The organism is Emergencia sp. JLR.KK010, from assembly GCF_037018265.1.
GTDB lineage: Bacteria > Bacillota > Clostridia > Peptostreptococcales > Anaerovoracaceae > Senimuribacter > Senimuribacter intestinalis.
Genome location: NZ_CP143550.1, coordinates 173,015 through 403,037, shown reverse-complemented (window position 1 = coordinate 403,037; position 230,023 = coordinate 173,015). Strand labels below are relative to the sequence as shown.

236 protein-coding genes, 3 tRNA genes, 3 rRNA genes, 2 pseudogenes, 1 riboswitch and 1 other annotated feature (2 of these 246 cut by a window edge) are annotated in these 230,023 nt (G+C 43.8%); of the genes and pseudogenes, 210 read left to right on the top strand and 34 right to left on the bottom strand.

Features of this window, described 5'->3' with window-relative positions; genetic code table 11:
• From V1225_RS01965 to V1225_RS01930, 8 genes are all read left to right on the top strand, one after another.
• Positions 1-1,189: the 3' portion of a serine hydrolase domain-containing protein gene (locus V1225_RS01965; RefSeq protein WP_338547456.1), read on the top strand. The gene continues 224 nt to the left of window position 1, outside the view; the window shows 1,189 of its 1,413 coding nt (coding positions 225-1,413); its start codon lies beyond the left edge, outside the window; its stop codon occupies positions 1,187-1,189.
• 43 nt (positions 1,190-1,232) lie between these two features.
• On the top strand, positions 1,233-2,192 hold the full coding sequence (locus V1225_RS01960; protein ID WP_330588366.1) for an ABC transporter permease: 960 nt from the start codon (positions 1,233-1,235) through the stop codon (positions 2,190-2,192).
• Position 2,193: 1 nt separating this feature from the next.
• A complete protein-coding gene (locus V1225_RS01955; RefSeq protein WP_160201915.1) occupies positions 2,194-3,039 on the top strand; it encodes an ABC transporter permease in 846 nt (281 codons plus the stop codon).
• A gap of 20 nt (positions 3,040-3,059) precedes the next feature.
• Positions 3,060-4,034, top strand: coding sequence for an ABC transporter ATP-binding protein (locus tag V1225_RS01950; RefSeq protein WP_160201914.1), 975 nt, complete (start codon positions 3,060-3,062; stop codon positions 4,032-4,034).
• Position 4,035: 1 nt separating this feature from the next.
• On the top strand, positions 4,036-5,010 hold the full coding sequence (locus V1225_RS01945) for an ABC transporter ATP-binding protein (RefSeq protein WP_161909473.1): 975 nt from the start codon (positions 4,036-4,038) through the stop codon (positions 5,008-5,010).
• A gap of 101 nt (positions 5,011-5,111) precedes the next feature.
• The gene (locus V1225_RS01940) at positions 5,112-6,671 is read left to right on the top strand and encodes an ABC transporter substrate-binding protein (protein ID WP_160201912.1); all 1,560 of its coding nucleotides are present in this window, start codon (positions 5,112-5,114) and stop codon (positions 6,669-6,671) included.
• Positions 6,672-6,936: 265 nt separating this feature from the next.
• The gene (locus V1225_RS01935; RefSeq protein ID WP_160201911.1) at positions 6,937-7,962 is read left to right on the top strand and encodes a P1 family peptidase; all 1,026 of its coding nucleotides are present in this window, start codon (positions 6,937-6,939) and stop codon (positions 7,960-7,962) included.
• Between the two features lie 14 nt (positions 7,963-7,976).
• Positions 7,977-8,777 carry a M55 family metallopeptidase gene (locus V1225_RS01930; RefSeq protein WP_251632068.1) on the top strand — a complete coding sequence of 267 codons (801 nt, stop codon included), beginning with the start codon at positions 7,977-7,979 and terminating at the stop codon, positions 8,775-8,777.
• Between the two features lie 497 nt (positions 8,778-9,274).
• Here V1225_RS01930 and V1225_RS01925 read toward each other — a convergent pair whose 3' ends face one another.
• A complete protein-coding gene (locus V1225_RS01925) occupies positions 9,275-10,060 on the bottom strand; it encodes a serine hydrolase (RefSeq protein ID WP_160201909.1) in 786 nt (261 codons plus the stop codon).
• On the bottom strand, positions 10,060-11,646 hold the full coding sequence (locus V1225_RS01920) for a D-aminoacylase (protein WP_338547455.1): 1,587 nt from the start codon (positions 11,644-11,646) through the stop codon (positions 10,060-10,062). The genes V1225_RS01925 and V1225_RS01920 overlap by 1 nt, the downstream gene beginning before the upstream one ends.
• Before the next feature lie 344 nt (positions 11,647-11,990).
• Between V1225_RS01920 and V1225_RS01915 the strand changes: the two genes are divergently transcribed.
• Genes V1225_RS01915 through V1225_RS01905 form a run of 3 tightly spaced genes read left to right on the top strand, consistent with a single transcriptional unit; the run spans position 11,991 to position 15,797 of the window.
• The gene (locus tag V1225_RS01915; RefSeq protein ID WP_338547453.1) at positions 11,991-14,471 is read left to right on the top strand and encodes a YfhO family protein; all 2,481 of its coding nucleotides are present in this window, start codon (positions 11,991-11,993) and stop codon (positions 14,469-14,471) included.
• A complete protein-coding gene (locus V1225_RS01910; RefSeq protein ID WP_338547451.1) occupies positions 14,468-14,866 on the top strand; it encodes a GtrA family protein in 399 nt (132 codons plus the stop codon). The genes V1225_RS01915 and V1225_RS01910 overlap by 4 nt, the downstream gene beginning before the upstream one ends.
• Positions 14,859-15,797: a glycosyltransferase family 2 protein gene (locus tag V1225_RS01905; protein WP_160201905.1), complete on the top strand. Its 939-nt coding sequence runs from the start codon at positions 14,859-14,861 to the stop codon at positions 15,795-15,797. The genes V1225_RS01910 and V1225_RS01905 overlap by 8 nt, the downstream gene beginning before the upstream one ends.
• An 8-nt stretch (positions 15,798-15,805) precedes the next feature.
• Here V1225_RS01905 and V1225_RS01900 read toward each other — a convergent pair whose 3' ends face one another.
• Together V1225_RS01900 and V1225_RS01895 are read right to left on the bottom strand one after the other, a co-directional pair.
• Entirely contained in the window at positions 15,806-17,800 is a 1,995-nt protein-coding gene (locus V1225_RS01900) for a thioredoxin domain-containing protein (RefSeq protein WP_338547448.1), read from the bottom strand.
• Positions 17,801-17,943: 143 nt separating this feature from the next.
• Positions 17,944-19,302, bottom strand: coding sequence for an NCS2 family permease (locus tag V1225_RS01895; RefSeq protein WP_251632073.1), 1,359 nt, complete (start codon positions 19,300-19,302; stop codon positions 17,944-17,946).
• A gap of 163 nt (positions 19,303-19,465) precedes the next feature.
• On the opposite strand from V1225_RS01895, the gene V1225_RS01890 reads away from it, so the two are divergent.
• Positions 19,466-20,182 carry a TIGR01906 family membrane protein gene (locus V1225_RS01890; protein ID WP_160201902.1) on the top strand — a complete coding sequence of 239 codons (717 nt, stop codon included), beginning with the start codon at positions 19,466-19,468 and terminating at the stop codon, positions 20,180-20,182.
• Positions 20,183-20,615: 433 nt separating this feature from the next.
• Here V1225_RS01890 and alr read toward each other — a convergent pair whose 3' ends face one another.
• The 3 genes from alr to purB form a co-directional block, all read right to left on the bottom strand.
• Entirely contained in the window at positions 20,616-21,755 is a 1,140-nt protein-coding gene (gene alr, locus V1225_RS01885) for an alanine racemase (protein WP_251616941.1), read from the bottom strand.
• Between the two features lie 125 nt (positions 21,756-21,880).
• Complete coding sequence (locus tag V1225_RS01880; RefSeq protein WP_160201900.1) at positions 21,881-23,170, bottom strand: adenylosuccinate synthase; 1,290 nt, start codon at positions 23,168-23,170, stop codon at positions 21,881-21,883.
• Positions 23,171-23,230: 60 nt separating this feature from the next.
• Entirely contained in the window at positions 23,231-24,664 is a 1,434-nt protein-coding gene (purB, locus tag V1225_RS01875; protein WP_338547446.1) for an adenylosuccinate lyase, read from the bottom strand.
• A gap of 670 nt (positions 24,665-25,334) precedes the next feature.
• Between purB and V1225_RS01870 the strand changes: the two genes are divergently transcribed.
• The 3 genes from V1225_RS01870 (at position 25,335) to V1225_RS01860 (ending at position 31,370) form a co-directional block, all read left to right on the top strand.
• Positions 25,335-26,465 carry a DUF362 domain-containing protein gene (locus V1225_RS01870; protein WP_338547444.1) on the top strand — a complete coding sequence of 377 codons (1,131 nt, stop codon included), beginning with the start codon at positions 25,335-25,337 and terminating at the stop codon, positions 26,463-26,465.
• A 192-nt stretch (positions 26,466-26,657) separates the two neighbouring features.
• Complete coding sequence (locus tag V1225_RS01865; RefSeq protein WP_338547443.1) at positions 26,658-28,928, top strand: ABC transporter ATP-binding protein; 2,271 nt, start codon at positions 26,658-26,660, stop codon at positions 28,926-28,928.
• Positions 28,929-28,931: 3 nt separating this feature from the next.
• A complete protein-coding gene (locus V1225_RS01860) occupies positions 28,932-31,370 on the top strand; it encodes an ABC transporter ATP-binding protein/permease (protein WP_251616956.1) in 2,439 nt (812 codons plus the stop codon).
• Between the two features lie 79 nt (positions 31,371-31,449).
• Here the strand turns inward: V1225_RS01860 and V1225_RS01855 are convergent, their stop codons facing one another.
• The gene (locus V1225_RS01855; RefSeq protein WP_160201894.1) at positions 31,450-32,808 is read right to left on the bottom strand and encodes an acetyl-CoA hydrolase/transferase C-terminal domain-containing protein; all 1,359 of its coding nucleotides are present in this window, start codon (positions 32,806-32,808) and stop codon (positions 31,450-31,452) included.
• 508 nt (positions 32,809-33,316) lie between these two features.
• On the opposite strand from V1225_RS01855, the gene V1225_RS01850 reads away from it, so the two are divergent.
• Positions 33,317-33,391: transfer RNA gene (locus V1225_RS01850), tRNA-Arg, on the top strand.
• A gap of 717 nt (positions 33,392-34,108) precedes the next feature.
• Here the strand turns inward: V1225_RS01850 and V1225_RS01845 are convergent.
• Together V1225_RS01845 and V1225_RS01840 are read right to left on the bottom strand one after the other, a co-directional pair.
• Positions 34,109-34,342, bottom strand: coding sequence for a helix-turn-helix transcriptional regulator (locus V1225_RS01845; RefSeq protein ID WP_251616959.1), 234 nt, complete (start codon positions 34,340-34,342; stop codon positions 34,109-34,111).
• Between the two features lie 149 nt (positions 34,343-34,491).
• Entirely contained in the window at positions 34,492-34,812 is a 321-nt protein-coding gene (locus V1225_RS01840; protein WP_160201892.1) for a helix-turn-helix transcriptional regulator, read from the bottom strand.
• 227 nt (positions 34,813-35,039) lie between these two features.
• Here V1225_RS01840 and V1225_RS01835 point away from each other — a divergent pair, with 227 nt between their 5' ends.
• From V1225_RS01835 to V1225_RS01810, 6 genes are all read left to right on the top strand, one after another.
• Positions 35,040-35,567, top strand: coding sequence for a hypothetical protein (locus V1225_RS01835; protein ID WP_251616962.1), 528 nt, complete (start codon positions 35,040-35,042; stop codon positions 35,565-35,567).
• 177 nt (positions 35,568-35,744) lie between these two features.
• On the top strand, positions 35,745-36,293 hold the full coding sequence (locus V1225_RS01830) for a DUF3793 family protein (RefSeq protein WP_161909161.1): 549 nt from the start codon (positions 35,745-35,747) through the stop codon (positions 36,291-36,293).
• A gap of 32 nt (positions 36,294-36,325) precedes the next feature.
• Positions 36,326-36,748: a flavodoxin gene (locus V1225_RS01825; protein ID WP_251616965.1), complete on the top strand. Its 423-nt coding sequence runs from the start codon at positions 36,326-36,328 to the stop codon at positions 36,746-36,748.
• A gap of 260 nt (positions 36,749-37,008) precedes the next feature.
• Positions 37,009-37,212: a hypothetical protein gene (locus tag V1225_RS01820; RefSeq protein WP_338547438.1), complete on the top strand. Its 204-nt coding sequence runs from the start codon at positions 37,009-37,011 to the stop codon at positions 37,210-37,212.
• A 272-nt stretch (positions 37,213-37,484) separates the two neighbouring features.
• A complete protein-coding gene (locus V1225_RS01815; RefSeq protein WP_243151218.1) occupies positions 37,485-37,985 on the top strand; it encodes an NUDIX domain-containing protein in 501 nt (166 codons plus the stop codon).
• 48 nt (positions 37,986-38,033) lie between these two features.
• Positions 38,034-38,597, top strand: a complete 564-nt coding sequence (locus V1225_RS01810) for a glycosyl hydrolase family 18 protein (protein ID WP_338547436.1) — start codon at positions 38,034-38,036, stop codon at positions 38,595-38,597.
• Between the two features lie 6 nt (positions 38,598-38,603).
• Here V1225_RS01810 and V1225_RS01805 read toward each other — a convergent pair whose 3' ends face one another.
• The 4 genes from V1225_RS01805 to V1225_RS01790 form a co-directional block, all read right to left on the bottom strand.
• Positions 38,604-40,166 (bottom strand): recombinase family protein, encoded by a 1,563-nt coding sequence (locus tag V1225_RS01805; protein ID WP_338547434.1) that lies wholly within the window; start codon positions 40,164-40,166, stop codon positions 38,604-38,606.
• 112 nt (positions 40,167-40,278) lie between these two features.
• Positions 40,279-41,253 carry an Abi family protein gene (locus V1225_RS01800; protein ID WP_338547433.1) on the bottom strand — a complete coding sequence of 325 codons (975 nt, stop codon included), beginning with the start codon at positions 41,251-41,253 and terminating at the stop codon, positions 40,279-40,281.
• Positions 41,254-41,457: 204 nt separating this feature from the next.
• Positions 41,458-41,931 carry a hypothetical protein gene (locus V1225_RS01795; RefSeq protein ID WP_338547431.1) on the bottom strand — a complete coding sequence of 158 codons (474 nt, stop codon included), beginning with the start codon at positions 41,929-41,931 and terminating at the stop codon, positions 41,458-41,460.
• A 385-nt stretch (positions 41,932-42,316) separates the two neighbouring features.
• The gene (locus V1225_RS01790; RefSeq protein ID WP_338547429.1) at positions 42,317-43,069 is read right to left on the bottom strand and encodes a helix-turn-helix transcriptional regulator; all 753 of its coding nucleotides are present in this window, start codon (positions 43,067-43,069) and stop codon (positions 42,317-42,319) included.
• A 137-nt stretch (positions 43,070-43,206) separates the two neighbouring features.
• Between V1225_RS01790 and V1225_RS01785 the strand changes: the two genes are divergently transcribed.
• The gene (locus tag V1225_RS01785) at positions 43,207-43,398 is read left to right on the top strand and encodes a helix-turn-helix domain-containing protein (protein ID WP_338547427.1); all 192 of its coding nucleotides are present in this window, start codon (positions 43,207-43,209) and stop codon (positions 43,396-43,398) included.
• Positions 43,399-43,571: 173 nt separating this feature from the next.
• On the opposite strand, the gene V1225_RS01780 is transcribed toward V1225_RS01785, so the two are convergent.
• A complete protein-coding gene (locus V1225_RS01780; protein ID WP_338547425.1) occupies positions 43,572-43,745 on the bottom strand; it encodes an Arc family DNA-binding protein in 174 nt (57 codons plus the stop codon).
• A gap of 553 nt (positions 43,746-44,298) precedes the next feature.
• On the opposite strand from V1225_RS01780, the gene V1225_RS01775 reads away from it, so the two are divergent.
• The 43 genes from V1225_RS01775 to V1225_RS01565 all read left to right on the top strand — a co-directional run bounded on the left by V1225_RS01775 (position 44,299) and on the right by V1225_RS01565 (position 73,815).
• Complete coding sequence (locus tag V1225_RS01775; protein WP_338547424.1) at positions 44,299-44,451, top strand: hypothetical protein; 153 nt, start codon at positions 44,299-44,301, stop codon at positions 44,449-44,451.
• A 218-nt stretch (positions 44,452-44,669) separates the two neighbouring features.
• The gene (locus V1225_RS01770; protein ID WP_338547422.1) at positions 44,670-45,398 is read left to right on the top strand and encodes a hypothetical protein; all 729 of its coding nucleotides are present in this window, start codon (positions 44,670-44,672) and stop codon (positions 45,396-45,398) included.
• A 271-nt stretch (positions 45,399-45,669) separates the two neighbouring features.
• Complete coding sequence (locus tag V1225_RS01765; RefSeq protein WP_338547420.1) at positions 45,670-45,825, top strand: hypothetical protein; 156 nt, start codon at positions 45,670-45,672, stop codon at positions 45,823-45,825.
• 4 nt (positions 45,826-45,829) lie between these two features.
• Positions 45,830-46,057 carry a hypothetical protein gene (locus V1225_RS01760; protein WP_338547418.1) on the top strand — a complete coding sequence of 76 codons (228 nt, stop codon included), beginning with the start codon at positions 45,830-45,832 and terminating at the stop codon, positions 46,055-46,057.
• Complete coding sequence (locus V1225_RS01755; RefSeq protein ID WP_338547417.1) at positions 46,029-46,280, top strand: hypothetical protein; 252 nt, start codon at positions 46,029-46,031, stop codon at positions 46,278-46,280. Before V1225_RS01760 ends, V1225_RS01755 begins: the two co-directional genes overlap by 29 nt.
• On the top strand, positions 46,280-46,645 hold the full coding sequence (locus V1225_RS01750) for a hypothetical protein (protein WP_338547415.1): 366 nt from the start codon (positions 46,280-46,282) through the stop codon (positions 46,643-46,645). The genes V1225_RS01755 and V1225_RS01750 overlap by 1 nt, the downstream gene beginning before the upstream one ends.
• Positions 46,642-47,037, top strand: coding sequence for a hypothetical protein (locus V1225_RS01745; RefSeq protein ID WP_338547414.1), 396 nt, complete (start codon positions 46,642-46,644; stop codon positions 47,035-47,037). The genes V1225_RS01750 and V1225_RS01745 overlap by 4 nt, the downstream gene beginning before the upstream one ends.
• A complete protein-coding gene (locus V1225_RS01740; protein ID WP_338547413.1) occupies positions 47,034-47,393 on the top strand; it encodes a hypothetical protein in 360 nt (119 codons plus the stop codon). Before V1225_RS01745 ends, V1225_RS01740 begins: the two co-directional genes overlap by 4 nt.
• On the top strand, positions 47,359-47,490 hold the full coding sequence (locus tag V1225_RS01735) for a hypothetical protein (RefSeq protein ID WP_338547412.1): 132 nt from the start codon (positions 47,359-47,361) through the stop codon (positions 47,488-47,490). The genes V1225_RS01740 and V1225_RS01735 overlap by 35 nt, the downstream gene beginning before the upstream one ends.
• A 207-nt stretch (positions 47,491-47,697) precedes the next feature.
• A complete protein-coding gene (locus tag V1225_RS01730) occupies positions 47,698-48,039 on the top strand; it encodes a hypothetical protein (protein WP_338547410.1) in 342 nt (113 codons plus the stop codon).
• Positions 48,020-48,358 carry a hypothetical protein gene (locus tag V1225_RS01725; protein ID WP_338547408.1) on the top strand — a complete coding sequence of 113 codons (339 nt, stop codon included), beginning with the start codon at positions 48,020-48,022 and terminating at the stop codon, positions 48,356-48,358. The genes V1225_RS01730 and V1225_RS01725 overlap by 20 nt, the downstream gene beginning before the upstream one ends.
• A gap of 9 nt (positions 48,359-48,367) precedes the next feature.
• Complete coding sequence (locus V1225_RS01720; protein ID WP_338547406.1) at positions 48,368-49,960, top strand: PcfJ domain-containing protein; 1,593 nt, start codon at positions 48,368-48,370, stop codon at positions 49,958-49,960.
• Between the two features lie 24 nt (positions 49,961-49,984).
• Positions 49,985-50,947 (top strand): DUF3102 domain-containing protein, encoded by a 963-nt coding sequence (locus tag V1225_RS01715; protein ID WP_338547405.1) that lies wholly within the window; start codon positions 49,985-49,987, stop codon positions 50,945-50,947.
• An 11-nt stretch (positions 50,948-50,958) separates the two neighbouring features.
• On the top strand, positions 50,959-51,258 hold the full coding sequence (locus V1225_RS01710; RefSeq protein WP_338547404.1) for a DUF551 domain-containing protein: 300 nt from the start codon (positions 50,959-50,961) through the stop codon (positions 51,256-51,258).
• Between the two features lie 126 nt (positions 51,259-51,384).
• The gene (locus V1225_RS01705) at positions 51,385-51,594 is read left to right on the top strand and encodes a hypothetical protein (RefSeq protein ID WP_338547402.1); all 210 of its coding nucleotides are present in this window, start codon (positions 51,385-51,387) and stop codon (positions 51,592-51,594) included.
• Positions 51,591-51,902 carry a stage V sporulation protein S gene (locus V1225_RS01700; protein ID WP_338547400.1) on the top strand — a complete coding sequence of 104 codons (312 nt, stop codon included), beginning with the start codon at positions 51,591-51,593 and terminating at the stop codon, positions 51,900-51,902. The genes V1225_RS01705 and V1225_RS01700 overlap by 4 nt, the downstream gene beginning before the upstream one ends.
• Positions 51,889-52,104, top strand: coding sequence for a PC4/YdbC family ssDNA-binding protein (locus tag V1225_RS01695; RefSeq protein WP_338547398.1), 216 nt, complete (start codon positions 51,889-51,891; stop codon positions 52,102-52,104). The genes V1225_RS01700 and V1225_RS01695 overlap by 14 nt, the downstream gene beginning before the upstream one ends.
• Positions 52,105-52,265: 161 nt before the next feature.
• Positions 52,266-53,036, top strand: a complete 771-nt coding sequence (locus tag V1225_RS01690) for a hypothetical protein (RefSeq protein WP_338547396.1) — start codon at positions 52,266-52,268, stop codon at positions 53,034-53,036.
• An 89-nt stretch (positions 53,037-53,125) separates the two neighbouring features.
• On the top strand, positions 53,126-53,560 hold the full coding sequence (locus V1225_RS01685) for a hypothetical protein (RefSeq protein WP_338547394.1): 435 nt from the start codon (positions 53,126-53,128) through the stop codon (positions 53,558-53,560).
• Between the two features lie 147 nt (positions 53,561-53,707).
• Entirely contained in the window at positions 53,708-54,097 is a 390-nt protein-coding gene (locus V1225_RS01680) for an HNH endonuclease (RefSeq protein ID WP_338547392.1), read from the top strand.
• A gap of 230 nt (positions 54,098-54,327) precedes the next feature.
• Complete coding sequence (locus V1225_RS01675; RefSeq protein ID WP_338547391.1) at positions 54,328-55,377, top strand: hypothetical protein; 1,050 nt, start codon at positions 54,328-54,330, stop codon at positions 55,375-55,377.
• 18 nt (positions 55,378-55,395) lie between these two features.
• Positions 55,396-55,989, top strand: a complete 594-nt coding sequence (locus V1225_RS01670; protein WP_338547389.1) for a hypothetical protein — start codon at positions 55,396-55,398, stop codon at positions 55,987-55,989.
• 20 nt (positions 55,990-56,009) lie between these two features.
• Complete coding sequence (locus V1225_RS01665; RefSeq protein WP_338547387.1) at positions 56,010-56,405, top strand: hypothetical protein; 396 nt, start codon at positions 56,010-56,012, stop codon at positions 56,403-56,405.
• Complete coding sequence (locus V1225_RS01660) at positions 56,402-57,739, top strand: hypothetical protein (RefSeq protein ID WP_338547386.1); 1,338 nt, start codon at positions 56,402-56,404, stop codon at positions 57,737-57,739. Before V1225_RS01665 ends, V1225_RS01660 begins: the two co-directional genes overlap by 4 nt.
• Before the next feature lie 14 nt (positions 57,740-57,753).
• Positions 57,754-58,071, top strand: coding sequence for a hypothetical protein (locus tag V1225_RS01655; protein WP_338547384.1), 318 nt, complete (start codon positions 57,754-57,756; stop codon positions 58,069-58,071).
• Positions 58,061-58,492 (top strand): hypothetical protein, encoded by a 432-nt coding sequence (locus V1225_RS01650; RefSeq protein WP_338547383.1) that lies wholly within the window; start codon positions 58,061-58,063, stop codon positions 58,490-58,492. The genes V1225_RS01655 and V1225_RS01650 overlap by 11 nt, the downstream gene beginning before the upstream one ends.
• 12 nt (positions 58,493-58,504) lie before the next feature.
• Entirely contained in the window at positions 58,505-58,915 is a 411-nt protein-coding gene (locus V1225_RS01645; protein WP_338547381.1) for a hypothetical protein, read from the top strand.
• 14 nt (positions 58,916-58,929) lie between these two features.
• Complete coding sequence (locus tag V1225_RS01640; RefSeq protein WP_338547380.1) at positions 58,930-59,412, top strand: phage terminase small subunit P27 family; 483 nt, start codon at positions 58,930-58,932, stop codon at positions 59,410-59,412.
• The gene (locus V1225_RS01635; protein ID WP_338547377.1) at positions 59,405-61,180 is read left to right on the top strand and encodes a terminase TerL endonuclease subunit; all 1,776 of its coding nucleotides are present in this window, start codon (positions 59,405-59,407) and stop codon (positions 61,178-61,180) included. The genes V1225_RS01640 and V1225_RS01635 overlap by 8 nt, the downstream gene beginning before the upstream one ends.
• Complete coding sequence (locus V1225_RS01630; RefSeq protein WP_338547375.1) at positions 61,177-62,442, top strand: phage portal protein; 1,266 nt, start codon at positions 61,177-61,179, stop codon at positions 62,440-62,442. The genes V1225_RS01635 and V1225_RS01630 overlap by 4 nt, the downstream gene beginning before the upstream one ends.
• Complete coding sequence (locus V1225_RS01625) at positions 62,435-63,262, top strand: hypothetical protein (RefSeq protein WP_338547374.1); 828 nt, start codon at positions 62,435-62,437, stop codon at positions 63,260-63,262. Before V1225_RS01630 ends, V1225_RS01625 begins: the two co-directional genes overlap by 8 nt.
• On the top strand, positions 63,262-64,464 hold the full coding sequence (locus V1225_RS01620; protein ID WP_338547372.1) for a phage major capsid protein: 1,203 nt from the start codon (positions 63,262-63,264) through the stop codon (positions 64,462-64,464). The genes V1225_RS01625 and V1225_RS01620 overlap by 1 nt, the downstream gene beginning before the upstream one ends.
• 50 nt (positions 64,465-64,514) lie before the next feature.
• Positions 64,515-64,805, top strand: coding sequence for a head-tail connector protein (locus V1225_RS01615; RefSeq protein WP_338547371.1), 291 nt, complete (start codon positions 64,515-64,517; stop codon positions 64,803-64,805).
• Between the two features lies 1 nt (position 64,806).
• Positions 64,807-65,118 carry a head-tail adaptor protein gene (locus V1225_RS01610; RefSeq protein ID WP_338547369.1) on the top strand — a complete coding sequence of 104 codons (312 nt, stop codon included), beginning with the start codon at positions 64,807-64,809 and terminating at the stop codon, positions 65,116-65,118.
• Entirely contained in the window at positions 65,115-65,501 is a 387-nt protein-coding gene (locus V1225_RS01605) for an HK97 gp10 family phage protein (protein WP_338547368.1), read from the top strand. The genes V1225_RS01610 and V1225_RS01605 overlap by 4 nt, the downstream gene beginning before the upstream one ends.
• Positions 65,494-65,814, top strand: coding sequence for a hypothetical protein (locus tag V1225_RS01600; protein ID WP_338547367.1), 321 nt, complete (start codon positions 65,494-65,496; stop codon positions 65,812-65,814). Before V1225_RS01605 ends, V1225_RS01600 begins: the two co-directional genes overlap by 8 nt.
• Positions 65,815-65,828: 14 nt before the next feature.
• The gene (locus V1225_RS01595; protein ID WP_338547365.1) at positions 65,829-66,380 is read left to right on the top strand and encodes a hypothetical protein; all 552 of its coding nucleotides are present in this window, start codon (positions 65,829-65,831) and stop codon (positions 66,378-66,380) included.
• A gap of 67 nt (positions 66,381-66,447) precedes the next feature.
• Complete coding sequence (locus tag V1225_RS01590; protein WP_338547363.1) at positions 66,448-66,774, top strand: hypothetical protein; 327 nt, start codon at positions 66,448-66,450, stop codon at positions 66,772-66,774.
• A gap of 274 nt (positions 66,775-67,048) precedes the next feature.
• On the top strand, positions 67,049-70,660 hold the full coding sequence (locus V1225_RS01585; protein WP_338547362.1) for a phage tail tape measure protein: 3,612 nt from the start codon (positions 67,049-67,051) through the stop codon (positions 70,658-70,660).
• 1 nt (position 70,661) lies between these two features.
• Positions 70,662-71,318, top strand: a complete 657-nt coding sequence (locus V1225_RS01580) for a hypothetical protein (protein WP_338547361.1) — start codon at positions 70,662-70,664, stop codon at positions 71,316-71,318.
• Positions 71,318-72,679: a phage tail spike protein gene (locus tag V1225_RS01575; RefSeq protein WP_338548147.1), complete on the top strand. Its 1,362-nt coding sequence runs from the start codon at positions 71,318-71,320 to the stop codon at positions 72,677-72,679. The genes V1225_RS01580 and V1225_RS01575 overlap by 1 nt, the downstream gene beginning before the upstream one ends.
• A 16-nt stretch (positions 72,680-72,695) precedes the next feature.
• A complete protein-coding gene (locus tag V1225_RS01570; RefSeq protein WP_338547359.1) occupies positions 72,696-73,100 on the top strand; it encodes a phage holin family protein in 405 nt (134 codons plus the stop codon).
• A complete protein-coding gene (locus V1225_RS01565) occupies positions 73,093-73,815 on the top strand; it encodes an N-acetylmuramoyl-L-alanine amidase (RefSeq protein ID WP_338547358.1) in 723 nt (240 codons plus the stop codon). The genes V1225_RS01570 and V1225_RS01565 overlap by 8 nt, the downstream gene beginning before the upstream one ends.
• 83 nt (positions 73,816-73,898) lie before the next feature.
• Here V1225_RS01565 and V1225_RS01560 read toward each other — a convergent pair whose 3' ends face one another.
• Both V1225_RS01560 and V1225_RS01555 read right to left on the bottom strand, forming a co-directional pair.
• A complete protein-coding gene (locus V1225_RS01560; RefSeq protein ID WP_338547357.1) occupies positions 73,899-74,087 on the bottom strand; it encodes a hypothetical protein in 189 nt (62 codons plus the stop codon).
• Between the two features lie 128 nt (positions 74,088-74,215).
• Positions 74,216-74,398, bottom strand: a complete 183-nt coding sequence (locus V1225_RS01555) for a hypothetical protein (RefSeq protein WP_338547356.1) — start codon at positions 74,396-74,398, stop codon at positions 74,216-74,218.
• A gap of 142 nt (positions 74,399-74,540) precedes the next feature.
• Between V1225_RS01555 and V1225_RS01550 the strand changes: the two genes are divergently transcribed.
• From V1225_RS01550 to V1225_RS01535, 4 genes are all read left to right on the top strand, one after another.
• Positions 74,541-74,789 (top strand): helix-turn-helix domain-containing protein, encoded by a 249-nt coding sequence (locus V1225_RS01550; protein ID WP_338547355.1) that lies wholly within the window; start codon positions 74,541-74,543, stop codon positions 74,787-74,789.
• 86 nt (positions 74,790-74,875) lie between these two features.
• The gene (locus V1225_RS01545) at positions 74,876-75,025 is read left to right on the top strand and encodes a hypothetical protein (protein WP_338547354.1); all 150 of its coding nucleotides are present in this window, start codon (positions 74,876-74,878) and stop codon (positions 75,023-75,025) included.
• A gap of 375 nt (positions 75,026-75,400) precedes the next feature.
• Positions 75,401-76,192, top strand: coding sequence for a type II toxin-antitoxin system PemK/MazF family toxin (locus V1225_RS01540; RefSeq protein ID WP_338547352.1), 792 nt, complete (start codon positions 75,401-75,403; stop codon positions 76,190-76,192).
• A gap of 240 nt (positions 76,193-76,432) precedes the next feature.
• Positions 76,433-76,846 carry a glycosyl hydrolase family 18 protein gene (locus tag V1225_RS01535; protein ID WP_338547350.1) on the top strand — a complete coding sequence of 138 codons (414 nt, stop codon included), beginning with the start codon at positions 76,433-76,435 and terminating at the stop codon, positions 76,844-76,846.
• A 112-nt stretch (positions 76,847-76,958) separates the two neighbouring features.
• Here V1225_RS01535 and V1225_RS01530 read toward each other — a convergent pair whose 3' ends face one another.
• The 3 genes from V1225_RS01530 to V1225_RS01520 all read right to left on the bottom strand — a co-directional run bounded on the left by V1225_RS01530 (position 76,959) and on the right by V1225_RS01520 (position 78,176).
• Positions 76,959-77,189: a hypothetical protein gene (locus V1225_RS01530; protein WP_251614984.1), complete on the bottom strand. Its 231-nt coding sequence runs from the start codon at positions 77,187-77,189 to the stop codon at positions 76,959-76,961.
• A gap of 50 nt (positions 77,190-77,239) precedes the next feature.
• Entirely contained in the window at positions 77,240-77,725 is a 486-nt protein-coding gene (locus V1225_RS01525) for an ImmA/IrrE family metallo-endopeptidase (protein WP_243151219.1), read from the bottom strand.
• A 106-nt stretch (positions 77,726-77,831) separates the two neighbouring features.
• Positions 77,832-78,176: a helix-turn-helix transcriptional regulator gene (locus V1225_RS01520; RefSeq protein WP_338547347.1), complete on the bottom strand. Its 345-nt coding sequence runs from the start codon at positions 78,174-78,176 to the stop codon at positions 77,832-77,834.
• A gap of 286 nt (positions 78,177-78,462) precedes the next feature.
• Here V1225_RS01520 and V1225_RS01515 point away from each other — a divergent pair, with 286 nt between their 5' ends.
• The 43 genes from V1225_RS01515 (at position 78,463) to V1225_RS01305 (ending at position 108,887) form a co-directional block, all read left to right on the top strand.
• Positions 78,463-78,867, top strand: coding sequence for a hypothetical protein (locus tag V1225_RS01515; protein ID WP_338547346.1), 405 nt, complete (start codon positions 78,463-78,465; stop codon positions 78,865-78,867).
• A gap of 84 nt (positions 78,868-78,951) precedes the next feature.
• Positions 78,952-79,863, top strand: a complete 912-nt coding sequence (locus V1225_RS01510; RefSeq protein ID WP_338547345.1) for a hypothetical protein — start codon at positions 78,952-78,954, stop codon at positions 79,861-79,863.
• Positions 79,864-79,866: 3 nt separating this feature from the next.
• On the top strand, positions 79,867-80,046 hold the full coding sequence (locus tag V1225_RS01505) for a hypothetical protein (RefSeq protein ID WP_251614995.1): 180 nt from the start codon (positions 79,867-79,869) through the stop codon (positions 80,044-80,046).
• Positions 80,047-81,426: a phage tail sheath subtilisin-like domain-containing protein gene (locus V1225_RS01500; RefSeq protein ID WP_338547344.1), complete on the top strand. Its 1,380-nt coding sequence runs from the start codon at positions 80,047-80,049 to the stop codon at positions 81,424-81,426. It begins immediately after the preceding gene.
• A 32-nt stretch (positions 81,427-81,458) separates the two neighbouring features.
• Complete coding sequence (locus V1225_RS01495; protein ID WP_251615028.1) at positions 81,459-81,908, top strand: hypothetical protein; 450 nt, start codon at positions 81,459-81,461, stop codon at positions 81,906-81,908.
• A 93-nt stretch (positions 81,909-82,001) separates the two neighbouring features.
• Positions 82,002-82,571 carry a hypothetical protein gene (locus V1225_RS01490; RefSeq protein WP_251615030.1) on the top strand — a complete coding sequence of 190 codons (570 nt, stop codon included), beginning with the start codon at positions 82,002-82,004 and terminating at the stop codon, positions 82,569-82,571.
• A 62-nt stretch (positions 82,572-82,633) separates the two neighbouring features.
• Entirely contained in the window at positions 82,634-82,768 is a 135-nt protein-coding gene (locus tag V1225_RS01485) for a hypothetical protein (protein ID WP_285813833.1), read from the top strand.
• 426 nt (positions 82,769-83,194) lie between these two features.
• The gene (locus V1225_RS01480; RefSeq protein WP_338547342.1) at positions 83,195-83,533 is read left to right on the top strand and encodes an SHOCT domain-containing protein; all 339 of its coding nucleotides are present in this window, start codon (positions 83,195-83,197) and stop codon (positions 83,531-83,533) included.
• A 153-nt stretch (positions 83,534-83,686) separates the two neighbouring features.
• Entirely contained in the window at positions 83,687-84,271 is a 585-nt protein-coding gene (locus V1225_RS01475; protein WP_338547341.1) for an SHOCT domain-containing protein, read from the top strand.
• Positions 84,272-84,320: 49 nt separating this feature from the next.
• Positions 84,321-87,002 carry a hypothetical protein gene (locus V1225_RS01470; protein WP_338547340.1) on the top strand — a complete coding sequence of 894 codons (2,682 nt, stop codon included), beginning with the start codon at positions 84,321-84,323 and terminating at the stop codon, positions 87,000-87,002.
• Positions 87,003-87,122: 120 nt separating this feature from the next.
• Positions 87,123-87,257: a hypothetical protein gene (locus V1225_RS01465; protein WP_285813833.1), complete on the top strand. Its 135-nt coding sequence runs from the start codon at positions 87,123-87,125 to the stop codon at positions 87,255-87,257.
• A gap of 161 nt (positions 87,258-87,418) precedes the next feature.
• Complete coding sequence (locus tag V1225_RS01460) at positions 87,419-88,165, top strand: SHOCT domain-containing protein (protein ID WP_338547339.1); 747 nt, start codon at positions 87,419-87,421, stop codon at positions 88,163-88,165.
• A 57-nt stretch (positions 88,166-88,222) separates the two neighbouring features.
• Complete coding sequence (locus tag V1225_RS01455) at positions 88,223-88,372, top strand: hypothetical protein (RefSeq protein ID WP_251615048.1); 150 nt, start codon at positions 88,223-88,225, stop codon at positions 88,370-88,372.
• A 69-nt stretch (positions 88,373-88,441) separates the two neighbouring features.
• The gene (locus V1225_RS01450; RefSeq protein ID WP_251632100.1) at positions 88,442-88,588 is read left to right on the top strand and encodes a hypothetical protein; all 147 of its coding nucleotides are present in this window, start codon (positions 88,442-88,444) and stop codon (positions 88,586-88,588) included.
• A gap of 390 nt (positions 88,589-88,978) precedes the next feature.
• Complete coding sequence (locus tag V1225_RS01445) at positions 88,979-89,596, top strand: SHOCT domain-containing protein (protein ID WP_251632103.1); 618 nt, start codon at positions 88,979-88,981, stop codon at positions 89,594-89,596.
• Positions 89,597-89,655: 59 nt separating this feature from the next.
• On the top strand, positions 89,656-90,009 hold the full coding sequence (locus V1225_RS01440; RefSeq protein ID WP_251632104.1) for a hypothetical protein: 354 nt from the start codon (positions 89,656-89,658) through the stop codon (positions 90,007-90,009).
• Between the two features lie 56 nt (positions 90,010-90,065).
• The gene (locus V1225_RS01435) at positions 90,066-90,668 is read left to right on the top strand and encodes an SHOCT domain-containing protein (protein WP_338547336.1); all 603 of its coding nucleotides are present in this window, start codon (positions 90,066-90,068) and stop codon (positions 90,666-90,668) included.
• A gap of 46 nt (positions 90,669-90,714) precedes the next feature.
• On the top strand, positions 90,715-91,125 hold the full coding sequence (locus tag V1225_RS01430) for a hypothetical protein (protein WP_338547334.1): 411 nt from the start codon (positions 90,715-90,717) through the stop codon (positions 91,123-91,125).
• On the top strand, positions 91,118-91,324 hold the full coding sequence (locus V1225_RS01425) for a hypothetical protein (protein WP_338547332.1): 207 nt from the start codon (positions 91,118-91,120) through the stop codon (positions 91,322-91,324). Before V1225_RS01430 ends, V1225_RS01425 begins: the two co-directional genes overlap by 8 nt.
• Positions 91,325-91,349: 25 nt before the next feature.
• Positions 91,350-91,739 (top strand): SHOCT domain-containing protein, encoded by a 390-nt coding sequence (locus tag V1225_RS01420; RefSeq protein WP_338547330.1) that lies wholly within the window; start codon positions 91,350-91,352, stop codon positions 91,737-91,739.
• Positions 91,740-91,798: 59 nt separating this feature from the next.
• Complete coding sequence (locus V1225_RS01415; protein ID WP_338547329.1) at positions 91,799-92,233, top strand: hypothetical protein; 435 nt, start codon at positions 91,799-91,801, stop codon at positions 92,231-92,233.
• 29 nt (positions 92,234-92,262) lie between these two features.
• Positions 92,263-92,856 carry an SHOCT domain-containing protein gene (locus V1225_RS01410; protein WP_338547328.1) on the top strand — a complete coding sequence of 198 codons (594 nt, stop codon included), beginning with the start codon at positions 92,263-92,265 and terminating at the stop codon, positions 92,854-92,856.
• A 44-nt stretch (positions 92,857-92,900) separates the two neighbouring features.
• On the top strand, positions 92,901-93,245 hold the full coding sequence (locus tag V1225_RS01405) for a hypothetical protein (RefSeq protein WP_338547327.1): 345 nt from the start codon (positions 92,901-92,903) through the stop codon (positions 93,243-93,245).
• A 44-nt stretch (positions 93,246-93,289) separates the two neighbouring features.
• Positions 93,290-93,538 carry a hypothetical protein gene (locus tag V1225_RS01400; RefSeq protein WP_338547326.1) on the top strand — a complete coding sequence of 83 codons (249 nt, stop codon included), beginning with the start codon at positions 93,290-93,292 and terminating at the stop codon, positions 93,536-93,538.
• A gap of 41 nt (positions 93,539-93,579) precedes the next feature.
• Entirely contained in the window at positions 93,580-93,906 is a 327-nt protein-coding gene (locus V1225_RS01395) for an SHOCT domain-containing protein (RefSeq protein WP_338547325.1), read from the top strand.
• Between the two features lie 58 nt (positions 93,907-93,964).
• Positions 93,965-96,523, top strand: a complete 2,559-nt coding sequence (locus V1225_RS01390) for a hypothetical protein (protein WP_338547324.1) — start codon at positions 93,965-93,967, stop codon at positions 96,521-96,523.
• Positions 96,520-97,197 (top strand): LysM peptidoglycan-binding domain-containing protein, encoded by a 678-nt coding sequence (locus V1225_RS01385; protein ID WP_338547323.1) that lies wholly within the window; start codon positions 96,520-96,522, stop codon positions 97,195-97,197. Before V1225_RS01390 ends, V1225_RS01385 begins: the two co-directional genes overlap by 4 nt.
• 13 nt (positions 97,198-97,210) lie before the next feature.
• Positions 97,211-98,263: a hypothetical protein gene (locus tag V1225_RS01380; RefSeq protein ID WP_338547321.1), complete on the top strand. Its 1,053-nt coding sequence runs from the start codon at positions 97,211-97,213 to the stop codon at positions 98,261-98,263.
• A gap of 125 nt (positions 98,264-98,388) precedes the next feature.
• Positions 98,389-98,739 carry a hypothetical protein gene (locus V1225_RS01375; RefSeq protein ID WP_251615093.1) on the top strand — a complete coding sequence of 117 codons (351 nt, stop codon included), beginning with the start codon at positions 98,389-98,391 and terminating at the stop codon, positions 98,737-98,739.
• A complete protein-coding gene (locus V1225_RS01370) occupies positions 98,720-99,187 on the top strand; it encodes a DUF2634 domain-containing protein (protein WP_338547318.1) in 468 nt (155 codons plus the stop codon). Before V1225_RS01375 ends, V1225_RS01370 begins: the two co-directional genes overlap by 20 nt.
• A 5-nt stretch (positions 99,188-99,192) precedes the next feature.
• Positions 99,193-100,344 carry a baseplate J/gp47 family protein gene (locus V1225_RS01365; protein ID WP_338547316.1) on the top strand — a complete coding sequence of 384 codons (1,152 nt, stop codon included), beginning with the start codon at positions 99,193-99,195 and terminating at the stop codon, positions 100,342-100,344.
• 8 nt (positions 100,345-100,352) lie between these two features.
• Complete coding sequence (locus V1225_RS01360; protein WP_338547314.1) at positions 100,353-100,943, top strand: putative phage tail protein; 591 nt, start codon at positions 100,353-100,355, stop codon at positions 100,941-100,943.
• A gap of 1 nt (position 100,944) precedes the next feature.
• On the top strand, positions 100,945-101,742 hold the full coding sequence (locus V1225_RS01355) for a hypothetical protein (protein WP_338547312.1): 798 nt from the start codon (positions 100,945-100,947) through the stop codon (positions 101,740-101,742).
• On the top strand, positions 101,739-102,782 hold the full coding sequence (locus tag V1225_RS01350; protein ID WP_338547311.1) for a hypothetical protein: 1,044 nt from the start codon (positions 101,739-101,741) through the stop codon (positions 102,780-102,782). The genes V1225_RS01355 and V1225_RS01350 overlap by 4 nt, the downstream gene beginning before the upstream one ends.
• A gap of 251 nt (positions 102,783-103,033) precedes the next feature.
• Positions 103,034-103,573 (top strand): type II toxin-antitoxin system antitoxin SocA domain-containing protein, encoded by a 540-nt coding sequence (locus tag V1225_RS01345; protein WP_338547310.1) that lies wholly within the window; start codon positions 103,034-103,036, stop codon positions 103,571-103,573.
• A gap of 457 nt (positions 103,574-104,030) precedes the next feature.
• On the top strand, positions 104,031-104,264 hold the full coding sequence (locus V1225_RS01340; RefSeq protein ID WP_338547309.1) for a holin: 234 nt from the start codon (positions 104,031-104,033) through the stop codon (positions 104,262-104,264).
• A complete protein-coding gene (locus V1225_RS01335) occupies positions 104,261-104,578 on the top strand; it encodes a hypothetical protein (RefSeq protein WP_251615123.1) in 318 nt (105 codons plus the stop codon). The genes V1225_RS01340 and V1225_RS01335 overlap by 4 nt, the downstream gene beginning before the upstream one ends.
• 353 nt (positions 104,579-104,931) lie before the next feature.
• Positions 104,932-105,651, top strand: coding sequence for an N-acetylmuramoyl-L-alanine amidase (locus V1225_RS01330; RefSeq protein WP_251632125.1), 720 nt, complete (start codon positions 104,932-104,934; stop codon positions 105,649-105,651).
• Positions 105,652-105,868: 217 nt separating this feature from the next.
• Positions 105,869-106,318 (top strand): hypothetical protein, encoded by a 450-nt coding sequence (locus V1225_RS01325; protein WP_251615126.1) that lies wholly within the window; start codon positions 105,869-105,871, stop codon positions 106,316-106,318.
• A gap of 2 nt (positions 106,319-106,320) precedes the next feature.
• Complete coding sequence (locus tag V1225_RS01320; RefSeq protein WP_251615127.1) at positions 106,321-107,076, top strand: hypothetical protein; 756 nt, start codon at positions 106,321-106,323, stop codon at positions 107,074-107,076.
• 41 nt (positions 107,077-107,117) lie between these two features.
• Entirely contained in the window at positions 107,118-107,897 is a 780-nt protein-coding gene (locus tag V1225_RS01315) for a hypothetical protein (RefSeq protein ID WP_251615128.1), read from the top strand.
• 26 nt (positions 107,898-107,923) lie between these two features.
• The gene (locus tag V1225_RS01310) at positions 107,924-108,220 is read left to right on the top strand and encodes a hypothetical protein (RefSeq protein WP_251615130.1); all 297 of its coding nucleotides are present in this window, start codon (positions 107,924-107,926) and stop codon (positions 108,218-108,220) included.
• 67 nt (positions 108,221-108,287) lie between these two features.
• Positions 108,288-108,887, top strand: a complete 600-nt coding sequence (locus V1225_RS01305; protein WP_251615134.1) for a hypothetical protein — start codon at positions 108,288-108,290, stop codon at positions 108,885-108,887.
• A gap of 702 nt (positions 108,888-109,589) precedes the next feature.
• Here V1225_RS01305 and V1225_RS01300 read toward each other — a convergent pair.
• Positions 109,590-110,801 (bottom strand): IS110 family transposase, encoded by a 1,212-nt coding sequence (locus tag V1225_RS01300; protein ID WP_338547305.1) that lies wholly within the window; start codon positions 110,799-110,801, stop codon positions 109,590-109,592.
• Positions 110,802-111,094: 293 nt separating this feature from the next.
• Here V1225_RS01300 and V1225_RS01295 point away from each other — a divergent pair, with 293 nt between their 5' ends.
• A complete protein-coding gene (locus V1225_RS01295) occupies positions 111,095-111,484 on the top strand; it encodes a hypothetical protein (protein WP_251632131.1) in 390 nt (129 codons plus the stop codon).
• A 401-nt stretch (positions 111,485-111,885) separates the two neighbouring features.
• On the opposite strand, the gene V1225_RS01290 is transcribed toward V1225_RS01295, so the two are convergent.
• Complete coding sequence (locus V1225_RS01290) at positions 111,886-112,122, bottom strand: hypothetical protein (protein WP_251632133.1); 237 nt, start codon at positions 112,120-112,122, stop codon at positions 111,886-111,888.
• A gap of 375 nt (positions 112,123-112,497) precedes the next feature.
• Here V1225_RS01290 and V1225_RS01285 point away from each other — a divergent pair, with 375 nt between their 5' ends.
• From V1225_RS01285 to V1225_RS01180, 22 genes and pseudogenes are all read left to right on the top strand, one after another.
• Positions 112,498-116,637, top strand: coding sequence for a hypothetical protein (locus V1225_RS01285; protein WP_338547304.1), 4,140 nt, complete (start codon positions 112,498-112,500; stop codon positions 116,635-116,637).
• A 22-nt stretch (positions 116,638-116,659) separates the two neighbouring features.
• Positions 116,660-117,511 (top strand): phage tail domain-containing protein, encoded by an 852-nt coding sequence (locus V1225_RS01280; protein ID WP_338547303.1) that lies wholly within the window; start codon positions 116,660-116,662, stop codon positions 117,509-117,511.
• 1 nt (position 117,512) lies between these two features.
• Positions 117,513-121,421, top strand: coding sequence for a tail fiber domain-containing protein (locus V1225_RS01275; protein WP_338547301.1), 3,909 nt, complete (start codon positions 117,513-117,515; stop codon positions 121,419-121,421).
• On the top strand, positions 121,390-121,557 hold the full coding sequence (locus V1225_RS01270; RefSeq protein WP_251615175.1) for a hypothetical protein: 168 nt from the start codon (positions 121,390-121,392) through the stop codon (positions 121,555-121,557). Before V1225_RS01275 ends, V1225_RS01270 begins: the two co-directional genes overlap by 32 nt.
• A 3-nt stretch (positions 121,558-121,560) precedes the next feature.
• Positions 121,561-121,851, top strand: a complete 291-nt coding sequence (locus V1225_RS01265) for a hypothetical protein (protein ID WP_251615178.1) — start codon at positions 121,561-121,563, stop codon at positions 121,849-121,851.
• A gap of 1 nt (position 121,852) precedes the next feature.
• The gene (locus V1225_RS01260) at positions 121,853-123,298 is read left to right on the top strand and encodes a hypothetical protein (protein ID WP_338547299.1); all 1,446 of its coding nucleotides are present in this window, start codon (positions 121,853-121,855) and stop codon (positions 123,296-123,298) included.
• A gap of 11 nt (positions 123,299-123,309) precedes the next feature.
• On the top strand, positions 123,310-125,337 hold the full coding sequence (locus V1225_RS01255; protein WP_251615183.1) for a glycine-rich protein: 2,028 nt from the start codon (positions 123,310-123,312) through the stop codon (positions 125,335-125,337).
• A 286-nt stretch (positions 125,338-125,623) separates the two neighbouring features.
• Positions 125,624-126,115 carry a DUF3990 domain-containing protein gene (locus tag V1225_RS01250; RefSeq protein WP_160201814.1) on the top strand — a complete coding sequence of 164 codons (492 nt, stop codon included), beginning with the start codon at positions 125,624-125,626 and terminating at the stop codon, positions 126,113-126,115.
• Positions 126,116-126,126: 11 nt separating this feature from the next.
• Entirely contained in the window at positions 126,127-126,366 is a 240-nt protein-coding gene (locus tag V1225_RS01245; protein ID WP_160201813.1) for a hypothetical protein, read from the top strand.
• 2 nt (positions 126,367-126,368) lie between these two features.
• On the top strand, positions 126,369-126,584 hold the full coding sequence (locus V1225_RS01240; protein WP_160201812.1) for a DUF3791 domain-containing protein: 216 nt from the start codon (positions 126,369-126,371) through the stop codon (positions 126,582-126,584).
• Positions 126,585-126,903: 319 nt separating this feature from the next.
• Positions 126,904-130,464, top strand: a complete 3,561-nt coding sequence (locus V1225_RS01235) for an AMP-binding protein (RefSeq protein WP_338547296.1) — start codon at positions 126,904-126,906, stop codon at positions 130,462-130,464.
• 78 nt (positions 130,465-130,542) lie between these two features.
• On the top strand, positions 130,543-131,022 hold the full coding sequence (gene greA, locus V1225_RS01230) for a transcription elongation factor GreA (protein WP_338547294.1): 480 nt from the start codon (positions 130,543-130,545) through the stop codon (positions 131,020-131,022).
• A gap of 17 nt (positions 131,023-131,039) precedes the next feature.
• Positions 131,040-132,578, top strand: a complete 1,539-nt coding sequence (gene lysS, locus V1225_RS01225; RefSeq protein WP_338547292.1) for a lysine--tRNA ligase — start codon at positions 131,040-131,042, stop codon at positions 132,576-132,578.
• A gap of 151 nt (positions 132,579-132,729) precedes the next feature.
• Positions 132,730-133,092: a hypothetical protein gene (locus tag V1225_RS01220; protein ID WP_160201808.1), complete on the top strand. Its 363-nt coding sequence runs from the start codon at positions 132,730-132,732 to the stop codon at positions 133,090-133,092.
• Positions 133,093-133,255: 163 nt separating this feature from the next.
• Positions 133,256-133,675, top strand: a pseudogene (locus V1225_RS01215) (CHAP domain-containing protein); the annotation flags it as partial.
• A 152-nt stretch (positions 133,676-133,827) separates the two neighbouring features.
• Positions 133,828-134,640 carry a phosphate ABC transporter substrate-binding protein gene (locus V1225_RS01210; protein WP_160201807.1) on the top strand — a complete coding sequence of 271 codons (813 nt, stop codon included), beginning with the start codon at positions 133,828-133,830 and terminating at the stop codon, positions 134,638-134,640.
• A 63-nt stretch (positions 134,641-134,703) separates the two neighbouring features.
• Positions 134,704-135,576 (top strand): phosphate ABC transporter permease subunit PstC, encoded by an 873-nt coding sequence (pstC, locus tag V1225_RS01205; RefSeq protein WP_160201806.1) that lies wholly within the window; start codon positions 134,704-134,706, stop codon positions 135,574-135,576.
• A complete protein-coding gene (gene pstA, locus V1225_RS01200) occupies positions 135,573-136,421 on the top strand; it encodes a phosphate ABC transporter permease PstA (RefSeq protein ID WP_338547289.1) in 849 nt (282 codons plus the stop codon). The genes pstC and pstA overlap by 4 nt, the downstream gene beginning before the upstream one ends.
• A complete protein-coding gene (gene pstB / locus V1225_RS01195; protein ID WP_338547287.1) occupies positions 136,418-137,173 on the top strand; it encodes a phosphate ABC transporter ATP-binding protein PstB in 756 nt (251 codons plus the stop codon). The genes pstA and pstB overlap by 4 nt, the downstream gene beginning before the upstream one ends.
• Complete coding sequence (gene phoU, locus V1225_RS01190; protein ID WP_160201804.1) at positions 137,174-137,815, top strand: phosphate signaling complex protein PhoU; 642 nt, start codon at positions 137,174-137,176, stop codon at positions 137,813-137,815.
• A 93-nt stretch (positions 137,816-137,908) separates the two neighbouring features.
• Positions 137,909-138,583 carry a response regulator transcription factor gene (locus tag V1225_RS01185; RefSeq protein ID WP_160201803.1) on the top strand — a complete coding sequence of 225 codons (675 nt, stop codon included), beginning with the start codon at positions 137,909-137,911 and terminating at the stop codon, positions 138,581-138,583.
• Entirely contained in the window at positions 138,580-140,238 is a 1,659-nt protein-coding gene (locus V1225_RS01180; protein WP_338547284.1) for an ATP-binding protein, read from the top strand. Before V1225_RS01185 ends, V1225_RS01180 begins: the two co-directional genes overlap by 4 nt.
• A gap of 131 nt (positions 140,239-140,369) precedes the next feature.
• Here the strand turns inward: V1225_RS01180 and V1225_RS01175 are convergent, their stop codons facing one another.
• On the bottom strand, positions 140,370-140,702 hold the full coding sequence (locus tag V1225_RS01175; RefSeq protein ID WP_160201801.1) for a helix-turn-helix transcriptional regulator: 333 nt from the start codon (positions 140,700-140,702) through the stop codon (positions 140,370-140,372).
• A 519-nt stretch (positions 140,703-141,221) separates the two neighbouring features.
• On the opposite strand from V1225_RS01175, the gene V1225_RS01170 reads away from it, so the two are divergent.
• The 20 genes from V1225_RS01170 to radA all read left to right on the top strand — a co-directional run bounded on the left by V1225_RS01170 (position 141,222) and on the right by radA (position 160,523).
• The gene (locus V1225_RS01170) at positions 141,222-141,800 is read left to right on the top strand and encodes a sigma factor-like helix-turn-helix DNA-binding protein (protein WP_251615193.1); all 579 of its coding nucleotides are present in this window, start codon (positions 141,222-141,224) and stop codon (positions 141,798-141,800) included.
• A gap of 101 nt (positions 141,801-141,901) precedes the next feature.
• The gene (locus V1225_RS01165; protein ID WP_251615195.1) at positions 141,902-142,477 is read left to right on the top strand and encodes a type II toxin-antitoxin system PemK/MazF family toxin; all 576 of its coding nucleotides are present in this window, start codon (positions 141,902-141,904) and stop codon (positions 142,475-142,477) included.
• Entirely contained in the window at positions 142,470-142,694 is a 225-nt protein-coding gene (locus V1225_RS01160; RefSeq protein ID WP_160201798.1) for an excisionase, read from the top strand. Before V1225_RS01165 ends, V1225_RS01160 begins: the two co-directional genes overlap by 8 nt.
• Before the next feature lie 96 nt (positions 142,695-142,790).
• Positions 142,791-143,012: an excisionase gene (locus tag V1225_RS01155; RefSeq protein WP_161909185.1), complete on the top strand. Its 222-nt coding sequence runs from the start codon at positions 142,791-142,793 to the stop codon at positions 143,010-143,012.
• 12 nt (positions 143,013-143,024) lie between these two features.
• Entirely contained in the window at positions 143,025-143,264 is a 240-nt protein-coding gene (locus V1225_RS01150) for an excisionase (RefSeq protein ID WP_338547278.1), read from the top strand.
• 12 nt (positions 143,265-143,276) lie between these two features.
• A complete protein-coding gene (locus V1225_RS01145) occupies positions 143,277-144,512 on the top strand; it encodes a tyrosine-type recombinase/integrase (RefSeq protein ID WP_338547276.1) in 1,236 nt (411 codons plus the stop codon).
• A gap of 537 nt (positions 144,513-145,049) precedes the next feature.
• The gene (locus V1225_RS01140; RefSeq protein ID WP_338547274.1) at positions 145,050-146,135 is read left to right on the top strand and encodes a hypothetical protein; all 1,086 of its coding nucleotides are present in this window, start codon (positions 145,050-145,052) and stop codon (positions 146,133-146,135) included.
• 121 nt (positions 146,136-146,256) lie between these two features.
• A complete protein-coding gene (locus V1225_RS01135; RefSeq protein ID WP_350339731.1) occupies positions 146,257-147,111 on the top strand; it encodes a 3-hydroxybutyryl-CoA dehydrogenase in 855 nt (284 codons plus the stop codon).
• A gap of 771 nt (positions 147,112-147,882) precedes the next feature.
• Positions 147,883-149,454, top strand: a complete 1,572-nt coding sequence (gene rho, locus V1225_RS01130) for a transcription termination factor Rho (protein WP_338547271.1) — start codon at positions 147,883-147,885, stop codon at positions 149,452-149,454.
• A 13-nt stretch (positions 149,455-149,467) separates the two neighbouring features.
• On the top strand, positions 149,468-150,532 hold the full coding sequence (locus V1225_RS01125; RefSeq protein ID WP_160202957.1) for a DUF1385 domain-containing protein: 1,065 nt from the start codon (positions 149,468-149,470) through the stop codon (positions 150,530-150,532).
• A 13-nt stretch (positions 150,533-150,545) separates the two neighbouring features.
• Positions 150,546-151,451 (top strand): peptide chain release factor N(5)-glutamine methyltransferase, encoded by a 906-nt coding sequence (gene prmC, locus V1225_RS01120; RefSeq protein ID WP_161909412.1) that lies wholly within the window; start codon positions 150,546-150,548, stop codon positions 151,449-151,451.
• 36 nt (positions 151,452-151,487) lie between these two features.
• Positions 151,488-152,000, top strand: coding sequence for a GNAT family N-acetyltransferase (locus tag V1225_RS01115; RefSeq protein ID WP_251631967.1), 513 nt, complete (start codon positions 151,488-151,490; stop codon positions 151,998-152,000).
• Positions 152,001-152,091: 91 nt separating this feature from the next.
• The gene (locus V1225_RS01110; protein ID WP_160202960.1) at positions 152,092-152,292 is read left to right on the top strand and encodes a helix-turn-helix transcriptional regulator; all 201 of its coding nucleotides are present in this window, start codon (positions 152,092-152,094) and stop codon (positions 152,290-152,292) included.
• Position 152,293: 1 nt separating this feature from the next.
• Positions 152,294-152,626: a HipA N-terminal domain-containing protein gene (locus V1225_RS01105; protein ID WP_161909410.1), complete on the top strand. Its 333-nt coding sequence runs from the start codon at positions 152,294-152,296 to the stop codon at positions 152,624-152,626.
• A gap of 2 nt (positions 152,627-152,628) precedes the next feature.
• Positions 152,629-153,591: a HipA domain-containing protein gene (locus V1225_RS01100; RefSeq protein ID WP_338547265.1), complete on the top strand. Its 963-nt coding sequence runs from the start codon at positions 152,629-152,631 to the stop codon at positions 153,589-153,591.
• A gap of 62 nt (positions 153,592-153,653) precedes the next feature.
• Positions 153,654-155,054, top strand: coding sequence for an asparagine--tRNA ligase (gene asnS / locus V1225_RS01095; RefSeq protein WP_338547263.1), 1,401 nt, complete (start codon positions 153,654-153,656; stop codon positions 155,052-155,054).
• A 92-nt stretch (positions 155,055-155,146) separates the two neighbouring features.
• Entirely contained in the window at positions 155,147-156,262 is a 1,116-nt protein-coding gene (locus V1225_RS01090; RefSeq protein ID WP_338547261.1) for a M20 family metallopeptidase, read from the top strand.
• A 144-nt stretch (positions 156,263-156,406) separates the two neighbouring features.
• A complete protein-coding gene (locus V1225_RS01085) occupies positions 156,407-156,850 on the top strand; it encodes a hypothetical protein (RefSeq protein ID WP_160202965.1) in 444 nt (147 codons plus the stop codon).
• A 150-nt stretch (positions 156,851-157,000) separates the two neighbouring features.
• Positions 157,001-158,959 carry an elongation factor G gene (locus V1225_RS01080; RefSeq protein ID WP_160202966.1) on the top strand — a complete coding sequence of 653 codons (1,959 nt, stop codon included), beginning with the start codon at positions 157,001-157,003 and terminating at the stop codon, positions 158,957-158,959.
• 184 nt (positions 158,960-159,143) lie between these two features.
• Positions 159,144-160,523 carry a DNA repair protein RadA gene (gene radA, locus V1225_RS01075; RefSeq protein ID WP_161909405.1) on the top strand — a complete coding sequence of 460 codons (1,380 nt, stop codon included), beginning with the start codon at positions 159,144-159,146 and terminating at the stop codon, positions 160,521-160,523.
• Between the two features lie 83 nt (positions 160,524-160,606).
• Here radA and V1225_RS01070 read toward each other — a convergent pair whose 3' ends face one another.
• The 3 genes from V1225_RS01070 to V1225_RS01060 all read right to left on the bottom strand — a co-directional run bounded on the left by V1225_RS01070 (position 160,607) and on the right by V1225_RS01060 (position 164,134).
• Entirely contained in the window at positions 160,607-161,719 is a 1,113-nt protein-coding gene (locus V1225_RS01070) for an Rpn family recombination-promoting nuclease/putative transposase (RefSeq protein WP_338547256.1), read from the bottom strand.
• Between the two features lie 248 nt (positions 161,720-161,967).
• Positions 161,968-163,473 carry a HAMP domain-containing sensor histidine kinase gene (locus V1225_RS01065; RefSeq protein WP_160202969.1) on the bottom strand — a complete coding sequence of 502 codons (1,506 nt, stop codon included), beginning with the start codon at positions 163,471-163,473 and terminating at the stop codon, positions 161,968-161,970.
• Positions 163,457-164,134, bottom strand: coding sequence for a response regulator transcription factor (locus V1225_RS01060; RefSeq protein ID WP_160202970.1), 678 nt, complete (start codon positions 164,132-164,134; stop codon positions 163,457-163,459). Before V1225_RS01060 ends, V1225_RS01065 begins: the two co-directional genes overlap by 17 nt.
• 313 nt (positions 164,135-164,447) lie before the next feature.
• On the opposite strand from V1225_RS01060, the gene V1225_RS01055 reads away from it, so the two are divergent.
• The 16 genes and pseudogenes from V1225_RS01055 to V1225_RS00980 all read left to right on the top strand — a co-directional run bounded on the left by V1225_RS01055 (position 164,448) and on the right by V1225_RS00980 (position 176,482).
• The gene (locus tag V1225_RS01055) at positions 164,448-165,587 is read left to right on the top strand and encodes a PIN domain-containing protein (RefSeq protein ID WP_160202971.1); all 1,140 of its coding nucleotides are present in this window, start codon (positions 164,448-164,450) and stop codon (positions 165,585-165,587) included.
• Between the two features lie 23 nt (positions 165,588-165,610).
• Positions 165,611-166,264, top strand: a pseudogene (gene ispD, locus V1225_RS01050) (2-C-methyl-D-erythritol 4-phosphate cytidylyltransferase); the annotation flags it as partial.
• A 6-nt stretch (positions 166,265-166,270) separates the two neighbouring features.
• Positions 166,271-166,747, top strand: coding sequence for a 2-C-methyl-D-erythritol 2,4-cyclodiphosphate synthase (gene ispF, locus V1225_RS01045; RefSeq protein ID WP_338548145.1), 477 nt, complete (start codon positions 166,271-166,273; stop codon positions 166,745-166,747).
• 30 nt (positions 166,748-166,777) lie between these two features.
• A complete protein-coding gene (locus V1225_RS01040; RefSeq protein ID WP_161909402.1) occupies positions 166,778-168,508 on the top strand; it encodes a proline--tRNA ligase in 1,731 nt (576 codons plus the stop codon).
• A gap of 12 nt (positions 168,509-168,520) precedes the next feature.
• A complete protein-coding gene (locus V1225_RS01035) occupies positions 168,521-169,111 on the top strand; it encodes a chromate transporter (RefSeq protein WP_338547253.1) in 591 nt (196 codons plus the stop codon).
• Positions 169,108-169,632 carry a chromate transporter gene (locus V1225_RS01030; protein WP_160202975.1) on the top strand — a complete coding sequence of 175 codons (525 nt, stop codon included), beginning with the start codon at positions 169,108-169,110 and terminating at the stop codon, positions 169,630-169,632. Before V1225_RS01035 ends, V1225_RS01030 begins: the two co-directional genes overlap by 4 nt.
• Complete coding sequence (locus V1225_RS01025; RefSeq protein ID WP_160202976.1) at positions 169,623-170,087, top strand: NUDIX hydrolase; 465 nt, start codon at positions 169,623-169,625, stop codon at positions 170,085-170,087. The genes V1225_RS01030 and V1225_RS01025 overlap by 10 nt, the downstream gene beginning before the upstream one ends.
• Before the next feature lie 14 nt (positions 170,088-170,101).
• The gene (locus tag V1225_RS01020) at positions 170,102-170,578 is read left to right on the top strand and encodes a peptidylprolyl isomerase (protein ID WP_160202977.1); all 477 of its coding nucleotides are present in this window, start codon (positions 170,102-170,104) and stop codon (positions 170,576-170,578) included.
• Between the two features lie 32 nt (positions 170,579-170,610).
• Positions 170,611-171,282, top strand: coding sequence for a serine O-acetyltransferase (gene cysE, locus V1225_RS01015; protein WP_160202978.1), 672 nt, complete (start codon positions 170,611-170,613; stop codon positions 171,280-171,282).
• Positions 171,269-172,669, top strand: coding sequence for a cysteine--tRNA ligase (cysS, locus tag V1225_RS01010; RefSeq protein WP_338548143.1), 1,401 nt, complete (start codon positions 171,269-171,271; stop codon positions 172,667-172,669). The genes cysE and cysS overlap by 14 nt, the downstream gene beginning before the upstream one ends.
• Position 172,670: 1 nt before the next feature.
• A complete protein-coding gene (locus tag V1225_RS01005; protein WP_160202979.1) occupies positions 172,671-173,072 on the top strand; it encodes a ribonuclease III domain-containing protein in 402 nt (133 codons plus the stop codon).
• Positions 173,065-173,895 carry a thymidylate synthase gene (gene thyA, locus V1225_RS01000; protein WP_161909398.1) on the top strand — a complete coding sequence of 277 codons (831 nt, stop codon included), beginning with the start codon at positions 173,065-173,067 and terminating at the stop codon, positions 173,893-173,895. Before V1225_RS01005 ends, thyA begins: the two co-directional genes overlap by 8 nt.
• Before the next feature lie 355 nt (positions 173,896-174,250).
• On the top strand, positions 174,251-174,754 hold the full coding sequence (locus V1225_RS00995; protein ID WP_338547246.1) for a dihydrofolate reductase: 504 nt from the start codon (positions 174,251-174,253) through the stop codon (positions 174,752-174,754).
• Positions 174,741-175,634, top strand: coding sequence for a 23S rRNA (guanosine(2251)-2'-O)-methyltransferase RlmB (rlmB, locus tag V1225_RS00990; protein WP_160202982.1), 894 nt, complete (start codon positions 174,741-174,743; stop codon positions 175,632-175,634). Before V1225_RS00995 ends, rlmB begins: the two co-directional genes overlap by 14 nt.
• Entirely contained in the window at positions 175,624-176,250 is a 627-nt protein-coding gene (gene sigH / locus V1225_RS00985) for an RNA polymerase sporulation sigma factor SigH (protein WP_161909397.1), read from the top strand. Before rlmB ends, sigH begins: the two co-directional genes overlap by 11 nt.
• A 155-nt stretch (positions 176,251-176,405) precedes the next feature.
• A tRNA-Thr gene (locus V1225_RS00980) sits at positions 176,406-176,482 on the top strand.
• Between the two features lie 125 nt (positions 176,483-176,607).
• Here V1225_RS00980 and V1225_RS00975 read toward each other — a convergent pair.
• Positions 176,608-176,778: a ribbon-helix-helix domain-containing protein gene (locus tag V1225_RS00975; RefSeq protein WP_160202996.1), complete on the bottom strand. Its 171-nt coding sequence runs from the start codon at positions 176,776-176,778 to the stop codon at positions 176,608-176,610.
• 359 nt (positions 176,779-177,137) lie between these two features.
• Between V1225_RS00975 and V1225_RS00970 the strand changes: the two genes are divergently transcribed.
• From V1225_RS00970 to V1225_RS00955, 4 genes are all read left to right on the top strand, one after another.
• Positions 177,138-178,916, top strand: coding sequence for an InlB B-repeat-containing protein (locus V1225_RS00970; protein ID WP_251615262.1), 1,779 nt, complete (start codon positions 177,138-177,140; stop codon positions 178,914-178,916).
• A 243-nt stretch (positions 178,917-179,159) separates the two neighbouring features.
• Complete coding sequence (gene tuf, locus V1225_RS00965; protein WP_160200804.1) at positions 179,160-180,353, top strand: elongation factor Tu; 1,194 nt, start codon at positions 179,160-179,162, stop codon at positions 180,351-180,353.
• Between the two features lie 209 nt (positions 180,354-180,562).
• Positions 180,563-181,033, top strand: coding sequence for a hypothetical protein (locus V1225_RS00960; RefSeq protein ID WP_160203250.1), 471 nt, complete (start codon positions 180,563-180,565; stop codon positions 181,031-181,033).
• A gap of 230 nt (positions 181,034-181,263) precedes the next feature.
• Positions 181,264-182,736 carry an LCP family protein gene (locus V1225_RS00955; RefSeq protein ID WP_161909446.1) on the top strand — a complete coding sequence of 491 codons (1,473 nt, stop codon included), beginning with the start codon at positions 181,264-181,266 and terminating at the stop codon, positions 182,734-182,736.
• Between the two features lie 56 nt (positions 182,737-182,792).
• On the opposite strand, the gene V1225_RS00950 is transcribed toward V1225_RS00955, so the two are convergent.
• Both V1225_RS00950 and V1225_RS00945 read right to left on the bottom strand, forming a co-directional pair.
• Positions 182,793-183,320 (bottom strand): DUF2284 domain-containing protein, encoded by a 528-nt coding sequence (locus tag V1225_RS00950; RefSeq protein ID WP_161909445.1) that lies wholly within the window; start codon positions 183,318-183,320, stop codon positions 182,793-182,795.
• On the bottom strand, positions 183,313-183,849 hold the full coding sequence (locus tag V1225_RS00945; protein WP_338547239.1) for a C-GCAxxG-C-C family protein: 537 nt from the start codon (positions 183,847-183,849) through the stop codon (positions 183,313-183,315). Before V1225_RS00945 ends, V1225_RS00950 begins: the two co-directional genes overlap by 8 nt.
• 178 nt (positions 183,850-184,027) lie before the next feature.
• On the opposite strand from V1225_RS00945, the gene V1225_RS00940 reads away from it, so the two are divergent.
• The 3 genes from V1225_RS00940 (at position 184,028) to V1225_RS00930 (ending at position 188,166) form a co-directional block, all read left to right on the top strand.
• Entirely contained in the window at positions 184,028-185,728 is a 1,701-nt protein-coding gene (locus V1225_RS00940) for an FAD-dependent oxidoreductase (protein WP_338547238.1), read from the top strand.
• Positions 185,729-186,014: 286 nt separating this feature from the next.
• The gene (locus tag V1225_RS00935) at positions 186,015-187,547 is read left to right on the top strand and encodes a Na+/H+ antiporter NhaC family protein (protein WP_338547237.1); all 1,533 of its coding nucleotides are present in this window, start codon (positions 186,015-186,017) and stop codon (positions 187,545-187,547) included.
• A gap of 91 nt (positions 187,548-187,638) precedes the next feature.
• On the top strand, positions 187,639-188,166 hold the full coding sequence (locus V1225_RS00930) for a hypothetical protein (protein ID WP_161909441.1): 528 nt from the start codon (positions 187,639-187,641) through the stop codon (positions 188,164-188,166).
• A 29-nt stretch (positions 188,167-188,195) separates the two neighbouring features.
• Here the strand turns inward: V1225_RS00930 and V1225_RS00925 are convergent, their stop codons facing one another.
• Together V1225_RS00925 and V1225_RS00920 are read right to left on the bottom strand one after the other, a co-directional pair.
• Positions 188,196-189,134 (bottom strand): DMT family transporter, encoded by a 939-nt coding sequence (locus tag V1225_RS00925; protein ID WP_161909440.1) that lies wholly within the window; start codon positions 189,132-189,134, stop codon positions 188,196-188,198.
• Positions 189,127-191,001, bottom strand: coding sequence for an AraC family transcriptional regulator (locus V1225_RS00920; protein WP_338547232.1), 1,875 nt, complete (start codon positions 190,999-191,001; stop codon positions 189,127-189,129). The genes V1225_RS00925 and V1225_RS00920 overlap by 8 nt, the downstream gene beginning before the upstream one ends.
• Before the next feature lie 200 nt (positions 191,002-191,201).
• Here V1225_RS00920 and V1225_RS00915 point away from each other — a divergent pair, with 200 nt between their 5' ends.
• Genes V1225_RS00915 through V1225_RS00905 form a run of 3 tightly spaced genes read left to right on the top strand, consistent with a single transcriptional unit; the run spans position 191,202 to position 195,330 of the window.
• The gene (locus tag V1225_RS00915) at positions 191,202-191,960 is read left to right on the top strand and encodes an SDR family oxidoreductase (RefSeq protein ID WP_251631943.1); all 759 of its coding nucleotides are present in this window, start codon (positions 191,202-191,204) and stop codon (positions 191,958-191,960) included.
• A gap of 30 nt (positions 191,961-191,990) precedes the next feature.
• Positions 191,991-194,363, top strand: a complete 2,373-nt coding sequence (locus V1225_RS00910; RefSeq protein ID WP_161909437.1) for a formate C-acetyltransferase/glycerol dehydratase family glycyl radical enzyme — start codon at positions 191,991-191,993, stop codon at positions 194,361-194,363.
• A 31-nt stretch (positions 194,364-194,394) separates the two neighbouring features.
• Positions 194,395-195,330, top strand: a complete 936-nt coding sequence (locus tag V1225_RS00905) for a glycyl-radical enzyme activating protein (protein ID WP_338547229.1) — start codon at positions 194,395-194,397, stop codon at positions 195,328-195,330.
• A 99-nt stretch (positions 195,331-195,429) separates the two neighbouring features.
• Here V1225_RS00905 and V1225_RS00900 read toward each other — a convergent pair whose 3' ends face one another.
• A complete protein-coding gene (locus V1225_RS00900) occupies positions 195,430-196,239 on the bottom strand; it encodes an ion transporter (RefSeq protein ID WP_161909436.1) in 810 nt (269 codons plus the stop codon).
• Positions 196,240-196,692: 453 nt separating this feature from the next.
• On the opposite strand from V1225_RS00900, the gene rpmG reads away from it, so the two are divergent.
• The 18 genes from rpmG to murA all read left to right on the top strand — a co-directional run bounded on the left by rpmG (position 196,693) and on the right by murA (position 211,728).
• Entirely contained in the window at positions 196,693-196,842 is a 150-nt protein-coding gene (rpmG, locus tag V1225_RS00895; protein ID WP_034813889.1) for a 50S ribosomal protein L33, read from the top strand.
• A 12-nt stretch (positions 196,843-196,854) separates the two neighbouring features.
• Complete coding sequence (gene secE / locus V1225_RS00890) at positions 196,855-197,094, top strand: preprotein translocase subunit SecE (protein WP_161909435.1); 240 nt, start codon at positions 196,855-196,857, stop codon at positions 197,092-197,094.
• Between the two features lie 62 nt (positions 197,095-197,156).
• Positions 197,157-197,693 carry a transcription termination/antitermination protein NusG gene (gene nusG, locus V1225_RS00885; RefSeq protein WP_243151119.1) on the top strand — a complete coding sequence of 179 codons (537 nt, stop codon included), beginning with the start codon at positions 197,157-197,159 and terminating at the stop codon, positions 197,691-197,693.
• 28 nt (positions 197,694-197,721) lie between these two features.
• Positions 197,722-198,147, top strand: coding sequence for a 50S ribosomal protein L11 (gene rplK, locus V1225_RS00880; protein WP_160203239.1), 426 nt, complete (start codon positions 197,722-197,724; stop codon positions 198,145-198,147).
• A gap of 72 nt (positions 198,148-198,219) precedes the next feature.
• Positions 198,220-198,915: a 50S ribosomal protein L1 gene (rplA, locus tag V1225_RS00875; RefSeq protein WP_160203238.1), complete on the top strand. Its 696-nt coding sequence runs from the start codon at positions 198,220-198,222 to the stop codon at positions 198,913-198,915.
• Positions 198,916-198,920: 5 nt separating this feature from the next.
• Positions 198,921-199,037 (top strand) — a sequence feature (ribosomal protein L10 leader region).
• A 54-nt stretch (positions 199,038-199,091) separates the two neighbouring features.
• Positions 199,092-199,586 carry a 50S ribosomal protein L10 gene (rplJ, locus tag V1225_RS00870; RefSeq protein ID WP_160203237.1) on the top strand — a complete coding sequence of 165 codons (495 nt, stop codon included), beginning with the start codon at positions 199,092-199,094 and terminating at the stop codon, positions 199,584-199,586.
• Between the two features lie 67 nt (positions 199,587-199,653).
• Positions 199,654-200,019 carry a 50S ribosomal protein L7/L12 gene (rplL, locus tag V1225_RS00865; RefSeq protein ID WP_160203236.1) on the top strand — a complete coding sequence of 122 codons (366 nt, stop codon included), beginning with the start codon at positions 199,654-199,656 and terminating at the stop codon, positions 200,017-200,019.
• A gap of 663 nt (positions 200,020-200,682) precedes the next feature.
• A 16S ribosomal RNA gene (locus tag V1225_RS00860) occupies positions 200,683-202,198 on the top strand.
• A gap of 34 nt (positions 202,199-202,232) precedes the next feature.
• Positions 202,233-202,308, top strand: a tRNA-Ala gene (locus V1225_RS00855).
• A 311-nt stretch (positions 202,309-202,619) separates the two neighbouring features.
• Positions 202,620-205,510 (top strand): 23S ribosomal RNA (locus tag V1225_RS00850).
• A 190-nt stretch (positions 205,511-205,700) separates the two neighbouring features.
• A 5S ribosomal RNA gene (gene rrf / locus V1225_RS00845) occupies positions 205,701-205,817 on the top strand.
• The 16S, 23S and 5S rRNA genes sit together here with 1 tRNA gene alongside, the layout of an rRNA operon.
• A 674-nt stretch (positions 205,818-206,491) precedes the next feature.
• Complete coding sequence (gene tmk, locus V1225_RS00840) at positions 206,492-207,112, top strand: dTMP kinase (RefSeq protein ID WP_160202912.1); 621 nt, start codon at positions 206,492-206,494, stop codon at positions 207,110-207,112.
• A 5-nt stretch (positions 207,113-207,117) separates the two neighbouring features.
• Positions 207,118-207,927, top strand: coding sequence for a hypothetical protein (locus V1225_RS00835; RefSeq protein WP_251614257.1), 810 nt, complete (start codon positions 207,118-207,120; stop codon positions 207,925-207,927).
• 4 nt (positions 207,928-207,931) lie between these two features.
• Entirely contained in the window at positions 207,932-208,858 is a 927-nt protein-coding gene (locus V1225_RS00830) for a stage 0 sporulation family protein (RefSeq protein WP_160202910.1), read from the top strand.
• Between the two features lie 3 nt (positions 208,859-208,861).
• Entirely contained in the window at positions 208,862-209,596 is a 735-nt protein-coding gene (locus V1225_RS00825) for a tRNA1(Val) (adenine(37)-N6)-methyltransferase (protein WP_160202909.1), read from the top strand.
• Between the two features lie 66 nt (positions 209,597-209,662).
• Complete coding sequence (locus tag V1225_RS00820) at positions 209,663-210,016, top strand: hypothetical protein (protein WP_160202908.1); 354 nt, start codon at positions 209,663-209,665, stop codon at positions 210,014-210,016.
• A gap of 23 nt (positions 210,017-210,039) precedes the next feature.
• The gene (locus V1225_RS00815; protein WP_160202907.1) at positions 210,040-210,282 is read left to right on the top strand and encodes an AbrB/MazE/SpoVT family DNA-binding domain-containing protein; all 243 of its coding nucleotides are present in this window, start codon (positions 210,040-210,042) and stop codon (positions 210,280-210,282) included.
• A gap of 180 nt (positions 210,283-210,462) precedes the next feature.
• Positions 210,463-211,728, top strand: coding sequence for a UDP-N-acetylglucosamine 1-carboxyvinyltransferase (gene murA, locus V1225_RS00810; RefSeq protein WP_251614262.1), 1,266 nt, complete (start codon positions 210,463-210,465; stop codon positions 211,726-211,728).
• Between the two features lie 95 nt (positions 211,729-211,823).
• On the opposite strand, the gene spoIID is transcribed toward murA, so the two are convergent.
• A complete protein-coding gene (gene spoIID / locus V1225_RS00805; protein WP_160202906.1) occupies positions 211,824-212,774 on the bottom strand; it encodes a stage II sporulation protein D in 951 nt (316 codons plus the stop codon).
• Between the two features lie 107 nt (positions 212,775-212,881).
• Between spoIID and V1225_RS00800 the strand changes: the two genes are divergently transcribed.
• From V1225_RS00800 to V1225_RS00760, 9 genes are all read left to right on the top strand, one after another.
• Positions 212,882-214,831, top strand: coding sequence for a fructose-1,6-bisphosphatase (locus V1225_RS00800; RefSeq protein ID WP_160202905.1), 1,950 nt, complete (start codon positions 212,882-212,884; stop codon positions 214,829-214,831).
• Positions 214,832-215,019: 188 nt separating this feature from the next.
• Positions 215,020-215,541 carry an ECF transporter S component gene (locus V1225_RS00795; RefSeq protein WP_251632053.1) on the top strand — a complete coding sequence of 174 codons (522 nt, stop codon included), beginning with the start codon at positions 215,020-215,022 and terminating at the stop codon, positions 215,539-215,541.
• Positions 215,538-216,248 carry an amidohydrolase family protein gene (locus tag V1225_RS00790; protein WP_338547219.1) on the top strand — a complete coding sequence of 237 codons (711 nt, stop codon included), beginning with the start codon at positions 215,538-215,540 and terminating at the stop codon, positions 216,246-216,248. The genes V1225_RS00795 and V1225_RS00790 overlap by 4 nt, the downstream gene beginning before the upstream one ends.
• Before the next feature lie 45 nt (positions 216,249-216,293).
• A complete protein-coding gene (locus tag V1225_RS00785; protein ID WP_338547217.1) occupies positions 216,294-217,163 on the top strand; it encodes a radical SAM protein in 870 nt (289 codons plus the stop codon).
• A 572-nt stretch (positions 217,164-217,735) separates the two neighbouring features.
• Positions 217,736-221,401: a DNA-directed RNA polymerase subunit beta gene (gene rpoB, locus V1225_RS00780; RefSeq protein ID WP_160202901.1), complete on the top strand. Its 3,666-nt coding sequence runs from the start codon at positions 217,736-217,738 to the stop codon at positions 221,399-221,401.
• Positions 221,402-221,418: 17 nt separating this feature from the next.
• A complete protein-coding gene (gene rpoC / locus V1225_RS00775; protein WP_338547215.1) occupies positions 221,419-225,243 on the top strand; it encodes a DNA-directed RNA polymerase subunit beta' in 3,825 nt (1,274 codons plus the stop codon).
• 461 nt (positions 225,244-225,704) lie between these two features.
• A complete protein-coding gene (locus V1225_RS00770) occupies positions 225,705-226,244 on the top strand; it encodes a GNAT family protein (RefSeq protein ID WP_251614278.1) in 540 nt (179 codons plus the stop codon).
• A complete protein-coding gene (locus tag V1225_RS00765; RefSeq protein ID WP_338547212.1) occupies positions 226,241-226,429 on the top strand; it encodes a hypothetical protein in 189 nt (62 codons plus the stop codon). Before V1225_RS00770 ends, V1225_RS00765 begins: the two co-directional genes overlap by 4 nt.
• Positions 226,430-226,675: 246 nt before the next feature.
• A riboswitch (cobalamin riboswitch) is annotated at positions 226,676-226,851 on the top strand.
• A gap of 65 nt (positions 226,852-226,916) precedes the next feature.
• Entirely contained in the window at positions 226,917-228,224 is a 1,308-nt protein-coding gene (locus V1225_RS00760) for an NCS2 family permease (RefSeq protein ID WP_161909347.1), read from the top strand.
• Between the two features lie 3 nt (positions 228,225-228,227).
• On the opposite strand, the gene V1225_RS00755 is transcribed toward V1225_RS00760, so the two are convergent.
• Positions 228,228-228,929, bottom strand: a complete 702-nt coding sequence (locus tag V1225_RS00755) for a helix-turn-helix domain-containing protein (protein ID WP_160202889.1) — start codon at positions 228,927-228,929, stop codon at positions 228,228-228,230.
• A gap of 206 nt (positions 228,930-229,135) precedes the next feature.
• Here V1225_RS00755 and V1225_RS00750 point away from each other — a divergent pair, with 206 nt between their 5' ends.
• Positions 229,136-230,023 carry the 5' portion of an MFS transporter gene (locus V1225_RS00750; protein ID WP_338547211.1) on the top strand. The gene runs 357 nt beyond the window's last position, so the window shows 888 of its 1,245 coding nt (coding positions 1-888); the start codon lies at positions 229,136-229,138; its stop codon lies beyond the right edge, outside the window.

The following is a 230,023-nucleotide window of genomic DNA, read 5'->3' as shown; positions in this document are numbered from 1 at the left end:
TGCAGAAGGCAAGCTGAGCCTGGATGATCCGATTACCAAGTATTTTCCAAGTTTACATATTCCAGGCGCACCGGATGAATGCGTGACACTGAGAGTCATCGCTATGCACAGAGCAGGTATTCCGCCTCTTCCTCCGCTGGAATGGTCCATCGCGATGAACAGTGCCGAAGAGGACAATGACTGGTATCGCCATATGGTAAAAACAGCGCCGAACAAGATGGAAACCATCGATCAGGTTGTAGATTATCTGGCACAGGGCGATTATACGCCGCTTGGTGCGCCGGGCGAATTCATGAGTTATTCCAATGACGGCTATGCACTTCTCTCCTATGTAGTGGATATGGCAGCAGGAATCACCTTGGAAGAGTTTTTGACTGAACGGATATTTAAACCTTTAGGCATGACTCGCTCTGTTCTGGATCTTGACGCAAGTGAGGCAAAGATTTTGGCACAGGGTAATATTACCAGTCTTTTTGAAAAAGACTATGAAGAAAACAAAATGTACGAGGATGACAATTGGTCGGTGCTTCCACCTTTCCGCGGCTGCGCCTGTGTAAAGTCCACAGCAAGCGACATGACCAGATATTACAAGATGCTGGCAGATTACGGTATGTGGGAAGGCAGCCAGGTTATCCCGAAAGAAGCAGTAGAACTGATGGTGGGAAGAGAATTCCCACTCAGGAAAGAACCCTTCTATTGTTTAGGTCTTACGAAAAATCTGATTGGAGGTATGCAGATTTGCCAGCACACCGGCGGACTTCATGGCGTATCTTCTATGGGTGGATTTACAGAAACCGGCTACAGCGGCACTGTCCTTTGCAATCAGGGCGATGTCGATGTAGAGGAATTTTTGTGGGTGTTATATAATTTTGCACTAGGACTTCCGCTGGAAACAAAACATCATTGGACCGTGCCAAATGGCAAAGAGTTCAGCCAGCCGGAAATGCTCTGCGGGGATTATTTCAGCAATGAAGGCCTGCCGGCACATACCATCGTTACTTATGAGGACGGCATATTAAAGGTGGATTATAACGGGATGAAAGGAATCCTGAAATACTGCGGCGGCTTGGCATTTGCGGTATTTGCTGAAAAGGATCCGACCCGAAGAGTCAGTTCCTTCCGCTTTTTCCTTAGAGATGGAAAAGCATGGGGCGTGAGATGCTACAACAGAATTTATCAGAGAGTGTAAGGGGAATTTTATTTAGCTCTTTGTATGTTATATTTAGCAACAAATAAAGAAGGGAGATGTAATTATCAGAAATTATACTATCAAACGAATTCTGCAGGGACTGCTTTTAGTTATCTGCGTATCTTTCCTGGTTTTCAGCTTAATGTACATGATGCCAGGTGATCCGGTAGATATGGTCGTAGACCGTAAAGTGTCGGAAGAAAGAAAAGCAGAAATTGCCCATGAAATGGGCTATGACCTGCCATTTTTTACCCAGTACAAGAACTGGGCGTCAGACATTCTCCACGGAGATTTCGGAACATCCACAAGATACAAGAGTGATGTTTGGGATTTAATGAAACAGAGGATTCCTTACAGTTTAACGCTTTGTGTATGGTCGCTGATTTTGGAGCTTGTGATTGCCTTGCCACTGGGACTGTTGTGTGCGGTAAAGAAAGACGGTTTTTTTGACCGATTTACAGTTAACTTTTCGCTGCTGCTCACCGCAGTGCCGTCGTTCTGGCTGGCAGCGCTATTCATCCTGTTCTTCAGTGTAAAGCTTGGTGTACTGCCAATTAGTGGTTATGCACAGCCTGAAAACTGGGTACTTCCAATTGCAGTAACCGTACTTACCGGTATGGGGGGGACGCTCCGTATCACTAAAACAGAAGTATTGGAAGTTTTTAACGAAAAATATGTAACCACAGCCTATGCAAAGGGACTTCCAAAGAAAACTGTTTTGATTAAGCATGTACTTAGAAATTCATTAATTCTGGTTACTACACTGGTGTTCATGTCAATTCCTTGGCTGATTTCTGGTGCCGTTATCATCGAAAAAATATTTGGTTTGCCAGGTATGGGAAACCTCCTTCTCAACTCTATTATCGTTCAGGACATGCCGGTTGTACAGGCGGTATTGCTTTTGATTGCGATTTTGACCGTAATCTGCAACTTGCTCAGTGATATCATCATGGGTATCCTGGATCCGAGAATTAGATTATCATTGAGCGGAGGTGACAACTAAGATGAACAAAAAATGGAAAGAAAGACTCTATGAGTGCTGGAAGAACAAAAACTTCATGATTGGTTTGTTCGTTCTGGTTTCCCTCATTATTATAGCAGCTTTTGCAGACGTGATTGCGCCATACGGTGTCAATGAACACGGCGTTGGCGGTCGCTATGAGGCGCCAAGTGCAAAATGCTGGTTTGGTACAGACGCACTGGGGAGAGACTTGTTTTCTCGCGTTATCTACGGAAGCAGACTGGCTCTGTGGGTAGCCTTCCTGGGCGGCAGTATTCAGCTTGTTATCGGCGTTGTTGTAGGTCTTGCCTGCGGTTTCTTTGGAAAATGGGTTGACAGAATCCTGTCCTTCCTGACAGATTTGACCTGGTGTATTCCGGGAACCATTCTGGCGCTGGCGGTAGTTACCTTAATCGGTAAAGGCTTGACCAACACTATTATCGCAATTTCCCTCGTTGCATGGGCAAGTTATGCGCGTGCAGTAAGAGCAAAGACCTTATCCCTTAGAAATATGGCGTTTGTTGAAACCGGAAAAGCTTTTGGTGAAAGCAACGCTGCTCTAATGGTCAGATACATATTGCCAAATGTAGTTCCGTCTTTGATTGTTCTGGTATCCTTAAACCTGCCGGGAACTATCATGTCGACAACTACGCTGTCTTTCCTGGGACTTGGCTCACAGCCGCCGTCACCGGACTGGGGACTTGCAATCTCTGAAGGTATCAAATCCATTACCAGAGCGCCTTGGCTCAGTTTGTACCCTGGTATTGCACTGGTATACACTACGTTTGGTTTTAATCTGCTGGGTGAAGGTCTTAGAGACCTCCTCGATCCGCATATGAAGTCACAGTAAAGCAAGAAAGGAGTATGGAAATGAGTGAAGAATTATTAAAGCTTGAACATCTGTCCATCGACTACAAAGTAAAGGATGGATACCTTTCTGCTGTCAACGATGTAAACTTTACAGTAAATAAAGGCGAGGTATTTGCAGTAGTCGGTGAATCTGGCTGCGGTAAATCCACCGTTGCCCACAGCATCATGAATCTGCTGCCGGGTGGCAACGAGGAGATGCATGGAAAAATTCTGTTCAAAGGCAAAGATCTGCGTACCTGTACACAGCAGGAAATGGAGTCTATTCGCGGAAAAGAAATCGGTATGATTTTCCAGAATCCGCTGGATTCCCTAAATCCAGTGTACACCGTAGGCGGACAGATTGCAGAAGCAATCCAGCTTGACAAAGTAGATAAAGTAGAAGCATGGAACAGAGTAACTCAATTATTTAAGGATGTTAAGATGCCGGATGCGGAGGAACGCGTAAAGAGCTTTCCCCATGAACTGTCCGGCGGTATGCGTCAGCGTGTCATGATCGCTATGATGTTATCCAGAAATCCGGAGCTGCTCATTGCAGACGAACCGACCACTGCTCTTGATGTAACGATCGAGGCGCAGATTCTGGAAATCATGAAAGAATTGAAAGATAAATATAATACGGCAATTATGCTGATTACCCATAACTTTGGTCTGGTAGCAGAAATTGCAGACAAGATTGGTATCATGTATGCCGGTGAAATGGTAGAAAGCGGAGACGTATTTGAAATCTTTGCAAACCCAACTCACCCGTACACTCGTCTTCTCATGCAGGCATTGCCTAGCAAGACCAAAGCGGAGGGGCGTTTGCAGACTATCACGGGTTCTGTTCCTCGTATTACCGAGAAGAAACCGGAATGTCGTTTTGCAAACCGCTGTCCGTTTGCAGAGGAAGTGTGCTTCAAAGAAGCACCTCCGATGAATTATGTAAGTGAAAGCCATTTCTGCCGTTGTCATTTGGCTGGAAAGGAAGAAAAGTAAGATGGAGAAAGTGATGATTAAACTGGATGGCCTAAAAAAATACTTTTCTATTTCTAAAGGCCTTGTAAAAAAGACAACTACCTACGTAAAGGCAGTAGATGATATTTCCCTGGAAATTGGAGAAGGTGAGATTGTCGGTCTGGTTGGAGAATCCGGCAGCGGAAAAACGACACTGGCGCGTGTAATTTTGAACCTGACTAAGATGACCGGCGGTAACATTACCATCAACGGAATTGACCTTGCAAATGCCAGCAGGGCTGAGATGAAGCAGCTTCGCAGCGAAATTGCTGTCGTGTTCCAGGACCCGGCTTCCAACCTGAATCCGAGACAGACTGTAGAAAGCTCCATCATGCGTCCGATGATTATTCACGGCGTGCCAAAAGCCGAAGCAAAGCAGAAGGCTAAGGAAGTACTGGAAATGGTAAAGATGGACCAGAGATATCTGGACAGCTTCCCACACCAGTTATCCGGCGGTCAGCTGCAGAGAATTGCTATCGCAAGAGCGCTGGCACTGAATCCAAAAGTGATGATTCTCGATGAGCCGACCAGTGCTCTTGACGTATCCGTGCAGGCACAGATTCTCAACCTGTTGCTTGACCTGCAGGAACAGTTGAATCTGACCTATTTGGTAATCACTCACGATTTGAACGTCATCAAGTACATTAGCGATAAAATCGCTGTCATGTATCTGGGACGTCTGGTGGAATTCGGACCAACCCTTGAAATCGCGGAACATGCAAAGCATCCGTACACAAGAGGATTGCTTAACGCAGCGCCGATTCTTGACCCGAATCTTCGTGACAGAAAGAAAGAGGTCATGGGCGGCGATCCGGGCAGCCTGATCAATATCGGAGTCGGCTGCAGATTCTGCGACAGATGTAAATATGCGACTGAGGAATGTAAGACAACGATGCCAAAGGATACGATAATCGCACCGGGACATCAGGTTTCCTGCTTCCATCCGCTTGCTGATTAAGTGGAAATTAAAGATGGTTGTAATATAAATTGCAATATATATTGCCCTCGGTAGAGAAAAAACTAGAGGGTATCCTAACCCAATGAAAAGAGGAGGACAACATGAAAAAGAAATTATTGGTATTGAGCCTGATTGCTGTATTTGTATTCAGCATGACCGCTTGCGGCGGTGGCGATGGCGGAGATGAGGCTTCTGCAAAGACTGAGCTGACCATTATTGACGGTGAATGGTACGGACTGGATACTTACCAGCTGGACAGCACTGCAGGCGGACAGGGACTGAACTCAGCTTCTTTATTCCAGTGGAACGCTGAAACAGGCGATGTAGCTGACAACGTATGCACTAACTGGAAAGTAAGCGAAGATGGAAAGACTGCTACCTTTGATGTACCGGAAGGAATGCTGTATTCCACTGGCGAACAGGTTGAACCGGAAGACGTAATCGCTTCCATCGAACACGGACAGAAAGTCAGCCCTTATAACGATGGTTATGACAACATCGAATCCATGGAATGGGAAGGCAGAACAGTTACACTGCACCTGTCCGAATTCCGTTCCGACATGCTGTATTACTTCTGTGCTGGTTTCGTAATTGTAATCGACAAAGATGAACTGGACAATATGAGTGACGAAGAGCTCATGTGGGGATGCCACCCTTACGGACTGTATGCGCTGGCTGAAGACGGATATGTATCTGGTTCTGAAGTAAATCTTGTAAGAAACGAAGGCTTCAAATGCGCAAATCCGCTGGTAAAAAACCAGGGCGCTGGTAAATTTGAAACGGTAAAGGTAAGATTTAATGTAGAAGAATTTACCCAGACAGAAGATCTGAAGGCTGGAAACGTAGACATTCTGATGTCCGTAGGCAGCGACCAGTATCTGGAACTGCAGGACAATGAAGATATCGAAATGGTTGATACTACATATCCGAACATTGCTTACTTCGAAATGAACACTGACCACGATGTATTCTCCGACATTAACGTTCGTAAAGCATTAGCGTTGGCTATCGACAGAGACGGTTTGGCAGAATCTGTTGACGGACTGATTGCGCCTGCTTATTCCATGATTTACGATACAGTACAGAACTTCAATCAGGATGCAAAAGACTGGTTCCAGAAGAATCTGGCAAACGATCCTGAACAGGCTAAGCAGCTCCTTGAAGAAGCTGGCTGGAAAGAAGGCAAAGACGGCATCCGTGAAAAGGACGGTAAGAAATTAGAGTTCACATGGTATGCTTGGACTGATGCTACCACCATTCCTGAAGCTATGGCTGAACAGCTGAGACAGGTTGGTTTCCAGATGAACATCGAAGCAATTGACTGGAACTACGTATACGAAAACATCAGTGCTGACAAGTATGACGCTGGTATCGAATGGCTGTCCTGGGCAGAACCAATGCTGGTACTGAATGCTTGCCACTATGACAAGAACGCACCAAGCAACACAGACGAATACTTTGATATGGTTAAAAAAGCAGCTCACGAAACTGACGGTGAAGAAAGAACTAAGATGGTTGGTGATATCCAGATGTATCTGTTTGAAAATGTAAACATGATTCCTATGTACGCTGAACTTTCCTTCTCCGCTATGAACAAAGACCTGAAGGGCTTCAACGTATTAGCTGACGGTTCCACTCCGCTCAATGATCTGGCATACTAATCTGTAAAATATAGAGCATTATGCTAATATGAAGTAGTGAATGAGGAGCCGCTATCTGGGCGGCTCCTTTTTTCAGAAAGGATGCTTTCTGAAATGCAGGAACAAGTTGAAACGAGATGAAATAAGATAGAAACACATCATGCAAATGGGTGAATCGCTACTCTGTGTGCTTTTACAAGCTTTTGGGCGATATGTCAATTGGCACAAAAATTGCATTAACTATGGTTTGTAAAAGGACACATAAAATAATAGAGGAGGGCAAAGAATGGGCTTGCCAAAGGATTGCAAAGTAGATTTGCAGAACAAGTTTCCGAAAGGAAAAAGAAACTTGATTAGTGATGTTCCCGGCGTAAAGGTTGGGCATGTCACGCTGAAAGACGACGAAAAATTTATACATACCGGGGTTACAGCAATCCTGCCTCACGAAGGAAACCTGTTTCAGGAGAAGGTTGCTGCCGGTGCATGTGTCATCAACGGATTCGGAAAGAGTGCGGGTCTTGTTCAAATCGAAGAACTGGGCACCATCGAGACACCAATTTTGATGACGAATACCCTCAGCGTGGGCGCTGGATTAAATGGATTAATTCAGTATATGCTGAAAGATAATGAGGATATTGGTGTATCTACGGGAACCGTAAACTGTGTTGTAACGGAGTGTAACGACGGCGAACTGAACGACATTCGCGGCATGCACGTGAAAGAAGAGCATGTGCTGAAAGCTTTGGAAAAGGCTGACGAGGAATTCACCGAAGGCGGTGTCGGCGGCGGTACAGGTATGTGCTGTATGGGGCTGAAAGGCGGAATCGGTTCCGCTTCCAGAATTATCACATGCAACGAAAAAGAATACACTCTTGGCGCAATTGTCATGTCAAACTTTGGTGTACTAGGCAATCTCAGAATTGACGGAAAGCGTATTAAGACGGAGCTTCCAAAGGAAGACAAACCTGAAAAGGGATCTATCATTATTGTACTTGGTACAGATATCCCGCTCAGCGACAGACAGCTGAAACGTATTGCAAAGAGAGCAACTGTCGGTCTTGCCAGAGTCGGTTCTTTCCTTGGAAATGGAAGCGGCGATATCGCCATCGCATTCTCCAATGGAAATAGAATTCCGCATTACAGCAAAGAAGATGTTCTGGAAACTAAGATGTTTCATGACAACGCTATGGATAAACTCTTCGACGCTACTGCAGAGGTAGTAGAAGAAGCTGTTATCAGCTCCATGTACCATGCAGAAACCACAAAGGGAATCAGAAACAAAGTTCTCTACGGACTGCGTGAATTCATCTAGGATGAGGTTATAAGATGAGAAAGATATTTATTAGTGCAGATATTGAAGGAATCACCGGAGTAACTGGCTGGTGTGAAACCCGCTATGGCGGTCAGGGCTATGACGCAGCATGCAGACAGATGAGCCTGGAAACTGCAGCAGCATGCAGGGCAGCTCTTGATGCCGGCTACGAGGTTGTAGTTAAAGACGGTCATGAAGACGGGCTGAACATTGACGCTAACCTGCTGCCAAAGGGAACCCAGCTGATTCGCAGCTGGATGTCGGATCCTTACGCTATGATGGCAGGTCTTGATCAAAGTTACGATGGCGCAATTTATATCGGTTACCATGCAAAAGCGTGGTCCAATGACAGTCCTTTGACCCATACCATTGAAGATTATCTCTTCAACTGGATTAAAGTCAATGGAGAACTTGCCTCGGAGTTTTCCCTCAATGCACTTCTTGCCGATGAAATGAGTGTACCTTCCATTTTCCTTTCTGGAGACAAAGGCATTTGCGATGATGCAAAATCTCTGTATCCATCTATGGAGACTGTGGCTGTAAAGCACGGCACAGGGAATGCGACCTGGAATATTCATCCGGAAGAAGCTATCGCACTGATTGAAGACGGTGTAAAAAAAGCCCTGGCTGCAAAGCATCAGTCGAAGCCACTGGCAAATGAGTATCGTATGGAGATTAACTTCAAGAAACATCAGAAAGCCAGACACGCTTCCTGGTATCCGGGCGCAAAGCAGATTGACTCCAATACTGTGCAAATCACTGCGAAGACACCGACCGACCTTGCCATTGCAAGAATGTTTATGACAGGAGTATAAAGGCAAAGGGTCTAAAAAATAGAAATTACCATTCCAGTAATATACATTTTTCTTAACCTAAAGAACGCTGCAAGACGTGCTATCGCGCCGGTTTGCAGCGTTCCGCTTTTTTGATATTTGGTGGAGCGGCGGTTTGATGGAGTTTACTTTGGAGGTGCTGGGTATTGTGCATATTTTCGAGAAAAGGTTTCAAAATATGCACGAGGCTGTGCATAGATTTCGAAGAAACTCCAAAAATATGTACATTTCACTTGAAAATCGGGAGCCATATTCAGATAATCTGCATATATTTGCTGATTATCACGAAAATATGCATAGTTTGAAAAGGTGATGTGCATATTTTCGAGAAAAGATTTCAAAATATGCACGCAGTTGTACGTATTTTGAAAAGAAATGCTTAAAATATGCACACTCATGTGAATTGCTGCAATGGCAAAGAGCTGCAGTAAATGCAGCTCTTTGTGAATGAAAATGAAAAGATTTTAGTCTTGGTATCGCTATTTTGTTTCGGCGTTGTCAGCCAGCTCAGCTTGCTCGACAAGAGCCTTGGTGGTTCTGCGGATAAAGTCTTCGTACATAGGGACATCGACTTCGTTTGAGGCGAAGCAGACAACAAAAGGCTGTTTTGCATAGACAATGCCTACATCGTGGGCTTTATCTTCTTCGTCGCCGGTTTTGTGCGCCATAGGATAGTCCATAATCAGATGACCGCCCATCTTGTGGTTTATTTGCTGCTGCCTCATGATATCGTCCAGCCAGATGGAAGATTCCTCATTGACTAGAGTCTTATGGTATATCTTTTCCAGGAGAATGCCGATTTCTTCAGGAACAAAGTAGTTGTTGATTCCGCGGGCTTCTCTCTCTAAATCCCACAATTCTCTGTTAAACTGGGTTCCGATTAAGCCAAGTTCCAGAAAAGCTTCTCTAATCTTTGGGACGGTATAGTGACGCAGCAGTGCGTTAGTTGCTGTATTGTCACTAATGGTAATCATCAGTTTTCCCAGCGTTTCCATATCCAAAGTCACCTCACCGGTTATGTGCTGTACTGCACCGCAGCCGGGCACCTTCTGATCCTGATGAATTAGAATTTCTTCTCGAAAGTCTGCTTCCCCACGGGAGCGGAGCAGGAGAATAGCTGCCATTAAAGGGAACTTTATGACACTTGCCGGAAGAAATGGTTCTTTTTCGCGGTAGCCGTAAGTCTCGCCAGTAACTAAATTATGGTAGTAAAATCCAACTTTTCCCTCCATCTGAGAGAGTTCATTTAAGATTTGTTCTTTCATTATAGGGTTTCTCCTCTTTTCAAGATAGCGCCAGCTTTTGCGCCGGTGTGTATGCCGTCTTTCGCTGTCAGCACGCCGTTTACGTAGACACGGCGAATGCCTTTGCATGGCTGTTTAGGATTATTAAAGGACGGAGTGTCTTCAATTTCATCAAAGTCAAAGAGGACTAAGTCCGCCTGCATGCCTTCCTTGATTAGACCTCTGTTGTTAATGCCCAGACGGTTTGCAGGAAGTCCGGTCATTTTGAAAATGGCTGTTTCCAGCGGGAAGAGCTTGCGCTCTCTGCAGTATTTGGAGATTACGCGAGGGAATGTACCAAACCAGCGAGGATGCGGTTGTCCCGGATAATCCATGGAAGCAGCTTCACCGTCGGAGCCAATCATCACATATGGCTGTGGCATGATGTATTCGATATCTTCTTCGCACATGCCGTAGTTGACTTCGTTGACACGACCACGCTCTTCTAAAATCAAATCAAAGCATGCGTCTTCCGGATCAACGCCACGAATTTCTGCAATTTCTTCTATATTTTTACCTACCACCCAAGCGTTTTTTTCGCTGGCAACGTAGGAGACGCAGATGTCTCCCCATCTGCCCAGGTGGCTTTGTCTGGCTTCTTCTTTTAGTTTTGCTCTAGTCTCTGGGTTCCGAAGTCGTTCAAAGAGGGCTTCCATGCCGCCGTCAAATGCCCATAAGGACACATTACTGTCCAAAGTAGTGGCAGAAGCATTGTATGGATATTGATCCACTTTTACGTCAAGACCTTCGCGTCTAGCTCTGTCAATCATGGCAATAGTAGTTTTGCAGCTGACCTGCCAGCCGGATTTGCGGGTGCATTTGTGGTGAGATACCTGCAGCGGTGCGCCGGAGCGTTTTGCGATTTCCAGCGCTTCGGAAAGCGCTTCCACCAGATAGTCACCTTCGTCTCTCATATGGGTTGCGTAGAAAGAACCGAAAGGAACTAGTTCTTCTGACAAAGCTGCCAGCTCGTCTGCGTCTGCATAGCAACCCGGCGGATAAATCAGTCCGCTGGACATAAAGTATGCACCGTCTTCTAAAGCTTTGCGAAGGAGTCCGCGCATTTGTGCAAGCTCTTCGCTGGTCGGTTTGCGTGCATCGAATCCCATAGCCGCCAGTCTGATGGTGCCGTGTCCGACAGCGGTTCCAAAGTTAACGCTCAGCTTATGCTCCTTCAAAGTATCTAAATATTCTCCAACGGTTTCCCAGTTGTATGTTAAATCACCAACATAATCTTTTAACTGTTTTTTTCTTTCAGGGTCAGCGCTGACCGGTGCTACGGACATGCCGCAGTTGCCGCCGATTTCTGTGGTAACACCCTGCAGAATTCTGCTTTCGGCAAGCGGATATTCCAGCAGTGAGACATCGCTGTGAGAATGGAGGTCGATAAAGCCCGGAGAAAGGTATAAACCCTCTCCGTCCACGACTTCCTTTGCGGTGTTTTCTTCTTCTGCACTGAACGTGCCGATTTTATCAATACGTCCGTCTTTGAGGGCAACGCTGCTAAGATACCACGGAGCCGAAGTACCATCAATAATGCGGACGTTTTTTATAATGCAGTCAACCATAGTCAGGGTTCCTTTCTTTCTATATCGAAAATATAATGCAAGAATAGTGCCAGAATTTGCAGCGCAGAGAAGTGGGAAAATAGCGGAGGAGAGCGGCTGAGGGGAAAAAATAATGGGAAGAAATGCGTAATAATGGGTTTTAATATGATTGTTGGGATTTTCTGATTTGTTGTTTAAACTAACTTCAACTTGACAAAAATATATTGGGGGGGGGGTATCATATTTAGGGGAAATCTCCCTAAAGATGTTAAGATTTTTTTAAGAAAAGTATAAGATTTCTTTTCGGGTTTATTTAAGAACTGTACCTTATGATAGAGATGTAAACAAACAAAGGAAGGGTAAAGATGGAGACATTAGAGAACTGTAGGGAATGGGAAAAGAGAATAGGACAGGCAGGGGCGGAAATACTTCCGTATCTTTTACTGACGGGACTTACATTTCTGCTTCTCTATTTGCCTGTCGAACAGGGAGCAATCTTTGGATCAGAAGGGGATTGGTACAGTCAACATGTAGGAGCTGCGGAGGCGCTGAGGCAGACCATGCTTTCAGCAGGGGGGATTTTCCCGCAGTTTGTCGGACTCGGCGGAGGGATTAACGCATACGATTTAGCTTACTACGGACTGCTCAGACCGGACGTGCTTTTGTCCTGTCTGCTGCCAAACGTTGAGATGAAAGAGATTATTTCCGTCTACGCGGCGGTAGGAGCAGTGGCAAGTGTTAATATCACTTATCTCTGGCTAAAGGGGAAAAATTTTACCGTTCGCCTAGCAGCTACAGGAGCAATCTTAATGGCAGCAGCCACATGCTTCTTCCATGCACATCACCAGATTATGTTCATCAATTATATGCCATTTTTGGTGCTGGCGCTGCTGGGAATCGACCGGATTTTAGCGGGAAAAAATGGTTTGCTTTTGACAATCGCCTTGTTTTTCATCTGCATACATAGTTTTTACTATGCGCCGACCTGTATGGTGGTATGTTTTCTATATTATTTACATCAGCTTGTAAATTCGGGAAATACTACGAAAGAGGCATTGAAAATGACAGGGAAAACTGCATTTGCAGTCACTCTCGCTATCTGCCTTGCTGCGGTGCTTCTGATTCCAACCGGACTTGCCATTTTATCGACGGAAAAAGATGCTGGAAGTTTTGCGCAGGAGTCCATCGAAACTATCAACTTATCTTTCAGCGGACTTTTGTACCAGCCTTACAGCTGCGGCATGACCTTGATTTCTTTGTATCTGCTGCTATTGTCTCTATGGGATAAGAAAAAACGCTGGCTGACGGCAGTGGTGCTTCTGATTCTTATGGTGCCAGCTGTTTGGTACGTACTGAGCGGATTTCTCTATGCTAGAGAAAAGATTCTGATTCCGCTGGTTCCGTTGATTGTCTGGATCTGCACAGATACGCTGGCAAGGATATTAGAGGGCAAGCAGAAAGCGCTGATGTTGCCGGCGCTGCTTTGTGCCGTACCAATTGTGCTAAGAAAAGAAGACGCGTGGGCGCTGCTAATCTTGATAGATGGACTTGTGGTATTGGCATGGGTGCTCGTTCAGAGAATGGGGAAAATTCCCCAAAGAACAAAGCATGTGCTGACGGCATGTCTGCTGTTGCTTCCTCTCTGTGCCAACTTTGGGGTAAACAAAGAGTTAGAGCACTGGCTGCAGAAAGATGATATGCGACAAAGCTGGTTTTCTTTCGGAGATATTACCATGTTTGCTTCAGAGCCGCTATACCGTTTTGACTATCTCAGCAATAACTACGTCAACAGTAACGTGCTGCCGGACGGTGGTCTGAACAAGACAGCCATGTATTCTTCGGTGACAAACAGCACCTATGGGAAATTTTATTATGATACGATGGGAAATCCAATCAGCATACGAAATCGGGTAGTTCTCATGCCAAATCAGAACAGCCTATTCAATTACTTCATGGGAGTAAGGTATGTTTTGACCGGAGAACAACAGGTGCCTTACGGCTATGAACCGATTTTCAGGCGAAACGGTTACGTTCTTGCAGAAAATCCCGATGTGCTGCCTATGTGTTACGGCACCGACAAAGTGCTTTTACAGGAGAAAGCAGAGCGTGGGGGAATTAGTGAATTTCCAAAGACTTTGGCACAGCTTTGCGGTGTGAGTGCAGAAGCGCAAAATCCAGAGGAACTTTTTGAAGAAGCATTTCCAACGGTTTACGATGAGAGTGTGCAAGGAAAACACACTTTGCATTTAAAGGAAACTTTAAAGGACAAGGTCCTTGCCATATCTTTTCACATAGATAGAAAGGATGACAGGCAGGTGCTGATTAATATCAATGGGATGGTAAACAATTTATCCTCCTGGTATGCGCCGTATCCTAATGAAAACTACGACTTCACTTATGTACTGTCGGATTCTGCAGGACTTTCGGAGCTGGAAATTGCGATGAGCAGGGGCCGCTACAATATCGAGGATATCAAAGTCTACACTTTGGATATTCCGACAGCAGAAGCGCAGGACATTGCGGTGCCGACTCTCGCAGAGGATTTTCAGGCAAACGGCAGCGATATATTTCAGGGAATCGTAACGATGAAGCAAGATGGCTATTTTGTTACATCTTATCCATATAAGAAGGGCTTTCAGATTTTGGTGGACGGGAAAGCGCAAAAGGCTGAAAAGGTCAATACCGCTTTCGTGGGATTTCCACTGGAGAAAGGAAAGCACAGCATTCAAATCAGTTATAAAGCGCCGGGGTTTGCAGCAGGAGCAGCACTCAGCGCAGCGGCGATGGCAATGCTGCTGTTATCACAAATTATAGTATTTCTAAGGAAAAGGAAAAGAGAGAAATGAAGAGATTGCAGGAATCACAAATTGTTCGTTACATTATGACGGGCGGCATGACAACAGGGGTTAACTATATCATTTACATCGGACTAATGGCACTTTCTGTCAACTATTTAACAGCAAACACGCTTGCATGGCTAGGCGCAGTAACTTTCGCCTACTTCGCCAACAGGAAAGTGGTCTTCCACTCCAAAGGAGATAAAAAACAGGAGTTTCTTCAGTTCTTTTCGCTTCGGGCGGCAACTTTGGTCATTGAGAATTTACTGCTGCTGCTTCTGGTAGACTGCATTGGCGCAGGAAGCTTTGTGTCAAAGGTTCTCGTCAGCGTTATCACAGTGGTACTTAATTACTTTGCTTGCAAGTACAGTATTTTTAAACAAAGGGGTGTTTCACATGAATAAGAGAGATTTAATCAGTGTTATTGTGCCTTGCTATAATGAAGAGGAGTCTTTACCTTTATTTTACATTGAAACTGGGAAAGTACTGCGTCAGATGACGGAGGTGGACTATGAGATTATCTTTGTAGATGACGGCAGCAGTGATAAAACCAGAACTATTATGAAAAATTTGGCAGAAAAAGATGAAAAGGTCCGCTATGTAGTTTTTTCCAGAAATTTTGGGAAGGAAGCTGCGATGTACGCCGGGCTCAAAGAAGCCAGAGGGGATTATAGCGTGATTATGGATGCAGATCTGCAGCATCCACCAGCGTTGCTGCCTGAGATGTACAAGGTTGTCAGCTGCGAGGACTATGACTGCTGCGGCGGGCTCCGCCTGAGCCGCGAAGGGGATGGTTTTCTGCGCAGTCTGTTTTCTAAAGCCTTTTACAAAATCAGCAAAGGGCTCACCCACATGGATATGACCGACGGGCACGGCGATTTTCGTATGATGAACCGCACGGTGGTTAATGCCATTTTGGAAATGAAAGAATATAACAGGTATATGAAGGGACTTTTTTCCTTTGTGGGATTTGATACCAAGTGGATTGAGTACGAGGGTGTGGAGCGTGCAATGGGATGTACCAAGTGGAGCTTTAAGAGTTTGTTTGCTTATGCATTTGAGGGAATACTTTCCTTTTCAACGGCACCGCTGAAAGCGGCAGGTCTAATGGGAATTTTCCTCTTTCTCGCCGGTATGGTGTTCATGGGATGCAACCTGATACAGAGTATCTGGGTTCCGGGGGCGGTGAGCAGTCTGGACGTGATACTCTTTGTGGTACTGCTTCTGGGCAGCCTGCAAATGTTGTTCATCTATATTTTGGGCGCCTACCTGTCTAAGGATTACCTAGAAAACAAGAGACGCCCCATCTACATCGTAAAGGAAAAAAGCTGCTGATGCAGTAATTACAAGGATTCCAGCGCATCCAGACTGTGGACAGGGCTATAGCATACATGGTTTCGGCAGAGGTAAAAGTCGCTGCCTTCTTCCGGAATCTCATAATTTTTCAGATAAGGAGATACTTTATGCAGTGTCTCCTCTGTTTTTCTTGTTTTCAGCACTACGTCCATCTGAAGATCCCAAAGTCGGCACAGCGTGTCTGTGGATAGGTTTTCTGCGTCAGGCATAGTGCAGATGAGTTTGCCCTCTTCAAAAAGATCCTGGCTGACACTCCAAAGGTAAAAACTATTACCAAAGGGATAATCACTGCAGGCTCTGTCCATGAAAGCAGACTGCTTGTCAGCAATGTCCTCCCAAAAGCTTTCACCGGTAAGAAATGCCAGTTTTTTTGTAATATGAGCAGCGACGGCATTGCCGGAAGGCATAGCCCCATCATAAGTTTCCTTAGGGCGCAGAAAAAGTGCCTCACTGTCGGCAGCATAAAGGTAAAAGCCGCCCTCTTTAGAGTCGAAAAACAGTTTTATCATGGTGCTGCCAATCCGGTCTGCGCGTTCCAAAAAGATAGGATTGAAGGTCGTGCTGTAACATTCCAAAAGTCCCCAGATGTAGCAAGCATAATCGTCCAGCGTTCCTGCAAAGGCATAGTGACCCTGCCGCCATCTGGCAAAAAGTTTTCCCTCATCTTGGAGATGTTTCCAGATAAACTCCGCCGCGGAAAGAGCAGCTTCCAGATAATCAGCATTTTTCAGCTGTCTTGCAGCTTTTGCAAAGGCGGCGATAGCAATTCCATTCCAGCTGGTGAGAACTTTGTCGTCCTTATGGAGTTTGGTGCGTTCTAACCGGTAGTCGTATAAAATTCGCAGCACGTCTTCGTCGGGCAGAAGACCGTGGTCTTTGGTACTCAGAAGATTGGGGATATTTTTCCCCATAAAATTGCCTTGTGGTGTGATGTCGTATTGAGAACAGAAGGCTGCCGCAGGTTCCAGATGAAGAACACTGCGAATTTCCTCCGGTGTAAAGAGGTAATAGGTGCCCTCTTCACCGTCGCTGTCGGCATCTTGTCCACAGTAAAAGCCGCCTTCTGGATCTTTCAGTTCTCGCAGCATGTAGGAGGCGGTTTTATTTGCTACAGTCAGATAAAGGGGAGATTTTGTCTCATAGTAACATTGGCTGTACGCCATGAGCAACAGGGCATTGTCATAGAGCATTTTTTCAAAATGGGGAATAAGCCACTTATCGTCGGTTGCGTATCGGCAGAAGCCGCCGCCAATGTGGTCAAAAATGCCGCCCAGATACATTTGGGTTAGGGTCTTTTCTGCCATAGCCAGGTATTTGTCACCTTTTTTACTTTTCTGCGCCATGAGAAACAGTAGGTTGTGCGCTGCGGGGAATTTAGGACTGCTGCCAAAGCCGCCATACTTTCTATCGAAGTTTTTTACGAAATATGACAGGGCTTCTGCAATAGAATTTTCTGGATTCTGTTTTGTCTGCGGTGCAGCTGCTTCCTGCTTTTGAAGAAAGGCAACTATTTGACTGCCCTGAGTAAGGAGGGAGTCTCTGTCCTCGGTCCATTTTTGAGAGACTGCGGAGAGCAGTTCTAAAAGACCGATTTGACCGCATTTGGTATGTTTTGGAAAATAGGTTCCGGCGAAGAAAGGTGTTCTTTCAGGCGTCATGAAGATAGTAAGCGGCCAGCCGCCGGAACCGGTCATAGCCTGAGCAGCGCGCATGTAGACGCTGTCGATATCGGGGCGCTCTTCACGATCCACCTTGATGGAGATAAAATGATCGTTTAAGAAAGCGGCAACCTCTTCATCCTCAAAGGATTCGTGTGCCATGACATGGCACCAGTGGCAGGTGGAGTAGCCGATACTTAAGAATATGGGAAGGTCCTTTTCTGCAGCGAGGTCAAAGGCCTCTTCACACCAGGGATACCAGTTTACCGGATTTTCAGCATGCTGAAGAAGGTAAGGAGATTTTTCGTGTTTCAGATGATTCATAATAAAAACGTCCTTTCAAAGCTTTTTATATTCCTTAGTATGACCGATTTAGGGAAATTTAGACAGGAGAATAAAGTGGAGGCTGGTTAAATGAAGACAAAAAAAGAGGCAATCAACAAGACTGCCTCTTAGTTCTTTATTAATTAGCGAATCAGTGTATAAATTCTGATTGCGAAAAGTAATGCGGATATCCACATAACCCAAGGAATATCTTTTACTTTTTTGGTGAGGACCTTCAGAATAACCCATGCCAGAATGCCGAACATGATTCCGTTGGCAATGGAGTAAGTGAATGGCATGAGTACCAGGGCGAGGAACCCGCCGACCACGTCTGCAATGTCACCGTCAAAGTGCATATTTTTCACAGCGCCAATCATCAAAAGCCCAACCCAGATGAGAGCAGGTGCTGTTGCAAATCCCGGAATTGCAAGGAAAATTGGGGAGAAGAATAGTGCAGCAATAAAGAGAACAGCAGTGGTTACTGCAGTCAGACCGGTTCTGCCGCCGTTAGCAACACCGGCACTGGATTCTACATAGCTTGTAACAGTGGAAGTGCCCAGACATGCGCCGACGATAGTACCGCAGGCATCCGCCATGAGAGCGCCTTTTACCTTAGGCAGATTTCCCTTTTCGTCCAGCAGATTGCCTTTGGAAGCAACGCCGATTAAAGTGCCGACAGTGTCAAACAGGTCAACGTAAAGGAAAGAGAATACGATGACAAGGAACTGCACCATGTTTTCGCCAATCCATGCAAAGTCAAAAGAGAAGAATGCAGGGGCAGCTGGGATAAAGCTTGCACCGGAAAAATCAGGGAACAAGGAATACACGCCAGCTTCAACATCAACTGCATACCAGCCGATTGCTTCTGCAATCATACCCAAAATCCAAGTAGCCAGAATGCCGATGAGGATATAGCCTTTAACGTTGAAGTGGAACAAAACTGCGGTCAGAATCAGACCAACAAGTGCAAGTACCACTTGCGGCGTTGCAAAGGAACCCAGGTTTACCAGAGTGGAAGCATCGCCGATGACGATTCCTGCACCTTTGAAACCGATTAAACCGATAAAAAGTCCAATACCGGCAGTAATGCCGTATTTCAGATTAGCAGGCACGTCGTTTACCAGCTTTTCTCTGAAATTGCACAGAGACAGCAGAATGAAGGCAAGACCTTCCACAAGAACCGCAGCCAGTGCGATTTTCCAAGGGTCGTTGATGCCTTTTGAAGCAAGGTCACCGCAAACGGTGAATGCAAAGTATGCGTTCAGTCCCATGCCGGAAGCAAGGGCGATAGGGTAGTTGGCAAAAAATGCCATGAACAGAGTTGCAATAGCAGCGGAAACAGCTGTTGCAGTGAAAACGCCTGCGCTGTCCATGCCGGCTACTGCGAGCATGCCCGGGTTTACTGCAAGAATGTAAACCATTGAGAGGAACGTAGTGGCGCCGGCGATAACTTCGGTTTTCACATCAGTGCCGTGTTCCTGTAGCTTGAATAATTTCTCCATAGTAGTACGTTTCTCCTTTGTCTTAAAAAATAAAAATAGATATGTCCATTATATATGCTAGAGGGCGCAATGTCCAAGAAAAAATTTGAATTTGGGCAGATTTTGGATAGTTTTGTCGAAATTGGTGCTTGAGTTTGTCTGTGTTCGGCAGTATGATAAAAGCATGAGAATATTAGAGTATATTGTGGGATTTGTCATGAGCCTTGCACTGGTACTGATACTATTGATTACTGCAGTGGAGGCGGTCGTTTATTGGAGTCCCGACTATTTTAAAAGTGAATACGAAAAATATGATGTGACAACGAGTGTGGAGATGGAAATGGATGATTTGCTTCATGTCACTGATGAAATGATGGCATATTTGCGTGGGGACAGGGAAGAACTGCAGGTGCCGACGATGGTTGCCGGGCAGTCCCGCGGATTTTTCAGCGCCAGGGAAATTGCGCATATGGCAGATGTGAAAGAATTGTTTTTTGGTGGTATGATGATAAGACGGTGGGCGATTGTAGTCTTTGTTGTGTGCTTTGGCTGGCTGTTTTTGCGAAAACGGCTTTTGCTGACTCCTAAGTTTTTACTTTGGGGGATTTTGGGCGTGCTTGTGGTCTGTGCTGTCTCCGGCTTGATTGTGGCGACGGATTTTCACAAATACTTTGTCATCTTCCATCATATCTTCTTCGACAACGACCTGTGGCTTTTAGATCCAAAGACGGATTTGCTCATTCGCATTGTACCGCAGCCTTTCTTTGTGGATACAACGCTGCGGATTGTGCTGACTTTTGGCGGATGGCTGGTGGCGGTGCTTATGATTTGCAGCTTTTTCGTGTGGCGGCAGCGTGTGATGCAGCGTCAGTCCCATGACACAAGACGGACTGCGGCGTGAGCAGGACATTTGCCGATTGGACCAGTGTTATAATTCTTTAGTTTTTAGATTTTTGACCGCAAAGCCTTGTTTTGGGCAGATGGCGGTCAGAGTTAAAATTTTTGTTTTTGAGGATTTGACCGTACTGATGCGTTTTATATGAAATGCGGTCAAAATTGGGAGCTCAATGATATTTGCAATTGCAGGGATATGTAAAATAATGGGAGATTCGTTGAATTTGCCTGTAAATATAATACTAAAAATTGGAAATTCGTGTGGATTTGAGGGAGTTTAAGGGGATAGGCAGCATGTTGTTAGCAGAGGAAATGGATTTTATGACCGCAAGTTGGATGATTTGAGCAAATGCGGTCATTTTTGTAAAACAAGAATTAAAAAAATGACCGCAATGTCTTAGAATTGGCATGTTGCGGTCATTTTTGCAAAAACACGAAGTTTATCGAACGTAAACTTTTGGAAGTCTCTGGCCGAAAGCGCAGCAGATTTCGTAATTGATGGTGCCAGTTGCGTCTGCAATGTCGTCGGCAAGGATTGTGTTTACGCCGTCTGTACCCATGATGATGACTTCGTCTCCAACTTTTACGTTTGGAACGTTTGATACATCAATCATGCACTGGTCCATGCAGATATTTCCGGCAATCGGGCAAACTACACCGTTTACGATGACTTTTGCCTGTGCGGAGTACGGACGAGGATAGCCGTCTGCGTAACCCAGGGCAATGGTAGCAATTTTAGATGGTTTACTGGAAATGTATTTTCTGCCGTAGCCCACAGAAAAGTTTTCCGGCACGTCTTTCAGGTGGACGATGTTAGCCTTGACGGACATAACCGGTTTCAGCGCCAGCTGGTTTTTATCTACTTCATGGGAAGGATAGCAGCCGTAAAGGATAATGCCTGGACGCACTGCATCAAAGTGAATGCTCGGCAGTTCCATGATGGAAGCGCTGTTTGCAAGGGTTCTCATCGGCACGTCAACGCCTGCTGCAACCAGTGCTTCGTAAAAACGATTGTATTTTTCTTCCTGCTGGTGGGAGTAGGTCTTGTCGTATGCGTCAGCGGTGGACATGTGGGAAAACAGACCTTTGATTTTGAAACCTGCCAGCATAGCGATTTTCTTAATATCAAAAATTGCGTTATCAATGTCATCTGCAAGATAACCGATTCTGCCCATGCCGGTATCAACAGCGATTAGACCGGAAACAGTTTTGCCTGCTTTGAGAGCGGCGTCGCTGATGGCTTTAGCATTGGAAGCGCTGCAGACCACCGGTGTGATGTCGTATTCTACGATGGTGTCTGCATACATGTCCGGCGTCAGTCCCAGCATGATGATTTCTTCTGTTGCGCCAGCTTGGCGAAGCACGATGGCTTCCTGCAGTGTGGCGATGGCAAAGGTTTTTACGCCGTTGGCACGCAGCACGTTTGCGCACATTACTGCACCGTGGCCGTAAGCGTCAGCTTTGATGACGCCAATCATCTCTTTATCTGCGCCGACTTTTGCTCTGATATTTTTAATGTTGTAATCTAAATTGGTTAAATTGATTTCAGCCCATGCGGGTCTGATTGCGTCCTTATACATAATCTCAAAATCCTTTCTTCGTAATAGGAACTGTGTTTTTAGAAAGGGAAAGGCACTGCCTGTTTCCCCTTTCTACGATTGTCGTATTTGTTAAGCCTGGTGCCAAAGATTGCAGCAAAACCAAATTACAGCTGCGGGGTTCTGTGAATGATATCGTCTCTGCCAGGCCCATTCGATACTAGTGTAATTGGGAATCCAATCTGACGTTCGATTTCGTTGACATATTCCTGGCAGGCTTTCGGCAGATCTTCCCAATTGCGAATGCCGCTTACATCGCTTTTCCAGCCAGGCATTGTTTTCAGTACCGGTTTGGCGGTTTCCAGATAAGTGGTATTCGGGAAATCCTGATGGATTTCTCCATCGATTTCGTAGCCGACACAGATTGGAATTTCATCCAAATATCCGAGCGGATCGATAACGGTTAAGGCAACTTCTGTAGTTCCCTGCATTCTGCATCCATATCTGGTAGCAACCGCATCGAACCAACCAACCCTGCGCGGGCGCCCGGTGGTGGCGCCGAATTCGCCGCCGTCGCCGCCGCGGCGGCGAAGTTCGTCAGCTTCTTCTCCGAAGATTTCGCTGACGAAGGCGCCCGCGCCAACTGCGGATGAGTAAGCTTTTACGACGGTGGTAACTTCTTTGATTTCATATGGCGGGATACCTGCGCCTACAGCGCCGAATGCCGCCAACGTAGAGGATGAAGTAACCATTGGATAAATGCCGTGGTCTGTATCTTTCAGCGCACCCAGCTGTCCTTCCAGAAGGATGTTTTTTCCTTCGGAAATAGCCTGGTGAAGGAAAGCGGAAGTGTTGGCAACATATGGTTTTATCATCTCTTTATATTGCTTCATGGTTTCCATGAGATCGTCAACTTTGAGTGCAGGTTTGCCGTACAAATTGACAATCATCACATTCTTTAATGTGCAGACGTTTTCCAGTTTCTCACGAAGTTTATCCTCCGGCATGAAGAGCTCGTTCACCTGGAAGCCGATTTTGGCGTATTTGTCGGAGTAACAAGGTGCGATACCGCTTTTTGTGGAGCCGAAGGATTTTCCGCCAAGGCGTTCTTCCTCGTATTCGTCCAGCAAGATGTGATACGGCATGACGATGTGGGCGCGATCTGAAACCAGAACTTTTGGCGCAGGGACGTCCCGGTCTGTCAAGGATTTGATTTCCTCAATCAGCTTCGGAATGTTCAGTGCTACGCCGTTGCCCAGAATGCTGGTGGTGTGTCCGTAAAAGACGCCCGATGGCAACATGTGCAGGGCGAACTTACCGTAATTGTTTTTGATGGTGTGTCCTGCGTTGCTTCCACCCTGAAATCTGACGATGATGTCGCAGTTTTCAGCCAGTGTGTCTGTGATTTTACCTTTTCCCTCGTCGCCCCAATTGGCGCCGACAATTGCTTTGATCATAGTGTAACCTCCTATTCGTTCACGTTTAGACGGGTTTTGCCTTACAGATGCGCTCCCCGATTAAACGTTAATTTCAGCAGTGAGACCAAGCAGCGCCTCATTTGCTGATAGAATAGGCTTTATGACCCCGCTGAGAAACTCTGTTGTCTGCTGTGGGGCTCTGCCCACATAGTTTTCCGGTTTCAAAGCCTTCTGTAAAGCCTCTTTTGTTATATGAAAGGCTGGGTCTGCCGCAATACGATCTAAAAGATCATTTGGCTTACCCTGCTCTTTGACAACTTTGCCCGCTTCCATGGAATGTACGCGGATTCGCTCGTGCAGTTCCTGACGGTCTCCGCCGGCTTTTACGGCATCCATCATAATGTTCTCTGTAGCCATAAAAGGAAGTTCTGCCATCAAGTGCGCTTCGATGACTTTCGGATAGACCACAAGACCGTTGGAAACGTTGATATATAATTCTAGGATTCCGTCCACTGCAAGAAATGCTTCGCTGACGGAAATTCTCTTGTTTGCTGAATCGTCCAGAGTTCTTTCAAACCACTGGGTTGCAGCTGTCAGCTGCGGGTTCATGGCATCACTCATGACGTAGTTGGCAAGGGCTGCCATACGCTCTGAACGCATAGGGTTTCTCTTGTATGCCATGGCAGAGGAGCCAATCTGGTGCTTTTCAAAAGGCTCTTCGACTTCTTTCATGTGCTGCAGCAGACGAATGTCGTTGGAAAATTTGTGTGCGGATTGGGCAATACCTGCCAGCACGTTCAGCACTCTGCTGTCAATTTTTCTGGAATAGGTTTGCCCGGAAACCGGGTAACAGCCGGGAAATCCCATTTTGTCAGCAATTTTCTGGTCTAAGGCTTTGCATTTTTCGTGGTCGCCTTCGAAGAGTTCCATAAAGGAAGCCTGACTTCCGGTAGTTCCTTTGGAACCGAGCAGTTTGAGGCTGTCCAGAACGTATTCCAGATCCTGCAGGTCCATGACCAGATCATTGAGCCAAAGGGTTGTGCGCTTGCCGACAGTGGTAGGCTGCGCTGCCTGATAATGGGTATATGCCAGCGTTGGAAGGTCTTTGTAGGTGTCTGCAAATTTAGCTAAAGAAGCGATGGTGTTGATGATTTTCTTTTTTACCAGCGTTAAAGCTTCGCGCATGATAATCAGGTCTGTGTTATCGCCAACATAGCAGCTGGTTGCGCCAAGGTGAATGATTCCCTTTGCATCCGGGCACTGCTGACCATAAGCGTACACGTGGCTCATGACATCATGTCTGACTTCTTTTTCTCTCGCCTTTGCGACATCGTAGTTGATGTCCTCGGCGTGAGCCTTTAATTGGTCGATCTGCTCCTGCGTGATGGCAAGCCCCAGTTCTTTCTCAGCTTCTGCCAGTGCAATCCAAAGTTTTCTCCAGGTGCGGAATTTCATGTCCGGCGAAAAAAGATACTGCATTTCCTTACTCGGGTATCTTTCTGAAAGCGGACTGGTGTAATTGTTTGTTGACATACGAAAACCTCCCTACGTAATCTATAAAAATAACATATTATTATAGCATTTTACACGGGGAATTTCAAGAGCGGGACTATCGTATTTTTGCAATCATGAAGGATTAACTTAAAACGGTTGTTTTTGGAAAAAGTGTATAAGAAAAAGGCTGAATCTTAACCGAGAATTAGAAAATGTTAAAATAATGTATAAAAGTAATCGGTCAGATTCTCATTATAGTTATGGAAGGCTCATCTATTACTGTTCTCCACCCTAAAAACTTGCGTTTTATGCAAGTTTTGCGTGAAATTGTTTGAATGATTACAAAAAATGCAAGATATGAGAAAGGTCAAGATGAATTATTTATACACTTTTTTTAGAAAATCGCAATATAGGTTGAATCTCTTTACTTTCATAGGTCGTTCGCATATAATTTCTGACAATAAGCGTCAGTTCTTTAAGGTAAACATAATTGGTCTGATTGGTTCCTTGACCAGTGCAATTACATCATTTTTCTTAAAAGCGCTTACATCAGATGCGTGCAAATCAGAAAAGGTTGAGATGGTGCTGACCTTGTATGAGACGCTATCAGATAGAGAAAAGGAGCTTTTTCGAAATAGAATAAGCTAGTGTTGACCAATCCTGCCAGATAACATATAATCAAGGTATATTAATTCAAGGAGGATGAAAGATGAGTTCAAAGGTTTATTTTACAGACATGCATGTAGGCATGGGCGATAGTTTGCTGGACAAGTTTGAACGTTTAATCACAAAAGCAGGCATCGATCAGATTGACTTTCAGGATAAATTCGTAGCAGTGAAACTCCACTTCGGTGAGTTTGGAAATATGGCATTTCTGCGTCAGCAGTATGCTAAGGTACTTTGTGACCATATCAAGGCGAAGGGCGGCAAGCCGTTCCTGACAGACTGCAATACCTTGTATGTGGGCTATCGCAACAATGCACTGAATCATTTGGATGCAGCATATATGAACGGCTATAACCCACTGGCAACAGGTGTACATACCATTATTGCCGACGGTCTGCGAGGAACTGATGAACGTGAAATTCCGGTAGAGGGCGGCGAATATGTAAAAACCGCAAAGATTGGTGCTGCCATTGCAGAAGCAGATGTAATCATTTCTTTAACCCATTTTAAAGGGCACGTTGGTGCTGGATTTGGCGGCGCTATCAAAAATATCGGCATGGGAGCCGGTTCAAAGAAAGGCAAGATGGAAATGCACAGCAGCGGCACTCCGATGATTAACACAGGGGATTGTATCGGGTGCAGCATGTGCGTGAAGAACTGTGCCAACGATGGTGTCCATGTGATCGATGGAAAAGCAGTGATTGATGAAGACAAATGTCTTGGATGCGGCTACTGCATCGCTTACTGTCCAAAGGGCGCTATCGCAACGAAGTGGGATGAGGCAAAGCCGGTGATGAATAGAAAAATTGCGGAATACACTAAAGCAACGTTAGCCGGAAAAGAGGCATTCCACATCAATATGCTGATGAATGTATCTCCTGACTGCGACTGCGAGGGCGGAAATGATGTTGCGGTAATTCCTGATGTAGGCATGTTCGCTTCCTTTGATCCCATTGCCATCGACCAGGCTTGTGTGGATGCAGCCAACAAGCAGCCAGTGATTGCTGGCAGTGCGGCTGATAAGTGTGCCTGTCATGATCATGGATGTGGCCACGCACATGGTCACGACGTGTTCAAAATCATGCACCCTGATACTGACTGGGAAGCGGGACTGATTCACGGTGAAAAGCTAGGCATCGGCACCAGAGAATATGAACTGATAGACGTAAAATAATTTTTAAAACAGACAGACAGCAGATGAATCCGCTGTCTGTTTTTTGTGCAGAAGTAGTGCAGGGGTGCTGCGGAAGTCGGCACCCCAACCTTTCTTACATTTTCCTTACATTTCTTAAATTTTCTCCAAAGTTATAGACGGTTGTGAGATTGTCGTGATATAGTAGTGGAAGAATTAGGAAAGGGGAGAAATATGTTAAGATTAGAACGAGTATCGAAATTCTACTCAAGCGGCGGACTGGTTTCTACAGGGTTCAACAAGATTGACCTAAATTTTGAAATGGGTGAGTTTGTCGCAATTACCGGAGAAAGCGGAAGCGGAAAATCCACACTGCTCAACGTGATTTCTGGACTGGATTCCTTTGAGGAAGGCGAAATGTATATCATGGGTCAGCCGACCAGCGGATTTTCCAAAGAGGATCTAGAAGAATACAGAAAGAAATATATCGGAAATATCTTTCAGACATTTCATTTAATCAACAGCTATACTGTGTATCAGAACGTAGAGCTGGTACTTTTGATGAGCGGATATGACAAGTCAGAAATTCCGGAGCGGGTACGAGAAATTATAGCGAAGGTCGGACTTTCCTCCTACGAGAAAACCAAGGCCTCCAAACTTTCCGGCGGACAAAAGCAGCGCGTTGCCATTGCCAGAGCGCTGGCGAAAGAAACGCCGATTATCGTAGCTGATGAGCCGACTGGAAATCTGGACAGTAAGTCAGCGGCGGAAATTATAGAGTTGCTGCACCAGCTTTCTAAAGATAAGCTGATCATCATCGTAACCCATAATTATGAGCAGGTTGAGCCTTACGTGACCAGAAAAATCACTATGCACGATGGAAAAGTGGCAGAAGATAAACGGATGGCAGTGACCATCGGCAGCTGCGGGGACGCGGAGGAGTCTGTCGAAACTGCGAAGGCAGACGGCCTTACCTTAGGAAGTATGGGACGGCTTGGCGTGCGCAATACCTTTAATATTCCTGCAAAATTTTTCCTGCTGCTGACGGTTTTTCTGTTCCTGTGCATGAGTGTAATCAGCCAGTATACATCCTTTAAGAACATGGGGGATATGGATACAGGCGGTTATAACTACTATTTCATGGATACTGACAGAAATAGAATTCTCTTTACTAAAGAGGATAGAAGCGAGTTGACCGAGGACGATTATGAAAAGATTGGAAAAATAGATAATGTAGAGCGAATTATCAAAAATGATCTTATGCTGGATTTGGTTACTGACGTATCGGACGATTTTGAGAAGGGAGATTTTTACATTACTTCTAAAGTAGAAGAAGCCAAGGTTATGGAAGGGCAGCTTGTGGAGGGCAGGATGCCGGAATCGTATAACGAGGCAGTCCTGATTATTCCGGAAGGCGGCTATGCTGAGGCGGTTATCGATATGGTGATGAAAGCCGACAAGGTCGATGTGCGCAATCAAAATACAGGAAACAGTATTTTGCGTAAAAAAATGAAAGTCGTTGGCTACGGTTATCTGACCAAAGAACAACAAGAGACTTTAGATGAATCAGATATTTTATATGAAGCTTTATATTGTGTCGGTGAAGAGACTTTGGATGATATCAGATTGACAGTGCTGGAGCACCAGTGCAGCCAGGAGATTGTCTTTGCGGATAACATTTTAAGCGGGGACTCCGGTGCAGGCGTTTTACCAATCAAAGCAAGCGACAAAGTGCCTAAGGGTGAAATTTACGTGCCTGCAGACATTGCTGCGCTCAGTACGGAAAGCGCAGTAGGTAAAACTTTGAAACTGATCAATAAGAGCTTGTATTTTGAAAGCGAAATCAACTTCAGTGTGGGTGCGGTTTACAACCAGAGTAATCTGAAAACCCTCCTTGAAATCGAGAATTTTGAAGAGGTGAGCGGCAGTCTCTTTATCAATCCGAAGGACTATGCAGCCCTGTTTGACAAAGGGAATTTCCAGTCCTCCGTCCGTGTAAAAGACGATAAGCTGACTAAAGAAACAGCGGCGGAAATTGAAAAGGAGGGTTACCACACTTTCTGTGTACATGACGGATATGTGAGCTACGCCGGTGGTTTTGGAGTCATTCTCACTACATTTTACACCATCATGCTGGCGGCAGTGCTGATTGTGCTGTTCTTCATCACTTATTTCATCATTAAGCTAATCTTGAAGTCGAGGAACATCTATTTTTCGACTATCCGTATGCTGGGTGCAAGCAAAGAAAACTGCAGCAGTCTGCTGAAAGTAGAACTTTTTGCAGTGTTCAATATTGCTTACTTTATTTGCATGGGGCTTTTGGCGCTGGTAAAGTTGGAAGTGGTGAAAGTCGCTTATCTGCAGCAGTTGGTGTCTTTCCTTTCTATCGGGGATGTAGTGATTCTGTATGTAGTGCTCTGCCTGATGTCGGTACTTCTGGCGGGCAGATATGCCAGACAGCTATTTAAAAAGACAGCGATGAATGCGTATAAAGAGGAGGTGTAAGAGATGATTCGATTAACAAATGTAAACAAGTATTTTAATAGGAAGAAAAACAACGAAATCAGAGCCATTGACCACACCTCTATAGAACTTGCCGATAAGGGTCTCGTCACTTTTTTGGGAAATTCCGGCTGCGGAAAGACGACTCTGCTCAATGCAATCGGAGGTCTCGACAAAGTTGACAGCGGTGAAATTTACATCGGCGAGGAGAGACTGACCGGTCGTTCTGACGGGAAGAAAGACGAAATCAGGAATGCAAATATTGGATATATTTTCCAAAACTATAATCTCATTGAGGATGATACAGTTTTTAACAACGTAGCGCTGGTTTTGCGCATGATGGGGATTAAAGATAAGAGAGAAATCGAAGAGCGGGTCATGTATATCCTAAAGCGTGTAGGCATTGATCGATACAAAAACCGCCCGGCGAAAATGCTTTCCGGCGGAGAGCGGCAGCGTGTGGGGATTGCCCGTGCCATCGTAAAAAATCCAAAGATTATCATTGCTGATGAGCCGACAGGTAATCTGGACAGTAAAAATACGCTGGAGATTATGAATATTATTAAGGCAATTTCCCGGGAAAAGCTGGTGATTCTCGTCACCCACGAGAGAGAAATCGCGGAATTTTACGCATCCCGTATTGTGGAAATTGTGGATGGAAAAATCGTCAGTGACAGAGAAAATGCCCACAATAGCGAACTGGATTATCGGCTGGAAAACAAAATCTATCTTCAGGATATGCAGGTGCAGCAGGAGCTGGAATTAGAAAATGTGAAGTTAAAATTTTACAGTGATAAGAAGGACCAGCAGCTGGAAATCAAGGTAGTTCTCAAAAACAACAATCTATATATCGAAACTCCCGCTGGAATAGGAGAAGGTTCAGAAGCGGTGGAACTGGTCGATGACCATTACCGGAAAATTTCCAAAGACGTTTACGAGGCGTATGAATTTGACTATGCAAATATGCTGGATCAGAATTTTACGCCAAAGTACACCTCCATTTTTAATCCGGTGACTATGATTGCAGGTGGATACAAGAAAATTTTTTCTTATTCCCTCATTAAGAAAATTTTGCTTGTAGGGTTCATCATGGCGTCTATGTTTGCCGTTTATGCGGTAAGCAGTATTGCTGGAATTACCAATATTACAGACGATAAATTTGTCCAGGTTAATCAGAACTACTTGACGGTGAACGGGGCAAAGGTGACACCGCAGAACTTTAAAAAATACGAAAATATGGATGGCATTGATTATGCGCTTCCGGGCAATTCCCAGGTGAATTTCGCCTTTCCTCTGGATGATTATTACCAGACCAAAGGTGCGCAGGTCAGCTTAGCAGGATCCCTGACAGCTTTGGATATGGTAGAGGAAGAAAAACTGTTGGAGGGCAGAAATGCAAAGGACAGTTCGGAGATTGTCATCGATAGAATCACGGCGGATAGCTTTCTTTCTAACGATATGCCGAAAATGATTGGCCTGCTTTCAAAAGAACAGATTATTGGAAGAAAGGTAACGCTACCGCGTCTGGGAGAATTCACGATTGTGGGAATTACTGATCAGGGAAGCCCTTCAATTTACGCAGACAGAGAGTTTTTTATGGATATTCTGATGGTGCAGGCAGAAATGCGTACGGAAGAAGATTCCGGATACACTGAAGAAAGCGAGGAGGCGATGCCGTTGGTGCTGTCCTACGGACTTCGTGACCGGGAAACGGTGACGCTTGTCGAAGGAGCGGCACCAAAGAAAACCGGGGAAGTGTTGATTCATGAAATGCATCGATACGAGTCAGCTATCGGAAGTAAGCTCGATGTGAAGGTGAATGGTAAGAAGCTGACTGTCTGCGGTTATTACAACGATAAACGCGGTACAGACGCACTTTATGTCAGCAAGAATACAGCCATAGATTATCTGATGGAGGACCAGACAGAGATAGTGCTTTCTCCAAAGGATAAGGAAGCCACCTATCAAAACCTATCGGCGCAAAATGTCAAGGTCACAGATAATTATACTGCCGACAGGGAGTCTTATATCGATAGCTGCAAAAAAAAGATTATCGCAACAATTTTGGTGTCCGGCATTATCTTGCTCGTTTCTCTTCTGGAAATGTATCTCATGTTGAGATCTTCTTTCCTCTCGAGAATTAAAGAGGTCGGCGTGCTTCGTGCAATCGGTCTAAAAAAGAAAGATATTTACAAAATGTTTGTCGGCGAAATCATCGCAATGACTACATTGACTACGATTCCGGGCATGGCGGTGATGGCATACATCTTAAATGGAATTTCAAAGATTCCAATGATCGGAGAACAGTATCTGATGAATCCGCTGGTATTGCTCATCAGCTTTGGCCTTGTGTTTGGATTTAATCTGGTGGCGGGACTACTGCCTGTATTTAACACCATGCGCAAAACGCCGGCAGCAATTTTGTCAAGAAACGACGTGAATTAAGATACACGAAAAAATATGAAAAAGTGGGTTGCCCCTTTTGGGTCAACCCACTTCTTCTTAAGATTGAGATATATTTGGATTAGAATGTACACTTGCTTGTATTTTTCCATATACCGTTCTTTTCAGCTGCTTTGATAAGGTCTTCTCTGAAGTCAGGGTGGGAGATGTTGATTAACATTTCGGCTCTTTCCCAAGTAGATTTTCCTTTCAAGTTAGCAGCGCCGTACTCGGTTACGATATAGTTGGTTGCAGTTCTCGGAGTGGTGACAATTGCACCTGGCGTCAAAATTGGGGAGATCAGTGATTCTTTGCTTCCGTCTTTCAGTGTTCTGGTCGACGGTGTGCAGATGAAACTCTTTCCTCCTTTTGACAGGAATGCGCCCATTACGAAGTCCACCTGTCCGCCTGTGCCGCTAATTTGCTGATGACCTGCAGACTCGGAACATACCTGTCCGTAAAGGTCAACCTGGATGCAGCTGTTGACGGAGATGAAATTGTCGATGCTGGAAATAACGTTAACATTATTTACGTAGTTTACCGGCGCACTGCAGCAAATCGGGTTATTGTCGATGAAATCATATAATTTTTTTGTGCCGCCTGCAAAGGTATAAAGGGCTTTGCCTTTATCTACCGGCTTATTTCCAGTTAATTTTCCTGCGTCAAATAAGTCCACATAAGCGTCCACAAACATTTCAGTGTGAGCGTTGATATTTCTTACATCGGAGTCTGCCAGCATCTGACCGATACAGTTTGGAAGACTGCCGATGCCCAGCTGCAGGGTGCTGTGGCTGTTGATCAGTTCCACTACGTGGGCGGCAATCTGTTTGTCGATGTCTGAAGCGGGCTTTGTTCCAAGTTCTGCCAAAGGTGCATTGGACCCTTCCACGATATGGTCGATTCCGTAAAGGTTTAGCTGTGTCTGATGACCGTGAGCGATTGGCATGTTCTGGTTGACTTCTACGATGATTTTCTTTGCACTTTTAATAACGCCCCACATGTCAGCAACCTGCGGTCCCAGATTGAAGTTACCGTGGCTGTCCATTGGCGCAACTTGGAAGAATGCGATGTCAATGTCGTTTTCATTGTTGACCCAGTAGTACGGCAGTTCATTGAACAGCATTGGGATGTACCAGCATCGCCCTTCTTTGTTCATTTGTCTGTCAAATGCGCTGAAATGGGCTGAGGCAAATCTTACCTGTTCGTTGGAAGAAGTTGCCTGATAAAGCTTAAATGGTTCTTTTCTGAGGGCTACCGTGCTGAGCACTTCAATGCCCTTTAGTTCATCTGCGCGCCTTGCAAGAGCTTCGTCGATATCATTGACAACACCGCAGCCTGTTCCATAGTGGATACGAGTGTTATTATGAACCATTGCGGCTGCTTCGTCCGCAGTAATTAGTTTCTTCTGGTATTCTTCTGCAAGTGAAGATACTTTGTACATAATGTTCCTCCCTTATATAAAAACGTCCTAATTCAATGACCAGCAAACTTTTCGGTGCACAGGCACGGTGACTCAGCATGGCATCGTTATTTCGTCTGTTAAAGTTTGTCTAGTTTTTAACAAATCCTTCCTCTATTCTACTACATTGTCAAATAATTATCAACCCCTAAATTACAAGTAAAGAGAAAACGATGGTGAAATCAGCAAAATAAAAATGACTATGCCTGTAAATTTAAGGGGGATTAAGTCAAACTGAGCGGATTTTACAATAAAATTTTTCCTGTGTATTTATTCCAGTTTTCAATCTTACATAGACTGATTACCAAATCTGTCTTTCTTACGAAAAAAGAGATCTGTTTTTGCAGAGTTTGAAATCTTTTTGTGAAAGCGTGCAATCTTCCATAAAATAACATTAACTTTGTAGAACTTTGAAAAGACATTGAATTTCTGTCAAAAAAGTGGTATGATAAAAAAGTGTTCGTTAAGGACACTTCTTTAAACTGAATACGCCTCCGTAGTTAAATGGATATAACAGTGCTCTCCTAAAGCATAGTTGTGGGTTCGATTCCCGCCGGGGGTACCACTAGAAAAGCTGAAAACCTTGAATTATCTGGGGTTTCGGCTTTCTTCTTTTTGCCTTTACTCTTTTGGAAAACGAACGACCATTATATTCAAATTTTAGTTTTGATGTCAAGATAAAGACTTTTGAGGGGGATTGCGTGCTAACATTTGTGAAATGTTTGCTTTAAGAGCTGTCTGGTGATAGGGGGCTTTAATTAACTTCGATACTTGTATGTCGCTGTCTTCTATAATTTGCATCTTCTAGCAGTTTAACAGCAGCGGGGTTGCCGGAAAGTAATGCAAAATAAAGTGCCTTGTCCGCAGGAACGGGGTGTAGTATAATACATATAGTCAAGAGGACGAAGGTTTAAAGCGGTTACCCCTCAGAGAGGGGGTGTTACAATGACGGATTATGAAATCTTAATGGTTGTATTTACAGTCTTAGGAATAGTAGTATCACTAATCATTGCTTACATAAAAAAATAGCCGCTCCCATCGATCAAAATGTAGCGGCTAAGTCGTAAAACTTTGGTAACCGTTTTTTCCGGTTTCCTCTTGACACCAATATACCACGAATGAAAAGATTATGCAATAGTCAATTCACCCTGCCATGTGCGGGCTTTTTATTTTTAAGGTCAGAACATCAGAAGTACTACAAAAAAACCTTAAATGCCTTAATTTTTCAGAGGTTTTAAGGTTTTTGCGCAAAGTGCTATCTTACTATAAAGTGTTATTATGATTATATATCCTCGGACATATCATTCCAGTAGTCAGTATCAAAAAATTCTGATGGTGTTAAACCAAAGTAATCAATAATATCAAACAAACCTGTTACTGACGGTAACGATCTGCCAGATGTAATTGCTCTAATATAGTTTTTATTATGCCCAAGGTCGTAAGACATTTGATATTCAGAGACCTTCATTTTTAGTCTCAATTCTGTGATGCGTTCACCAATATATTTTGCTTTCATTACTGCCACCTCCATTTTCATTATGATAACTTTTTTAAAAAATATGATATCGGGCTGAAATGTGGCTTTTTTGTAAATAAGCCGGTAATAATTCTCTATTTTTGTGTTTTATATATGGAATAAGGAGATTTAAACTACCAAAATGATCTTTAGTCAGATTGTTTTCTTTTTTGGCAAATTAGCTGCATGATATTCAGCAGTATTACCATGTCTTCTTCATCAAGTTGTTCCATATATTCCATCGCTTTTCTAATCATTTGCGGTCGTTCATTGTCAAAAAACTCTGATGGCGTTAGTCCGAAGTATTCGATGATATTAAATAATCCTGTTACTGATGGCAATGAGCGACCGGAAGTGATTGCTCTGATGTAATTTTTGTTGTGTCCTAAATCATAGGACATTTGATATTCAGAGACGTTCTTTTTTAGACGTAACTCCGTTATGCGTTCACCGATAAAACTTACATTCATATTCGTACCTCCCTGTGATATAGAATAACTTTTTTATAAGCCTTGTTATCGGGCTGAAATGTTGAATTTATTTTGAAATATCTAGTAAAAATTGTTTTTTATCGGGCTTAAATGTGGTATAATTCTTTTTAAGATTCTTATAAACTCATAACAACGTCAATACGGTATTGAATTGCAGTAATTTGTGCACAGGATAGTGAAAAGTCAAATTGTAATAGGAGAATATTATGAGAAAAGAAGCAGATTTTCTAACGCAACATCGGCAAAGAACGCTGGGATTAAAACAAATGGAAAAAATTTCAATGACGGACTATGGAAAAGAAGAATTTCAGTTGTTGGCAACATTATTAGAAGCAAAAGAATCGCAATTTCTGAAAAAAAGAAATAACGAGCGATATCGAGTGCTTACAGAAGTATTATACCCGTTACTTTATGAAATTGCGTGGATACAAGGCGGGCATATCATATTAAATGTTGACGAGCAAGAATTTATTGGGACTCTGACTTATATAGGTGACGAACTTATATTGGATAATGATATGGGTTTGTCAGATTTTGTTGCAATTATATCTTCTGCAGATGATATTTCTATTTCTATGGGAGATAAGGGATTGGAAATTAATTTGATGTTCAAATTGTATGACAAGGTACAAGTTACGGATTGTTCAGAGGAAATTTCAAACATAGAAGAAAAAATTCGGCAGCATAGACTAAAAAAAGCTGAATTGCAAATTTGCCATACAGAAGAGCAGTAATAGTGAAATGAATTTTTCTATTGACAGGGGGTGAAAATTGTAGTATAGTTAGTCAGAACTAACTATACTAACTAACTAACGCCGAGAGAAACGAGAGGCGGTTTTATTTTTAGAGATGGGTTAGTTGAAACTAACCAATGACGAAGAACAACAGGAGTTGATACAGGAGAACGGAAAATGGAGAACTATTTGATCGAGCACTGCTCACCAACGCTGGCATCACTAAAAACAGCAAATTTATTTAACTATAGATTTGAATCGGAACAGGCATTATACGGTTACATTAGAACTTTAAATAGTGAGTTATCGTTGAAAGGCGTTTCTGTTGCAATTCTTCGAAAGTTTGATCATAGCGCACTGATCTATGTCTATCGTGAGAAAAAACTGCAGGAAGACCTTAACCGCCCTGGAGCAGCAGAATTTTTGCGGGAGCAGGGATATGAGGCATTTACGCCGAGCAGCGCCATTGCAAAGCTGCGCCAAAGATTCATAGAAGAAGGAGACTTTCCTCATGAGATTGGATTGTTTTTAGGTTATCCGCTGGGTGATGTGGTCGGTTTTATAGAAAATGCAGGCAGAAACAGTAAATGCAGTGGCTGCTGGAAGGTTTACTGCAACGAGTGCGAGGCTGTGAAACTGTTTGCAAAGTTTGATAAATGTAAAATGGTCTATAAACGGCTTTTTTATGAAGGCAAGTCTTTGCTGCAGCTCACTGTGGCTGTGTAAATATATAAAATGAAAGAAAAGAGGTATAAAACATGAGTAAGATTGCAGTCGTATATTGGAGTGGAACAGGAAATACTGAAAAGATGGCAGAGCAGGTTGTTGCCGGAGCAGTAGAAGCTGGCGCAGATGCAACGCTTTATCGTGCATCAAAGTTTTCTGCAGATTTGATGGATCAGTATGAGGCTGTCGCCTTCGGCTGCCCGTCTATGGGAGCAGAGGAACTGGAAGACAGCGAATTTTTACCGATGTTTGAACGGTGCGAGAAGAAGCTTGCAGGAAAGAAGATTGCACTGTTTGGCTCATACGGATGGGGCGATGGAGAATGGATGCGCAGCTGGGAAGATCGCTGTATTGAAGATGAAGCTGTCATTGCGTGCTCTTGTGTAATTTGCAATGAAGCGCCAGATGCAGATGCGGAGGCTGATTGCAGAGCTCTTGGCAAAAGCTTGGCTTAGTTATTTCTGCTGATATATATGACGGGGCTGTCTCAAATAAAACGAGACAGCTTTTTTCGGCTTTAGGTCAGCGAACTGGCTTGAAGCAGTCAGTCAGTCAGGTTTGGGTATGGGAGTAAGCTTAGCAGACCGAAAAATAAGATATGCCGGTGATTTGCCCGCGCCAATTTTGAGCTTGATCTCTGTATACATGGCGCGGACCTATGAGAAAGTGCCAGATACAAAAGCTTTTTAAGAAAAAATGGCGGCGGCAGAACAGAATGCAGACAGATAGTCGGAAAAAATTTAGCACCCTACAACAAAATATCAAAAAAGTAAGTACCAGGCGGCAGGCGCGCGCCAGTTTTTTAGAAAATGAATCCCAATATGGCGTTTGGCGGATGGCTGACGCCATGTATACAAAAAAACGCTTAGAAGATGGCATTTTTCATGGGGTGAACGCCGGATATCCAAAAAAATCTTGAGACTATGGCGCGCCGGATTCTCTGCAGCACGAACTACCGCATACCAATCATTAAATCAGATTGAATTTCATCCCGGGATTTGACCTGGACCGTTTTCAGTTCAACATCACTTTTCTGCAAAGGGACCGTCTGATCACCTTTTTCGTTGAGGAGCAACCAATCGATAGATGCGTTAAGCGCCTCAGAAATGTCAATCAGCGCGTCCATATTTTAGGAAAGGATTGCTCAGAAGAAAAATTCGGAGTAAAATGAAGGCTAAGGAGGAATTGTCAATGAAAAGTATGAAGGAAGCTGCGCTGCGAAATATGACTGCGATTTATATAGAAAAGGATGGGAGCATGCTTATGCTCTACAGGATTGGCTCAAAGGTGGTTGCGCCTTCTTGGTGCGGTATTGGAGGACATTTTGAGCCGCAGGAACTGAATAAGCCAAGAGCCTGTATGCTGCGGGAATTACAAGAAGAAGCAGGGCTTTGTGAAAGCGATATTACTTCTGTAGAAATGCGATATGTAACTTTGCGGCTAAAAAATGGAGAAATCAGACAGAATTACTATTTCTTTGCAAAGCTAAGGGAAGGCGCGGCTGTAAATGAATGTACAGACGAGGGCATACTGCGTTGGATTCCTATAAAGGACGTTTTAGAGTTGGAAATGCCCGTAACGGCAAAACAAATGCTGACGCACTATTTTGGGGTTGGACGCTTTACTGAGGAAATTTATTGCGGCGTGACTGGTGAAGCGGGAATGGAATTTGCTGTGCTGCAGGAGTTCTAAAAAGATGCCCGGCTCCGTATTCTGTAATATGAGAATGGGGGCTTATAAATGAAAATAATTGTTGTGAGCGGCTATGCTTATCCGTCTATTGAGCCATGGGTACTTTCTTCCTGGCTGTCGGATTTGACCTTTCTGGGAAATTTCAGCTATGGAATCACTGCAGAGGGCGGTGTTGTGGATTTGAACGACGAGAACCTGATTCAGGCAGCATACACTGCAGGGGTAAAACCGATGATGGTGCTGACACCCTTGGACGAGTCGGGAACTTTTAATGATGTAACCGCAGGCATTTTACTTTCGAATCCGCAGGCATGCACAAATTTGGTAAACAACATCTTGCAGACGATTCAAAGAAAAGGACTCGCAGGGATAGATTTTGACTTTGAGTTTGTACCAGTGGAAAATAGGCAGGACTATGTAGAATTGATTCGACAGACGAAAGAATTGCTGGGACCGCAGGGCTACTATGTAACGGCGGCTTTGGCACCTAAGACTTCCGATGCGCAGCAGGGAAGCATTTATCAGGGGCATGATTACAGGCAGATTGGGGAAATTGTGGATTATGCGCTGATTATGACCTATGAGTGGGGCTACACATACTACCATCAATGATGAATGTCAATGACGTGAAAAATCCACAACCGGGTAGAAATCGAGGCTAAAGGCGGTTTCTTTTCCCGGTCCTTTTTCTTTTTTGATATAGTCAATCCTCTTAAAAATGCTCTTTAGCAGCATGTTTTTCTCTTCGTTGGTGCTGCAGCTGCCGTAAGCGTCCTGCACGTGTTTCACCTGTTTTATAAATTCTTCGGTGCTCATCTGGGCTGCCTGCTCCCGGTGACGGGCAATCAGATTTTCGATGTGCTGCTGCACTTCTTCAATACGGCCAGCCAGATTCTTGTTTCGCTCAATGAAAGTATCCTCGTCATAAATACCACGTTCTAAGAAATCAAATAGCTTGCCTTTTTGGGATTCCAGTGTAGCACGCTCGGCTTTCAGGCGCTCTAAATCTTCCTCAAAGGTATCAGTTTCTTTTGTATGCTTCTCCAATCTTAGGATATAATTGTCGGTCCATGCCTGCAGAGCGTCAATGATGGCGTCTTCTACAAGGTCAAAGCGGCTTGAGATATTCTCACAGCGGACCGTATTGCAGACAAGGCGGTAACGATCGGTTCCTTTATTATCTTTCTGCCGGCGCATAGTGTGCCCGCAGCACGCACAGGTGACGATGCCAGCCAGCGGATTCTGCAGACTGCCAGAGGCAAAGTTATTGGGTCTGACTGCTCTTGTAGAACGAACTGCCTGCGCAGCGTCGAAAAGCTCTTGTGGGATTACCGGATCATGAAGTCCGCGTTTCAAAATCATTTCTGGCCCGCCCTGGATTCTCTTTTTCACGACATGACCGTTTTCAATCTGCTTGACCTCCGGGCGCTTGCCCCAGGTTACATATCCAGCGTAGACCGGATTTTTTAGGATATCGCGGATAGAGGACGGAGAAAACTTCTCACCCCGGCGGTTTCGGTACCCACGCTCATCGAGACGGATAGAGATAGTATAAGAGCCAACATGCTCATTTGCATACCACTGATACATCAAAAGAACGGCTGCCGCTTCTTCCTCGAGAGGTTTCAGCGTGTAGCCTTTATCATTAGGGATTTTAATGCGTTCGTAGCCGTAAGGGGCGTCTCCGTAAATCCATTTGCCCTCCATGGTGGAAATCCTTCTGCCGTCCTGAATTCTGCGGTTGATGGTAGCGTATTCTCTGCGGCTCATGAAGAGGCCGAACTCAAAGTATTCCATGTCGGATGGGTTTGCCGGGTCATAGATTTTCAGCGGTGTGATAATCTTGGTACCAGAGATTGTAAAAGCCCTGGCAATGATGCCCTGATCCAGCGTATCGCCGCGGGCAAGCCTTTCTACTTCCACCACAAGAACGCCCTTCCATTTGCCTTGTTCCACATCGTGAATCAGCTTCTTGACTTCCGGGCGGGCGTCAATAGATTCGCCGGAAACGATTTCCCGGTAAACCTGACCAATATTCAAATTCATTTTCTTGGCAAGATCCATCAGCCGGCGCTCATGCCGCAGCAGGGTGTCGCCTTCGCCGTGTAGCTCCGCTTCCATGTCCTCGCGGGACTTGCGGAGGTAGATGGAATATAGGCCGGAATCTAAGTTATGTAGCATAATTCACCTCGTTGATTTTATGTTTTTATTACAATAAAACAGGGAAGGTTGCTTGGGATATGTGGTACGATTTAATGTTTATATGCCTTCTTCGTATAGAGAATATTTAAAATCATAATATGATATTTTTTGTTTTTACATCTTTCCAATTTTGCGGAAACCCCATAATTTTTAGTATTTCATCAATGGAAATCGTAGAGAGTTTGGATGATAGTTTATTGATAGCTCCATTCAGTTCGGAAATGAATCTGCGATATTCTTTTGCTGATAATAAATACCTCAAAATAATCACTGCACCGAAAAGATCATTTCTACCATTAACATAATGACCTTTGTCCTGCGTAATAGCAAGGTTTTTGTGAACCTTTGTATCAGCTAAAGGGATCGAAGAGGTAAAGCAATATAGTCTATTTCCGTGGGCGCAAAAGTTTCGTATTGAAGTAAGATATCCCAAAAAATTTCCTAGCGTATTGTCTTGTAGGTTGAAAATTTTTGAAACATACTGTCGATCTTGCTGTTTCATAAGACTATAAAATTTGCTCATCGTACCAAATGAAAGAATACTATTCAAGACCCACATAGGTATGTAGCCATGATTCTTTAAATAGTGTGCTATATTTGGATCATATGAATGCGACGCAATCTGATTTTGTATAGTGGCAAACAATTTGGTGATTTTGTTATTCGCATCTCTTGAGGTTGTATCAAAATTTTTATAAAGCAGGTAATTATCATGTCCGTATTTTGAAGAAATTCGGTAAGAAATTAAATTCTTTACGTTTGTTTCAACATGCAGAATATTCCTTAGAAAAATTTCCCGAATAGAACGATCGAAAGCATATACCGCAAAAATTTCATTGACTGTTGTTCCAGCTTTATACTCCTCTGGATTCGGGGGAGTTGAGGCAAGGAATGGAATTTTGTAACCGTTTATTACGTTATAGTATCCATTTCTTTGAAGAATTATTTTTGCGCTACGTCGTTGCTCGCTCGTATCAATGCAAACATTTCTAGATTTGAGTAAATCAATCATTTCGTCATAATCTTTAAACCTCTTTTCTTTTATTTGGTTGCTATTTGTCGCCATAGATTATATCCTCCAAAAAATTTAAAGACCCCGGGCCCGAAGGACACCGGAGTACGTTCCAAAATAGTATATGCAAAAGAATACAAACTATTCTTTTGATACTCCGATTCTAACATCTTGAAATTGTGTTGTCAATACTTTTTTGTGAAACATGTTTGTTTTAATAAATGTTTCACGGAAGTGTTGAAGCATTCTTTCATAAGCTTAGATATTTTCTTGTCTGGCAGTAATGGAAAGGGAATCCATAAAGCTAAATAGAAACTGAAGGTTTGCAGTATCTGCGTTTCCCTCGTGAAAATATCGCCAGTCCACAAAAACTTTGCCATGGGAATTTAAATCTGCTTGAAATTGAATATCATTGTAAGCAGGAATAACCTCTTGCATTTTTGCAATAGATGTTTGCCTAACTTTATCCTGAATATCCTGATTAAGAATCCCAAATAGTCTTGCCAGATTATGTTCTGTTGAGGTGTTACACAACATGGACTTCATAAAAAGTTCACAGGCGAAAGCACAATTTACTACCGCAGGAACAAAAAGACATAAATCCAAGATATTAATACCAGAATCATTCGGAGACGCTAGTCCTTTTGAAGCATTATCCATCTTTGACTGAAGAATCATAGCAGAGTACTTGAAAAGAGTGCCATTGTTAAACATAATTTTATTCAAAGCCATAAAAATATCTCCTTAGTTAGTATTTATAGTTTAGTAGGTTGGTGCTCATAATAATGTCGGTATCTGTGAAATTCTGTATTCCCGGTTTAAATTACAATCCTAAAATCTCTTTCTTTTAGAATAACCTCCGAAAATAGACCCTATCAAAATAAATCTTAGTCCCATATACTTATAATCGTGTGCCCGTAATCTAAAAAGAGAGGACAAGTTATGAAAAGGCAATATAAAGATTTAAAGCACACCTATTTATTGGCAGTTTATGATAAAGTAGAAGATCTCATTATTTACAACACAGCAAGAGAAGAGGGGGCTAAATTAATTTTTATTATTTTTTAATTCATTTGCAGAAATTACATATCTGCAGAGGAATTAATTCGAAAATAAGCTAAACTGATTCTTTGACGGGCGCACAATCTTCTAATTGTTCACGGTCTTTGCGTTTTCGTTCTTCCCGTGCTTTTATTACTTCCTGCCGTATTTCTGCGTAATCATTATCAATTGAACTATGATTTAGTCCCTGTGCATATGCAAGTAGCCTACCTTTGCTATATGTGTCGCAGCTTACAAAATATTTCACAAGTTCGAGAGCATCCTGTTGAGTTTCAGCGGATTCACTTTGTAGCAAAGCGACAATATCAGAAGTAATTGAGCAGGATTCCGGCGATGAAGACGCATCGGTCTCATTTTCCCAACCCATTATCCATTCGGGAGTAGTGTGCAGGGCATCGGCTAATAATTCTATCTTATCAGATGGAATATTTGTAATTATCCCTCTTTCATATTTGTAAATAGTTTGTTTAGTTGTTCCTAAGAAATTCGCCAGAGCGTCTTGGGATAGGGAGCGCTGTTCCCTTAATGTTTTGATTCTATCACCTATCTCGGAAGCGGTATCACTGTATAGAGAAACCATTTCATTTCCATCAAGTACAGAAATCAATTCATCGAGCGAAAGATTAGCAGCAATGGCAATCTTTTGATATGTTTCTAATGATGGAGTAAGTTGTCTGCGGCTTTGCGGGTGCTGATTCTTTTCGAGCATAGAGATATACCCTTTACTCAACCCCGACCTATTAGCAAAATCTTGCATGGTAAGCTTATTCTCTACCCTATAGTTATGTATAAATTCACCAAGTTTCATAAATATCACCTTTCATTTGTTTACTACATTATACAAATTGAATTTTATAAAGTCAAGAAAAAGTTTACGATATTAAACAAAAAGTAGTTGACAAAATTAGTTTACTGTCGTAAACTAAGGCAAAAGGAGGAAACGAAATGGAAAATATTTTGAAAAAGTGCAGAGAAGAACAAGGTATGACACAAGATGAATTGGCTAAAAAGTCAGGAGTGGCAAGAACGACAATTTCATTTCTTGAAACCCAAAAGAAAATCGATGTGAAGTTAAGCACGTTGTCGGCGCTTGCTAAATCTGTGGGAAAAGAGGTTAGTGAAGTTTTTTTAATATAAAAGTTTACTGTTGTAAACAAAGTGAATTGAAGAGGGAGGTGAAAGCGTGAAACGAACTACAGTTAGACTTACATTACGAATGCCAGATGAATTAGATAACCTGTTAAGAACAGAGGCAAAAAGAAAAGGGCTGAGCATCAATCAGTTAATGCTCAGCATCATTTACAAAGAACTTAATCATCAAAAACAATCTGACCATTTTGTGCCTCGTACTCTTTAATGCGATATTTGATCATTAATTCGATTTCCTTATTTGCGGAACGTCCGTTTTCCTCTGCTATATACCTGATTTTATCAAGATATTCTTGGGGAATGCGAAGTGTGTAACGTGGTAGCGTAGATGCCATAAAATGTACCTCCATGATTTAGTGATGTGGTTTTGACGCAATTATAACATAAAAAATGCGTCAAAAAATATATTGACGCAAAAGTGACGCAATCAAAAAAGAGGCTGGGATTATGTATCCCTGAAAAATTGTATAAAGAAATAAAAGCAGAAGCTGAGTATAGAGGAAGAACAATTAACTCAATATGCCTGGAGATTCTCTGGAAGTTCTTTGATGATCCAGAAGTTAAGGACAAATTTTGAAGAGGGAGGTGAAGAAGGTGGACTATTTGAAAATCACTAAATATGTGGCTGCCGCAGTATGCTTTATTCTATTGTGGACTGATGATTTGAATAAATTTGATATCCAAAAGGAATAGCAAAAGCCAAAAATGGAATGAGTATCTTAGAGAAAAATTCAATCTTTATTCGAGACTTTTTTCTGGAGTAGTAGTTGTTTACCGACTTAGGGAATGAAGTATTGATAATCTCTGACATTGCAGGAGAAATTTCAATTAAAAGTAAAGAGCATAGGACAAACCGTAAAGCTGTATGAATTAAATGAGGTACATATTATGGCAATCGTAAAAGAGTACAAGACCGCCAAAGGCGTGACTATAAGATTTAATGATGCAGCTTATGCGGATAAAACCGAAGAAGAAAAGCAGAAGCTGCGGGAGAATGTGAATAAGGTGATTTCGCAGATCCTAACAAGCCCAAGGAGATAGAGTTGGAAGTAGAGAGTGGATAAAGTATTTTGAGTCAGGAAGTGCAATGGATAGCGAGTAATAATCGTATTCATGAAAATATGTAAAAGGTTGGATTTCATAAGAAAACGCCCTCTGCGAGAAAGTGGCATTAACGAGGGGAGGCATAAAATAAGACCTCACAAAATGTTGTTAAAATGTGTTGAATGGGATATACTCTAAGCAGGAGGAAAAGTTTAATGGAAATAGTTTTTTTAATACTGATGTTTTTGGCACCCGGATTACTGATAAAAAAATATGATGAATATAAAAGTATTCGGGAGAAGAAAGAACCTGAAAGTTCGACAATTTATGAAACACTGATCACAACGTGTACGTTGAGCGTAATAGTAACTACCGTAACATGCCTAGTACAAAACAGCATTCTTTATTGCATGGACAAAGAAGTAACAATCTCGATAGATGGGTTAATGGAAAGAATGTTACGTTTTGACTTCTTAGGTGCGTACATCGGAATTTGCGCAATAGTAACGGTCATTGCGTATCGTTTGTACAAAAAAATTCTGAACTGGGTACGTGGATGTCAAATTGAAAGAGCAGAAAAAGACTATGGACTTATACCCATGAATTCAGATCAGCGGACCGTATGGGAAAATTTCTTTTTAAATAAGGAAAGAAACCTTAAATCGGTGGTTGTATCAATTTACAAAGATGGAAATTATGTGATATCGGGTTACTTAGAAGGCAGAAACCTCAGTTTGAATGAGAGAAAAGAATTTGAACTCATGAGAGTGACTGAAGTTGAAAAGATTTTGGAACATGACAAAGACAAACCCCCAGAACTGAAAGTATTGAACTATATTGAAGATAGCTACTTTGATATGGAAACCGGTACTTTATTCAACTTTTACAATTCAGACTATATAAACGAGCACTGGGAAGAAATCATGCAAGAGATAAATAGCTAAGGCCGTTTTGGCGGATGAGGAGGGGGAGGTGATGATGCTGGTCTTGCACCGCCCTTATCTTGATAAGTCGTTGAAGGATTCTTTGGTGTAGGTGCCGGGGTTGGTATCGGTTTTTTATCACTCATAGAGTCACTCCTTTACAAATCCCAGTGCTTAGCATAATTATAACAAAATATGACACATTTTAACACTATGAATTTTCATAGTGTTTTTTAATGCAGAAATCCAGCTTGAAGTATGACGTATAGATTTTAGAAAGGAGATGTAAAGTGTGGCAGCATTAAAAATCGAAATTTACATAAACGGAAAACCGATTGAAGACTTTGAGCCAAAAGAGCTGGAAGAGGTGAAAGCGAAACTTACTCGAAAAGCGATGGCAGCTGCAGGCTTTGTGCCGCTAAAGGAAGCACAAAGGAAAAGGGGCTGAGCGTATGACAAGAAAATCACACTGGCGGCGCAGGAAGAAAGTAGGACAAGCCCCGGCGCCGCGAAGACAAGAAACAGCAGCAGAAAGAGAAGTGCACCAGCTGCTGCAAGAAGCGCAGCAACAGCATCTTGATAAAATCTTGCAAAGTCGAAAGACCCCGCCGCGCGAGTCCGTTATAACCCAGCTGAACAAGAGGAAGAAGAATGAGAGCAGAGACAGTACAGATGATTGAAGAAAAGTCCCGCTTTGTTAGAGGCATAGAAACGCTTTTGAGTCTGGATAAAAATAGCATGGTAGACAGCCTCATATACAAGTTTGATATGCAGGATGAAGCCGGCGAAGTTTATGACGAATATGTTGGAATCGCCTGGGAGACAGGCGGCGCTAAGAGACTACTGGTAACAGGATATAGCAATGGAGCCATATTAAAGGCAATTATAAAGGAGGTCTACTGATGGATACATACCAAGGCACGTGCAAATACTGCGGAGAAACAAAGCCGATTATGGAAGAAAGTCAAGACGCGGCAGATGAGCAGGTGAGCAAGGATTGCTCCTGCGGCGGTGCGAAACTGGAAGAAATCAAAGCAAGACTGATGGCAAACATCAATTTCATCTCGAGAAAAAACGAAAAGAAGGCACTATCTCAGCTGACAGACGAGCAGGTTAAATTGCTTAAACGTGCAGGCGCTGAAATCGTAAACGGTAACTGCTACAAAGCCGTCTTTGATTTTGGGAGTTCCAAAGTAACGATTTGGAACGCAGGGGAAAAGTACAGGATTAAGCGAACCGCAACCAGAGAGGAGATAGCAGAAGCATGATAGACGAAAAATACTACCTATATGCCGTTGAACAAATGGACCGTGCAGCAAGAGAAAAGAAAAAGTGCAACGGATACAAGGACAAGCCTGAGAGGATCTGTTTTTACACCGGGCGCCCTTACGCTGAGCGCCATGAAGTATTCCCGGGAAGACCTAACCGGCAAATCAGCATTGAGCATGGTTTTCAGGTGGATCTTTGCCCGGAGAAACACCGCGAACTGCAGGAGAACATTACGCCTTGGGCGAAAGCAGAGAACCAGAAGTGGCACGAAACGTACGAACAACTTTACATCGATGAGCAGATTGATGAGTGCGTTAGTGCAGATGATGCGCTAGAAAGCTGGATGCGGCTCATAGGCAGAAATTACATACAGGAGTTGACACCAAAATGATACCATGTCCAAAATGCGGAAATCTTGATTATCATGCAGCCCGGCAGTGTCCGCAATTTGGAGGAAAGCCGGTTTGCACCAGCTGCTGCATGGAGTGTGCGTATTATGACCCATCACCGATGGGGCTTCATTGCAGATACCATATCTACAATCCGAAACCGGATTACCGCGGCGAAATCGAAAAACTCAGCAGACAGATTGCGGTTAAGGAACGCCAGATTAAGCATTTTTACCAAAACGACAAACCTTGGATCGCTGAGAAAATCGAAAGAGAAACAAGCTGGCTCCGAGCAAAGAGAAGAGAATGGGAGAGAAAACGAGATGAAGAAACTAAAAAAGCTGGCACTGAAATATGACGCAGCAGCTTATATATATGCGGTATGCACATTGCTGATTACCGCATCACCAATCATTACCTTGTGGCTGCTCCTTTATGGTGCCGGCTGCGAATAGGGGGAGACAATGAAAAGACTATGGAAAAGAATCAGAGAATGTCCAGCGTGCCCACTGCACGTAAAATGCTATAAACGCGGACACTGGCCATGCGGGAACAAAACCTGCTTCATGAGAAAAAGAAAAAGACTCGCAAAAGCGAGTCAAGCCGTTGAGTAGGTACTGCAATACCTACTCCTAATTTACCACAAAATGAGGAGAAAAGCAATGAATTTGAATCAAAAAATCAACCTGAAAGAATTTTGCCGGCGTGCGAAAGAAGCCGGCTGTGAAATCATACAAAGCGGCAGGAGCCGCTGCTATGCAGTTTCGACGAGAGAAATTGTTATTGCAACGACAACCGGCGCCATCCGGATTCCCGTAGAAAATGCACAGCGCTTTTTATGGGACTACCAAGTAGCAGTAGAAACCGCCTGCAAGATGTGGAACGAACTCACCCTGATAGAAAAGAACCAGCTGGCAAAAGAAAAGCACATGACCTACGGCGAACTGCAGCAGATCATGTATATGCTGAAATTAGGAGGAAGAAATGAGCAAGAAAACAGATGACGCCATCGCCAAGATTACAGCGGAAGCGATGGAAATCAATAACAACTTCGCAATTTTTATTGAGGAGCATTTGACATCAATCTGCACGACAGACAAAGTTGCGGACAAGCTGCTGTCGAGAGATAAGACACTGGAAGACTTTTGTAAGAAATGCGAGTCGAAGGCCAGAGAACGAGCAAGAAAACAGGGAAGCGGATTCCAGATAAACGGTCTGCCGGATCAGGAGTACAAAGACATGGTCGAAGCGTATTACAGCATTACACCGGACGACAAGTCGAGAACTACCGGAAATGTCATAGACATTACAGATTTACTTTAGGAGACAGCTATGAAATACGAAGTTTTAAGAATTGAGAAAGACCCTTGGAACATCGTGCTGCCAAAGGGAATCAAGAAGTATGTGCATACATCCATCAGCCACCCGATTATTTATGACCGGCTCAAAAAGCGGGCCTTTTGCCTTTCCTGCGGAGAATACTTTGACTATACGAATCCGGAAAAGCCGTTTCCGAAGGCAAGGACAATCCATGTAATGGACAAGTTCAAAGCGGGCGACTTCATAATCTGTCCGCTGTGCGGCCATGAAGGAAAGGCGAATCCTCACACAAGAAATGTATACGTAGATGGAACTGTGGCGGTAGGAAATGTAAAGGCTGAGTCCTTGTACATCAATATTCTTTATGCCTGTTACAAATACGAGCAGGGCGCCTTTGGTGATTTGAAGGATTTAAACGGAAAAATTTACATAGGGGAGACGGTCAAAATTGCAAGGAATGAACAAAATGCTTATGCAAAATGGGGAAATAGCTGGTACAAATGTGCTACTGCGCACATATGCGCAGACATCACGAGAATGAATCCCTACATACACGAGAGTATGGCAAGCGCAGTCGAGGAAAGCTTCCTACAGTACGCAGGAATAGAAATAGAGCCGAACAGCAGACCGGACATCAATGCTTTGGTAAAGCGCCTGGCGGTAAACGCCAAGCATCCGCAACTGGAGTATCTGAAAAAAGCAGGGCTAGGCGAGATAGAAAGCAGCTTAATCTACGGCACAGGTACGTTTCTGCGGCCGAACTGGCGAAGAAATGATTTGCCCGGCGTGTTAGGCACTACCAGTCAGGATATAGACAAGCTGAGACAGTGGAACATGTTTGACGTCGATCATATCGCAGCCTACAAGCACATCAAGAAGTATCATAAGAAAATCCGGAAAAAAGACATGGAAGACTTCTTTGCGTTCTTCGACGATATCGGGATATTTGTGACAAAACCGAAATGGGGCGTAAACCTAAAAGGCATGGATCCGCTAAAAACCGCAAGGTACTTAGAAAAGCTATACCAAGATAACAGGTCGTATTGCGGTCACGGCAGTTATGGGTACACCAGAGGATTTGTATTAAGTGAATATAAAGACTACATTGGACAGATAAGAGAGCTCAAGTACCCTGAAACAGACTATTACCTTTATGCAAAAGACTTCGCCGTAGCCCATGAGCGAGCCTCTGCGCAGCTGAGAGAAAAGAAGAAAAAAGAATACGAGGAAAAAGTACGGGCAGAAAATGAAAAACTCACGAAACAGGTTGAAAAACTCGAAAAACTGAGCTGGTCCGACGGTACTTATCTAATCAGACCCCTCAGAAGCGTAGCGGAATTTTTTGAAGAAGGAGCAAACAACAATAACTGCGTTGCCAGCTATGTCGAGAGGGCGGCCAATGGGAAAACCAGCATTTTCGTAATCAGAAAGTGCGAAGCCCCGGACGAGTCTTTTGTAACGCTGGAACTTAGAGACGGCGAAATAGCGCAATGCAGAGGAAAAGGCAACCGTGACGCAGGAACCGAAGTGAATGCCTTTGCCGAGCGTTGGCTAGAGGAAATTGTGAAAAGAAAGAAGAAAGGAGCAGCTGCCCCGGCAGCGTAAAAAAACATGGGAGACATTATAGATGTGGAATACAAAGAAGTTGTAGACTTGGAGAGTTTGACAACAGAAGAATTAAAAAACGGAGCCAATCTCTATTGGAGCCAGATGGAACTGCTGGGCAAGATGGGTATTGAGTTGGCGGCGAGAGCAGGAAAAAACCTAAATGTTATCAAAAGTAGAATTGGACATGGTGGGTGGGAAGATTGGTGTAATGAAAATTTACGCTTCAGTAAACGAAAAGCTGAGCGGATGATGAAACTGGCGAAAAAAATAGAGACGGAAAACGGAGTGTTTGCAAATCCGAAAACGTTGTCGGATATTGAAATTTCAAAAGTTTGGGCGATTCTGGAAGCGCCGGAAGAGGTGGCCGAAAAGGTCATGGAGAATCCCGGAATGCCGGATATGAGCGTTCGAGAATTAAAAGATGAAATCAAGCGCCTGAAAGAGGAAAAACAGGGCCTTGAAACGGAAATGGAAGCAATTGCAGAAAACAGAGAGGAGGTGCAAGCAGAACTTAAGGCGGAAATCGACCGTCTGAAAGCTGAACTTGCCGATCAGCCAGCAGCGGATCCTGCAGCCCTTGCCGAAAAAGAAGCAGAACTGCAGAAAATGCAGGACAAGCTGGCCAAGGAAAAGGAGAAATCCAAGAAGCTGAAAGAATCCGTAGATGCGGAAAAAGAAAAGGCGGCAGCTGAGGCGCAGGCAAAAGCAGAAGAGGACGCAAAGGCAAAGGTCAGTGAAGACCTGCGCCTGCTGCAGGAAAGCAACCAGCAGGCCGCTGAGGAAATCGACCGTTTAACTCGAAAACTGGCCAACAACTCCAATACCGAAGTGGCGACCTTTAAAGCCTACGCAGACCAGCTGCAGAAAGCATTCGGCAGCTGCGCAGAGTCCATTGTGACCATGGAAACCGAAGACACAGAGCAGGCAGAAAAAATGCGCTGTGCCCTAAAGCAGATTATGACACAAATGATAGAGAGGATTTAAGGTAAAAATTGATGAGACTAATAGATGCGGACGAACTGAGAAATCGGCTATTTAGCAATCCATACGCAGATGTGCATGATTTTATTGACATGATTCACGATATACCGACAGAAAATGCATGGATACCATGCAGTGAGAGACTGCCAGAAATAGCTGGCAGATATCTTATAAGTAGAACGGATTATGATGGCGTTAATGATAAGTGCGTAAGCCTGGTGGAAATTATGACATTTGATCCAAACGATGAATGTTCCAAAGAATTTTTTGTAATGGAAACGGACGCATGGCAGCCACTGCCTGAACCGCAATAGGAGAAGCAGAATTTCAGCATGAAAGAAGAGGTTTTCACCAGGGATATCAGTACGCATTGGAAATGCTTGGAATTTCAAAAGAATTATAAAAGACATTGATACACAGGAATTGAAAGGAGAAGGAAAATGAAGAACTATGAACTGATGGAAAAGTTATCAAGTATGCCAGCTGGAGCCGAAATTAAAGTAAGTGCAATAATGACAATGGAAGAATTTGAAAACGGCGACATCATACAAGAAGATGAAGAAGGCGCACTTTATAGTCTGATAAGAGAAGTCGAAGGCGTTGAAAATGCCGGAGATAGAATTTACATGAACACGAGAGAGAAAAAATGAAAGGAAAAGAAAAAATGAAAGTCAAAGGAAACACAGATGTAAAGAAGTTAGCAGGAGCTATTGCAGGTTTTATAAGAGAGGAAGGAAAGGCGGAATTACAGGCTATTGGTGCGGCAGCAGTAAACCAAGCAGTTAAAGCAGTGATCACCGCAAGAGGTTATTTAATTTCAGAGGGAATCAATGTTGCGATAGTTCCATCGTTTCATGTTATGACGATGGAGGGACAAGAAACCACAATGATTCATATGGATGTTGTAACAAATCGTGAAGGAATTAAGAAGGAGAACGACGAAGATGGGAATTGTTAATTTTGAAATCGTTGAATTGATTGCCAAAATTGGGGAAGTCGGAAAATGGAACCTTGAATTAAACCGCGTAAGCTGGAATGGCAAATCGCCAAAGTATGACCTCAGAGCATGGTCGGAAGACCATAGCAAATGCGGCAAAGGCGTAACGCTGACAAAGGAAGAAGCAAGAGCGCTAAAATTTGCACTCGAAGGGATTGTATAAATTCCTACATATATATAAGAAGAAACAAGCCTGGGACAAGCCCTAAAAGCAGTCCCAGGCATACCTATAGGACAATAATGGAAAGAAGATGAGCTCGTGTGTAGAGCATATCGACCTTGTAATGGATAGTAACAACTGAGGCGTTAAATAAGGAGAAGAAAATGCTCAGACAGAAAGTGTATGAAACCGGAAGCTTTTGTGAGATAGAAATTTTCAGAGTTTCAGATAGATGTAAGAAGTTCAAAAGGAAAACAAAGATTCAGGAAAGCACTCCTGCACAGAAAAAGTTGAATGATAAAAAGTCTCAGAGAAATTTTGTCAGAAAGGTGCACCTAAATTTTACGCAAGAAGATTTATATATAGATTTGACCTACGACAAGGAAAATATACCAACAACCAGAGAAGAGGTCATGAAAGATATTAAAAATTATGTGAGCAGACTAAAACGGGCGAGAAAAAGATTAGGCATTACCGAGCCTTTGAAATACATTTACGTTATATCCAACATGGACAACAACGGAAACAAGGTCAGATACCATGTACATATGATTATAAACAGCATGGACCGTGATGTTGCAGAGCAGATTTGGGGAAAAGGAAGAGCAAATACTGACCGTCTCCAGTACAACGAATACGGAGTAGAAGGTAAGAGCCTTTACATGGCAAGACAGGCTGGCGGCGAAAGAGCCTGGGGCGGATCCACGAACCTGAAAAAAGTTGAAGCTGTCGTTAAAGATAACCGGCGCGAACTGACGAAGAAAAAGTTAGAGGATATGGAACGCTGCCCGGAGGATAGAATGATTTTCGAGAAACTATATCCGGGCTGGGTTTTTACAGAGTGCATCATCGAAAGAGAAAATGAAGAGGGAGCAGGTCAGCTGCGGTTTCTCATCAAGATGCGAAAATACAAGGATAGTTTTAAAACCTCGTAATACGGGGTTAATTGTGGTACATTGATGAAGAGGAGAAATCCATTGAAAAGGAAATCTTTGAGTTGAATGAAAAATTATGCGGAGGAATCATGACAGAAAAAGAAAAACAAATGATTAAGGAAAAAAAGCGATTCTTAAAACGCTATAGAAAAAATCAAGCCTGTATTGAGCGACTCGAAGAAAAACTATTGACCTTAGACGAGAGTATCAAAACTGTTAAGCCTCCATCGCTATCAGGAATGCCGCGTGGTGGAATCCCTACTAGTATAAGTGATTTGATATCAGACAAAGAAGAACTTAGTGGGAGGATCTTGCGAATGAAAGAGAAAGGTCGCGCTCTAAAAAGTGAAATATTAGTCGATATTGATGCCCTCGGAGATTCCCGATATTGTATGGTATTAGAATCTTATTTTATCGACGGGCTGTCCCTTGAAGAGATAGCGGAGCTCGAAGGATATACAACACGGCATACATACAGACTTTACTCCGAGGCTGTCCGCATATTAGCACTCCGAGGACAGTAAATAGTCATGTTACTGTCATTGTAGTGTAAGCTAAAATAATCTAAAATGATATTGTGCTTTTTTATAACATTAAAGCCTCCTGTTCGGTGAGGGGTGATATACACTTGGTATATTGCCTCTCTTTTCATATTCGGGGGATATGAGACTATGATATTGAAATCTTGTGGGCGCTGCGGCAATCTCATGCCTTATGGTGCGACATATTGCAGTCTGTGTAAACCATTGGTAGAAGCAGAAATTGAATTACGAAAACAAACTGCGCAGAAAGAAAGTAATCGTAGATATAATCGCAAGCGTAATCCGAAGTATTTAATCTTTTATAACTCCATCGAATGGCGAACGCTATCAGCGAAGTACTTACAAGATCAAGGCTATCGATGTGAAGTATGCGGAGCCATTGCAACCCAAGTACATCATATGACGCCGATTCAAACGGATGAAGGTTGGGAACATCGGTTAGAGTATGACAAGTTAAAGGCGTTGTGCGTACGGTGCCATAATGAAACACATGATAGGTTTCAAAGAAAAAAGAAATAAAATCTCCTGGTTGTCATGAGGCTAAATTTAAGCTGTAGGCGACTTTTTATTATGATTGACTCCTGACTTGAAAAGGAAAATATCGTTTGAGTATGCTGACGGTAGAAGCTACAGGGGTGGTTCAAATTCTACAAAATTATCGGGGGATAACGATACAGGGGGACTGTTTTGTAGCAAAAACTCCCCACGCAAATTTTTTTACCTTAAATTAGAAATTGAGGAGGTCTATAATGGCAAATATTAAAGTCGTTGGAGACAGATGTATCATTGATGATCCATTATACCAATGGGACAGTAATCAAATATTGACGATTTACGGATTATCGCTGCCGTCGATTCCTGAGATTCATTTTGCTAATGTAGCAATGGAATGTGCTATTGTTAGACAAGCCGAAATGAACGATGCGGGAATCATTAGCGTGCAAGTTCCAAATTCGATGTTGCAGCAACCTTATCTAATTTCGGTTTATGTTTGCAAATATGACGGAGATACTTTCGAGTCGTTGTATCAGATGGATATTCCTATTAAAAAAAGAAAAAAACCAGCTGATTATAGCTTTGTTGATGATAGTGATGAAATTTATTCTTACAATGCGCTTAACAATCGTCTGACTAATGTTCTGGCTACCTGTTTAGCTCGTTATGATGAAATAAATACCAAGTATGAGCAAGTTAATGAAAAATACGTACAGGCTGTTGATAAGGTGCTTGAATCCGAAACAGCTTTGAGACAGGCGACGAAGGATTATACGTCTGCTAAAACTGTTTATGACAATGCTGCAGGAATTTTGGAGGATTGCCAAACAGCGACCGAAGAATGTAGGCAGATTGTGAAAGAAGCATCCGACGGACTGGGGAGTAAGGAAAATAAATCAATCTTTCGGCAAACAGTATTGCTTGCTTCAAATTGGGACCTGGTGGCCAAAACTTATAGTTTCGAAGAAATTTATCCTGCGGAATTGTACGACATTGAAGTTCAGCCGGATTATATTTGTACAGTAGACCAAGTAGAAGCTTGGTACGCAGCTATTTTGCTCGGCAGAATTGATGTGAATGTACTCACTGCTAAAGGTGACATTCCAGAACTAGACATACCGATTATACTTAAACTTACTCCTAAATCAAGTCATACTCCGGAGGTTAGAGAAGTTATGCTTCTCACCGGAGAAAAAGACACGGGGTGGTATGTTGAAATTGATGAGCAAAATAAAAATATTCAAAATATCGTCGATTCCAAAGAGGCGTTGACAGACGGAAAATACGCTCTAAAAATTTTATAATAAAAAGGAGAAGGAAATATGAAAGCATCAAATGCTATTTTAACAGGTTTAATTGATGGAGTTGTCCACGAATTATTACCTAAAACAACTGGTGGAAATGTTGTACTTGAAGATGGAAGTGCTTTGACGGAGAAATTAATCGAGGTAGTCATGACGCTGAACGAAAAAGCGAAGACTGCTGATGTTGAAACTTTAATCGAACAGGCGAAGACCGCTGTTAAAGACGAAATAATTGACGGTGCACCAGCGGCATACGACACGTTGAAGGAGATTGCTGATTATCTGGCGACTCATAAAGACGAATATACTGCGCTGCTTGCTACTATCGGAGGGAAAGCCGAAAAATCTGCTGTCGAAGCAATTAAAGCGACTGTTGACGGATTGGGCGCCCTTGCAGTAAAAGATAAAGTCGCAGAGGCAGATCTTGATACTGCCCTTGCCGCAAAGGTAAATGCAGCGGCACAGGGCAATCACAGCCATACCAATAAGACTGTGCTTGACGGCGTTACGGCAGAGAAAGTGACTGAATGGGAGGGTAAGAGTAAGGTTACCATCGGGAAAACGCAGCCGGGGGATATGCAACCAGGAGATCTGTTTATTCAGATTAGCTAATTGGAGGGAAGGAGAACACGATGGCGGTAGTAGAAGAAAACGGTCTCCTTACCGTAAAAAAAGACAATGGAGATACAGCATTAGTTTACCCTATTACTAAAGTCGGCAATATCGACGGCTTATCTGAGATATTAGATGATTATCAGTTAAAAGCTGAGGCAGCAGGGAAAAGTCAGCGAGTCGTGTCAACGCTAAAAGCTACGGACTGGAGTAACAATCAGTATGATTTTGAGCAAACTTATCCGAAAGACGCTTACGATTTATCCATTGAGCCGGACAGTTCGTGTTCTGTCGAACAACTTGACGCGTGGAGTGGCGCCCGGCTGGTTGGAAGTATTGAGTCTAATACGATAAAAGTGTATGGTGATGTGCCGACAGTGGATATTCCTATAATTTTGGAGGTGATAGCAAAGTGAGTATTAGTGTGAAGAATGCTGGCGGAGGGAGCAGTAGTAAGATAGAAAACGGAGTTGAGCATTTGTGTATGGTAAAACCTGATACGAGTGTTCCAAAAAATAGCTTCGTAGCCTATGAAATGGTAAAAACGAATCCCCAAATATCTCCATTTAAAATCTATCCTTGTATGGATAAAGCTGAATTGAGTGATGGAAAATTTCTTTTAATTTACATGTCTAGCACGACCAACAACAATAATAACACTCCAATATATGCAAGGATTCTCACGGAAACTAACTCAGGAGTACTTGCTGGTGAACAGACACTTATAGGCAATGCTAAAAATACAAGAATGATATCTGTGGACAAAATAGATAACAATAGAGCTATTGTGTCTTTTGGAAGCACGCTTAAATGCGTTATAGTTAGTGTAGATGGCGAGAATGTAATTTCTGTCGGAGAAATTGCATCTATAGATGCTACAAGTGATGCGGCGTATACGGGAATAATTTCAAGTATCGTTGTACGTGATTCTGCAACTGCGGTTATTGCATATTCTTATAGCTCATCAAATAAGCTTGCAATTGCAGTTGTAAAATTCAGCGATATGTCAATCATATCATCATTCCATGCAGTTGTTGTAGATACTGCGTATTATGCGGAGGCTATTGTAGCGTTTAAAGACGATGACACACTATTTGTAATAAGTGCAAATAACGCAAGCGTTAGTACACCATTTTTGGTTTGTATGCCAGTAGTTATTTCCAATAACTCAGTAAGTGTTGGCACAAAAGTGTTTTTATCAAGATATTCAGGTGCCAACTCTATAAACAGGTGTAAAATGCAAATTCACAAAACTTCAACATACTATGCACTTTTTTACCCTTATAAATATGATTCAACAGACATCCGTGTGGCTTTAATGACTTTGTTGATACAAGATGGTACTGTCAGTGCCGTACAATCAACTTATCTATTTTCTCAAGCTAGTAATTCGGCGCAAGGCTTTGATACAGATATTGAGTCAGAAGATAGACTGATAGTAGCTTGTAAACACCAAGACACAAATATTTTATCTATAGGGTACATTGACATATTAAATTCAGGTGGTATTGATATTCAACCCGATTGGGATAACTCTTTTGGAGCAGGAAACACCGGAGGAGTCGTACAAGCAGTTGCTCTAAAATTTAAACACTATGAAAAATTCTACTATACTGATGGAAATGTGATAACTAGAGAGTACACTAGATTAAATTCCGTACGAACTACTGAACCGGGTGAAAGTATCTATGGTGTTTCAACTCAAAGCGGCAATGGCAATCAGGTAATCAAAATCGTAACAAACGAATAACAGGAGGTATTAGAATGTACGTAATCACGTTAAAAGATAGTAATGAGCTCATAATGCACGGTGAGAAGTTGGACTACATGAGCAATGGATACCCAATATTAGTAAACGAAAACACAGCATTCCCGAACCATATGGTAGACGTTCATTCTATTGAAAATATGCCAGAGGACATAGAAGATGGAAAATGCTGCTATACACCAGAAAAAGGATTCTACGAAAATCCAAATTGGCGAGAGCCGAACAAATACGGTCTTGCGGATGAACAGATTGCAGAAATTGAACAGGGTTACAGAGATAGATTAGCGCAGGAGGTAGCAGGTAATGAGGCATAATGATTTAGTTGAATTTCTGAAAGTGACGACTCTGACTGCTGATGACCATGCGGCTATCAAAGTTGCGGAGTTTTATCCTGAGTGGGTCGAAAATGTGGAGGGGCAGTCTATATCGTATGGTATTGGGCAGAGAGTAAGGTTTAAATTCTCTGATGGCAAAGTAAAATTGTGTAAGTGTAAACAGGCACATTTGTCTACGAGCCTTACAAACCCTGAGTTATATCCTGCAGGCTGGGATGTAATCGATGTGGAACATGCGGGCACGATTGTCGATCCTATTCCATATGATCCGAATATGGTGGTTTTCGCCGAAAAGTATTACTTTTATGGCGAGATTCTATATAAATGTATTCGTGATAGTGGTCAACCGCTTTACGCAACACCGAGCGAACTACTGGGCAATTATTTTGAGCTAGTATAAAGGAGACTAAGTATGATTAAAGCGAATTTCCATGCGTACGGTTCTTATGTGACAGATAGTCTTTATCAGTGGGATCTCAATAGAACATTGGAAGTCGAGGGTTTAAACTTAACAACAGCGCCGGAAGTTCATTTTTCGAACGCGGATTTAGATAGGGCGATTGTAAGACAAGCATCCATTAGCAACCATGTTGTAACAGTAGCGATTCCTAATTCTCTGCTGCAATCGCCTCTGCCGATTCGAGCATATATCGGCTTGTATGATGGTGATACATTTAGAACGATTGAAACTGTTGAGATTCCTGTTATCACTAGACCGAAACCTTTCGATTATCAAATTGAGACGACCGATGAAGAAATTTACTCGTTTAGGCGGTTGGAAAATATGATATTGGAGTTACGACATGAGATTAGCTCTAAATAGAAGGAGGGATTTTCATGGCGGGAGCGAGACAACCTATTGAGGTGATTTTAGCGAATGGCAAGAAGCATTTAACTAAAGATGAAATTACTGCTAGGAAAAATACAGAAGTTAAGCCTATCATGGACGATATCGTCGCGCCGGATTATCTCACAAAAAAACAGAAAGAAGAATTTCGGAAACTATCAGAACAACTTATTAAGCTAAAGATAATGGGGGAAACTGATGTGGACGCATTGGCTCGTTATATTGTCGCCAACGGGTTTTATATCAATGCAGTTAAGCAGATGAGGAAACCAGAGAATAAAAACGACCCCTTTAGGCTTGAGAAGTGGGCGAAGATTCAGGAGCGGTATTTTAAGCAGGCGCGTTCGTCAGCGAATGATCTAGGGTTATCTATATCAAGCCGTTGTAGGCTGGTTGTTCCTGAAGCAGTACCATCTACAACGGTCGAAAACAAGTTCAAACGGTTTGAAAAAGGTGTTGATACCAATGAGTAATAGCTCGGCTCTTGTTTATGACCGTGCGACAGAGTATGCTAGCCGTGTTGTTAATGGCAAAGTTATCGCTGGGCAATTGCACATTTTGGCATGTCAACGCCATTTGGATGATCTAAAAAAACAACAGACTGATGACTTTCCTTATTATTACGATCCTGTTCGTGCTAATGAGGTCATTGACTATGCGGAAACATTAACTATCGGTGAGGGAGTTAAACCTAAACCGGTGAAACTATTGGACTCACAAGCGTTCGACTTAGGGTGTACGTTTGGGTGGTTTAAGGTTTCGAATAATACACGACGTTTCCGAAGACGGTATAAATCCGTAGCTCGTCAAAATGGTAAAACGTTTGAAAATGGTATTATGGGGACCTATATCGGCGCTTTTGGCGGCTACCATCTCGGCAAATTATTTACAGTTGCGACAAAAAAACGACAGGCGCGGCTAGCTTGGGAAGAGATGAGTAAGTTTATCACTGTTGACCCTGACCTCGGTGAATACTTCAGTATCAAAGATTACAAATCTGTAATTGAGGCTTTGCACACTGGCTGCACCATTGAAGCATTAAGTCGCGAAGCAGGACTCGATGATGGATTTAGAGCAATTTACGCTTCCATTGATGAAATTCATCAACATAAGGACAATAAAATTTACAAAGCGTTGTATAACGGTACTAGGGCGCTTGATGAAACGCTAATATCTATGATTACGACACGAGGTGATAATCTAAATTCTTTTTGTAAAGAGATAGACGATTATGCCGTTAAAGTTCTTCAAGGCTTAATATCTGCGGAGGACTTTTTTGTTGATATTTATAGCTTAAATGTAGGTGACGATATTTGGAATCCGGAAAATTGGATAAAGGCAAATCCGCTTATTGCCTCAGATCCTGAGAAATTTGAGGTATTGAAAACCGATGCGCAAACCGCAAAAGATATGGGAGGCTCGGAGTTAAGAGATTTTTTAACGAAATCTCTTAATATGTGGGTTCAAAATACCGATGATCAGTTTATACACGTAGAAAAATGGAAAAACTGTGGTGTTGAGTTAACCCTTGAAGATATGAGAGGTTGTTCTTGTTGGGTAGGCTTAGATTTATCCAGCGGTGGAGACTTAACGACTTATGCGTTAGAGTTCCCTGTCAATGTAGTTGTTGACGGGGGAACCCGTGAAAAATTTTATATTTATTCTCATTCATTCATGCCTCGCGGAAGATTGCAAGAGCATATTGAAACAGACTTAGCGCCATATGACGTTTGGGAATCTATGGAGCTGATTACAGTGACCGGCGGCGCTAGCGATTTTAAAAACGATTATAAATTTATTATCGCAGATCTTGAGCGAGTTCAGCGAGAATACGACCTTACTTTTTTAGGTATCGGTATTGACCCACATAATGCTGATGGTGTTTTGGCTGATTTGGAAGAGTTTGGATGTCCGGTGGTGATAATTGTACAGAGCTGTAAATCTCTCAACGATGCTACGGTTGACATGCAGTTGTTAGTTAGATCCGAGGATGTAATGTATCACGAGGGAAATGAGTTGCTGACCTGGTCGTTTATCAATGCTTCGACGGTGCGAAATTCATTTGGCGAAATCAAAATCGATAAAAAGCCGGGAGCGAGATATAAGAGAATTGATCCTGCCGATGCTTGTATCGATGCACACGCATGTATGCTAAAAAATCGCAACGTGGAGACAGTAGACATTGACACCGGACTGGCGGATTATCTTGCTGCTATAGGCTGGACTAAGGAGGGACAATGAAAATTACACAAAAGATTAAAACGATGATAAAATCGTTTTTTAAAAGCTCGCATAGAGAAACTATCGAGTTGGATAATCTTTACCGGTTCCTTGGTATTGAGCCGGACCGAGACGGTCAGGTGACCTCCGAGGCAACCTACTTTGCTTGCATGAAAGTACTCAGCGAGGCGATTGGTAAATTGCCATTAAAATTATTAAAATATAACGAAAAAAATGGCGTGGAGACAGCTCGAGCACACTCGCTTTATTATGCGCTGCACGATAGACCGAATCCTTATATGACCTCTTCGACTTTTTGGTCTACGGTTGAATATAATCGCAATCATTACGGCAATGCGTACGTATGGATTCATGGAGCTGGGAAAAATTTGAAACTATGGATTTTACCCAGTACTGACGTTGAACTTTGGTATGACGACGCAAAACTGCTTGCGGACCAGCCAGATTTGATTTATATCTACTCATCGGGCGGCAAACGGTATTGTTTTGGCTCCGAGGAAATTCTGCATTTTAAATCATCTAACACGCTTGAGGGCTTAGTAGGGGTATCAGTTCAGGATCAGTTAAAAAGGACGCTCGACGGCGCTGTCAAGAGTCAAAAAATGTTAAATCGCATGTACGATTCAGGATTTACCGCGAAAGCGGTTCTGAATTATACCGGCTCACTTAACGATTCAAACGTAAAAGAATTGGTTAAAATGACACAAGCTTATGCGTCAGGTGAGCTGTCTGATGATGGAATTAAAGATATTATCCCGATTCCATTAGGTTTTAGCTTTACGCCTATTAACGTAAAATTAGCTGATAATCAATTTATCGAAGTTAGACAGTACAGCGCACTGCAAATCGCTAGTGCTTTTGGAATTAAACCATATCAGATTGGCGATTATACAAAGTCCTCATATGCGTCTGCAGAGGCGCAGCAACTGAGTTTCTACGTTGATACGCTGCTTTATATTATCAAACAATATGAAGAGGAATTAAGCTATAAACTGCTATCGCGAGAGGAAATTGACGCAGGATACCATTTTAAATTTAATGTTGCTGTAATCTTGAGAGCTGATTTAGCAACACAGATAAAAACGTTATCGACAGGCGTTGGAAATTTCATTTATACCCCTAACGAAGCCCGCGCTTTATTGGATTTGGAAGCTAAGGAGGGTGGAGATAAATTATTGGGTAATGGTGCGAGCATTCCGGTCGAGTTGACCGGATCTCAATATATTAAAGATTCTAAGGAAGGAGGTAATAACGATGACTGATAAGTTGAATTTTGATTTTGATAATCAAGAAGCAGCTCCAGGGGTGATTTGCAAACTGGCATCAGTATCACCGCTTGAAGTTGGTGACTCCGATTTGAGGAAGATTAACAAGTACACGCTTAGCCCTATTAGTACAGACGATGTATTTGTGTTTAAAGCGACCATTGCTGACAATGAAAGTGATGACCGAAACGGTATGCCATTTAATCTCAAAGCTTTGCAGGATTTAAAAAAGCTGTACCCAGGGCGCACAATGCTAAAAGATCACAGTCGAAGAGCTGATAACCAAGTTGCGCGGGTTTTTGATACGGAGTTAATTCAAGATGCTAATAAGCTTACTGACTTCGGAGAGATACATACCGAGTTAATTGCTAAAATGTACATGGTTCGTACAGAATCCAATAAGGATTTAATTGCGGAAATCATTGGGGGCATCAAGAAAGAAGTCTCAACATCGACGGTCCCTAAGAAGATGATTTGTAACATCTGTGGGACTGACAATATGAAGGAATATTGCAGGCACTACCCTCGAAGGGTGTATGATGTCGTCGATAGTGAAACAGGTAAATCCATAAAAAAACGTTGTATGATGATTCTGCATGGAGCGAAAGAAGCTTACGAATTATCTTTTGTCGCCGTTCCGGCACAGCCACGTGCAGGAGCGCACAAAAACGAGGAGTTTGTTAAACCTGTGGGAGAGACGGCTGAATCTTTAGAATCAAAAAACGAAAAAGGCACTGACAAGCTGGATTCCCGACTTTTATCTTTAATGATTAAAAATGCGGAGTCCTTTTTTAATACAGAAAGCGAGGATATTTAATGAACAAGAGAATGAGAGAACTTTTGTCTAAAATCGACGAAAAAACAGCAATGGCGAAAGCGTTTTTAAACTCAGAAGATGAGAATAAGGACGTTGACAAAGCAGCTGCTCTGATGGATGAAATCGATGAGCTTAGAAAAGAATACGAAACAGAAAAAAGACTCTTTGAGGCTGGCAAACTTGCAGAGGGCGAAAACGCCAATGCACAAGTTGTTGATCCAATCGAAACGCCAAAGAACGAAGAGGGAGAACTTGGCGCAATTAAAAAATTCGGGCGAGATGCAAAGGAAGGATTTATGTTGAGTCGTAAAGACATGAACGAAACGACCCTTTCTGATGGCGGCTATGCCGTTCCGGAGGACATTGTTACCCAGATTCAAACATACAGAAATGCCAAAGCCTCTTTGCTGGATTTGGTGACAGTTGTTCCTGTCAAGACGAATAAAGGTCAGAGAACTTTCAAGAAGCGCGCTCAGCAGACTGGTTTCACGAAGGTCGGCGAGGGTGGCAAGATCGGCAAAAAAGAAACTCCAAAGTTCGAAAGGCTTCCGTATGAGATTGATAAATACGCCGGCTATTTTGCAGTAACCGATGAAGTGCTGGAAGACTCCGATGCAAATGTGGCGCAAGTACTGATTGAGTGGATTGGCGATGAGTCTAGGGTAACAGCAAATAAGCTGATTATGAATGAAATCAAAAGTAAAAAAGCTGAGAATCTCGAAAATATGGACGGCATCAAAAAAGCTATCAACGTAACTTTAGGTCAGGCATTCGCTGGCGGCATTACAATTGTGACGAATGACGACGGCTTGCAGTATCTCGATACTCTAAAGGATTCTATGGGACGTTATTTATTAGCGCCGATGCCGGGCGATACTGTGGCTATGTCTTTGCAGGTTGGTGCCCAGAGGATTCCGCTTAAAATTATCCCTAATGCTGATTTACCGACTGATAAGGAGAAAATTCCGTTTATTATTGGTGATCTTAAGGAAGGAATTGTTTACTGGGACCGTAAAAAAATGAATATCAAAATTTCCGACATTGCGGTAATCGGAGAACTTAATGCTTTCGAGGAAGACTTGACTCTGTATAGAGCTATTGAACGTGAAGATGTTACCGTTCGTGATGCTGACGCATTTATCAACGGTTATATCGTACCGACAGCAGAACCGGAACCAGTTACTCCACCGTCGGGGGAGTAAAAGAGGATATCGTAGCAGCTATATTAAGCAGATAAAGAGGAGATGATGATATGGAACGGTTACTTACTGTTGAAGAGGTTTCGGAGTATCTCGGGATAGATTATGTCGATGAAATGGTGACGGCAAATCTCTCTCGTCTAATTAGTACTGCTGATGCTTATTTAAAAAGTTCAATCGGGGAGCATTATCCTGTGGCTGATCCCAAAGCTAAGGAGTTGGGCTTGATAATTATCTCCGATCTTTATGATAACCGTGGGATTAATGATACCGTTTCGAGTAATACTCGCAAGTTGGTTAATGATCTATCATGGCAATTACGCCTAGAATTAAGAAGGGGTTAAAGTGGGAAAAGTTTATGATAAGCCTATCATCATTCAAAAAATTGATGAAGTGAGTGAAGAATGGACGAACCTGTATTGCTTGCACGCTAGGATTAATAAATCCAAATTATCGGACGAATATCTCAACGGCGGCGCAATTCAAGAAAAACGCCACTTAACTTTTGAAGTAAGATATTTTAGAGCCCTTGAGGACATTGCGTATAATACACAATGTTATCGGATTTTGTATCGTGATAATCTCTTTAATATTACCGATTTTGATGATTATTTGCTTCAGCACAAAATAGTAAAGTTGCAGGGGGTGTCCTATTGAACATACCGGTTGAGGATTTAAGCGATATTATCGCGCGCGAGCTAACGCAGTATTCAAAGGAAATTACGGACGATATAAAAGACCAAGCTAAAAAGAGTATGAGGAAACTGGTAAACGAAACGAAATTAACCGCACCTGTCGGAAAACGAAAACATCATTATAAGTCATCTATCAAAAGTCGAAAATTGAGCGAGAGCGTTCGTTCGGTGACTTACGTTTGGTATGTTGATGGTTCAGACTATCGTTTATCCCATCTTTTGGAAGACGGACACGTTAGTCGAAACGGCGGGAGAGTTTCAGGTACGCATTTTATCAGTAAAGCCGCTGATAAGATTACCAAAGAGTTTGAAAAAGCGGTTGAAGAGGTGATTAAAAATGGTTAAAGACATTTTGGTCGCGGCGGGATTTGTTGAAGGGGTAACATTTAAAGAAACACGTTTTTTAAAGGCACCTCGTGAAACGTACGCTGTTTATATGGATTCCTACGACGTTTGGGGGTCTGACGATCGTAATTTTATTAAAGACCATGAGTACACCATTGAGTTGTATTCATACAAACCCGATCCAGGAGCCGAAAGAGCGATTGAAACAAGTCTTGATTTATTCGCTGTGCCATACCAAAAGGAGGAACGCTATTGGATTGAGGAAGAGCAGCTATATCAAATCATTTATACCTTTTCGCATGTTGAAAAATAGAAGGAGGAGAGACTATGTCTGAAAATAAAAGAGACGCTGAAACTATCATCTTAGGATCAGGTGACCTAATGATTAAGGAGTACACCGGCGCTATTCCTGATTACACAGACTTCACGGAAGCTGATTTATTGGGAAGAATTCAAGGGGGCGCAACCCTTGAATATAAGGGCACTTGGTATGAAGCTAAAGATGACACTGGGAAAGCCGTTAAAACTATCATGACCGAAGAAGAAGCGACATTGAAGAGTGGTATCATTACTTGGAATGGTAAAACTCTGAAACATCTGTGTTCCACCGCTAGAGTTACAGAAGCTGATGGAATTAGAACTGTAAAAATTGGAGGTGTGGGTAATCATGACGGAAAGTCTTATGCGTTATGTTTTCATCACACAGATAGAGCTGATGGCGATATTTGGCTGGTTATCAGAGGTGTAAATCAAGCGGGTTTTAGTTTAGCGTTTGCGAAAGATAAAGAAACCGTTATTGATGCAGAGTTTAAGTGCTTGCCGCAGGACGAAGAGGGCACTCTCATCCAGTACATCGAAGAAATCGCACAGACTGTATAATTCAAAAATTGGACGTGAGGGATTACTCTCCGTCCTATTTTTATATCAGAAAAAAGGAGGATTTTTTATGAAAGCATTAGATTTTAATACGCTAAAGAAGAAATACTTGACAGTTACTCTTCCAGATGAGAACAAAACAAAATTGATGTTACGGACGCCAACAAAGCGGATTTTAAACGAATTTATCAATCTGGAAAAAATTCTAGAAGATGGCACAGATGACGATGGGCTTGAAGAGATTTACGACACACTGGCTATCATTATGAGTCACAACAAAACCGGTCGAAAGGTTGAAACGGAAACGCTGATTGAACTTATGGATATGGAAGACATCGTCATCTTCCTACAGAGTTATATGGATTTCGTTTCTGAAATTGTAGCCTTAAAAAACTAACTCTCCCTTACTACCCTTTAGAAGATAGTAAGGGGCATAATTATATTATTTCAACTCAATGGGAGCATCTAGTAGCGCAATATGTGGGAATATCGCTGCTTGAAGTTGAAGACTTGAATTATGTTGATTTTTTGCGATATAGACGAGACGCATTTATATATAACATGAGTCAGACTGAAAAAGGTCAGGAATATTTGGATAAAGCATATCGCCTAGAACAGACCGAACCAGACAAGGAGGCTTTACGAAACAAATTCGGAAAGGAAGGTTGACTATGGCGAGTAAAAAGATTAGGGGTATCACTGTTGAAATCGGCGGGGATACCTCTAAATTGGGCGACGCGCTAAAAAGCGTAGAGCAAAAGACGAAGAACCTTCAGCAAGAATTAAAAGGTGTCAACACGCTGCTGAAGATGGATCCGGGGAACATTGATTTACTACGGCAGAAACAAACCTTGCTGACTCAGGCGGTTGCGGAAACTAAATCTAAGCTTGACACTTTAAAAGAAGCTGAAAAACAAGCGCAGGAACAATTTCAGAGAGGAGATATTAGTGAAGAGCAGTATCGAGATTTGCAACGCGAAATTGTTTTAACGGAGCAAAAGCTAAAATCGCTGACTGAGCAACAGAAGGAATTTGGTTCGGTGGGTGCACAGCAAATCGCCGCAGTTGGCGAAAAAATGCAAGTGACCGGAGAAAAAATTGCTTCTGCAGGGAAAAAACTACTTCCAGCTACCGCGGCGATTGGAGGAATAGGCGCAGCATCTGTCAAAGTTTCGGCTGAATTTGAGGCATCTATGTCCCAAGTTGCAGCTACAATGGGCATGACCGCGGAAGAAATCAATAACGGATCAGAAGACTATAAAAAGCTAGAGCAAGCCGCCCGTGATATGGGAGCGTCTACAAAGTACTCGGCCAGTGAAGCAGCTGAAGCTTTGAATTATCTTGCTTTAGCTGGATACGATGTTGACAAGTCAATTGAGACCTTGCCTGTTGTTTTAAATTTAGCCGCTGCCGGCGGAATTGAACTGGGGGCTGCGTCAGATATGGTTACGGATGCTATGTCGGCGTTAGGTTTAGAGACGGATCAAGCTGAATCATTCGTTGACCAAATGGCGAAGACTTCTCAGAAGTCCAATACTAACGTTGCACAGCTGGGGGAAGCGATTTTAACAGTCGGAGGAACAGCTAAAAACTTAGCAGGTGGCACGGTTGAACTTAATACTAACCTCGGCATTCTTGCAGATAACGGCATTAAAGGCGCAGAGGGCGGTACAAAGCTTAGAAATATTATTTTGTCGCTTACAGCTCCAACTGACAAAGCTGCTGGACAAATGAAAAAGCTAGGGCTTGAAGTTTTCGATGCCGAAGGTAACATGCGCCCGCTCAATGAAACGATGGGTGATTTGGATAAAATCCTATCCACGATGTCGCAAGGAGAACAGACTCAAGTTCTCAACACGATTTTTAATAAGCAAGACTTAAAGGGCGTAAATGCACTCCTTGCTAATTCAGGAGAAAGATTCGACGAATTGTCTAGTTATATCGGAAATGCTGACGGCGCTGCTCAAGATATGGCCGACACGATGAATAACAACTTATCAGGTCAGCTGACACTTTTGAAATCAGCATTGCAGGAAGCCGGGATATCGATAGGTGAAGCACTTGTACCGATCATCAAAGACTTAGTTGGATTCATCCAAAATTTAGTTGATAGATTTAATGCGCTTAGTCCTACCGCCCAACGAATTATTATAATAATCGGGGGAATCGTGGCGGCGTTAGCGCCGACGCTGATAGTTATCGGGAAATTGATAACCTCAGTGGGTACGATTATGACGGTTGTACCCAAACTGGTAACAGCTTTTGGAGCTGTTAAAGCGGCATTTGCGAGTCTTGGAGCAACCTTGCTTGCGAACCCTATTGTTTTGATTGTTGCCGGAATAACGGCGCTGGTTGCGGCGTTAATTTATGCGTACAAGCATTCCGAGAAATTTAGAGACGCGGTCAATAACGCTTTTGCAAGAGTACGAGAAACAGTGGGTACGATTGTAAACGCTCTAGTTACTTTTTTTACCGAGACAATTCCAAATGCGTGGAATGGCTTTATAGACTGGTGTAACAATTTCATCGGTAGTATCATAGGCTTTTTTGCTAACTTGCCCGAAAGAATATGGAATCATTTGTTAGAGACGATTGCGAATATAACAAAGTGGACGACTAACATGAACCAAAAAGCTCGGGAAGGTGTTAGTAAAGCGATATCATCTATCGTAGGTTACTTTGTAAACTTGCCGGGTCGAATTCGAGCTAACTTAACAAAGGTTATCGAAAATGTGATTTCTTGGGGCACTAATTTAGCAGCAAAAGGAAAAGCTTCTGCTAAAAAATTGACTGATGCAGTCATTGCAGGTATAAAATCTTTACCAACGAAAATCAAATCGGTAGGTAAGGAAATAGTAACTGGACTTTGGAATGGAATTACCAATAAGGTGGATTGGATAAAAGAAAAAATCACTGGTTTTGCAGGTGGTATTTTAAAATCCGTCAAGAAAGCATTAGACATTAACTCTCCTTCGCGTAAGATGGAAAAACAAGTTGGTGAGCAAATTGTAGCAGGCATCATTAAAGGAGTTAATAATAAAAAAGCCAACGCAGAAAAATCAGCAAGTGAGTTAGCACTGCTTTACGTCTCTGAAGCTAAGAAACGAGCTGAAGAAATGAAAAAGGTTAACGATATGACCTTAGCTGATGAAATTGCTTATTGGGAAATCGTAAGAAGCCATCTGACGAAAGGAACAAAGGCTTATCGTCAGGCTACAAACCAAATGCGCCAGGCGAAGCAGGAACTGAATAAGGAACTAAAAAAGCTCAACGAAGCATATAAAACCGATACGCAGAAGATTCAGCAGCAACTTGAAAAGGATATTCAGGCTGTCACTGATGCCTATAATAAAGCGGTCGAGGATAGACAGAAGCAAATCCTGCAATCTTTAAACTTGTTTGATGCTTTTTCTGCTGCTGAAAGTGCTGACAAAAATACGCTGACTGCCAATTTGCAATCGCAGGTTGATGCTTTAAAAGAGTGGGATGCTGTCTTAGATGATCTCGCAGCTCGTGATGGCATGGATAGTAATTTACTGGGTGATTTGGAAGGTATGGGAGTATCGTCGATCAATACCTTAAAAGAAATCAACAGTATGACGGACGAAGAGTTATCGGCGTACATTGCTCTTTATAACGAGAAAAAGCAGATAGCTTTGGAACGTTCCGAAGCTGAAAACGAGGCGCTTAGAATTGAATCGGAAAAGCAGATTAAAAAGCTGATTACTCAAGCCGAAAAGGATTTGAAAAAGCTTAAATCCACTTATGAATCCGAGATTAAGAAACTGGGCGTTGATACAAAAAAATCGGCGAAGGGCGTTGGAGCTGATATCGTAAAAGGCATCATTTCAGGTATTGATTCTCAAATTTCGGCGCTAAAGGCGAAGATGAAGGAGGTCGGAAAGATTGCGACGAAGACCACCCAAAAGGATTTAGAAATCAAGTCGCCTTCACGCGTTTTTGCTCGTGAGGTCGGCAGACAAATTCCTGCAGGGATTGCCCTTGGCGTTGTACAGGGCACACCGCAATTAACTGATGCATTAGCGCAGATGAACAGCGAAACGCTCAACAGTGCGACACTAGATAGGCAGTTAGTTACAACGTTTGACACTCCGGTAGGCGGAAATGACAGCGGTGGGTTACTCGCAAAGCTGGATCGGCTTCTGGAGCGAATGAGTCGACTGCAAATCGTTTTAGATACTGGCGTACTTGTCGGTGAAACAATTGATAAGATAGACGCGGGACTAGCAAACAAACAGGCCCTTAACGCAAGAGGTATTTAACATGGAAAGATTTTGTGTTTTGAATCAGTTTAATACGTGGTATGACTGGGGATTGATTCTTACTAAAAAAGAAGTCTCTACACCGGAGCCTAAAACTAATTACATAACCTTAGACGGTGCAAATGGGAGCCTCGACTTAACCGAGGCTCTCTCCGGAGAGGTGGCATATCAGGATCGCAATGTATCTTTAACGTTCTGGACTGACGCTGGCGACAGAAAGTATAGAGAACGATTACTACAAAAAATAACTTCAGAGATACATGGTAAAAAATTTAAAATAATTGAGCCTGACGACTTAGAACATTACTTGTTAGGGCGTATTAAAGTAACATCAAGGTCCAACAATTTAGCTTACGCACAGATACAATTCGATGCGACATGTGAGCCTTGGCGTTATGCTGTTGAAGATACTGTTAGATCCGTCTCAGTTGTAGGTGGTGAACCCAAATATCTTATTTGCACCAACTCTGGCGTTAAAACAGTGCAGCCAACAATTATATCGACCGGAAATATCAATCTGTCGTTTGATGGAATATCTGTCGACCTGCCAAGCGGAATACATACCGTATCGGATTTCAAATTGAAACAGGGGAGTAACGTTATAACGGTATCGGGATCGGGTTCGATTACACTGACGTACAAGGAGGCTGATTTGTGATGTATAAAATATTCGCAGATGATATTTTGATTTACGACAGTACATTTGATGATTACAAAATAGGAAAAGGTCAAATTAGCTTAGAAACGAATAAGTCAGGTAGTTTTGTCTTTTCCTTATATCCGGAACATTTCTTTTATGATAAATTTATAAAGCTAAAAACTACAGTTACGGTTTACAAGGACAATAGGATTATATTCAGAGGGCGAATTCTTAACGATTCAACTGACTACTGGAATGATAAGACTTTGACTTGCGAGGGCGAACTAGGCTTCTTACAAGACTCCATTATTCGTCCATTCACTTTTAAGGGATCACCTCGAGATTTATTTGCGAAATTTATAGTCGAACATAATTCGCAAGTTGATGAGTTTAAGCGATTTAAAATCGGTCAAATTACAGTGACAGATCCAAATGACTATATCAATCGGAGTAACGAGAGTTATGATACCACCTTAGATAATCTCAACAGCCGTTTAATCGGTGATAGTCTAGGTGGATATTTTTATATTACTCACGGCGACGACGGACAGGATCCTATACCGACACTGAATTATTTAGCTGACTTTGAACATGTTTCGACACAGCATGTAGAGTTTGGGGTAAACCTTAAAGATTATACCAAAACCGTACAAGCTGGAGATATTGCCACTGCGATTATTCCTCTTGGGGCATCACTCGGAGAGGATTCGGAAACAAACCAAAAGTTGACGATTACGGCGATAAACAGTGGGAAAGATTATGTCTATGACTCGGCAGCGGTCGCCTTGTATGGCTGGATTTTTCGTGTCGTAAATTGGGATAATGTTTCTATTGCTGAAAATCTGAAATCTAAAGCGGAAGATTATCTTTTGGAAGCGATAAACCAGAATATCACAATTGAATTAAATGCGATAGACTTGCATTTATTAGACCGTTCGATTGAAAGTTTTAACTTGGGTGATTATGTTAAGGTGACTAGTACGCCTCATAATTTTGATGCTACAATGCTTTGCAACCGGCAATCAATTGACCTGCTAAATCCTCAAAACGATTCGCTGACATTAGGATACACGAGGTCGACTTTTACAGAATTGAACAATAAAATAGCCTCTTCGATTTCTAGTATTCCTACGATTCAACAAACCGTTAATAATGTCAGTAATAAAGTGACGAACCTAACTGATCACGTTAATGGTACAGACGAAACGGCTACTGACGCATTTAACCATGTGCAACAGGTTGCAAAAGATTTATCGGCAGTATCAGGAGACTTGGAAGCAGTAGCAAAGGCTGTTGCCGATAACGCTCGTAACATCGCTGAAAATACTATGAGCATTGAAGATGTTATAAAGCGCCTAGAGGCGTTGGAAAACATTTAAACGAAAGGAGTAAAACATGGAAAGGTTATTTAACAACATTAGCATCGTCACCGGTTTTTTAGGTGGTTTTGTTTGCAGTTGGCTAGGAGGTTGGGACGTGATTCTTAGAGCTTTGGTTTTTCTAGTAGTCTTAGACTATGCTACCGGCGTTCTTAAGGCGCTGTATATGCGTACACTGTCAAGCGCCGTAGGGTTTAAAGGGTTGCTTCGTAAAATTATGATTTTTATTGTTGTTGCTACCGCTGTTATTATTCAGGGAGTGGTGGGCAATTCGATTCCGCTGCGAGAAATCGTTATTATATTTTTTATTTGCAACGAGGGAATTTCACTATTAGAGAACGCTTCCGAATTTGTCCCTATCCCTGAGCGGCTTAAAGCTACTCTTATCCAACTGAGGGAAAAGGAGGATAATCATGTCTAAAATTTATTGGGACGCCGGACATGGTGGGACTGATCCTGGTGCTTGCGCAAATGGACTCAAAGAGAAAGATCTCGCGCTTAAAGTGGTAAAACACGCGTGTACATATATGAAAAAAACTTATGTCTGTGATGTTTACCAAGATATAACAGATGATAGTACCACCGCAATTAGCAACCGAGCAAATAAATGGGAAGCGGATCTGTTCGTTTCGGTTCATTTTAATGCTGGAGGCGGTGACGGTTACGAAGCACTTGTGTATGGCAACTCCAATTTGAAACTTGGTCGATGCTTCGAAAAGCGAGTTAAAGCAATTGGGCAAAATTCCCGTGGCGTTAAATATCGTCCAGACCTTAATGTCTTAAGGCTGACAAGCATGAAAGCGATTCTTAACGAATGCGCTTTTATTGATAATAAGACTGACATTAAAGACTGGGATGAAGACGACGAACTTCAGAAAATGGGCGAGGCGCTAGCCAAAGCTTGCGCCGACTGGCTTAATTTGAAAATGAAGAAAGCAATCTCTTCGGCGCCTAAAGAATACAAGGTAAAAGTTCCGTTGGGTACGAATGTTTATAAAGAAGCTAGAGCAAACAGTGCTATTGTAAATTATATTACAAATCCCGGAGTATTTACGATTGTTGAGACGATAGGGAACTATGGGCGTTTGAAATCCGGTGCAGGATGGATTAATGTGAAGAGGACTACAAAATTATGAGCTCTTGTTGATTTTTGCTAATTTTAGAGCAATATCTAAAACCGGAGGATAATTCACCCTCCGGTTTTTCTTTTATAATTCAATTATAAGTTTAACATCTCTTTTAAAAAGCTTTCGGCTTCCGCATAGGTAGTAAAATAATCTCTCCAAATGTCGCAAGCGTTTGTTTCTTGATAGTCGACAACAGGCATTTTATCAGCTTCAACTTCGAACATTTCGGCTTTTATTTTTCCGTCATCATAGAACTTTGTTGTAACTCCATAATATTTCATTATTTTCTCTCTTTCTAGGGGTAATAACTACCCCTAATTTAATGCTTATAATAAACCGCAGGATTACCATTTTCATTGTTAAAATGATACAGCGTGCGACCTTTGTCTTTTCATTTTTTGACCTGCCATCATGTCAGCAAACAATTCATAAAAAGAAGTGAGTCCGTAAATCCTGATTTGTAAACGAGACTCATTAACAAATCGAGTGTCATGCGTTCGTCCAAATTTGTTAAAATCCCGTTTAAATCTTCATATAAAGCAAGGATTCTTTCGCCGTATAAATCTCTGTCAAGTAAATTAGGTTTATTCATTTGTTTTTTCCTCCTTCTCGGTCTGTCTGATTTCATATTATCACTAAAATTAGTGATTGTCAATATGAAATTTCACTTTTTTTAGTGATAATTATTGACTTTATTTATCTGATATAGTATTCTAAGAAAAAGGAGGGTAGCAATGATAATATACAAAATTGACGTGATCGAAGAATTAAAAAAAGCCGGCGTAAATACCGTGACCGCTAAAAATACCGGTATATTCGGACAATCAACAATGAAGAAGTTTAAAGACGGAGATACTACAATTTCTATTGATAATCTGAATCGCCTATGTGCAGTCTTAGAAATGCAGCCGAAAGACATTATTAAATTCATCGAAACCGATGAAGACAGAGAAAAAATATTATCGAAAATTAGTGAAAAATGATTGACAATCACTAAAATTAGTGATATACTATAATCAAGTTAAGAAATTGACTTGATTAGCCGGGCAAGCGGAGAGAGGAGGATAATATGGATATGGCAGTTTTTAAAGGATACTTAAGAAGCTTGATGAGGCAGCTTAAGCAGTTGAAACAGGCGCTCAGAGATGGCAACATCGAACAAGCCAATGTCTTGATAGACGAATTGATTGAAGATACACAAAAAAATATAGAGGACTAAATGAAGTCCTCTATAACACACTCTCAGAGGGCGGGCTTGCCACCGCTCTTTTTTAATTGTAACAAACTTCCCTGCAGGTTTCAACGGGATATTTTGTTGGAAGAGCACAGAGAAGCAATCACAAAGGCATTAATTAAATACTGAGAGAAATACAAATAAGGTGATGATAGGATAGGCTTCTGTAAATTTGCTTCGGTAGATTTGGGGCGTCTTTTTGATTTTTTATAAAAATTAAAAAAATAAGTTATTTGGTTGACTTTTAAAAGGTAACTACATATACTAGTATTTAGCAAGTACATCTAAAATGAAATCTTAAAAGTTTTAACAATAAATCATGGTAGGGAATATAGAAAATAATGTAGAAGAGGAAATGAAATGAGCAAAGTAAAAAATCAAGAGGAATTAGTGAGACATAAGGGACATGCTTTAAAGAAACTGGATGCTTACATTAGTGATTTAATTAATTCGTCAGATAGCAGAGATCAAAGCCGTGCAGATAAGCTTGCTTATTGGATTGAGGATTACTCTCGTTTTTTAAAAAGAGAAAGGACTTTCGATTCACGAAAAGGAATACGATATAAAAAAGGTGATATAGTAAAAGTTCATTTAGGATACCGTGTAGGCAGGGAAGAAGGTGGCTTACATTTTGGGGTAGTGTTAGATGTGAGAAATAGCAAGAATAATGACACTATTACTATAGTGCCACTGACATCATATAAGCCTGATAAGAGGGTGCATGAGGATTCTGTGTTTATCGGAGATGAAGTTTTTAAGAAGATAATCGGGAAGCATGACCAGTTAAGCGATGTAATAAAAGAAGATATTCTTCGATATAAAGAAAAAATTCAGGAAACTATTTCCGTTATTGATAACTCCGATGGAAGAAATGAAGATGAACTTAAAACACGTGTGGCTGGATTAAATGAAGAATTATCGGTTCTTAATAAGAAATTGACGGAATTGGAGGAAATCAGAAAAAGCATTATAAAAATGCAAAAGGGTAGCGTTGCTTTGACAAATCAAATTACGACAGTTAGTAAGATTAGAATATTTGATCCAGTGTATTCAACTAACGTGTTGTATGGTATCCGTTTATCACCTACTACAATTAGTACGATTGATCAAAAAATAGCTGAATTATATTTATCTAAATCGAGCAAAGTGTGAAAAGTTTTGTTTTTTTTAAAAAAAGTGTACACTTTTTTTAAAAATGTGATATACTATATCATACAATTGAGTTAAAAAAATAACATTGCGCTATACGCGCCTAACTAGAAGACATTGCCAGAAATGGCCTAACTCAGCAAAAAGGCTCCACAAAAGGTGGAGCCTTTTTGCATCTTAACGGAACAAAGTTGGATTGTCAAATACGTCCATCATTGATGTACGTACACGTACGGACCGCCTATGGCGGTTTCGCCAATCAATCAGGTGCGGAAAGTGCTGGACTACGCGGTCAGTGAAATTCCAAGGGAAAAAATTCTGATGGGCATGCCTAATTACGGTTATGATTGGAAACTCCCCTTTGTCAAAGGAGAAACTCGGGCAGAAAAAATGTCCAGTGAAGGGGCTTTCTGGCGGGCGCAATATTATGGCGCGGAAGTAATTTATGACCAACTTTCGCAGGCGCCGTATTTCACCTATTTTGATTCGGCTGGAAATAAGCACGTAGTCTGGTTTGAAGACATTCGCAGCATTCGTGCAAAGCTGGCGCTGGTTGAAGAGTATGATTTGGCGGGAGTGGGGTATTGGAACATTATGGACTACTTTCCGGCAAATTCTGAAGTACTCAATGAGATGTATCAGGTGCGGAAGCTGTAAAAATCGAAAATTTTGTAAAACGCCTGCGGACGTTTTTTTGCTTTTCTTGACAAATATACTCGCAAAAAATAAAAGTGATACAAGAGTTTCTTAGAAATTCCTGCATCACTTTCTAAACCACTTGCGCAAAGTCTGTAAGTCCTTCCAAAGCCGAGGCTGGAATCATCATATGTAGCTGGTGGTTATCAATATAACCAATCTCGCGGTCATAAATCTGACATTGACGTTCATGACTAAACCTGGCATTGATCATGATGATATAGGTGTCATCAGCGCAAATGACTGTGCGTCCGTCAATTTCCACGGGAAGGTTCAAAAGTAATACGCGTACAAATTCGTCCATATATTCTAAATTCATCTCCTAATATTATCAGGCAATACAATTCCTTGAAACTATTCCAGTGTATCGATGTCAGCATTGCGAGTGTAGTTCAAAAGAGCATCTGCAAGTGCCTGCTGTTTCTCCTCTTGCCAAATATCACCATACTTAGATTCGTAACAGATGATAGACTCTCTGAGAAAAGCCTCATCAATATCCAGATATTCTGCTATTTCGTAAATGTCGGTGCAGCCGTTTCTGCAGGCTTCTTTAATATGTTCTAGTGGAATCAACTTGTTGTATGCCCAGAGTCTGGCAGCACGCTCCTGCTTGGCGTTGTTTAAATCGTTCAAATCCAGTATGTTGCCGACAGAAGTTTCATAATGTCCTAATTCTTCCGCTAAAATACAAGCCTTTCGCTGTTCTGGAAGTTCCTTGTTAATCCAAATCGTATCGTCACCATAGAGTCCTTCGTGGCACATGGAATGTTCCTCAATATCCAGCATATCTTCGTATTCACCAATTAAATCTTCGTATTTGCTCATAAGATTTTTACTCAAAGTTATCACCTCGCGATCCCTTTTTTGCAGAAAAGCAGGCGAGTTTACCTATATGCAAAGGATTGCTCCACTGCAAACATACATGCTGCTAAAATGCAAATCAAGGTTATTTCTTCTTGCGTTTCGATAGTATATATTTCTTGAATGCTTCGATTTCGTCTAGTTCTTCTTCGGTCCATTCCGTCCCATCATGATGGACAGCAATGGTGTGCACTTCTTCTGTCTGATGCTGCGTATTCTGTGCCGGCTCTGTCTGCCAGCCCATCAGTACAGCGGGGGTTACATCCAGAAGTTCTGCCAGTTTGACAATATTATCGTACTTCATATTCCTGATATTGCCGGACTCCCAGCGCTGCACGGTACCTTCTGATACGCCCATTTTCCGTGCGATGTCCAAAAGCGTATACCCGCGGGATTTGCGAAGTTCTTTCAATGTAGTGGAATGATGCATGGGGCCTCCTAAAAGAAAGACGGCTGTGCCGTATTTGGGCGACAGCATGACTTTCTTGATATTTCCTCTGATATAAAAATTTTAGCACATATGTTCTTTTTCCGCAACCCAAAAACTTGCATTTTATGCAAAAAAACTTTCTAAAAAGCTATTGACAAACGTATGTTCGTATGATAAAGTAGGCACATACCAAAACTTGCATAAAACGCAAGATTTGGCGATACAGTATTTTTTTTCATCATAAACTTGCATAAAATGCAAGAAAATGCAAAAGGAGGTCTATCTTATGGGAAGGGCAAGAGAGCCGTATTGGCATTATGTAAAGTCCATTATCAAAGAATATCCTGTGCTGGAAAAAGAACTGGCGACGCCGCTTTCACCGAGGCTTCGTGCGACGCTGGAACCCAGTACAGGCAGAAAAACTGCCAATCCAACGCAGGATTGCGTCATTCACGATTTGCCGCCGAAGCAGCAGAGAAAATACGATGCCGTTAGCAACGCGATTTTAAAAACACGTCTGACCCATCCAAAAACTGCTGCTGACCGTCTGAAGGTTATCGACATGGTGTACTGGAAACAGTCTCATACTGTTGCAGGCGCTGCAATGAAGGTACCCTGCCATCGGAACATCGCGGGAAAGTGGCAGGGAGACTTTATCAGATTGGTAGCGGAAGAATTGGATTTGGTGTAATCGAAAGAGTGTGCATCGGGTACATAAAAATGTGCTAGGATGTGTACAGTGAAAAAATCCGATACACGGAGAAAGGAGGAAAGTATGATGATCAATTTGATACTGGAACATCTGCAGACAGACACTGCACTGCAGACGTATCTTGCACAGTATGCAGGAAAGCCGGCAGTATTTGCAGACGTCGCGCCCAAAGAAAGTGACGCAGCTTGGAGTGCGGGCAGTCACTATGGGCAATTGCTTCTGCATCTGCAACTGCAGGAAGATGCTGCCAGAGAGGGAAAGAACTTTCTGACCGCAGAACTTCTGGCAGAGTCGGACAGCAATATATATGTATTTATGGATACGGTGCGGGAGCGTCTGGATGGCTGGTTCTTTGCCGAAGAAAGACACGTCTATTCTATGCACTTCTCAAAAGCCGAACAGCCGGCTTTGGAAAAGCAGGAAGAAACAGCGGAAAACCTGCAGCGGGCAGTCATAACCTTTTCGGTTTATGAATATCCTGACCAGTGCCTTTTGCCGGAAAGTCCGGCGGCATTGCTTAGTGCATGGAGCAAAGAGAATTTACCGCAGGTTATCGGTAGATCCGCATATTTGCTTGGATATGACGACAGTTTGCTGCCGCAGGCATTTCGTCCGACGCAGCAAAAACCGGCAGTCTACTGGCGTCTTGCCAAAACCGGAAAGTGTGAAAGCCTTACAGGCGGCAAGGGCAGCATGTGGCGTAGCGCAAAGGTACAATGTCATGTAATCATTCCTGGCAGCATCGCCGAAGCGGGCGCCATGGCGCTTTTAATCGAACACGCATTACTTGAGGAAGGACGCATTGCGGACGAAGAAAGTTTTGTCATCGTGGGAGACACCCAGGGACTCGATCTGGCGCAGGATGCGGTGCAGGCAGGACAGCTTGCCGTAGAAGCCATCTATCCGGTGATTGCGGCGGGTCAAAGCAGCGAAATTCTGCAGCATGTAGCAGTAGCAATGAAAGAAAGGGAGTAGAGAATGAAAACCAAAAAAAGTAAATCTGTATATACGATCGCCCAACTGGCAGAGGCTGCTGGCGTATTCGGAAGCAATCCGGTGCTGGTAAAAGCAGCCCTTGTGACAGCGGGTCAGGAGACGTATACAGAGGAAGATGCCAGAAAAATAATTGAAACGTTTAAACAAAAGGAGGTAAAGTAAATGGCACAGATTTTTAGAGAAGGAGAAATGAAAGTTAGACCGGATGTGTATTATCGTTACTCAAACCGGGGTACGGAGGAAGTAGGCGCAGTCGACGGCATTGCCGCACTGGTGATGAAAGCATCATGGGGTCCCTGCGGACAGGTATCTGCGTTCAGCAGCGCGGCAGACCTTTTAGAGGCGTACGGTGATTGCGACGGCGCAGCGATGGCAGAAATTATGTTTGCGGAGGGCGTAAACACGGTGTATGTGTATAGAGCGGGCACCGGCGGCACCAAGGCGACCTTGACTCAGGGGGATAACGTCGTACTTACCGCAAAGTATGAAGGCGCGCTGCCGATTAAGGTAAAAGTGCTGGCGCTGCCTGGCGGCAAGCAGAAACAGTGTCTGATTATCGCAGGCAATAAAGTAAAAGAAGTTTACACCTTTGCGGCAGACGAAACCGGTGAAGCGGCAGCTTTGGCAGAGGCGTTAAAGGCAAGTGCTTATGTAACTGCAGAACAGGGCAAAACCGGTGCGGTGGAGGAATTTGAGGCGGTACTCAGCGGCGGTACAGATCCTGCCACGACGGCTGACAGTTATCTGGAAGGATGCCAGGCACTGGAACCGTACTACTATAATGTCATCTGCTGCGATAGCAACGCTGACGGCGTACAGAACGTGCTGGCAGCGTATGTAGAAGACGTAGTAAAGACCGGAAAATTCCCAATTGCGGTGATGAGTGCTGATGTGACAAAACCGCTTGCTGACAGAATGGCAGCCGCGGCGGCAAAGAATCACGGACAGATTGCCATGATCGGCAATACCTATACAGATTTGACCGGCATCGCAGCACCAGCGATTTTCGCAGCAGCTCATCTGGCAGGTGCAGTCGCCGCAACACCGGCAAACCAGAGCATCGTACATAAAAGTCTGCGAGGCGCGGGAGATGTGACGGAACGTTTTACCGGCACCCAGTACGAGGAAGCTATTAAAAATGGTCTTGTGCTGCTTTCCAGAAGTGCCGACGGTCTGGTTTGGTTTGACTCCGGCGTAACGACACTGGTAACGCTTGACGAGAGCCAGGATGCGGGCTGGAAGAAACTGAAACGCACGAAGGTCAGAAATGAACTGATGCGCAGACTTCACATCATGATGGAGAAAAAAGTCGGAAAGGTAAGCTGCGACAGCGATGGCATTGCCGATGTGGTACAGAGCGGTATGCGTCTTCTCAACGACATGGCAGGAGAAAAGAAAATTATGCCGGGCGGCAGCTTTACGCTGGATGCGGATAATCCGCAGACCAGTGACAGCGCTTGGTTTATCGTTGAAGTAGACGATATCGACACGCTGGAAAAAATCTATCTGCACTATAGATTCAGCAATGTGCAGACTGCATAAAATTTACGTGAAATAACGAAAGGGGAAAAGATATGTTAGATCAGAAAACACTTGTAAAAAATCTTATGACAGGAAAGGACGGAAAGCTGTTTCTTTCTGTAGATGATCAGCCTGTGGAACTTTTAGAAATTGATACCTATTCTGTCAAGGCAAACTATACCAATCTGGATTATCAACCGGTGGGCTCTTACCAGAAGTTCAGTGTACCGGGCGATGTATCCTATACGCTGACCTTTACAGAGGCAGTGGTTCGAGATGATGTGATTATGGAGCCGCTGCTGGCAGCGGCAAAGAATGGAAAAAATATTAGCTTCACATTCAGAGCCAGCGCCAACAAGCCGGACGGAACGCAGCAGCAGCTTACAATCGAGGATTGTATTCCGGATGGAGAATTTGATTTGATGACGTTGACGCCGGGTGAAATCATCAAGAGAAATCAGTCTTACAGAATCAATTCCACGCCGGAGTGGTTCAAGGGCTAATAATCGAGGCTCAATCGGCTATATGCAGGAGGGCGGCGGCTTTAGGGGCACCCGCCCTTCATCTAAAAATTGTACGGAAGGGGAAAAGAAAAGATGGAAAACAACACACAGGAAACGATGAGAAGTACCTACATTACACCGGTCACCGATCCGGAAATTCCCGCAAAAGTTGCGGAGAAAATTGAGAAAGAGGATGAGTATGATCTGGTTAGCTCGCTCCTTGCGGCGGCGGAATACCAGCAGGCACCTGAAATGGTGAAAGAGGTGGAAATCAGAAGAAAGGGCAAGCTGTATTTTACGGTGCATTTACATCCGGTATCTGAGGATGATATTGCTTTTGCCAGAAAGAAAGCATCTAAATACTATGAAAATCCACAGGGCAAGAAACTGCCAAAAGTAAGAGGCGAGATGGATAGTAGCATGTTTAACTCCTGGGTGATTTATTTAGGAACTACAGAGAATGACAGAGAAAAAATTTGGGGAAATTCTGCAGTCATGAAAAAGCTGGGGCATTTGAAACCGGTTGAATGCGTTAATTCACTTTTAGTCGCTGGAGAAAAAACACAGCTTGTTAATCTGATTTACAGTATCAGCGGAATGTTTGGACCAATCGATGAGGAAGAAGTCAGCGATGAGGAATACATAAAAAACTCATCAAGATAAGCGGACTGGCGCAGTGGCTTCACTTCGCTTATCAGAATCACAATAAAGAACCCGGTATTCTGATGGGGCTTCGTACCTGTCAGCAGCCGGTATCTCCCGGCGAACGAACTTTTATGATGGCGTCGGACCTTTTGGCAATCGAAGAGGGTTTCGTACCCATCAAAGTCAGCAGCTTTGGGAAAAAAGAAGGGGAATAGAGATAGGAAAAGGACGGCATACGCAGAAGGGGTTGCCGTCTTTTTGCTGGAAAGATTTTATTAATAGCTGTCCGATTTGTGTGCAACAGGTTCAAGAAAGTATGCTATAATGTGTATGGTAGAAAGCTGAGAACTGATAAGGAAAGGATATATCATGACAGAAATCAGAAAAATGCGAACCGCAGAAGAACTGTACGAGTACTACTGCGAAGTCAGAAAAGACATTAAACCAGGAACATCTGATTTAGACAGAAAGAGATTATTCATGGATCCTTTGGAACCATATAAAAGGGTGGAAAATCTTTTAGAGACGGATGAATATTTCTTAACCACATTCCGTGCATATATATATATATATATATATATATATATGATACCGGATATAATTCTGAAAAATGGATATATATATTAACGAATAATAGGATTATGAGTATTTGTATTGATACTTACGGGGCAGAAAGCATTAGATGGGAAAATATAGAAAGTGTTTACATTACTGGAGCAGATGTTATTATTGAAGCGGATGTATATCGTATGAGTATGTCTCGTGTATTTGTTAGAGCAATGGAAGACTCTGAATTTATCGAAAAAGAATTAGAAAAGGTTATACCTTTTATTAGGAAAGTGCGAAAGAAGCAGCTGCAAAAAAGAAACGCTTCTGTAAGCCCTGCCGACGAGATACGCAAGTTTAAGCAGCTCTGGGACGATGGGATTATTACAGAAGAAGAGTTCCAACAGAAGAAAAAGAAATTATTGGATTTATAAAACGCCTGCGGGCGTTTTTCTTTTGGAAAAAATAAAGGAGGAAAAGGGAGATGGATTAAAATTAGCGAATTAGGTATAAATTGTCCCGATAAATATGCTATAATGTAGGGCATAAAAGAAATAATGAGTGGTTGATGATAGAAAGGATATATTATGACAGAACTAAGAAAAATGCGGACAGCAGAAGAGATGTACGAGTATTACTGCGAAATGGAAAAAGGCAAAGGGTCTTTTTTGGAGAAATGGGTTTTAGATGAACCTTTACAGCCGTATAAAAGTGCAGAATCATTATTAGAGCCAAATGAATATTGCTTGACAATATTCAGCGCATATATATATATATATGCGCATATGGAGTCAGATGAAAGATATATGTATTTTTTGACAAACAAACGAATTATTACAGTTGGAATGTATTGTGATGGGATAGAAAGTATTAGATGGGAAAAAATAGGCGACATGACTGTTGAGGAAAAAAGTATTATTATTGAAGTTGATACTTATTATATGAGCTTATCTCGTATATTTGTAAAAAGTAATCAGCTTGCTGAAATCATCAAGAAAGAATTAGAAAAGGTCATGCCTTTTATTTGGGAAGAGCGTGAGAAAATGCTACAAGAAAGAAACCGTTTTCTAAGTCCTGCCGATGAAATACGCAAGTTTAAACAGCTCTGGGACGATGGAATTATCACTGAGGAAGAGTTTCAACAGAAGAAAAAGAAATTATTGAATTTGTAAAAACGCCTGGGGCGTTTTTCTTTTGGAAAAATAAAGGAGGAAAAGGGAAATGAGTAAAAAAATAATTATTGAAGTGGACGAAGCATCTGTGAAAAGCTACAGCAATGCAATCAAGCAAGCAGAGAGCGATACCCGGAAATTTGCTGATGCGCTGGATCAAACGGAGCAAGCGTTGGAGGCGCTGGATCGTTTCGCAGACCGATTCTCGCAGAAGTCCTGCCGGGTGAGCCTTTATGTGGACATGGACGAGGCGATGCAGGGACTGGACCTGTTTGAACGGAGACTGCAAAACCTGACAGCGAAAACATATCGCATACAGCCACAGCTTCGCTATGCGCAGGGCGGAGGACGGCAGTCAAAGACCTATACCGGAAGCAGAGCCGTGTGGGAAAGAACCCAGGCGGTTCCGGAAGCGAAGAATGGGAACATGCTGGAAGAACTGTTCTTTGGTGGTGCGACCGTGGGGGCGTTGTATGGGAATTATAAAGTTTTGCTAGAAGATATTCCTAAAATGTCTAAAAAAATTGGCGTTAAAAATCTTGCCACCGGCATTTCTACCATCGGCATGCTGGACGGTGGCGCTAGGATTGCCGAAGGAATGTTTGCTGCAGGTAACGATTACGACAGAACTTCAAAAATTTTTGAAGGCGCCACTATCATGGCAGGATCCTTTGGTGGTATGAAGGCTGGCGCGGCGCTGGGATCTTTGTTCGGTCCCGTTGGCGCAGCAGCGGGCGCAGGACTGGGATATCTGGCGGGAGAATATCTTAGCGATCCCATTTCGGAGTTTATGAGCGGCGGGAAGTTGGGTGCGATGAAAAACGCGGCAATTTCATCTGAAGCAGCGGCACGTCTGGAAAAATTTAAGCAAGAACAGGAAGAACTTGCAAAGATAAGGCTGGATGAGAAATTTGGTGATATCGCACTTTCAGCAGAACAGCTTTCCCAGGTAGTAGCAGGATTATTCGATCCGTCGCAGACGGCAAGAATTTACAACGCTAATGCTGCGATAAATGAGCTTGGTGATGCATACCAAAGCTTGCAGCAAGGGGACTATACGATGGATAAAAGTCTGTGGATGGCATCGACAAGGCATTTAGATGCGGGAGAACAGAGTGTGTTAAAAGAACAAACTGTTGATTATGGACAGCAGCAGCTTTCCTTTCTGAGAGAAAAACAGTATGCTGGGATTGAGGCAATTCATGCAATCACAGGAGACTCAGATACAGGGGACATATTAATTGACGCACTGGGTAAGAAGTACGAGGCGCAAATAGAGGAAACTGAGAACCTGATTAAACAACTGGACGATGAGATTAACAAGTCTCTGCAAGATGGAATAATTAGCGAATCTGAAAAAAGCAAAATTGATGAAATCATGACAAATATAGAAAACCAAAGAACCCTTGCAGAAGATAAGCCTAATGAATTTAAAGCTGGTTTAGATGGGATACCAACAGGAAGTATAAAAAGCATGAACTGGGAATCTTTTCAGAATGTAATTACTACAGGAATTGGCAGTGCGGATGAACAGGCTGCTGTACTCGACAATTTGTATGCCAGTGTTGCGCCAGACTTGAATGCGGATGAGAGAAGACAATTATTGTTGGGAAAAGCGGAAGATGGAAACGAAGGTTTATATGCGGAGAAGAAAGATCTTTATATGAATGTTGCAGAGACAATGCTTGATGAATTCACTGATCGCTTTCAGGATGAACTTGGGGAGTCAATGACTTCTATAGAACCGATGTACAAAAAAATTAAAGCAGGTCAATTTGGCATAGAGGATTTTAAGGAAATAAGAGATCAGGGAAATGCGTTGCGTGCAGATGAAGAAACCAGAGCGGCTGTCGGTGAATATGTTGACAGCATGTCGGATATGACGCAAAAAGTATTGGAAATAGTAAGCTTATATGAAGGAGCAGGCTTGAATGCTCCCAGAGAGGCACAAGAGTATTTACGTCAAATGGATTTTTATGCGTATCTTGCTGATGATAAAGCATTGAATTGGTTCAGTGATAATGCAAATGGAGTCTTTCAGTCTGAAAATTATAATTATCTGGCGGGGGCAGCGCAGCAGCCTGTAGCTAGTTCGCAGGAGACAGGAGGCACAGCAACAGTTCCAACAGAATTGCTGATTGATGGAGAAAAAGTAATAGAAGAACAGATTAATATTACAGCAGAAGATTTTGGGATTCCAGAGTTTATCACAGCGCCGGTAGATGTATATGTTACAGGACATAAAATATTTGGAGCTGCCCCACCAACGTTATCACCACTTTCGGAATACCGCGGCGGCATCATCGCTCCGGCTTTCGCAGAAGGCGGTTACGTTCACGGCGGCGCCCAGCTGATTACAGTGGCAGAAGAGGGTACGCCGGAGGCGATTATTCCGCTGGGTAAGCACAGAAGAAAGCGGGCGCTGCAGCTTTTCAACCAGGTCGGCGGCTATCTGGAAGCGCCGGGCTTTTCGCCGAAGGGTTTTGCAGCGGGCGGTATCGTAGGCGGCAGTATCGGAAGTCTCAGCGGAAGCGGCAGCAGTATGCCGGTCGCAGTAGAAGTCGGCGGTGTAGAAATCAAAGTAGAAGCCAAAGACGGACAGTCGCTGGTTGAAACCATCCGGGAAAACAAAGAGGCAATCAGCGAAGAAATCGCAGGTGTATTCAACGCGGCATTTAAAGGACAGTTTGCCAATACACCGGCAGCAGGAGGCGCAGGATTCTGTGCATGATAGTCGTCCCAATTAAGAAATCAGTGATGAGGAATACGCAAAAAACTCATCAAGATAAGCGGACTGGCGCAGTGGCTTCACTTCGCTTATCAGAATCACAATAAAGAACCCGGTATTCTGATGGGGCTTCGTACCTGTCAGCAGCCGGTATCTCCCGGCGAACGAACTTTTATGATGGCGTCGGACCTTTTGGCGATCGAAGAAGGCTTTGTACCCATCAAAGTCAGCAGCTTTGGGAAAAAAGAAGGGGAATAGAGACAGGAAAAGGACGGCATACGCAGAAGGGGTTGCCGTCTTTTTGTTGGAAAGATTTTATCAATCGTTGTCCGATTTGTGTGCAACAGGGATAGGAAAGTGTGCTATAATGTGTATAGTGAAGATTTGCACATAATGCTGAATAAGAAGGAGAAGCTAGTATGCGTAGAATGCGGACGGCAGAAGAAATGTGGCAGTTTTGCTTTGCAAACGATTTGTTTTATGAAAAAGCGCATTTTTATCTTGTGGCAAAACATTTGCAGCCGGATGAGTATGCGGTATTCTGTTTTCAGGGGCTGCAGAATAATGTCAGAATGATGACAGACGGAAATTTTGCATACGTATTTACTAATAGAAGGCTGATTATAGGGCAGAAACATTTGACAGTTGAAATCGTCAGGTCGATTGACTATAGAGATCTTCATAATGTTACGGCGGCAGGACGAAGTGTTGTAATTGATGCGACAAAGTGGGAGCCGAATGTAGAAGTGCTGAAGGGTGATGTAACTGGTGTCCAGAAGGGACTGGCAGAAATTATACCAATCATTCAGCAGAAGAATCAGGAGCAAAGGCAAAGCGCAAACTTTTCCGGAAGTGTAGCGGATGAACTCGCAAAGCTGAAAAAACTGACTGATGATGGAGTTATGACGCAGGCAGAATTTCAAGCGCAAAAAGACAGGTTGCTAAACCCTGCGGCAATCTGTACAGATTATTTTGAAGACATTCCGGAAGAACCGACCTATGCCTATGAGAAAAAGTTCGACAAAGCCGTGCAGAGCAATGACAAAAAAGCAATTGTGATTAGAGCAGTGACGTTTACGGTAGGGGCGATAATACAGCTACCAGTTGCTATAATTTTCATACATTTAATACTTTATCATTATGGAATTGTAGATGAACTTCCATAGAACACTCGAAAAAATCATGCGTGGTGGATGTTTTTCTTGAAAGCAAGGGAGAAAATTATGTGGAAGATTGAAAAAGAGCAATTAGATAAATTGGACAAGAAATATAAGATATTGAAAATTTGGGGCGATATTGCAATGTGGATTGCTTTGGCAACAACAGTGGTTACGATAGGAAGTATGGTATATTTACTTGTACTTGCACTATAAAATAATAAAAAGCTAAGAACATAAAAGACACCGGCAGGGGTGTTTTTTATTTTGCAAAAGGAGGTTAGCATGACAAAAAAATATATAATTGAATGTTATGATGAAAAGTCGATGAAGAATTTGGAGCAGGCAGAGAAGCAGATGGACAAAAGATTGACGCAGTTAAAAAACTTAAATAATCAGGGATTAGAGTATTTGAATCAAACTGAAAATTGAATGCAAAAATATACGAATGTAAACAGTTGCATTGAAGTGTATGTGAATGATAAGGTAAGCAATGTACTTGCAAAGATTGAAGAACGGGTAATCAAATGGAGACCACAGAGCGATTGCTGAATGAATTTGCACAGACGGAGTATACCGCATCTATATTTCTGGACGATTAGGTAACGCCGGTTTTGGAGTCTGTGTTAGGAAGGTTAAGAGATTTTTTGAAGAGTAGTTATAAGGTGGCTGTCTTTGGCTACATGTGGCGGATATATAGAGAGGGGAAAAGAAAGGGGAAGAATTGCGTTAAGAGAATCCATAATTTTGTGCAACAGGTTCAAGAAAGTATGCTATAATGTGTATAGTGAAAACTGATGCTAATGCAGGTGTGGGAAAGGAATGGTGGATGAGATGAGAAAAATGCGTACAGCGGAAGAGATGTTTGCATATTATCATGAAAATGTGGAACATAAGAAGAAAGCAGGAATGTTTGGAATAGAGGTTTCAGGGCCAGAAGATATATTGCTTGATTATGAATATCTCATATTACTTTTAGATGATGATGAGTATGTAATGACTTTTTTTTGGGGATATATATATAGACAAGTATATATGCAAGAACATAAGGAGATTAAATGGACGTACATGTTTACAAATAAACGATTAATTGCCAAATGTGTAGAAGCAGGTTGGCAAATATTGGGATATGAGAAAATAAATAATATACTGGTAAGCGCTGAGCATCGAGAAGTGTATTTTGACACTGATGGCTGGTATCGGGGATTAGCAGATGTAAAGATATATCATGAAGATATAGATTTTATTAAGCGTGAACTTGCAGAGGTAATGCCATATATCAGAGAAATGCATGAAAAAGAAATGAGGAAAGAGAAGTTGATTATCAGCTCTGCTGATGAGATACGTAAGTTCAAGGAACTCTGGGACGATGGGATTATCACGGAGGAAGAATTCAAGGATAGAAAGAAGGAACTGTTAAAGTTCAAATATGTAGATTAATAAGCAAAGAGGAAACGCCTGCGGGCGTTTTTTCTATGGGAAAAAGGAAAGGAGAGAATATGAGGAAGGAAACAGGAATTACAAAACAGGATGTAACGATTTTGCAAGCCTACAGCAGTGAGTTTGGTAAACTACCTGCAAAAATGAAAAAGTATCAAAAGGTGATGGAGACCACAGAGCGATTGCTGAATGAATTTGCACAAACGGAGTATACCGCATCTATATTTCTGGACGATCAGGTAACACCGGTTTTGGAGTCTGTGTCAGGAAGATTAAGGGATTTTTCGAAGAATACCTATAAGGTATCTGTTTCTGTCGATATGCGGAAGGTATGTAGAGTGGAGAAAGGAAAGGGGGATAGCGTTAAGAGAATCCATAATTTTGTGCAACAGGTTCAAGAAAGTATGATATAATGTGTACAGTGGAAAACGGACTCTAATGCAGGTGTGGGAAAGGAACGGTAGATGAGATGAGAAAAATGCGTACAGCAGAGGAGATGTTTGCATATTATTGTGAACATAAAGACCCAAAAAAGAAAAAAGGTTTTTTTGATACGAGTTTGCCGATGTTTGATGATGAAAGACGGGGTGATTTTGAACTTGCTGAGTTTTTTTTAGAACTGGATGAATATGTAATTTCATTTTTTTGGGGATATATATATGTATATATATATGATATTTCAGCTGACCAAAATAAAAGATGGATATATATATTTACAAACAAGAGAATAATGTCGATATGTTGTGAGGATTATGGAGTTTCATCAATTAGCTATGCCAGACTGAAAAATATAATCTTTATTCCAAGTAAAATTGAAATCTTTTTTGATATAGACGGTTGGTGTAGAGGATTTTCTGAAGTACAAGCAGAAAAAGAAAACTTGGAATTCACGCAACGTGAACTTGCAGAAGTATTGCCATATATCAGAGAAATGCACGAAAAGGAAATGAGGAAAGAGAAGTTGATTGTCAGCTCTGCTGATGAGATACGTAAGTTCAAGGAACTCTGGGACGATGGGATTATCACTGCGGAAGAGTTTCAGCAAAAGAAAAAGACGCTATTAGATTTATAGAAACGCCGGCGGGCGTTTTTTCTATGGGAAAAAGGAAGGAGAGAATATGAGAAAAGAAACAGGAATTACAAAACAGGATGTAACGATTTTGCAAGCCTACAGCAGTGAGTTTGGTAAACTACCTGCAAAAATGAAAAAGTATCAAAAGGTGATGGAGACCACAGAACGATTGCTGAATGAATTTGTACAGACAGAGTATACTGCGTCTATTTTTCTGGACGATCAGGTAACGCCGGTTTTGGAGTCTGTGTTAGGAAGGTTAAGAGATTTTTTGAAGAGTAGCTATAAGGTGTCTGTCTTTGGCTGCATGTGGCGGATATATAGAGAGGGGAAAAGAAAGGGGGGAATTGCGTTAAGAGAATCCATAATTTTGTGCAACAGGTTCAAGAAAGTATGCTATAATGTGTATAGTGAAAAACTGATGCTAATGCAGGTGTGGGAAAGGAACGGTGGATGAGATGAGAAAAATGCGTACAGCAGAGGAGATGTTTGCATATTATCATGAACATAAAGACCCAGAAAAGAAAAAAGGTTTTTTTGATACAAGTTTGCCAGTGTTTGATGATGAAAGACGGGGTGATTTTAAACTTGCTGAGTTTTTTTTAGAACCGGATGAATATGTAATTTCATTTTTTTGGGGATATATATATAGTTAAATATGTATATGCGACAAATGAATATATGCGATGGATATATATATTTACTAACAAACAAATGATAGCAATCTGTTGTAACGAGGATGGAGTAGAAGCAATTGATTATACCAGTTTAAAAAATATAATCTTTGTTCCAGATAAAACCGAAATCTTTTTTAATATAGAGGGTTGGTATAGGGGATTTTCTGATGTACGCGCAGAAAAAGAAAATTTGGAATTCACACAACATGAGATCGAAAAGATAATGCCATATATCAGAGAAATACAGGAAAAGGAAGCACAGAAAAAAAAGTTTTTGGGAAGCCCTGCCGAAGAAATTCGAAGATTCAAGGAACTCTGGGACGATGGGATTATTACGGAGGAAGAATTCGAGGATAGGAAGAGAGAACTGTTAAAGTTCAAATATGTAGATTAATAAGCAAAGAGGAAACGCCTGCGGGCGTTTTTTCTATGGGAAAAAGGAAAGGAGAGAACATGAGAAAGGAAACAGGAATTACAAAACAGGATGTAACGATTTTACAAGCCTACAGCAGTGAGTTTGGCAAACTGCCTGCGAAGATGACAAAGTTTCAGAAGACAATGGAGACCACAGATCGATTGCTGAATGAATTTGCACAGACAGAGTATACCGCATCTATTTTTCTTGATGATCAGATAACGCCGGTTTTGGAGTCTGTGTCAGGAAGGTTAAGAGATTTTTCGAAAAGTAGCTATAAGGTAGCTGTCACTGTTGATATGCGGAAGGTATATGCAGATATCTATGCGGCAGAGAGAAAAATCAGGCGTATGCAGCTGCAGCCAAGCTATGGTGGAGGGTATGTGATGCTGAAAAAGACAAAGCTATTTAGCTATTTTCTGTATACGTTCATTTCGAAAATATGGTATAATAGGCATAATAAAAAATCATGATGTCTGTTGAAAAGAAAGAGAGGACGACGATGGGACTTACAGATATGTTGATGAAGGTAACGGGCAGTGAGGTGCCAAAAAAAATGAAAAATCGTGTGGAGATGAGTCGGTATTTTTGTTATTATCAAAAAACAATTCCAAAGTGTGTAGACATAATGAGAGCCATTGAGGAATCGCTAGACCCTGATGAATATGTAATACATTGTTTTGAGGGGAAACGAATAGTTGAAAGGGTGCAATGGAATGTGTTCTATGCATTTACAGAAAAAAGAATACTATTTGGCGCAGAAAAGCAAGTTTTTTCACCCTTAACTGCATTCGAGAACTTTTTCGAGAATATAATGTACAACGATATTATTGAAATGAAAATAAATGATAATACAATAATAATTAAATATAATAACAAGGAAGAACGATGTATTTGCTATAGAGAAGAATCTATAAACGAGCTGAAGAAAAGAGTTTTACCTTTAATTCAGCAAAGAAGAAACACATCTGAAAAAAAGGAACCAAGTACAGATAGTTCCATCACTGAAATACGTAAGTATAAGGAACTTTTAGATGAAGGGATTATTACAGAAGAAGAATTTGAGAAAAAGAAAAAAGAATTATTAAACTTATAAACGCCTGCGGGCGTTTTTTCTATGGGAAAAAGGAAGGAGAGAATATGAGGGAGATTACAAAACAGGATGTAACGATTTTACAAGCCTATAGCAGTGAGTTTGGCAAACTACCTGCAAAAATGAAGAAGTATCAAAAGGTGATGGAGACCACAGAGCGATTGCTGAATGAATTTGCACAAACGGAGTATACCGCATCTATATTTCTGGACGATCAGATAACACCGGTTTTGGAGTCTGTGTCAGGAAGATTAAGGGATTTTTCGAAGAATACCTATAAGGTATCTGTTTCTGTCGATATGCGGAAGGTATGTAGAGTGGAGAAAGGAAAGGGGAATTGCGTTAAGAGAATCCATAATTTTGTGCAACAGGTTCAAGAAAGTATGATATAATGTGTACAGTGGAAAACGGACTCTAATGCAGGTGTGGGAAAGGAATGGTGGATGAGATGAGAAAAATGCGTACAGCAGAGGAGATGTTTGCATATTATCATGAACATAAAGACCCAGAAAAGAAAAAAGGTCTTTTTGCTAAAAACGTATCAGATGACGATAGATGGCGAGATTTAAAACTTGCAGAGTTTATTTTAGAGTCGGATGAATATATTCTTTCGTTTTTTTGGGCATATATATATATATATATGACATGTCTGGGAATAAGGACAAAAGATGGATATATATATTGACAAATAATCGAATAATTGGAATTTGTTGTGATGAGTACGGGATGGCAGAGGTCGACTATACCAAGTTAAAAAATATAATCTTTATTCCAGATAAAACCGAAATCTTTTTTAATATAGAGGGTTGGTATAGGGGATTTTCTGATGTACGCGCAGAAAAAGAAAATTTGGAATTCACACAACGTGAGATTGAAAAGATAATGCCATATATCAGAGAAATGCACGAAAAGGAAATGAGGAAAGAGAAGTTGATTGTCAGCTCTGCTGATGAGATACGTAAGTTCAAGGAACTCTGGGACGATGGGATTATCACGGAGGAAGAATTCAAGGATAGAAAGAAGGAACTGTTAAAGTTCAAATATGTAGATTAATAAGCAAAGAGGAAACGCCTGCGGGCGTTTTTTCTATGGGAAAAAGGAAGGAGAGAATATGAGAAAAGAAACAGGAATTACAAAACAGGATGTAACGATTTTGCAAGCCTACAGCAGTGAGTTTGGTAAACTACCTGCAAAAATGAAAAAGTATCAAAAGGTGATGGAGACCACAGAGCGATTGCTGAATGAATTTGCACAGACGGAATATACTGCGTCTATTTTTCTTGATGATCAGATAACGCCGGTTTTGGAGTCTGTGTCAGGAAGGTTAAGGGATTTTTCGAAAAGTAGCTATAAGGTATCTGTTTCTGTCGACATGCGGAGGGTATATACAGATATTTATGCGGCAGAGAGAAAAATCAAACGTATGCAGCTGCAACCAAGCTATGGTGGAGGGTATATGGTGCCATATACCGGGGGAAGTGTCAGAGGAACAGGCGGTGTACCGGTGCAAACTGCTGACAATGAAGGCTTTTTTGATGGTGCCATGTCGGTTGGCGGTGCGATTGTGACGGCAAGAGGATTGGTGGATGCATATGATAAATTTGGTAGAAATTTTGAAATTGTGGATATCCCTAAATCTGCTTCTACAGCCATCACTGCTTTCGGCTATTTGGACGGCGGCGCAGACATTGCAGAAGGTGTTTTTTCGTCAGATAATGCCTACGACAGAACATATAAGGTTGCCGAAGGGGCAACTGTCATGGCTGGTTCTTTTGTAGGATCGAAGGCAGGTGCTGCACTGGGACTGAAATTAGGTGGTGCTTTAGGTCCATGGGGCGCATTGGCTGGTGCGGCTGGCGGCTACCTCCTTGGAAAACTGCTCAGTGAACCGATAGCAGATTCTTTTGCAGACGGCATAAACGGTGCAGAAAAATATGCCGATGTTTCTGCCCGTGCCGCGGAGAAAGTGGCACAATTAAAAGCGGAGCAGAAAGCGCTTGCAAGTGAACAGCTGGATAAAATGTTCGGAAAAACGGCACTATCTGCAAGAGAAGTATCACAGGTTGTGGGAGAATTGTTTGATACAGGGCAGACTATGCGGATTAACAACGCAGCAGCAGCAATCAATGATTTGCAGGGATCCTTTGCGAACCTGCAGCAGGCAGATTATGGGCTGCAGAAAAGCCTCTGGCTCAGTGGAACAGAAGCAGGTGCAGGAAGTTTGATGGGACTGGCGGAATCAACGAATGACTTTGGTGAAAGCAGTCGGATGCACTTGCTGGATAATCAGTATGCGGAGGAGAAATCTGTAAAAGCATTGCTGACAGAGCCTGGATCAGCAGACGAAATACTGGAAGGAATCGATAAACAGTATCGGGAAAAACTGAAAAACCTGGATGATTTGATTGAAGACCTTAATCAAGTAACCGTTGACGCTTTGTCTGATGGTGTGGTTGATGAAAGTGAGCAGACGAAAATAGACGGAATCAGGCAAGAGGTATTACAATTGCTTTATGGAGCATCAGGTTCGGATCAGGGTAGTCAGGAGGAAAGAGATTTTCAGGCAATGCTGGAAAAGATGAAATTAGGGCTTGGTAAAGAGTATTCTAAAGACTCTTTCGATGCAATTATACAAGAAGCAACAGCGGGCGCAAATGAAAGAATCGATGCATTAGAAGACGCTTATGGTTATGCAGCCATCGGAAAGACGGACAAGCAGAAACAAACGCTACTTTGGGGAAAAGATGGAACTGGACAAACCGATGGACTGTATAAGCAGGAGATGGATACCTATGGTGCGATTGCTGAAACTGCACTGAATGAATTTACGAACAAATATTCTGACAAACTTGCATTCCTTGATAACTTAAGCGCTGACATGGAAGATGGAAAACTGAGTGAGGAAATGCTAGGCAATATACGGGGACTACAAAGTGACCCGGTCGATCGAGCAGCTATTGGTGAATATGTAGATAGTATGAAGCCACTTTACAATGACATGCTGGAAACAGCAAAACAATATGAAGAAAAAGGAGAAGCCTTACCGGAAGCAGTACAAGACTTTATGAACAAGATGGAACTCTTAGGAAGTATTGCGCAGAACCGGGCAGGAAGTTGGTATTTACAGCACTATGAACCGGAATATTTAAAAGAAGATGGTAATAAAAATGTTTTTAATAATTTGCCGGATAGAGTTAAAAAAATGCATTATAATCCAGCTGGAGTGAAGTACCGTGGCGGCATCATTGCCCCTGCTTTCGCAGAAGGAGGCTACGTCCACGGCGGCGCCCAGCTGATTACAGTGGCGGAAGAGGGCACGCCAGAGGCAATTATTCCGCTGGGTAAACACAGAAGAAAGCGGGCGCTGCAGCTTTTCAATCAGGTCGGCGGTTATCTGGAAGCGCCGGGCTTTTCTCCGAAGGGTTTTGCAGCGGGCGGCATCGTAGGCGGCAGTATCGGAAGTCTCAGTGGAAGCGGCGGCAGCGACATGCCGATTGCAGTGGAAGTCGGTGGTGTCGAAATCAAAGTAGAAGCCAAAGACGGACAGTCGCTGGTCGAAACCATCCGGGAAAACAAAGAAGCAATCAGTGAAGAAATCGCAGGTGTATTTAACGCAGCCTTTAAGGGGCAGTTTGCCAATACACCGGCAGCAGGAGGTGCAGGATTATGAGAATTATCGCAAAGGAAGTAAACAACAGCAAAAAAATGATTGATTTTGACTGGCTGCCGCTGGAAATCAAAGACAGCGGCGGCGACATGAGTTTTGCCAGCTACAGTCTTTTGGACAGAGGGGAAGTGGTCAGACCCAAAGGGAAAGGGCTGAGGCGGATTTCCTGGGAAGCGCGTTTTCCGGGAGAGAGCAGAAAGGACTTGTCCGTACTGGCAGCGCCCTGGACAGATCCGCTGGAGTGCGACAAACTGCTGAAACGATGGCAGAGTCGGGGCACGCTGATCGAGCTAATCATCGAAGGCACCGGAATCACCGGCTTCAAGTGCTACGTGAATCAGTATTCTTCCGCCTATACGGGCGGACTTGGCGATTTGGAGTATTCCATCGAGTGGATTGCATATGAGCCGGTGACCATTACGAAAAAACCGAAACCAAAAAAAAGCAAGAACAGCAAAAAGCGCCCGTCGAAGAGTTTCACAAAATATACCGTGAAAAGCGGCGATACCCTTTGGGGTATTGCAGGCAGGAAGCTTGGGAACTCCCATCGATGGAACGAGATTTACAAACTCAACAAAAAAGCAATTGAAGATGACGCAAAGAAGCATAAATACAGTTCTTCGGACAATGGTAACCGCATTTGGCCAGGGCTTGTGCTGAAGCTGCCGAAGAAATAAGGAGGTGTGACAGATGAAATATGAAAGACCAGCATATGAGGTGGTGATTAAAACACCTGACGGAAACCAGTTCACCGTGAAGAAATTGAATGTGAAGACCGGCGAGACAGAAGGATTGGTAACCAGCCTTTCCCTGACAGAATCCAGAAATCAATTGGCGCAGAAAGCCGTTATACGGCTTTACAATCGGAGCATAGACAAATACGGCTATCCCAGCAAGATGTTTACTGTCAGGAGCCGTGTTTTTATTTACGCGCAAGGCGGCGGAAAGACCAAGAAGACCGAAGTGTTTCGCGGTTATGTATGGGATGCAGATTATAGCCTGGGAAATGGCACACAGCTGACGCTGACCTGCTACGACAACATGATTTACTTTATGAACTCCCAGATTCTGACCTATTTCAGCAAGGGGAAACGGACCGAAGACATTGTAAAAACTTTGATGGAGCGCCGCGGCGTAAAGCTGACATATCGCTACAGCAGTATCACCCATCCCAAGCTGCCGCTGTCCGGTACGTTGGCAGACGTGCTGACTAGCGAACTTTTGGATGAGGTGCAAAAGAAAAAGGGCACAAAGTACAACATTAAAAGTCATAAGGGCAGAATTTACATCGATAAGCAGGGTGCCAACGAAACGGTGTATCGAATTACCCGGGGCGATGAGGGGATTATGAGCAGCTACAGCAGATCTGTGACCATGGACGGTATGGTCACCAATGTGCTCATCGCTGGAAAAAGTGACGACAACGGCAAGCGAAAGGTGGAAGCCAGGAAAGAGCGAAACAGAAAGACTTACGGCACGCTGACCAGAGTCATTTATAAAGACGGCGATACCAAGCTGTCCGAGGCAAAGGAAGAGGCGAAGCATATCCTCGATGAAAGCGCGCTGCCGCGAAAAGAGTACGATATCACCGCGCTGGATATTCCCTGGATTCGCAAAGGCGACCGGGTCAGAATCGAGCTGAATAAAGGGAAAGAACATGATTATGTCGTCAACGAAATTTCCCACGACTGCGATCAGGGCACTATGATGATGAATGTGCGGCGCATGAAGAAAAAGAAGTGAAACTGTGCAACAGGTACATAGATTTGTGCTAGAATATGTATTGTGAAGAACTGAAGCAGAAAAGCAGAAAAACGCCGGCAGCGGCGTTTTTCTATTTGCAGAAGACTTTAAGAAAGGAGGAAAAGATGTCGAGCAATATTGAAAAGCTGGGAGAAACCCTGCAGGGGCGGATGCACAGCGTCAGACAGACGGGCAAGGGTACGCGGCTGGAACTTGCCCAAATCGGAGCAGGCTGCGCGCTGGTACCGGACGAGTCGCCGGGACCGATTCCAGCAGGGGAATATTCGATTTGCAGGACTGTATCGGATCTGGTGATGAAGAAGGGGAAAGTCGTGACGGGCAGTGTGTATATGGAGGATATTCACTATGAAAAACTGAAAGAGGGCGACCGGGTGCTGCTGGCGTGGTGCGGCAGTGAGCCAGTGGTCGTCGATTTAATTGCAGGGGAAGGAGAGGATGAAGATGCTGCAGGATGAATACTTGTTTCCGGAGGATCTGGAAGAGTTTGAACCTGACGAAGATGTGACAGAGACAGAAGAAGACGCAGGCTATCTAGCGTCAGTCGCCTTTGAAAAGGACTTTGTCAGGGACGGCAGAAACCGGGTACAGAGCGCAAGTCCCGTGGATGCGTGGAAGCAGTGGTGCATCAATTGTTTATCTATGGAACGGTATGCAAGCCCACTGTATTCCACCGACTTTGGAATCGCCATCACGGAGATTTTAAGGGCGGACACCAGAGAAGAAGCGGAGGCAATGTTTCGGGCGGAAGCCAAAGAAGCGCTGGAAGCGGACCCTTACGGGAGAACCGACTACGTAGGGGAGATGACCTTTGACTGGGGTGCAGACAGCGTGGTAGTAACAATAGAAGTGGTTGGCACAGATGGCGCAACCATAGATTTAGAAGTGAGTTTAGAAGGCAGGTGAAAAATATGGCAGAAGAATGGACAATGCCAGAATTTCTGAATAGAGATTTTGAAGATATTATGGAAGAAATGACTGCGGCGCTGCCGCAGGATATAGATTTGAGTGAAGGAAGTCATCCGTACAATTTGCTGGCACCGACTGCTATGCAGGAGGCATATTTTACCCAGTATATCATGGCGGAAGCACTGAAACGAATTTTCCCACGGTTTTGTGAAGGGTATTCGGATTATGTAGACTATCATGCTGAGGTCAACGGGATTACGCGGAAAGCGGCGTCTTTTGCGGAGGCAATCCTTGCGGTGACGGGAACAGCAGGTACCGTGATCCCCGCGGAAAGTGTGTTTTCTACTGCGGCGATTGGCGACGTTCCGGCTGCATCCTTTGTGTCGCAGCAAGAGGCGGTCATCGGAGAAGACGGAACAGTAGAAATAGTCGTGAAAGCGGCAGAAGCCGGCAGCAGCGGCAATGTGGCTGCAGGGACGATTATCCTGCAGGATTCGCCGCTTGAGGGAATTTCCGCTGTACAAAATCCGCAGGCGGCGACCGGCGGTTCCGATGCGGAAAGTGATGCGGCGCTGATTGGACGCATCACCGAATACGAAAAAATGCAGGGACTTTCTTTCGTGGGCAATGACAGCGATTACAAACGCTGGGCGGAGGAAGTGCCGGGCACGGGAACAGCTGTGGTGGTACCGCCGACAGAGGATGACGACTCCGGGCTTGTCACCATCGTATTGACAGACAGTCAGGGGAATCCCGCGACGGAAACCCTGTGTCAGACCGTCTACGATTACATTGTAAGCCCAGAGGACCGAGAGAAGCGGAAAGCGCCGGTCAACGGCGCAGTACTTTCTGTCGTGCCGCCGGTGCTGATCGAGATTGCCATCGCGGCGGAGGTAAAACTGACAGAGGGCGCCGATCTTGCGGCGGTGAAGGAGGAATTTGTCCGCAATCTGACGGCGTACATGGCACAGGTACCGGAAGATAAGGAAGTGCGCTATACCAAGGTTGGCGCGGTATTATCCCAGACCAGCGGGATTGCGGATTACAATTTAGCCTCGCTGAAGCTCAATGGACAGACCGAAAATATACCGGTGCCGGTCAATGCGTTTCCGAAAATCGTCAGTGAGCAGGTTTCACTGACAGAAAGGGAATAGGCGGCAGGATGGAATATTACAGCAGTGAACAGATTGAAGCAATTTTAAAAAGCGATAAAGCGCAGGAAATTCTCGGCTGGTTTCCGCCGGTGTACAGCGACGCCTATGTGTTTCTGTGGCTTTTGGAGGAAATCGGCGAAAGCGTTGAGCGGATGGAGCAGTGGGCGGAAGCCTTTGCAGCTCAGGTCATGCCTCAGTCCGCCACCTTTACGATTCCCCTCTGGGAAGAACGGCTTGGGATTTTATCGAGTGAAAAACTGACCCTCGCGCAGCGGAGAAATCAAATTGTAAATCGGCGCAGAACCAGAGCGCCGATGCCGCCTGCCAAAATCGAAAGTATAATTACAAATCTGACAGGCGTGGAAACGGAAATCAGAGAAAATACAGGAAAAAACAAATTTACTGTCGTATGCGGCGGCTGTATTCCGCAGGAAATTATGCAGGCGGTGCGGCGTGAACTGAACAAGCTGAAACCGGCGCACTTGATTTATCAGATTGTAACAGAAGTACTTCGAGAGGCAGTGGGCAAGCGATATTTGGCGGCAAAAGCCGCAATGATGAAAACCTATGAGATATATGAGATAAAGGAGGGAATTTAACATGGCAACATGGATGCATTTTTGCAGAACACAACAGGGGAAAAACCTGGATTTAAAATTGATGGGCGGGGAAACGCCGCTCGTGATCACAAAAGCAATGTCCGGCGGGAAGCGAGTCAACGCGGCGCAGCTTTCGACATTGACAGCGCTGCCGTCGGAAATGCAGCAGCTGACCCTTTCAGACAGGCTGATGGATGAGGATGCGGCGCAGATGACGCTGCCGGTTCTTTTGACCAACGCGGGACTTTCCGAATCTTATCAGATGCATACCCTGGGCATTTATGCCCAAGATCCTGATTTGGGAGAGATTCTTTATATGGTGAGCCAGACGGACACAGAAGAGGGAGAAGAAATTCCGGCAGAGGCGCAGCAGCCTGCCTTTTCTATTCAGTGGAATCTCTGCATCAGGGTCTCGGACGCGGCAAATGTAACCGTGGAAGTGCCTCAGGCAGGTGTTTTAACAGAGAGCGTCGCAGACTTGCGATATGTAAAACCTGCGCGGCTGACCGAGGCATTGAGCGAGGCGCTGGCGGACAAGGCGAAAAAGCCGGTGACTGTGCTGACGACCCTTGCCGCTTCCGCATGGAATCAGACAGACAAAACTTATAGCTTTGAGGCGGATTATCCGGCGGCGTCTTTTGACCTTTCGGTGGAACCGGACAGTACCTGCACCGAGGCGCAGCTTGACGCATGGAGCGGCGCCAGAATTGTGGGAAGCTCCGCCGGGAATGTGTTGAAAGCATATGGCGATGTGCCGGCAGTGGATGTACCAGTAATTTTGGAGGTGAGAGAAAAATGAGTATCAGTGTGAAGAATGCTGGAGGTGGGGGCGGCGGTTTTCCTAATGGGACGAAATGGTCGCAGAGTAATATAACCGACATGAGCATTGAGTTTGTGGATTACGCTAATGGTATATGGGTTGCAGGAACTTATAAAAAGGGGTTGTATTACTCAGAAGATGGGAAAATATGGACGCAAAGCAATTTGGGAGATTCTTATGAAATTGAATGTATGGCATATGGCAATGGTGTATGGGTTGCTGGGTGTATTATCAATGGTACAATTCTCTATAAAGGTCTATGGTATTCAGAAGATGGAAAAACATGGACTCAGAGCAATATAAAAAGCGGAGATTTTCTATATATATATTATGCAAATGGAGTTTGGATTGGTTCTTATATGGATGGAGGACTGTATTATTCAAAAGATGGAAAAACATGGACACAAAGCAATATAAAAGGTGGAAGATTTCAGTGTATATGTGAAGGACAGGGTGTTTTTGCTGCTTGCAATATCACGAATGGATATTATGGGCTGTATTATTCTACTGATGGAAAATATTGGTACGGGGTTTCTAATACAAATAATCTTGATTTACGTTATGTGTATTATGCTGATGGTCAATGGATAGCAACAGGATATGATGGTCAATTCTTTTCTACAGATGGGAAAAATTGGACACAAGGAGAAAGCAATAATAATATCTCTCCTATATGTAATGCAAATGGAATTTGGATAGGCGGTTTAGGCAGTAGAGGAGGATTAGTGCTTTCTCACAATGGAAAAGATTGGAATAATGTTGCAAACGCGCCTAGCAGTGGTGGATTTAATTCAACTGTTAAATATATACACAATAGTAATGGTATATGGATTTGCGGAACAGAAAGTTATGGAATTTATTACTCTATTGATGGTCAAACATGGATGCAAACCGATATTACTTCTGGAACTTTCGGATGTATAGAAAACGCAAATGGAATATGGGTAGCTGGCAGTCCTTATTATTATGGCGAGGGGACTGGTTTATATTATTCCGTAACATGGGAGGCATCTAGCTAAATAACATGAAATAAGGGACTAGGTACATATGATAGATATTATGCAATATTTACGGCAGAATTTCTGAAAATATCTGCGGCAAATTGAAGAATTTCTGTAGCAAAATGATGAAAAATTCATCGCAAAATAAATGGTGAACTTCTATAATGAATGTAGGAAAACGAAGTGATTATAATTAGAGAAAAATGTTATGTTTTGTGGGATCTGCATGTTTTTTTAGGAAAATTTATCATTTTAAGGAGGTGCAAATCATGTTAAAGGCAATTGACGCTGCCAGATTCTTCATCTATCTGATGCAAGACGAAGAAAACGATTTATGCAACCTTAAACTAAATAAACTTTTATATTATGCGCAGGGATGTCATCTGAAACGAACCGGAAAGCCGCTGTTTTCTGATAGTATTGAAGCTTGGAAGCACGGTCCTGTGGTTGCTGATATCTATCACGCATATAAAAGCTTTGGGAATCGTCCAATTAATGAATTTGACGGGGAACTTGATTCGAGTAATTTTGATGAACTTGAAATGCAAACCTTGCTGGATACCGCAAGAGAATTCGGTAAATATTCGGCGTCCGCATTAAGGGAAATGACACATCAGCCAAATACACCGTGGAGTTTGTACTATAAAGAAGGAGAGAGGAGTATTATTATTCCAAACGAAAATATCAAATCCTACTTTAACAACTCGGTTTCAATAGGACATTTTGAACCTGATTTCTCAGAGGAGGATGAAATAGGATATAGAGATGACGAAGGATATCTCGTATTGCCAGCCGACTATGAAGATTAAACAATGGGAAATTTGAAGAATCTGACGAAATTAAGAGAAGACCAGTATTAGTCGTCAATCCGCAAAAAGCATTTGTAATGTCATTGAAAATGTCGGGAACATGCAGAGGAGATAATTCTTCTGAGTATGTAGTTAAAGAATGGAAAAAAGCAGGATTGAGTAAGCCTACGTTCATTCGGCTTAAGGGATATTTAAAATTATACAGCAAAGATTTTCATGGCAAAATTGGAACTTTGGATCTATTAGACATCTATTTATTGCAATTAAGATTATACAAATAAAGGGTATTCATCAGCGAAATGGGTACCCTTTTATGTTGTCAAATATAGCAATGCGGTTTCCCAAAGACTGTGTAAACGGTACTTAAATTTATGCTAAAATGTATATAGTCCAAAATAGACAAAGCACCCGAAGTGGTGCTTTTTTCTATGGAAAAAAGGAGAAAGGAGGAAATGCGATGAGAGATTATATGAAAAAGTGGACGAAAGCGGCAGCGGTTCGCGCGGTAAAGACCATGGCGCAGACTGCGGCAGCGACCATTGGAACCAGCGCTGTGCTGGCAGAAGTCGATTGGCAAATGACCGGATCGGCGGCAGTTTTGGCGGGCATTTTATCGCTGTTGACTAGTGCGGCGGGACTGCCGGAACTTAGTTTGGAACATCAGCCTGCGGAAGAGGAGGCGCTCAAATGAATGAAATTCAAGTAACGGTTTCGACGATTCTGGCGCTCTTCGGCGCGCTGGCAGTTGTCGCCGGTGGCGTCAAAGTGATTATGCAGATGTGTTCGCCTTTTAAACGAATTGCGCAACGAATTACAGAGTGCGAGAAAAGGCTGGACAATCACGATATTTTCCTAGGTAATGACAAACAGGCAATTGCCGATATGAAGGAAATGGCAAAGGAAAATATGCGGGTGAATCTGGCGCTTTTAAATCACTTTATCGACGGAAACGGCGTTGAGAAGATGAAAGAGCTGAGAGAAGAAATTCAGGACAGGATGTTTTGAGGGGGGTGACCGTAGAGAAGTAAGGAAACCTTGTCCGTAGGAACAAGGCGTGGTATAATACATATAGTCAAGAGTGAGCCATTAAAGGCGGCGAACTTTCGGAAAGGACTCCGATATGACAGACTACGAAATCTTAGTCATTGTACTTATGATTTTGGGGTTAGTCTTGAGGGATAACCACGAAAAGTAAAAACCGCCCAGGCTAGCCCCCTGAAGCGGTTTTAAATTAAACCTATTTAGAAAGCTTGCTGTCAGGCTTTCTCTTGACACCAATATACCACGAATGAAGAGATTATGCAATAGTCAATTTCACCCTGCGCATTCCGCAGGGCTTTTTATTTGGAGGTACAAAGATGAAACAAAAAGCAGGAATTTTTTGCGGGCACGGCAAATCTCAGGACGGCTCCTGGGACTGCGGCACCGTATATAAAGATGAAGATGAAGCGGCACTGATGCTGCCGATGACAAAGGCGTTTGCAAAGTACATGCGCAGTGCCGGTATTACGGTTGTGACTGACGCGGACAGCGACAACAACATGAACATGATTGCGCAGGTGGCGAAAGCAAACCGGGAAAAGACGGAGGTATTTATTTCTCTGCACTGTGATTACTACAAAGCGCCGTCCGGCACCATGCCGCTGTATGTCTCGAAAGAGGGCAAGAAACTGGCGAAATGTCTCAATGACGCAGTGATGGAACGCATGGGCATGAAGACCAGAGGACTGACAAAGAGAACGGACTTGTATGAACTGACGGCTACCGATATGCCGGCGTGCATTTTTGAAACCGGCTCCATCAAGGCAGACCTGAAAAGGCTGAAAGACGCGAAAGATTACGGTTTCGCGCTGGCGATGGGATTATGTCAGTATCTGGGCGTTGACATGGTTTTTGACGTAAAGACAAGAGGGAAGCTGATTGTACGCAAAACCTCTTTGCTTGCGTCGCCGAAACTGCGTTATTTAGAGAGGGACAAGACCTATAGAATTATCAAAACCAATAAGAAGGGAACCAGAGGAAAGCTGGCGCAGGGCGGCTGGATTACCATTACTGACAAGTATGTCAAAATTTTATAGAGACGGCGCAAGAGTGTGCATCGGGTACATAAAAAAGTGCTACACTGTACATGGTAAAGAGCTTGCTCATAATCGCGTAAAACTCTTTACCCTGTGGGGAGCGTTTTTTTCGCCCGCAAACAAGCTGAGCTTAGCAGAACAAAGAACAACAGGGCAAAAGAAAAAAGTGCGCTTTTCTTTTGCGAAAAGGAAATAAAAAGTCAAAGGAGGAACATGTATGGAGGTTAGAGAAAAAACAGCAGAAACAGGATTTAAACAAAGGGCTATAAAGATGATTGCCGCCAGCAGCGCGATTGCGGATGCCATCGGTGAGACAGATACGCAGGTGATTTTTTCCTACGGAATCGTGCCGGAAGACGCAGGTGGTCCGAAATGCTGCATTAGCGCAGAGGAGGCGGTTAGCGGAATATCGGAGGAGAATCCTTTTTTCAAAAAGCAGATTCTGGTCGTTACCATCTGGTGCCGCAGAGATTACATAGACGATAATGGGGTCAACCGGATGGATATGATAGAAGAGGAACTAGATCGTTTGTTTAACCGTTTTCAAAGCATAGGCAGGGGGGATATGAAGCTGATATCAACCTGGGAAGAACCGGCAGGCAGCGTATATAACAAGAGAGTGATGCGCTTTCAGTCGATGGAACCTCTGCGCAGGCAGGGTGCGTAACTATGAACGCGCCCGCAGAGCTTTCACTTCTCCGCGGTGAAGACTATGTAATCAATGCACATATAAAGATTCATCATCCGACCATAGGAGAAATAGCTGATTATGGTGAGGAGGAATATTGGAAGCTTGTCAGCCTGCTGACTGCCACACCTTTTGACTACAAAGTTGCCTTTTATGACATGGGGATTGACTATGAAGAAATCACGGACTTTGCGCTGTTTATCATGCTGACACAAAACCTGCCGAAGGAGGAGACAAAGATTTTATTTGGGGGTCTTGACTTTTCGAGGTTTCAGGTTTTTACAAGGCGTCAGGCGGGAAGCGACGGGGAAAATCCCGCGGAGGATATCGTACTTCGCGACGCGGAAAGAGAGATTGTGATAGACGACGTGATTTATCAGCTCATTGCAGACCATCTGCGCCGTATGCACAGAATCAAAAGAAATCAGAGAAAACCAGGCAATGAAATTACTAAGAAAATATATATTGAAGAGGATCGAAGAGCCCAGGAGAGAAACCAGGACAAGCCTTTTTCCTCTTTGCTGGCGCCGTTGATTTCGGGTCTTGTCAATTGTGCTGACTTCAAGTACACCTATGAAACCGTATGGGACCTGTGCCTGTACAACTTTTTCGACGCGGTACAACGCATCAGAAAACTGAACAATTATCGAAATCTGATGACAGGCATTTACACAGGAAATATCGATGCCAAATCGATTTCGGACAAACAACTGGACTGGCTGGGCGACTTAGACTAAGCCCGGCGAAAAAAATTATAAAAATATTAGGAGGAAGAAAAATGTTTAACGTAGAAAATTTAATTATCAACAGAATTCTTAGAGGTACCCTTTTTGATAAGGCGACAGGAGAAGTGATTTTCTCCATCGACCAGATCAGTGATCCGTCACTGGAATGTTCCGGCGAGCAGGTCTTTGTAAATGACGCGATGGGTCAGAAAATCGCTGCATTTGACAGAACCAAGGATGCTAAGTTTACCGGTTCCAACGCGGTAGTAAACTTTGGACTGATGGCTGCGCAGCTGGGCTCTGACAAAGAGGTAGCAAATGCGGACAACAAGATTATCCTGCCGGCATTTGAACTGATTGAGGTGAAGGATGCGGCTAAAGTGTCCCTGGTAAACGAACCGGCAGGCGATTTGAAGTACATCTATTCCACCCACTCGGATAAGAGCAAAAATAAGGCGTATCCGGCTGCGGTGGAAGCCAGCGCGGAAGCCTTTTCCATCACTGGAAAAGAGATTACGCTGCCGACAGGCGCTTTCCAGGTTGGCGATTATGTAGCGGTTTGGTATGACAGAGAATCCGCTGAGGCTGTAAAGGTGACCAACACTGCGGAAAACTTCGCCAAGGGCGGCAAATTTGTACTGGAAGTACTGGCAGCTGATATCTGCGATGTGAATACCGAGTACTACGCGTATATTATCTTTAACAACGCGAAGATGGACAACGCTGTAACGCTGACCCTGACCAACGAAGCAAAGCACGGCTTCACTGTCAACGCGATGCAGGATTACTGTTCTCCAACCAAAGAGCTGTTTACCATCGCAATGGCAAAATAAGGGAAACCTGAGAAAAGAGACAGGTTATGGCAGAGAGACAGAACAATCATACCTGTATCCTGTGCGGTGCGGGCTACTATGCTTGTGATGACTGCAGCAAGATTAAAAGCTACACTGCGTGGCGGACGGTCTGCTGCAGCCAGCGCCATTATTTAATCTATCTGGTGTTGAAAAGCTATCAGAAAGGACTTACAGACGCAGAAGGCGCGCAGGCAGAGCTTGCGGATTTTGGGATTTTGCCGGGACAGCCCTCCTATGGCTTTGTACCGGGCGCGGAAAAACTGATCAATGAAATTTTTATAAAAGCGCAGGAGAAAAATTGAACTTGCGGGGAGCTGGAAGAAAAAACCATGCTCCCTGTTTTCATACTAAAATGGAGGAGAGAAGAACATGAAACAGATGACAAAGAAAGAAATGAAAGTTTTAGATAAATTGGTATCCGGAGATTTAACCGGTGCGGTACAGATTTCTGCAGGTGAAGAGGAAACGGCTTGCGTGCAGTACCGCAGACGGATTTCCATGGGGAAAATGCTGATGATGGTGGACACTGTGGCTTACGCGGCGACCTGTGACGGAAATTACAATCCTGTCGCCAGAGATATGATGCTGTCCCGCTTTATTTTGGAATACTTTACGAATATTCCGGTGCCCGTGGACGAAAAGCAGGCGTCGCCGCAGGTTGCGGACTTGGCAAAATGCTACGCATACGTCTTTCAGACGGGGCTTTATCAGGAACTGATGGCAGATACAGAGCTTCCGTTTATCGAAGGATATATCGACAAGAAGCTTGCCTTTGATATGGAGGAGCAGCACGGCATGAATCGTTTGGCGGGTAAAACGGAGCAGCTGCTGGAAGAAGCATTAGCGGCATGGAAGCAGCTTTCCGCACAACTTGAGGCGCAGCCAGAGACGACAGGCAGAGAGGCAAAGCCGCAGTCCGGTCAGACGCCGGGAAATTCCGCTGCGGTGGATAAAAAGATACTGTCCTAGTGCCTGCTAAAGGTGCGTAACGGGAAAAATGAAACAATCTCTTTCAATTTAGGCGTAAAGTGTCATTTTTATGATTTATGTTTTTGAAGAAATGACACTTTACCCCATTTTTACGATACGAAGTGTCAGATTTGTCCCCAAAAGTCGATACACAATTGAAAGCAGGTAAACTTGGATTTTTTGACCGTATTGGTCTAATCTTAGTTATTTACGGTCAGAAATGCCGTAACAGGATTTTCAAACTTGACCGCATGACAGCATTTTTGTTGCTATACGGTCAGATTATGAATTTCAGAACAAAAAAACGACTTCATGCGTTTGCCCTGCGATCAGTAGTAAGAGCTTTCTTGTGAAAGTAACAGAGTGAAATATGAAGGGCAGCAGCCAAGAGAGGTTAGATTTGGGAAATACCTTCCCGATACTATAAACAGTAAAGAAATAGTAATCCGAGATAGTGAATTGGATGCAGTTAAAAAGTATAATCTGACCCTAAAGGGTGGAATGAAAAGCAGCTTCTACATACAAAGTCTTGCAGCCTGATTTCGCAAATATTAAAACAATATTTTAAAGGAGTTATCCAAAGCCTGCAAATAAAAAGTCAAGGCTAAATTGAAAGAACTTTGAAAATTTTATACAGGTTGCAAAAGGGTATCAAAATAAGACCACCACATTGTGCTGGTCTATCAGAAAGGTATGTATATATTATTCTGATTGAGGAAGTGATGCAAGATATTCTTTCACTCGCCCATAGTAGATTCTCAAAAATTTATTAGCTCCGGCAGTCATGTAAACGTAGTAAGGCTTACCTTGGGAACGCTTCTTGTCTAAAAACTGATATACAGGATCGTCCTGTGGCATTGTTTTGATAAGAACATCCATTACAAGAAACAGCGTTTTCCGTAAATCAGCAGAGCCGCGTTTTGATGTAGGAAAACTTTTCTGTGAGAAGGTTCCGGATTCATTTACACCAGGGTCAACACCAGCAAATGCTGTAACAGCACCTTTGTGAGTAAAGCGAGTAACATCTCCGATTTCCGCAATAAGCTGTGGACCAAGAGATGGACCGACGCCGTTCATTGCCATAACAATGGGATATTCAGGGAGCTTTGAGGCTGTATCATTCATCAAGATGCGCAGTTCCTCAACAGTAGAGGAAGCACTGTTGAGTTGCTCAACTGCTTGTTTGATGATTCGTTTGGTTATTTCATCCTTGGGAAGTACAGGAACAAGTTCCTTAGCTTTTCCATAGATTTCTTCGGCTTTTGATTTGCTGAAGTTGTACTTCTTGCGTTTGCACCATTTCTGATAGTGGTCAGTAAAGGCGTTTAAAGACATTTTACGAACACAGTCCACATGCCAGTATATAGATGCAAAATCAACCCATTTCTGGCTGCCGTCACTTCGTGCAGGACTGTCGAAGTAAGTATTTACGCCAGGATAAGTCTGATCAAGGATGCCAATAAGGTTATTTTTCATGGCAGTTTTGTGCTTCATATAGAAACCAAACTGACGGTTCATGGTTTTAAGTTGGTTGCGTAATTCGTCCATAAGACTATACTGTTTCAGATTCTGCCACTTGTCAAGAGCATAGCGAGCAATCTTCACTGCATCTGCTTTGTCGGATTTGACTTTACGAAGAGAATCATTATCAAAGTCTTTGATTAGTTTGGGATTGATTGTGCTGACGAAAATGTCTGCCTCGGAAAGCTGATGAGCAAGGACTTCGTAATAACGTCCAGTATGCTCCATCACGACACGGGATTCACCATCAACGGAATGGATGAGATCAACAAGAGAATTAATATCATGGGATGTGTGCTTGATTTCAAAAGGACTGTAAACAATCTCACCGAAAGGGCGTAAGATTGCCACCATGCTTTTACCTTTGGAAACATCGATACCTACTGCGTTCATAAATTAGTCACTCCTTAAGATGTATTGCAATGGATAAGAACCAGTTTTACTCATTGCCTATTCAATCTACTGTGGTGTGACACGAACGTACCTATTGGCAGTTCAACCTGCATAAAACGAACGCTGCGAATGAGGAGCTGGTTATCAGTCTTTGATGCGGACGCGAAGTCCAAGAAAGGTAGACGATATACCGATTGCTCCATCATTATACAGCTTAAGCAACAAGATGGGTAATTCCTTACTGGCTGTAAGGGATATTAACCATATTTATATTGTAGTAGAAAGGAGGACATATGTCAGAAAGTAAAACAAAACACACGGTGAAAACCGAAGTTGTCATTGACAACAAAGAAGCCCTTGCAAAGCAAGTGCAGAAAGAACTGGAACAGGCAGTTGCGAAATCAACGAGCAAATTGCACACTGCACCGCTGGAAGTAGGCGTGAAACTGTCACAGAAGGACATCTCGCGGATGAAAGCGGAATTAAAGGATTTACATGTTGCAATTCCGAAGATTCAGCAGACCGTGGAGGTGAAAGTAAAGCCAAAGGTGGACGATTCATATTTTTCATTGAATCAGATGATAACCCGTACGGTTGATAATTTGCCGACATCTGTACCGGGCTGGCTTGAAAAGAATAAAATCATAGGTAAACAATTTGCCCGCTTACCGCAAGTCTATTAGGCAAGCGTTAGGCTGTCAGCCATGTAGCTGATATGAAGCTTTCAAATTGCTGGAACTGGCTAAAGACTGCAAGACCAAAGCGGAATCGGAAACGATAGACGTCATGGTGGGGAAACCCGGAAAAAACATGCAGGATGGTATAGGCTGAGAAAAAGCCGCTGAAAGATAGCGGTGCTAAGTACTGTAAAATGCCAAATCAGCAGCCAAGCCCCTAAACGTGAATTGCAAGGGGAAGGTTCAACGACTGTAAGGAAGCCGGAGTTATCGAAAAGATAGCTTTGAAGAGACAGTCTGAACTGCAGGGAGAGCCTGCAGAGCAGGGATGAAGTGCCCTGCCGCCGTAATACTAAAAAAGAAAAAGGCACAAAAGCGCCTTCGTATACTGAATAGATGTGAAAGAATTAGAGTGGCCACATATATCCGCAGTTTTTGCAGATACCACGGTCGTTTATGGTAGCGACTAACCCGTTGCCGAGATCCCAACCGGGACCGGTGGAACCGATTCCATCTGAGCCGTACTCAACACCACCGCCATCGGTTTCAACATTGGTGGAAAAACAACGCGGGCAGTGGAGTTTTTTACTTTCTTCAATTTGTTCATTTATTTCATCAACAATCTTTTGATCGAAAGTACCCATTGGAGCAATAACTTGCTTATGAGCAAAGGCAAGAACACTATCAAAAGGGGTGCAACCAAGACGATTCTTAGGGGGGCATCAGGTTGCTGTTCGAGAATAGCTTCCCATTCTTCATAGGACTTGCCAGTATTGGTAAGTTGCCCTCCATGTTTTTTTCCGCAAAATGGACAAGTGCGAGTAAGGGAAGGATTTTCAAGAAAATCTGCTTCTTCTCTAAAGAAATCACATTTATTACAGAGAAATAAATTGCCATTAAACTTTTTTCCAACAAGTGGCATTATCATCACCTCGCTTTTATTCAGTATATCATTATCTAAGATGATTTTCAATGATAGATTACGGTCAGTAGCAAGAGCTTCTTGTGAAAGTAACAGCATGAAATATGAAGGACAGCATCCGGGTAAAGTTGGATTCGGTAAATACTTTTCGGATGTGACAAGTAGTCAAGGTATGGTAATCCGAGACAGTGAATTGGACGCTGTAAAGAAATATAATTTAGCATTAAAAGATGGTGGAGATAAGCAAGTTGCATTTCGTAAGTATTTAAGTGCAACTAGTGAAGAATTACAACAAATTGCTAACACAGCCAACGGTGCTGCCATCCAATATCAGCAAATCGGATCATCCGCCCTTGTCGGAGCGTCCGGCATGGATGGTTTGAAAAATGCAGCAAATCTTGTAAAGATGGAATTCGGTGCAATGATGAAGAGTTTCGCCCTCTTCTACGTTGTTTCAGAAGCAATTAACCTGTTATTCAAAGGACTGCAGAAATTATGGAGTATGGTGCCAACGCAGGATCACCTGCTGGAATGGGCGGCAGAATCTGCCCAGCAATTGGAGGAAACACAGTCTAGTCTGGAAAGCCTTAATGGAGAACTAGAAACCACCCAGGATAGAATTGCGGAACTGAGAAACAAAGGACCTCTGTCGCTGGTAGAGAAAGAGGAGCTTGCAGCCCTTGAAGAAGCCAATGCGAAGCTGGAACGGCAGAAAGCCTTATTGGAAGCACAGGAGAAGACGCAAAAGCAGAAGGCAAGTGACGATGCATATAAAGCACTGAAGGGCTATTCTCAAACCATTAGGAAAGAGGATAGAACTAAAGAAGAAATCACAATTGATGAGCAGATTCGCAGTGCTACAGACAGCTATAATAAGGCGAAACAGAATGCTGCATCAGCAAAAAATTCACAGCAGAAAGAGTCCTATGTCAGACAGATGAACTATGCGGAGGAATCTTTACTTGATTTGGCTACAAAAGCAGAAGAGCAGATCAACAACATCGACCTCTCCAATGCAAGCGCAGAGGTGAAAGCTTTTGTCCTCAGCACAAAATCCGCAATCAACGAAGGACTCCTTGCCAATGGAACATTGAAAGTGAAAGATTTGCTGGGCGAGGTGTTTAATGAAGATGAGTTTCGAATTTATGGAAGTAAGCTGAATCAGCTGCTTGAAAATAAAAACTTTGAGTTTAACACAACATCGCTAAGAGAGCAGTTGGGTGAAGAGTTTGTGACTGCTTGTGAGGACGCCGGGATTTCTGCAGAAGATTTAGCAGAGCATTTACAGAAACTTAAGAATTCCGGAGGTAAAATTGAAGTCAGAGTACCGACTTTGGAGGATTCCATCGATGAAATATCCAACATGGAAAGTGCCATAGGAGCATTAAGTAATGCCTGTAACGAATTCGCAGATAACGGCGGAAAGGTATCCATAGAGACGATCGAAGGCGTTGCAGAAGCATTCGATTCCATGTCTGGTACTAAAGAATTTAAAAACGCAATTACTGTTTTGAGTGATTCTTCATCGTCTGTTGCTGAAGTTGAAGATGCAATGAATGGTCTGGTAAACGCATACTTGAACAGTGAAGATGTGATGAGAAACTTGACTGATAAAAACAAGGAACTGTACATCAATCAGCTAAGGCAAATGGGTGTTAGCAATGCACAAGAAGTGGTAGAGTATAAGCTGGCAGTAGCAAAATTACAAAATGCATCTGCGACCGAGGAGGAAAAAAAGCAGGCAAGAGCGCAGATTCAAGCGGTATTGGAAAGCAATTTAGCATTAAATGCTAATGCTACAGCAAGCTTGAATGCAGCACAGAAAACGGCATTACTTGCAACATATGAATCCTATGTAACGGGGAGTTCTTTTGCACAGGTAGTTTCGAATAATGCCAAGATGCTATATGCCGTGGGAATGGCAGCGGGTACTGCCGGTAAAAGTTTGGCTGAGTATGCGGAAATTATGTTGGCAATTCAGGAACTGCAAAAAGATCCTGGCCTGGGAAGTAAAATTGCAATAGGCGCTTTGATTACAAAGGCAATAGGCATACGAAGTGATGCAGAGGCGGCATATAGAAAAATGTTCACATTTGATACCAATTACTCCCCAACAACTCCTAGCTCAACCCCAACCTCCGGCGACTCTACCCCTAAGAAAAAACCTTCAGAGAAGCGCCGTGACGAGTACAACGCTGCAAAGGAAAAGCTGGATGACAAGCTGCAAAAGAACCAGATTTCTTATGAACGGTATTACAAAAGACTAACTGCTCTGGGCAAAAAATATCTCAAAGATCAGAAGGGCAATGCCGCAGATTATCGCCAGCACTTAAACGATGTCATTGCAGCCAGAAGGGAAGTGTTTTCTCATGCGAAGGAGCAGCTGGATCAGAAGTACGAGCAGGGTATCATCGGTATCAGAACCTATTACAAAAAGACGAAGGAACTGATGGACAAGTGGCTCAAAGGGCGTAAGTCCACAGAAGAGGACTATGCCAATGCATCTATCGAGCTTTCAAAGAAAGTGGTGCAGAGCTGGAACGACCGCATCAGTAGTGCAAATGAATACATTGACCGCCGTGACCTGAGACAGGACTGGATACCGGGGCAGGATGCAGTATCCTATCTGGAAAAGGAGATGGCGCGGCTGCAGGAAGACTATGCGGCAGGCTTATTTGGCAGCACTGAGGATTTTCTGGAAGTATACAACAAGCTGGAAGATAAACTGATCGAAGCACGTAAAGATGCTGCTGAAGCAGAGCTGGACAAGATTGAAAAGCGTGTAGATTCCATCAACGATTTGACCGACATGGTTTCTGACATGCTGAAACAGCGCTATGAAGATACGATTGACGCGCTGGAAAAGCAGGTTGATAAGTACAAGGAAATCATCGACCAGAAGAAAAAATCCCTGGATCTCACCCGAGATGAACTTTCTTACCAGAAAGAGATGAAGGAGCAGGGCGAAGAACTGGCGAAAATGCAGGCAAAAGCCGCAGTGCTGGCGCTGGATAATTCCCGCGAAGGTAAGGCGAAGTATGCCGCCCTCATGGATGAAATTCGGCAGAAGCAGGAGGACATCAGCGAGAAACAGGCGGACAGAGCCTATGACGCCAAGGTAAAAGCCCTCGATGAGGCCAGCGATGCTTATGAAAAAGCGATGCAGACCAAAATCGACGGACTAAACGAACAGATGGAACATGCTGGAAAGTGGCAGGAATACGTCTACAGCTATATTAAAAATACCAATCCTTCCAGACTGCTGGAAGAATTAAAGGAGTATAACTATCAGTATGGCAATGGGCTACTGACAGCAGTAACGGATATCTGGACCGAGTGCGAATCTCTTTTGACGAAATATGGATCCGATATTGTGAAGCTCCTGCAGGCACAGAAAGACGCTGAACAGGAACAGAAAAAAAATATCGGAGACAGCGAAAATCCATCGGTAAAGGGAATGACGACAGCGCAGGTTCAAGAAGCGATCAAGCCAAAAAACACGCAGACGAACACCGATGAGGATAACAGTAATCTGGTGGACAGGCTGATAGATGGTGGATGGAACAAGGGAAAAGTTTGGTATGACAAGAAGAACAAAGTGATCTATATGGGCGACCAAGGCGACCGCAGAATTACCGCTCACGCATATAAACTCATTAAGAAGATGAAGGAGATTAACGATTCCAAGAAGTCTAAGAAAGACAAAGAAGGCGAGTTAAAACCGATGATGGAACAGCTCAATAAGCTCTGGAGCTACGGCGAAGCCCATTTGGAATGGAATAGTAAAGAAAAGAAATTCCATTTGCACAAATATAAAGGCACCAGCGCCAAATGGCAGATTTTCCACAACGGACTTTCCGCAGGTTTTGTCGGCAGCTACGTTCCAACACCGAAGCAGAACGAAACCTATGCGCTGCTGCAGAAGGGAGAACTGGTACTGAACCGTGCCGACCAAAAGCGCCTCGGCATACAGATGCAGGCGCTGACGTTTTTGACAGAAGGACTGCACAGGACAGGGCTTTCCGGTATAAGCAGCGGAGGACTTGGCATGGGGGATATCGTAGTAAATGTGCAGGCGCCTGTCACCATCGAAGGAAATGCCGATGCGAATACTGTGAAAGCGCTCCGCGAGTATGGCGATTATATTTCCGGGCAGACCCTTTCCAAGCTGCAGTCCGCTATGAATCGCCGGGGCTACGCGTCTCGTACCGCAGCAAATGCAATGAAAAGACAATAATAAATGAGAAAAGGAGGAATGAATGATGTTTACGGCAAAATCGTTTACTTACGATGGGAAATCCAGCGATGATTTTGGACTGCTGGTCTATTATCTGGATAACCAGGCGATAACCGAAGAGCCGATTTGGGAGTCGGAAATTACAGAAACCAGATTGGCGTCTCGTACAGACCCGCTGTTTTTCGGGCTCAATGTGAATAAGCCGCTGACCTGGTCTTTTGTGGTCGGAAGCGTGAAATCCCTGGAGCGGGAACAGATTGACGAAATCATGGACTGGCTCACATCCTGCGATACCTACAAGTGGCTGGAAATCGAGCAGGACGATATGAGCGGCTGGCGATACAAGGCGCTGATACAGAATGTGCAGCTGATTCACTTTCATGGACTTGCGGCAGCTTTTCGCTGCACTGTGGTGTGTGACAGTCAGTTCGCTTATGAATATCCGGTACAGTATTCGTACCGGGTTGAGGACGGAACCGTGAAAAACGCAGCAGGAAAGACGTTAGAAAAAGTGGTGCTGAGAAACGACAGCGCATTTTCCGGCTATCTTTACCCAAAGATGGAACTGCGCCTTTCAAAGGATTGTGAGGCTTTTACCGTAATCAATGCAAGTGATGGCAATCGTCCTTTTACGATACGAGTGCCGAAGGACTTTACCGCAGATGACGGCAGCGAAGAACTTGTCGTAAAGGTGGACAATAAGAATCAGATTATCACCTGCAACAGCAGCGCACTCAATATCTACGACTGCTTCGGCGATGAGGAAAGCCGTCACTACTTTTTCCGCCTTGTAAAAGGGGATAACGTGCTGTGCTTTACAGGCAGCGGTCTTCTGCGCGTCGAGTGTGAGTTTCTGAGGAAAGGAGGTGTGTAAGATGATTGTAAATTTTCATGATTTGCAGATGGAGCCGGGCGGAAAGCTGAGACAGCCGGTGCTGTTTCTGAAGACCATGACTGGTGCGCCGATTTGTCCGGTGAGCGGGTATTATGATCTGCAGGCGGAGTTTCGCTTTAACGATGTATCGGAAATCAGTTTCAGTGTGCCAAGGCAGTACATGGACGGCGACAGGCTTTCGGACAATCCGTGTTTTGAAAAACTTTCCGGTATGCGCACAGTCACCATGGAGCCTTACGGCACTTTTATTCTGGTTAATCCGACGGTCAAAGACGATGGAATCACACAGGTGAAAGAATGCAAAGCGTATTCCTTGGAGTACGAACTGAATTACAAGACCGTTTCTGCCATAAGCGGCACCTATATGTTTTACGATCCGGTGGGGAAAAACGAAGATACCATCATGGACATTCTTTTATCGGGGGTTCCCGGCTGGAAAATCGGACATATCGATACGGCAGTGGCGACCCGTTACAGAACCTTTGATATTTCGGCGGACTCTGTATATTCGCTGATGATGAACACGCTGCAGGAATCCTATTCCTGCATGTTTCTCTTCGAAACGGAAATGCGAGAAATTCACGTTTACGACGCGGAGTCAGCGGTTTCCAATGTGCCGCTGTTTCTCTCAAAGGTCAACCTGATTGAGAACCAAAGCTTTGAGGAACTCAGCGATGAAATCGTCACCTGCCTCAGCGTATACGGTGCGGAGGATACGGATATCACCAGCGTCAATCCTATTGGCGGAAACAAAATTTACAACCTGGACTATTTTATTGAAATCGGAGATATTCCAGAGACGCTGGGTGAGAAGTGGAAACGGTGGCAAGGAGACTGCAAGCAATATCAGAACATTTTCAGCAAGATACATTCCGCAATTTATACGGATTCGACTGTCTGCAATGGTGAAGTCGTACGGCTGGCGGATTTGCAAAAGGATTTGGACGCCCAGCTTCTGGTGATGGATAGTTATAAGACAAATCCTAGTGGAGCACAGGCTGCGGATATCGCTAAATGTCAGCAGCAGATTGACAAGCTGACCGCCGCAGTGGCGAAGCAAAGGCAGGTAGTGGAAAAGCTGGAAAAAAGTCTGGAAGAAAATCACCTCATGCTGGAAGAAATCAGTGGGCTTTGCAGTTTTGACAGGTATTTTACTGCAGATGAGCTGAAGGAACTAAATCCGTATCTGAAAGAGGATTCGCTGCAGGACAGCACTTATGTAGTATCAGAGGTTTCTGACGAGCCGCAGACATGCCGGAAGATCAACGCCTCAGATGGTTATCAGGTGTCGATTACAAAGGGCAACATCAAGGAAATCGGTGATGATAGAAACCTGTCGCCGGAGGAACTGGCGGCGCTGAATCTTTCTGAAACCGAAAAGCGGGAACTCTTGAGGATACTGGAATCGCTGGATACGATTTATTTGGGAAGACGATTTTTCTCCATTGATTTGGGCGTCTTGACCGTGCAGAATACATCCGGTGATTTTTCGCTGACGGGAACCGTGGTGAATTCGACCCTGTCGGTTGAGTCAGAGCCCGGAACCGATGGAAGTTATGGCTGTACCGTAGTGGTTCATGTGGAGCATCCGACTTACAACGGGGATGACGTGAGCTATTCCAACGGAATCTTTGTGGTAAGCGGCAGTTTAACAGGACTTACCCATGAAGAGGCTGGCGCTTTGTCCTTTCAGCTGACCGGCGGCACGTTGACTTTGACCCTGGACGCAAGCCTGTATCAACAACAGAATACAGTGCAGGATTTGTACGATTACGGCGTTTCCTGTCTTGCAAAGCTAGCAAGACCGTCCTATGAGTTTTCGGTGGATAGCGCTAATTTTATGGCGCTTGCTGAATTCAGTGAGCTGCGGGATCAAATTACCCTCGGCAAATCGGTGAATCTGGAGTGGAAGGACGGCGTGTATCTGCAGCCGATTTTGATTGAGATGAAGCTGAATTTTGAGCAGCCAGAAAGCTTTCAGATGACTTTGAGCAATAAGTTCAGAGCCAATCACCCGGAATTTTTGCTGGCAGATACCATCGGAAAAACTGCCAAACAGGCGGCGAGTCTTGACGCCAGCAAGTTCAGCTACAGCGCCTTTCATAATTCTAATATCGAAAACGATGTGGAAAAGCTGATTCACTCGGCGCTGGATGTGAGCAAACGCGCCATCATCAACGGGAAAAATCAGGATGTTTTAATCGACGGTGCGGGGATTCATCTGCGCAGGCTGGCAGATAGAGAAAATCAGGTCTTTGATCCTTGCGAAGTCCGCATGATTCACAATCAGATTGTATTTACCGATGATGGGTGGAATACGGCAGGTCTTGCCTTGGGCAAGCTTTCGGTCGATGTGGACGGCACGGAAAAGTCGGTCATGGGCGTAGTTGCGGAAAGTCTCATTGGAAATATTCTCATCGGAAACAAATTGACCATCGAAGCAACCGGTGTGGATGCTGTGACCCAGCAGCCGAATCTAACCCACTTTCGAGTGGACGGCAGCGGCGCTTATCTGGGCAACGCTGCCTTTGTGATGCAGGGCGCGCCCCATGACGGGATTCCTGGAAATCAGATGGTATTGGATCCCCGCTACGGTCTTGTGGCAGGCGACCATACCCTGTTTTCCATCGGAAGCGGCGGTGCGGAGGCGAACTTTATCGACGATGACGGAAAAGTGGTTTACGATGCTACAGGCGTGATGCCTGAGGGCGCGTCCTTGTACTTTGACGCCGAAAGCGGAAACGCCAGCTTTCGCGGCAATGTCTATGCGGAAAACGGGTGCTTTAAGGGTAGAGTCGAGGCGACGGAAGGCTACTTCAACGGAAAAATCCAGACCTCTAATCTGGTAATCGAGGACAATGCCGTTGTGCAGGGGCTAGAAGTCGGGAAGAATGTGACCATGGGAGCGGATGCAAAGATTACATGGGAACAGCTGCCTTCGGGTGTGGCATCGGCAGGTGCGGTAACTGCCATTACCCAGAATGCGATTCAGACGGGAGATTTGCACCTTGGCGGGAAGCTTTATCATATCACAGATGGTGATGCATGGTGGGGCGCGAATGCAAAAGAATATCTTCTTTTAGGTGTAAATGGCAACAATAATTTGCAAATCGGTTCACCGTCAACGAATGTGGAATATGAAGATATCACCATGTATGCCAGAGAACATATGTATTTTATGCCCGGTGGGGCAAAGGTTATGAAGGAAACTGACGGAAGTGGTGGATGGACAGTAAGATTGAGTAACGACAGTTCATTCCAAGGCATGAAGGTTAGAGGACAATTGACGATAAGTGATGTAATAAATGCTAATGGAGGGATAAACGTCAAATCAATAGATGCAGATTTCATGAATATAAGAAGTATCGTTGCATCAGGAACTATTCGAGCTGACTATTTTGGAACTAACAGCAACTATGCCACATTGGTACATGCGAACAATGTATGTATTCATACAAATACTACTATATCTAACAATGATTGTGGTTTTAGCAGTAGTGGGTATTTACAGAAATATAGCGGTTCGTCAAAACGTTTTAAACATGATATCAATGATATGAGTGGCGAACTTATTAAAAAAATCTATGGACTTTACGATATCGAGATAAAGGAATGGGTCTACAACGATGATTACATTGATAGCGAAGATCAGTTATATCAAACTACAACTTTTGGACTGATTGCAGAAGATGTATATTCTGTTTTACCAGATGCTGTTATTCTGGATAAGGACGGTCTTGTTGAAAATTATAGGGATAGGCATCTTTTGAATGCCATGCTTGTTTTAATCCAAGACCAAAAAAAGGAAATCGACAAACTGAAAGAATCTTTAGAAGAACTGAAAGGAGAAATGAAAAATGGAATACGAGAAACTGAACAACATTTATAACACGTTAAATCTGGTGGAAACCAAAGGACAGTCTACGGTGCTGATGGCGGCATGCCTTAGCACTTTGCGGGAAGTCCTTGCAGCGGCATCTGCAAGACCTTTGCAGGATTCGTCGCAGGAAAAAAAGGAGGGATAAGCGATGCGCAGAGGAACGACACCAACTTTGCAATTTGAGACAGAATGGGATTGGACAGGCTACGAACTGCTGCTGACCATGAGCGGCGGCACGGAAAAGTCGGAACTGACCTTTGACGACAGCAGGCTGACCGTGGACGGTTCCACCGTATATCTGTCTTTGACACAGGCGGAGACGCTACAGTTTGAAAAGTCAGTGCAGTGTCAGATTAAAGGAAAAAAGGACGGGGTGGTAGTGGCGACTGATATTGTTCGTGTAAAAGTACTACCGATTTTGAACGAGGAGGTTATGTAAGATGGAAAAAACCATAGGAATGTCACTTCTGAACACAGAAGTAATCAGAATGTCTTCTGAGAATGTGCTAAAAGGTGACAAAGGGGAAAAAGGCGATGCTTTTACCTACGAAGATTTTACGCAGGAACAGCTTGCGGCTTTGCGCGGTCCGAAAGGCGAGCAGGGTGAGAAAGGTGAAAAAGGCGACCGGGGTGAACAGGGTATACAGGGCATTCCGGGAGAAAAAGGTGACACCGGTGAACGTGGGCCGCAAGGTCCGCAGGGGCTTCAGGGAGAAACAGGCGCCCAGGGACCGAAAGGAGAAACCGGCAGAGGTTTTATTGTAAGCGGCTATTTTGCCTCGCTGGCAGAACTGCAGGCACAGGTTACGCCGTTTGAAGGAGCGGCTTATGGCATCGGCACAGCGCAGCCCTATGACATTTATATTTACGATGCGGCAGGCGGCAGGTGGGTCAACAACGGACCACTGCAGGGCGCGAAGGGCGACAAAGGAGATAAAGGCGATGCGGGTATGACTGCAGAAGAGTTTCAGGCGGTGCTGGATGCAAAACTGGATGCTAGCACGGATTTGATTACTGTGAAAGAAGTATCAGCGACAAACAGCATACTGATAAAAGGAACCAAGCCGTACGATGATGGTGAAACGCACTTGGACTTTTCGAGAACTTCGACTGAAAATGGTAAGCTGAATATTGACCTCAATGATTCAATGCTCAATCTGATTGGCAAAACGGATACTGGAACGCAGGAATTTCACATCTATAATTCTGGAAATTCACTATATGTGAGCGGAGATGGAATGGGCGTCGTGGCGGAAATAGACGCTGCCAGCAGAAAGCTACGCTTAAACAATGTGGAAGATCCCGCCTTGGATAATAGCGCGGCCAATAAGAAATACGTGGATGAAAAATTTTCACAAATTCCAGATGTCGATACTACGAATCTTGTGCAAAAGACTGGCGGCACTATGACTGGTAAACTCACTTTTACAGCTGATGAAAGTTATAACGAATATAAAAATGTACAATTTGTACCGATTAATAAGAATGGAAAAACTGCACTATTAATAGGACAGCAAGATGCATCTAGCGTTCCAGATATTCTATTTAATAAGAGTAAATTGCATTTCGGACCAACTAATATACCTGGAGAAACAGTGCTTTATGGGGATGCAAATAGTTTTGCTATTTTCTCTGAATTTAAAGACATTACAGGTGCAGCAATTGTTGATGGAGGATGTTTGAGTTTTGGTGGGAACGAAACGAAATTAGGAGTCTATGATGCCGCAGGAAATATGAAATATATTACATTGAATGCGAATGGCATGTATAATTCAAACGGAGTTGCAGACAATGGTGGATATTTCAGAAACATCCAAATTAGTACATCAGAACCAACATCCTCCGATGGCAAAAATGGCGATATCTGGATTGTGTATGAGGAATAAGGAGGTGCAACATGGCAGAGATAATGCGGGCGCCGGATATTGGCGGCGATAATATCGAAAGTTTTATCAATACTGGTGTAACGGTTGGTCAAATCATCAATAGACCTTATCTTGGTAAAGCATATGAAGTGGCGCTGCCTCCGGCAAAGTATAAAATTGAGGTATGGGGCGCAGAAGGCGGGTACAGATCTTCTTCCACATACGCTGGAAAAGGTGGATATTCTGTAGGAGAATTAACGCTTACAGAAGATACCAATTTATATGTATATGTAGGCGGTGCAGGGAATACAGGAAAAACTTCTGGAGGCTTTAATGGAGGTGGCGCGCGCACTACATATAATGGAGGTGGTGGTGCGACTGATGTGAGAATTGGTCAGAATTCGCTTTACGCCAGAGTAATTGTTGCAGGCGGAGGCGGCTCTGATGGCGCTCCTAGTAAAAAAGGTATGTATGGCGGTGGCCTGACGGGCGGCTCGACTACAGAAAGCTTTGGCAGCGGCGGAGGCGGCGGAACGCAGATTGCTGGCGGAACTGGCAGTACTTCGGCATCGGGAAAGGGTCTGGCAGGGACTTACGGCGATTTCGGAGTTGGAGGCAAAGGATATAATGCTTCTTCTGGTTATGCCGGCGCAGGCGGAGGCGGCTGGTATGGCGGAGCAGGTTCCTATCCGGACGGTTCTGGAGATGATGACCGCGGCGGTGGAGGCGGCAGTGGTTATGTCTATACTGCTGAGACTTCCTCTCGTTATCCTTCGGGGTGTTTGCTGGACGCTGCGTATTATTTGGAAAATGCTGAGACGATTTCCGGAAATGAAAGCTTTCTGTCACCTGCAGGAACCGCAGAAAACGGTCATTCTGGCGATGGATACTGCCGAATTACGGTGCTGGAATTGCCGAAGAAAAATGATTTTTGCGGTTATATGAAAGTAGATGGAAACCAAAAGAAAATAGATTCTGGCTTTGTGAAAACAGGTGGCAGTTGGAGAAATGTTAAAAGCATCTTCACCAAGATAGACGGCGTCTGGAAAAAGTCCGCGAAAGTATTTCCTAATGGGAAAATCTGGACTTTGCTTGAAACTGCACCAAGCCAGCTGCAAAGTATTGCCTATAATGATGATTTGAGAATTTTTAGAGCAACAGACGGAAGTAAAAATCATTACTATTCTGTAGATGGATTTGAATGGATAAAAGACAACTTACCAAGTGAAAGTCTGACAATAGGATATGGAAATGGAAAATATATTGCTTTTTCATATAGTTCTTCAAATTTATTTTATGAATCCACCGATGGAAAAAATTGGACCAGTAAAACAACTTCAAATTACAGAGAGAATATTTCCGCTATAACATATGGAAATGGAATCTGGGTCGGTAAAAAAGCTTCGAGCGGAATCGTCTATTCTACGGACGGTGGTATCACTTGGACAGTTAGCAACATTACCAGCACTGAACTCTATGGTATATACTACGCTAATGGGCTATGGCTGTTATATGGAGGAAGCAGTTCAAATCAACCGTTTTATTATTCGACGGATGGTAAAACGTGGATTGCTACAGACTTCTCAAAAGCAAAAATCAATGAAATAACTTATGCAAACAATCATTGGGTGGCCTGTAGTTACGATGGCGTGTATTATTCGAAGGATGGCAAAACATGGAGTGTATCCAGTGAAATACAATACATACATTGCTATAACGCTGAATATGATGCCGACCATAATATATGGTGCGTCTCGACTTACAATCATGGAGTTGCTTACTCTACAGACGGTATAACATGGACATATAACGCACCCGGAACGGCTTCTAATTATTTTACACACATCATTTATAGAAATAAAATGTGGGTAGGAATGACTTATTCTGATGGATTATATTTTTCCAAAGATGGGGTAAATTGGAGCCAGAGTAATCTTACCGAAAGCAGTATTACGGCAGATATAGTCTATGGGAATAAAAAATGGATTGCTCCTTTAAAAATTTCTCAAGGTGGTGGAAGATATGATTATAAAACATACTATTCGATAGGAGCAGAGTAAAGAGTTAAAGCAGCATTTGCACAGGAAAAAGGGGGTGTAATTAGGTGCTTAGCATTAGTTTATACTGACAGACTCATTTGACAGGCACTGAAATGGATCCAGAAGCAGCCACTTTTTCCTCTGTCGAAAAATGACGAAATCTGCGGTAAAATGCGGCGAAAAACTATACAAAATGTTACAAATTCGTTGTAAAATGATTCTGATTATGTTAGGATTAAGAAAATAAGCGAGGGGGTAAAATCCTCCCCTGCCTGCGGGAGATTGAAGACTTGATTGGAGGTGCAGGATGCGTTTATATCATGGGAGTAATGTGGAGGTACCCGCACCTAAATTGATTCGGCAGAATCGGTTCCTGGATTTTGGTTTTGGATTTTATACTACGACGAATAGAGAACAGGCGATTGCCTTTGCGGACAAGGTATATAAGCGTAGCAGAGAAGGTAGCAGAGTTGTGAATATATATGAAATTGACGAAACTGTCGCCTTTGCGGAATGCTTTGTACTGCGTTTTGCGTTTCCTGACGAAGATTGGTTGGATTTTGTATCGGAGAACAGAGCGGGGACATATGACGGGGACAAATATGACATCATCTATGGACCTGTCGCTGACGACGACGTCTATACGACATTTACGCTTTATAGTGCCGGAGCGCTGACAAAAGAACAGGCTTTGGAGGCACTTAAAATCAAGAAATTGTACAATCAGCTGGTACTGACCTCCGAACATGCGTTAAGCTATCTGCGGTTTATCGGGACTGTGCCGGAAGAAGAACTTTGATGGAGGCAGGAATGGAAAAGAAAAAATTTGAAGCGATGCTGATACTCCTTGTTCCACAGGTGGTCGGCTTGATTGCAGAAAAGTATTGCTGCAGCGAGGTAACTGCTTCAGAGGAATTCTACAGTTCCAAAGTCTATTCTTTTTTGGAACAGGAGGATACTAAGCTGTGGCATTTTAGCCCACTGACCATATTCAATATGTTTGACGAAGAAAAACAAAGGGGAACGTTTACGTTTCCGGAGGAGGCATGACGATGAGCAGAGAAGGAGATTTTCTGATTTACTGCACGGAGCAGTATAAGTCGGCAAAAAATCTGACCGGCGCGCAGGTGGCCGAGCTATTCAGCCGATACAAGGTCTGGAATTACATCTATTCCTGCTTTGAGGCGCTGCACACCACAGGAGAAAATTATATTATCAGAGACATCGATTTGTACATTGAAGAGAGAAAGGCGGCAACGGTATCATAACGGATTGCCGCCGTTTTTTATTTGCAGTGCGCTGCTGGCAAAGTGCTGCATTGCTCCACGTTTCGCCCTAAGCCCCATCAAAGAAAACCGTTCCACACAGTCCCCAAAATCTTGAGGAAGATGTTACAAACCGGCGGCTACAACTCCGAAATTATCTTACGGCTTGAAAACCGCCCTATTTCTTTAAAATTTTTTAAATATTTTCCTCATGACTTCTGCAAATCTATTGCGGAAACCACCTAAAAATGGTAAAATAATAAATTAATGGTTAAGTAAAATTTTGCCCATAGAAGGCGGGAGAAAAGAGAGATAAATCGATATGAACAACAAGAAATATGACGGCGTATACTACCCGGTGCGGGAAGTTGCGGACTTAAAAGACATGATTGAAAGCAGCGCGTCGCTTTATAAAGATGTGCCTGCGTATTTACAGAAGGATAAGCCGGGCGGAACTTTTCAGCCGATTACCTTTGGCGAATTTAAAGAGAAAATGGATGCTCTGGGAACCAGGCTCCTTGACCTGGGACTTGGAGGCAAGAAAATCGCAGTGGTCGGTGAAAGCTGCTGGCAGTGGATTTTGACCTACTTTGCAGTGGTCTGCGGTGTCGGCGTTATCGTACCGCTGGATAAGAACCTGCCTATCGATGAGATGAAGAGTCTGGTGCAGCGCTCCGGTGCAAGCGCCCTGGTATATACGAAACGCAGCGAAAAGGCGCTGGCGCCTCTTTTTGAAGAAAAATATGACGTGGAACACTTTATTTCCATGGGGCAGAGCGAGCACAGCGAGAAGGCGCTTTCCTTGGATGAACTCATTGAAGAGGGCGAGCAGCTATTAAAAGAAGGCATACGCGACTACGTGGATGCTGAGATTGACAGAGAGCAGCTGGCGACCCTGATGTTTACTTCCGGTACTACGGGTACGTCCAAGGGCGTTATGCTTTCCCACAAGAATATCGTTGCCAATGTAGTCAGCATGTCCAAGCTGGTTCATGTGCCAGTTGGGACAAAGACTTTGTCCATTTTACCGATTCACCACGCCTATGAGTTTACTTGTGATATCTGCACCTGTTTTTATCAGGGCGGTACAGTGGTAATTTGCGAAGGCATCAAGTACATTCAGAAGAATATGAACGAAGTGCATAACCAGATTATGCTGGGCGTGCCTCTCGTCTTCGAAAAAATGTACAAAGGCATGTGGAAGCAGGCTGAAAAGCAGGGCGAGGCGGAAAAGCTGCGCAAGGCAATTGACCTGTCCAAGAAACTGAAACTTTACAACAATCCGAAGCTGATGAAAAAGCTGTTTAAGGCAATTCATCAGAATTTCGGCAACAATATCACCCTGCTCATCGCAGGTGGCGCTGCAATCGATCCGAAAGTCATCGAAGATTTTGAGGCTATGGGGCTTCCGATGATTCAAGGCTACGGCATGAGTGAATGCGCACCGATTATCGCAGTAAATCAGGACAGATACAGCAAAGCCGCCTCAGTCGGAAAACCGATGCCTGGCACAAAGGTTCGCATTGAGAACCCCGACGAAGACGGAATCGGTGAAGTGGTCTGCAAGTGTGACTCCGTCATGATTGGGTATTACAACAATCAGGAAGCTACCGACGAGGTGCTGAAAGACGGCTGGCTTTACACTGGCGACTTGGGATATCTTGATGAGGACGGTTTCCTCTACCTGACCGGCAGAAAGAAGACCGTCATCGTTACCAAAGGCGGCAAGAATATCTTCCCTGAGGAAGTGGAAACTGTGCTCATGGAAGATGAACTGATACAGGAAGCGCTGGTGTATGGCAGAGAAGACGACAAAGTCGGCAATGTGATGATTACCGCCGATATTTTCCCGAATTACCCGCTTTTGAAAGAGCGTTTTGGCGAGATGAGCAGCAGCGATGTCTATCATTTTTACAAGGAACTGGTCGACAAAACCAACAAAAAAATGCCGACGTATAAGGCAATCAAACGCATCAATATCAGAGAAACAGAATTTGATAAGACGACCACCGGAAAGATTAAGCGCTACGGTAACTTTGCAGCGGACAGCGTGCAGACAGAGCCGCAGGAAAAGCCTGGTTATGCGCAGATGAAGGATGCTGAGATGAAGAGGGCAAAGGCTTTTGTGAAAGCGATTTCTGAAAGCACGGATCCTTACGTAAGATATAAGGAGAGCCGTCCGATTACGGATATCAAGCACATGATCGAGACCAGCGCAGACCTTTACGGGGACAACGTCGCCTTTATGCAGAAATTTGAGAAAGACGCTCCGTATACAGCAATCACATATAAACAGGCGCTTGCCGATGTCAACGGTCTGGGAACGGCGCTGATTAACCGCGGTCTGAAAGGAAAACGCGTTGCAGTTATTGGGGAAACCTGCTATCAGTGGGAGTCTTCTTATCTGGCAGTGTTATGCGGAACTGGTGTTGTAGTGCCTCTGGATAAAGAACTTGGCGAGCAAGAACTGAAAGCACAGATTATCGATGCCGAGGTTTCCGGCGTTATCTTCGGCGGAAAATTTGCGAACCTGTTCCGTGAAATGAAGGCGAGCGGAGATACGAAGCTGGAAGTTTTGGTAGACTTTGACATAGAAGCACATGAAGAGGAAATTCTTTCCTGGAAGGCTTTGGTGCAGGAGGGAAAAGCGCTGGTTGCCCAGGGAGATAGACAGTTCCTGGATGCGGAAATCTACGGCGATGAAATGAGCGTGATTCTGTATACGTCCGGAACCACGGGCATTGCCAAGGGGGTTATGCTGTCTCACTACAATCTGGCGAGCAACCTGATGAGCGCACCGACGATTTTGAAAGTCAATCCGACTGATATTTTCTTCTCAGTGCTGCCGGTGCACCACACCTACGAGTGTACCTGCGCGTTCCTGATGCCGCTTTACAAAGGCGCCGCAATCGCGTACTGCCAGGGCTTGAAATATATCACAAAGAGCCTTGAAGAGGTGAAACCGACTATGCTTCTTGGCGTGCCGGTGCTCATTGAGACTTTATATAAGAAGATTTGGAAAAATGTCAGAGCAAAAGGCAAAGAAAAGATGCTGAAACGGCTTCTGACAATGAATAGAAAGACCAAGAAGATGGGTGTGTCCATCAGCAAGCCGTTTACCAAGGAAATTCTGGAAGTATTTGGCGGTAGAATGCGTGTTATCATTTCCGGCGGCGCGGCAATCGACCCTGAGATTTTACAGTTCTTCAATGACCTGGACATTGTTTGTGTGCAGGGCTGCGGTTTGACGGAGTGTTCACCGATGACAGCGCTGAATCCGGACGTCGAAAAAGATATGCGACTTGCTTCTGTGGGACATCTGCTGCCTGGCATGGAAGTCAGAATTGCAGAGCCTGACGAAGACGGCGTTGGCGAGATTTGCTACAAAGGCGATAATGTAATGCTGGGATATTACAAGAATCCCGAAGCGACTGCAGCGGTAATGGAAGACGGGTGGCTTCATACCGGTGATCTGGGTTATGTGGATAAAGAGAACTTCATATATATTACAGGAAGAAAGAAAAATGTGATCATCACTAAGAACGGTAAGAATGTTTTTCCGGAAGAGCTGGAATACTATCTGAGCGCTGTACCATATATTTCAGAAAGTATGGTGTGGGGAGATGAGGTTGAAGCTGGAAACGATATGACCATCGCAGCGACAGTCATCTTAGATGAAGAGGAAATCAGCGAAGCGCTGGGAGAAGCCTTTACCGAAGAGGATGTAAAAGGACTGGTATGGGAAGCCGTTGATCAGATCAATGAAAGACTTCCGTATTATAAAAAAATCAAAAAGCTTCACATCCGCAGGGAGGATTTTGAGAAGACCACAGGTAAAAAAATAAAACGTTTCGTCGAAGGAAACAAAAAAGGAAACAAGTAAAGGGCGAAAACATTGACAAATGCACAATTTTAGAGTATAATACTCGGACTATGGCATTGCTGAAAGGAGAATTAGAATATGTCAGAAGAAATACTTCTAACCCAGGAGGGTTATGATAAATTAGAGGCCGAAAGAGACATGCTGGTATCCGTTAGAAGAAAAGAAGTTTCCGAAAGATTGAAGGAAGCGATTTCTTACGGAGACCTTTCCGAAAACGCAGAATACGATGCCGCTAAAAATGAGCAGGCTGAACTGGAAGAGAAAATCCACAAACTGGAAACCATGATGAGAAATGCAAAGATTATCAACGAAGATGAAGTTTCCGGCGATCACGTAAACGTAGGTTTGACTGTAAGAGTAGTAGAGACACAGACCGGTGAGGAGCAGTCCTTTGTTATCGTAGGATCTACAGAAGCAGACCCGTTTGCAGAGCCTGCCAGAATTTCCAACGAATCACTTGTAGGTCAGGGACTCCTCGGAAAAGGAATTGGCGAGGTTGCCGAAATCGTAGTTCCGGATGGGGTGCTGCACTACAGAATTGAAGAAATAACTAAGTAGTATAAAGGATGATAGATATGAGTACACAAGATAACAACATGAATGTAAATCCGGAAGTTGAGGAACTTTCGGAAGAAAATCTGAATGAGCAGAGATTGATCAGAAGAGAAAAGCTGAAGAAACTGCAGGAAGCTGGCAGAAATCCTTTTGTCAACGAAACATGGGATGTGACTGCCCATAGCATGGACATCAAAGATAACTTTGACGCCATGGAGGATCAGGAAGTGTCCTGCGCCGGAAGAATCATGGCGTTCAGAAGAATGGGCAAGATGGCTTTTGTCGACATTCAGGATAAGCAGGGCAGAATCCAGTGCGTAGTCAAGAGAGACGACATCGGCACAGATGAATACACCTGGTTTAAGACTTATGATATCGGTGATATCATCGGTGTAGAAGGAACTATTTTTAAGACAAAAGCAGGGGAAATTTCCATTCAGGTAAAGAGACTGGTACTTTTATCCAAGTCATTGCAGGTGCTGCCAAACAAGTGGCATGGTTTGAAGGATACGGATATCCGCTACAGACAGAGATATGTGGACTTAATCGTAAATCCTGATGTCAGAGAGACTTTCTATAAGAGAGCAAAGATTATCCATGAGATCAAGAGAGTACTGGAAGAGGATTACAACTTCCTGGAAGTGGATACACCGATTCTGACTACCATTGCAGGCGGCGCCAACGCAAGACCGTTCAATACCCATCACAATACTTTGGACATCGACATGAAACTGCGTATTTCCAATGAGCTCTATCTGAAACGTCTCATCGTAGGCGGTCTGGATCGAGTTTATGAAATGGGCAAGATGTTCAGAAATGAGGGCATGGACAGAAATCACAGTCCTGAGTATACTTCCATGGAATGCTATATGGCGTATGGCAACATGGAAAGCATGATGGACGTAACAGAGCAGGTAATCTACAAGGCAGCCATGGCTGTAAACGGTACACCAGTTATCACTTATCAGGGCAAGGATTTTGATGTGACTCCGCCTTGGAGAAGACTGGATATGACCGATGCTGTAAAGGAAATTACCGGCGTTGATTTCCACAAGATTGACTCTGACGAAGATGCAAGAGCGGCAGCTATCGCCTATGGCATGGATGCTGATGAAGTGAAGGAAATGACACGCGGCAAGATTATTGCTGAGATGTTTGAAGAATACTGCGAAGATGTTCCGGGCTATCTGGACGGACCGGTCTTTGTTGTGGGTCACCCTGTAGAGATTTCACCGCTGGCAAAGAGAGACCCGAAAGATCCGAGAATCACCAGAAGATTCGAAGGCTACATCAATGGATGGGAAGTCTGCAATGCGTTCTCCGAACTGAACGATCCGATCGACCAGTTCGAGAGATTTACCGAGCAGCAGGCACAGCTTGATTCCGGTGAAGATGATGAAGCACATCCAATGGATATGGACTTTGTCAATGCGCTGGAAGTAGGTCTTCCACCGACAGGCGGACTTGGAATTGGAATCGACAGAGTGGTTATTTTGATCACCGATTCCCCGAGCATTAGAGATATCATCCTGTTCCCGACGATGAAACCAATGGACTAAAAAATCCCATAATTTCTAAGATTAAGACCTTGAGAGGACAACACCTTTCAAGGTCTTTTTTGCGTTGTGCGGTGTATCCGGTCGCAAACTACAGGTTTTCTTTGATTTTCAATACAATCTAATTGCAAGGGAAATACAGGAGGGAAAGCCTATGAATAAACAGACATATATAACAGAGGAAGAAAGGGAAAAATGCAGAAAGGTTGCCAATGCCTTTTTGGAAATCTATCAGGAAGATGATGTGCTGGTGGTGGACGCCGGAAGGTTCGGGTTTGTGAAATTGCAGAATTATATGCCAAACGAGGGATTTGACAGTGTCACGACTTATACGGACAGCAGGGATATGTTGGAGGACTTATGGCAGGATTGGCTGATTACACAGCTTTTTGCTCTTTCAAAAGGAACGCCGATGGAAGATTTTACGCAGGAGGAGTTATTAAAGATATTGCCGACGAAAAAGCAGAAGGAATTTGCTTATAAAAAGATTTGCTTTATGAATAAAGCCGCAATTTGAAATGGTTTTTAATATGTGGATAGCAATGTTTCCCTGAGATAAAGAAGCTTCTCAGGGGAATTTTTTGTCTCAATTCGCAAACTACAAGGACTACCTTGCCGAATTGCTGAAAGATGAAAACAATTCGCTTTGGTCGGCTGTCCTTTATGGTATCTCGTACAGCAGCGATCAGATTGTAACCGTTGCGTTGTCTCAGGTCGGTAATGTCGGCGGTGAACCGTACTGGAGCTGGTATGGATTTGGCAGTCGTGTGGAATGGTGTGCCTGTTTCGTAAGCTGGTGCGCTAACGAGTGCGGCTATATTGATACTGGGGTTATCCCGAAATTTGCGGGCTGCGTCAACGGCGCACAATGGTTTAAGGACAGAGGACAATGGCTTGACGGATCTGCCGAGCCTGTTCCCGGAATGATTATTTTCTTTGATTGGGAGAGCGATGGTGAAACCGATCATGTTGTAATTGTGGAAAAAGTCGAAAACGGTATTGTTTACACCGTAGAAGGCAATTCCGGCGATAGCTGCCGAATCAATCAGTATTCAATAGGGAATTATCAGATTTACGGATACGGTGTGCCACAGTATTAGAAAACAAGCCGTTTGCAGAAATGCAAGCGGCTTACATAAAATCAACTTTACAATGTTTTTACAATCGCAAGATAACGAATTTGATGTTCGGTCGGTATAATAAAACCGTAATCGAAAAGATTATAGAGAAAAAACAAAAGGAGAATTTGATTATGAAAACAAAGAAAATACTTGCATTAGCACTTGGCGCAGTTTGTGTTTTCGGTATGCTTGCCGGATGTGGAAAACAGGAAACAGGTACAGTTTCAACAGATGGTTCTACCTCTATGGAAAAAGTAATCGGCTCGTTGAAAGAAACCTTTGAGGCAGAGAACGAAGGAATTACCGTTACATACAATCCCACTGGTTCTGGTACAGGCATTACAGCAGTAGCGGAAGGACGCTGTGACATCGGACTTTCCAGCCGTGATTTGAAGGATGAAGAAAAAGCAAAAGGACTTGAAGGAACAGTTATTGCTTATGATGGTATTGCAATCATTGTCAATCCCGAAAATACCGTAGATGATCTTACGATTGAGGATATTGCCAAAATCTATACTGGTGAGATTAAAAACTGGAAAGAAGTCGGCGGTAAGGACGCTGAGATTGTCTTAATTGGAAGAGAAGCAGGAAGCGGAACCCGTGACGGCTTTGAATCCATTACGGGAACAAAGGATCAATGCAAATTGAAGCAGGAACTTACCTCTACCGGAGATGTGATTACGACCGTTGCGGGGAATCCGGCAGCAATCGGATATGCGTCTCTTGCTTCCGTAAAGGACAGCGTAAAAGCATTGAAAGTCGGAGGCGTAACGCCCAGCGAAACAACAATTAAGGACGGCAGTTATAAGGTGCAGCGTAATTTTGTGCTGGTTACGAAAACCGAGGGTAAACTGTCTGATGCAGCACAGAAATTCTTTGACTACATTACTTCAAGCGACGCTTCGGAACTAATCAGGAAAGCAGGAGCCGTACCGGTAAAATAAAGGACTGTAAAAGCGACGGCGATAGGAAACCGCCACTTTTCACATTTTGAAAGGAATGTAGTGATGAAGAAAAAGAGATTATTTGAAACCATCATACACGGCATATTCCTGATATTGGGGCTTATTACAGTAGGATTTGTTTTGCTGATTACAGTGTATCTTATCATATCGGGTATTCCCGCTATTCGGGAAATTGGAGTTTTCAAATTTCTGTTTGGGAAAGTTTGGGCTTCCACAGCAGCAAAAGCTTCCTATGGAATTCTGCCGTTTATTTTAACCAGCGTTTACGGTACAGCCGGAGCTATCGTAATCGGTGTACCGGTCGGCTTTATGACCGCTGTATATCTTGCAAAGCTTGCTCCGGAAAAAATAAAAACCATTATGGGATCGGCGGTCAGTCTGCTTGCGGGAATCCCGTCGGTGGTTTACGGTCTTGTGGGAATGCTTGTATTAGTGCCGGCAGTTCGGACGCTGTTTCATCTGCCGGACGGTGCAAGTCTGTTTGCGGCAATGATTGTTTTGGCGGTAATGATTCTCCCGTCAATTATCAAAGTTTCCATAACCGCATTGGAAGCTGTACCGAAGGAATATGAGGACGCATCTTTGGCACTTGGCGCTACTCCGGTGGAAACCTATTTCCGGGTGTCTGTTCCGGCGGCAAAAAGCGGAATTGCGGCGGCTGTTGTGTTGGGCGTAGGACGTGCCATTGGCGAGGCGATGGCAGTAATGATGGTGGCAGGAAATGTAGCCAATATGCCATCCCTATTTGGGAGTGTGCGTTTTCTTACAACAGCAGTTGCTTCAGAAATGTCTTATTCAAGTGGGTTACAACAGCAGGCATTGTTCTCCATCGCCCTTGTACTGTTTCTCTTTATTATGCTGATAAACGCTGCACTTAATTTCTTTTTGAAGCGGGATAAGGAGGGTTCAAAGTGAACAAAAGTCGAAAAGGATATATTTTTACTATGAAGTGGCTCTGCTGGCTGTCAGTGGGAATTACGGCGGCACTTGTATTGTTTTTGCTCGGATATATTCTTGTGAAAGGAATTCCCCATATCACTTGGGAACTGCTCTCTACAAAACCGAGCTATATTGAAGAACGCATTGGGATTCTGCCAAATATTCTGAACACCTTGTATATTATTCTTGCCACGCTTGTTTTTGTAATACCTCTTGGAGTGGGGGCGGCGATTTATTTAACGGAATATGCAAAGAATAAAAGAATTGTTACGGCGATTGAATATGCTGCGGAAACCCTGTCGGGAATCCCACCAATCATTTACGGGCTTGTTGGTATGTTGTTCTTCTGTCAGTTTTTAAATATGAAAACATCCCTTTTGGCTGGTGCGCTGACGCTTGTTATTATGAATCTGCCTACTGTTATGCGCACTACGCAGGAAAGCCTGAAAACCGTGCCACAGAACTACCGGGAAGGTGCGTTCGGACTTGGAGCCGGAAAATGGCGGGTAATTCGTACTGTGGTACTTCCCGGTTGTGTGGATGGGGTGGTCACAGGATGTATCCTGTCAGTCGGAAGAATTCTTGGCGAATCGGCGGCGCTTTTATTTACAGCCGGACTTGCCCACGAATTATATGGATTATTTGAGGGGCTGCAAAACTCCGGCAGTACGCTGACAGTAGCGTTATATGTTTATGCAAAGGAACAGGGTGAATTTGAAATAGCTTTTGCGATTGCCGCAATACTAATGATTATGACGCTGCTTATCAACCTTGCCGCTGATATTGTCAGCCGTTATTTCAAGAAAAGGAGAAGCCTATGAGCAGTATAATGACAGTAAGAGATCTGTGCTTATGGTATGGAAAAGCACAGGCACTTAAACATATCAATATGGAAATCCCCGAAAAAAGCATAACGGCGCTTATCGGTCCGTCGGGTTGTGGAAAATCCACATTTTTGAAAACACTTAACAGGATGAACGATTTGGTTTCCAGCGTTAAGATTACGGGCGAAGTTATGTATAACGGTGAGAATATTTATGACAATTCAGTTGATGTAAACGAACTTCGTAAAAATATCGGAATGGTGTTTCAAAAACCGAATCCATTTCCAATGAGCATTTATGACAATATTGCTTACGGACCTCGTACACACGGAATTAGAAGCAAAGCAAAACTCGATGATATTGTGGAACGCTCACTCCGGGATGCAGCTATTTGGGAGGAAGCAAAGGACAGGCTGAAAAGAAATGCTTTGGGACTATCCGGCGGTCAGCAGCAAAGGCTCTGTATTGCGAGAGCACTTGCAGTAGAGCCGCAGATTCTCCTGATGGATGAACCGACTTCGGCGCTTGATCCAATTTCCACTTCGCATATTGAGGAACTGGCAATGAAGCTGAAAGAAAAATATACGATTGTCATTGTTACACATAATATGCAGCAGGCTGTCCGTATCTCAGATCATACGGCATTCTTTCTGCTGGGGGATTTGGTTGAATTTTCAGAGACAGAAGCAATGTTTTCACAACCGGGGAATAAACGCACAGAGGATTATATTACAGGGAGGTTTGGTTAAATGCGGTCAAAATTTGATGAACAACTGGAACTGCTTCATAAAGAGCTTATTGAAATGGGCGCTCTTTGTGAAAATGCCATAGCAATGGCGGCAAAAGCACTCTCAGAGGGCAACACGAAAATGGCGGCAAAAGTCCCCGAATTGTCAACTGAGATAGATAGAAAAGAGAGGGATATTGAAACCATGTGTATGAAGCTGCTCCTTCAGCAGCAGCCGGTGGCAAAGGATTTGCGAACGATTTCCTCCGCACTGAAAATGGTGACGGATATGGAGCGCATTGGGGACAATTCCGGCGATATTGTAGAAATTGTGACTATGGCGAACATTTCACCCTCCGATAATACGGAGCATATTCAGGATATGGCAAGAGCGACAATCAAAATGGTAACAGACAGTATTGACGCCTTTGTGAAGAAAGATATAGAGATTGCAAATGCAGTCATTACCTACGATGATGTGGTAGACGGTCTCTTTGACGAAGTAAAGACAGATTTGATAGAAAAATTTGGTAATCCTGAATCAAACGGAGAAAAAGTTCTCGACCTTCTTATGATTGCAAAGTATTTTGAGCGTATGGGTGATCATGCGGTGGAAATTGCAAAGTGGGTATTGTTTTCTATTACTGGAAGGAAAGAGAGATAAACGATAATTTCATTGCATATAAGCAAAGTTGAAAAAGAGGCGGATTTACGCTATAATATAATATGGGTATTTTTATGCAGAAGGAGAATGACAATGATTTATTGTGTAGAGGATGACAATGGAATTAGAGATTTAATGATATATGCTTTAAATTCTGCTGGGTTTGAAGCAAAAGGCTTCACGGACGGTACAGAATTTTTTAGTGCGTTGCAAGCGGATCAGCCGAAACTTATTATACTTGATATTATGCTGCCGGGTGATGACGGAATCACGATTCTAAAAAAGCTTCGTAACAATACTGTTACCGCAGATATTCCGGTTATTATGGCAACAGCCAAAGGAACTGAATATGACAAGGTAATCGGTCTTGACACAGGTGCAGACGATTATCTTGCAAAGCCATTCGGAATGATGGAAATGGTTTCCCGTGTGAAAGCTGTACTTAGGCGGACAGCTCCAAAAAACACCCCAAAAACTTTAAAGGTGGGAAATCTTGAAATAAAGGAATCTGAGCATACTGTTTATGCCTGCGGCGAGCGTATCACGCTTACATTAAAAGAATACGATCTTTTGTATTTGTTTATGGATAATCTTGGAAAAGTTTTCACCCGTGACAGATTATTACAATTAATATGGAGTTCTGATTATATAGGCGAAACAAGAACAGTCGATGTTCATATTGGAACTCTCCGTACAAAACTCGGAGAATGTGGAAGTTATATAGAAACTGTCCGAGGCGTTGGGTATCGAATGGAGGCGAAGCTATGACAAAAAGAATTTTTCGTACTGTATTCGTTGTTGCCATCAGCATATTTATTGCTTCAGCCGTACTTTTTATGACTGTACTGTATGACTATTTTTCTGGTATCCAACAAAATCAACTGCGTATGCAAATTGATCTTGCTTCACAGGGCGTTGAAGATGAAGGACTTGATTACCTGAAAAACTTAAATATAAAAGATTACCGTGTTACTTGGATAGGAACAGATGGTAAAGTTCTTTATGACAGCATATCAGAGGCTGATGAAATGGAAAATCATTTTGAACGGGAAGAAGTAAAAGAAGCACTTTCAGAGGGATATGGTGCAAGTTCCCGTTATTCCTCCACATTAACGCAGCGTTATCTCTATGGAGCAAAGCGACTGCCAGATGGAACTGTTATCAGGCTTTCAGTAACACAGAATTCTCTGCTCATACTTACACTCGGTATGTTGCAGCCAATTATGATTATATTTGTGATTGCTATTATTTTATCAGCTTTTTTAGCTTCGAGACTGTCAAAGAAAATTGTTAAGCCGTTGAATGAATTAAATTTGGATAAACCTTTAGATAATAATGGATACGATGAACTTTCTCCTCTGCTTCGGCGTATTGATACACAGCAAAAAGAGATTAGTCGGCAAAGTGAGGAATTAAGACAAAGGCAGAATGAGCTTGAAGTGATGACCTCCGCTATGTCTGAGGGAATTATTTTGCTGAATAATAGAGGAACTGTTTTGAGTATCAACAAGGCGGCTGCGAAACTATTTGGGACAGATTGTTTTTGCATAGGTGAGGATATCGTGTCAATAAACCGCAGCTTGGAATTAGCCCAATTGCTTAATAGGGCGAAGAACGGGGAACATTCAGAAAGAGTTGTGGAACTTGGATGTGGTCGGTATCAAATGATGGCAAGTCCTGTTATATCAAACAATATAGTATCCGGGATTGTGCTTTTAATACTTGATGTAACGGAGAAAGAAAAGGCGGAACAATTACGCCGTGAATTCACAGCCAATGTTTCACATGAGTTAAAGACGCCATTGCATACCATATCGGGAAGCGCTGAGCTTTTGGCGAACGGTATGGTAAAGCCGGAGGACATTCCCATCTTTTTAAAGCGTATTTACTCTGAAACACAACGCATGATTCAATTAGTGGAAGATATTATACGGCTTTCACATTTGGACGAAGGCGCTGAAGATATGAAATGGGATATGGTGGATTTATATGCGGTAGCAGAGGAAACGATAAATTCTCTTGCCGACGAAGCAGAAAGCAATGGGATAAAATTTGAACTGTATGGAGAAACTGTTTTGATCAGCGGCATCAGGCAGCTGCTTCAGGAGATTATATACAATCTCTGTGACAATGCGATCAAATATAACTGTAGGGGCGGTTCGGTATCTGTAGGGGTAAAGAATGAAAATGAATTTGCTGTTCTGACCATCACCGACACGGGTATTGGCATTCCGGCAGAACATCAAGAGCGCATTTTTGAACGATTTTATCGAGTAGATAAAAGTCATTCAAAAGAAATAGGTGGTACAGGACTTGGACTGTCTATTGTAAAACACGCTGCAAAACTGCATAATGCGGAAATTGAGTTGCACAGCATTGTAAATAAAGGTACTGAAATTACAATCAAATTTCCTAAAAACTAAACATAATGAGAGACAGAGTCGTAGTAAAAACTGCGGCTCTGTTTTTGCTTTACAAGGATTTTATCAGAGTGCGATAACAGATTTGATGTTATTTTGATAGACTTAATCTGATTGAAAAAGCAGCCTTGCGGCTACTTTTCGGGTGCAGTATCAATTAAGGCTTTCGCAGTTGCTTTAACGACTTCTAACGACCGTTCATCGCAAGCTGAAAGCATACGGAGGAGATTTTCTACCTCGGAATCTTTGGACGGCTTCTCAGGGTGGAAAATCGAATCCGCAGAAATGTTCAATTCCCGGACGAGCTTATGTAGGACATCGAAGCTCGGCTTCTTGCCCTCGTTCTCGATCCGATATAGGTATCGCTCGGTAATATTCGCTTTTTCAGCCAACGCTTCTATGGTGATCCCGGCGTGTTCACGAGCTGCCTTAATGATACAACCAAGCGTTTCAGGTTTATTATGCACTTACAGTCCACTTCCATATATAATTATACTGATTTATGCCATCTTTATAATGGCACAGCAATTCAATTATAAGTGGACTGACAGTTCGCAGATAACTGAACTATAAAGAAATATGAACCCTGCCAAATAAAAAAAACGAGGTTTTGACAGGGCGATTTAATATGCCTACATCCTCCGATTCTGAGTTTTTTTGGATCGGAGGTTTTTTAATGCGCTGGATTATTCTCGGCGTTCCGCTGCTTGTGATGAGCAGCGAATATTAAACTGTTACAAAGGTATTATCAGAAAGTATTTCATTGAAAAAAGCATTTACCCCACAAAAGGACAATGCGGCTCACATACTGAACTGATATGCCATAAATACAATGAAACAAACGCACTTGCACGGCGAAATTTGTCGCTATGCAGGTGCATTTTTATATTTTGTGGTATTTCGACCTTATATAGTGTCGGCTGCCGTTCGCCGCCTTACGGTCTGAATTTTTACATTTTTGAAAATTCAGACTGGATGTAAAGAAAATGGCAAAAAGCCAATTTGATGTTCTGAAAGAGGAGTTTCAGAACGAGTGTAAGGTTATCAATTTGAAGTACGAGTATGAGGGATACATAGGCGTGGAGCAATGGGCGGTTATTACAGAACTATCCGAAAAAGAACTGTTTGAAAAATACCCTGATATTATATCCCGCTACATACCGTTCGTGCTGCTGTCCGTTGAACAGGGAAAGGCAGTATATGAGTTTAGAAGAAATGAAAGCAAATTCTATAAGCGCAGCTTAAACAACGAGGACGCTTTTGGATGTGACGATGAGCTTATAGGGATATTCCATTCGGAGGTCTTTGTTCCTGACTTTTTTGAGCAGCAGATAACAGAGGAATACGAAGAAAATCGTTATCAGTTGAAGATGAAGCTGATGGACAAGGCTCTCTCAACCCTTACCGAAAAGCAATACAAATACCTCATATCTCGGTATGTTGCAAATAAAAGCGCAAGGGAAATTGCCGAAGCGGAGGGTGTATCTCATCAGGCGATTGAAAAGCATTTGAACGTAGCGGTCAAGAAAGTGAAAAAAATATTTGAGGGATTTTTCCGAAAATAGGTTGTCATTTGGCTGACTGATTCCAAATTAGTGAAGGGGTTGTTTTGAATCCGGATAAAGATTTCCCCTTCACTTAATCTTGGAAATGCGAGGTCAATGCTATGCAAACAGAGAATAAAGAAAAGGTGAAGCGTGGAGAAATTTATCTGCATGATTTTGGAAACAATGCAGGCTCAATTCAGAATGGGGTAAGACCTGTTCTTGTAGTTCAATGCGATGAAGGCAATCAGGCAAGCATGACAACGGTTGTTGCAGCTCTTACATCAGTTATAAAGAAGCGTTATTTGCCGTCCCATATTATCTTGGGAGATAAATTTGGACTCAAAGAGCCTTCGATGGTTATGCTGGAACAACTGAAAACAGTCAATCAGTCCGAGCTTGTGGAGTATATCGGATTTGTTGACAACGAATATCTGCTCCGTAAGGTGAATCACGGCTTAAAGAAAGCGCTTGGTTTGTGGGTGGATAAGCCGCAAAAGCACAAGGGGGATATTCGCTGCCTTTGTCCTGCCTGCTTACAGGCATATAAGAAAACACAGAATTATATTGTTAGGCGGCTTGATCCGCTGGCTTCCAAAAGGGAGAAATGCGATAAGTGCGACAATATGGGCTGGGATTATATCATTTATGAAAGGCGTACTTCCACCGGGGACAAGGAGGTACAGGCTGATGAATGATAATAAGAAGGCAAAGCAGTCTAAATATGAAGTCCCATTGTGGCATAAAACAAATCTTTCTATTGATGAAGCGGTCGCTTATACAGGGATTGGCAGAGCAAAATTATATGAGATGACAAATAGAGAAGATTGCCCATTTGTATTATGGATTGGAAATCGGAGGGTAATAAAGCGACAGGTTTTTGATGAGTACATTGCAAATATGTATTTGATATAACAGAGTTGTCAAGTCTGCGATAAGCCAGTTCGCATAATTGGCTTATCGCTTCTTTTCTACTATGATGTACTCACCAAAAGCGAGGAGGTACAGCAAATGGAAAGAAAACGAAATCAGGCGGAAAAAATCCAAGTTCCTGTATGGTACAAAACAAATTTATCAATCGAAGAAGCAGCAGCTTATTCAGGGATAAGTCGGGATAAGCTCTACGAGATGACAAACAAAGAGGATTGCCCATTTGTATTGTGGATTGGAAACCGCAGGCTGATAAAAAGAGAAGTTTTTGATGAATACATAAAAAAATCATATTCGATTTAAGGAGGAACTACTATGGATGATGAAGTTATGACTTATAAGGCAAAGCTTGAAGCAAGGAATGCTGACAAGCCAATATGGGAGAAAAAATGTCTTTCTATTGAAGAAGCGGCGGCATATTCCGGTATCGGGATAACGAAGCTCAGACAATTATCACAGCAAAAGAAATGCCCGTTTGTAGTGCCGCTTGGGAATCAGGTTTTTATTGTCCGGGAGAAATTAGATACCTATATCAAGGATAAAAAGCATATTTAGGAGGGGTGACTTATGGCTAAGGAAAAGAGAAAGGATAAATCAAGAGTAGTTCTTCGTACCGGGGAATTACAAAGAAGCAACGGTACTTACCAATACTCGTGGGTGGACGCAAACAAAAAGAGGCGTTATGTCTATGCGAGGAACTTAGATGATCTTCGTGCAAAGGAAGAACAGATTGCAAAAGATAAAAGCGATGGCATTAAGACCGAAGCCCGCTATACGACAGTAAATGAACTTTTTGATTTGTGGAAAGTTTTGAAACGAGGATTGAAAAACAATACCTTTGAAAATTATAAATATATGTATGAGACTTTCGTCCGTCCAAATATCGGAAAACAGCGTATTTCAACTCTGAAAAAATCTGATGTTAAGCGGTACTATAATTATCTTGCCGACGAAAGAGGAGTAAAGGCTTCTACGATTGACAGTATCCATACCGTGCTTCATCAGATTTTGGATATGGCGGTTGATGATGATTACATTCGTAACAATCCGTCTGACAATGTGTTGAGAGAGCTGAAAAAATCCCATGTTTTTAAGACGGAAAAACGCAGGGCATTAACACGACCTGAGCAGGATTTGTTTCTTGACTATCTGAAGAACACGCCGAAAGTACAAAACTGGTATCCGATATTTGCGGTAATGGTCGGTACGGGATTACGAGTTGGTGAAGTGACCGGGCTGAGATGGTGCGATATTGATATGGAAGAAGGCATTATTGATGTTAATCACACTTTGGTTTACTACGATCACCGAACCGATGACAGCAAGAAAGGCTGCTACTTCAATGTGAATACAACAAAAACCCCAGCGGGCAACAGACAAGTACCAATGCTTGATTTTGTAAAAGAAGCCTTCCTTATGGAAAAGGAAAGGCAGGAAATGTTTGATTTACATTGCGAGGTTATCATTGACGGGTACAGCGATTTCATATTTATTAACCGCTTCGGGCAGGCTCAACATCAATCAACGCTGAACAAGGCAATCCGCCGGATTATCCGGGACTGTAATGATGAGCAGTTATTGAAAGATGAAAATGCGGAGGTATTGCTGCCACACTTTAGCTGTCACTCTCTCAGACATACATTCACGACAAGAATGTGTGAAGCAGGAGTAAATGTGAAGGTAATTCAGGACGCACTCGGTCACAAGGATATTTCCACCACGCTTAATATCTACACCGATGTGACAAAGGAACTCAAGCGCTCCGAATTTGAGGGACTTGACTTATACTTCAAAAATGAGTAAAATAATATAGTCCTGATGTTCCCGTATCGGGAATGTCAGGACTTCTCTTATAAAATCAGAAGTTAGTCATAAGAGCATACATCATTTACATCAAATCGTACACATACACGATGTAAAAGTGATTCATAGTATGACCTGATTACAGATTGACGATTTGGAGAATCGAGAAAATAGGACAGTAAAACAGATTATGGAGGAACTTATCAATATGACCGATTTCGTCCCGACGATGAAACCAATGGACAATTAAAAGTTTTTGATAAAGCTGTATTTTGATATGCTCCCCATATGGTAGACAATGGAAATATCCAAAACTATCATATGGGGAGTATATCGTTTATGCGGGTTTGCAGACTTGGAAAAATTGCATAGTTTTCAAAAATGAGTGGGCAGTTCCATAACGGGATTGCCCATTTTTAGTAGGCTATATTTTACTTTTAAGAAAATTAGTTTACGAATTAAAAGAGTTAAAATAAAGCAGAAAAATTGTGACAGAGAATAATTGAACGAACTGTATTTTCATGTTAAACTGAACATATGAATATTATTATTGAAACGAGAAATTTTGAAAAACTGCATACGGAAGAATTGAAAGTAAAATGCCCAGCTTGTCTGGATCAGCTTTGGGAAAGTCAGTGGGTTCGCCGCAGTATAACAAGAGCAGACATGGCGCAGGCGGAGGAACTGCAGGCTTTGGGAGATAAAATCGTGCAGTCAGCAGATGTGACTGTAGTTTTGGCGTCGGGGCAGATGGCGAAGCTGCTTCGCGCTGGTATTTCTGCAGCAGAGCCAGTAGAGGAAAAGTCAAAGGTCATCGTCTTTGGCGACACCTTTTCGCCGTCAGCCTATGCGTCATTGCTGCATTCATTGGAAGGGAAATCCTTTACACTTCTTGCTATATCAGAGGCGGAAGAGAGTTTGCAGCTTCGAGGGGCGTACAGCGTGCTCAAGCAGCAGCTTATTTCCAGCTGCGGAAAGGAACAGGCTGCTGAGCGGATTTTTGCCATTGCAGGAAAAGAAAGTAAATTTCTGACAGCGGAAGCAGCCGCGGAGGATTATCCATTGCTATCTTATCCGGAAATTCCGGCGGCATATGGAGCTGGAACCTCAGCCCTTCTGCTTGCACTCGCCATTAAAGGCGTAAATTTGGAGTTGTATTTGTCAGGGTTTTACGATATGCTGGCGTCACCGTCCTGGGATTTGGATGGTGTAGATTACGCAGTAGGGCGCGCAGCATATCGAAAAGCATGCGGTAAGGACAGCGGCGCCGGTGAGGAGCTGCTGCTTGTCTGGCAGAATCAGCTTGTAGATTTTGGCGCGTGGTATGGCAGCTGCAGGAGAATGCCTTCGCAGTCGGCGAATGTGGAACTTGAATCAGCTTTTCAGACCCTGCTCCTTGTAGAGAAGGACAGTTTGGATATTATGATGCCATACTTTGACGGATGTAACGAAGATGGCTCCCTGAATCTTCTGATGGCAGAGGAAGCAAATCGCCACTTTGAAAAAACAGCCTGCGGTGTGAAAGTTTCTTTGACCCATATGGACGACTATAATCTGGGACAATTATTCGCGTTTATGCAGCTTTCAAAGGGGATCACGGATTTACTGGTTATAGCCCAGTAAGAATGAAATAATTTATTTCAGGGGTTTACTTTATTTTTTATTGTGATATAATTAGAAAAAAGGAAAGTTAATTTTTTAACAAAACTTTTGAATAAAATTAACAATCATTAAGTAGGAGGTTATTATAATGAAAAAAGTTGGTGTATTAGGAACCGGCACTATGGGCGCTGGCATCATTCAGGTACTTGCACAGAACGGATACGAAGTAGTACTGAGAGCCAGAAGACAGACTTCTGTAGATAAAGGTATTGCTACCGTAGAAAAGAATCTGGATAAGATGATCAAGAAAGAAAAAATCACTGCAGAAGACAAGACAGCTATCATGGGCAGAATCCAGGGTTCCACTGATATCAGCATTGTAAAAGATGCAGACCTGATCATTGAGGCAGCAACAGAAGATATGGAAGCAAAGAAAGCTTTGTTTGCTGAACTGGATCAGCTGGTTAAGCCAGAAGCAATCATTGCTACAAATACATCTTCCCTGTCCATTACCGAAATCGCTGCTGCAACAGGCAGACCTGACAAAGTAATCGGTATGCACTTCTTCAACCCTGTTCCTGCTATGAAATTAGTAGAAATCATTCAGGGGCTGACAACTTCCGATGAAACTAAGGCAACAATCGTAGAACTGGCAGAGAAACTGGGTAAGACTCCAGTAGAAGTTGCAGAAGCACCAGGATTTGTTGTAAACAGAATTTTAATTCCGATGATTAACGAAGGTATCGGCATTCTGGCTGACGGCGTTGCTGATGCGAAAGGCATCGACACAGCTATGAAGCTGGGCGCTAACCACCCGATGGGACCGCTTGAACTGGGCGATCTGATTGGTCTTGATGTATGCCTTGCAATTATGGATGTACTGTATAGCGAATACGGTGATCCTAAGTACAGAGCACATGTGCTGCTGAGAAAAATGGTAAGAGCCGGTAAGCTGGGAAGAAAGACCGGTATCGGTTTCTACGATTATACAAAATAAATAGAACATATGCACAAAAGGGGCTGTCTCAAGATAAAATGAGACAGCTTCTTGTTTTAGGTCAGCGCCTCCGCTTGAAGAAGTTAGAGCGGCAGTTTTGTGTACGGAAGTAAGATTAACAGCAAGAGAATGAAGACATGTCGTGCCGGTGATTTGCCCCTGTGCCACATTTGGGATTGATTTCTGTATACATGGCGGAGACCTATGAAAAAGTGCCACATATAAAAGTGTTTTAAGAAAAAATGGCAGATGCAGAAAGAAATGCAGACAAATAGTCGGAAAAACTTTGGCACTCTACAGTAAAATATCAAAAAAGTGGATATCAGGAGGCAGGCACGCCAGTATTTTAGAAAATAAATTCAAATATGGCGTTTGGCGAGTGGCTGATGCCATTTATACAAAAAAACTCTTAGAATATGGCGTTTTCCAGAGGGTGAACGCCATAGATACAAAAAAACATTGAGATTGTGGCGCGTCGGTTTCTCCGCATTTGACCTGAATCTTTTTCGGCTCAATATCACTTTTTATTTGAAATGTCTCCGCAGAAATATTAGTTTGTCAGCAGTTTTCGCGGTCCTTTTACAAAAAAATACCCTTTTCATTGGTTTCACATTGTATTATAATGAAATTAGAGTTTTCGTCTTTTGATGGTAAGGGCTTTTTCTATTTTAGAAAGCCGCATCTTAAACGTTTTCCCTTAATAAATAATTTTCAATTAAAGCTATTATCACTATACACAGAAAGGAACAGGCCTTAGGGTCTGATTATTACATGCCAAGAAAGAAATTAGAAGAAACACAGAAAATAGAAACACAGGCAGCAGAAATCAAGCCTGCAAAGAGAAGGGGTCGTCCGCCGAAGGCAGAAACTTTGGCAAAGCGTGCAGCGGAAGCTGCACAGGTGGATGAAGGAGCAGCTGCAATTGTCAGGAAAATTGATGAACCTGCAGAGCCAAAGCCTGTGAAACGGAGGGGGCGCCCGCCAAAGGCAGAGACGCTGGCGCGAAAAGCGCGGGAAGAGGCGGCTTTGCAGGAAGCATTGCAGGCAGAAAAGCCTGCGGTGGAAATTTTACAGAGGTCAGAGGAAGACAAGATAGAGCCGGAAGTGGAATTGCAGCCATTGAGCCCTGAGGCAGGACAGGTCCAAGAAGCAGGAGCGCAGGTGCTCGCACATGAGGAGGCTCACCCTGTGCGCAGAAAAGTCCCTACCCACAAGGAACAGGAACGTCCGGAAGTGGAGGGAATTTTGGAAATTGCTGAAGGTGGTTTCGGATTTTTGCGTTTTAATAATTTCCTGACCAGTGACAGGGATGTATATGTTTCACCAACGCAGATTAGAAGATTTAATCTGAAGACGGGTGATTTGATTAAAGGAATTTCCAGACTGCCTAACGAGGGCGAACGCTTCGGCGCGCTGCTTTATGTGCTGACGGTCAACGGGGATGAACCGGGTGTGGCTATGCGCAGACCGGATTTTGAGGATTTGACGCCGATTTTCCCAAGGGAAAGACTGACCTTGGAGGATCGCAGCAAAGAACTTGCTATGCGTCTCATTGACCTGATTGCGCCTATTGGAAAAGGACAGAGAGGTCTGATTGTGGCACCGCCAAAAGCTGGGAAGACGACTCTTTTGAAGAGTATTGCCAATAACATCGAGAAAAAACACCCGGAAGTGGAGATGATTGTTTTGCTCATTGACGAACGTCCGGAAGAAGTGACCGACATGAAACGCTCCCTTAGCGGCGGCGAAGTTATCTATTCTACCTTTGATGAAATGCCGCAGCACCACGTAAAGGTTGCGGAGATGGTTCTGGCAAGGGCACAGCGCCTGGCAGAGCACGGCAAAGATGTAGTCATCCTGCTTGACAGTATTACCAGACTGGCAAGAGCCTACAATCTGGTGGTTCCAGCTTCAGGAAGAACTTTGTCCGGCGGACTTGATCCAGGTGCTCTTCACAAGCCGAAGAAATTTTTCGGTGCAGCAAGAAATATCGAAGAGGGTGGCAGCATCACCATTTTGGCGACAGCGCTGGTTGAAACAGGAAGCCGCATGGATGATGTTATATTTGAGGAATTTAAGGGTACAGGTAATATGGAAGTCCATCTGGACAGGAAATTGTCAGAGAAGAGAATATTCCCTGCCATCGACTTGAACAAATCTGGAACCCGTAAGGAGGATTTGCTGATGAGTCAGGATGAGATGGAAGCAATCTGGGCAATGAGAAGAGCTCTTGCGAACAGTCCTGTGCAGGAAGTGACAGAGACGATTATCGACAATCTGGCGCATACCAGAAACAATGAAAATTTTATCCAGATTATAAAAAAGATTTTTATACAGCAGTAGATAGAGGTTAATTATGGATTTGAGCAAGATTTTTTTGAAAGACGCATGCCCAACGCCCGTTGGTGGACAGGCGGTCATGGAGGGGATTATGATGAAAGGACTGTCGCGCACTGCGGTTGCGGTGAGGCTGCCTGACGGACGAATCCACATGAAAACAGAGCCGAATAAGAAAATGGGAAAGTGGACAAAGATTCCGATTATCAGAGGGGTTGTTGCCTTTGTCATGTCTTTGGTGCAGGGGACCGGCATTCTGATGTATTCTGCGGACGTGTTGGAAGCCAGCTGGTCCAGTGAGGAAAACGCAGAAGAGGACAAAATGGAAGCATGGCTTAACAGACATTTTGGGGAGAAGGGCGCATGGAATCTGATGATTTACCTTTCTGTGATTCTGGCGCTTGCTATGACTATCGGTTTGTTTATTTTGCTTCCGACAGTAGTGACAAATTTGCTTCAGCCGATTATTGACAGCGATTTTGCTTTTAATTTGATTGAAGGCATCATGCGAATTGGAATTTTTGTGATTTATCTGGGGCTGATCAGCCAGATGAAGGATATCAAGACGGTGTTTCAGTACCACGGTGCCGAACATAAGTGCATTCACTGTTTTGAAAACAATTTAGAGTTGACTCCTGCCAATGCGCAGCAGTTTTATACACTGCACCCGAGGTGCGGAACCAGCTTTCTGCTCTTTGTTATGGTTATCAGTTTCGTGCTTCACCTATTCCTTGGCTGGCCGGATTTGGTACTCCGAATTGTGTCAAGGCTGCTGCTGGTACCGGTGGTTGCAGGACTTTCCTACGAGCTTTTGAAGTGGGCAGGAAGGAGTGACAGCTGGGTTGTCAAGATTCTTAGCCTGCCGGGACTGTACTTACAAAAGTTGACTACAAAGAATCCGTCCGATGACCAGTTGGAAGTTGCTATTTGTGCTATGAAAGCAGTTATGGTGCCTGAGGATACGCCGTATTTTGAGGGGATTTGTGACCTTGAAGGAAATTTGATACAGGAGCATAAGATAGAGAGAAAGAGCAAGGAGGACGCTAAGCAGGGCCAGCAGGAATCTGCGGATGCGCAGGGATAAAGAGGAGTAAAGAATGAGCCTTTCGGTGAAAGAAATTTTAAATATCGGCAAAAGACAGCTTGAAGAACGCCAAATCGGTGATGCAGCAATCGACTGCAAACTGTTGTATTGCTATTTAATGAAAATTACTAGCGCACAGTTGATTTTGGAATATCAGAAGATTTTGCCGGACAGTTTGTGCGATGAGTATTTTACACTGTTGGATTTGCGGAGCAGCGGAAAGCCGCTCCAGTATATTACTGGTACGCAGGATTTTATGGGCCTGGAATTTAACGTGAATGAAAGCGTGCTGATTCCCCGTCAGGACACGGAAACACTGGTAGAGGATGCTATGGGTGTAATTTCTGATGGAACACTGCGTGGAGAGGCGTTTCTCCCAAAGAGAAAAAAGGATTGGGAGGTGCTGGATCTTTGCTGCGGCAGTGGCGCAATCGGACTTTCTCTCGCAAAGCTTTGCAAAGGAACCAAGGTGACCTGCTCGGATATTAGTAAAGACGCCCTTGCGGTCGCAAAGGAAAATGCCGGAAAGCTGGGGGTCAAAGTGACTTTTCAGGAGGGAAATCTGCTGCTTCCATTTAAGGGTCGGTTTAAAAACAAGCGGTTTGACATGATTATCTCTAATCCTCCTTACATAAAAACTTCTGTGATTCCAACGCTGCAGCGTGAGGTTCGCGACCACGAGCCAATGATGGCGCTGGACGGCGGAGCAGGTGGACTAGACTTCTACGGAAGGATTATTGCGGACGCTGCTGACTGTCTGAAAAAAGATGGCGTGCTGATGTTTGAAATCGGTCACGATCAGAGGGAAGCTGTATGCAGTCTCATTGAACAAACTGAGCAGTTTGCCTGCGTGACCTGTCTGCAGGATTTGGCAGGACGTGATAGAATCGTAGCGGCAGTACTGAAAGGGAAGAAATAGGGGATTGTAGAAAACTTTGCAAGGGAGCGCGGTGTGATGAAACTAACCATTCGGAACGGCAGACTGCCGGATTTGGACAGAGTTTGGGAAATCGAAAAGCAGGCATTTCCGCCAGCGGAGGCGGCTTTGCGAGAGACTTATGAGTATCGCTTGAAGAACATCAGCGACTGGTTCTTTGTGGGAGAGCTTGATGGTGAGATTGTCAGCGCGGTAGTGGGAAGACTGACGCAGCGGGATGTGTTTTCTGATGCGCTTTATGAAAATATATCCCTTGAGGCGGGTCCGTATTTTGCGATTTTATCAGTTCTGACATCGGACGAACACAGAAAGAAAGGCTTTGCCGGGCAGGTTTTGGAGTACAGTATTGAGGCGGCAAGGCAGGCAGGGCTTAAGGGAATAACCCTGGCGTGCAAGGATTATTTAATTGCATATTATGAGAAATTCGGCTTTCAGAAAATCGGGGTGTCAGAGTCGGCTCACGGTGGTGCAGTCTGGAATGATATGCGGCTGGAATTTGAAAAAGAGAAAACTATACCTGAAGGGGTATAAATTATAAAAATAGAATGCGGAAATATACCCTAAAGGGTATATAATAGAAAAAATGATTGAAAATGCACCCGATAGGGTGTAATATGTAAATATGAATAGAATTGGATATTATATAAAACAAGAAAGAAAAAAGTTAGGGTTGACGCAAGAGGAATTTGCTATACGTTCGGGCCTTGGACTGCGTTTTGTCAGAGAGTTAGAGCAGGGGAAGGAAACTGTACGACTGGATAAGGTAAATCAGGCACTTGCGATGTTTGGCATGGAAGCAATGCCTGTTAAAAAGGAGAGATAGAATGCCATTAGAGTATCGAAAAGGATATGTATATATCCAAAATCAGTACGCAGGGGTAGTAGCAGAAACAGAGGAAGGATATACTTTTTCTTATGATAATGAATATAGAAACAAGGAAAACGCAGTGGCAGTTAGCTTGACACTACCTTTAAGCGAGAAGGGTTATAGTGCTAGCATGCTATTTTCTTTTTTTGATGGTCTTGTTCCAGAAGGCTGGCTTCTTGATGTTGCAAGCAGGAACTGGAAAATCAATGCTAACGACCGGTTTGGTCTATTGCTTTTAACTTGTAGGGATTGTATCGGTGATGTGTCGATCAGAACGGAGAAAGAATAGAGATGAAATGCTTATACTGTCAAAAGGATATTAGGGATTCGGTGTCGCTGGAGGAGAAAGATTCTTGCTGGCACAAGAAGTGTGTAAAAGCTTTTTTTGGTACGGATAAAATGCCTATTTTAGATGTGACAAAAGAGGGATTAAATCAGTTAGCAAGGAAGACGGTAAATAAAGGATTGACAGTTCCTGGGGTGCAGAAGAAGCTTTCACTGCACTTATCCACAGAAACGGAATCCCGTCTTACACTTGTAGACTATCCAACGGGTTATATTTTAAAGCCGCAAACTGACGAATTTGAGAAGCTTCCGGAGTTTGAAGATTTGGCGATGAGGTTAGCAAGGATTGCGGGGGTAAAGACAGTGCCTCACGGACTGGTGAAAATTCATGACGAATACGCATATATTACAAGACACATTGACAGACTTATAGATGGGGATTCGGTAGAACTGTATGCCATGGAGGACTTTTGCCAGCTTTCGGGAAGATTGACCTTGGACAAATATAAAGCGTCATACGAAATATGTGGAAAAATAATTAATGCGTATTCGGTTAATAGGGGCTTTGATTTATCAGAACTTTATATGCGGCTAGTGTTTTCTTATATTATTGGAAACTCTGATATGCATTTAAAGAATTTTTCTTTAATAGAAACTGCGCCGGCAAATAGAGAATTTTGCCTGTCGCAAGCATATGATTTACTGCCTGTTAATGTGATTATACCGGAAGATACTGATGAAACAGCGCTTACCTTAAATGGAAAGAGAAAAAGGTTGAAGAGAAGGGATTTCTTGGAGTTTGCTGCACATTGCGGGCTTCCTGAAAAATCTGCTGAAAAGATGATTGGAAGGATATGTGGACTGAAGGACGCCTTTTTTTTGCAATGTGAGGATTCATATTTAACGGAAGAAATGAAAGAAAGTTTAAAAGCATTGATTTCTGCTAGAATCGCTGCAATCAGCTCTTGAAGTCATTGGAATTACATGGTATGATGTATAAATGATATAAACGATTTTTATAAAGGAAGGTTATGAGAATGAAAGATATACAGCTTAGAGAACTTCACAGAAACGCTACCTCCTATGCCGACAAGGAAGTTATCGTCAGAGGCTGGGTCAGAACCAATAGAAGTTCTAATAAGTTTGGATTTATAGAACTCAACGACGGCACTTTTTTCAAGTCCGTACAGGTTGTTTATGAAGCTGACAAAATCAGCAACTTTGACGAAGTGGCAAAAGCGCCGATTGCATCTGCTTGGCTGGTTCGCGGCACGCTGGTGCTGACACCGGAAGCAAAGCAGCCTTTTGAAATCAAGGCAGAAGAGGTGACGATGGAGGCAGATTCCGCAGCAGATTATCCGCTGCAGAAGAAGCGCCACTCCATGGAGTTTCTAAGAGAAATTGCGCATCTGAGACCGAGAAGCAATACCTTCTCTGCGGTGTTCAGAGTGCGTTCTCTGGTAGCTTACGCCGTGCACAAATTCTTCCAGGAGCAGGATTTTGTCTATGCACATACCCCGATTATTACGGGCAGTGATTGTGAGGGTGCAGGTGAGATGTTCCGCATTACGACTTTAGATATGGACAATCTGCCTATGACTGAAGATGGAAAGATCGACTACAGCCAGGATTTCTTCGGCAAGGAAACCAGTTTGACTGTAAGCGGACAGCTGGAAGCAGAGACCTTTGCTATGGCATTCAGAAACGTATACACCTTTGGACCGACCTTTAGAGCAGAAAATTCCAATACTACAAGACACGCTTCTGAGTTTTGGATGATTGAGCCGGAAATTGCTTTTGCTGATTTGAACGATAACATGGATTTAGCCGAAGCTATGGTAAAATATATTATCAACTACGTGCGCGAGCATGCACCGGAAGAGATGGCGTTTTTCAATAGCTTCATCGATAAGGGGCTGTTGGAAAGACTGGACAATATCGTAAATTCCGATTTTGGCAGAGTCACCTATACTGAAGCAGTAGATTTGCTGCTGAAGTCCGGCAAGAAGTTCCAGTATCCGGTAGAATGGGGTATTGACCTGCAGACAGAGCATGAGCGCTATTTGACAGAAGAAGTATTCAAGAAGCCGATTTTCGTTACGGATTATCCAAAGGACATCAAGGCATTTTATATGCGGTTAAACGACGACAACAAGACTGTTGCAGCTTGCGACTTGCTGGTGCCGGGCGTTGGTGAAATCATTGGCGGAAGCCAGAGAGAAGAGCGTCTTGACGTGCTTACTGCTCGCATGGCAGAACTTGGTCTTGATGAAAAAGACTATTGGTGGTACCTGGATCTGCGTAAATACGGCGGCGTAAAACATGCCGGCTACGGTTTAGGCTTTGAGAGAATGATTATGTACTTGACCGGAATGGGCAATATCAGAGATGTACTGCCGTTCCCAAGAACACCGAAAACTGCAGAATTTTAAAAAGATAAGACAAAGAGCCTGGGTAACCGAAAGCCCCGGCTCTTTTTGTAAGAATAAAGGTCGTGGGGGACCAGTTATGTGAGGAGGAACAGATGAAACAGGAGTTGCTGGAAAAAGCGATTGCGCTACGCCATGAGCTGCATCGATACCCGGAACTTTCGGAAAAGGAAGTGCGTACAAAGAAAATACTGATGGAGTTTATCAAGGTAAATACAGATTTGCAGGTGGTCGATAGAGGACAGTGGTTTTATGCGGTATATGAGCCAAAGCAAAAGAGCGAAAAAGGAAGGATCGCTTTTCGTGCGGATATGGACGCTATTTCAGTCTTTGAAGATAGCAATTTGCCTTATGCTTCTGAAAATCCAGGTGTTGCCCACAAGTGCGGACACGATGGGCACAGCGCTGCCTTGGCAGCCTTTGCCATGGAACTTTCCGAAACAGGGACAGACAGGGAGGTATATTTGATTTTTCAGCATGCGGAAGAAAACGGCGCTGGCGGCAAAGTTTGTGCGCAGTTGATTGAAGAAAAGCAAATTGAAGCGGTTTATGCGCTGCACAATTTTCCGGGCTATGAAGAAGGGGCGCTGCTTCTTCGGGAAGGTACGATTAACTGTGCATCCATGGGCATGGAGCTGACGTTTACAGGAGTTTCCGCCCATGCAAGTCAGCCTGAAAAGGGGAGGAATCCTGCAGCGGTGATTAGCAGATTGGTGCTGGAGTTAGAAAAGATGGCTGCGCCGGAATGTCATGAAGGACTGATTTTGGCGACGGTAGTGCAGGTGGATATCGGCGAAAGAGCTTTTGGGGTAGCAGCCCATAAGGGTAAACTGCTTTTGACTATTCGGGGACAAATTGAAGATGAGATGAATGCATTGCGGGACCGGATAGAAAATTTTGCAAAGGAGCAGGCGCAGCAGTATGGTCTTCTACTGGAAACTGCTTATCACGATGTGTTCCCGGAGACTTATAATCACGGAGAAAGCATTGAAAAAATCCGAAATATTGCCGATGAAAAAGGCTGGAAGACCCAGACTTTGGAAAACCCGATTAGAAGTTCGGAAGACTTCGGCTGGTATCTGAAAAAAGCATCCGGCGCGCTGGTTTGGATGGGCGCGGGTATGGAATGTACGCCGATTCATTCAGCAGAATTTGACTATAATGACAATCTGATTGAAAGGAGTGTATTATTTTTTCAAAGTCTGCTGTAACTATATAAAGGGATTAAATTCTTACAATTTTCCTACAGCTATTGACAGCAATAAAACTTTGCAATAAACTGAAGTTAAGTCAAAGATTAAATAGCGGACGATTTTTACAGGGGATAAATGGCAGTACTTTAGGGGGAATTAGAGATGAGAAGCAGATATAACATTTGGCTTAAAATTGGAATCGTTGTTTTTGCAGCAGGCTTGATTTTTTTATGCACGATGGTCGTAAGGGATTCGGGCGAGTTTTACGCAGAGAGTAAGGATGGACTTTGGAAAGGGTACATATCCAGAAGCGCCGGTAGAGGCGAAGGAACATATCAGGCGTATGTGTGCTATTTGGGCAATGAAGAGGGAAATATTGGCGAAATAGAAGTGCAGCCGTTTTGCAGCAAGAAAGCAAAACCTTGCAGAATAGTGGCAGAAAGCGTGCCAATCTCAGTTTCGAAGCATTTTTCGCAGGGAGCACCAAAGAAAGCATATAGACTGGCGCAAACGGCGATAAACGAAGCGGACAAGATTACCCTTGGAATCAGCTGGAAAGATAAGGACGGGGAGGTTCGATATTCCAGTTTACTATTTAGCAGTTAAATGAAAAGCAAGGAGGCTGTAATGAGGCAGCCTTTTTCATTTGGGAAAAATTTCATGGAATAGTCGAACTATTCGAAAATCCGATAGACTATAAGAGAAGAATGTGTTATACTATTGACATACGCAAAATTAATGTAGGAGGTCTTATCGATGAAAGGCTACACAAGCGAAACAATTAGAAATGTTGCTTTATTAGGACATGGCGGATGTGGTAAAACTACATTCCTGGAAGCCGCTCTGTTAGAAACAGGCGTAATCACAAAATTGGGTAAAGTCGAGGACGGAAATACAGTATCCGACTACGACAAAATGGAAATTGAAAAAGGTTATTCCATTAATACTTCTGTTGTTCCAATTGAGTGGAAGAACAGCAAGATTAATTTTATCGATACACCGGGATATTTCGACTTTGTCGGCGAAGTAAATGCGGCCCTTCGCGCTGCTGAGGCTGCTGTGATTCTGGTAGATGCAGGTTCAGGTATTCAGGTAGGAACCGAAGCTGCATGGAATGCTTGTGAAAGATATAAGAAACCTAGATTCATCGTTATCAATAAGAGAGATAAGGACGAATTTGACTTTTATAAAACCTTTGATGAACTGAAGGCAAAATTCGGTGAAACACTGATTCCATTCAGCTGGCCACTTTCTGCAGAAATCGACGAAGAGCTGAAAGAAGCAATCGCAATGGCTGACGATGAACTGATGGAAAAATACTTCAACGGAGATGATTTTTCTGATGAAGAAGTAAGAAATGGCTTAATCAAAGGCATTTCCGAAGGCGTTATTGTCCCTGTATGCTCTTCGGCATTTCAGCTGGGACAAGGTATTGAAGGTCTTCTAGACCTGTTGCTGACCTATGTTCCTACACCGCTGCAGCATGGTGCATATCCGGGATTCAACGACAAGAACGAGCCGGTAGAAAAAATTTCTGTCACCGACGCACCGATGTCTGCGTTTGTATTTAAGACAATTGTTGACCCGTTTGTAGGAAAAATTTCCATCATGAAGGTGGTAACCGGTAAGATTAACTCCGGTACAGAAGTTTACAACGAGAGAGCAGGAAAAGCTGAAAAGCTTGGCAAGCTGTTCTTCCTCAGAGGTAAAGAACAGCTGGAACTGAACTATGCAGAAGCAGGCGACATTGTAGCCGTTGCAAAACTGCAGTATACCGTTTCAGGCGATACCCTTTGCGACAAGAGCGATATCGTAAGATATCTGCCACTGGATTATCCATCTCCGACTTATTACGTCGCAATTGAAGCTGCTGATAAGGGAGACGAAGAAAAGATGGGAACAGGTCTTTCAAGACTGAGAGAAGAAGATCCGTCCTTTGTAGTAGAAAGAAACGCTGAAACCCATCAGACCCTTCTTGGCGGTCAGGGCGATATCCAGCTGGGTATCATTATGGCGAAGTTAAAAGACAGATTCGGTGTTACTGTTAAGGTTGTGCCGCAGAAGATTGCTTATCGGGAAACCATCAAGGGAAATTCTGATGTACAGGGTAAACATAAGAAACAGTCCGGAGGCGCTGGTCAGTACGGTGACGTACACATCAGATTCTCACCATCTCAGCAGGAATTTGAATTCTCCGAAGAACTCTTCGGCGGTTCTATTCCAAAGAACTACGTGCCTGCTGTTGAAAAAGGACTCATTGAAAGTATGCAGAAAGGTCCTCTTGCAGGCTGCAAGGTAGTAAACGTTAAGGCTGTATTGTACGATGGTTCTTACCATGATGTAGACTCCAACGAAGTATCCTTCAAGATTGCTGCATCTCTGGCATTCAAGAAAGGTATCGTCGAAGCAAAGCCTTGCCTTCTGGAGCCGATTATGCACATGGAAATCTTCGTTTCCGATGATTACATGGGTGACGTAATGGGCGACATGAACAAGAGAAGAGGCAAGATTTTAGGTATGGAACCACAGAATGGAGGCGGACAGAAGATTCTTGCAGAAGCGCCGCAGGCTGAGCTCTTCGATTATGCGCTGGTTCTTCGCTCCATGACTCAGGGTAGAGGCGTCTTTGAAATGAGATTTGAAAGATACGAAGAAGTGCCAAAACAGCTGTCTGAAAAGATTATCGCTGAATATCAGGCACAGCAGGAAAAATAATTAGATAAAATAATTTCAGAATCCCGGAAGTCGGTGGCTTTTGGGATTCTGTTTTTTCTTTAGCCTTTATGCCATTCCAAACTTTTGCAGTGTGGCGTGCATAATCGGTGTGGACAAATGGGGCAGTGTTTGGTATAATACAAGATACGAACAAATGTTTGCAAAGAGGAGAGGTTAGCGTATTATGGCAAAGAAAGCGAAAACAGTATATGTCTGTCAGGAATGCGGCTACGAAAGCAGTAAATGGGTTGGACAGTGTATTTGCGGTGCATGGAACAGCATGGTAGAGGAGAAGATTGTAGAGGCACCGACAAATGATACGAGACGAAGAGCCTCCGCAGGAGCTAAACCATCTAAACTAAAGGAAATTGGTGCGGGAGGAGATTACGTTCGGATTGATACAGGCATCGGGGAACTGAACCGGGTACTAGGAGGAGGGCTGGTGAAGGGCTCTTTGACTTTGATCTCAGGCGAACCGGGTATCGGCAAGTCTACGATGATTATACAGGCAGCTGCTAATTTGGCTAAGTCACTGGGTACGGTTCTCTATATCTCGGGAGAAGAGTCTGAGGCACAGATTAAAATGCGGGCAGATCGGGTTTGCGGAGAACTGAACGAGAACCTCTATATTCTGGCGGAAACCAACATGGAAAATATTGTTGCAGCCTGCGAAAATCTTAAACCGAAGTTTTTAATTATAGATTCCATTCAGACTATGTATACACAGACTTTGGACTCAGTGCCCGGCAGTGTGTCTCAGGTCAGAGATGTGGGAAACCAATTGATGAAACTTGGAAAAACAGGAGATATCCCTGTGTTTATCGTTGCCCATGTTACCAAGAATGGAGAGTTGGCTGGACCCAAGATTGTGGAACATCTGGTGGACTGCGTGCTGAATTTTACCGGGGAGAGAGATCATGACCTGCGAATTCTTCGCGTGTTTAAAAACCGATTTGGAACTACCAGTGAAATCGGTGCCTTTCAGATGGAGGAAGGTGGTTTGCGCGAGATTAAGAATCTGTCGGCCACTTTTTTAGAAAGCACTGCAGTAAAGAGTGAAGGCTCCGTCATCACCGCAGTATACGAAGGGAGCAGACCGGTACTTTTTGAAATTCAGGCATTAACTGCGCCTGCTAACGTAGGATTTGCGAGACGAACGGCAGTCGGCGTGGATCATCAGAGACTTAGTATGATTTTAGCTGTACTGGAGAAGAAAGCCGGTATAACGATGATTAATCAGGACGTTTATGTCAATGTGGTAGGCGGTATGCGACCAGACAGCACGTCCATAGATTTAGGGGTAGCGTTGGCGGTTTATTCCTCCATGCGAGGGGTTGTTAGCCAAAAGCGAGTTATGGCAATCGGCGAGGTAGGTCTGACTGGCGATTTGCGCTCTGTGCAGAATGCTGAAAAAATCGTCATGGAAGCAGTACGTATGGGGTATGAGCAGATTATCCTGCCTAAGAAAAATGCCGATCGCATTGATACAAAAAAACTGGGAAGCTGCAGTATGATTGGTGCAGAAAACATTTATCAGGCAATCGATGCTTTCCGCGGAGAATGAGTAGAAACAATTGTGAATTTACATAGCAACAGGGCAGTAAAACGGCGCTGCGAGAGTCCGGTTTACTGCCTCTATTTTTGAATTTATTTGTACTGATTCATGTAATGCAGGGCATCGTTCTCGTTCAGGTTGAATATTGTGACAAGCTTGCGTAGAATTTTTTCTTCAGAAATCCCTTCGGAGCGATTATCAAGAATCAGTACTCGGATACTTTGAACAAGCCCTTGTTGGATCCCTTGTTCAAGCCCTTGTTCAAGCCCTTGTTGGATCCCTTGTTCAAGTCCCCTTTCTAGTCCTTGCTTGAGTCCTTGCTCAATCCCCTTCTTGAGTCCCTTGTTCATACCAATTTCAATGCCTTTATTTTCAGCTTCCTGAAGCCGTTCGGCTCGTTCTTCTTCCTCCAGCAATCGTTTTGTCGCCAAATCATGTTCGCGCATTTCAATTTCCATCTGACGAACTCTGGCATAAAAATCTTCTGATGCACGCTGAAATACTTTTTCTGCCATCTGAATTGCTTCACCTCCATCTTCAATTAGGGTCTTTAAATAATTTGCGGATTTTTCTTCGCCTGCCAGTTTCAGATAGGCGGCAAGCTGCTCCACGTTGTTCATTGCTTCCATTGGTTTATCTGTCTGCACTTTTCCCAGCTCGATGAAATGCATTTCCAGTCGGTCACTAAGCAGGTGGCGGCAGGAATCCTCCCACAGATGGAATGTAGTATGAATGCCAGGAATGTTCGGGAACAGGGTTCCCGTTACAATGGAGATAACAATGCTTTTTCCCATTTTATCATAATCTTCTCCCTTTTCCAATGACAAATTAACCAGTTTCCCACCGTACTGCACACAGCGATTTGGATAGTGTTTCAAATTTCCATTTTGTAGCTCAATATCAAAGAGCTCGTTTTGTGATGTGCGGGCTTTGATATCCAGAGTTGTTTCTTTATCAGCTGGATAAGTGCGATAATTGATAGGGTTGAGAATTTCAATGCTTGTGATAGGATTTTTCTCTTTGCAGAGAATGACATTGAGAAAAGCAATTAGAGCATCTTTGCTTTCTTTTGTATTTTGCCCAAAGACATAATGAAATACCCAGTCATCCTCATAGCCGATGAGCCAGCGGTTAGGATTTTTGAAGAAAGTGTCATCGACGTGCTGAGAATTCGGTGAGTTATTTTTACTATTTTGTTTATTCATGGTAACCTCCAATCTTATTTCCAATAAATATATTTTATGGAAGTATAACCCATGCTAAAGAGTAAAACAAGGTCGATGTCGGATTTTGATATTTTTTTGTAGGATTTTGACACTTTTTTGTAAAAAGCTTGCATGGGAGGGGGTCTTACTATGCTGAGAATATCGAAAATAGGAAGTACAAGATAGAAGAGTTCAAAAAAAGACTCAGAGATTAGAAAACCTCTGAGTCTTAATATAACGAATCTTTACTATGATTTATAAAAGAAACTGCGATCCTGTTTCACTAAGTCCAGTTCAAACCAGAAGGTGCTGCCTTTGCCAAGCTTGCTGTTGACGCCATAGTTTGCTTTGTGCAGGGTCAGGATTTCCTTGACTATAGAAAGTCCCAGCCCGCTGCCGTCGGTCGGTCTTACGTGGTGAGTACTGGATTTGTAGTATCTCTCCCACACGTGATTGATTTCATCAGGGGCGATGCCAGCACCGTGGTCGATGACTTCACACCGAACTTTACGACCAGCCTTTTTCAGGTTGATGATAATGACCATGTCTTCACCGCAGTATTTTACAGCATTGGTGATTAGGTTGGACAGAACTTGTTTGATTCTGGCTTCGTCGCCGTTGACTATCATCGGGGCAGAACAGTTGAACTTAATCTTGTAGCCTTCCTGTTCAGCCAGCAAATCATAGGAAGCCAGCAGCGACTCTGCTGTAGCTTTTAAGTCGAAGTTGGTGCGCTCCAGCGAAATAGTTCTGTTTTGCATGCGGGACAGATTGAGCATGTCATTTACCAGTATGTTTAAACGATCTGTTTCGTCGATGATGACTGCCAGATGTGCATCGCGCTTCTTGGGATTGTTACCGGAAAGGTCACGAATCATCTCCGCATAAGATTTAATCATCGTAAGCGGGGTTCTAAGATCGTGGGATACGTTGGCTATCAGGTCTTTCTGGTACATATCGGTTTTCTCCAGTTCTCTGGAGGCATTGGTTAATGTATTTGCCAGGTCAGTAATTTCCGAATAATGACCACCTTGGAATTTGATACCGTAATGTCCTTTTCCCATCTCGGCTGCAGAATGGGTGATATTTTTAATTGGTCTGGAAATTCTGCGGGCAAGATACAGAGCCAGTGCAAGAGCTAGCAGTGTAGCGATGATGGTGATATAAATCAGCTGCACACGCAGGATAGAGACAGTTGATTTTACCGGGTACAAAGGCGAGAATATGTACATGACAAGTTCTGAACTACCGCTGGAATCAGGCAAAAGTACGCTGGGAGAGGAAAGATAGCAGGCGTAGCCTAAGGTTTTCGTTTTTTCTCCTGTCAACGGATTGGTATCTTCAGAAATGGTCGCAACTTTGTTGAGAGGGCTCTCCTTCAGCTTTGTCAGCAGGGTCTGCATTTGCAAGTTGTATTTATATCTGTAAAGGGAAATATGATCCTTGTAGCTTGGGGCAATCTGTACAGAACCGTCGACACTGTCGACCTGAATATAGATATCTTCGTTCGTCACGTAAATGTCATCTAGAACCTCAGTCAGACGGTAAAGATTTTTTCCGCTATCTTCGTATGCATCAATGACTATGTTGGCGATTTTGGTGATTTCGCCGGTTTTCATGTGGTCATAATAGTTATTGAGAAAGAAAATTTGCAGAAACCAGATTAAGCCGATTAAAAGCATAGCAAAACCGATGAAGTAAATCCAAAGTTTAAAACGTATGCTTTTAAAATCGAATCTATTCTTCAAATTCAAATTTGTATCCCACCCCTCTGAGTGTTACGATGTAATCCCGATATGGGCCCAGGTTATTTCTCAGATTTTTAATATGGGTATCAATCGTTCTGTCATCGCCGAAGAAGTCGTAGCCCCAGATGTCAGAGAGCAGCTTATCTCTGGATAATGCCAGATTTTTATGCTCGATGAGATAGAAAAGAAGTTCATATTCTTTTGGAGTCAATTCAACACGTTGGCCGTCTACGGTAACAGTTCTAGCTGCCATATTGATTTCCAGTCCATTAAACTGCAGTACGTCGGATTTGCTTTGGGAGACTGCATTCCTGCGAGCGAGAATTACATTGATTCTTGCCATCAGTTCTTTCGGGCTGAAAGGCTTTACGATGTAATCATCAATGCCCAGTTCGAAACCGAAAAGTTTATCGTATTCTTCGCCTCTTGCTGACAGCATGATGATAGGTACGTCCTGAATTTTTTTTATCTCTTTGCAGGCGGAAAAGCCGTCCAGCTTTGGCATCATGATATCAAGAATGACAAGGTCATATTCGTTGAGCTTGCAGAGACCTACGGCGCTCATTCCGTCTTCGGCTTCGGTTACTTCATATCCGTTAAATTCAGCGTATTCTTTGATGACTTCACGTATCTTAGGTTCGTCATCAACAACTAAAAGTTTATACATAAATAATCCTCCTCTTGATAGAATATTGACGATTCAATGTACTTAATTATATCATACAGTTTCATTGTGTTCATTACATGAAGACTGTATAGTTAATTTTAACACAAAAGACGTGCAATTAACAAGAAATTTGTATACACAGGAGGGTTGACACAAGACGCGGGAATGCACTATACTGTATTTATATAGATGTAAAGTGGGGGATTAGGCTTCTCCCGCCTTGCAAACCGATTAGTAGGGGCTGTGCTTGTCTTATTCTCCCTGAAGATCGGTATGCACGCTGTATGTATTTTTAAAGGAAGGGGGAGAGCATATGTTTAAGAAACTAATCAGAGGATTAGTAACATTGTTAGGTGCAATCTTAGGTTACGGTCTATCTGAACTGCTGGTGCTTTGGTATACTAAAAGCGGTGGAAACCTGAGTGAGTATTTTACTGGGGGAGAGCAGCTCGGAATCGAAATCGCTTTTGCTATTATATTTGGAATTATTTTTTTCAGATTGACACCGGCGATTAGAAGGCAGAGTGTAAAAGTAGCAGATAATATTGAGGACGATCTCAGAGGAGTGTCAGCAAATGATTTGGTTACAGGTGTAGTAGGGCTTATTTTGGGGCTTCTCATTGCGTTGCTTTTGACACAGATTTATGCAAGCATCAAGAATACGTATCTCTATACCAGTTTGACGATTATTTCCTATGTGTTATTCGGATATCTGGGGGTAGTCATCGCGACGAAGAAGAGCAGAGAAATTTTCAGCCTTTTCATGGGCGTGCGCAGACAGAACCAGCAGAATCAGCAGGGACAACAAGGGTCAGAATCCACCTTGTTTGGCAAAGGTAAGAAGAAAAATGATGGAATCCCAAAGATTTTTGATACCAGTGTCATCATCGACGGCAGAATTGCAGAGATTATGAAGACTGGTTTTCTGGAAGGACCAATTGTGATTCCTGAATTTGTGCTTGTAGAACTACGTCATATTGCGGATTCTTCCGATTCTCTGAAACGGACAAGAGGCAGACGCGGTCTTGATATTCTCAATAAGATTCAGGATGACTATGGTATTGAAATCTATAATACTGATAACGAAAAATCTCTGCGGGAAATTCCGGAAGTCGATGTGAAACTTTTGAAATTGGCGCAGCTGATGAACGGAAAAGTCGTAACTAATGATTTTAATTTGAACAAAGTGGCAACGATTAACGGTGTAGGCGTGCTCAATATAAACGAGCTTGCCAATACACTGAAACCGGTGGTTCTGCCGGGTGAAGAGATGACCGTGACTCTGGTAAAGCAGGGTAAGGATAACAGTCAGGCGATCGCTTATCTGGATGACGGCACCATGATTGTTGTTGAAGATGGAAGAAGAATGATTGGCAAGACGACCCGCATCAATGTGACCAGTGTGCTGCAGACATCCGCGGGAAGAATGATTTTCGGCAGACTGAAAAAATAGCCTGTGGCGAAAGATGATGATTTATGTTAAATGGAACGAAGGTATATGCGATTATCGGTGCTGCCGGATCTGGTAAACGAATGGCAGCACCGCTTCCAAAACAATTTTTAACGATTGACGGAAAGACCATACTTGAAAAGACAGTGCAGAAGTTTCTTTCAAATTCTGTTGTCGATGGAACCGTAATTGTAACGGGGGCAGATTATATGAACCTTTGCCGCCGATTTTTTGCTATAGAGATTGAAGCCGGGCAGGTACATCTGGTTACTGGCGGACAGGAGCGACAGGATTCTATTTATAACGGACTTAAAGTTTTGCATGAAATCGGTGCAGCAGATAGCATTGTGCTTATTCACGATGGAGTCAGACCTTATGTCAGCACGCAGCTGATTACGGCAGTTGTGGAGAAAGCAAAATGCACTGGTGCGGCAATTCCTGCTGTGCCGCCTAAAGATACTATAAGACACAACTGGCAGGGAACTTTAGACCGAAGTCAGCTTTTTTGCGTGCAGACACCGCAGGCATTTCAGTTTGCGCTGATAGAGCGCGCCTATGAAAAGGCGGCAGAAGACGGCTTTTACGGAACTGATGATGCTAGCCTTGTAGAAAGACTGGGTCAGAAAGTATCTATTGTTCCCGGCGAGTATACCAACCTAAAAATTACTACACCGGAGGATTTACAGATGGAAACAAGAATCGGCACGGGCTATGATGTACACCGGCTGACAGAAGATAGAAAGTTAATACTCGGCGGCGTTGAAATTCCTCATGACAAGGGGCTCGACGGACACTCTGATGCTGACGTGCTTGTCCATGCACTGATGGATGCTATGCTAGGTGCTGCTGCTCTTGGCGATATCGGAAAGCTCTTTCCCGACACTGATGAAGCGTACCATGGGATTTCCAGTCTGAAGCTTCTAGCGGAAGTTGGAAAACGTTTAGCAGAGGAGGGATATTCCCTGGGAAATGCCGATGTAACTGTGGTGTGTCAGCGACCCAAGCTGGCACCGTTTATAGGGCAAATGTGCGAGAACATCGCAAAGACCCTGAAGGTGCCCGAAAGTAAGATCAGTATAAAAGCAACCACTACAGAAAAACTGGGTTTTACCGGAAGAGGAGAGGGCATTGCGGCAGAGGCTGTGTGTCTTTTGAATCGGTAGAATCCGTCCAGAAAGGATCGTGAAAATAAAATGAGATTATCAAAAATGCATATTAAAACTTTAAGGGAAGTGCCAAACGAAGCGGAAATTTCCAGTCATATTCTGCTGCTTCGCACCGGCATGATTCGCAAGCTGGTTTCCGGCGTGTACGGCTTTATGCCGCTGGGCTGGAGATCAGTTCGTAAAATCGAAGAAATCGTAAGACAGGAAATGGACGCAACTGGCGCCCAGGAAATTCATATGTCTGCAGTGCAGCCTGCTGAACTCTGGGAAGAATCCGGCAGATGGTACGCATACGGACCTGAGCTTTGGAGACTGAAGGACAGAAACGGCAGAGATTTCTGTCTGGGACCTACACACGAAGAAATTTTCACCGATGTCATCAGAAATGATGTATCGTCTTATAGACAGCTTCCGATGAACCTGTATCAGATTCAGACTAAGTACAGAGATGAGGCAAGACCTAGGTTTGGTCTGATGAGAAGCAGAGAGTTCATCATGAAGGATGCTTATTCTTTCGATAAGGACTATGCAGGTCTTGACGAAAGTTACAAGACCATGTATGACGCTTACGACAGAATTTTCACCCGTTGTGGTTTGACCTTCAGACCGGTAGAAGCGGATACAGGCGCAATCGGAGGCAGCAACTCTCATGAGTTTACCGCCCTTTCCGAAGTCGGTGAAAGTGAAATCGCATACTGCGAAAGCTGTACCATGGCGGCTACCACTGAAAGAGCTGAGTGTGTAGACGCACCAGCGCAGACCGATGTGGAACTGCTTCCTATGGAGGAAGTGCATACACCGGGCACTAAGACCATCGAAGAAGTTGCAAACTTCTTAGGGCTTGATCAGACGCAGACTATCAAAGCGTTGCTCTTTGTCACTTACGATGAGAAAGGTGAAGAAAACGGTTATGTGGCAGCCTTTGTCAGAGGCGACAGAGAGCTGAACATGATTAAGCTGGTCAACGCACTGAAGATTCCAGAACATGCTATCGCATTTGCTGATGAAGAAAAGATGGCAGCAGCAACAGGCTGTGTTGGCGGTTTTACAGGTCCTTGCGGACTCCACGACTGTACCATTGTTGTGGATAGTGAACTTCCTGGTCTTGCAAACCTTTGCGCAGGCGCAAATAAGGCAGATCACCATGTGAAAAATGTCAACTACGGAAGAGATTATAAAGGGGACATTGTAACCGATTTGAAGGTGCTCAAAGAAGGAGATCCTTGTCCAATCTGCGGTGCACCGGTAAAACATGCCAGAGGTATCGAAGTGGGTCAGGTGTTTAAACTGGGAACCAAATATTCTGAGTCCATGGGTGCTAACTATGTAGACGAAAATCAGAAGGAACAGCCGATAGTCATGGGCTGCTACGGCATTGGCGTAACCAGAACCCTGGCGGCTGTTGTGGAGCAGCACCACGATGAAAACGGTATTATCTGGCCAATGTCAGTAGCGCCTTACCATGCAATTATCACTTTGGTAAAACCGGACGATGAAGTGCAGGCAGGCGTAGCAGAGAGAATCTATCAGGAACTGTTAGACGCCAGAGTGGAGGTTCTGCTGGACGACAGAAAAGAGCGCCCAGGTGTTAAGTTTAAGGACGCAGATCTTCTGGGTATTCCAGTGAGAATCACTGTTGGAAAGCTGGCAGGTGAAGATAAGGTAGAATACAAGCTGAGAAGGGATGCCGAGAAGGAAGAGATTTCTGTCAGCGAAGCAATTGCAAGGGCAATTGAAATTGTAAACAGGGAAAAATAAAGCGGAATTTAAATGGGTAAAACGAGCGGAGTAAAAGAGAATATATATTTTCAGTTGTTTTGGTCCTTTTTCAAGCTGGGGTTGTTCACTATCGGCGGTGGGCTGGCGATGATTCCTTTGATTCAGGGAATCGTAGTTGATGAGAAACACTGGATGACAGAAGAGGAAGCTGTGGACTGTATTGCAGTCAGCCAAGGTCTTCCGGGGGTAGTTGCCATCAATATGGCGACCTATATCGGACACCGGAAAAAAGGGATTGGCGGAGCTCTGGCAGCTACAGTGGGCGTGATACTTCCCAGCTTTGTGATCATTATTCTGATCGTAAAACTTCTGCAGGGGATTGGCGACAATCCTTATGTGCAGGGAGCTTTGGTCGGCATTAAGGCAGCGGCGACAGGTTTGATTGCATTTTCTGCCTACAAAGTCGGAAAGCAGGTTTTGAAGAAGCCTTTCCAGTGGATTTTGGCGCTGGCATCCTTCGGGCTCATAGCAGGACTTTCTGTCAGTGCGGTATGGGCAATTGTGGGCGGTATCGCAGCTGGCCTTGTTTATACTGCAGTGATGGAGAAGCGAAAGAACCGTGATGGAGGTGAGCGTGTATGATCTACCTTCAGCTATTCTTTGTCTTTGCAAAGATAGGACTCTTTGGCTTTGGCGGTGGGATGGCAATGCTGCCGATTATTTACCAGGGAGCGAAGCAGTTTGGACTGATGTCTGCTGATGAATTTTCCAATCTGGTCGCAATTTCTCAGGTGACTCCGGGACCGATTGCAGTGAACGCTGCAACCTATGTTGGTTTTAACTGTGCCGGATACGGTGGTGCTTTTGCAGCAACCCTTGGCGTAGCACTGCCCTCTTTTATCCTGGTGATTCTGGTATGTTATTTTATCAATAAATTCAAAGAAAGTAAGATTATCGACGGTGCTTTTGCTGGAATCAGACCGGTTACGGTAGGGCTCATTGCAGCGGCGGTCATCTTTATGGGTGAGAGCGCCTTTGCTGCGCTGAATCCGGTGGCAATTGTTATTGCGCTGGCGACGGTAATCTTAGCAGGAAAGTTTAAGGTAAGCCCCATCGCAATCATCGTCGGTGCGGGCGTGTTAGGAGCGATATTATGTGGGTAGGCGGCGTAAGGGTAGTCATTACCAATGAAGAAAAAAACAAAATTTTAATGGTAAGGCAGCACCACGAGGATAGAGATATCTGGATGGTTCCTGGCGGCGGGATTGAAGAAGGCGAAAACTCCATCGAAGCTGCGGTTCGGGAAGCGAAGGAAGAAACCGGTCTTGATATTGAAGTTGTGGGCGTAGCATGGCACATTGAAGAGGTTTCTCCAGAAAGAGGGCAGCGCTTTGTCAACTATATGCTGGGAGAAATCAGAGGTGGTCAGCTGGGGCTTGGTAAAGACCCTGAGTTTGATGACGATCATCAGGTGCTCCGCGAGGTTCGCTTTATGTCCCGCGAAGAAATCAACACGCTGGAGCATATATATCCAAAATTTTTCAATGATGAAATTTGGGGTATATTAGAAGAAGAGCGAAATGGCATGACTTATTATAAATTAAGATATAAAGAATAAAGGAGACGAATAGAATGAAAACAGTAACCATCGAAATGGAAAATGGCGGTATCATGAAGGGCGAGCTTTACGAAGACGTTGCGCCGATTACCGTAGAAAATTTTGAGAAATTAGCAAACGAAGGTTTTTATAACGGATTGACTTTCCACAGAGTTATTCCGGGCTTTATGATTCAGGGCGGCTGTCCGAAGGGCAACGGCACCGGCGGACCGGGATACTGTATCAAGGGGGAATTCACCTCAAATGGTGTAAAGAATGATCTGAAGCATACCACCGGGGTTCTGTCCATGGCAAGATCGATGATGCCAGATTCTGCAGGCTCCCAGTTTTTTATCATGGTAGCTGATGCGCCGCACCTTGACGGTCAGTACGCTTCTTTTGGAAAAATTACAGAAGGTATGGAGGTTGCACAGGATATAGTCAATGTGAAAAGAGACCGCATGGACTGCCCGCTGGAACCAGTAAAGATTAAGACGATTGTAGTTGAGTAAAGATTTGGTTAAAAGTAGGAGGAATTTGTAAGATGGCTTTTTGGAAAGATGTGAGAGAGGATATTCAAACTGTGCTGAAGAAAGACCCTGCAGCGAGAAACAGTTTGGAGGTTCTGCTCTGTTACCCAGGCATCTGGGCACTGATTTGGCATAAGCCGGCTCATTTTCTCTACAAACATAATATTAAATTGCTTGCAAGAATGATTTCTCAGCTGACTAGATTTTTCACCGGTATAGAAATTCATCCGGGAGCCACCATCGGTAGGAGGTGTTTTATTGACCACGGCATGGCGGTGGTTATCGGTGAAACCACGGAAATCGGCGATGATGTGACGCTTTATCAGGGCGTGACCTTAGGCGGTACCGGAAAGGACACCGGAAAAAGGCATCCTACTATCGGAAATCGTGTCATTGTCAGCTCCGGCGCCAGAGTCCTTGGACCTTTTTCTGTGGGGGACGATGTAAAAATTGGCGCAGGTTCCATCGTTCTTAATGAGATTCCGCCAGGTTGCACGGTAGTTGGCATTCCGGGAAAAATCGTAAGACGTTACGGTGAAAGCACAGAAGATTTGAATCAGGTGGATTTACCCGACCCGGTAGCAACGGAACTTGAATGCCTGCGCAGAAGAGTGGTTATGCTGGAGAATAAACTAAATCAGCTTGCAAGTAAGGAACAGAAAGGAAATGAAGATGAAAATCTATAATACACTGACTAGAAAAAAAGAAGAATTTGTACCGATTCGCGAAGGGGAAGTTTCTATCTATGTCTGTGGTCCTACTGTATATAACTTTTTTCACATTGGAAACGCCAGACCTTTCGTTGTATTTGACACGCTGAGAAAGTACATGGAATACAGCGGCTATAAAGTAAAGTTTGTGCAGAACTTTACCGATGTTGACGATAAGATTATCAACAGAGCCAGAGAAGAGGGCATTACTGCGCCGGAAGTTTCCGAAAAATATATCGGTGAATACTATAAGGATGCGGCTGCGCTTAACGTTAAGAAAGCAGATGTACACCCGAGGGTATCTGAGCACATTCAGGAAATTATCGACTTCGTACAGACGCTCTGCGATAAAGGCTACGCCTATGAGGCGGACGGCGACGTATATTTTTCTACCAGAAAGTTTCCTGAATACGGAAAGCTTTCTAAGCAGAACATCGATGATTTAGAGTCCGGCGCTAGAATTGCGGTGGGCGAAGTAAAGCAGGACCCGCTGGATTTTGCACTGTGGAAGGCAAGAAAAACAGAAGATGAAATTGCATGGGAATCCCCATGGGGTATGGGAAGACCTGGCTGGCACATCGAGTGCTCTGCTATGTCCAAAAAGCACCTGGGTGAAACTATCGATATCCACGCGGGTGGACAGGACCTGCAGTTCCCGCATCACGAGAACGAAATTGCACAGTCTGAGTGCTGCAATGGCGTACCCTTTGCCCACTACTGGATGCACAACGGTTATATCACCATTGACAACGAGAAAATGTCTAAATCCAAGGGCAACTTCTTTACTGTAAGAGACATTCTAAGGGAGTATAGCGGAGAGGTTATGCGCTTCTTCCTGCTTTCCGGTCATTACAGAAGCCCGATTAACTTCTCTGACGCTCTGATGGAGCAGGCGAAGAACGGTCTTTCCAGAATGGCAAACTGTAAAGAAAACCTGACGTATCTGACGACAGCAGGGGCAGAAGGCTCTATGACTGAGGCAGAAAAAGAGCAGCTGGAAGACTATGGGACGTACCGCGAAGCCTTTGTTAAGGCTATGGACGATGATTTGAATACTGCTGACGCAATCAGTGCAGTCTTCGAGCTGGTAACCGCGGCAAACACTGCTGTGAAGGACGGCGCCACAAGAGAATTTGCGAAAGCATCTTTGGATACACTGATGGAATTTGCTGACGTGCTGGGTCTTTTGCAGGTAGAAGAAGATAGTGCTGTTGATGAAGATATTCAGAAACTGGTTGATGAGAGACAGGAAGCAAGAGAAGCAAAGAATTTTGCAAGAGCTGACGAAATCAGAGATTTGTTGAAGGAAAAGGGCATTACACTCAAGGACACCCCACAGGGCGTGCAGATTATAAAAGAGTAATATGGAACAATTCAATCCAAGGGAAATAAACACAACGGCATTGGCTTTTATAGGCGATGCCGTTTATGAAGTATTTATAAGAAAACATGTGATGGAAAGCGGTCAGAAAAATGCGGACATGCTGCATAAGATGGCGGTGACTTATGTGCGAGCGGAGGCGCAGGCAAAAGCTATAAAATCCTTGATGAGGGACTTTCTCACAGAAGAGGAAACTGCGATTGTAAAGCGTGCCAGAAATCACAAAAGCGTATCAAAATCCAGAAGCGCAGGACCAGTGGCGTATAAGCTGGCGACGGCTTTTGAGGCTTTAATCGGATATCTATATCTGGATGGACAGGATGAACGCATGACAGAAATAGTAAAGGAAGCCGTGGGCAGAATAGAAGGAGATAAGAATGAGTAAAGCAGATGTGTTATTTGTCAATATGTGCCGCGGCATTTTAGACCATGGCTTTTCTACAGAAGGACAGCAGGTTCGTGCAAAATGGGCAGACGGTGCTCCCGCGCACACCATCAAGAATTTCGGGGTAGTGAATCGCTATGATTTACAGGAAGAGTTTCCGGCGCTGACCCTGCGCCCGACTGCAATCAAGTCTGCGGTGGATGAAATGCTGTGGATTTGGCAGAAAAAGTCAAACAATGTAAATGATCTGAACAGCCATATTTGGGATTCCTGGGCTGATGAAACCGGCTCTATTGGAAAAGCCTATGGCTATCAGTTAGGTGTGAAATATCGCTTTGCCCAAGGCGAGATGGATCAGGTGGACAATGTCATTTGGCAGCTTCGCAATACGCCGTACTCCAGACGGATTATGACTAACATTTATAATTTCAATGATTTAATGGAAATGGGACTGGAGCCGTGCGCATACAGTATGACTTTTAATGTGACGGGAGATAGACTGAACGCTATTTTGAATCAGCGTTCGCAGGATATTCTGACCGCCAACAATTGGAATGTAGTGCAGTATTCCGTACTGGTACATATGCTGGCGCAGGTTTGCGGACTGGTTCCTGGCGAACTGGTGCACGTTATCGCTGACGCCCATATTTACGATCGCCATGTGCCGATTGTAGAGGAACTAATCGAAAGACCTCAGTATCCGGCGCCGAAGTTCAGACTCAATCCGGACGTAAAGGATTTTTATGACTTTACCGTGGACGACATTATAATCGAAGATTACCAGAAAAATCCACAGGTAAAAAACATCCCTGTGGCGATTTAATTGCGGTAATTCAGCTATGGTATTTCAGCTGCGATGGCATTGCCAAATTTTGAAATTTTTTGCGGTTTTGTCAATAAATCGGCAAAAATCTCGGCTAATATTGCGGTTTTCGATGCAATTTTGACAAAATTGACAAGAAATCGGAAATCTGTCAATTTTGTCAAGGTTTTGGAGTGAAAACATTGCCTGGATTGACAAAAAACAAAAGTTTTGGCAATTTTGTCAAAGTTGATAGGAAAATATCGTTGTTTGCGCGATAAATATCGGCTGAACATTGACAAAAAATTAGGAAAAAGAATAATTTGTCAATGTTGCCGATTGAAAGATAGCATCCACTAGGGCGAAGGGAGATTTTATGAAACTGATACTTGCAACAGACAAAAACTGGGCCATTGGCAATCAGGGCGGACTGCTCTGTCACCTTTCAGGTGATTTGAAATATTTTAAGGAGAGAACGACCGGAAAAACTGTGGTAATGGGCAGAGCCACCTTAGAAAGCCTGCCAGGTGGGAAACCCCTTCCAAACCGTGAAAATATCGTGCTTTCCACCAGAGCCGATTACGCGCCTTCCGGCGTAACCGTGGTGCATTCTGAAGAGGAACTTTCTGCGGTGCTGGCCGGACTGGATTCTGACGAAGTCATGATCATCGGCGGTGGAAAGGTCTACAGAGATTTTTTTCCTAAATGTGACACCTGCTATATTACTAAGATTTACGCGGAATTTCCGGCGGATACCTGGTTTGTCAATCTGGATGAAATGCCGGAATTTGAGGTAGTTTGGGAAAGTGAACTGCAGGAGGAAAAAGGAATCTGTTACCAGTTTTTTGAATATAGGAGAAAAGAAGATGGCAAAAAATAAAAGAGACTGGGCATCCATTAACGCCCGCAAGGGCAAAGCCTACAGAGCGCCAGAGGAAGCGAAGGCAAGCCGCAGAAGTGAGAGAAATACAAAGTCTGCGGGAACTAAAACGAGACAAGGTGAAGAAAAGTTTTGGCAGGCAGAGCTTCCGGCAGGCGCGATTTTAGGCAGAAACCCTGTGATAGAAGCGCTTAGAAATGACAGAGAAATGGAAAAGATTCTGGTCGGAAAAGGCGCAGAGGGCTCCATTGCGAAGATTATTGCCATGGCAAAAGAAAAGGCAATTCCCATTTATCAGAGCGATAAACAGACTCTGGACAGAATTGCCGGCGGTGCGCCTCACCAGGGGGTCATTGCCTATGCTTCAGCCTACCATTATAGTGAGATGGAGGATATCTATGCCAAAGCAGAGGCGGCGGGAGAGCAGCCTTTAATTGTGATTCTCGACAATCTGGAAGATCCGCATAATCTGGGCGCAATCATGCGTAGTGCCGAGTGCGCAGGTGCTCATGGCGTGATTATTCCAAAACGCCGCTCTTGCGGATTGACGGAAACCGTAGCAAAATCTTCTGCTGGTGCAGTCGAGTACATGCCTTGTGTCAAAGTTGCCAACATTGGACAGGCAATTGATGCACTGAAAGAAGATGGATTCTGGATTGCTGCCTGTGATATGGACGGTGTGACCTATTATCAGCAGGATTTAACCGGAAAACTTGCAATCGTGATTGGAAGTGAGGGGGCTGGCATTAGCCCGCTGGTTAAAAAGAAGTGTGATTTTACAGTTTCCATGCCGATGGTTGGAAATATCACTTCTTTGAACGCCTCCAATGCGGCGGCAGTTTTGCTATATGAGGTGCGCAGACAGAGAGATGGAAAATAATAAAGATTTAAATATCCTTACCGATGAATCCATTGTAAAAATGGCGCAGGAGGGAAGTAGTACTGCTTATGAATATCTCATTGACAAGTATAAAGAACTTGCCAAGATGAAGTCCAAGACTTATTTTATTGCTGGCGGTGATATAGAGGATGTAGTGCAGGAAGGTATGATTGGGATTTTTAAAGCGATTCGTGACTATGACGAGACCCAGGCAGCTTCTTTTCGTACCTTTGCGGAGCTTTGCGTCAATCGCCAGATTATTACTGCAATTAAAGCGGCGAATCGTCAGAAACATCAGATTCTCAATGAGTCTGTGTCCCTGAACTCTCAGGCGGAGAATGCTGAAAATGGGGAAGCAGCCGCTTTGTCAGAGCGACTTGCGGCAAATAGCGCAGACACGGACCCAGAAGCGATGATGCTGATGAGAGAAGTTGTAGATTTTCTGAAAGCCAACGAGCATGATATTTTTAGTCCTCTGGAAAAAAAGGTGTGGAACCATATGCTCAAAGGAGAAGAGTATAGGGAAATTGCGGGGCATCTGCACCGCTCTACTAAGACAGTGGACAATGCTATTCAGCGAATCAAGAAAAAGATACAGCGATTTTTAGAAAATTGAATTGGAGAAAGCGGGAAGAAAGGCTTTATACGTAGCAAAGGCATAAAACCTTGTGCGCAACCGCTTTTTATCGATTTTCATGACCGCGGTGAAGATTTGTAAATTTGCCATTGACAAAGAGCCGAAAATATAGTAATATATAGAACGATTGGTATGCTGTTGTAGCTCAGTAGGTAGAGCACTTCCTTGGTAAGGAAGAGGTTCGGCAGTTCGAATCTGCTCAACAGCTCCAAGTATAGAAGACGTTGGAATTCCAGCGTCTTTTGTTTTTGTGTGATGAAAGATTGCCTCTTGTAAATTGCAGAGAATCAGAAAAGGGCGAGGTTTCAGCTTCATTGTTACTTCTCAGGTACTCATTTAATTCTCAAATTCTATATTTTGCAGGGCGAAGATGATGCACTGATTGATGAATTCATTTCTGCTTAGGTCTGCCTTTCCTGCATTTTCATCGATGGATTTTAATAGGTCAGAGGTAAGCCGTATGGAAATTACTTCTTTATCTTGTTTCTGTGGAATAAATTTTGCCATAATTCAAATCCTTTCTTTACATAATTGTATTCGCTGTGATATGATTTGTATGTATTCAAAAAATAATGCTAAAAAATGAATACAAAAATAAATGTAAATATATTTTGAAGCTATCCTAAACGCGGCTTAGCGCGGCTTAAATGCAGTTAGCATGATAAAAGAAATATTTTGTTTATTAAAGGAATTGAAATTTTTGGGAGTAGGTGACAAAATATAACAAGAATCTAACCTAAATCATGATATGATAAGTCCACTGAGTTAATATTATAATTTCATGCAGTTGAATTGCCGGTGTGCTGCGGCTGCAGTGAAATCAACAATGAAAAGAATAAGGGCTTTATAGGAGAAAGGAAGAAAATATGAAAACATTAAAAAAGTTTAGCTGCTTGATTATGGCACTCATGATTGCAATGTCACTGCAGCTGAGTTTTGCAGCAGCAGAGATTTCGGATGGAGAAAGCCCTTCGATTTCCAATGAAAAAATTACAAGAGATAATTACAATGATTACGTAGATGCAATGGAGGCGGAATTAAACGGAGACAATGTAATTGCGCCGGATTACACAGATGAAAAAACCTTTGGAACCTATGCGCGGCTGCATTTTGATGGATGGAACGTACAGGTTACTGATTATAAGTTTGATGGTCTGCAGGTTACACTGACCTTGCAGGCAGATGAAGGATATGTGCTGCCTGCCGCTTTGCCAGACAGAGAGAGTAGGCCCGGATCGGGAAATTGGATTGCGCAGGTGCCGAGACTGGTCGGATCGACTGCCAATGATAACAAATATACAGTAGATGAAAACGGAATCGGTACTTTGACTTTCAGAGCAAGAAACGAGGCTGACGCAAGCTCAGGGATTGTCGGTGCACGATTGGATTCCCAGGATTCTTACTATTCTGTGCCTGTACTCGTTTTTGCGGCGGCGGTTCCTCAGGGAGAGAAAGAATCCACTTATCTGAAGGATTATCGTTTTGCCAATGTGGAGCACAGAGCAAACTACAAGACCGGCTATCTTGGCTATGAGCATACAGTAAAGCCAGAATCTTTCCGCCTGACAGGTTCAAGAACCTATCTGACAAAACAAAATACAGATTTGAAAATCTATGTACGTGCGCAGGAAAACTTTGCGCCGATGGAAGTGGGCGGATATATTAAAACGGGAATTACAGACAGTCCGGATAAAACTGATTATTCAAATCGATATATTGTTTTTAATGTGGGACGAAACAACGTGTCTTCTAAAGAAATCTTTTACCAGCCAACTCTCTTTACTGTAAATGTTTGGGATGCGGCACAGAGTACGTGGGTGAGAGTTGCTGCATACGATTATTATCATGAGGATAATGAAATCAGATTTGCAGAACTTTTAGGAAATCGTTTTGATGTAGAAGGCAAAAAGATTACAAGTCTCAATCTGCAGACTTATCAGTATGACCAGACGATGAGTCAGATTCAGACTTCGAAGCTGGATTCGCGGGAAGTTGGACTGGATTATACCCTTTCCACAAAGAAAGATGATTTTGATGTGCAGTGGGTGAACAGCGGTACTGAAAAGGTTGACGAAAGCGATGCTTCCAGCCTGAGATTCCGTCAGGGTGATATTTATGTTACACCGAGATATACAGATTGCTTTACTGTAACCTTTGTGGATTATAACGGCAACGTTTTAAAGAGTGAAGAAGTGCTCGCCGGTCAGGATGCAGCAGCTCCTGAAGATCCTGTGCGCAGCGGCTACCGCTTTACGGGATGGGATAAAGAATTTACCAATGTACAGGAGAATCTGACCGTCACAGCGCAGTACCGGAGTACCTATATTCCGGTAACGCCGCCGACAGAAATTGAGGATCCGGATGTTCCCCTTGATCCAAATCCGGGAGAAGAAAATCCAGACGATCCTGGCGATGTGGATATTGATGAGCCGGATGTACCTTTAGCACCTGGCATTGATATTGACGAGCCTGATACTCCAAAGGCTGATAAACCGAATAAAACTGAAAAGAAGAATGACAACGGTACTGCAAAGAACAGTTCCCCAAAGACCGGAGATGACGCATTTTTGTGGCTGGCAGTATGGATGATGATTCTGGCAGCAGCAGGGACTGGCTGTGCAGCACTAATCTATAAACGGAAATAGAATAGACGCAAGTAGAGCTACAGTGAAAAAGGATGTATGTAAAACGTCCTTTTTTGATGCAGCTGTATTCATTGGCAGATTGCTTTGGTTTTACCGCAGTTTTACCATGGAAATGACTTGTAAACTACAGAAAACTATGCTAAAATATTTTTTAGGTTTGAGCAAAACCCAATAAGCAGATTTGGGGACGCCCAAGTCCGCCTTTCTAAAAAATAACGTTATACAATTAGGAGGAAAACAAAAATGGCAAAAGCAAAATTTGAGAGAACCAAACCGCATATCAATATCGGAACCATTGGCCACGTAGACCATGGTAAGACAACGCTGACAGCAGCAATCACAACCACCCTGTATCAGAGATATCAGCTGGGTGAAAAGGTAGCATTCGACCAGATCGATAAGGCACCAGAAGAAAAAGAAAGAGGAATCACCATTTCTACAGCACACGTAGAATACGAAACACCGAATAGACACTACGCACACGTAGACTGCCCGGGCCACGCTGACTATGTAAAGAACATGATTACAGGAGCAGCACAGATGGACGGCGCAATCCTGGTATGCGCAGCAACAGACGGACCGATGCCGCAGACAAGAGAGCACATCCTGCTGTCCAGACAGGTAGGCGTACCATACATCGTAGTATTCTTAAATAAGTGCGACATGGTAGATGACGAAGAGCTGCTGGATCTGGTAGAAATGGAAATCAGAGAACTGCTTGACGAATATGAATTCCCAGGAGATGACACACCAATCATCAGAGGATCCGCACTGGGCGCATTAGAGAACCCAGAAGGACCATGGGGAGATAAGATAGTAGAACTGTTCGAAGCAGTAGACAGCTACATTCCAGAACCAGAAAGAGCAAACGATAAGCCATTCCTGATGCCAGTAGAAGACGTATTCTCCATCACAGGAAGAGGAACCGTAGCAACAGGAAGAGTAGAAAGAGGCGTACTGAAAGTTGGTGAAGAAGTAGAAATCATCGGCTTAACAGAAGAAAAGAGAAGCGTAGTAGTAACAGGACTGGAAATGTTCAGAAAGCTGTTAGACCAGGCAGAAACAGGAGATAACGTAGGAGCACTGCTTAGAGGTGTGCAGAGAACAGAAATCGAAAGAGGACAGGTACTGGCAAAACCAGGAACCATTCATCCGCACACAAAGTTCAAGGGCGAAGTATACGTACTGAAGAAAGAAGAAGGCGGAAGACACACTCCGTTCTTTAACGGATACAGACCACAGTTCTATTTCAGAACAACAGACGTAACAGGAGACCTGCAGTTACCAGAAGGAACAGAAATGTGTATGCCAGGAGATAACGTAACCATGACAATTGCGTTGATCACCCCGATTGCAATCGAAGAAGGACTGAGATTTGCGATCAGAGAAGGCGGCAGAACAGTAGGTTCCGGCGTTGTTACTGAGATCATCGAATAATTACGATATTGAGTCAATTTGAATAAATAAGTAGCTAAGACCTGCGAGTAGTCGCAGGTCTTCTATTATAATCATTATAAAAGAGTCTATATAGCAAAAAATAACAAAAAACTAACCAGCGTGTGGTATAATATAACTTATTAGACTAATTTCAAAAGAATCTTAAAAAATGCACACACTATTTAGTGTATGAAAGAGAGGATGGGCAGATGAAAAAATCAAGAGTGCTGATTTGTCTGATTATGACGCTTCTCATGCTGCTTCCAGCTTCATGGGTCTATGCGGATGAGTCGGAAGTGGCTCCAGCAGTTGATTCAGAGGAAGGGGCAGAACTAGAAACACCTTCGGAGCCCGAGCAGACAGAGGAAGGACAAGATATACAGGGTAGCCAGGCTGCAGATGATATGCAGAGCGCAGCGCCTTCTGACATTTCAGAAGAGGAAAACTCACAAGAGGATACTGCTGCGGAAGAAGAAAAAGAAGAGGAAGAGGAATTGATTCGCATTGATGATGAGGCGGTTCCTCTGGCAGGTACACCGGAAGATACAGAAACCAGTGGCTGGTCGTTGAGCAATGCGCTTTGTGTGGGATTGGCCTTTGTTGGTAGTGCAGTAATTCTGGCTATAGCCGTCATGAAATTCAGAAAAAAAGAAACGTCTGAAGGACGTAAGGAAAATTAGCAGCAAATGCTGTCTGCGATTCGCAGGTGACGTAATTCATCATATTTAGAAGGAAAAGGAAAGTCTCTCTACAGAAGACTTTCCTTTTCTTTTTTCTGCAATGATCAAGTTACAAGCTATAATTCTAAAAAATTCTTAAGAGGTATCGACAAAATTCTACAGACATAGTAAAATATTATGGTTACAAACTGTGACAACTTCAATATTTTGAGAGATATTAGAGGATACCGATGAGACAGGATAAACACGAGAAGAAACAGAACGGAGGCGCGTTTAGAGTATTTACCAGGATATGGTCGATTTTTTATATATTAGTGACCATTGCTTTTTTTGGTTTTTTTATTTATATGGACGTGCTGGCAATTAAGTATGTATGCATGGCAGCGGGGCTGATTATCATAATTTTGATTCTCACTTTTCCAGCGCTGTTTTTCAAACGCTTTAAGAATTCCAGAAGAATTATTTCCCTGATTATTTCTATTGCACTGGTTGGGGCTTATGGCGCGGGGATTGTGTACATAAATGGAACGATTGATTTTATGGACAAAGTTACTACGGTAAAGGAGCAGACCGAACCTTACTATGTATTGGCGAAAGCAGACAGCACTTATGATGGGGCAGCTTCTATCACGGGAAAGGCTGTACAGACCTTCCTGACTAACGAAATTAACTATTCCGAAGCCAAGAATATGCTACAGGAAGAGGCGAATGTCACCTACGAAATGATTGAAGATTTGAGTACGCTGGCATCGGGTGTTTTAGACGGATCTTATGAATTGATTTTTATCAGTGAAGCGCATTATACTACGATGTGTAGCGAAAACAGCAGTTTTAAGGAAGGCAGTAAGATTGTGCATACAGTAAAGGTGCCGATTGAGACAACGAATATCGCAAAAGACGTCAACGTGACGAAGGATTCTTTTAATATTTACGTAAGCGGACTGGACACAGAAGGCTCTATTGATGTGGTTTCACGCTCCGATGTAAATATGATTGTTACAGTGAATCCGAGAACCCATAAGGTGCTTTTGACATCGATACCTAGAGATTACTACCTGGAGCTGCCGGATGCCGACGGCGCGAAGGATAAGCTGACGCATACCGGGGTACACGGAATCAAGGAAACTATTGCCGCAGTGGAAAAGATGACCGGACTTGATATGAACTATTATGTAAAGGTCAATTACACGACAGTTACCTCTTTGGTCGACGCCATCGGCGGCATTGATGTAGAGTCCGATTATACCTTTGTTACCCATGGCATGGGGGTTTACTATGAATTTTACGAAGGCACCAACTATCTGGACGGCGCAAGAGCACTGGCATTTGCAAGAGAGCGAAAGTCATTCAGCGACGGGGATTTGCAGAGAAACAAAAATCAGCAGAAGGTGCTGGAGGGAATTTTGAAAAAAGCGATTTCCAGTACGACGATTTTGACCAGATATACAGCGATTCTTGACTCTATCGAAGACTGTGTGGAAATCAATATGTCACAGGACGATATCCGCAACCTAATTAAAATGCAGACTGATGGGATGCCATCGTGGGATATAGAAAAGCAGAGCATTGTCGGAGTGTCCAGCAGCGAAGTCTGCTATTTGGATGGAATGAACCTTTATGCTTCTGTCGTGCTGCAGGATCAGGAAAGTATTGTCTCTGCGGTTGACCGGATTATCGCAGTCATGGAAGATGAAAAGGAATAAAAATAGAAACAGAATAGACGAGAACAAAGAGATGCCCGTGCGGCATCTCTTTTTAATCAATCTTTTAATATCACACCGCCGACTAGCAGATAGTAGTCGGGAATAGAAACACCGTCAGACCACTGTGCGGAAAAACCAAATTTATCCTCCACTAGTTTAACTGCCAGTATGCCGATAGACTCAAGGCCGTAGCGCATGATTTCGGGGTGGATGCAGGGAAGACCGGAAAGACGGGCGCATTTTTTGCAAGCCACACATTCCTGTGCAGCTAGCCCATAGCTTCCGGGTGATTTTTTTTCCAGCTCGCGCATTTCCGCATCAAACCGGCTCTTTTCTGCGAAAAGCCAGTTCTGTGCTTCTTCTATGGTTGCGGCAGATGCGCAGCTGACGCGGTCGACAATCAGATGAAGCGATGAAAAGCCCCGCCAGAAATCAGCGGGCTCAAAGTCAAAAGCAGGGCAGGACCAGGTTTTCTGATAACCAGAGCATTGACGGCACTTGCTGTGGGTCAGCTCAAAATCAAAATACTGATTCATCAGTTCATCGATAGGTATATGTGTTTCGAATCGTTGGATTTTACTCATGTTTTAGTTTTCCTTCTACAATCATTCTTGCGATAATCTCCGCACAGAACGCGACAGCAGTAGCGCAGTGGAATGTTCCGTTGTGATCCATATACCCCTGATCGCCTTCCGGCGTCTTCCAGTCATAAACAGCGCCCATGGTATGAATCATAACATCTTTGCAGAGGATGCCGCCGTATTCTTCACGGAACTTATCCGCAACCTCTCTAACCATTACATGACAGGCGTCATAATCGCCGGCCAGGTCATCAATTGGTCGCCCGTAGCAGATACTGATTGCCCATGCCGCTGCGTTGAGTGCGCCGCAGGTACCTTCCAGACAGCAACCGCAGCCTCCAGCAATACCAAAACATGCCTTGAGCATATCTTTGGTGATTCCAAAGTCAGGAAATGCGGAATAAAGACCGTTTAGCATGCTCTGGATGCAGTTGCCGTAGTCAGTTTCCGTCTGAATGCCGACGTTCATCGCTTTTTTTATCAGGGCTTCTTTTTCTTCCTGGGGTAATTTTGTATAGTCTTGCATCATCATAACTCCTCTCAGTTTTTACTATGTAGTAAGTTAAAATTATTTTAGCGGAAAAGCGAAAAAAAAACAAGATATCCGCTTCGATGACAAGATAGTTAGCAAATTAATAAATTGAAATGGTAATTTTGAAGTGATAAAATTGCTTTAACTAAGTAATTTTGTATCTGAAAGGAGAAGTTTGATGAAACTGGTTGTGGTAGGCGGCGTAGCTGGCGGTGCATCTGCAGCAGCAAGAGCTCGCAGAATTGACGCGAAAGCAGAGATTGTAATCTATGAAAGGGGGGAGCATGTTTCGTTTTCCAATTGCTCACTTCCATACTACCTCGGAGGTGTTGTGGGATCTGATGAAGACCTGATTATGATGTTTCCGGAGGATTTTAAGAACAATCATGATATAGATGTATATACAGGACATGAGGTGACTGCGATAAACCGTGACAGAAAGACTGTGAACGTAAAGAATTTGAATACCGGTGAGGAATTTGAGGATTCCTATGACAAGCTGGTGCTTTCTCCGGGCGCGAAGCCTGTAATGCCAAAGAGTATTAGGGGAATTGACGCAGGCAATGTGTTTACTATCAGAAATGTGACGGATATCAGTAGACTAAAGGTCTATCTGGACGCTGCCGGAATAAACAATGTTGCAGTTGTCGGTGGCGGCTTTATCGGAATTGAAACAGCCGAAAACCTACGGGAAGCTGGAAAGCAGGTATCTGTCATTGAGGGAACAGCGCAGATTATGGCGCCTTATGACTACGATATGGTGCAGATTCTGCATAAGGAACTGGATGACCACGGAATCAACTTGTATCTGGAGTCATCGGTTACAGCTATAGAAGACGGAAAGGTAACAGCGGTAAAGGACGGTAAAGCCTTCAGCATCGATGCGGACGCGGTTATTATGGCTGTGGGTGTGGCGCCGGAAACGGAACTTGCTGAAAAGGCTGGTCTTGAAATCGGGCAGAGCAGAGGCATCAAGGTCAATCATAACTATCAGACCACCGACCCGGATATTTACGCTGTTGGAGATGCCATAGAATCTTTTAACAGTCTGACACATAAACCGGGCAGAATTGCGCTGGCAGGACCTGCGCAGCGACAGGCAAGAGCGGCGGCGGATCACATCTATGGAATTTCTGCAAACAACAAAGGCTTTATCGGTTCCTCTTGCATCAAGCTGTTTGCACTTAATGCAGCGTGCACCGGACTCAACGAAAAGACAGCACAGCAGGAGGGTTTCTCCTATGATTCTGTGATGATCTTCCCTTCAGATAGAGTGGGCATTATGCCGGGCGCGAACTATATGGTATTTAAGCTGATTTTCGAAGTTCCTACGGGCAGGATTCTGGGCGCGCAGGCAATTGGAACCGGTGAGACTGATAAGAGAATTAACGTGATTGCCACGATGATTACTATGGGAGGCACACTAGAAGATTTGAAAGAACTGGAGCTGTGCTACGCGCCATCGTTTTCGACTGCAAAGGACGTTGTGAATCTGGCGGCACTGGTAGCGCTCAATGTACTCAACGGCAGAATCAAACAGGTGCATGTCAGCCAGGTTCGCGCTCTGGCGGAAAGCGGTGCCTGCATTATCGATGTCAGAAGCCCAGAGGAATTTGAAGGGGGACATCTCAAGTGCGCAAAGAATATTCCGCTGGGGCAGCTGCGCGGCAGACTTTCCGAAATTCCAAAGGACGTGCCGGTATATCTGCACTGCCGTTCCAGTCAGAGATCCTATTATGCGACATGTTGTCTGCAGGGCAACGGGTTTGAGAATATTGCAAATATCAGCGGTTCCTTCTTGGGCATCAGCCTGTATGAATACTTCAATGATAAGGTTTTAAACAGGGAACCAATTGTGACAGCATATAACTTTGACTAATAGTAGCCAATTGATGAACTTTTCAGAAATGGCAACTCGGTCAATAAAAATAGCAAGGTAATCAGTGCATTATCCGACAGGTATGGTATAATAATGACAGCATTAGTGGCATTTTGCTACATAATGCGAAAAATTATTGCGTTATAGCATGGATTTTTTTACGCTGGCTGAATGATTGCAAATATTTTGCGAAAATTACTAGATTTTGAACTAATGTGTGAAATGGAAGACATGGTATAATGCAAGTGTGAAATTATTTCTTATCATACTTAGGAGGTTTTTAGTTATGACAGAAACTAAAAAAACTGGCGAACGTCTTCCTAACGTGTTCGAGGCCTTTTTACCGGTTCTCGTACTGTTAGGTTTGATGCTTGCGAACTTTTTGTTTGAGTGGGGCAACGACCCGCACATCTACGTACTGCTTGCAGCGATTACCTGCTGCGTAGTAGGCAAACTTTGCAACGTACCTTTATCTGAAATGATGGCGGCAGGTTTTGCTTCTATCAGCCAGATTTTGGAAGCGCTGTTCATCCTGCTCTTCGTAGGATGCTTGGTTGGATCCTTTGAATGGGCTGGTGTAATCCCTGCTATCGTATACTACGGTCTGCAGATTTTCACACCTGCAGTTTTTCTTCCGGCAGTTGTTGTACTGTGCGCGATCGTAGGTTTATCCCTGGGATCTTCCTACACTGTATCCGCTACACTGGGTATCGCGTTTATGAGTATCGGTGCAACCATGGGTATCAACCCTGCTATGATTGCTGGTGCGGTTCTTTCCGGCGCTTGTACCGGAGATAAGTTCTCACCGCTGTCCGATTCCACAAACCTGGCTGCGGCAGCTTCTCAGACCGGTCTGTTCGACCATGTAAAAGCAATGATCGGAACGACTTTCCCTGCGTTCCTAATCGCATTCGTTATTTACTGCGTAATGTCCCTGACAGGAAAAGCAGGTACATATGATCCTGAGTTGGTAGACGGTTTATCTAATGCGATTAAAGACAACTTCGCATACATGAGCCCGGTACTTCTGTTACCGGTTGCAGTTATCATCTTGGTTGCAATACTGCAGATGCCAGGCATCCCGGGTGTACTGCTTGCGTCATTGACAGGTTGTATCTTTGCAGTCATCTTCCAGGGTGCAAGCTTTGCGGAATGTATTGCAATGGTGCACTACGGATACTCTGCTGAAACTGGCAATGAACTGGCTGACACACTGCTGAACAGAGGCGGTATGGACTCCATGCTCTGGACTATTAACATGGCGCTCATTGCCATCGGCTTCGGCGGCATGTACTCCAGATGTGGCGCTGTAGAAAGACTGCTGGGCGGAATGATTAAGAAGATTAAGACGCCGTTCCACCTGATGGCTGCAGTAATTGTTACCGCAATGTTCTGTATCCTGACTATGTGTGACCAGTATCTGGGACTCATCATTCCACCTGCAATGTACAAAGAAAAGATCGACGATATGGGTCTTTCCAGAAATGTTCTTTCCAGATGTACAGAAGACGGCGGAACACTGTTCTCCGCACTGGTACCTTGGTCTTCCTGCGGTGTATATCACTCCTCCATGCTGGGCGTAAGCACCATGGCTTATCTGCCGTACTGTTTCACCAACATCCTGAATCCGATTATCTCCCTGGCTACAGCAGCTTGGGGGGGCAACATCATCTTCGCAGATGGTTCTCGTACCGGATTCTTTGGAGGCAAAGTGAAGGCTGGCAAACCGGCTGGGGCACCTGCTGAAGAGCACGAACATGCGCTCAAGAGACTTGCTGAACTCAGAGCTGACGGAACTTACAAAGAAATCGGCAAATAAACCGGCAAGTGAATCTAACATAAAAAATTACGCATACCCGTTTTACGGGTATGCGCTTTTTGCAAAAGAAAAGTAAAGGAATGAACAGATTATGACTTATAAGGGTATTGTAAAAGAACGGGATTTAAAGAGAAAAACGATATTATTAATCGGCGGCATTATCATACTCTACCTTTCATTTAGACAGCAGAATTACTTCTATATGATTTTGGCAGTAATTCTTACCTTAGCCATCTTTTTTGAAAAAACTCATTTGGTATCGGAAAGAGGCGTTGAAATCAGGTACAAACTGTTTGCCTGGAAGGTAGTAAATAGATGGGAATGGGACCAGATTACCGCAATCCGTCCCGACTTTAAAAAAGCCAAACCGAACATTCTTCTTGAAATCGCCAAAGATGTGGCGATTAGACCTTTTGTGTTTACGGAGGAAGACGCCTGGGGCGTGATGGAATTGGCAAAGAAAATGAATCCGAATGCGTATGTAGATGATCGGACGCAGGAAGAGAGAAGAGAAGACGCGGACGAATACAACAGAAAATTGGATGAAGAAAGAATGCGCAAGGCGCGAGCAAAGCAAGAAGCCAAAGCAAAGGCAAGAAAAAAGCATTCTAAAAAATAGTTTAAAATAAGGTAAAAAAGAGCTCTGCTTTATGCAGAGTCTTTTCTTTTAGAATCTTCAGTTTTCGGTTGTTTGCTGGCTTCTTTGCTGGCGGCAAACTCCATATACAGGATGCTGACCATGATGATGAGCGCACCCAGCCAGCCAGTGAACCGCATGGTTTCACCCAGCAGAATGACTGATAGAATGCAGCCGGAGGCTGGTTCCAAGGCGAAGATGACCCCGACCCGGTCAGGAGATACGAAAGCTTCTAGATGGGTCTGAAGGCAGAAGGAAACAGCGCTGCAGAATACGCCCATAAGGATAATGGCAATCAGCTGGCTGCTACCGGTCAGGGAATAATGGATATCACCGGTGATGCTTGCGATGAGCGTGCCCCACAGAGAAATGAACCCCATGAGGAATACGGTAAAGAGGGACGAATCGACTCTCGGATTTTTTGAAACCTTTTCAACCAGTATGATATGAAACGAGCCGGCTACAGCAGCTAGAATACATAGTAAATCTCCGGAATTGATGACGAGTCCACCCATACCAGGCGCGTAGCATAGCAGGAAGACGCCGACAAGACAGAGCAGAGCGCTGATTACGATGATCTTAGAAATTTTGATTTTAAACAGGGCCCGGTTCAGGACCGGAATCATCAGGAACGACAAGGTGGTAAAGAAAGAAGATCTGACCGAGGTCGTATACTTAATGCCCCAGATGCCGAAGGCAAACATGAGGAATACGGCAAAAGACAACAAGAATGCGTACTTGATGACGTCTCTGTTCAGCAATTTAAACTTCCGATGAAAGGCGATGGCAAGACACAGCGCGGCGATGCCGAACCTGAGTGAAATGATATAGAAAGTAGGGCATGCCTCTACGTATTTTGTAAGAGGATAGCTGAGCCCCCAAAATAGTGCAGCGACCATCAGTCCGACGGCAGCAGTGCGTTCACTTAACTTGTGATTTTGATTAGGCATCTTTAGAGTCTCCTTTCAGTCTGATTACAGCATATTGTAATTCTACGCCTTTCATGGAAAAATTCATATTGAATGTGGTTCGCACATCTTCGATATAGAGTTCCAATTCCGGTTCTGTCGGAATGGATACAGTCTGCGTACTGTGGAAGCCTACATCGTCGTTAAAATCAAAGGCGGACAAATAAGCGAAAATGTTCCGGTTCTTTGTCAGGGAATATTTCATCACCGAGTACATCCCCGGAGGCAGATTCAGACTGACATTGAAATCAATTTCGTCTTTGAACTCATTGAGAATGGTTTTTGCCTGGTGGGCAGTGGTCTCCTTGGTACACATTTCATAAATGGCTTCGTTGAAGTTGCTTACGATGATGATGTAGGCAGGATTGCTGTCAGACTGGGTTTCGATGACGCAGTACTGTTTTCCCCAGCACAGGAGATTTCCTTTCAGGCGGGAAAGCAGCTGACAGGCAAAATAGCCTGGTTTGCAGGTGCCGTTTGCCGTCAGCAGGGCAGGCTGACCGCTCAGAATCATTTCGCCAGTATCGTAGTCACGAAGCGGCAGTCGAATCTCTTTTTCCTCAGAACGAATTAGCTTGTGAATCAGGTGAATCGGGTAAGCGATGGAATCGTTTCCTGCTGAGATGACGGAAAATGGTATATGATTTTGCTTTCTGCATTCTACCTCAAACCCTGCGGCGAGCAGGAGGTTTTGGAATTTGTCAATTTGCTGTGAACTGTCGTCATCGCTATAAAGAAGCACGACGGTTTCCGGATGCAGGTTGGCCAGCTTCGAGAAGATATGAAATCCCATGACAGCAAAATCTTCACAGCGGATTTGCACAATCAGATTGTGTGAAATATAAGCTAGTGGTGTGGCGTGGATGTCCGCATCAATTTCCAGTTTCAATGTATTGACTAAAGACGTGCTGTTCTTCTGTGAGTTTAGGGAAGAAAGCAGGTTGCGGATCAGTGTGATGGCTTTATTGGGCGGGATTAATGTCAGCGTTTCCCGATGAAATTCGCTTTTTACCATTGGCATATACATCTCCCTGTGCGCTTGCGGAGAATGGCCGAACCACTTGCGGAAATATTTTTCGTAATAGGAAGTCGTAGAAAAACCAACATCCTTGGCAATCTGACTGATTTTTTTGTTGGTATCAAGAAGCTGAATTTCAGACCATTCTACCCGGGCAAAGCACAGGAATTCCCGAAAATTCATACCGGTACAGTCCTTGATAATATGGGAAAGATAAAAAGTGCTCAAATGCTCGATTTCCGCCAGATCGTCCAGGGTAATCTTCTCCGCGTAGTTCTGATAGATATAGCCGATGATATGGCTGATTCTTTCGATGGTCACAGGGTTGCTGCTCTCAAAATTAATCACCATTTCGCCGTTGAAGGCAAAGAGATTGAAAATCCTTTCCAAATATTTGATGACCTCAATCATGGCGTAAGTGCATTCTGTCTTGTAACGGGAACTTCGAATGGAATACTGCAGCAAAATGTCCAGCAGCTTTTCCTGCAGATTATCGTGCTTACTGCTGCGCCCTTTGTTGGTGTAGGTGCGGTAGCATGCTTTGCTCAGGGAAGGAAAATACTGGGAAAAATAATGGGTGCTGATCTGAATCAAAGCGACAATATTATCCGGATCTTCCGAGGTCAGACTGTGAACCTCATGACCTGAGTTGGTAAAGATATCTCTTTCGTGGAGGGTATAGCTGCAATAGCCGTTTTTCAGGGTGACCTGCCCTTTGAGCACAAAAACAAATTCAATATCCTGGTGATAGTGAATCGGGTAATCTTCTATATTCGCAATGGTAATGTTGATGGGAAAATCATCCTGATACGTGATTTTTTCAAAAAGCATGGCGACACCTGCCGTTTCCTATGATAGTTAAAATTGTAACATAAATGCTGGCCCTTTGAAAGCGATTGGGCTGATTTTTTTGCGCAATATAATTGATTTTTACGGCAAAATAATTGTTGAATATGGGGATAAATCTAATTAGAATAAGATTAATAAGACTGACATAGTGTCTGCAAGGGCAGATGATAGAAGGAGGAACTATGATGAGTAATGAAGTAAGAGTTGCGGTTGTAACAGGTGCGTCCGGTGGAATCGGTTCCGCAATTGTAAAGAAATTTTATGAGAATGGATACAGTGTGGCAATGTGTGATATCAACGAAGAAGCGCTGAAAGCAGTTGCAGCTGATTTGAAATTAGATGAAGCAAGAGTTGCGATCTGTCCGGTGAATATTACAGAGGAAGAACAGGTTATCGCAACCATCGCGGCGGTCAAGGAAAGATTCGGGAGAATCGATGCGCTGGTCAACGTAGCGGCTATCATTGGCGAATATGGCTTGACTGTTGACTGCACGTTAGATAACTTCAAAAATATTTACAACGTAAACGTATTTGGCACTTTTGCAATGATGAAGCATACCCTGCCAATCATGCTGGAGCAGAAGCACGGCAATATCGTAAACTTCGGTTCCGTTTCCGGTATGAGCGGTTATACCTGCGAAATCGGTTACGGTTCCAGCAAATGGGCTGTCATCGGTATGACTAAGAACGTTGCCAACGAATATGGACAGTACGGCATTCGCTCCAACTCCATTTCACCGGGCTGGGTCAATACCGCTATGTTCCAAAAATCTGTAGCGGATTTTGCTGACATGGAAGATGCAAGCATCACCCTTGGGCCTCTGGGACGTCCTGCAGAACCGTACGAAATGGCAGATATCGTTTATTTCATGTGCCAGCCGGAAGCAAACTTCCTCAATGGATCCAACGTGCTTGCTGACGGCGGTATGATGCTTGGCTAAACCAATATCGAAGAAAGGGGATTTAAACTTATGTTAAATGAAAGATTGACGCGGATGAGAAACAAGCTGTGGAATACCCGTCCATGCATTACGGCGGAACGGCTTGTTCTCGCCACAGAAGCGTATCAGAAATTTGCAGGCGATGCGATTCCGGTATTCCGGGCGAGAGTTGTCAACTACATTATGGAAAATATGACGACGCTGATTATGGAAGATGAACTGATTGTTGGTACGGCGACCAACAAATACAGAGGTGCAAACTTGCACCCGGAATTTCAGTCCAGCTCTTGGTATATCAGTGATATTAACGAGTTCGCAACCAGAACCAAAGACCCATATGATATTTCAGAAGAAGACAAGAAGCTGATTCTGGAATATCTGCCGTACTGGGAAGGCAGATCCATGGAAGACATGTCCAAGACAGCCCTTCCTGCGCATATCGAGGAATGCATCCAGGACGATATTATTACGGTCGGTCTGAGAAATGGCGTTTCCGGCGAAACCACCTGCGACCACGAAAAACTTTTGACCATCGGTCTGCGAGGTTACATGGAAGAATGTCAGGCGAACATCGATAATATGATCTGCGAATGTCAGGCAGACGAAGAAAAGGTCAACTTCTGGCAGGCGTGCATCATTCAGTGCCAGGGTCTGATTACCTATGCCCACAGAATGGCAGAGGAAGCAGAACGGCAGGCAGCAGAATGTAAAGATGAAAAGAGAAAGCAAGAACTTCTCGGCATCGCTGCAAACTGCCGCGTGGTACCGGAAAATCCACCGCAGACATTCTGGCAGGCGCTGCAGATGATTTGGTTTGCACACGTATACTTCCATATCGAAGTCTGCACCACCGCAAACGGATACGGCAGATTTGACCAGTACATGTGGCCTTACTACAAAAAAGACGTCATCGACGAAAAGAATATTACACAGGAAGAAGCGATGGAAATGCTGGAATGCCTGTACCTGAAATCCTGCGAGGTTTACGAAGTCAGAGATAAATGGTACGCGACTTCCTTCGCCGGTTATCCGATGTGGGAAATCCTGCTGGTCGGCGGTCAGACCCCGGACGGCAAAGACGCCACTAACGAACTGTCCTATCTGTGTCTGGAAGCCGCAAATCAGCTGAAGACGACTCAGCCGGTTATGGGCGTAAGAGTTTGGGAAGGTACACCGGAAGATCTGATTCGCAAAGGCTGCGAAATGATTCAGGACGGTCAGGCAAACCCTGGATTCTTCAACGACGATGTTGCGATGAAGATGACCCTGGGCAAAGGCTGCACCATGGAAGAGGCCAGAGACTGGACCATCGTAGGATGTATTCAGCCGGGTCCTGGCGGCGGTTCCACAGACGGTTCACCGGATGCAGGCTATGTCAACATGGGTAAAATGCTGGAGTTCGTACTCCACAACGGTGTTGATCCGTCCACCGGTAAGCTGATGGGACTTCAGACAGGAGATCCAAGAGACTTTAAAAATATCGATGATTTGAAGGATGCGCTGAAGAAACAGATTCTGCACCACTACAAGTTGGTTGCAACCGGTTATAAAGTGATGCAGAGCATGCATATGACCAGATTCCCGGTGATTTTTGCGGGCATGGTGACCAAAGGCTGTGTAGAAAGCGGTAAGTCCGTACAGCACGGCGGTGCAAAGTATACCACTGCAGGCATGTACGTTACCGGCGCAGCAAACCTGGCTGACTCTATCGTTGCCATCGAAAAGTGTGTATTTGAAGACAAAGACATCACCATGGATGAGCTGATTACTGCCATCGACAAGAACTTTGAGGGCGAGGAAAGAATGCGTCAGCTGCTTTTGAACAAACCTGCGAAATTCGGCAACGATGATGAGCACGTAGACGGCGTTTATAAGGAAATGATGCACTTTATCGCGGATAACGTGCAGACCTGGCCGGATGCAAGAGGCGGCTGGTTCTCCTTTAACGTACACTCTCAGACTGTAAACGTTTCTCACGGTATGGTCTGCGGTGCAACCCCTGACGGAAGACTGGCAGGAGAGCCGTTCTGCGACAACGCTTCTCCGATGATGGGACGCGATACCAGCGGTCCGACTGCCACTGTAAAATCTGTTGCTTCCATGGGTCAGGATAAATTCCACGACGGTGCGCTGTTCAACCTGCGCTTTGACCCGAAGGGCGTAGAAGGCGAAAAGGGGCTGCAGAGAATTGAAGGAGTTATTAAAACTTACTTCAATAATGGCGGTAACCACATTCAGATTAACGTAGTAGACGATGAAACCCTGAAAGCAGCACAGAAAGATCCAGAGCATTACAAGGGTCTGATGGTTCGTGTAGCAGGCTATATGGCTTACTTTACAGAACTTGACAAGAGCGCGCAGGATACCATTATCTACAGAACGACCCACTTTAAAGAGGCGTAAGACTTTAGAATTTTAACATTTGGAGACGAAGATGGAAAACAAAGAAATGACGGCGTTAGTCGGATCCATACAGAAATTCAGCACGGAAGACGGACCGGGCATCAGAACCACAGTGTTTCTCAAAGGCTGTCCTCTGGACTGCGCCTGGTGCCACAATCCGGAGCTTATTGACTTTGCGCAGCAGGTCATCGAGATGCCTAACAGTTGCATTAAATGCGGCTACTGCGTGAAAGACTGTCCGAAGCACGCTGTCTTCGTCGACAGTGAAAATGTAATTAAAATTAACCGGGAACTTTGCGACAGCTGCATGGAGTGCACAAAGATTTGCTATGCAAGAGCGCTTCTGCCTGTCGCCAAGACCATGACCGTGTCGGAAGTTCTAAAGGAAGTAGAAAAAGATATGGGCTTTTATGAGACCACTGGCGGAGGGATGACTGTCAGCGGCGGTGAGATGCTTGCTCAGCCGGAGTTTGTAAATGCTTTGGTGGATGGGGCGGCAGACCTTGATATTCCTGTCTGTTTGGATACTTCCGGCTTTGGAAATGGGGATTGGCTTGTGAAACTTTCCGAAAAAGCAAATGTCACCCATGTGCTTTATGACATGAAATCCATCGACGATGCAGTGCATCAGGCGTATGTGGGGCAGAGCAATCAGGTGATTTTAGAAAATTTGTCGAATCTTGCCGCGTCCCCTGAGACTTGCGAGAAGCTGCAGATGCGCATGCCGCTTATTAGCGGCGTCAACGACACGTGGGAAATCATCGAGAAAACGGCGGCATTTTATAAAGACCATGGCATCAAACGGGTCACTCTGCTGCCTTATCACAACCTGGGTATTTCCAAGAAAAAGCATATCGGCGGCGAGCAGATGCAGTTTGAACCGCCTACAGACGAATACGTGGAGGAAATCAAAGCCTATTTTGAAGCACACGCCGGGATGGAAGTGGAGATTCTGGGAAAACTGTAGTTTAAGAAAAAGTGTAAAAGCCAGCTGGGCAGTGATGCCGGCTGGCTTTTTGTGCGTGTGAGGAAAACGGTGCATCTGTCGAATGACTGACTTTGCATATCAATGCAGTTTGCGCCCACAGCCGGGGCAATAGCGGATGTCTTCTGGCTTTTCCTTTTTTTGTTCTGTCTGCGCCACAAAACCGGCGGAAAGGATACCGGTAGGAATGGCGACCATGCCGACGCCGAGGAACGTGAGAATGACGCCGCAGACTTTGCCAGCAAGGGTAACCGGCACCATATCCCCGTAGCCGACGGTGAGCAGTGTGTTAGCCGCCCACCAGAAGCCGGAAAAGGCATTGGAAAATACCTCCGGCTGTGCTTCGTGCTCCAGACCGTACATTAAAAGGGAGGCGGTAATCATTAAAATTAGAACGATGAATATGGAAGACAGAAGTTGCCCTCTTTTTTTCTTTAAGACAGTAGCAATCGCTTTTAGTGGATCGGCATAGTGTTGTATGCGGAAAATACGCAGGATTCGGATGATGCGGAACATGCGCAGTACGACGGCACTTTTTGCAAAAAAGAAAGGGAGATAGTAAGGCACGCAGGAGAGGAAATCCACCATGCCCGCCCAGGAAAAGATGAATTTTATCCGCGCACGAGAAACGGAAACACCTCGGTATAGATAAGAGGCGGTCCAGATACGTAGAATATAGTCTATGGTAAAAAATGCTACCGTAACGCCTTCTGCGGCGCGCATTGTCGTCAGATAAGGCGCAGACTCCGGAAAGGTCTCAAACAGCGCAATAAAAATATTGACAAGAACAGCAGTAACCAGCGCTAAATCATAAACTCTGCTGGGAATATCGCTGCGGCTGCCTACCTGAATAATGGTAAAAACTCGTTTCTTTTTGTTGATGGTGTCCATAGTATGGCGCTCTCCTTTTCTGATGCATTCTTCTTCTATTATATAGTCCATAGTGAAAAAATCAATAGACAGGAGGGATGGGCATAACGAACCGCTAAAAATCGTTTAGAACTGCTTGGATGCTGACAATACTGACATTTCCACGGATTTTTGTCAGTTCTGTTAGCATTTCGACTGCGCGGGGTTAGGGTTTTGCTGATATTTTGTCAGCGTCAATACCTCAGAAACGCTTCACATGGTTGACGTGTGGGAGGCGCAGAATAAACCAAAGCGATTTATAGACCAGGCTGGCGCGTGAGGAAAAGAAAAGTAAAGAATATTTTTGAAAGAAATTCAAAAAAACATTGACATTGACAGTGCGCTTTGATACACTTAATAAGCAACTTTATGATTATTCGTAACAGAGCTGGTTCCCCTGGCTCTGAATTTTGAGTTAAACGGAGGACAATCGACATGAGAGTTAAAGTTACATTAGCATGCACTGAGTGCAAGCAGAGAAACTACAATACCATGAAAAACAAGAAGAACGATCCTGATCGTATCGAGTTAAAGAAGTATTGCAAATTCTGCAAAAAAGAGACTCTTCACAAGGAGACTAAATAAGGAGAATTCATCATGGCAAACAAAGACCAAGTTAAGAAGGCAGCAGACAAAGCCAAGAAGACCGGCGCCAAGGATTATTTCAAAGGTATTAAGCTGGAGATGGGCAAAGTCGTATGGCCTACCAGAAAGGAACTGGGCACCTTTACAGGTGTGGTAATTGCTACATGTGCCGTTTTCGCACTGGGATTCTGGTTAATTGATACAGGTGTATTGGCTGCTCTGAGAGCGGTTTTAGGTATCACCCTAAACTAATTTAAGAGAAGAAGGTACGTAATATGTCTGATATTGAAAACAACAATGTAGCTTCTCCTTTGATGGGAGAAGGTATTAGAGGCGATGGCCAGGCCAAGTGGTATGTGGTGCATACCTATTCGGGTCATGAAAACAAAGTAAAAGTGAATATCGAGAAGATGGTTGAAAACCGCGGTATGCAGGATTTAATTTTAGACATCATCGTGCCGACAGAAGACAGAGTCGAAATCAAAGACGGCCAGAGAAAAATTAAAACCAGGAAGATGTTTCCGGGTTATGTAATTATAAAGATGATTGTTACCAATGAATCCTGGTATCTTGTGAGAAATACGCAGGGTGTTACCGGGTTCGTAGGTCATGGCTCCGACCCTATTCCATTGACTGACGAAGAAGTCGCCAGAATGGGAATAGAAAAAGTTTACATCGATCTGGACGTTGAAATTGGAGATACAGTACGTGTCATCAATGGACCTTTCGAAAGCTTCATGGGTGAAGTGATGGAAATCAACAAAGAGAAACAGGTACTGACTGTCAAAGTTTCAATGTTCGGTAGAGATACCCCTGTTGAACTTGAGTTTGGACAGGTAGACAAACTATAGCACAGACTATAGAGAAAGGAGAAGAAAGATGGCTAAAAAAGTTGAAGGTTATATTAAACTTCAGATTGCGGCCGGCAATGCTACTCCAGCACCTCCGGTAGGACCTGCACTGGGTCAGAAGGGCGTGAACATCATGGACTTCTGTAAACAGTTCAATGCCAGAACACAGGATCAGCCGGGAATGATTATTCCTGTAGTGATTACTGTATATGCGGACAGATCTTTCACTTTTGTGACGAAGACACCGCCGGCAGCAGTTTTACTGAAGAAAGCAGCAGGATTAGATGCAGCATCCGGAGAACCTAACAAGAAAAAAGTTGCTACACTGACTTATGCACAGGTAGAAGAAATCGCAAAGACAAAGATGCCAGACCTGAACGCAGCAACCCTTGAAGCAGCAACAGACATGATCAAGGGAACTGCAAGAAGCATGGGAATCGTTGTTGAAGGCTAATGAGATGGGAGACCGAGACTTGCACAAGAAAAGACAAGTAGAGGTTGTTAGTACCACAAGGAGGTAAGAAACATGCCAAAAAGAGGCAAAGGTTACAAAGAAGCAGCTGCTAAATTTGAAAAAGCAAAGCTGCACGAAGTAAGTGAAGCGATGAAACTCGCTTGCGAAACTTCCAGAGCTAAGTTTGACGAAACTGTAGAAGTACACGTAAAACTTGGTGTAGACGGAAGACATGCTGACCAGCAGGTTAGAGGTGCAATTGTACTGCCTAACGGAACTGGTAAAAGTGTAAAAGTTTTAGTATTTGCAAAAGGTCCTAAGGCTGAAGAAGCTGAAAAGGCCGGTGCAGACTACGTTGGAGCAGAAGAACTGGCTCAGAAGATTCAGACTGAAAACTGGTTCGATTTTGACGTAGTAGTTGCTACACCTGACATGATGGGTGTTGTTGGTAGATTAGGTAAAGTTTTAGGTCCTAAGGGATTAATGCCAAACCCTAAATCAGGCACAGTAACAATGGATCTTGAGAAAGCATTAGCAGAGATTAAAGCTGGTAAAGTTGAATATCGTCTGGATAAGCAGAACATCATCCATACTCCAATCGGAAAGAGCTCATTTGGTCCGGAAAAGCTGGAAGAAAACTTCAAAGCACTTCTGGAAGCAATCGTAAAAGCAAAACCGGCTACTGCAAAAGGTCAGTATCTGAGAAGCGTTACCGTTGCAGCTACAATGGGTCCTGGAATCAAAATCAATCCGGCACTGATTGGCTAATCAAAACTAAATTTGAGATTTAACCGTAGACAGCGGGTGCCTTTTAAGGCTTAATTTCCCGCCGAGGTACAATATATAGATATTGACCCTGTCTACAAAGGCAGGGTTTCCTTTATTTATTGCGTACCATATTCGCGAGTTGCCCTTGAGCAATTCCAGAAAGGAGAATAAAAAGTATGTCAGTAGAAGCTAAACAGCAGAAACAGGTAATCATTGACGAAATTAAAGCTAAGCTGGAAAATGCACAGGCCGCAGTCGTAGTTGACTATATGGGCATCAACGTTGCAGAAGCTGATGCTATGAGAAAGAAACTTCGTGAAGCAAACGTTGATTATACCGTTTACAAGAACACTTTAATCAAAAGAGCAATCGAAGGAACTGATTATGCTCCCCTTGCAGAAGTACTTGACGGACCAAGCGCACTGGCTATCAGCACAGAAGATGCAACTGCTCCGGCAAGAACTCTTAACGAGTTAATCAAAGAATACAAAAAAATGGAATTCAAAGCAGGTGTTGTAGAAGGTACTTACTATGATAAAGCAGGTATCGAACAGGTTGCAGACATTCCGTCCAGAGATGTACTCATTGCTAAATTTATGGGCAGCATCCAGTCACCAGTTAGCAAGTTTGTCAGAACTTTGGCAGCAATTGCTGAAGAAAAGGAAGCGTAAAGCTTTCGCATGGTGCTCATGCACCGAATTTAAAGTGAATTAAAATCGAAATAAAGGAGAAAAGAAAATGAATAAAGAACAGATCATTGAAGCTATCAAAGCGATGTCCGTTTTAGAATTAAACGAATTAGTTAAAGCTTGCGAAGAAGAATTTGGCGTATCCGCAGCAGCTCCAGTAGCAGTAGCAGGCGCAGTAGCAGGCGGTGCTGCTGAAGAAGAACAGTCCGAATTCACAGTAGTTCTGGCTGAAGTAGGCGCAGAAAAGATTAAGGTTATCAAGGCTGTTAGAGAAATTACCGGTCTGGGCCTGAAAGAAGCTAAAGAAGTTGTTGACGGTGCTCCTTCCAACCTCAAAGAGGGCGTTGACAAGGCTGAAGCAGAAGCAATCAAGGCTCAGCTGGAAGAAGTTGGAGCTAAAGTTGAACTGAAATAGTTCTAATCAATAATAAAGCCAAGATTAGACGGGCTTCCTTTCGAGGAGGCCTGTTTTTATATACACTTTCCAAAGAAGGGTAGGCTCCTTGTCATTTTGCGCTTGCCAGGAGGCATAAAAAGGCGATGCGTGAAGTTTTTGGAAGACTAGCGACAAAGTTGCCGCATGCAGCATTAAACATGTGAAACAGGCATATAGAAGGTCTAAAGTTCAAAAAAGACATGAAAAAAGAGAAAAAGGTACTTGACGGAAGGGGAAAAGGGTGATATATTAAGAAAGCTGTCTTGCAGGGGGAACCCCACAGGCAGACTTGCCACAGAAAACTCCCAGAAAAGGAGAAGAAAAAAGCTCGAAAAAACTTCAAAAAAGAGGTTGACATAAGAGCCAAAGAGTGGTAAGATAAATAAGCTGTCGCAAGGACAGCAGTCCGCTTGAAAGAGCAGACAGAACCTAGACAACTTCATAGTGTAGAAATTTAGTCAAAACAAATTTGAACAATCAGCAAATTGGTAAGAGATTACTAGTTTGTGAGAGTTCGCGACAATTTCTTAAAAGAAGAACAATAATTCTAAGAAGAATATATTGCAAGAGCGCAAAGCGTTCAGAATCCGAACAAGGATATCTTAAGAAAGATATTTAAGACATTAGTCTTTGATATACCATTTAATTAAGAGTTTGATCCTGGCTCAGGATGAACGCTGGCGGCGTGCCTAACACATGCAAGTCGAGCGAGAAGCTGATGACAGATACTTCGGTTGAAGGAGTCAGTGGAAAGCGGCGGACGGGTGAGTAACGCGTAGGCAACCTGCCCTTTGCACAGGGATAGCCATTGGAAACGATGATTAAAACCTGATAACACCATTTGGTTACATGAGCAGATGGTCAAAGATTTATCGGCAAAGGATGGGCCTGCGTCTGATTAGCTAGTTGGTAAGGTAACGGCTTACCAAGGCGACGATCAGTAGCCGACCTGAGAGGGTGAACGGCCACATTGGAACTGAGACACGGTCCAAACTCCTACGGGAGGCAGCAGTGGGGAATATTGCACAATGGGCGAAAGCCTGATGCAGCAACGCCGCGTGAAGGAAGAAGGCCTTCGGGTCGTAAACTTCTGTCCTTGGGGAAGAAGAACTGACGGTACCCAAGGAGGAAGCCCCGGCTAACTACGTGCCAGCAGCCGCGGTAATACGTAGGGGGCAAGCGTTATCCGGAATTATTGGGCGTAAAGAGTACGTAGGTGGCAACCTAAGCGCAGGGTTTAAGGCAATGGCTCAACCATTGTTCGCCCTGCGAACTGGGATGCTTGAGTGCAGGAGAGGAAAGCGGAATTCCTAGTGTAGCGGTGAAATGCGTAGATATTAGGAGGAACACCAGTGGCGAAGGCGGCTTTCTGGACTGTAACTGACACTGAGGTACGAAAGCGTGGGGAGCAAACAGGATTAGATACCCTGGTAGTCCACGCCGTAAACGATGAGCACTAGGTGTCGGGGTCGCAAGACTTCGGTGCCGTAGTTAACGCATTAAGTGCTCCGCCTGGGGAGTACGCACGCAAGTGTGAAACTCAAAGGAATTGACGGGGACCCGCACAAGCAGCGGAGCATGTGGTTTAATTCGAAGCAACGCGAAGAACCTTACCAGGACTTGACATCCCTCTGACAGACCCTTAATCGGGTTTTTCTACGGACAGAGGAGACAGGTGGTGCATGGTTGTCGTCAGCTCGTGTCGTGAGATGTTGGGTTAAGTCCCGCAACGAGCGCAACCCTTGCCATTAGTTGCCAGCAGTAAGATGGGCACTCTAGTGGGACTGCCGGGGACAACTCGGAGGAAGGTGGGGATGACGTCAAATCATCATGCCCCTTATGTTCTGGGCTACACACGTGCTACAATGGCCGGTACAGAAAGCAGCGAAGTCGTGAGGCGGAGCAAATCTCGAAAACCGGTCCCAGTTCGGACTGCAGGCTGCAACTCGCCTGCACGAAGCCGGAGTTGCTAGTAATCGCGGATCAGAATGCCGCGGTGAATGCGTTCCCGGGTCTTGTACACACCGCCCGTCACACCATGGAAGTTGGGGGTGCCCAAAGCCGGCAAGGAAATATGCTGTCTAAGGCAAAACCAATGACTGGGGTGAAGTCGTAACAAGGTAGCCGTATCGGAAGGTGCGGCTGGATCACCTCCTTTCTAAGGAGACGAGATTTTTACACTATGAGTTCATGGGGAATTAGCTCAGCTGGGAGAGCACCTGCCTTGCACGCAGGGGGTCAAGGGTTCGAGCCCCTTATTCTCCACCAAGGTCGAAAGACCAAAGTACCTTGAAAACTGAATAACAAGAAACAAACACAGAAAAGAGAGAAATCGAGAAAATACACAAAGCATAGCGAAAGCAAGCGAAGGGTAGATTCTATGATTTCAACCGAGAAACCAGAAAAGATTCTTTAACAAAAATCCATGTGCAAGCGCTGTACATGGTACACAAAGAACCGCGAAGTTAGAATTCGGAGATGACGAGGCGCGCGAGTGAGCGAGGAAGGCGCATACATTGGTATGTAACTGAGGAGTGAGCGAGCAGCAACAAAGTCAGAACGGATTAAAACGAGCGAAAGGTCAAGTGAAGAAGAGCATAAGGCGGATGCCTTGGCACTGGGAGCCGACGAAGGACGTGACAAGCTGCGAAAAGCTGCGGGGAGGAGCAAATATCTGCTGATCCGCAGATATCCGAATGAGGGAACTCACCTGTGGTAATGCACAGGTATCCATAACTGAATCAATAGGTTATGAGAAGGAAACGCGGGGAACTGAAACATCTAAGTACCCGTAGGAAGAGAAAGAAACATCGATTTCCTAAGTAGCGGCGAGCGAAAGGGAAAGAGGCCAAACCGATAGCTTGCTATCGGGGTTGCGGACACTCAAGATGTATCCATTGTTGATAGTCGAATATGTTTGGAAAGGCAAACCGAAGAAGGTAAAAGTCCCGTAGACGAAATTGACAAGGAGCAGAGTGGATCCAGAGTAGGACCGGACACGTGAAACCCGGTCTGAAGCCGGGGGGCCCACCCCCCAAGCCTAAATACTACCCAGTGACCGATAGAGAATAGTACCGTGAGGGAAAGGTGAAAAGAACCCCGGGAGGGGAGTGAAAAAGAACCTGAAACCTTATGCTTACAAGCAGAGGGAGCGCAAGTGACCTCGTACTTTTTGTAGAACGGGCCAACGAGTTATGGTATGCAGCGAGGTTAAGGTGTAAAGCACTGGAGCCGAAGTGAAAGCGAGTCTTAATAGGGCGAGAAGTTGCATGCTGTAGACCCGAAACCGGGTGACCTATCCATGAGCAGGTTGAAGTAACTGTAAAAGGTTATGGAGGACCGAACCCATATCTGTTGAAAAAGGTTGGGATGACTTGTGGATAGCGGTGAAATTCCAATCGAACTCGGAGATAGCTGGTTCTCCTCGAAATAGCTTTAGGGCTAGCCTCACAGAAAGATACCCGGAGGTAGAGCACTGAATGTTCTAGGGGCCTTCACCGGTTACCGAAAACTATCAAACTCCGAATGCCGGAATATCATATGTGGGAGTCAGACTATGTGAGATAAGTTTCATAGTCGAAAGGGAAACAGCCCAGACCAACAGCTAAGGTCCCAAAATGTAAGTTAAGTGGAAAAGGATGTGGAGCTGCATAAACAGCTAGGATGTTGGCTTAGAAGCAGCCACTCATTTAAAGAGTGCGTAATAGCTCACTAGTCGAGTGGCTCTGCGCCGAAGATAAACGGGGCTAAAACTTACTACCGAAGCTTTGGATACAGAAATGTATGGTAGAGGAGCATCGTATACTGGGAAGAAGCAAATTCGTAAGGATTTGTGGACTGTATACGAGAGAGAATGTTGGCATGAGTAGCGCAAGGCAGGTGAGAATCCTGCCCGCCGAAAATCTAAGGATTCCTGAGGAAGGTTCGTCCGCTCAGGGTTAGTCGGGACCTAAGCCGAGGGCGAAAGCCGTAGGCGATGGATAACAGGCAGAGATTCCTGTACCACCGGAGGTCGTTTTAAGCGAAGTGGGGACACAGAAGGATAGACTGAGCACGCCGCTGGTAGAGCGTGTCCAAGCGTCGAGGTAGGCAATGTAGGCAAATCCGCATAGTCAATACTGAGGCGTTACGGGGTGGCAAGTAAGCCGGAAGCAGTCGATTTCACGCTGTCAAGAAAAGCCGCTAGCAAGACCCGAGGTGCCCGTACCGCAAACCGACACAGGTAGATGAGGAGAGAATCCTAAGGCGAGCGAGAGAACTATTGTTAAGGAACTCGGCAAAATGACCCCGTAACTTCGGGAGAAGGGGTGCCTGCTTCGGCAGGCCGCAGTGAAAAGGCCCAGGCAACTGTTTACCAAAAACACAGGTCTCTGCAAAAGCGAAAGCTGAAGTATAGGGGCTGACGCCTGCCCGGTGCTGGAAGGTTAAGGGGAAGTGTCATCCGTGAGGAGAAGCACAGAACTTAAGCCCCAGTAAACGGCGGCCGTAACTATAACGGTCCTAAGGTAGCGAAATTCCTTGTCGGGTAAGTTCCGACCCGCACGAAAGGCGTAATGATCTGGGCACTGTCTCAACAATAGACTCGGTGAAATTGTAGTACCGGTAAAGATGCCGGTTACCCGCAGCAGGACGGAAAGACCCCGTGGAGCTTTACTGTAGCTTGATATTGAGTTTCGGCGTTGCATGTACAGGATAGGTGGGAGACAAAGAGATCAGTACGCCAGTATTGGTGGAGTCACCGTTGGGATACCACCCTTGTAACGTTGGGATTCTAACCATGTATCGTAATCCGGTACTGGGACAGTGTCAGGTGGGCAGTTTGACTGGGGCGGTCGCCTCCTAAAGAGTAACGGAGGCGCCCAAAGGTTCCCTCAGCGCGGACGGAAATCGCGCGAAGAGTGCAAAGGCAGAAGGGAGCTTGACTGCAAGACAGACAAGTCGAGCAGGGACGAAAGTCGGGCTTAGTGATCCGGTGGTACCGAGTGGAAGGGCCATCGCTCAACGGATAAAAGCTACCCCGGGGATAACAGGCTGATACCCCCCAAGAGTTCACATCGACGGGGGTGTTTGGCACCTCGATGTCGGCTCGTCTCATCCTGGGGCTGAAGTAGGTCCCAAGGGTTGGGCTGTTCGCCCATTAAAGAGGTACGCGAGCTGGGTTCAGAACGTCGTGAGACAGTTCGGTCCCTATCCGCTGTGGGCGTTGGAGATTTGAGTGGAGCTGTCCTTAGTACGAGAGGACCGGGATGGACATACCTCTGGTGTACCAGTTGTTCTGCCAAGGGCATAGCTGGATAGCTACGTATGGAAGGGATAAGCGCTGAAAGCATCTAAGTGCGAAGCCCCCCACAAGAAGAGATCTCCTCCTAAAAGGTAAGACCCGTGGGAGACTACCACGTAGATAGGCCTCAGGTGGAAGTGCAGTAATGCATGTAGCTGAGAGGTACTAATCGGTCGAGAACTTGACCAGTGGTTTTACGAAGAGTTTGTTGATTGTTATTCAGATTTGAGGGTATATACCTCAAGAGAAAAGAAGCTGCGAAGAATTTTTCAAGAGCTGACGCGGCGTGCGAAGGAGCGAAGAGGGCACGTACTAGTGTACGTAACTGATGAGCGAAAGAGCAGCAACAAAGTCAGGATTGAAAAAGGCAAGCAGGAAATCCGGTGACAATAGCGGGGAGGATACACCTGTACCCATCTCGAACACAGAAGTTAAGCTCTCAAGCGCCGATGATACTTGGTGGGAAGCTGCCTGGGAAAGTAGGTCGTTGCCGGTTTCAGTAAAAAGCAAGTTACGAAGTAGCTTGCTTTTTTAGTGTCCGAAGGTCACGTCTGAAACGGGACAACAACGGGTAAGTTGAGTATGGGATTTTGGCTTGAGGTATGGGCGTAGTGCTGGTTTTAATAAATGTAACCTGCAGCATGAAACGATTTTTTGCTTTGCAGAATTTTGCTGTACTTCTGTTCAAAAAAAGGAAAATGATATTTTTGTAGGTCTAAAACTAGAAAAGTGGGGGTGCATATTCTATAGATAGTGATATATATTATTGGATTTTTGTCATTTTTTTAATATATATGCCTATGTAAATCCAGGCGGCTGGGTATGGGAATGTGGATTTTCCTTTTTTTGCGGAAGTAAAGGGTAGGTTTCTGCAATTCTTATTTTGCCTAACTTTAAGACAGGAGGCGGGTAGTGAAGATAGGGCAAATGGAAGGTCGTGAATCGCTGAATTTACAGTTTTTTACTCAGATAACAGGAAAGTCCTTTATCTCAATGGAGATTTGTGATATACTTATTCTGTATATTTGGGCGAACAGAAAGGATGGTCAGACAATGTTATTTTTGAAAATTATATTCTGTATTCTGCTTTGCTGTCCGTTAGCTTATGGAATTGCACTTCTTTTTATGAAAATGGTAGATGATGCAATTAAGAAGCACTAGGAGTAGGTTATGAAACGAGGACTTTTTATTACGCTGGAGGGACCGGACGGTTCCGGGAAGTCGACACAAATAGAGTTTTTAAAGGTATATTGTCAGGAAAGGGCTCTGCCATGCATATTTACCAGGGAGCCTGGAGGAACGGCCATCGGAGAGAAGCTCCGCAATATTATACTTGATAAAGAAAACCAGGAAATGTGTGATATGACAGAAGCTCTTCTTTATGCGGCGGCAAGAGCACAGCACGTGCAGCAGCTGATTAGACCGGCGTTAGATTCGGGTAGGATTGTAATTTGTGATCGTTTTATCGATTCCAGTATTGCTTATCAAGGCTATGGGAGAAATCTCGGTGATGTGGTGCGTGTCATCAATGAACTTGCTGTTGACGGGTGTATGCCCGATGTAACTTTTTTGATGGAACTTTCGCCGGAAATTGGAAAGTCCAGAATCAGAGAGGACAGTCAGGACAGGCTGGAGCAGGAAAAGTTGGAATTTCACGACAAAGTGTATGCGGGATATAAGGAGATTGCGAAATTTTATCCAGACCGGTTTGTAGAGATTGACGCGGGAAAAGATAAAGAAACCATTCGCGACATTATGTTTTCGCATCTTGATAGAATTTTGGAAGGCTAGTTTATATGTCATTAAGAGAGTATAAGGAGTTCGGAAGGCTGCCAGAGAGAATCAGCAGGGCGATTTCCTGCGGGAATGTGTCCCACGCCTATATCATAGAGGGCGACAGCTGTGTTGATAAGCGGAAATTTGCCAAGGATTTTGTAAAGGCAATTTTGTGTTCTTTAGAGCCAGGATTTGGCTGCGATCAATGTGTAGTTTGCCGGAAAATTGACCATGATAATTATGAGGACTTATATGCAGCACAGGCGGATGATTTTTCTGTAAAGGATGCCGCTATTTCGGCATTGCAGGAAAAACTTAAAAATAAACCGTCCGGTGGGATGAGAAATATAGCAATAATTGAAGATGCAGATACGATGACAGTGCGGGCACAGAATAGGCTTCTAAAGACGCTGGAAGAGCCTAATGACGGAACCGTAATTGTGCTTTTGTCTGAGAATACAGAGAACCTGCTGCAGACTATTACATCAAGGTGCATAATCTACAGGCTGGGGAATTTTATAAATAGCAATGAGAATTCTAATCTTTCCGGTGCAGAGGAAATCATGGAAATGATTTTTGCGGGGGCATACTTTTGTGACATAAAGGATCGTCTTGGAAAGATTGTCAAAGACCGAAAAGAGGCGTTTCAGCTTCTGGATGGGCTGGAACGGCTTTATCGCAGATATTTAACGGCGGACGGCCCGCAGGCGGTGAGAAAAGAAAAGCTAATTGCGAAGATTAAATATATAGAAGAGGCAAGGCGGGATTTGCTTGCCAATGTAAATTACAAATATGCAATCAGAAATCTGATATTGAAGCTTGGAGGGTAAGACTATGATAAAAGTAGCTGGAGTTAGATTTAAAAATGCCGGCAAAGTATATTATTTTGATCCGGACAATTTGGAAGTTGGTCTGGGCGATTCTGTCATCGTGGAGACTGCCAGAGGACTGGAGTTCGGTACAGTCACTATGGACATTACAGAAATCAAGGAAGAAGAAGTGGTGCAGCCACTAAAGAAAATTATTCGAATTGCAGGAGAAGAGGATATCAAGCGCCACGAGGAAAACGAGCGAAAGAAAGCTAAGGCACTGAAACTCTGTCAGGACAAAATCGACAAGCACCATCTGGAAATGAAGCTGATCGATGTGGAATATACCTTTGATAACAATAAAATTATCTTTTACTTTACTGCCGATGGCAGAGTAGACTTCAGAGAACTGGTAAAGGATCTGGCAGGTGTGTTCAAAATGCGTATCGAGTTGCGTCAGATTGGCGTGCGTGATGAGGCTAAAATGCTGGGAGGTATCGGTTCTTGCGGGAAAAGTCTGTGCTGCAATACATGGCTTTCCGATTTTGAACCGGTGTCTATTAAAATGGCGAAAGTACAGAATCTTTCTCTGAATCCGACGAAGATTTCCGGCATTTGTGGACGTCTAATGTGCTGCCTGAAGTATGAAAATGATGTCTATATGGAACTTCGAAAAGGACTTCCTGATAACGGAGAGAAAGTGAAGACTCGCGACGGCATGGGAAAGGTTGTGGATACCAATATTTTGGAGAGCAAAGTGCGGGTTAGGCTCTATACAGGTGAAAAAGATGACGATGGTGGTGAAAAACTGGGCACTGAAATCTTTACCTATAAAAAAGATGAAATTAGGAGACTAGGTCACAAGAAACATGGTGGTTCCCAGAACAATAATATTTTGGAGGACGTTGACGCTGAGTACATTGATGAACTAAAAGCTTTAATTAAGGAGTAGTTCATGGGACTTCGGATGGATAGAACAGGTTTTGGAGAGTTAGAGATTTTTCAAAATCCTGAGGAGTTTTGTTACGGTGTAGATGCAGTGCTTCTTGCGGATTTTGCTGCCAGTGGCGCGATGCGGCGGAAGCAGGCGTGCAGAATTATGGATTTGGGCACGGGAACGGGTATTGTTCCGCTGATTCTCAGTCATAAAACGCAGGCTGCATATATTGCTGGTATGGAAGTTCAAGAAAGCTCATGGGCTCTGGCAGAGAAAAACAGGCGGCACAATAGTTTGGAGCAGCGGCTGGAGTTTTTTCATCAGGATGTCAAGAATTTTGACAAATCTCAGTGCGGGACTTATGATGTAGTGACAACAAATCCACCCTACACCCAGGGAAGCTGCGGTATTGAAAGCAGCAATCGTGCAAAGGCAATCGCTCGCCATGAGACGACAGCCTCTTTGGATGATTTTGTAAAAACTGCTGCGGCGCTTTTGAAGGATAAAGGGGATTTCTATATGGTGCATAGACCGGGGCGGCTTGTAGATATTTGTGAAAGCTGCAGAAGGCATGGACTGGAGCCGAAGGAAATGCGCTTTGTTAGCGGGAGACCTTTGGAAAAACCTAACATCATGCTGGTACATTGCATAAAAAACGGAAACAAGGAGCTGCGACTACTAGACCCCATGTATGTGCATTGTGCAGATGGCAGCTATTCGGAGGAAATATTAAAAATATATGAGAAAAAATAAGAAATAGGTTGCTATTTTATGGAAAAAACGGTATAATAATCCATAGTCGGGATAAGGAGGTTTACTATGGTAACTATTGACATTAAGGCTACGCTGGTTTATCTGCTTTTTGCAGCTTTGATTGTACTGGTGATATATTTGATTATTATTGCAAAGAATCTAGTGAAGACAATCAAGGAAACCAATAAGATTTTGAGAGATGCCTCAGTAATCTCCGGTATTGCTGCGGATAAGGCAGAGCAGCTGGATGAGATGGTTGGAGACGTCCAATCTGCTGTCGCTGATATTTCAAAAGCAGTGAAAGGTCAGCAGAATCTGGTGGGTGCTGTATCCAATATTGTGAAGGCGTTTGGTTCTCTTGCTGCGATTTTTAGGAAAGAAGACGGCGAGGAGAATAGCAATAATAAAAAAAGTAAGTAAATGCAAGACGGAAAGGAGTTTTTATGAAAGCAACAGGGATTGTAAGACCGGTAGACGCACTCGGCAGAGTCGTGATTCCGGTAGAATTGAGAAGAAATTTAAATATTAAGACAGAGGATTCTCTGGAAATTTTCGTTGATGGTCAGTATATCATGTTGAAGAAATATGAGCCATCTTGTATTTTCTGCGGAGAAGTGGGAGATGTCAGATTAGTTCACGGTAAGACTGTGTGTGTTGACTGCATTGCAGAAATGAAAAAAATGTAGCTGCATGGAATAGAACATCTGCTAAAAGTCTGCTTCGGCAGACTTTTTTTTCATTTTTTTCATCTTTAGTTGAAAAAAAGGGGAATCATTAGTATACTAATAGTATATACCTTTGATTGCGGGGAGAAAATAACCTCGCTGGTTAAGGGAAGTGTTAATAACAATTTGTGGAGGATAGATGTGGCGAAATTTTTAGTTCAGAAGAGCGAGCCATTAAATGGAGAAGTAGTAATCAGCGGAGCAAAAAATGCAGTGCTGCCGCTGATGGCATCTGCTATTTTGGCAGAAGAAAAATGTATAATCCGGGACGTACCGGCACTTCGAGATGTGGATGTGATGAAGGATATTTTGCGTTCCCTGGGTTCAGAGATAAACGAACTGGAAGAATCCATTATTGAGATAAATACAGAGAAAATTTTAAAGTGTGAAGCAGAGTTTGACTTAGTCAGCAAAATGCGGGCATCATTTCTTGTCATGGGTCCGCTTCTTGCAAGAGTGGGAAGAGCCAAGGTGCACATGCCGGGGGGCTGCAGCATTGGAGCAAGACCTATTGATTTGCACCTGAAAGGATTTGAGGCACTCGGTGCGGAGATTATCGTAAAGGATAATTACGTGGAAGCAATTGCAGGTCCACAGGGGCTTGTGGGAAACAGCATTTATCTGGACTTTCCAAGTGTAGGCGCTACAGAGAATATTATGTCTGCTGCAGTTCTTGCCAAAGGCACCACTTATATTGAAAATGCGGCAGAAGAACCGGAGATTGTCGATCAGGCAAACTTCCTCAACAAGATGGGCGCAAAGATTAAGGGTGCAGGAACTGATACTATCAAGATTGAGGGGGTTGAAAGCCTCCACGGCGCGCAGCATACAGTCATTCCGGATAGAATCGAAACGGGAACTTTTATGCTGGCTGCAGCTATCACTCATGGACAGATTCTGATTAAGAATGTGGTACCTGACCATGTAAAGCCGATTACCGCAAAGCTTCGTGAGTGCGGTGTCACTGTAGAAATGGGAGATGAGGGCATGTACGTTATTGCGGATAATCCTGATTTGGTTGCAACGGATTTGAAGACCCTGCCTTATCCAGGATTCCCTACGGATATTCAGTCGCCTTTTATGGCATTTTTGACTACGGTAAACGGCGCTAGTACGGTAATTGAAACTGTCTTTGAGAATCGATTTATGCACGTTGCGGAACTGAATCGAATGGGCGCCAACATCAAGACTGACGGTAACCGTGCCATGATTCAGGGAGCAAAGCAGCTGGAAGGTGCGCAAGTAATCGCAACGGATTTGCGCGGTGGTGCAGCGCTGGTTCTGGCAGGACTTGTGGCCCAGGGAACGACAGAGATTTCAGAGATTTATCATATTGAGCGCGGATACGAAAAGTTTACTGACAAGTTCAGAGGGCTGGGCGCCAATATATTCCGTATCGAAGATTAAATAGAATATTGTTTACAAAAGAGATAATCCCAGAGCAAAATCCATATTTGCACCGGGATTTCCTTTTTCGCAGGGGTTTCCCATAGAGCAAGTCGTCATTTGCTTTCTCCTGTGCTGACAGAAGTTCCTCGGTAATAGTGGGAAAGTATTTTTTTATAGGTCTTTCCTTTCTTTGCCAGACCATTGGCGCCGTACTGACTCATGCCGACGCCGTGACCGGAGCCTGCGGTGGTGATAGTGATTTTCGTATTTCCTGAAAAGGATATCTCAAAGCGGGTCGAGTAAAGGTTCAGGGCAGTGCGGATATCGCTGCCGGTGATGGTTTCTTTGCCGACTTTTACAGTTGCAGCTCGGCCTCCTTCTGAACGAGACTTGATTTTGATATTGGATTTTTTGATGGTGCCGAAGTTCTTTTCGGGAAAAGCCTTTTTGATCGCCTTTGAAAAGTCGGAAATCGTCATGGTAGTTTTCTCTTTCTTATGGGTAGCGCCGGGCTCGTAGGAGCTGTCAACGCTGACCAGATAGGCGTAGGTGCCGGAGAAGACATCTTGTGAGTTTTCTGTGGGTCCTGCGCTGGAAGCGAAATAAAGAGCATGTGCGGCAAGTTTTCCTTTATATAAAAGAACCTGACCACAGGTTTCCTCTACCGCTTTGCTGACCTTTTCATCAATGTTGTCGCTGCGATAGACTTGACAGTGGACGGAGTCACAGATTTCGGTTCCGGCAAGGATTCTGCCGAGGGCATAGGTTCTGCTTGCTACAGCTTGCGCCTTTAAAGCTTCGTACTCAAAGGAGGCGGGCATTTCTGAGGCTACTACGCCTTCTATGTAATCTTCGAAAGCGATGGTTTCGTATTTATCCTCTTTTGTCAGGTAAATTCTTACAGTGTCGGGGATTTCTCCATCATAAGTGGAAGTTTCAGGCAGGTCTTTTACCAGAGCCGGAAACAGTTTTATAGAGAGATAGGGCAGGACTACCATGAGGATAACCATGGAGACAAAATAAATGACAGCGTGCTGCCTGTTCAGTTTTCCGTGATGAAACATTGTACAAATTCTCCTTCTGCTTAAGTTTATGCTGATGTGGACAAAATAGACGTGAAAGTATATAATAAATAGGACAACAGTTAAAATATAATTGAAAGGAATCTGATATGCCTGACATTAAATTCCTGGAGCTGCTTTCGAAGGATTATCCCAATATTAAAGCAGCTACAGCAGAAATCATAAACCTGAGTGCGATTTTGGCACTGCCAAAGGGAACGGAGTATTTCCTGAGCGATCTTCATGGTGAACACGAGGCTTTTATCCACATGCTCAAAAGTGCCTCCGGCACCATCAAGACCAAAATTGATGAGCACTACGGCGGCGTTCTCAGCGACAGCGACAGAGAGGATCTGGCGGCACTAATTTATAATCCGCAGGCTGAGCTGGCGCGAAGACGAAAGAACGAAGCCGATTTTAACAAGTGGTGTATGACTGTGCTGCATCGTTTAGTTACGATTTGTCAGTCGGTATCTACCAAATACACGCGCTCAAAGGTTCGCCGCATGCTGCCGAAGTATCTGGACTACGCTATGGACGAACTGCTTCACGCAGACGATGAGGAGAACCGTCTCCATTACTATAACGCAATTATTAAGACCATTGTTGAAAGCGGAATCGCAGATGACTTTATCATAGAAATGGCGGACGCTATCAGTAATCTAGCTGTGGATCATTTACATATTATTGGGGATATCTTTGACAGGGGTGCGCACCCTGATACGATTTTGGATTTTCTGATGGATTACCACGATGTGGATTTTCAGTGGGGCAATCACGATATCGTATGGATGGGCGCTGCTACGGGAAACTGGGCATGTATAGCCAATATTCTTCGTATGAATATTAGTTATAATAATTTTGATATGCTGGAGTACGGATATGGTATCAACTTGAGACCGCTTGCTTCCTTTGCGGAGAAGGTGTACGGCGACGATCCGTGCCAGTTCTTCCAGCCGCATATTTTGGAGAAGAACGAGTACGACCAGATTGAGGAGCCTCTGGCGGCAAAAATGCACAAGGCTATCGCTATCTGCCAGTTTAAGGTGGAAGGGCAGCGTATTAAGGCGCACCCTGAATACCATCTGGAAAACCGTCTGATTCTGGATAAAATTAACTGGGAAAACGGCACTGTGGAAATTGACGGTACTGTATATGAACTGAGAGATACCAACTTCCCTACTGTAGATCCGGAAAATCCGTATGCGCTGACGGAAGAAGAAGAGGAAATGATGAATGCACTGGAAGCTTCTGTCCTGAATTCGGAGAAGCTGCAGAAGCACATTAGATTTCTTTACAGCCATGGTGCGCTATATAAACGGGTCAACGGCAATCTGCTCTACCACGGCTGCATTCCGATGACGGAAGACGGAGATTTTGAGCTTGTGGAGCTCAACGGTGAAGCTTTTAAGGGAAAGGCGTTGATGGATTATCTGGACAGCGAAGTGCGTAATGCGTATTTTTCTCCTGATGAGTCCGGAGAAGTGGGGCGTATGGGCGACCTGATGTGGTATCTGTGGCTGGGGGGTAATTCGCCATTGTTTGGAAAAGCCAAGATGACAACCTTTGAGCGGCTGTTCATCGCAGATAAAGCAGCGCACAAGGAGCCGACCAGACCGTACTATAAGTTGATTAAGGAAAGAGGACCTTGCGAGAAAATTCTTATGGAGTTTGGACTGGATCCGCACCGCTCAAAGATTTTGAATGGTCACGTGCCAGTAAAAATCAAGGACGGGGAAAGCCCAATTAAGGGTGGCGGTCTTCTATATGTCATCGACGGCGGTATTTCTAAGGCCTATCAGAAGCAGACCGGCATTGCGGGCTACACCTTCATCTTCAACTCCAGATTTATGGCACTGGCGCAGCACAAGCCGTATCAGCCGCTGCAGCCTGACGGGACGCAGGAGTTCCAGTCGCCGGAGGTGAAAACTGTAGAGGTCCTTCCGGAGCGTATGATGGTAATCGATACCGATCAAGGACGGGAGCTGACAGAACAAGTAGAAAACATGAAGCGTCTGGTGGAGGCATACCGAAAAGGCATCCTGAAAGAGAGATATTAAATATAGTTTTTAGCAGCAGTACAGTTTTGTAGACTGTACTGTTATTATTTTTGCAAAATTCCTGCGCAATGCGGGCGTTTTAGGGAAATTGTTCCTGTTAAAAAATATAAGAGTGTATATTTTAAACGGTGCAGATTTCTTCTATAATACTAGATAATCGAAGAAGAACTGATAAGGGGGTTATCGCTATGGAAGATAAGAAAACAAAGACTTTGGTTATGACAGCGTTGATGGCGGCAATTGTGTTTGTTGCTACATATCTGATTAAGATTCCAAATCCAGCAACTGGCGGATACAGTCACATGGGCGACTGTATGATTTTTCTGGCTGTATTGATGTTAGGAAGGAAAAACGGTGCTATTGCAGCGGCTCTTGGCGGTGCGCTTTCAGATTTGCTTGCTGGTGCTGCAGTATGGGTTTTACCAACACTGGTGATTAAATATATCATGGCTTATATCATGGGCACTGTGATAAAAAGCAATCCACAGGCTCACAAGCTGCAGTTAGCAGGCTCTATAATTGGTGGTATATTTCAGATTATCGCTTATACGCTTGTAAAGATAGTAATGCTTGGAATGGCGCCGGCTGTTGCATCGATACCTAATGTTACCATTCAGACGACTGTAGGCGTGGTTATTTTTATGGTGCTTTCTGGAGTACTATCCGGCAGAATTATAAATTTGACAGAGAGAGGAGATGCAGCAAAATGAAAATCATAGATGGTCATGCGCATATCGGATATATTGGAGGCTGGGCAGACGTAGGCATTACAGGCGAGCAGCTCATCGCACAGATGGATCGCTTCGGCATTGAGAAAACCGTTCTCTGTCACGAGGACAATGAGGTTACTTTGGATATGATGCGGAAATATCCGGGGTGTATTATAGGCGCAGTTTATGTGAATCCACTTAATCAGAGTACCGTGGATTCCATGGAAAACTATTTTGAAAAAGGGTTTAAGGCAGTCAAGCTAAACCCGCTGCGTCATGCTTATTGCGCGGACAGCGAGGCTCTGGATCCGGTCCTTCATAAAGCAGAAAAAGCCGGCATTCCTGTTTGCATTCACAGTGGTCATCCGCCTTATTCCTTGCCTTGGCAAATTGGGCTTCTGGCTGAGCGCCATCCTGATGTAAAGGTAATGATGATTCATATGGGACATGGTCATGGTGTTTATATTGACGCGGCACTGAAAATGGCACGTCGCTATCCGAATCTTTTTCTGGAAATGAGCGGAATGCCGATGCCGTCAAAAATACGTGAAGCTTATGAGACTGTTGGCAATGACAGAATTATGTTTGGTACAGACACACCTTTTCATGATCCATCGGTGGAACTGCAGAAGGTGCTTGTCAGTGGCGTAGATGAGACAGGCATTAGAAGAATCCTTTATGATAATGCAGCGGCGTTTTTTGCATAAACAAAAAAGAAAGCCAGATAACTGTTTTTGTGTTAAAATAAAGCTATGCATTATGTAACGGTAAAGGGGATACTTTCTCCGGACAATGGTATGAATTTGTACCGCGGTTGCTCTCATGGCTGTATTTACTGTGATTCCAGGAGTAAGTGCTATCAGATGAAACACGATTTTGAGGATATTGAGGTGAAATCAAACGCCATAGAGCTTTTGGGACGCGCCCTATCTCGAAAACGAAAAAAATGTATGGTAGGTATGGGCGCCATGACTGATCCGTACGTCCCTTTAGAGCTGGAATTGCAGCATACGCGAAAGGCGCTGGAAATGATTTATGCTTATGGACATGGCGTAACGCTGATTACCAAGTCTGACAGGGTGCTGAGGGATATCGATCTGTTAAAGGCGATTCACGAAAGGTCTAAATGCGTGATACAGATGACTTTAACGACCTTTGATGAAGGACTGTGTCGAAAAATAGAGCCGGGGGTTTGTACTACAGCAAGGCGCGTAGAGGTGCTGATGCAGTTGAAAGAAGCAGGGATTCCTACAGTTGTCTGGCTCTGCCCAATTTTACCTTTCATCAATGATACGGAAGAAAATCTGAGAGGAATTTTGCGTGGGTGCAGACAAAGCGGCGTGTATGGTATATTGAACTTTGGAATGGGCGTTACTATGCGTGAAGGGAACCGCGAGTATTTTTTCCAACAGCTGGATTTACAGTTTCCCGGAATGAAGCAGCGATATATGGAGTACTACGGAAATCAATATGTGCTGGAAAGTCCACGCAGCAGGAAGCTAATGGAAATTTTTGTATCTACTTGCAAAGCGTATGGAATTGCTTATGAAAGGGAAAAGGTTTTTCAGTTTTTGCGAACTTTAGATAGTAAGGAGCAGGGAGAGCAGCTAAGCCTTTTTTAGTATAAGGGCATAACGAGCACGGCAAACCCACGAAAACGTTTAGTGATTTTCTGGAACAGACAAAGCTGACAGCTTTTTAGAGTTTTGTCAGCTTTGTCAGTGTTTCTATCAAAAATCCTGACAGAACTGACAATTATTTTTGATTTTGTCAGCTTTGTCAGGATTTCAGGCGTATTAAGATAGGATTCTTTACAATTTGCTGACAAAATCCTGCATGCTGGTATCATTTTGTCAGTATTTATGGTTCAGGATACTTTTCATGCATTTGCCGTGAATAACGGGTTGTAATTATTGACGGAGCGACATTTCGCTGGCGGAAGTGAGGGAAGATATCGGAAAGTATATAGAAAACAATTGAAAAAAATAAATCATAACAGCAGGTACGAACCAGTATCAAATGGATTCGTACCTGCTTTTTCTGCGAAAATGCGCGCTTGGTTGGAGGAAAGGGACTGTGAGATTTTGCAAATGCGCAAATTTTTCCATGATTAGCTTGACTATTTGACAAGAATATGGTATCATAATAGACTGCCACGCAAATGTAAACTGTGAAGATATAAGGAGTGATAAATATGCCAAAACCTATCAAAGTAGGTAGAAAAGACCGTATGACATTCTCAAAAATCAATGAAGTTGGCCAGATGCCAAATCTCATTGACATCCAGACCAGTTCATATGATGCTTTTATCAAAGAAGGTCTGAGAGAAGTTTTTGAGGACATCTCCCCGATTAGAGATTATGCGGATAATCTGATTTTAGAATTCATTGATTACTCCCTGAACGATCCTCCGAAGTATGAACAGGAGGAGTGTAAGGAGAGAGATGTAACATACGCAGCTCCGCTGAAAGTCAGAGTAAGACTCGTAAACAAAGAAACTGGAGAAGTAAAGGAACAGGAAGTGTTCATGGGAGATTTCCCTCTGATGACAGAAAAGGGAACTTTCATTTACAATGGCGCTGAACGTGTCATCGTAACACAGCTGGTTCGTTCCCCGGGACCTTACTACGGTGTCGAAACTGACAAATCTAATAATAAACTTTATTCCACCCAGATTATTCCTAACAGAGGTGCATGGTTGGAATACGAGACAGACTCCAACGAAATTATTTCCGTTCGAGTTGACAGAACCAGAAAGCAGCCGCTGACTACGCTGCTTCGTGCACTGGGTATCAGCTCCGACAGAGAAATTATTGATATCTTCGGTGAAGACAGCAGACTGCTGAAGACCTTAGAGAAAGATACAACCAATGACTACGAAAGTGGTCTGAAGGAAATTTACCGCAGACTGAGACCTGGCGAGCCTCCTACAGTGGACAGCGCTAGATCCCTGCTGAATTCCCTATTCTTTGATCCAAAGAGATATGACCTAGCTAAAGTAGGAAGATATAAATATAACAAGAAGTTAGGGCTGTCAAACAGACTGCCTGATGTTGTCGTTGCTGAGGACGTTATCGATCCGAACACTGGAGAAATCCTGGCGGAAGCTGGTCAGAAGATCAGCCGCGCTCTTGCAAAGGACATCGAAAATGCCGGTGTTGAATATGTAATGGCACGTGGAAAAGATGATGAAACACAGATTACAAAAGTAATCGGCAGCAGATTTGTCGAGCTGTCTCAGTATGTAGATTTTGACACGACAGATCTGAAAGTGGCAGATCAGGTATATTATCCTGTACTGATGGAAATTTTGGAACAGTGCCAGGATGAGGATGAGATTAAACAGATGCTGGTGACAAGAAAGAATGACCTTTCTCCAAAGCATATTATTATGGAAGACATCATTGCATCTGTCAGCTATATTCTAAACCTGAATTATGGCATTGGAAGCACTGATGATATCGACCATCTGGGCAACAGAAGACTGAGAACTGTAGGAGAACTGCTCCAGAATCAGTTCCGTATCGGTCTTGCCAGAATGGAACGTGTGGTTAAGGAAAGAATGACCATTCAGGACATTGAGGTAACAACGCCGCAGGCGCTGATGAATATTAGACCTGTTACGGCTGCAATCAAGGAATTTTTCGGAAGTTCTCAGCTGTCCCAGTTCATGGACCAGAACAATCCGCTGGCAGAGCTGACTCACAAGAGAAGACTTTCCGCATTGGGACCTGGCGGTCTTTCCAGGGAAAGAGCCGGATTCGAAGTGCGTGACGTACACCACTCTCACTATGGAAGAATGTGTCCGATTGAGACGCCAGAAGGTCCGAATATCGGTCTGATCGGTTCCTTGACGACCTATGGTATCGTAGATGAATATGGATTCATTGAGACTCCATATAGAGTAGTAGATAAAGAAACCGGTGTGGTTACAGAAGAAATCCGTTATATCACTGCAGACGAAGAAGAACTGCTGATTATCGCCCAGGCAAATGAGCCGCTGGATGAAGAGGGACACTTTGTCAATGCAAAGGTTGCTGCCAGAGGTGTCGGCGGCGAAATCGCTATGTTCGCAAGAGAAGTTGTAGACATGATGGACGTATCTCCGAAGCAGGTAGTATCCGTTGCAACTGCAATGATTCCGTTCCTGGAAAACGACGACGCCAACCGTGCCCTGATGGGTTCCAACATGCAGCGTCAGGCAGTGCCTCTTCTGGTAACAGAAGCGCCGTTTGTAGGAACTGGTATGGAATACAAGGCAGCCAGAGATTCCGGTGTTGTAATCCTCGCTAAGAATGCAGGTACTGTTGAGTTTGTTGACGCTGACAAAATCCGTATCAGAAGAGATGACAACAACGAATTAGATGAATATAAATTATTGAAGTTCAAGCGTTCCAATCAGGGAACCTGTATTAACCAGAGACCGATTGTATCTCACGGTGAACACATTGAAGCCGGCGAAGTAATCGCTGACGGTCCTTCCACAGACCTTGGAGAAATTGCACTGGGCAAGAACCTGCTCATCGGCTTCATGACCTGGGAAGGCTATAACTACGAGGACGCAATCATTCTGAACGAAAGACTTCTGATGAATGATGTGCTGACTTCCCTGCATATCGTGGAATACGAAGCAGAAGCAAGAGACACCAAACTGGGACCTGAAGAAATCACCAGAGATATTCCTAACGTCGGCGATGAGGCGCTGAAGGATCTGGATGAAGAGGGTATCATCAGAATCGGTGCAGAGGTTGACTCCACAGATATTCTGGTCGGTAAGGTAACGCCAAAGGGCGAGAACGACCTTTCCGCAGAGGAAAGACTGCTGCGCGCCATCTTCGGTGAGAAGGCAAGAGAAGTCAGAGATACTTCCCTGCGCGTGCCTCACGGTGAAACTGGTATCGTAGTAGACGTAAAAATCTTCACAAGAGAAAATGGCGACGAACTGCCGCCAGGTGTCAATAAATTAGTAAGATGCTATATCGCAACTAAGAGAAAAATCAATGTAGGCGATAAGATGGCAGGTCGTCACGGTAACAAGGGTGTAATTTCCCGTATCCTACCGGAAGAGGATATGCCATTTAAGGAAGACGGCGAGCCGCTGCAGGTTATGCTGAACCCTCTGGGTGTACCTTCCCGTATGAACGTTGGTCAGGTGTTGGAAGTGCATCTGGGTCTTGCAGCAAAGACTAAGGGCTGGTATATTGCAACACCAGTATTTGACGGTGCGACCGAAAAAGATATCCGTGAGCTTCTTGAGGACTGTGGTTTCTCAGAGACAGGTAAACTGAGACTGAGAGATGGCAGAACCGGTGAGTGGTTTGACAATCCTGTAACCGTAGGTTACATGTATATGCTCAAGCTTCACCATTTGGTAGACGATAAGATTCACGCAAGAAGTACTGGTCCGTACTCTCTGGTAACGCAGCAGCCTCTGGGTGGTAAAGCACAGTTCGGCGGACAGCGTTTTGGAGAGATGGAAGTTTGGGCGCTGGAAGCATACGGCGCAGCACACACACTGCAGGAAATCCTCACCGTAAAATCCGATGATATCGTAGGTCGTGTACAGACTTATGAAGCAATTGTCAAAGGTGAAAATATTCCGGAACCGGGTATTCCTGAGTCCTTCAAGGTTCTCATCAAGGAAATGCAGTCACTGGCACTGGATGTAAGAGTGCTTACTGAGGACAACGAAGAAATTCAGATAAAGGAAGTATCCGAATATGATGACGTTTCCGGTATCGACGGCATTATGGACGTAGATACGGAACTGGAAAGTGAAGAAAAATTGTTTGCAGAGGGATTCACAGAAGAGACCCCCGACGACGATATGACTGAGAGCTTTGCAGATGATGAGTTATAAGAAAGGGGAGGAAATCTTTGACTGAGAATGTAAATAAGAACACAAACAATTTCGAATTGAATAATTTCGAATCTTTACAGATTAAACTGGCTTCCACAGAAAAGATTCTGGAATGGTCTCACGGCGAAGTAACAAAGCCGGAGACAATTAACTACAGAACCCTGAAGCCGGAAAAAGACGGTCTGTTCTGCGAAAAGATTTTCGGACCTATGAAGGACTGGGAATGTCACTGCGGTAAGTACAAGAGAATCAGATATAAAGGTATCGTCTGCGACCGCTGCGGTGTAGAAGTAACGAAAGCAAAGGTGAGAAGAGAGAGAATGGGGCACATCAAATTGGCTGCTCCGGTTTCTCATATCTGGTATTTCAAGGGAATCCCTTCCAGAATGGGACTGATTCTTGACATTACGCCAAGAAACCTGGAAAAAGTTCTCTACTTTGCGGCATATATCGTAACCGATCCTGGCGATACAGGACTTGGCTACAAAGAAATTCTGACTGAAATGCAGTACAGAGAAGCCAAAGAAAAGTACGGAAATGACTTTAAAGCGGCCATGGGTGCAGAGGCAGTCAGAGAACTGCTTTCTCAGATTGATCTGGAAGAGCTGTCTGCATCTCTCAGAGAAAAGCTGAAGGATGCCAGCGGTCAGAAGAAAATCAGAATCGTAAGACGGCTTGAAGTTGTAGAAGCTCTCCGAATTTCTGGAAACAAGCCGGAATGGATGATTCTGGAAGTAATTCCGGTTATTCCGCCTGATATCAGACCGATGGTACAGCTGGACGGCGGCAGATTTGCAACTTCTGACCTGAATGATTTATACAGAAGAGTAATCAACAGAAACAACAGACTGAACCGTCTGTTGGAACTGGGCGCACCTGATATTATCGTCAGAAATGAAAAGAGAATGCTGCAGGAAGCTGTAGACTCTCTGATTGACAACGGCAGAAGAGGAAGACCTGTTACTGGTCCTGGCTCCAGACCGCTGAAATCTTTGTCCGACATGCTGAAGGGTAAGCAGGGTCGTTTCAGACAGAACCTGCTGGGTAAGCGTGTTGACTACTCCGGACGTTCTGTAATCGTAGTCGGACCGGAACTGAAATTCTATCAGTGCGGTCTGCCTAAGAAAATGGCGCTGGAACTGTTCAAGCCTTTCATCATGAAAGAACTGGTTGAACAGGGCTATGCCCACAATATCAAGAACGCCAAGAGAATGGTAGAAAAAGTAAGACCGGAAGTATGGGATGTATTAGAAGGTGTCATCAAAGAACACCCTGTAATGCTGAACCGTGCACCGACGCTGCATAGACTGGGTATCCAGGCATTTGAACCGGTACTGGTAGAAGGTAAGGCAATCAAGCTGCACCCGTTGGTATGTACAGCATTCAATGCTGACTTTGACGGAGACCAGATGGCGGTACACGTACCGCTTTCCGTAGAAGCACAGGCAGAAGCCAGATTCTTGATGCTGTCCATCAATAACATTCTGGCGCCAAAGGATGGTTCCCCAATCACTACGCCGACACAGGATATGATTCTGGGTGCGTACTATCTGACCTATCCGGGCACCTGCAAAAAGGTTGAAATCGTTGACGGCAAGGAAAAGGTTTCCTATGATAAAGACGAATTTAACGACAGAAAAGCTTCTGAAGCTCACAAGGCCGCAGGCTTTGAGCGTGTACCGGAAAAGGGCGACGGCAAAGTATTTACTGACCTTGATGAAATGCTGATGGCATATCAGGATGAAATCGTTGATATCCACGCTAAGGTAAAGGTTAGAATGTACCTTGACGAAAATGACCAGAGAGGACATCTGGTTGAATCCACTGTGGGAAGATTCATCTACAACCAGCAGATTCCGCAGGATCTCGGCTTTGTTGACAGAAATGTTGACCCGTATTCCTTGGAAGTTGACTTCCTTTGCGACAAGAAAAAGCTGGGTGCGATTATCGATAAGTGCTACAAAGCACATGGCAATACTGGAACTGTTATCATGCTTGACTATATCAAGGATATGGGATATCACTATTCCACAAAGGCTGCCGTTACAATCGGTATCGACGATATGAAAATTCCTGACAACAAATGGGATATCGTAGCAGAATCTCAGAAAGAAGTTGACAAATACGAAAAAGCTTTCAGAATGGGTCTGATTTCAAACTCTGAAAGATACGATAAAGTTATTGAAATCTGGAACAAGACTACGGATGATGTAGCAGACGCACTGATGGAATCTTTGGATCCGCAGAACAATCTGAACATCATGGCAACATCCGGAGCCAGAGGTAGTAAGAACCAGATCAGACAGGTCGGCGGTATGCGTGGTCTGATGGCGAACGCAACTGGTAAGACTGTAGAAATTCCAATTAAGGCGAACTTCCGTGAAGGGCTTTCAATCTTGGAATACTTCATTTCTTCCAACGGTGCTCGTAAAGGTCTTGCCGATACAGCGCTTCGTACAGCCGACTCCGGTTATCTGACAAGAAGACTGGTTGACGTATCTCATAACGTTATCGTTAGGGAATTTGACTGCGGCACTGACGAGGGTGTGGAGGTTAGAGCCTTTACCGACGGTAAAGAAGTCATCGAACCTTTGAATCAGCGTATCGCAGGAAGAACTGCGCTTCTTGACATTGTAAATCCGCAGACCGGGGAAATCATTGTTGAACAGGGCGAGGAAATCAGCGATGAACAGGCAATGGATGTTGTCAACGCAGGCATTGACTCCGTTGCAATCCGTTCCGTTATGACTTGTCACTCCAGAACCGGTATTTGTGCAAAATGCTACGGAAGAAACCTGGCAACAGGTGAAGAGGTTAATATCGGTGAATCTGTCGGTATCACTGCGGCACAGTCCATCGGTGAGCCGGGTACACAGCTGACTATGAGAACATTCCATACCGGTGGTGTTGCAGGTTCCGATATCACCCACGGTCTTCCGAGAGTAGAGGAATTGTTCGAGGCTAGAAAGCCAAAGGGTCTTGCAGAAATCTGCGAGGCAAACGGCAGAGTAATCGATATTCAGCCTAGAACTGACAATAAGACAGAGGTTATCGTAAGAAGCGATGACGGAGAAGATATGACTTACGTTGTGCCTTATGGCGCAAGACTTGCCGTAAAGAAGGACGATTATATCCTTGCCGGCGGTAACATCACCAGCGGTCCTTTGAACCCGCACGATATTTTGAGACTCAACGGTGTTGAGGGCGTATATCAGTACCTGCTCAAGGAAGTGCAGCGTGTATATAAGAACCAGGGTGTAGATATCAACGACAAGCACGTAGAGGTTATCGTAAGCCAGATGCTTTCCAAGTTCAAGATTGAAGACGCAGGCGATACGGATCTGCTTCCGGGTGGTCTGTACAGCAAGTTTGAAATCAAGGAAGCAAACGAAGCTGCCTTTGCAGCAGACGGCGAACCTGCAAAAGCGAAACAGATGTTGCTTGGTATTACCAAGGCTTCTCTGGCAACTAACTCCTTCTTGTCTGCAGCATCCTTCCAGGAAACCACCAGGGTTCTGACTGATGCCGCAATTAAGGGCAAGAACGATAAGCTGATGGGTCTGAAGGAAAACGTTATCATCGGTAAGCTGATTCCTGCAGGAACCGGTATGAAACGTTACAAAAATATTGACGTGGATTACGGTGTAAATGAGGAATTCATGCGTGAATATACTCGTATGCAGGAAGAGGCCCTGTTAGAAGCTGAAACTGACGTGGAAGCGATGGATGATGAAAGCGCAGAAGATTTGGATTTGATGAGCATGCCTAACGAGGGTATTATGGAAATGGATACAGCATTGGTGCTGGAACCGGAAGAATCCGAGCTGATTGAATTAGAATAAGAGACTGGATATTGTAAAGGGGCTACTTGTACGGTTGACCAATTAGGTTGATCTGAGGAGGTAGCTCCTTTTTGTTAGTGCGTTCTGTGCCGCCTGTGCATATATTCGTAAAAAAGACCTAAAATATGCATAACGTCCTGAAGGAATCTGCATATTTTTGGCGATTTTTCCTCTCATATGCATTTTCGCCAATAAAATACTCTGAAATAGCAACGCGATTACCGGTTCGCAGTGAAAAATATGCATATATAATGCAAAATCCCCGCAAATATGCAGACTGATGTGCATATTTGCGGAGATTTCTTTAAAAATATGCATTTTGCCATGAGGAAGGAGTATCGTGGAATCATTAGCGTTAAATTGGGAGCCAGTCATTTTTATTGACTTAATAGGAATTGTGCGATATATTGAAATTAATTTAGGGAAAAGATTTGGCGGTGAATTCTGAAAGGAGAAAGGATATGAACCCGATTGAAACCAAAGATTTAATCATACGCGACAGCGTTTTTGAGGATTTAAAGTATTTTGACCCATGGGAAAGGCAGCCTGCAGTAACGGAGTTTTTCAGCATTGCGGACGGGCAGAGTCTGGAGGATGTGACCAAGGCATATGTGAAATTTGATGAGGCTGCCGATATGCGCCAGTACACTATTTGTCTGCGCGAGAGCGGTGAGCCGGTGGGAAGAATTATTCTTGGCGATATCATAGAAGGCTGGAAGTGTGAAATTTGGCGGATTTACATTGCGGATACGGCACTTCGCGGCAAAGGCTACGGCAGACAGGCTATGGAAGCGACCATGAAACTGTGCTTTGAGGATTTTGGGATGAAACGGGTATATCTGGATCATTACACGGGAAATCCAGCGGCGCATCTGTATCTGAATCTGGGATTTCAGTACGAGGGCGTGCTGAGAAAGAATTGCAGGAAGAATGGAGTGCTTTACGACGTGCATCTGATGTCCATGCTGGCAGAGGAATACTTTGAGCGATATGGTAAATGAATGCAGTGAATAAGCTGGAAAAACGCCAACACGCCGAAAAAAATTATGCCAACACGCCGAAAAAAATAGACACAGATAAAATGAAAAAACCGGCTTTTTTAATGATTCTTATTGGCGTAGGTGATTATGCTTACCGAAGGCAGGATGGAATTTATGTAGTGCCGGTGGGATGTCTAAAGAATTAAGAATAATTAACAGCCGCCTAGCGAAAAGGGCGGCTGTCTTTATAAGTGGAGTTTGACAGGTTTACGGCGTTTCCTTTTGTACACTCTTCAAGAGATTTTTCCGTCAGTCTGAGAACGGTTTCTGATGTTGACAAAAATAAAAGAATCACGAATATTTGTCACATTTCTTTTTTCATGCCTTTGCCCTGTTTGAAGACATGCAAAAGTCTTGCATTTTCGCTCAAATTGTGTATAATGATATATGAAAATTGAAAAGAGCTTGCCAGTACCCGAAAGGGTTTAAAGGAAAACAGGTGAAATTCCTGTACGCCGCCAACGCTGTAACAGAGGAGTCTTCTTCACGATGTCACTGGGAAACCGGGAAGGCGAAGAAAGATGCTGATACTGGAGTCAGAACACCAGCTGGGAAGCAGCGCAAACGCATTGGAGAGATATGATGCGAAAGTATCTCTGCCGGATGCGTTATTTTTTTATATGGAGGGCACTAATGAAAAAACTATTTAAACTGGAAGAAAATCACACCACTGTCAGACAGGAAGTACGCGCCGGTCTGACAACCTTTTTTGCCATGGCGTATATCATTTTTCTGAACCCGGTATTTCTGTCATCTACAGGCATGAGTTCCGGCGGCGTTATGGTTGCTACATGTCTTTCTGCCGCAGCAGGCACGCTGCTGTGTGCATTTTTGAGCAATAAGCCTTTTGCGATGGCGCCGGGTATGGGGATGAATGCCTTTTTTGCGTATACCCTATGCGGAATTTACGGATATTCATGGCAGCAGGCGCTGGCACTTACCTTCCTTTCCGGAATCCTATTTTTTCTAATTGTTATCTCGCCTCTGAGAGATAAGATAATCAATGCAGTACCTGTAAATCTGAAATACGCTATAAGCGCCGGCGTGGGTCTGTTTATAGCGCTCATTGGTCTTCTGGATACAGGGATTATATCTTTAGCAAGCGGAATGCCTGCTCTCGGGGATCTCAGTTCGCCTACAGTTCTGATTGCATTGCTTGGAGTGGCAATCACAGCTGTTTTGGTGGTATTGAACATAAATGGAAGTTTGATTATCGGTATGGTGATAACGATTGTACTGAGTCTGGCGGCAGGACAGACAGCGATGCCCGACCACCTTGCAGAGTTTCCGGGCGCAATAGCGGACGTGGCTTTTAAGCTTGATTTTTCCGGATTGATTTCAGGAAAAGCGGGCTTGTCCGGTATCCTGTCACTTATTGCGCTTATTATCTCATTGACCATGGTTGATATGTTTGATACCCTTGGTTTTTTAATCGGCACCAGCTCCAGGGCGGGAATGACTGATGAAAAGGGAACCATGCCGGGAAGCGGGTCGATTTTAATTGCTGATGCGGCAGGTTCTGTGATGGGCGCTTTATTTGGAACCTCTACCGTTACATGCTATGCGGAATCGGTTTCCGGGATTGCGGCAGGCGGAAAAACCGGTCTGACTGCTGTAACAACTGCTTTGTGCTTCTTGCTGGCGGTTGTGTTCTCGCCTCTGACAGGGGTGATGACAAGTGCTGTAACTGCACCGGCTTTGATTATCGTGGGAATGTATCTTCTCATGGAAGTGAAAAAAGTTGATTTTGGTCGTCTGGATGACGCCATTCCTGCATTTATTACCATAGTGGCGATGCCTATGACATACTCCATTACGACAGGAATTGCTGCGGGATTTATTTTTTATCTGATTTGCAAAATTGCCGCTGGCAGAAGAAATGAGGTGAATCTGCCTGTTGTGGCGCTGGCTATGGTATTTTTTCTTTATTTCTGCCTGTAAAATTTAGGTTTGCAGTATTTTGAATATATGCCTTTTCTTTAGCTGGTTCAATTCATCACGTGTTGGAGCTGTGAGTGCAGTGGCTTCGGTGAGGTCGGTAAGAGGATTCTCGGTAGCGATACATTTGCTGACAAAGGAATCGTATCGACCAAGGGAAAGACTGCAGAACAGACCAACGATAATTGAAGATGTACCAAAATTGCTGGTAAGATCCAGAACCAGCAAATCATTTTTATTTGCAGTATTTGCGAGGAAAATCCTCTGGGATGAATCGAAAGTCTGCACTGTTCCTGTGTAATAATAGGTGCACTTAGCAAAATCGGTGGGGTCGACTACACGCCCATAAAAGGAAGCTTTTTCTTGATTTATGGTCAAGATGTTGACCTCTTTGTTTTTTTTCTGTATGAGAGAGGGTACGTACACATAATAGATTTTTCCTGGTTGTGAAGAACCGGGTGTTTCTTGTGATAAATTCTCAGTTGGAAGTAAATAGTCCATGTCAAGAAGCTGTGAAATATGAACATCAAGATTCTTTGCAATAATAATGAGTGTTTCCACATCAATTGATACTTCCCCACGCTCATATTTTGAAAGGGAAGATTTACTTTTGTTAATGAGTAGAGCAAATTCTGCCAAACTGTAATGTTTTTGTTTCCTGTAGTGACGAATGCGCTGACCAAGTATACTGCGTATTGTTTCTTCCATGCTGTACCTCCGCAAAGATTTCATATAATTGCTTTTTTCTCTGAAATAAAGTAAAACTCGTAAAGTTTTTTATTAGTATAGCATATTTTATGCAAAAAATCCAATGTTGTTGGAAAAAAGTGCAGAAAATAGTCGTAGAATGAAAATACCGTTTTTTGAAAAGGAAAAGGAAGTTCTTTATAATGATAGAAAATTTATTATAAGGAGTGATTATTTTGAAAGATCGAAGAAAGTATTTCATTGTGTTTTTATTGACCCTGTCTACTTTGTGCTATAATTTGCCCTATTTAAGTTCGACTTTTTATACGCAATTTTTGGAGGCATTTCATTTATCTAATCAGCAGGCGGGGATGCTACTGACGATGTTTTCTTTTACAGCAACGCCGGGATATCTGCTGGGTGGTATTTTAGCAGATAGATTTTCACCGAAAAAGCTGGTCGTCATTTCTCAGCTTTTGACGGCAGGTCTTGGAATTCTAATGACTTTTGCACCAAACTACACGGTGTTAATCGGATGTTACCTCGGGTTTGGCGTATCGACAACCTTCATTCACTGGTCGGCATACTTGAAATTGGTTCGTGCACAGGCAGATGAAAACGAAGAAGGAAAGATGTTTGGATTCTTTGAAATGTGTGCAGCAATTGTAGGTGCAATTATGAGTTACGGTGTGCTGGCGGCACTGTCACAGTTTGCAGAAAGCATGGGATTCAGATATGTAACGACAATTTTTGCCGTTGTAATTGCGATTGTGGCTATTTTAATTATGGTGCTGGTGAAGGATGTAAAGGGCTTAGAGTCTAACGATGATTTCAAGTTTTCTATGCTTGGAAGAGCGCTGGCGCATCCGGTGACCTGGTTGAACGGGTTTATTGTTATGGGGTTGTTTATTGTGATCTCTGGTGCAACATATCTCAACCCGTTTTTATCTGGCTTGTTCGGTGTATCTGTGACTTTCAGTACAGCTTTTGCAATTGCAAATCGTTCGGTGGTAAGAATCATCCTCTCGCCGCTGGGAGGGCTTCTTCTGGATAAGTGCCGCACGCCTAAATTCTTGATTCTGGTTTGTATCGCTATAGGTATTACGATTGTGGGT

Excerpts from the sequence above, each read along its gene's own strand:
- V1225_RS01955 (WP_160201915.1), top strand. The coding sequence starts at position 2,194 with ATGAACAAAAAATGGAAAGAAAGACTCTATGAGTGCTGGAAGAACAAA.
- V1225_RS01950 (WP_160201914.1), top strand. The coding sequence starts at position 3,060 with ATGAGTGAAGAATTATTAAAGCTTGAACATCTGTCCATCGACTACAAA.
- V1225_RS01945 (WP_161909473.1), top strand. The coding sequence starts at position 4,036 with ATGGAGAAAGTGATGATTAAACTGGATGGCCTAAAAAAATACTTTTCT.
- V1225_RS01940 (WP_160201912.1), top strand. The coding sequence starts at position 5,112 with ATGAAAAAGAAATTATTGGTATTGAGCCTGATTGCTGTATTTGTATTC.
- V1225_RS01935 (WP_160201911.1), top strand. The coding sequence starts at position 6,937 with ATGGGCTTGCCAAAGGATTGCAAAGTAGATTTGCAGAACAAGTTTCCG.
- V1225_RS01930 (WP_251632068.1), top strand. The coding sequence starts at position 7,977 with ATGAGAAAGATATTTATTAGTGCAGATATTGAAGGAATCACCGGAGTA.
- V1225_RS01925 (WP_160201909.1), bottom strand. The coding sequence starts at position 10,060 with ATGAAAGAACAAATCTTAAATGAACTCTCTCAGATGGAGGGAAAAGTT.
- V1225_RS01920 (WP_338547455.1), bottom strand. The coding sequence starts at position 11,646 with ATGGTTGACTGCATTATAAAAAACGTCCGCATTATTGATGGTACTTCG.
- V1225_RS01915 (WP_338547453.1), top strand. The coding sequence starts at position 11,991 with ATGGAGACATTAGAGAACTGTAGGGAATGGGAAAAGAGAATAGGACAG.
- V1225_RS01910 (WP_338547451.1), top strand. The coding sequence starts at position 14,468 with ATGAAGAGATTGCAGGAATCACAAATTGTTCGTTACATTATGACGGGC.
- V1225_RS01905 (WP_160201905.1), top strand. The coding sequence starts at position 14,859 with ATGAATAAGAGAGATTTAATCAGTGTTATTGTGCCTTGCTATAATGAA.
- V1225_RS01900 (WP_338547448.1), bottom strand. The coding sequence starts at position 17,800 with ATGAATCATCTGAAACACGAAAAATCTCCTTACCTTCTTCAGCATGCT.
- V1225_RS01895 (WP_251632073.1), bottom strand. The coding sequence starts at position 19,302 with ATGGAGAAATTATTCAAGCTACAGGAACACGGCACTGATGTGAAAACC.
- V1225_RS01890 (WP_160201902.1), top strand. The coding sequence starts at position 19,466 with ATGAGAATATTAGAGTATATTGTGGGATTTGTCATGAGCCTTGCACTG.
- alr (WP_251616941.1), bottom strand. The coding sequence starts at position 21,755 with ATGTATAAGGACGCAATCAGACCCGCATGGGCTGAAATCAATTTAACC.
- V1225_RS01880 (WP_160201900.1), bottom strand. The coding sequence starts at position 23,170 with ATGATCAAAGCAATTGTCGGCGCCAATTGGGGCGACGAGGGAAAAGGT.
- purB (WP_338547446.1), bottom strand. The coding sequence starts at position 24,664 with ATGTCAACAAACAATTACACCAGTCCGCTTTCAGAAAGATACCCGAGT.
- V1225_RS01870 (WP_338547444.1), top strand. The coding sequence starts at position 25,335 with ATGAGTTCAAAGGTTTATTTTACAGACATGCATGTAGGCATGGGCGAT.
- V1225_RS01865 (WP_338547443.1), top strand. The coding sequence starts at position 26,658 with ATGTTAAGATTAGAACGAGTATCGAAATTCTACTCAAGCGGCGGACTG.
- V1225_RS01860 (WP_251616956.1), top strand. The coding sequence starts at position 28,932 with ATGATTCGATTAACAAATGTAAACAAGTATTTTAATAGGAAGAAAAAC.
- V1225_RS01855 (WP_160201894.1), bottom strand. The coding sequence starts at position 32,808 with ATGTACAAAGTATCTTCACTTGCAGAAGAATACCAGAAGAAACTAATT.
- V1225_RS01845 (WP_251616959.1), bottom strand. The coding sequence starts at position 34,342 with ATGAAAGCAAAATATATTGGTGAACGCATCACAGAATTGAGACTAAAA.
- V1225_RS01840 (WP_160201892.1), bottom strand. The coding sequence starts at position 34,812 with ATGAATGTAAGTTTTATCGGTGAACGCATAACGGAGTTACGTCTAAAA.
- V1225_RS01835 (WP_251616962.1), top strand. The coding sequence starts at position 35,040 with ATGAGAAAAGAAGCAGATTTTCTAACGCAACATCGGCAAAGAACGCTG.
- V1225_RS01830 (WP_161909161.1), top strand. The coding sequence starts at position 35,745 with ATGGAGAACTATTTGATCGAGCACTGCTCACCAACGCTGGCATCACTA.
- V1225_RS01825 (WP_251616965.1), top strand. The coding sequence starts at position 36,326 with ATGAGTAAGATTGCAGTCGTATATTGGAGTGGAACAGGAAATACTGAA.
- V1225_RS01820 (WP_338547438.1), top strand. The coding sequence starts at position 37,009 with ATGCAGACAGATAGTCGGAAAAAATTTAGCACCCTACAACAAAATATC.
- V1225_RS01815 (WP_243151218.1), top strand. The coding sequence starts at position 37,485 with ATGAAAAGTATGAAGGAAGCTGCGCTGCGAAATATGACTGCGATTTAT.
- V1225_RS01810 (WP_338547436.1), top strand. The coding sequence starts at position 38,034 with ATGAAAATAATTGTTGTGAGCGGCTATGCTTATCCGTCTATTGAGCCA.
- V1225_RS01805 (WP_338547434.1), bottom strand. The coding sequence starts at position 40,166 with ATGCTACATAACTTAGATTCCGGCCTATATTCCATCTACCTCCGCAAG.
- V1225_RS01800 (WP_338547433.1), bottom strand. The coding sequence starts at position 41,253 with ATGGCGACAAATAGCAACCAAATAAAAGAAAAGAGGTTTAAAGATTAT.
- V1225_RS01795 (WP_338547431.1), bottom strand. The coding sequence starts at position 41,931 with ATGGCTTTGAATAAAATTATGTTTAACAATGGCACTCTTTTCAAGTAC.
- V1225_RS01790 (WP_338547429.1), bottom strand. The coding sequence starts at position 43,069 with ATGAAACTTGGTGAATTTATACATAACTATAGGGTAGAGAATAAGCTT.
- V1225_RS01785 (WP_338547427.1), top strand. The coding sequence starts at position 43,207 with ATGGAAAATATTTTGAAAAAGTGCAGAGAAGAACAAGGTATGACACAA.
- V1225_RS01780 (WP_338547425.1), bottom strand. The coding sequence starts at position 43,745 with ATGGCATCTACGCTACCACGTTACACACTTCGCATTCCCCAAGAATAT.
- V1225_RS01775 (WP_338547424.1), top strand. The coding sequence starts at position 44,299 with ATGGCAATCGTAAAAGAGTACAAGACCGCCAAAGGCGTGACTATAAGA.
- V1225_RS01770 (WP_338547422.1), top strand. The coding sequence starts at position 44,670 with ATGGAAATAGTTTTTTTAATACTGATGTTTTTGGCACCCGGATTACTG.
- V1225_RS01760 (WP_338547418.1), top strand. The coding sequence starts at position 45,830 with ATGACAAGAAAATCACACTGGCGGCGCAGGAAGAAAGTAGGACAAGCC.
- V1225_RS01755 (WP_338547417.1), top strand. The coding sequence starts at position 46,029 with ATGAGAGCAGAGACAGTACAGATGATTGAAGAAAAGTCCCGCTTTGTT.
- V1225_RS01750 (WP_338547415.1), top strand. The coding sequence starts at position 46,280 with ATGGATACATACCAAGGCACGTGCAAATACTGCGGAGAAACAAAGCCG.
- V1225_RS01745 (WP_338547414.1), top strand. The coding sequence starts at position 46,642 with ATGATAGACGAAAAATACTACCTATATGCCGTTGAACAAATGGACCGT.
- V1225_RS01740 (WP_338547413.1), top strand. The coding sequence starts at position 47,034 with ATGATACCATGTCCAAAATGCGGAAATCTTGATTATCATGCAGCCCGG.
- V1225_RS01735 (WP_338547412.1), top strand. The coding sequence starts at position 47,359 with ATGAAGAAACTAAAAAAGCTGGCACTGAAATATGACGCAGCAGCTTAT.
- V1225_RS01730 (WP_338547410.1), top strand. The coding sequence starts at position 47,698 with ATGAATTTGAATCAAAAAATCAACCTGAAAGAATTTTGCCGGCGTGCG.
- V1225_RS01725 (WP_338547408.1), top strand. The coding sequence starts at position 48,020 with ATGAGCAAGAAAACAGATGACGCCATCGCCAAGATTACAGCGGAAGCG.
- V1225_RS01720 (WP_338547406.1), top strand. The coding sequence starts at position 48,368 with ATGAAATACGAAGTTTTAAGAATTGAGAAAGACCCTTGGAACATCGTG.
- V1225_RS01710 (WP_338547404.1), top strand. The coding sequence starts at position 50,959 with ATGAGACTAATAGATGCGGACGAACTGAGAAATCGGCTATTTAGCAAT.
- V1225_RS01705 (WP_338547402.1), top strand. The coding sequence starts at position 51,385 with ATGAAGAACTATGAACTGATGGAAAAGTTATCAAGTATGCCAGCTGGA.
- V1225_RS01700 (WP_338547400.1), top strand. The coding sequence starts at position 51,591 with ATGAAAGGAAAAGAAAAAATGAAAGTCAAAGGAAACACAGATGTAAAG.
- V1225_RS01695 (WP_338547398.1), top strand. The coding sequence starts at position 51,889 with ATGGGAATTGTTAATTTTGAAATCGTTGAATTGATTGCCAAAATTGGG.
- V1225_RS01690 (WP_338547396.1), top strand. The coding sequence starts at position 52,266 with ATGCTCAGACAGAAAGTGTATGAAACCGGAAGCTTTTGTGAGATAGAA.
- V1225_RS01685 (WP_338547394.1), top strand. The coding sequence starts at position 53,126 with ATGACAGAAAAAGAAAAACAAATGATTAAGGAAAAAAAGCGATTCTTA.
- V1225_RS01680 (WP_338547392.1), top strand. The coding sequence starts at position 53,708 with ATGATATTGAAATCTTGTGGGCGCTGCGGCAATCTCATGCCTTATGGT.
- V1225_RS01675 (WP_338547391.1), top strand. The coding sequence starts at position 54,328 with ATGGCAAATATTAAAGTCGTTGGAGACAGATGTATCATTGATGATCCA.
- V1225_RS01670 (WP_338547389.1), top strand. The coding sequence starts at position 55,396 with ATGAAAGCATCAAATGCTATTTTAACAGGTTTAATTGATGGAGTTGTC.
- V1225_RS01665 (WP_338547387.1), top strand. The coding sequence starts at position 56,010 with ATGGCGGTAGTAGAAGAAAACGGTCTCCTTACCGTAAAAAAAGACAAT.
- V1225_RS01655 (WP_338547384.1), top strand. The coding sequence starts at position 57,754 with ATGTACGTAATCACGTTAAAAGATAGTAATGAGCTCATAATGCACGGT.
- V1225_RS01650 (WP_338547383.1), top strand. The coding sequence starts at position 58,061 with ATGAGGCATAATGATTTAGTTGAATTTCTGAAAGTGACGACTCTGACT.
- V1225_RS01645 (WP_338547381.1), top strand. The coding sequence starts at position 58,505 with ATGATTAAAGCGAATTTCCATGCGTACGGTTCTTATGTGACAGATAGT.
- V1225_RS01640 (WP_338547380.1), top strand. The coding sequence starts at position 58,930 with ATGGCGGGAGCGAGACAACCTATTGAGGTGATTTTAGCGAATGGCAAG.
- V1225_RS01635 (WP_338547377.1), top strand. The coding sequence starts at position 59,405 with ATGAGTAATAGCTCGGCTCTTGTTTATGACCGTGCGACAGAGTATGCT.
- V1225_RS01630 (WP_338547375.1), top strand. The coding sequence starts at position 61,177 with ATGAAAATTACACAAAAGATTAAAACGATGATAAAATCGTTTTTTAAA.
- V1225_RS01625 (WP_338547374.1), top strand. The coding sequence starts at position 62,435 with ATGACTGATAAGTTGAATTTTGATTTTGATAATCAAGAAGCAGCTCCA.
- V1225_RS01620 (WP_338547372.1), top strand. The coding sequence starts at position 63,262 with ATGAACAAGAGAATGAGAGAACTTTTGTCTAAAATCGACGAAAAAACA.
- V1225_RS01615 (WP_338547371.1), top strand. The coding sequence starts at position 64,515 with ATGGAACGGTTACTTACTGTTGAAGAGGTTTCGGAGTATCTCGGGATA.
- V1225_RS01600 (WP_338547367.1), top strand. The coding sequence starts at position 65,494 with ATGGTTAAAGACATTTTGGTCGCGGCGGGATTTGTTGAAGGGGTAACA.
- V1225_RS01595 (WP_338547365.1), top strand. The coding sequence starts at position 65,829 with ATGTCTGAAAATAAAAGAGACGCTGAAACTATCATCTTAGGATCAGGT.
- V1225_RS01590 (WP_338547363.1), top strand. The coding sequence starts at position 66,448 with ATGAAAGCATTAGATTTTAATACGCTAAAGAAGAAATACTTGACAGTT.
- V1225_RS01585 (WP_338547362.1), top strand. The coding sequence starts at position 67,049 with ATGGCGAGTAAAAAGATTAGGGGTATCACTGTTGAAATCGGCGGGGAT.
- V1225_RS01580 (WP_338547361.1), top strand. The coding sequence starts at position 70,662 with ATGGAAAGATTTTGTGTTTTGAATCAGTTTAATACGTGGTATGACTGG.
- V1225_RS01575 (WP_338548147.1), top strand. The coding sequence starts at position 71,318 with ATGTATAAAATATTCGCAGATGATATTTTGATTTACGACAGTACATTT.
- V1225_RS01570 (WP_338547359.1), top strand. The coding sequence starts at position 72,696 with ATGGAAAGGTTATTTAACAACATTAGCATCGTCACCGGTTTTTTAGGT.
- V1225_RS01565 (WP_338547358.1), top strand. The coding sequence starts at position 73,093 with ATGTCTAAAATTTATTGGGACGCCGGACATGGTGGGACTGATCCTGGT.
- V1225_RS01560 (WP_338547357.1), bottom strand. The coding sequence starts at position 74,087 with ATGAAATATTATGGAGTTACAACAAAGTTCTATGATGACGGAAAAATA.
- V1225_RS01555 (WP_338547356.1), bottom strand. The coding sequence starts at position 74,398 with ATGAATAAACCTAATTTACTTGACAGAGATTTATACGGCGAAAGAATC.
- V1225_RS01550 (WP_338547355.1), top strand. The coding sequence starts at position 74,541 with ATGATAATATACAAAATTGACGTGATCGAAGAATTAAAAAAAGCCGGC.
- V1225_RS01545 (WP_338547354.1), top strand. The coding sequence starts at position 74,876 with ATGGATATGGCAGTTTTTAAAGGATACTTAAGAAGCTTGATGAGGCAG.
- V1225_RS01540 (WP_338547352.1), top strand. The coding sequence starts at position 75,401 with ATGAGCAAAGTAAAAAATCAAGAGGAATTAGTGAGACATAAGGGACAT.
- V1225_RS01535 (WP_338547350.1), top strand. The coding sequence starts at position 76,433 with ATGGCGGTTTCGCCAATCAATCAGGTGCGGAAAGTGCTGGACTACGCG.
- V1225_RS01530 (WP_251614984.1), bottom strand. The coding sequence starts at position 77,189 with ATGGACGAATTTGTACGCGTATTACTTTTGAACCTTCCCGTGGAAATT.
- V1225_RS01520 (WP_338547347.1), bottom strand. The coding sequence starts at position 78,176 with ATGCATCATTCCACTACATTGAAAGAACTTCGCAAATCCCGCGGGTAT.
- V1225_RS01515 (WP_338547346.1), top strand. The coding sequence starts at position 78,463 with ATGGGAAGGGCAAGAGAGCCGTATTGGCATTATGTAAAGTCCATTATC.
- V1225_RS01510 (WP_338547345.1), top strand. The coding sequence starts at position 78,952 with ATGATGATCAATTTGATACTGGAACATCTGCAGACAGACACTGCACTG.
- V1225_RS01505 (WP_251614995.1), top strand. The coding sequence starts at position 79,867 with ATGAAAACCAAAAAAAGTAAATCTGTATATACGATCGCCCAACTGGCA.
- V1225_RS01500 (WP_338547344.1), top strand. The coding sequence starts at position 80,047 with ATGGCACAGATTTTTAGAGAAGGAGAAATGAAAGTTAGACCGGATGTG.
- V1225_RS01495 (WP_251615028.1), top strand. The coding sequence starts at position 81,459 with ATGTTAGATCAGAAAACACTTGTAAAAAATCTTATGACAGGAAAGGAC.
- V1225_RS01490 (WP_251615030.1), top strand. The coding sequence starts at position 82,002 with ATGGAAAACAACACACAGGAAACGATGAGAAGTACCTACATTACACCG.
- V1225_RS01485 (WP_285813833.1), top strand. The coding sequence starts at position 82,634 with ATGGGGCTTCGTACCTGTCAGCAGCCGGTATCTCCCGGCGAACGAACT.
- V1225_RS01480 (WP_338547342.1), top strand. The coding sequence starts at position 83,195 with ATGAGTATTTGTATTGATACTTACGGGGCAGAAAGCATTAGATGGGAA.
- V1225_RS01475 (WP_338547341.1), top strand. The coding sequence starts at position 83,687 with ATGACAGAACTAAGAAAAATGCGGACAGCAGAAGAGATGTACGAGTAT.
- V1225_RS01470 (WP_338547340.1), top strand. The coding sequence starts at position 84,321 with ATGAGTAAAAAAATAATTATTGAAGTGGACGAAGCATCTGTGAAAAGC.
- V1225_RS01465 (WP_285813833.1), top strand. The coding sequence starts at position 87,123 with ATGGGGCTTCGTACCTGTCAGCAGCCGGTATCTCCCGGCGAACGAACT.
- V1225_RS01460 (WP_338547339.1), top strand. The coding sequence starts at position 87,419 with ATGCGTAGAATGCGGACGGCAGAAGAAATGTGGCAGTTTTGCTTTGCA.
- V1225_RS01455 (WP_251615048.1), top strand. The coding sequence starts at position 88,223 with ATGTGGAAGATTGAAAAAGAGCAATTAGATAAATTGGACAAGAAATAT.
- V1225_RS01450 (WP_251632100.1), top strand. The coding sequence starts at position 88,442 with ATGACAAAAAAATATATAATTGAATGTTATGATGAAAAGTCGATGAAG.
- V1225_RS01445 (WP_251632103.1), top strand. The coding sequence starts at position 88,979 with ATGGTGGATGAGATGAGAAAAATGCGTACAGCGGAAGAGATGTTTGCA.
- V1225_RS01440 (WP_251632104.1), top strand. The coding sequence starts at position 89,656 with ATGAGGAAGGAAACAGGAATTACAAAACAGGATGTAACGATTTTGCAA.
- V1225_RS01435 (WP_338547336.1), top strand. The coding sequence starts at position 90,066 with ATGAGAAAAATGCGTACAGCAGAGGAGATGTTTGCATATTATTGTGAA.
- V1225_RS01430 (WP_338547334.1), top strand. The coding sequence starts at position 90,715 with ATGAGAAAAGAAACAGGAATTACAAAACAGGATGTAACGATTTTGCAA.
- V1225_RS01420 (WP_338547330.1), top strand. The coding sequence starts at position 91,350 with ATGCGATGGATATATATATTTACTAACAAACAAATGATAGCAATCTGT.
- V1225_RS01415 (WP_338547329.1), top strand. The coding sequence starts at position 91,799 with ATGAGAAAGGAAACAGGAATTACAAAACAGGATGTAACGATTTTACAA.
- V1225_RS01410 (WP_338547328.1), top strand. The coding sequence starts at position 92,263 with ATGGGACTTACAGATATGTTGATGAAGGTAACGGGCAGTGAGGTGCCA.
- V1225_RS01405 (WP_338547327.1), top strand. The coding sequence starts at position 92,901 with ATGAGGGAGATTACAAAACAGGATGTAACGATTTTACAAGCCTATAGC.
- V1225_RS01400 (WP_338547326.1), top strand. The coding sequence starts at position 93,290 with ATGGTGGATGAGATGAGAAAAATGCGTACAGCAGAGGAGATGTTTGCA.
- V1225_RS01395 (WP_338547325.1), top strand. The coding sequence starts at position 93,580 with ATGGCAGAGGTCGACTATACCAAGTTAAAAAATATAATCTTTATTCCA.
- V1225_RS01390 (WP_338547324.1), top strand. The coding sequence starts at position 93,965 with ATGAGAAAAGAAACAGGAATTACAAAACAGGATGTAACGATTTTGCAA.
- V1225_RS01385 (WP_338547323.1), top strand. The coding sequence starts at position 96,520 with ATGAGAATTATCGCAAAGGAAGTAAACAACAGCAAAAAAATGATTGAT.
- V1225_RS01380 (WP_338547321.1), top strand. The coding sequence starts at position 97,211 with ATGAAATATGAAAGACCAGCATATGAGGTGGTGATTAAAACACCTGAC.
- V1225_RS01375 (WP_251615093.1), top strand. The coding sequence starts at position 98,389 with ATGTCGAGCAATATTGAAAAGCTGGGAGAAACCCTGCAGGGGCGGATG.
- V1225_RS01370 (WP_338547318.1), top strand. The coding sequence starts at position 98,720 with ATGAAGATGCTGCAGGATGAATACTTGTTTCCGGAGGATCTGGAAGAG.
- V1225_RS01365 (WP_338547316.1), top strand. The coding sequence starts at position 99,193 with ATGGCAGAAGAATGGACAATGCCAGAATTTCTGAATAGAGATTTTGAA.
- V1225_RS01360 (WP_338547314.1), top strand. The coding sequence starts at position 100,353 with ATGGAATATTACAGCAGTGAACAGATTGAAGCAATTTTAAAAAGCGAT.
- V1225_RS01355 (WP_338547312.1), top strand. The coding sequence starts at position 100,945 with ATGGCAACATGGATGCATTTTTGCAGAACACAACAGGGGAAAAACCTG.
- V1225_RS01350 (WP_338547311.1), top strand. The coding sequence starts at position 101,739 with ATGAGTATCAGTGTGAAGAATGCTGGAGGTGGGGGCGGCGGTTTTCCT.
- V1225_RS01345 (WP_338547310.1), top strand. The coding sequence starts at position 103,034 with ATGTTAAAGGCAATTGACGCTGCCAGATTCTTCATCTATCTGATGCAA.
- V1225_RS01340 (WP_338547309.1), top strand. The coding sequence starts at position 104,031 with ATGAGAGATTATATGAAAAAGTGGACGAAAGCGGCAGCGGTTCGCGCG.
- V1225_RS01335 (WP_251615123.1), top strand. The coding sequence starts at position 104,261 with ATGAATGAAATTCAAGTAACGGTTTCGACGATTCTGGCGCTCTTCGGC.
- V1225_RS01330 (WP_251632125.1), top strand. The coding sequence starts at position 104,932 with ATGAAACAAAAAGCAGGAATTTTTTGCGGGCACGGCAAATCTCAGGAC.
- V1225_RS01325 (WP_251615126.1), top strand. The coding sequence starts at position 105,869 with ATGGAGGTTAGAGAAAAAACAGCAGAAACAGGATTTAAACAAAGGGCT.
- V1225_RS01320 (WP_251615127.1), top strand. The coding sequence starts at position 106,321 with ATGAACGCGCCCGCAGAGCTTTCACTTCTCCGCGGTGAAGACTATGTA.
- V1225_RS01315 (WP_251615128.1), top strand. The coding sequence starts at position 107,118 with ATGTTTAACGTAGAAAATTTAATTATCAACAGAATTCTTAGAGGTACC.
- V1225_RS01310 (WP_251615130.1), top strand. The coding sequence starts at position 107,924 with ATGGCAGAGAGACAGAACAATCATACCTGTATCCTGTGCGGTGCGGGC.
- V1225_RS01305 (WP_251615134.1), top strand. The coding sequence starts at position 108,288 with ATGAAACAGATGACAAAGAAAGAAATGAAAGTTTTAGATAAATTGGTA.
- V1225_RS01300 (WP_338547305.1), bottom strand. The coding sequence starts at position 110,801 with ATGAACGCAGTAGGTATCGATGTTTCCAAAGGTAAAAGCATGGTGGCA.
- V1225_RS01295 (WP_251632131.1), top strand. The coding sequence starts at position 111,095 with ATGTCAGAAAGTAAAACAAAACACACGGTGAAAACCGAAGTTGTCATT.
- V1225_RS01290 (WP_251632133.1), bottom strand. The coding sequence starts at position 112,122 with ATGGGTACTTTCGATCAAAAGATTGTTGATGAAATAAATGAACAAATT.
- V1225_RS01285 (WP_338547304.1), top strand. The coding sequence starts at position 112,498 with ATGAAATATGAAGGACAGCATCCGGGTAAAGTTGGATTCGGTAAATAC.
- V1225_RS01280 (WP_338547303.1), top strand. The coding sequence starts at position 116,660 with ATGATGTTTACGGCAAAATCGTTTACTTACGATGGGAAATCCAGCGAT.
- V1225_RS01275 (WP_338547301.1), top strand. The coding sequence starts at position 117,513 with ATGATTGTAAATTTTCATGATTTGCAGATGGAGCCGGGCGGAAAGCTG.
- V1225_RS01270 (WP_251615175.1), top strand. The coding sequence starts at position 121,390 with ATGGAATACGAGAAACTGAACAACATTTATAACACGTTAAATCTGGTG.
- V1225_RS01265 (WP_251615178.1), top strand. The coding sequence starts at position 121,561 with ATGCGCAGAGGAACGACACCAACTTTGCAATTTGAGACAGAATGGGAT.
- V1225_RS01260 (WP_338547299.1), top strand. The coding sequence starts at position 121,853 with ATGGAAAAAACCATAGGAATGTCACTTCTGAACACAGAAGTAATCAGA.
- V1225_RS01255 (WP_251615183.1), top strand. The coding sequence starts at position 123,310 with ATGGCAGAGATAATGCGGGCGCCGGATATTGGCGGCGATAATATCGAA.
- V1225_RS01250 (WP_160201814.1), top strand. The coding sequence starts at position 125,624 with ATGCGTTTATATCATGGGAGTAATGTGGAGGTACCCGCACCTAAATTG.
- V1225_RS01245 (WP_160201813.1), top strand. The coding sequence starts at position 126,127 with ATGGAAAAGAAAAAATTTGAAGCGATGCTGATACTCCTTGTTCCACAG.
- V1225_RS01240 (WP_160201812.1), top strand. The coding sequence starts at position 126,369 with ATGAGCAGAGAAGGAGATTTTCTGATTTACTGCACGGAGCAGTATAAG.
- V1225_RS01235 (WP_338547296.1), top strand. The coding sequence starts at position 126,904 with ATGAACAACAAGAAATATGACGGCGTATACTACCCGGTGCGGGAAGTT.
- greA (WP_338547294.1), top strand. The coding sequence starts at position 130,543 with ATGTCAGAAGAAATACTTCTAACCCAGGAGGGTTATGATAAATTAGAG.
- lysS (WP_338547292.1), top strand. The coding sequence starts at position 131,040 with ATGAGTACACAAGATAACAACATGAATGTAAATCCGGAAGTTGAGGAA.
- V1225_RS01220 (WP_160201808.1), top strand. The coding sequence starts at position 132,730 with ATGAATAAACAGACATATATAACAGAGGAAGAAAGGGAAAAATGCAGA.
- V1225_RS01210 (WP_160201807.1), top strand. The coding sequence starts at position 133,828 with ATGAAAACAAAGAAAATACTTGCATTAGCACTTGGCGCAGTTTGTGTT.
- pstC (WP_160201806.1), top strand. The coding sequence starts at position 134,704 with ATGAAGAAAAAGAGATTATTTGAAACCATCATACACGGCATATTCCTG.
- pstB (WP_338547287.1), top strand. The coding sequence starts at position 136,418 with ATGAGCAGTATAATGACAGTAAGAGATCTGTGCTTATGGTATGGAAAA.
- phoU (WP_160201804.1), top strand. The coding sequence starts at position 137,174 with ATGCGGTCAAAATTTGATGAACAACTGGAACTGCTTCATAAAGAGCTT.
- V1225_RS01185 (WP_160201803.1), top strand. The coding sequence starts at position 137,909 with ATGATTTATTGTGTAGAGGATGACAATGGAATTAGAGATTTAATGATA.
- V1225_RS01180 (WP_338547284.1), top strand. The coding sequence starts at position 138,580 with ATGACAAAAAGAATTTTTCGTACTGTATTCGTTGTTGCCATCAGCATA.
- V1225_RS01170 (WP_251615193.1), top strand. The coding sequence starts at position 141,222 with ATGGCAAAAAGCCAATTTGATGTTCTGAAAGAGGAGTTTCAGAACGAG.
- V1225_RS01165 (WP_251615195.1), top strand. The coding sequence starts at position 141,902 with ATGCAAACAGAGAATAAAGAAAAGGTGAAGCGTGGAGAAATTTATCTG.
- V1225_RS01160 (WP_160201798.1), top strand. The coding sequence starts at position 142,470 with ATGAATGATAATAAGAAGGCAAAGCAGTCTAAATATGAAGTCCCATTG.
- V1225_RS01155 (WP_161909185.1), top strand. The coding sequence starts at position 142,791 with ATGGAAAGAAAACGAAATCAGGCGGAAAAAATCCAAGTTCCTGTATGG.
- V1225_RS01150 (WP_338547278.1), top strand. The coding sequence starts at position 143,025 with ATGGATGATGAAGTTATGACTTATAAGGCAAAGCTTGAAGCAAGGAAT.
- V1225_RS01145 (WP_338547276.1), top strand. The coding sequence starts at position 143,277 with ATGGCTAAGGAAAAGAGAAAGGATAAATCAAGAGTAGTTCTTCGTACC.
- V1225_RS01140 (WP_338547274.1), top strand. The coding sequence starts at position 145,050 with ATGAATATTATTATTGAAACGAGAAATTTTGAAAAACTGCATACGGAA.
- rho (WP_338547271.1), top strand. The coding sequence starts at position 147,883 with ATGCCAAGAAAGAAATTAGAAGAAACACAGAAAATAGAAACACAGGCA.
- V1225_RS01125 (WP_160202957.1), top strand. The coding sequence starts at position 149,468 with ATGGATTTGAGCAAGATTTTTTTGAAAGACGCATGCCCAACGCCCGTT.
- prmC (WP_161909412.1), top strand. The coding sequence starts at position 150,546 with ATGAGCCTTTCGGTGAAAGAAATTTTAAATATCGGCAAAAGACAGCTT.
- V1225_RS01115 (WP_251631967.1), top strand. The coding sequence starts at position 151,488 with ATGAAACTAACCATTCGGAACGGCAGACTGCCGGATTTGGACAGAGTT.
- V1225_RS01110 (WP_160202960.1), top strand. The coding sequence starts at position 152,092 with ATGAATAGAATTGGATATTATATAAAACAAGAAAGAAAAAAGTTAGGG.
- V1225_RS01105 (WP_161909410.1), top strand. The coding sequence starts at position 152,294 with ATGCCATTAGAGTATCGAAAAGGATATGTATATATCCAAAATCAGTAC.
- V1225_RS01100 (WP_338547265.1), top strand. The coding sequence starts at position 152,629 with ATGAAATGCTTATACTGTCAAAAGGATATTAGGGATTCGGTGTCGCTG.
- asnS (WP_338547263.1), top strand. The coding sequence starts at position 153,654 with ATGAGAATGAAAGATATACAGCTTAGAGAACTTCACAGAAACGCTACC.
- V1225_RS01090 (WP_338547261.1), top strand. The coding sequence starts at position 155,147 with ATGAAACAGGAGTTGCTGGAAAAAGCGATTGCGCTACGCCATGAGCTG.
- V1225_RS01085 (WP_160202965.1), top strand. The coding sequence starts at position 156,407 with ATGAGAAGCAGATATAACATTTGGCTTAAAATTGGAATCGTTGTTTTT.
- V1225_RS01080 (WP_160202966.1), top strand. The coding sequence starts at position 157,001 with ATGAAAGGCTACACAAGCGAAACAATTAGAAATGTTGCTTTATTAGGA.
- radA (WP_161909405.1), top strand. The coding sequence starts at position 159,144 with ATGGCAAAGAAAGCGAAAACAGTATATGTCTGTCAGGAATGCGGCTAC.
- V1225_RS01070 (WP_338547256.1), bottom strand. The coding sequence starts at position 161,719 with ATGAATAAACAAAATAGTAAAAATAACTCACCGAATTCTCAGCACGTC.
- V1225_RS01060 (WP_160202970.1), bottom strand. The coding sequence starts at position 164,134 with ATGTATAAACTTTTAGTTGTTGATGACGAACCTAAGATACGTGAAGTC.
- V1225_RS01055 (WP_160202971.1), top strand. The coding sequence starts at position 164,448 with ATGTTTAAGAAACTAATCAGAGGATTAGTAACATTGTTAGGTGCAATC.
- ispF (WP_338548145.1), top strand. The coding sequence starts at position 166,271 with ATGGAAACAAGAATCGGCACGGGCTATGATGTACACCGGCTGACAGAA.
- V1225_RS01040 (WP_161909402.1), top strand. The coding sequence starts at position 166,778 with ATGAGATTATCAAAAATGCATATTAAAACTTTAAGGGAAGTGCCAAAC.
- V1225_RS01035 (WP_338547253.1), top strand. The coding sequence starts at position 168,521 with ATGGGTAAAACGAGCGGAGTAAAAGAGAATATATATTTTCAGTTGTTT.
- V1225_RS01030 (WP_160202975.1), top strand. The coding sequence starts at position 169,108 with ATGATCTACCTTCAGCTATTCTTTGTCTTTGCAAAGATAGGACTCTTT.
- V1225_RS01025 (WP_160202976.1), top strand. The coding sequence starts at position 169,623 with ATGTGGGTAGGCGGCGTAAGGGTAGTCATTACCAATGAAGAAAAAAAC.
- V1225_RS01020 (WP_160202977.1), top strand. The coding sequence starts at position 170,102 with ATGAAAACAGTAACCATCGAAATGGAAAATGGCGGTATCATGAAGGGC.
- cysE (WP_160202978.1), top strand. The coding sequence starts at position 170,611 with ATGGCTTTTTGGAAAGATGTGAGAGAGGATATTCAAACTGTGCTGAAG.
- cysS (WP_338548143.1), top strand. The coding sequence starts at position 171,269 with ATGAAAATCTATAATACACTGACTAGAAAAAAAGAAGAATTTGTACCG.
- V1225_RS01005 (WP_160202979.1), top strand. The coding sequence starts at position 172,671 with ATGGAACAATTCAATCCAAGGGAAATAAACACAACGGCATTGGCTTTT.
- thyA (WP_161909398.1), top strand. The coding sequence starts at position 173,065 with ATGAGTAAAGCAGATGTGTTATTTGTCAATATGTGCCGCGGCATTTTA.
- V1225_RS00995 (WP_338547246.1), top strand. The coding sequence starts at position 174,251 with ATGAAACTGATACTTGCAACAGACAAAAACTGGGCCATTGGCAATCAG.
- rlmB (WP_160202982.1), top strand. The coding sequence starts at position 174,741 with ATGGCAAAAAATAAAAGAGACTGGGCATCCATTAACGCCCGCAAGGGC.
- sigH (WP_161909397.1), top strand. The coding sequence starts at position 175,624 with ATGGAAAATAATAAAGATTTAAATATCCTTACCGATGAATCCATTGTA.
- V1225_RS00975 (WP_160202996.1), bottom strand. The coding sequence starts at position 176,778 with ATGGCAAAATTTATTCCACAGAAACAAGATAAAGAAGTAATTTCCATA.
- V1225_RS00970 (WP_251615262.1), top strand. The coding sequence starts at position 177,138 with ATGAAAACATTAAAAAAGTTTAGCTGCTTGATTATGGCACTCATGATT.
- tuf (WP_160200804.1), top strand. The coding sequence starts at position 179,160 with ATGGCAAAAGCAAAATTTGAGAGAACCAAACCGCATATCAATATCGGA.
- V1225_RS00960 (WP_160203250.1), top strand. The coding sequence starts at position 180,563 with ATGAAAAAATCAAGAGTGCTGATTTGTCTGATTATGACGCTTCTCATG.
- V1225_RS00955 (WP_161909446.1), top strand. The coding sequence starts at position 181,264 with ATGAGACAGGATAAACACGAGAAGAAACAGAACGGAGGCGCGTTTAGA.
- V1225_RS00950 (WP_161909445.1), bottom strand. The coding sequence starts at position 183,320 with ATGAGTAAAATCCAACGATTCGAAACACATATACCTATCGATGAACTG.
- V1225_RS00945 (WP_338547239.1), bottom strand. The coding sequence starts at position 183,849 with ATGATGATGCAAGACTATACAAAATTACCCCAGGAAGAAAAAGAAGCC.
- V1225_RS00940 (WP_338547238.1), top strand. The coding sequence starts at position 184,028 with ATGAAACTGGTTGTGGTAGGCGGCGTAGCTGGCGGTGCATCTGCAGCA.
- V1225_RS00935 (WP_338547237.1), top strand. The coding sequence starts at position 186,015 with ATGACAGAAACTAAAAAAACTGGCGAACGTCTTCCTAACGTGTTCGAG.
- V1225_RS00930 (WP_161909441.1), top strand. The coding sequence starts at position 187,639 with ATGACTTATAAGGGTATTGTAAAAGAACGGGATTTAAAGAGAAAAACG.
- V1225_RS00925 (WP_161909440.1), bottom strand. The coding sequence starts at position 189,134 with ATGCCTAATCAAAATCACAAGTTAAGTGAACGCACTGCTGCCGTCGGA.
- V1225_RS00920 (WP_338547232.1), bottom strand. The coding sequence starts at position 191,001 with ATGCTTTTTGAAAAAATCACGTATCAGGATGATTTTCCCATCAACATT.
- V1225_RS00915 (WP_251631943.1), top strand. The coding sequence starts at position 191,202 with ATGATGAGTAATGAAGTAAGAGTTGCGGTTGTAACAGGTGCGTCCGGT.
- V1225_RS00910 (WP_161909437.1), top strand. The coding sequence starts at position 191,991 with ATGTTAAATGAAAGATTGACGCGGATGAGAAACAAGCTGTGGAATACC.
- V1225_RS00905 (WP_338547229.1), top strand. The coding sequence starts at position 194,395 with ATGGAAAACAAAGAAATGACGGCGTTAGTCGGATCCATACAGAAATTC.
- V1225_RS00900 (WP_161909436.1), bottom strand. The coding sequence starts at position 196,239 with ATGGACACCATCAACAAAAAGAAACGAGTTTTTACCATTATTCAGGTA.
- rpmG (WP_034813889.1), top strand. The coding sequence starts at position 196,693 with ATGAGAGTTAAAGTTACATTAGCATGCACTGAGTGCAAGCAGAGAAAC.
- secE (WP_161909435.1), top strand. The coding sequence starts at position 196,855 with ATGGCAAACAAAGACCAAGTTAAGAAGGCAGCAGACAAAGCCAAGAAG.
- nusG (WP_243151119.1), top strand. The coding sequence starts at position 197,157 with ATGGGAGAAGGTATTAGAGGCGATGGCCAGGCCAAGTGGTATGTGGTG.
- rplK (WP_160203239.1), top strand. The coding sequence starts at position 197,722 with ATGGCTAAAAAAGTTGAAGGTTATATTAAACTTCAGATTGCGGCCGGC.
- rplA (WP_160203238.1), top strand. The coding sequence starts at position 198,220 with ATGCCAAAAAGAGGCAAAGGTTACAAAGAAGCAGCTGCTAAATTTGAA.
- rplJ (WP_160203237.1), top strand. The coding sequence starts at position 199,092 with ATGTCAGTAGAAGCTAAACAGCAGAAACAGGTAATCATTGACGAAATT.
- rplL (WP_160203236.1), top strand. The coding sequence starts at position 199,654 with ATGAATAAAGAACAGATCATTGAAGCTATCAAAGCGATGTCCGTTTTA.
- tmk (WP_160202912.1), top strand. The coding sequence starts at position 206,492 with ATGAAACGAGGACTTTTTATTACGCTGGAGGGACCGGACGGTTCCGGG.
- V1225_RS00835 (WP_251614257.1), top strand. The coding sequence starts at position 207,118 with ATGTCATTAAGAGAGTATAAGGAGTTCGGAAGGCTGCCAGAGAGAATC.
- V1225_RS00830 (WP_160202910.1), top strand. The coding sequence starts at position 207,932 with ATGATAAAAGTAGCTGGAGTTAGATTTAAAAATGCCGGCAAAGTATAT.
- V1225_RS00825 (WP_160202909.1), top strand. The coding sequence starts at position 208,862 with ATGGGACTTCGGATGGATAGAACAGGTTTTGGAGAGTTAGAGATTTTT.
- V1225_RS00820 (WP_160202908.1), top strand. The coding sequence starts at position 209,663 with ATGGTAACTATTGACATTAAGGCTACGCTGGTTTATCTGCTTTTTGCA.
- V1225_RS00815 (WP_160202907.1), top strand. The coding sequence starts at position 210,040 with ATGAAAGCAACAGGGATTGTAAGACCGGTAGACGCACTCGGCAGAGTC.
- spoIID (WP_160202906.1), bottom strand. The coding sequence starts at position 212,774 with ATGTTTCATCACGGAAAACTGAACAGGCAGCACGCTGTCATTTATTTT.
- V1225_RS00800 (WP_160202905.1), top strand. The coding sequence starts at position 212,882 with ATGCCTGACATTAAATTCCTGGAGCTGCTTTCGAAGGATTATCCCAAT.
- V1225_RS00795 (WP_251632053.1), top strand. The coding sequence starts at position 215,020 with ATGGAAGATAAGAAAACAAAGACTTTGGTTATGACAGCGTTGATGGCG.
- V1225_RS00790 (WP_338547219.1), top strand. The coding sequence starts at position 215,538 with ATGAAAATCATAGATGGTCATGCGCATATCGGATATATTGGAGGCTGG.
- V1225_RS00785 (WP_338547217.1), top strand. The coding sequence starts at position 216,294 with ATGCATTATGTAACGGTAAAGGGGATACTTTCTCCGGACAATGGTATG.
- rpoB (WP_160202901.1), top strand. The coding sequence starts at position 217,736 with ATGCCAAAACCTATCAAAGTAGGTAGAAAAGACCGTATGACATTCTCA.
- V1225_RS00770 (WP_251614278.1), top strand. The coding sequence starts at position 225,705 with ATGAACCCGATTGAAACCAAAGATTTAATCATACGCGACAGCGTTTTT.
- V1225_RS00765 (WP_338547212.1), top strand. The coding sequence starts at position 226,241 with ATGAATGCAGTGAATAAGCTGGAAAAACGCCAACACGCCGAAAAAAAT.
- V1225_RS00760 (WP_161909347.1), top strand. The coding sequence starts at position 226,917 with ATGAAAAAACTATTTAAACTGGAAGAAAATCACACCACTGTCAGACAG.
- V1225_RS00755 (WP_160202889.1), bottom strand. The coding sequence starts at position 228,929 with ATGGAAGAAACAATACGCAGTATACTTGGTCAGCGCATTCGTCACTAC.